219 protein-coding genes, 5 pseudogenes, 5 riboswitches and 1 other annotated feature (2 of these 230 cut by a window edge) are annotated in these 230,686 nt (G+C 41.1%); of the genes and pseudogenes, 70 read left to right on the forward strand and 154 right to left on the reverse strand.

The window, feature by feature from the left end; genetic code table 11:
- The 5 genes in view from ACZ9AO_RS10700 to ACZ9AO_RS10720 are tightly spaced (at most 49 nt apart) and all read right to left on the reverse strand, a layout consistent with a single transcriptional unit that may run on beyond the window.
- Positions 1–802: the 5' portion of a hypothetical protein gene (locus ACZ9AO_RS10700; RefSeq protein WP_476109039.1), read on the reverse strand. Its footprint begins 791 nt before the window's first position; 802 of the gene's 1,593 nt are visible here — the first part of the coding sequence; its start codon is at positions 800–802; the stop codon falls past the left edge of the window.
- The gene (locus tag ACZ9AO_RS10705) at positions 777–1,493 is read right to left on the reverse strand and encodes an ABC transporter ATP-binding protein (protein WP_476109040.1); all 717 of its coding nucleotides are present in this window, start codon (positions 1,491–1,493) and stop codon (positions 777–779) included. The genes ACZ9AO_RS10700 and ACZ9AO_RS10705 overlap by 26 nt, the downstream gene beginning before the upstream one ends.
- Positions 1,494–1,542: 49 nt before the next feature.
- Entirely contained in the window at positions 1,543–2,331 is a 789-nt protein-coding gene (locus tag ACZ9AO_RS10710; RefSeq protein ID WP_054397906.1) for an ABC transporter permease, read from the reverse strand.
- The gene (locus ACZ9AO_RS10715; protein WP_476109041.1) at positions 2,328–3,233 is read right to left on the reverse strand and encodes an ABC transporter ATP-binding protein; all 906 of its coding nucleotides are present in this window, start codon (positions 3,231–3,233) and stop codon (positions 2,328–2,330) included. Before ACZ9AO_RS10715 ends, ACZ9AO_RS10710 begins: the two co-directional genes overlap by 4 nt.
- Positions 3,230–3,469 carry a PLD nuclease N-terminal domain-containing protein gene (locus tag ACZ9AO_RS10720; RefSeq protein WP_034305547.1) on the reverse strand — a complete coding sequence of 80 codons (240 nt, stop codon included), beginning with the start codon at positions 3,467–3,469 and terminating at the stop codon, positions 3,230–3,232. The genes ACZ9AO_RS10715 and ACZ9AO_RS10720 overlap by 4 nt, the downstream gene beginning before the upstream one ends.
- 406 nt (positions 3,470–3,875) lie before the next feature.
- On the opposite strand from ACZ9AO_RS10720, the gene ACZ9AO_RS10725 reads away from it, so the two are divergent.
- A complete protein-coding gene (locus ACZ9AO_RS10725) occupies positions 3,876–4,421 on the forward strand; it encodes a helix-turn-helix domain-containing protein (protein ID WP_034305549.1) in 546 nt (181 codons plus the stop codon).
- Between the two features lie 185 nt (positions 4,422–4,606).
- Here ACZ9AO_RS10725 and ACZ9AO_RS10730 read toward each other — a convergent pair whose 3' ends face one another.
- Complete coding sequence (locus ACZ9AO_RS10730) at positions 4,607–5,167, reverse strand: thioredoxin family protein (RefSeq protein WP_476109042.1); 561 nt, start codon at positions 5,165–5,167, stop codon at positions 4,607–4,609.
- A 210-nt stretch (positions 5,168–5,377) separates the two neighbouring features.
- Between ACZ9AO_RS10730 and ACZ9AO_RS10735 the strand changes: the two genes are divergently transcribed.
- Complete coding sequence (locus ACZ9AO_RS10735) at positions 5,378–6,229, forward strand: GRP family sugar transporter (protein ID WP_202317469.1); 852 nt, start codon at positions 5,378–5,380, stop codon at positions 6,227–6,229.
- An 18-nt stretch (positions 6,230–6,247) separates the two neighbouring features.
- A complete protein-coding gene (locus ACZ9AO_RS10740) occupies positions 6,248–7,033 on the forward strand; it encodes a glucose-1-dehydrogenase (RefSeq protein ID WP_251541577.1) in 786 nt (261 codons plus the stop codon).
- Between the two features lie 143 nt (positions 7,034–7,176).
- On the opposite strand, the gene ACZ9AO_RS10745 is transcribed toward ACZ9AO_RS10740, so the two are convergent.
- The 17 genes and pseudogenes from ACZ9AO_RS10745 to ACZ9AO_RS10825 all read right to left on the reverse strand — a co-directional run bounded on the left by ACZ9AO_RS10745 (position 7,177) and on the right by ACZ9AO_RS10825 (position 22,728).
- Entirely contained in the window at positions 7,177–8,529 is a 1,353-nt protein-coding gene (locus tag ACZ9AO_RS10745; RefSeq protein ID WP_476109043.1) for an LLM class flavin-dependent oxidoreductase, read from the reverse strand.
- Between the two features lie 16 nt (positions 8,530–8,545).
- Positions 8,546–9,397, reverse strand: coding sequence for a MetQ/NlpA family ABC transporter substrate-binding protein (locus ACZ9AO_RS10750; RefSeq protein WP_476109131.1), 852 nt, complete (start codon positions 9,395–9,397; stop codon positions 8,546–8,548).
- 35 nt (positions 9,398–9,432) lie between these two features.
- Entirely contained in the window at positions 9,433–10,083 is a 651-nt protein-coding gene (locus ACZ9AO_RS10755; RefSeq protein WP_476109044.1) for a methionine ABC transporter permease, read from the reverse strand.
- Positions 10,025–11,104: a methionine ABC transporter ATP-binding protein gene (locus ACZ9AO_RS10760; protein ID WP_251541438.1), complete on the reverse strand. Its 1,080-nt coding sequence runs from the start codon at positions 11,102–11,104 to the stop codon at positions 10,025–10,027. Before ACZ9AO_RS10760 ends, ACZ9AO_RS10755 begins: the two co-directional genes overlap by 59 nt.
- A gap of 43 nt (positions 11,105–11,147) precedes the next feature.
- A complete protein-coding gene (locus ACZ9AO_RS10765; protein WP_063595203.1) occupies positions 11,148–11,981 on the reverse strand; it encodes a MetQ/NlpA family ABC transporter substrate-binding protein in 834 nt (277 codons plus the stop codon).
- 87 nt (positions 11,982–12,068) lie between these two features.
- Entirely contained in the window at positions 12,069–13,073 is a 1,005-nt protein-coding gene (locus ACZ9AO_RS10770) for an LLM class flavin-dependent oxidoreductase (protein WP_476109045.1), read from the reverse strand.
- Positions 13,074–13,523: 450 nt separating this feature from the next.
- Positions 13,524–14,666 carry an amidohydrolase gene (locus ACZ9AO_RS10775; protein ID WP_476109046.1) on the reverse strand — a complete coding sequence of 381 codons (1,143 nt, stop codon included), beginning with the start codon at positions 14,664–14,666 and terminating at the stop codon, positions 13,524–13,526.
- 14 nt (positions 14,667–14,680) lie between these two features.
- A complete protein-coding gene (locus ACZ9AO_RS10780; RefSeq protein WP_048679003.1) occupies positions 14,681–15,190 on the reverse strand; it encodes a GNAT family N-acetyltransferase in 510 nt (169 codons plus the stop codon).
- 25 nt (positions 15,191–15,215) lie between these two features.
- The gene (locus ACZ9AO_RS10785; protein WP_476109047.1) at positions 15,216–15,986 is read right to left on the reverse strand and encodes an amino acid ABC transporter ATP-binding protein; all 771 of its coding nucleotides are present in this window, start codon (positions 15,984–15,986) and stop codon (positions 15,216–15,218) included.
- Positions 15,983–16,693 carry an amino acid ABC transporter permease gene (locus ACZ9AO_RS10790; RefSeq protein ID WP_406593780.1) on the reverse strand — a complete coding sequence of 237 codons (711 nt, stop codon included), beginning with the start codon at positions 16,691–16,693 and terminating at the stop codon, positions 15,983–15,985. The genes ACZ9AO_RS10785 and ACZ9AO_RS10790 overlap by 4 nt, the downstream gene beginning before the upstream one ends.
- Positions 16,694–16,713: 20 nt before the next feature.
- Positions 16,714–17,421 (reverse strand): amino acid ABC transporter permease, encoded by a 708-nt coding sequence (locus tag ACZ9AO_RS10795; RefSeq protein ID WP_251541444.1) that lies wholly within the window; start codon positions 17,419–17,421, stop codon positions 16,714–16,716.
- A 32-nt stretch (positions 17,422–17,453) separates the two neighbouring features.
- A pseudogene (locus tag ACZ9AO_RS10800) lies at positions 17,454–18,277 on the reverse strand (amino acid ABC transporter substrate-binding protein).
- Between the two features lie 20 nt (positions 18,278–18,297).
- On the reverse strand, positions 18,298–18,831 hold the full coding sequence (locus ACZ9AO_RS10805; RefSeq protein ID WP_063595209.1) for a GNAT family N-acetyltransferase: 534 nt from the start codon (positions 18,829–18,831) through the stop codon (positions 18,298–18,300).
- A 121-nt stretch (positions 18,832–18,952) separates the two neighbouring features.
- Positions 18,953–19,213 carry a glutaredoxin family protein gene (locus ACZ9AO_RS10810; RefSeq protein ID WP_476109048.1) on the reverse strand — a complete coding sequence of 87 codons (261 nt, stop codon included), beginning with the start codon at positions 19,211–19,213 and terminating at the stop codon, positions 18,953–18,955.
- 38 nt (positions 19,214–19,251) lie between these two features.
- Complete coding sequence (locus tag ACZ9AO_RS10815) at positions 19,252–20,586, reverse strand: LLM class flavin-dependent oxidoreductase (protein WP_476109049.1); 1,335 nt, start codon at positions 20,584–20,586, stop codon at positions 19,252–19,254.
- 74 nt (positions 20,587–20,660) lie between these two features.
- A complete protein-coding gene (locus ACZ9AO_RS10820; protein WP_476109050.1) occupies positions 20,661–21,683 on the reverse strand; it encodes an LLM class flavin-dependent oxidoreductase in 1,023 nt (340 codons plus the stop codon).
- Between the two features lie 133 nt (positions 21,684–21,816).
- On the reverse strand, positions 21,817–22,728 hold the full coding sequence (locus tag ACZ9AO_RS10825; protein WP_251541448.1) for a LysR family transcriptional regulator: 912 nt from the start codon (positions 22,726–22,728) through the stop codon (positions 21,817–21,819).
- A gap of 488 nt (positions 22,729–23,216) precedes the next feature.
- Here ACZ9AO_RS10825 and ACZ9AO_RS10830 point away from each other — a divergent pair, with 488 nt between their 5' ends.
- Positions 23,217–23,429: a hypothetical protein gene (locus tag ACZ9AO_RS10830; RefSeq protein WP_057278656.1), complete on the forward strand. Its 213-nt coding sequence runs from the start codon at positions 23,217–23,219 to the stop codon at positions 23,427–23,429.
- Positions 23,430–23,553: 124 nt separating this feature from the next.
- Here ACZ9AO_RS10830 and ACZ9AO_RS10835 read toward each other — a convergent pair whose 3' ends face one another.
- A complete protein-coding gene (locus ACZ9AO_RS10835) occupies positions 23,554–23,613 on the reverse strand; it encodes a BBE domain-containing protein (RefSeq protein ID WP_375541188.1) in 60 nt (19 codons plus the stop codon).
- A 578-nt stretch (positions 23,614–24,191) separates the two neighbouring features.
- Positions 24,192–25,580 carry an amino acid permease gene (locus tag ACZ9AO_RS10840; RefSeq protein ID WP_063577410.1) on the reverse strand — a complete coding sequence of 463 codons (1,389 nt, stop codon included), beginning with the start codon at positions 25,578–25,580 and terminating at the stop codon, positions 24,192–24,194.
- Between the two features lie 494 nt (positions 25,581–26,074).
- Positions 26,075–26,153: riboswitch (glycine riboswitch) on the forward strand.
- A gap of 194 nt (positions 26,154–26,347) precedes the next feature.
- Between ACZ9AO_RS10840 and ACZ9AO_RS10845 the strand changes: the two genes are divergently transcribed.
- The 3 genes from ACZ9AO_RS10845 (at position 26,348) to ACZ9AO_RS10855 (ending at position 29,642) form a co-directional block, all read left to right on the forward strand.
- Entirely contained in the window at positions 26,348–27,691 is a 1,344-nt protein-coding gene (locus ACZ9AO_RS10845; RefSeq protein ID WP_476109051.1) for an amino acid permease, read from the forward strand.
- A gap of 275 nt (positions 27,692–27,966) precedes the next feature.
- Positions 27,967–28,167: a DUF3311 domain-containing protein gene (locus ACZ9AO_RS10850; RefSeq protein WP_249595272.1), complete on the forward strand. Its 201-nt coding sequence runs from the start codon at positions 27,967–27,969 to the stop codon at positions 28,165–28,167.
- Positions 28,164–29,642: a sodium:solute symporter family protein gene (locus ACZ9AO_RS10855; RefSeq protein ID WP_476109052.1), complete on the forward strand. Its 1,479-nt coding sequence runs from the start codon at positions 28,164–28,166 to the stop codon at positions 29,640–29,642. The genes ACZ9AO_RS10850 and ACZ9AO_RS10855 overlap by 4 nt, the downstream gene beginning before the upstream one ends.
- 133 nt (positions 29,643–29,775) lie before the next feature.
- Here ACZ9AO_RS10855 and ACZ9AO_RS10860 read toward each other — a convergent pair whose 3' ends face one another.
- From ACZ9AO_RS10860 to ACZ9AO_RS10885, 6 genes are all read right to left on the reverse strand, one after another.
- Positions 29,776–29,982, reverse strand: coding sequence for a hypothetical protein (locus ACZ9AO_RS10860; protein WP_057278651.1), 207 nt, complete (start codon positions 29,980–29,982; stop codon positions 29,776–29,778).
- A gap of 341 nt (positions 29,983–30,323) precedes the next feature.
- Positions 30,324–31,808, reverse strand: a complete 1,485-nt coding sequence (argH, locus tag ACZ9AO_RS10865; protein WP_251541473.1) for an argininosuccinate lyase — start codon at positions 31,806–31,808, stop codon at positions 30,324–30,326.
- A gap of 16 nt (positions 31,809–31,824) precedes the next feature.
- Complete coding sequence (locus tag ACZ9AO_RS10870; RefSeq protein ID WP_476109053.1) at positions 31,825–33,513, reverse strand: ABC transporter permease; 1,689 nt, start codon at positions 33,511–33,513, stop codon at positions 31,825–31,827.
- Entirely contained in the window at positions 33,510–34,622 is a 1,113-nt protein-coding gene (locus tag ACZ9AO_RS10875; protein WP_048685194.1) for an ABC transporter ATP-binding protein, read from the reverse strand. Before ACZ9AO_RS10875 ends, ACZ9AO_RS10870 begins: the two co-directional genes overlap by 4 nt.
- Positions 34,623–34,637: 15 nt before the next feature.
- Complete coding sequence (locus ACZ9AO_RS10880; RefSeq protein ID WP_476109054.1) at positions 34,638–35,717, reverse strand: extracellular solute-binding protein; 1,080 nt, start codon at positions 35,715–35,717, stop codon at positions 34,638–34,640.
- Positions 35,717–36,943 carry an ROK family transcriptional regulator gene (locus tag ACZ9AO_RS10885; protein ID WP_476109055.1) on the reverse strand — a complete coding sequence of 409 codons (1,227 nt, stop codon included), beginning with the start codon at positions 36,941–36,943 and terminating at the stop codon, positions 35,717–35,719. Before ACZ9AO_RS10885 ends, ACZ9AO_RS10880 begins: the two co-directional genes overlap by 1 nt.
- A 254-nt stretch (positions 36,944–37,197) precedes the next feature.
- Between ACZ9AO_RS10885 and ACZ9AO_RS10890 the strand changes: the two genes are divergently transcribed.
- The gene (locus ACZ9AO_RS10890; RefSeq protein ID WP_476109056.1) at positions 37,198–39,705 is read left to right on the forward strand and encodes an NEW3 domain-containing protein; all 2,508 of its coding nucleotides are present in this window, start codon (positions 37,198–37,200) and stop codon (positions 39,703–39,705) included.
- 243 nt (positions 39,706–39,948) lie between these two features.
- Here the strand turns inward: ACZ9AO_RS10890 and ACZ9AO_RS10895 are convergent, their stop codons facing one another.
- The 4 genes from ACZ9AO_RS10895 to ACZ9AO_RS10910 all read right to left on the reverse strand — a co-directional run bounded on the left by ACZ9AO_RS10895 (position 39,949) and on the right by ACZ9AO_RS10910 (position 44,032).
- Positions 39,949–40,683: an amino acid ABC transporter ATP-binding protein gene (locus tag ACZ9AO_RS10895; protein ID WP_048685183.1), complete on the reverse strand. Its 735-nt coding sequence runs from the start codon at positions 40,681–40,683 to the stop codon at positions 39,949–39,951.
- Positions 40,680–41,324: an amino acid ABC transporter permease gene (locus tag ACZ9AO_RS10900; protein WP_048685180.1), complete on the reverse strand. Its 645-nt coding sequence runs from the start codon at positions 41,322–41,324 to the stop codon at positions 40,680–40,682. Before ACZ9AO_RS10900 ends, ACZ9AO_RS10895 begins: the two co-directional genes overlap by 4 nt.
- A gap of 73 nt (positions 41,325–41,397) precedes the next feature.
- Positions 41,398–42,174: a transporter substrate-binding domain-containing protein gene (locus tag ACZ9AO_RS10905; protein ID WP_048685177.1), complete on the reverse strand. Its 777-nt coding sequence runs from the start codon at positions 42,172–42,174 to the stop codon at positions 41,398–41,400.
- Positions 42,175–42,694: 520 nt separating this feature from the next.
- A complete protein-coding gene (locus ACZ9AO_RS10910) occupies positions 42,695–44,032 on the reverse strand; it encodes a YjiH family protein (protein WP_476109057.1) in 1,338 nt (445 codons plus the stop codon).
- A gap of 791 nt (positions 44,033–44,823) precedes the next feature.
- On the opposite strand from ACZ9AO_RS10910, the gene ACZ9AO_RS10915 reads away from it, so the two are divergent.
- The 3 genes from ACZ9AO_RS10915 (at position 44,824) to ACZ9AO_RS10925 (ending at position 47,365) form a co-directional block, all read left to right on the forward strand.
- Positions 44,824–45,771: an IS110 family RNA-guided transposase gene (locus ACZ9AO_RS10915; protein WP_476109058.1), complete on the forward strand. Its 948-nt coding sequence runs from the start codon at positions 44,824–44,826 to the stop codon at positions 45,769–45,771.
- 92 nt (positions 45,772–45,863) lie between these two features.
- Entirely contained in the window at positions 45,864–46,055 is a 192-nt protein-coding gene (locus tag ACZ9AO_RS10920; RefSeq protein WP_101226107.1) for a hypothetical protein, read from the forward strand.
- 257 nt (positions 46,056–46,312) lie between these two features.
- On the forward strand, positions 46,313–47,365 hold the full coding sequence (locus ACZ9AO_RS10925; RefSeq protein WP_063595222.1) for a potassium channel family protein: 1,053 nt from the start codon (positions 46,313–46,315) through the stop codon (positions 47,363–47,365).
- A gap of 354 nt (positions 47,366–47,719) precedes the next feature.
- Here ACZ9AO_RS10925 and ACZ9AO_RS10930 read toward each other — a convergent pair whose 3' ends face one another.
- From ACZ9AO_RS10930 to ACZ9AO_RS10955, 6 genes are all read right to left on the reverse strand, one after another.
- The gene (locus ACZ9AO_RS10930) at positions 47,720–49,225 is read right to left on the reverse strand and encodes a malate:quinone oxidoreductase (protein ID WP_476109059.1); all 1,506 of its coding nucleotides are present in this window, start codon (positions 49,223–49,225) and stop codon (positions 47,720–47,722) included.
- A 596-nt stretch (positions 49,226–49,821) separates the two neighbouring features.
- On the reverse strand, positions 49,822–50,742 hold the full coding sequence (coaA, locus tag ACZ9AO_RS10935; RefSeq protein ID WP_063595223.1) for a type I pantothenate kinase: 921 nt from the start codon (positions 50,740–50,742) through the stop codon (positions 49,822–49,824).
- Positions 50,743–50,837: 95 nt separating this feature from the next.
- Positions 50,838–51,131 (reverse strand): RNA polymerase alpha subunit C-terminal domain-containing protein, encoded by a 294-nt coding sequence (locus ACZ9AO_RS10940; RefSeq protein WP_251541483.1) that lies wholly within the window; start codon positions 51,129–51,131, stop codon positions 50,838–50,840.
- Positions 51,132–51,283: 152 nt separating this feature from the next.
- Positions 51,284–52,681, reverse strand: coding sequence for an amino acid permease (locus ACZ9AO_RS10945; RefSeq protein WP_095390487.1), 1,398 nt, complete (start codon positions 52,679–52,681; stop codon positions 51,284–51,286).
- 331 nt (positions 52,682–53,012) lie between these two features.
- A complete protein-coding gene (locus ACZ9AO_RS10950; RefSeq protein ID WP_476109060.1) occupies positions 53,013–53,972 on the reverse strand; it encodes an L-threonine 3-dehydrogenase in 960 nt (319 codons plus the stop codon).
- 45 nt (positions 53,973–54,017) lie between these two features.
- Positions 54,018–55,208, reverse strand: a complete 1,191-nt coding sequence (locus ACZ9AO_RS10955; RefSeq protein ID WP_063595225.1) for a glycine C-acetyltransferase — start codon at positions 55,206–55,208, stop codon at positions 54,018–54,020.
- Positions 55,209–55,581: 373 nt separating this feature from the next.
- Here ACZ9AO_RS10955 and ACZ9AO_RS10960 point away from each other — a divergent pair, with 373 nt between their 5' ends.
- Positions 55,582–55,713, forward strand: a complete 132-nt coding sequence (locus tag ACZ9AO_RS10960) for a hypothetical protein (RefSeq protein WP_258832873.1) — start codon at positions 55,582–55,584, stop codon at positions 55,711–55,713.
- A gap of 525 nt (positions 55,714–56,238) precedes the next feature.
- Here ACZ9AO_RS10960 and ACZ9AO_RS10965 read toward each other — a convergent pair.
- Positions 56,239–57,024, reverse strand: a complete 786-nt coding sequence (locus ACZ9AO_RS10965) for an SDR family oxidoreductase (RefSeq protein WP_251541487.1) — start codon at positions 57,022–57,024, stop codon at positions 56,239–56,241.
- Positions 57,025–57,229: 205 nt separating this feature from the next.
- Here ACZ9AO_RS10965 and ACZ9AO_RS10970 point away from each other — a divergent pair, with 205 nt between their 5' ends.
- Entirely contained in the window at positions 57,230–58,129 is a 900-nt protein-coding gene (locus ACZ9AO_RS10970; RefSeq protein WP_476109061.1) for a 3-hydroxyacyl-CoA dehydrogenase, read from the forward strand.
- Between the two features lie 147 nt (positions 58,130–58,276).
- On the opposite strand, the gene ACZ9AO_RS10975 is transcribed toward ACZ9AO_RS10970, so the two are convergent.
- The 5 genes from ACZ9AO_RS10975 to ACZ9AO_RS10995 all read right to left on the reverse strand — a co-directional run bounded on the left by ACZ9AO_RS10975 (position 58,277) and on the right by ACZ9AO_RS10995 (position 62,429).
- On the reverse strand, positions 58,277–58,804 hold the full coding sequence (locus ACZ9AO_RS10975; RefSeq protein ID WP_476109062.1) for a YehS family protein: 528 nt from the start codon (positions 58,802–58,804) through the stop codon (positions 58,277–58,279).
- Positions 58,805–58,921: 117 nt separating this feature from the next.
- Positions 58,922–60,307: a 23S rRNA (uracil(1939)-C(5))-methyltransferase RlmD gene (gene rlmD, locus ACZ9AO_RS10980; protein WP_048685151.1), complete on the reverse strand. Its 1,386-nt coding sequence runs from the start codon at positions 60,305–60,307 to the stop codon at positions 58,922–58,924.
- Entirely contained in the window at positions 60,304–61,188 is an 885-nt protein-coding gene (locus ACZ9AO_RS10985) for a DNA-3-methyladenine glycosylase family protein (protein ID WP_476109063.1), read from the reverse strand. The genes rlmD (ACZ9AO_RS10980) and ACZ9AO_RS10985 overlap by 4 nt, the downstream gene beginning before the upstream one ends.
- A 122-nt stretch (positions 61,189–61,310) precedes the next feature.
- Positions 61,311–62,096, reverse strand: a complete 786-nt coding sequence (gene pdaA, locus ACZ9AO_RS10990; RefSeq protein ID WP_063596049.1) for a delta-lactam-biosynthetic de-N-acetylase — start codon at positions 62,094–62,096, stop codon at positions 61,311–61,313.
- Between the two features lie 147 nt (positions 62,097–62,243).
- Positions 62,244–62,429 (reverse strand): hypothetical protein, encoded by a 186-nt coding sequence (locus ACZ9AO_RS10995; protein ID WP_034306471.1) that lies wholly within the window; start codon positions 62,427–62,429, stop codon positions 62,244–62,246.
- 111 nt (positions 62,430–62,540) lie between these two features.
- Here ACZ9AO_RS10995 and ACZ9AO_RS11000 point away from each other — a divergent pair, with 111 nt between their 5' ends.
- Positions 62,541–62,678 carry a hypothetical protein gene (locus tag ACZ9AO_RS11000; RefSeq protein WP_164468808.1) on the forward strand — a complete coding sequence of 46 codons (138 nt, stop codon included), beginning with the start codon at positions 62,541–62,543 and terminating at the stop codon, positions 62,676–62,678.
- 49 nt (positions 62,679–62,727) lie between these two features.
- Here the strand turns inward: ACZ9AO_RS11000 and ACZ9AO_RS11005 are convergent, their stop codons facing one another.
- Together ACZ9AO_RS11005 and ACZ9AO_RS11010 are read right to left on the reverse strand one after the other, a co-directional pair.
- A complete protein-coding gene (locus ACZ9AO_RS11005; protein WP_034305659.1) occupies positions 62,728–64,296 on the reverse strand; it encodes a fumarate hydratase in 1,569 nt (522 codons plus the stop codon).
- 292 nt (positions 64,297–64,588) lie between these two features.
- Entirely contained in the window at positions 64,589–64,774 is a 186-nt protein-coding gene (locus ACZ9AO_RS11010; protein ID WP_034305661.1) for an SE1561 family protein, read from the reverse strand.
- 156 nt (positions 64,775–64,930) lie between these two features.
- Here ACZ9AO_RS11010 and yfkAB point away from each other — a divergent pair, with 156 nt between their 5' ends.
- A complete protein-coding gene (gene yfkAB, locus ACZ9AO_RS11015) occupies positions 64,931–66,052 on the forward strand; it encodes a radical SAM/CxCxxxxC motif protein YfkAB (protein WP_476109132.1) in 1,122 nt (373 codons plus the stop codon).
- 33 nt (positions 66,053–66,085) lie between these two features.
- Here the strand turns inward: yfkAB and ACZ9AO_RS11020 are convergent, their stop codons facing one another.
- Together ACZ9AO_RS11020 and cax are read right to left on the reverse strand one after the other, a co-directional pair.
- On the reverse strand, positions 66,086–66,898 hold the full coding sequence (locus ACZ9AO_RS11020; protein WP_048685138.1) for a YfkD famly protein: 813 nt from the start codon (positions 66,896–66,898) through the stop codon (positions 66,086–66,088).
- Between the two features lie 460 nt (positions 66,899–67,358).
- Positions 67,359–68,417 carry a calcium/proton exchanger gene (cax, locus tag ACZ9AO_RS11025; protein WP_476109133.1) on the reverse strand — a complete coding sequence of 353 codons (1,059 nt, stop codon included), beginning with the start codon at positions 68,415–68,417 and terminating at the stop codon, positions 67,359–67,361.
- 189 nt (positions 68,418–68,606) lie between these two features.
- On the opposite strand from cax, the gene ACZ9AO_RS11030 reads away from it, so the two are divergent.
- Together ACZ9AO_RS11030 and ACZ9AO_RS11035 are read left to right on the forward strand one after the other, a co-directional pair.
- A complete protein-coding gene (locus tag ACZ9AO_RS11030; protein ID WP_251541504.1) occupies positions 68,607–69,773 on the forward strand; it encodes an MFS transporter in 1,167 nt (388 codons plus the stop codon).
- 333 nt (positions 69,774–70,106) lie between these two features.
- Positions 70,107–72,026 (forward strand): heavy metal translocating P-type ATPase, encoded by a 1,920-nt coding sequence (locus ACZ9AO_RS11035; protein ID WP_476109064.1) that lies wholly within the window; start codon positions 70,107–70,109, stop codon positions 72,024–72,026.
- Between the two features lie 230 nt (positions 72,027–72,256).
- On the opposite strand, the gene ACZ9AO_RS11040 is transcribed toward ACZ9AO_RS11035, so the two are convergent.
- Both ACZ9AO_RS11040 and ACZ9AO_RS11045 read right to left on the reverse strand, forming a co-directional pair.
- Entirely contained in the window at positions 72,257–73,096 is an 840-nt protein-coding gene (locus ACZ9AO_RS11040; RefSeq protein WP_048685129.1) for a YihY/virulence factor BrkB family protein, read from the reverse strand.
- Positions 73,097–73,112: 16 nt separating this feature from the next.
- Positions 73,113–73,505, reverse strand: a complete 393-nt coding sequence (locus tag ACZ9AO_RS11045) for a YtxH domain-containing protein (protein ID WP_476109065.1) — start codon at positions 73,503–73,505, stop codon at positions 73,113–73,115.
- A gap of 231 nt (positions 73,506–73,736) precedes the next feature.
- Between ACZ9AO_RS11045 and ACZ9AO_RS11050 the strand changes: the two genes are divergently transcribed.
- From ACZ9AO_RS11050 to ACZ9AO_RS11065, 4 genes are all read left to right on the forward strand, one after another.
- Positions 73,737–73,961 carry a DUF1128 domain-containing protein gene (locus ACZ9AO_RS11050; protein WP_034305672.1) on the forward strand — a complete coding sequence of 75 codons (225 nt, stop codon included), beginning with the start codon at positions 73,737–73,739 and terminating at the stop codon, positions 73,959–73,961.
- A 97-nt stretch (positions 73,962–74,058) separates the two neighbouring features.
- Positions 74,059–75,324: a molybdopterin molybdotransferase MoeA gene (locus tag ACZ9AO_RS11055; RefSeq protein WP_476109066.1), complete on the forward strand. Its 1,266-nt coding sequence runs from the start codon at positions 74,059–74,061 to the stop codon at positions 75,322–75,324.
- Entirely contained in the window at positions 75,312–75,827 is a 516-nt protein-coding gene (gene mobB / locus ACZ9AO_RS11060) for a molybdopterin-guanine dinucleotide biosynthesis protein B (protein WP_251541514.1), read from the forward strand. Before ACZ9AO_RS11055 ends, mobB begins: the two co-directional genes overlap by 13 nt.
- Before the next feature lie 12 nt (positions 75,828–75,839).
- Positions 75,840–76,082 (forward strand): DUF2164 domain-containing protein, encoded by a 243-nt coding sequence (locus ACZ9AO_RS11065; protein WP_034305676.1) that lies wholly within the window; start codon positions 75,840–75,842, stop codon positions 76,080–76,082.
- Between the two features lie 40 nt (positions 76,083–76,122).
- Here ACZ9AO_RS11065 and map read toward each other — a convergent pair whose 3' ends face one another.
- The 6 genes from map to ACZ9AO_RS11095 form a co-directional block, all read right to left on the reverse strand.
- A complete protein-coding gene (gene map, locus ACZ9AO_RS11070) occupies positions 76,123–76,869 on the reverse strand; it encodes a type I methionyl aminopeptidase (RefSeq protein WP_476109067.1) in 747 nt (248 codons plus the stop codon).
- A 106-nt stretch (positions 76,870–76,975) separates the two neighbouring features.
- Entirely contained in the window at positions 76,976–77,491 is a 516-nt protein-coding gene (locus ACZ9AO_RS11075; protein ID WP_034305681.1) for a type 1 glutamine amidotransferase domain-containing protein, read from the reverse strand.
- A gap of 127 nt (positions 77,492–77,618) precedes the next feature.
- On the reverse strand, positions 77,619–77,894 hold the full coding sequence (locus tag ACZ9AO_RS11080; RefSeq protein WP_072272367.1) for a late competence development ComFB family protein: 276 nt from the start codon (positions 77,892–77,894) through the stop codon (positions 77,619–77,621).
- Positions 77,895–77,939: 45 nt separating this feature from the next.
- Complete coding sequence (gene motB, locus ACZ9AO_RS11085; protein WP_251541517.1) at positions 77,940–78,695, reverse strand: flagellar motor protein MotB; 756 nt, start codon at positions 78,693–78,695, stop codon at positions 77,940–77,942.
- Positions 78,688–79,479 carry a flagellar motor stator protein MotA gene (gene motA, locus ACZ9AO_RS11090; RefSeq protein WP_251541520.1) on the reverse strand — a complete coding sequence of 264 codons (792 nt, stop codon included), beginning with the start codon at positions 79,477–79,479 and terminating at the stop codon, positions 78,688–78,690. Before motA ends, motB begins: the two co-directional genes overlap by 8 nt.
- Positions 79,480–79,898: 419 nt before the next feature.
- A complete protein-coding gene (locus tag ACZ9AO_RS11095) occupies positions 79,899–80,996 on the reverse strand; it encodes an AbrB family transcriptional regulator (RefSeq protein WP_251541522.1) in 1,098 nt (365 codons plus the stop codon).
- A gap of 293 nt (positions 80,997–81,289) precedes the next feature.
- Between ACZ9AO_RS11095 and mreBH the strand changes: the two genes are divergently transcribed.
- The 5 genes from mreBH to ACZ9AO_RS11120 all read left to right on the forward strand — a co-directional run bounded on the left by mreBH (position 81,290) and on the right by ACZ9AO_RS11120 (position 86,145).
- Positions 81,290–82,297 (forward strand): rod-share determining protein MreBH, encoded by a 1,008-nt coding sequence (mreBH, locus tag ACZ9AO_RS11100; RefSeq protein WP_034305687.1) that lies wholly within the window; start codon positions 81,290–81,292, stop codon positions 82,295–82,297.
- A 268-nt stretch (positions 82,298–82,565) separates the two neighbouring features.
- Positions 82,566–83,129 carry a tyrosine-type recombinase/integrase gene (locus ACZ9AO_RS11105; RefSeq protein ID WP_048685101.1) on the forward strand — a complete coding sequence of 188 codons (564 nt, stop codon included), beginning with the start codon at positions 82,566–82,568 and terminating at the stop codon, positions 83,127–83,129.
- 52 nt (positions 83,130–83,181) lie between these two features.
- On the forward strand, positions 83,182–83,679 hold the full coding sequence (locus ACZ9AO_RS11110) for a cation:proton antiporter regulatory subunit (protein ID WP_034305691.1): 498 nt from the start codon (positions 83,182–83,184) through the stop codon (positions 83,677–83,679).
- Positions 83,680–83,685: 6 nt separating this feature from the next.
- Positions 83,686–84,912 (forward strand): cation:proton antiporter, encoded by a 1,227-nt coding sequence (locus tag ACZ9AO_RS11115; protein WP_476109068.1) that lies wholly within the window; start codon positions 83,686–83,688, stop codon positions 84,910–84,912.
- Between the two features lie 366 nt (positions 84,913–85,278).
- On the forward strand, positions 85,279–86,145 hold the full coding sequence (locus ACZ9AO_RS11120; RefSeq protein ID WP_048685095.1) for a YihY/virulence factor BrkB family protein: 867 nt from the start codon (positions 85,279–85,281) through the stop codon (positions 86,143–86,145).
- Positions 86,146–86,193: 48 nt separating this feature from the next.
- On the opposite strand, the gene ACZ9AO_RS11125 is transcribed toward ACZ9AO_RS11120, so the two are convergent.
- The 4 genes and pseudogenes from ACZ9AO_RS11125 to ribE all read right to left on the reverse strand — a co-directional run bounded on the left by ACZ9AO_RS11125 (position 86,194) and on the right by ribE (position 89,614).
- Positions 86,194–87,360 carry a DHH family phosphoesterase gene (locus ACZ9AO_RS11125; protein WP_476109069.1) on the reverse strand — a complete coding sequence of 389 codons (1,167 nt, stop codon included), beginning with the start codon at positions 87,358–87,360 and terminating at the stop codon, positions 86,194–86,196.
- A gap of 408 nt (positions 87,361–87,768) precedes the next feature.
- Complete coding sequence (gene ribH / locus ACZ9AO_RS11130; RefSeq protein WP_048685088.1) at positions 87,769–88,239, reverse strand: 6,7-dimethyl-8-ribityllumazine synthase; 471 nt, start codon at positions 88,237–88,239, stop codon at positions 87,769–87,771.
- A 78-nt stretch (positions 88,240–88,317) separates the two neighbouring features.
- A pseudogene (gene ribB / locus ACZ9AO_RS11135) lies at positions 88,318–88,956 on the reverse strand (3,4-dihydroxy-2-butanone-4-phosphate synthase); the annotation flags it as partial.
- A 19-nt stretch (positions 88,957–88,975) separates the two neighbouring features.
- Entirely contained in the window at positions 88,976–89,614 is a 639-nt protein-coding gene (gene ribE, locus ACZ9AO_RS11140; protein ID WP_034305702.1) for a riboflavin synthase, read from the reverse strand.
- A gap of 146 nt (positions 89,615–89,760) precedes the next feature.
- A riboswitch (FMN riboswitch) is annotated at positions 89,761–89,892 on the reverse strand.
- 190 nt (positions 89,893–90,082) lie between these two features.
- Between ribE and ACZ9AO_RS11145 the strand changes: the two genes are divergently transcribed.
- Positions 90,083–90,763 (forward strand): TspO/MBR family protein, encoded by a 681-nt coding sequence (locus ACZ9AO_RS11145; RefSeq protein ID WP_476109070.1) that lies wholly within the window; start codon positions 90,083–90,085, stop codon positions 90,761–90,763.
- Positions 90,764–90,780: 17 nt separating this feature from the next.
- Here the strand turns inward: ACZ9AO_RS11145 and megL are convergent, their stop codons facing one another.
- The 4 genes from megL to putP form a co-directional block, all read right to left on the reverse strand.
- Entirely contained in the window at positions 90,781–91,956 is a 1,176-nt protein-coding gene (gene megL / locus ACZ9AO_RS11150) for a methionine gamma-lyase (RefSeq protein ID WP_476109071.1), read from the reverse strand.
- A gap of 214 nt (positions 91,957–92,170) precedes the next feature.
- Entirely contained in the window at positions 92,171–93,307 is a 1,137-nt protein-coding gene (locus tag ACZ9AO_RS11155) for a DEAD/DEAH box helicase (protein WP_476109072.1), read from the reverse strand.
- A gap of 47 nt (positions 93,308–93,354) precedes the next feature.
- On the reverse strand, positions 93,355–94,632 hold the full coding sequence (locus ACZ9AO_RS11160) for an ATP-binding protein (RefSeq protein WP_289348709.1): 1,278 nt from the start codon (positions 94,630–94,632) through the stop codon (positions 93,355–93,357).
- Positions 94,633–94,797: 165 nt separating this feature from the next.
- A complete protein-coding gene (putP, locus tag ACZ9AO_RS11165; protein ID WP_063595249.1) occupies positions 94,798–96,267 on the reverse strand; it encodes a sodium/proline symporter PutP in 1,470 nt (489 codons plus the stop codon).
- 157 nt (positions 96,268–96,424) lie between these two features.
- On the opposite strand from putP, the gene ACZ9AO_RS11170 reads away from it, so the two are divergent.
- Positions 96,425–98,473 (forward strand): molybdopterin oxidoreductase family protein, encoded by a 2,049-nt coding sequence (locus ACZ9AO_RS11170; protein ID WP_476109073.1) that lies wholly within the window; start codon positions 96,425–96,427, stop codon positions 98,471–98,473.
- Positions 98,474–98,678: 205 nt separating this feature from the next.
- Here ACZ9AO_RS11170 and ACZ9AO_RS11175 read toward each other — a convergent pair whose 3' ends face one another.
- The 3 genes from ACZ9AO_RS11175 to ACZ9AO_RS11185 form a co-directional block, all read right to left on the reverse strand.
- The gene (locus ACZ9AO_RS11175; protein ID WP_048685059.1) at positions 98,679–100,199 is read right to left on the reverse strand and encodes an aldehyde dehydrogenase family protein; all 1,521 of its coding nucleotides are present in this window, start codon (positions 100,197–100,199) and stop codon (positions 98,679–98,681) included.
- Positions 100,200–100,414: 215 nt separating this feature from the next.
- Positions 100,415–101,848, reverse strand: coding sequence for an aldehyde dehydrogenase family protein (locus tag ACZ9AO_RS11180; RefSeq protein WP_053537139.1), 1,434 nt, complete (start codon positions 101,846–101,848; stop codon positions 100,415–100,417).
- Positions 101,849–101,866: 18 nt separating this feature from the next.
- Entirely contained in the window at positions 101,867–103,192 is a 1,326-nt protein-coding gene (locus tag ACZ9AO_RS11185) for an aminotransferase family protein (protein ID WP_048685056.1), read from the reverse strand.
- A gap of 381 nt (positions 103,193–103,573) precedes the next feature.
- Between ACZ9AO_RS11185 and rpoN the strand changes: the two genes are divergently transcribed.
- Entirely contained in the window at positions 103,574–104,932 is a 1,359-nt protein-coding gene (gene rpoN / locus ACZ9AO_RS11190; RefSeq protein ID WP_476109074.1) for an RNA polymerase factor sigma-54, read from the forward strand.
- Positions 104,933–105,050: 118 nt separating this feature from the next.
- Here rpoN and bluB read toward each other — a convergent pair whose 3' ends face one another.
- Both bluB and ACZ9AO_RS11200 read right to left on the reverse strand, forming a co-directional pair.
- On the reverse strand, positions 105,051–105,692 hold the full coding sequence (gene bluB, locus ACZ9AO_RS11195) for a 5,6-dimethylbenzimidazole synthase (protein WP_048685051.1): 642 nt from the start codon (positions 105,690–105,692) through the stop codon (positions 105,051–105,053).
- Between the two features lie 91 nt (positions 105,693–105,783).
- Complete coding sequence (locus ACZ9AO_RS11200; RefSeq protein ID WP_476109075.1) at positions 105,784–106,389, reverse strand: uridine kinase family protein; 606 nt, start codon at positions 106,387–106,389, stop codon at positions 105,784–105,786.
- 95 nt (positions 106,390–106,484) lie between these two features.
- Here ACZ9AO_RS11200 and ACZ9AO_RS11205 point away from each other — a divergent pair, with 95 nt between their 5' ends.
- A complete protein-coding gene (locus ACZ9AO_RS11205; protein ID WP_476109076.1) occupies positions 106,485–106,727 on the forward strand; it encodes a hypothetical protein in 243 nt (80 codons plus the stop codon).
- Between the two features lie 115 nt (positions 106,728–106,842).
- Here ACZ9AO_RS11205 and dacB read toward each other — a convergent pair.
- Positions 106,843–108,266 (reverse strand): annotated as a pseudogene (dacB, locus tag ACZ9AO_RS11210) (D-alanyl-D-alanine carboxypeptidase/D-alanyl-D-alanine endopeptidase).
- A gap of 304 nt (positions 108,267–108,570) precedes the next feature.
- Between dacB and ACZ9AO_RS11215 the strand changes: the two are divergent.
- From ACZ9AO_RS11215 to ACZ9AO_RS11235, 5 genes are all read left to right on the forward strand, one after another.
- Positions 108,571–109,065 carry a PH domain-containing protein gene (locus tag ACZ9AO_RS11215; protein WP_034305830.1) on the forward strand — a complete coding sequence of 165 codons (495 nt, stop codon included), beginning with the start codon at positions 108,571–108,573 and terminating at the stop codon, positions 109,063–109,065.
- The gene (locus ACZ9AO_RS11220) at positions 109,065–110,537 is read left to right on the forward strand and encodes a PH domain-containing protein (RefSeq protein ID WP_476109077.1); all 1,473 of its coding nucleotides are present in this window, start codon (positions 109,065–109,067) and stop codon (positions 110,535–110,537) included. The genes ACZ9AO_RS11215 and ACZ9AO_RS11220 overlap by 1 nt, the downstream gene beginning before the upstream one ends.
- Positions 110,538–110,736: 199 nt before the next feature.
- Positions 110,737–111,570, forward strand: coding sequence for a cache domain-containing protein (locus ACZ9AO_RS11225; RefSeq protein WP_476109078.1), 834 nt, complete (start codon positions 110,737–110,739; stop codon positions 111,568–111,570).
- On the forward strand, positions 111,557–112,201 hold the full coding sequence (locus ACZ9AO_RS11230; RefSeq protein ID WP_476109079.1) for a HAMP domain-containing protein: 645 nt from the start codon (positions 111,557–111,559) through the stop codon (positions 112,199–112,201). The genes ACZ9AO_RS11225 and ACZ9AO_RS11230 overlap by 14 nt, the downstream gene beginning before the upstream one ends.
- A gap of 44 nt (positions 112,202–112,245) precedes the next feature.
- Entirely contained in the window at positions 112,246–112,734 is a 489-nt protein-coding gene (locus tag ACZ9AO_RS11235; protein WP_476109134.1) for a methyl-accepting chemotaxis protein, read from the forward strand.
- Positions 112,735–112,783: 49 nt separating this feature from the next.
- On the opposite strand, the gene ACZ9AO_RS11240 is transcribed toward ACZ9AO_RS11235, so the two are convergent.
- Positions 112,784–113,290 carry a general stress protein gene (locus ACZ9AO_RS11240; RefSeq protein ID WP_063595257.1) on the reverse strand — a complete coding sequence of 169 codons (507 nt, stop codon included), beginning with the start codon at positions 113,288–113,290 and terminating at the stop codon, positions 112,784–112,786.
- Positions 113,291–113,453: 163 nt separating this feature from the next.
- Here ACZ9AO_RS11240 and ACZ9AO_RS11245 point away from each other — a divergent pair, with 163 nt between their 5' ends.
- The 5 genes from ACZ9AO_RS11245 to ACZ9AO_RS11265 all read left to right on the forward strand — a co-directional run bounded on the left by ACZ9AO_RS11245 (position 113,454) and on the right by ACZ9AO_RS11265 (position 119,655).
- Positions 113,454–114,518 (forward strand): M20 family metallopeptidase, encoded by a 1,065-nt coding sequence (locus ACZ9AO_RS11245; RefSeq protein ID WP_048685036.1) that lies wholly within the window; start codon positions 113,454–113,456, stop codon positions 114,516–114,518.
- A gap of 395 nt (positions 114,519–114,913) precedes the next feature.
- Positions 114,914–115,471, forward strand: a complete 558-nt coding sequence (locus tag ACZ9AO_RS11250) for a 3D domain-containing protein (protein WP_048685034.1) — start codon at positions 114,914–114,916, stop codon at positions 115,469–115,471.
- A 156-nt stretch (positions 115,472–115,627) separates the two neighbouring features.
- Positions 115,628–116,539, forward strand: coding sequence for a ketopantoate reductase family protein (locus tag ACZ9AO_RS11255; RefSeq protein ID WP_476109080.1), 912 nt, complete (start codon positions 115,628–115,630; stop codon positions 116,537–116,539).
- Positions 116,540–116,759: 220 nt separating this feature from the next.
- Positions 116,760–118,028: a dicarboxylate/amino acid:cation symporter gene (locus ACZ9AO_RS11260; RefSeq protein ID WP_251541553.1), complete on the forward strand. Its 1,269-nt coding sequence runs from the start codon at positions 116,760–116,762 to the stop codon at positions 118,026–118,028.
- Positions 118,029–118,236: 208 nt separating this feature from the next.
- Positions 118,237–119,655: an NAD-dependent succinate-semialdehyde dehydrogenase gene (locus ACZ9AO_RS11265; protein WP_476109081.1), complete on the forward strand. Its 1,419-nt coding sequence runs from the start codon at positions 118,237–118,239 to the stop codon at positions 119,653–119,655.
- Positions 119,656–119,710: 55 nt separating this feature from the next.
- Here the strand turns inward: ACZ9AO_RS11265 and ACZ9AO_RS11270 are convergent, their stop codons facing one another.
- From ACZ9AO_RS11270 to ACZ9AO_RS11310, 9 genes are all read right to left on the reverse strand, one after another.
- Complete coding sequence (locus ACZ9AO_RS11270) at positions 119,711–120,817, reverse strand: AI-2E family transporter (protein WP_251541556.1); 1,107 nt, start codon at positions 120,815–120,817, stop codon at positions 119,711–119,713.
- Between the two features lie 393 nt (positions 120,818–121,210).
- Positions 121,211–122,737 (reverse strand): acetyl-CoA hydrolase/transferase family protein, encoded by a 1,527-nt coding sequence (locus tag ACZ9AO_RS11275; RefSeq protein WP_476109082.1) that lies wholly within the window; start codon positions 122,735–122,737, stop codon positions 121,211–121,213.
- A gap of 131 nt (positions 122,738–122,868) precedes the next feature.
- Positions 122,869–123,519 carry a LytTR family DNA-binding domain-containing protein gene (locus tag ACZ9AO_RS11280; RefSeq protein WP_048685020.1) on the reverse strand — a complete coding sequence of 217 codons (651 nt, stop codon included), beginning with the start codon at positions 123,517–123,519 and terminating at the stop codon, positions 122,869–122,871.
- A gap of 572 nt (positions 123,520–124,091) precedes the next feature.
- Positions 124,092–124,454, reverse strand: coding sequence for a P-II family nitrogen regulator (locus tag ACZ9AO_RS11285; RefSeq protein ID WP_476109083.1), 363 nt, complete (start codon positions 124,452–124,454; stop codon positions 124,092–124,094).
- Positions 124,455–124,472: 18 nt separating this feature from the next.
- Complete coding sequence (locus ACZ9AO_RS11290) at positions 124,473–125,687, reverse strand: ammonium transporter (protein ID WP_476109084.1); 1,215 nt, start codon at positions 125,685–125,687, stop codon at positions 124,473–124,475.
- Positions 125,688–125,966: 279 nt separating this feature from the next.
- Entirely contained in the window at positions 125,967–126,170 is a 204-nt protein-coding gene (locus ACZ9AO_RS11295) for a YbdD/YjiX family protein (RefSeq protein WP_251541563.1), read from the reverse strand.
- A gap of 13 nt (positions 126,171–126,183) precedes the next feature.
- Positions 126,184–128,238, reverse strand: coding sequence for a carbon starvation CstA family protein (locus ACZ9AO_RS11300; protein WP_054397994.1), 2,055 nt, complete (start codon positions 128,236–128,238; stop codon positions 126,184–126,186).
- A 375-nt stretch (positions 128,239–128,613) separates the two neighbouring features.
- Positions 128,614–130,404 (reverse strand): ABC transporter ATP-binding protein, encoded by a 1,791-nt coding sequence (locus ACZ9AO_RS11305; RefSeq protein ID WP_476109085.1) that lies wholly within the window; start codon positions 130,402–130,404, stop codon positions 128,614–128,616.
- Positions 130,379–132,127, reverse strand: a complete 1,749-nt coding sequence (locus tag ACZ9AO_RS11310; RefSeq protein WP_289348688.1) for an ABC transporter ATP-binding protein — start codon at positions 132,125–132,127, stop codon at positions 130,379–130,381. Before ACZ9AO_RS11310 ends, ACZ9AO_RS11305 begins: the two co-directional genes overlap by 26 nt.
- Positions 132,128–132,573: 446 nt before the next feature.
- Between ACZ9AO_RS11310 and ACZ9AO_RS11315 the strand changes: the two genes are divergently transcribed.
- Positions 132,574–133,134, forward strand: coding sequence for a nitroreductase family protein (locus ACZ9AO_RS11315; protein ID WP_476109086.1), 561 nt, complete (start codon positions 132,574–132,576; stop codon positions 133,132–133,134).
- 603 nt (positions 133,135–133,737) lie between these two features.
- Here the strand turns inward: ACZ9AO_RS11315 and ACZ9AO_RS11320 are convergent.
- Entirely contained in the window at positions 133,738–135,084 is a 1,347-nt protein-coding gene (locus ACZ9AO_RS11320) for an aspartate kinase (RefSeq protein WP_476109087.1), read from the reverse strand.
- Positions 135,085–135,277: 193 nt separating this feature from the next.
- Positions 135,278–135,778 (reverse strand): preQ(1) synthase, encoded by a 501-nt coding sequence (gene queF, locus ACZ9AO_RS11325; RefSeq protein ID WP_034305880.1) that lies wholly within the window; start codon positions 135,776–135,778, stop codon positions 135,278–135,280.
- A gap of 104 nt (positions 135,779–135,882) precedes the next feature.
- Positions 135,883–135,928, reverse strand: a riboswitch (PreQ1 riboswitch).
- A gap of 151 nt (positions 135,929–136,079) precedes the next feature.
- On the opposite strand from queF, the gene ACZ9AO_RS11330 reads away from it, so the two are divergent.
- Both ACZ9AO_RS11330 and ACZ9AO_RS11335 read left to right on the forward strand, forming a co-directional pair.
- Positions 136,080–136,916 (forward strand): EamA family transporter, encoded by an 837-nt coding sequence (locus tag ACZ9AO_RS11330; RefSeq protein WP_476109088.1) that lies wholly within the window; start codon positions 136,080–136,082, stop codon positions 136,914–136,916.
- Positions 136,917–137,163: 247 nt separating this feature from the next.
- Entirely contained in the window at positions 137,164–137,298 is a 135-nt protein-coding gene (locus tag ACZ9AO_RS11335; RefSeq protein WP_034305885.1) for a BA3454 family stress response protein, read from the forward strand.
- A gap of 489 nt (positions 137,299–137,787) precedes the next feature.
- Here ACZ9AO_RS11335 and ACZ9AO_RS11340 read toward each other — a convergent pair whose 3' ends face one another.
- The 8 genes from ACZ9AO_RS11340 to ACZ9AO_RS11375 form a co-directional block, all read right to left on the reverse strand.
- The gene (locus tag ACZ9AO_RS11340) at positions 137,788–138,237 is read right to left on the reverse strand and encodes a YfmQ family protein (protein ID WP_476109089.1); all 450 of its coding nucleotides are present in this window, start codon (positions 138,235–138,237) and stop codon (positions 137,788–137,790) included.
- Between the two features lie 299 nt (positions 138,238–138,536).
- Positions 138,537–138,821, reverse strand: a complete 285-nt coding sequence (gene qoxD, locus ACZ9AO_RS11345) for a cytochrome aa3 quinol oxidase subunit IV (protein ID WP_048684982.1) — start codon at positions 138,819–138,821, stop codon at positions 138,537–138,539.
- A gap of 1 nt (position 138,822) precedes the next feature.
- Positions 138,823–139,419 (reverse strand): cytochrome aa3 quinol oxidase subunit III, encoded by a 597-nt coding sequence (qoxC, locus tag ACZ9AO_RS11350; protein ID WP_048684979.1) that lies wholly within the window; start codon positions 139,417–139,419, stop codon positions 138,823–138,825.
- Positions 139,419–141,365, reverse strand: a complete 1,947-nt coding sequence (gene qoxB / locus ACZ9AO_RS11355; RefSeq protein WP_048684976.1) for a cytochrome aa3 quinol oxidase subunit I — start codon at positions 141,363–141,365, stop codon at positions 139,419–139,421. The genes qoxC and qoxB overlap by 1 nt, the downstream gene beginning before the upstream one ends.
- A gap of 74 nt (positions 141,366–141,439) precedes the next feature.
- Complete coding sequence (gene qoxA / locus ACZ9AO_RS11360; protein WP_476109090.1) at positions 141,440–142,369, reverse strand: cytochrome aa3 quinol oxidase subunit II; 930 nt, start codon at positions 142,367–142,369, stop codon at positions 141,440–141,442.
- Positions 142,370–143,451: 1,082 nt separating this feature from the next.
- Positions 143,452–143,766, reverse strand: a complete 315-nt coding sequence (locus tag ACZ9AO_RS11365; RefSeq protein ID WP_048684972.1) for a hypothetical protein — start codon at positions 143,764–143,766, stop codon at positions 143,452–143,454.
- Positions 143,767–144,021: 255 nt separating this feature from the next.
- Positions 144,022–145,257 carry a S1C family serine protease gene (locus ACZ9AO_RS11370; protein ID WP_251542497.1) on the reverse strand — a complete coding sequence of 412 codons (1,236 nt, stop codon included), beginning with the start codon at positions 145,255–145,257 and terminating at the stop codon, positions 144,022–144,024.
- Positions 145,258–145,450: 193 nt separating this feature from the next.
- Positions 145,451–146,131 carry a hypothetical protein gene (locus tag ACZ9AO_RS11375; protein ID WP_476109091.1) on the reverse strand — a complete coding sequence of 227 codons (681 nt, stop codon included), beginning with the start codon at positions 146,129–146,131 and terminating at the stop codon, positions 145,451–145,453.
- A 189-nt stretch (positions 146,132–146,320) separates the two neighbouring features.
- On the opposite strand from ACZ9AO_RS11375, the gene ACZ9AO_RS11380 reads away from it, so the two are divergent.
- Positions 146,321–146,677, forward strand: coding sequence for a hypothetical protein (locus ACZ9AO_RS11380; protein ID WP_048684962.1), 357 nt, complete (start codon positions 146,321–146,323; stop codon positions 146,675–146,677).
- Between the two features lie 110 nt (positions 146,678–146,787).
- Here the strand turns inward: ACZ9AO_RS11380 and ACZ9AO_RS11385 are convergent, their stop codons facing one another.
- From ACZ9AO_RS11385 to ACZ9AO_RS11395, 3 genes are all read right to left on the reverse strand, one after another.
- Positions 146,788–147,240, reverse strand: a complete 453-nt coding sequence (locus ACZ9AO_RS11385; protein WP_251542494.1) for a helix-turn-helix domain-containing protein — start codon at positions 147,238–147,240, stop codon at positions 146,788–146,790.
- A gap of 650 nt (positions 147,241–147,890) precedes the next feature.
- On the reverse strand, positions 147,891–148,874 hold the full coding sequence (locus tag ACZ9AO_RS11390) for a ketoacyl-ACP synthase III (RefSeq protein ID WP_063595309.1): 984 nt from the start codon (positions 148,872–148,874) through the stop codon (positions 147,891–147,893).
- Between the two features lie 284 nt (positions 148,875–149,158).
- Positions 149,159–149,509 carry a winged helix-turn-helix transcriptional regulator gene (locus tag ACZ9AO_RS11395; protein WP_034305903.1) on the reverse strand — a complete coding sequence of 117 codons (351 nt, stop codon included), beginning with the start codon at positions 149,507–149,509 and terminating at the stop codon, positions 149,159–149,161.
- Positions 149,510–149,634: 125 nt separating this feature from the next.
- Here ACZ9AO_RS11395 and ACZ9AO_RS11400 point away from each other — a divergent pair, with 125 nt between their 5' ends.
- On the forward strand, positions 149,635–150,258 hold the full coding sequence (locus ACZ9AO_RS11400) for a nitroreductase family protein (RefSeq protein WP_063595311.1): 624 nt from the start codon (positions 149,635–149,637) through the stop codon (positions 150,256–150,258).
- Between the two features lie 62 nt (positions 150,259–150,320).
- Here the strand turns inward: ACZ9AO_RS11400 and ACZ9AO_RS11405 are convergent.
- Together ACZ9AO_RS11405 and ACZ9AO_RS11410 are read right to left on the reverse strand one after the other, a co-directional pair.
- Positions 150,321–150,670, reverse strand: a pseudogene (locus tag ACZ9AO_RS11405) (ABC transporter permease); the annotation flags it as partial.
- Positions 150,657–150,895 (reverse strand): annotated as a pseudogene (locus ACZ9AO_RS11410) (hypothetical protein). The pseudogenes ACZ9AO_RS11405 and ACZ9AO_RS11410, both read right to left, overlap by 14 nt.
- A gap of 127 nt (positions 150,896–151,022) precedes the next feature.
- Here ACZ9AO_RS11410 and ACZ9AO_RS11415 point away from each other — a divergent pair.
- Entirely contained in the window at positions 151,023–151,553 is a 531-nt protein-coding gene (locus ACZ9AO_RS11415) for an NAD(P)H-dependent oxidoreductase (RefSeq protein WP_476109092.1), read from the forward strand.
- A gap of 71 nt (positions 151,554–151,624) precedes the next feature.
- Here ACZ9AO_RS11415 and ACZ9AO_RS11420 read toward each other — a convergent pair whose 3' ends face one another.
- From ACZ9AO_RS11420 to ACZ9AO_RS11445, 6 genes are all read right to left on the reverse strand, one after another.
- Complete coding sequence (locus ACZ9AO_RS11420; protein ID WP_476109093.1) at positions 151,625–151,984, reverse strand: winged helix-turn-helix transcriptional regulator; 360 nt, start codon at positions 151,982–151,984, stop codon at positions 151,625–151,627.
- Positions 151,985–152,269: 285 nt separating this feature from the next.
- A complete protein-coding gene (locus ACZ9AO_RS11425; protein WP_048685534.1) occupies positions 152,270–153,274 on the reverse strand; it encodes an ABC transporter permease in 1,005 nt (334 codons plus the stop codon).
- A gap of 1 nt (position 153,275) precedes the next feature.
- Positions 153,276–154,778 carry a sugar ABC transporter ATP-binding protein gene (locus ACZ9AO_RS11430; protein ID WP_476109094.1) on the reverse strand — a complete coding sequence of 501 codons (1,503 nt, stop codon included), beginning with the start codon at positions 154,776–154,778 and terminating at the stop codon, positions 153,276–153,278.
- A 56-nt stretch (positions 154,779–154,834) separates the two neighbouring features.
- Entirely contained in the window at positions 154,835–155,947 is a 1,113-nt protein-coding gene (locus tag ACZ9AO_RS11435; RefSeq protein WP_476109095.1) for a sugar ABC transporter substrate-binding protein, read from the reverse strand.
- Between the two features lie 115 nt (positions 155,948–156,062).
- Positions 156,063–156,168, reverse strand: a riboswitch (SAM riboswitch).
- A gap of 94 nt (positions 156,169–156,262) precedes the next feature.
- Positions 156,263–159,004, reverse strand: coding sequence for a GTPase domain-containing protein (locus ACZ9AO_RS11440; protein WP_237766582.1), 2,742 nt, complete (start codon positions 159,002–159,004; stop codon positions 156,263–156,265).
- Positions 159,005–159,498: 494 nt separating this feature from the next.
- A complete protein-coding gene (locus tag ACZ9AO_RS11445; protein WP_164468807.1) occupies positions 159,499–159,672 on the reverse strand; it encodes a hypothetical protein in 174 nt (57 codons plus the stop codon).
- Between the two features lie 207 nt (positions 159,673–159,879).
- Positions 159,880–160,126, forward strand: a binding site (T-box leader).
- 98 nt (positions 160,127–160,224) lie between these two features.
- On the opposite strand from ACZ9AO_RS11445, the gene brnQ reads away from it, so the two are divergent.
- The 4 genes from brnQ to rluF all read left to right on the forward strand — a co-directional run bounded on the left by brnQ (position 160,225) and on the right by rluF (position 164,463).
- Positions 160,225–161,556, forward strand: a complete 1,332-nt coding sequence (brnQ, locus tag ACZ9AO_RS11450) for a branched-chain amino acid transport system II carrier protein (RefSeq protein WP_251542468.1) — start codon at positions 160,225–160,227, stop codon at positions 161,554–161,556.
- A 122-nt stretch (positions 161,557–161,678) separates the two neighbouring features.
- On the forward strand, positions 161,679–162,611 hold the full coding sequence (locus ACZ9AO_RS11455; protein ID WP_476109096.1) for an aldo/keto reductase: 933 nt from the start codon (positions 161,679–161,681) through the stop codon (positions 162,609–162,611).
- A 129-nt stretch (positions 162,612–162,740) separates the two neighbouring features.
- Positions 162,741–163,640 carry a DMT family transporter gene (locus tag ACZ9AO_RS11460; RefSeq protein WP_476109097.1) on the forward strand — a complete coding sequence of 300 codons (900 nt, stop codon included), beginning with the start codon at positions 162,741–162,743 and terminating at the stop codon, positions 163,638–163,640.
- Positions 163,641–163,755: 115 nt separating this feature from the next.
- A complete protein-coding gene (gene rluF / locus ACZ9AO_RS11465) occupies positions 163,756–164,463 on the forward strand; it encodes a 23S rRNA pseudouridine(2604) synthase RluF (RefSeq protein WP_476109098.1) in 708 nt (235 codons plus the stop codon).
- Positions 164,464–164,948: 485 nt separating this feature from the next.
- Here rluF and ACZ9AO_RS11470 read toward each other — a convergent pair whose 3' ends face one another.
- From ACZ9AO_RS11470 to ACZ9AO_RS11535, 14 genes are all read right to left on the reverse strand, one after another.
- Positions 164,949–165,698 (reverse strand): ABC transporter permease, encoded by a 750-nt coding sequence (locus ACZ9AO_RS11470; RefSeq protein WP_048685514.1) that lies wholly within the window; start codon positions 165,696–165,698, stop codon positions 164,949–164,951.
- A complete protein-coding gene (locus ACZ9AO_RS11475) occupies positions 165,699–166,460 on the reverse strand; it encodes an ABC transporter ATP-binding protein (protein ID WP_048685510.1) in 762 nt (253 codons plus the stop codon). It abuts the gene before it with no gap.
- 197 nt (positions 166,461–166,657) lie between these two features.
- Positions 166,658–167,011, reverse strand: a complete 354-nt coding sequence (locus tag ACZ9AO_RS11480; protein ID WP_034305937.1) for a DUF1048 domain-containing protein — start codon at positions 167,009–167,011, stop codon at positions 166,658–166,660.
- Positions 167,012–167,076: 65 nt separating this feature from the next.
- Complete coding sequence (locus ACZ9AO_RS11485) at positions 167,077–167,397, reverse strand: PadR family transcriptional regulator (protein ID WP_033796096.1); 321 nt, start codon at positions 167,395–167,397, stop codon at positions 167,077–167,079.
- Positions 167,398–167,855: 458 nt separating this feature from the next.
- On the reverse strand, positions 167,856–168,824 hold the full coding sequence (locus tag ACZ9AO_RS11490; RefSeq protein ID WP_476109099.1) for a sugar phosphate isomerase/epimerase family protein: 969 nt from the start codon (positions 168,822–168,824) through the stop codon (positions 167,856–167,858).
- Between the two features lie 21 nt (positions 168,825–168,845).
- Entirely contained in the window at positions 168,846–169,886 is a 1,041-nt protein-coding gene (locus tag ACZ9AO_RS11495) for a Gfo/Idh/MocA family protein (protein WP_034305944.1), read from the reverse strand.
- Positions 169,887–169,903: 17 nt separating this feature from the next.
- Positions 169,904–170,926: a Gfo/Idh/MocA family protein gene (locus ACZ9AO_RS11500; protein ID WP_048686706.1), complete on the reverse strand. Its 1,023-nt coding sequence runs from the start codon at positions 170,924–170,926 to the stop codon at positions 169,904–169,906.
- A gap of 13 nt (positions 170,927–170,939) precedes the next feature.
- Positions 170,940–171,668, reverse strand: a complete 729-nt coding sequence (locus tag ACZ9AO_RS11505; protein WP_034305948.1) for a ThuA domain-containing protein — start codon at positions 171,666–171,668, stop codon at positions 170,940–170,942.
- 218 nt (positions 171,669–171,886) lie between these two features.
- Positions 171,887–172,921, reverse strand: coding sequence for a LacI family DNA-binding transcriptional regulator (locus ACZ9AO_RS11510; RefSeq protein WP_251542461.1), 1,035 nt, complete (start codon positions 172,919–172,921; stop codon positions 171,887–171,889).
- 57 nt (positions 172,922–172,978) lie between these two features.
- Positions 172,979–173,797 carry a carbohydrate ABC transporter permease gene (locus ACZ9AO_RS11515; RefSeq protein WP_034305951.1) on the reverse strand — a complete coding sequence of 273 codons (819 nt, stop codon included), beginning with the start codon at positions 173,795–173,797 and terminating at the stop codon, positions 172,979–172,981.
- Positions 173,797–174,657: a carbohydrate ABC transporter permease gene (locus tag ACZ9AO_RS11520; protein ID WP_034305954.1), complete on the reverse strand. Its 861-nt coding sequence runs from the start codon at positions 174,655–174,657 to the stop codon at positions 173,797–173,799. The genes ACZ9AO_RS11515 and ACZ9AO_RS11520 overlap by 1 nt, the downstream gene beginning before the upstream one ends.
- Positions 174,658–174,805: 148 nt before the next feature.
- Complete coding sequence (locus ACZ9AO_RS11525; protein WP_251542459.1) at positions 174,806–176,095, reverse strand: ABC transporter substrate-binding protein; 1,290 nt, start codon at positions 176,093–176,095, stop codon at positions 174,806–174,808.
- Between the two features lie 359 nt (positions 176,096–176,454).
- A complete protein-coding gene (locus ACZ9AO_RS11530) occupies positions 176,455–176,640 on the reverse strand; it encodes a hypothetical protein (protein ID WP_034305959.1) in 186 nt (61 codons plus the stop codon).
- A gap of 154 nt (positions 176,641–176,794) precedes the next feature.
- A complete protein-coding gene (locus tag ACZ9AO_RS11535) occupies positions 176,795–177,634 on the reverse strand; it encodes a YitT family protein (RefSeq protein ID WP_034305961.1) in 840 nt (279 codons plus the stop codon).
- Between the two features lie 427 nt (positions 177,635–178,061).
- On the opposite strand from ACZ9AO_RS11535, the gene bioF reads away from it, so the two are divergent.
- From bioF to bioC, 3 genes are read left to right on the forward strand one after another with little or no spacing between them, the layout of a single operon-like run.
- Positions 178,062–179,261, forward strand: a complete 1,200-nt coding sequence (gene bioF, locus ACZ9AO_RS11540) for an 8-amino-7-oxononanoate synthase (protein ID WP_476109100.1) — start codon at positions 178,062–178,064, stop codon at positions 179,259–179,261.
- Entirely contained in the window at positions 179,258–180,007 is a 750-nt protein-coding gene (locus ACZ9AO_RS11545) for an alpha/beta fold hydrolase (RefSeq protein WP_476109101.1), read from the forward strand. Before bioF ends, ACZ9AO_RS11545 begins: the two co-directional genes overlap by 4 nt.
- Positions 179,997–180,818, forward strand: a complete 822-nt coding sequence (gene bioC / locus ACZ9AO_RS11550) for a malonyl-ACP O-methyltransferase BioC (RefSeq protein WP_251542452.1) — start codon at positions 179,997–179,999, stop codon at positions 180,816–180,818. The genes ACZ9AO_RS11545 and bioC overlap by 11 nt, the downstream gene beginning before the upstream one ends.
- A gap of 176 nt (positions 180,819–180,994) precedes the next feature.
- Here the strand turns inward: bioC and ACZ9AO_RS11555 are convergent, their stop codons facing one another.
- From ACZ9AO_RS11555 to ACZ9AO_RS11570, 4 genes are all read right to left on the reverse strand, one after another.
- Positions 180,995–181,672 carry an ABC transporter ATP-binding protein gene (locus tag ACZ9AO_RS11555; RefSeq protein WP_476109102.1) on the reverse strand — a complete coding sequence of 226 codons (678 nt, stop codon included), beginning with the start codon at positions 181,670–181,672 and terminating at the stop codon, positions 180,995–180,997.
- Positions 181,669–182,775 carry an ABC transporter permease gene (locus ACZ9AO_RS11560; protein WP_476109103.1) on the reverse strand — a complete coding sequence of 369 codons (1,107 nt, stop codon included), beginning with the start codon at positions 182,773–182,775 and terminating at the stop codon, positions 181,669–181,671. The genes ACZ9AO_RS11555 and ACZ9AO_RS11560 overlap by 4 nt, the downstream gene beginning before the upstream one ends.
- Positions 182,776–182,873: 98 nt before the next feature.
- Entirely contained in the window at positions 182,874–184,253 is a 1,380-nt protein-coding gene (locus tag ACZ9AO_RS11565) for a sensor histidine kinase (RefSeq protein ID WP_476109104.1), read from the reverse strand.
- Positions 184,250–184,927, reverse strand: a complete 678-nt coding sequence (locus ACZ9AO_RS11570) for a response regulator transcription factor (RefSeq protein WP_053533625.1) — start codon at positions 184,925–184,927, stop codon at positions 184,250–184,252. Before ACZ9AO_RS11570 ends, ACZ9AO_RS11565 begins: the two co-directional genes overlap by 4 nt.
- 270 nt (positions 184,928–185,197) lie before the next feature.
- Between ACZ9AO_RS11570 and ACZ9AO_RS11575 the strand changes: the two genes are divergently transcribed.
- Both ACZ9AO_RS11575 and ACZ9AO_RS11580 read left to right on the forward strand, forming a co-directional pair.
- On the forward strand, positions 185,198–186,133 hold the full coding sequence (locus tag ACZ9AO_RS11575) for a bile acid:sodium symporter family protein (protein ID WP_476109105.1): 936 nt from the start codon (positions 185,198–185,200) through the stop codon (positions 186,131–186,133).
- A gap of 291 nt (positions 186,134–186,424) precedes the next feature.
- Positions 186,425–187,681 (forward strand): DUF445 domain-containing protein, encoded by a 1,257-nt coding sequence (locus tag ACZ9AO_RS11580; protein ID WP_476109106.1) that lies wholly within the window; start codon positions 186,425–186,427, stop codon positions 187,679–187,681.
- Between the two features lie 197 nt (positions 187,682–187,878).
- Here ACZ9AO_RS11580 and ACZ9AO_RS11585 read toward each other — a convergent pair whose 3' ends face one another.
- From ACZ9AO_RS11585 to ACZ9AO_RS11635, 11 genes are all read right to left on the reverse strand, one after another.
- Positions 187,879–188,070, reverse strand: coding sequence for a hypothetical protein (locus ACZ9AO_RS11585; protein WP_323599104.1), 192 nt, complete (start codon positions 188,068–188,070; stop codon positions 187,879–187,881).
- A gap of 308 nt (positions 188,071–188,378) precedes the next feature.
- Positions 188,379–188,597 carry a hypothetical protein gene (locus ACZ9AO_RS11590; RefSeq protein ID WP_476109107.1) on the reverse strand — a complete coding sequence of 73 codons (219 nt, stop codon included), beginning with the start codon at positions 188,595–188,597 and terminating at the stop codon, positions 188,379–188,381.
- A gap of 114 nt (positions 188,598–188,711) precedes the next feature.
- Positions 188,712–189,038, reverse strand: a complete 327-nt coding sequence (locus ACZ9AO_RS11595) for a hypothetical protein (protein WP_251542439.1) — start codon at positions 189,036–189,038, stop codon at positions 188,712–188,714.
- Between the two features lie 152 nt (positions 189,039–189,190).
- The gene (locus ACZ9AO_RS11600; RefSeq protein WP_251542437.1) at positions 189,191–189,676 is read right to left on the reverse strand and encodes a hypothetical protein; all 486 of its coding nucleotides are present in this window, start codon (positions 189,674–189,676) and stop codon (positions 189,191–189,193) included.
- 409 nt (positions 189,677–190,085) lie between these two features.
- A complete protein-coding gene (locus ACZ9AO_RS11605) occupies positions 190,086–190,508 on the reverse strand; it encodes a hypothetical protein (RefSeq protein ID WP_476109108.1) in 423 nt (140 codons plus the stop codon).
- A 118-nt stretch (positions 190,509–190,626) separates the two neighbouring features.
- Positions 190,627–191,013, reverse strand: a complete 387-nt coding sequence (locus tag ACZ9AO_RS11610) for a hypothetical protein (protein WP_476109109.1) — start codon at positions 191,011–191,013, stop codon at positions 190,627–190,629.
- Positions 191,014–191,161: 148 nt separating this feature from the next.
- On the reverse strand, positions 191,162–192,184 hold the full coding sequence (locus ACZ9AO_RS11615) for an ADP-ribosylglycohydrolase family protein (protein WP_251542429.1): 1,023 nt from the start codon (positions 192,182–192,184) through the stop codon (positions 191,162–191,164).
- A 16-nt stretch (positions 192,185–192,200) separates the two neighbouring features.
- A complete protein-coding gene (locus ACZ9AO_RS11620; RefSeq protein WP_476109110.1) occupies positions 192,201–194,354 on the reverse strand; it encodes an ADP-ribosyltransferase in 2,154 nt (717 codons plus the stop codon).
- Complete coding sequence (locus ACZ9AO_RS11625) at positions 194,351–194,638, reverse strand: YwqI/YxiC family protein (protein ID WP_034306007.1); 288 nt, start codon at positions 194,636–194,638, stop codon at positions 194,351–194,353. Before ACZ9AO_RS11625 ends, ACZ9AO_RS11620 begins: the two co-directional genes overlap by 4 nt.
- Positions 194,638–195,063: a YwqH-like family protein gene (locus tag ACZ9AO_RS11630; protein ID WP_063577498.1), complete on the reverse strand. Its 426-nt coding sequence runs from the start codon at positions 195,061–195,063 to the stop codon at positions 194,638–194,640. Before ACZ9AO_RS11630 ends, ACZ9AO_RS11625 begins: the two co-directional genes overlap by 1 nt.
- 231 nt (positions 195,064–195,294) lie before the next feature.
- Positions 195,295–196,698 carry a M28 family peptidase gene (locus ACZ9AO_RS11635; protein WP_476109111.1) on the reverse strand — a complete coding sequence of 468 codons (1,404 nt, stop codon included), beginning with the start codon at positions 196,696–196,698 and terminating at the stop codon, positions 195,295–195,297.
- A 271-nt stretch (positions 196,699–196,969) separates the two neighbouring features.
- Here ACZ9AO_RS11635 and ACZ9AO_RS11640 point away from each other — a divergent pair, with 271 nt between their 5' ends.
- The 3 genes from ACZ9AO_RS11640 to ACZ9AO_RS11650 are packed head-to-tail and all read left to right on the forward strand — an operon-like array spanning position 196,970 to position 201,176.
- Complete coding sequence (locus ACZ9AO_RS11640; protein ID WP_251542419.1) at positions 196,970–198,118, forward strand: iron-containing alcohol dehydrogenase; 1,149 nt, start codon at positions 196,970–196,972, stop codon at positions 198,116–198,118.
- A gap of 12 nt (positions 198,119–198,130) precedes the next feature.
- Positions 198,131–199,744, forward strand: a complete 1,614-nt coding sequence (locus tag ACZ9AO_RS11645) for a GAF domain-containing sensor histidine kinase (RefSeq protein WP_476109112.1) — start codon at positions 198,131–198,133, stop codon at positions 199,742–199,744.
- Between the two features lie 4 nt (positions 199,745–199,748).
- On the forward strand, positions 199,749–201,176 hold the full coding sequence (locus ACZ9AO_RS11650) for a sigma-54-dependent transcriptional regulator (RefSeq protein ID WP_251542415.1): 1,428 nt from the start codon (positions 199,749–199,751) through the stop codon (positions 201,174–201,176).
- A 42-nt stretch (positions 201,177–201,218) separates the two neighbouring features.
- Here the strand turns inward: ACZ9AO_RS11650 and adhP are convergent, their stop codons facing one another.
- The gene (gene adhP, locus ACZ9AO_RS11655; RefSeq protein ID WP_034306567.1) at positions 201,219–202,232 is read right to left on the reverse strand and encodes an alcohol dehydrogenase AdhP; all 1,014 of its coding nucleotides are present in this window, start codon (positions 202,230–202,232) and stop codon (positions 201,219–201,221) included.
- Positions 202,233–202,544: 312 nt separating this feature from the next.
- Here adhP and ACZ9AO_RS11660 point away from each other — a divergent pair, with 312 nt between their 5' ends.
- Positions 202,545–202,844 carry a DUF3892 domain-containing protein gene (locus ACZ9AO_RS11660; protein WP_053533610.1) on the forward strand — a complete coding sequence of 100 codons (300 nt, stop codon included), beginning with the start codon at positions 202,545–202,547 and terminating at the stop codon, positions 202,842–202,844.
- Positions 202,845–202,929: 85 nt separating this feature from the next.
- Here the strand turns inward: ACZ9AO_RS11660 and ACZ9AO_RS11665 are convergent, their stop codons facing one another.
- Positions 202,930–203,742: a CBS domain-containing protein gene (locus tag ACZ9AO_RS11665; RefSeq protein ID WP_476109113.1), complete on the reverse strand. Its 813-nt coding sequence runs from the start codon at positions 203,740–203,742 to the stop codon at positions 202,930–202,932.
- Between the two features lie 109 nt (positions 203,743–203,851).
- Positions 203,852–204,373: a YbaK/EbsC family protein gene (locus tag ACZ9AO_RS11670; protein ID WP_476109114.1), complete on the reverse strand. Its 522-nt coding sequence runs from the start codon at positions 204,371–204,373 to the stop codon at positions 203,852–203,854.
- A gap of 172 nt (positions 204,374–204,545) precedes the next feature.
- Positions 204,546–204,590, forward strand: a riboswitch (PreQ1 riboswitch).
- Between the two features lie 6 nt (positions 204,591–204,596).
- Here ACZ9AO_RS11670 and ACZ9AO_RS11675 point away from each other — a divergent pair.
- From ACZ9AO_RS11675 to ACZ9AO_RS11685, 3 genes are all read left to right on the forward strand, one after another.
- Positions 204,597–205,082: a QueT transporter family protein gene (locus ACZ9AO_RS11675; RefSeq protein WP_048686195.1), complete on the forward strand. Its 486-nt coding sequence runs from the start codon at positions 204,597–204,599 to the stop codon at positions 205,080–205,082.
- Between the two features lie 123 nt (positions 205,083–205,205).
- Positions 205,206–205,862, forward strand: a complete 657-nt coding sequence (locus ACZ9AO_RS11680; RefSeq protein WP_476109115.1) for a TVP38/TMEM64 family protein — start codon at positions 205,206–205,208, stop codon at positions 205,860–205,862.
- A 116-nt stretch (positions 205,863–205,978) separates the two neighbouring features.
- Positions 205,979–207,604, forward strand: a complete 1,626-nt coding sequence (locus ACZ9AO_RS11685) for a PAS domain S-box protein (RefSeq protein ID WP_476109116.1) — start codon at positions 205,979–205,981, stop codon at positions 207,602–207,604.
- A gap of 58 nt (positions 207,605–207,662) precedes the next feature.
- On the opposite strand, the gene ACZ9AO_RS11690 is transcribed toward ACZ9AO_RS11685, so the two are convergent.
- Complete coding sequence (locus tag ACZ9AO_RS11690) at positions 207,663–209,156, reverse strand: cadherin-like beta sandwich domain-containing protein (RefSeq protein WP_476109135.1); 1,494 nt, start codon at positions 209,154–209,156, stop codon at positions 207,663–207,665.
- A 308-nt stretch (positions 209,157–209,464) separates the two neighbouring features.
- On the opposite strand from ACZ9AO_RS11690, the gene ACZ9AO_RS11695 reads away from it, so the two are divergent.
- On the forward strand, positions 209,465–211,099 hold the full coding sequence (locus tag ACZ9AO_RS11695) for a copper resistance CopC/CopD family protein (protein WP_476109117.1): 1,635 nt from the start codon (positions 209,465–209,467) through the stop codon (positions 211,097–211,099).
- 18 nt (positions 211,100–211,117) lie between these two features.
- Complete coding sequence (locus ACZ9AO_RS11700) at positions 211,118–211,780, forward strand: YcnI family copper-binding membrane protein (protein WP_476109118.1); 663 nt, start codon at positions 211,118–211,120, stop codon at positions 211,778–211,780.
- A 49-nt stretch (positions 211,781–211,829) separates the two neighbouring features.
- Here ACZ9AO_RS11700 and ACZ9AO_RS11705 read toward each other — a convergent pair whose 3' ends face one another.
- From ACZ9AO_RS11705 to ACZ9AO_RS11725, 5 genes are all read right to left on the reverse strand, one after another.
- Positions 211,830–212,825, reverse strand: coding sequence for a S8 family peptidase (locus tag ACZ9AO_RS11705; RefSeq protein ID WP_057278511.1), 996 nt, complete (start codon positions 212,823–212,825; stop codon positions 211,830–211,832).
- A gap of 326 nt (positions 212,826–213,151) precedes the next feature.
- Positions 213,152–213,658 (reverse strand): SEC-C metal-binding domain-containing protein, encoded by a 507-nt coding sequence (locus ACZ9AO_RS11710; protein WP_476109119.1) that lies wholly within the window; start codon positions 213,656–213,658, stop codon positions 213,152–213,154.
- Between the two features lie 191 nt (positions 213,659–213,849).
- Entirely contained in the window at positions 213,850–214,419 is a 570-nt protein-coding gene (locus ACZ9AO_RS11715) for a nitroreductase family protein (protein ID WP_476109120.1), read from the reverse strand.
- Between the two features lie 11 nt (positions 214,420–214,430).
- Entirely contained in the window at positions 214,431–215,603 is a 1,173-nt protein-coding gene (locus tag ACZ9AO_RS11720; RefSeq protein ID WP_476109121.1) for a toxic anion resistance protein, read from the reverse strand.
- Entirely contained in the window at positions 215,600–216,256 is a 657-nt protein-coding gene (locus tag ACZ9AO_RS11725; RefSeq protein ID WP_476109122.1) for a 5-bromo-4-chloroindolyl phosphate hydrolysis family protein, read from the reverse strand. Before ACZ9AO_RS11725 ends, ACZ9AO_RS11720 begins: the two co-directional genes overlap by 4 nt.
- 354 nt (positions 216,257–216,610) lie before the next feature.
- On the opposite strand from ACZ9AO_RS11725, the gene ACZ9AO_RS11730 reads away from it, so the two are divergent.
- Complete coding sequence (locus ACZ9AO_RS11730) at positions 216,611–216,943, forward strand: coiled-coil domain-containing protein (protein WP_034306570.1); 333 nt, start codon at positions 216,611–216,613, stop codon at positions 216,941–216,943.
- 291 nt (positions 216,944–217,234) lie between these two features.
- Here ACZ9AO_RS11730 and ACZ9AO_RS11735 read toward each other — a convergent pair whose 3' ends face one another.
- Genes ACZ9AO_RS11735 through ACZ9AO_RS11745 form a run of 3 tightly spaced genes read right to left on the reverse strand, consistent with a single transcriptional unit; the run spans position 217,235 to position 219,186 of the window.
- A complete protein-coding gene (locus ACZ9AO_RS11735) occupies positions 217,235–217,462 on the reverse strand; it encodes a hypothetical protein (RefSeq protein ID WP_289321391.1) in 228 nt (75 codons plus the stop codon).
- A gap of 45 nt (positions 217,463–217,507) precedes the next feature.
- Complete coding sequence (locus ACZ9AO_RS11740) at positions 217,508–218,785, reverse strand: ammonium transporter (RefSeq protein WP_202316203.1); 1,278 nt, start codon at positions 218,783–218,785, stop codon at positions 217,508–217,510.
- Positions 218,782–219,186: a hypothetical protein gene (locus tag ACZ9AO_RS11745; RefSeq protein ID WP_476109123.1), complete on the reverse strand. Its 405-nt coding sequence runs from the start codon at positions 219,184–219,186 to the stop codon at positions 218,782–218,784. Before ACZ9AO_RS11745 ends, ACZ9AO_RS11740 begins: the two co-directional genes overlap by 4 nt.
- A 273-nt stretch (positions 219,187–219,459) precedes the next feature.
- Between ACZ9AO_RS11745 and ACZ9AO_RS11750 the strand changes: the two genes are divergently transcribed.
- The 4 genes from ACZ9AO_RS11750 to ACZ9AO_RS11765 all read left to right on the forward strand — a co-directional run bounded on the left by ACZ9AO_RS11750 (position 219,460) and on the right by ACZ9AO_RS11765 (position 222,530).
- A complete protein-coding gene (locus tag ACZ9AO_RS11750) occupies positions 219,460–219,663 on the forward strand; it encodes a DUF1657 domain-containing protein (protein WP_034306054.1) in 204 nt (67 codons plus the stop codon).
- 538 nt (positions 219,664–220,201) lie between these two features.
- Positions 220,202–221,221, forward strand: coding sequence for a stage V sporulation protein AD (gene spoVAD, locus ACZ9AO_RS11755; RefSeq protein ID WP_034306056.1), 1,020 nt, complete (start codon positions 220,202–220,204; stop codon positions 221,219–221,221).
- Between the two features lie 211 nt (positions 221,222–221,432).
- Entirely contained in the window at positions 221,433–221,639 is a 207-nt protein-coding gene (locus ACZ9AO_RS11760) for a DUF1657 domain-containing protein (RefSeq protein ID WP_048680561.1), read from the forward strand.
- Positions 221,640–221,669: 30 nt separating this feature from the next.
- A complete protein-coding gene (locus tag ACZ9AO_RS11765; protein ID WP_476109124.1) occupies positions 221,670–222,530 on the forward strand; it encodes a DUF421 domain-containing protein in 861 nt (286 codons plus the stop codon).
- An 8-nt stretch (positions 222,531–222,538) separates the two neighbouring features.
- On the opposite strand, the gene ACZ9AO_RS11770 is transcribed toward ACZ9AO_RS11765, so the two are convergent.
- Together ACZ9AO_RS11770 and rlmD (ACZ9AO_RS11775) are read right to left on the reverse strand one after the other, a co-directional pair.
- Complete coding sequence (locus ACZ9AO_RS11770) at positions 222,539–223,063, reverse strand: YitT family protein (protein ID WP_250697458.1); 525 nt, start codon at positions 223,061–223,063, stop codon at positions 222,539–222,541.
- A gap of 486 nt (positions 223,064–223,549) precedes the next feature.
- A complete protein-coding gene (gene rlmD / locus ACZ9AO_RS11775) occupies positions 223,550–224,920 on the reverse strand; it encodes a 23S rRNA (uracil(1939)-C(5))-methyltransferase RlmD (RefSeq protein ID WP_476109125.1) in 1,371 nt (456 codons plus the stop codon).
- A 189-nt stretch (positions 224,921–225,109) separates the two neighbouring features.
- Here rlmD (ACZ9AO_RS11775) and ACZ9AO_RS11780 point away from each other — a divergent pair, with 189 nt between their 5' ends.
- A complete protein-coding gene (locus tag ACZ9AO_RS11780; RefSeq protein WP_034306063.1) occupies positions 225,110–225,328 on the forward strand; it encodes a hypothetical protein in 219 nt (72 codons plus the stop codon).
- A 44-nt stretch (positions 225,329–225,372) separates the two neighbouring features.
- Here ACZ9AO_RS11780 and ACZ9AO_RS11785 read toward each other — a convergent pair whose 3' ends face one another.
- The 7 genes from ACZ9AO_RS11785 to gatB all read right to left on the reverse strand — a co-directional run.
- Complete coding sequence (locus tag ACZ9AO_RS11785; protein WP_251542398.1) at positions 225,373–225,948, reverse strand: GNAT family N-acetyltransferase; 576 nt, start codon at positions 225,946–225,948, stop codon at positions 225,373–225,375.
- Between the two features lie 61 nt (positions 225,949–226,009).
- Entirely contained in the window at positions 226,010–226,924 is a 915-nt protein-coding gene (locus ACZ9AO_RS11790) for a diacylglycerol kinase (protein WP_095390365.1), read from the reverse strand.
- A 180-nt stretch (positions 226,925–227,104) separates the two neighbouring features.
- A complete protein-coding gene (locus ACZ9AO_RS11795) occupies positions 227,105–228,031 on the reverse strand; it encodes an exosporium protein E (protein WP_476109126.1) in 927 nt (308 codons plus the stop codon).
- Complete coding sequence (locus ACZ9AO_RS11800; protein WP_251542394.1) at positions 228,028–229,098, reverse strand: hypothetical protein; 1,071 nt, start codon at positions 229,096–229,098, stop codon at positions 228,028–228,030. The genes ACZ9AO_RS11795 and ACZ9AO_RS11800 overlap by 4 nt, the downstream gene beginning before the upstream one ends.
- On the reverse strand, positions 229,091–229,558 hold the full coding sequence (locus ACZ9AO_RS11805; protein ID WP_251542392.1) for a hypothetical protein: 468 nt from the start codon (positions 229,556–229,558) through the stop codon (positions 229,091–229,093). Before ACZ9AO_RS11805 ends, ACZ9AO_RS11800 begins: the two co-directional genes overlap by 8 nt.
- The gene (locus ACZ9AO_RS11810) at positions 229,555–230,097 is read right to left on the reverse strand and encodes an RNA polymerase sigma factor (protein WP_034306075.1); all 543 of its coding nucleotides are present in this window, start codon (positions 230,095–230,097) and stop codon (positions 229,555–229,557) included. Before ACZ9AO_RS11810 ends, ACZ9AO_RS11805 begins: the two co-directional genes overlap by 4 nt.
- A gap of 163 nt (positions 230,098–230,260) precedes the next feature.
- Positions 230,261–230,686, reverse strand: partial view of an Asp-tRNA(Asn)/Glu-tRNA(Gln) amidotransferase subunit GatB gene (gene gatB / locus ACZ9AO_RS11815; RefSeq protein ID WP_034306078.1) — the 3' portion only. 1,002 nt of this gene lie beyond the right edge of the window; the window shows 426 of its 1,428 coding nt (coding positions 1,003–1,428); its start codon lies off the right edge, out of view; the stop codon is at positions 230,261–230,263.

Raw genomic sequence — 230,686 nt, forward strand, 5'->3', positions numbered from 1 at the left:
TTGAATACAAAAGGAAACCAATTGCCAGTATCGAAATATAAATAATAAAAAATTGAACGGTTATTTCATTTGATACAAAAGCATCCAGTATCCATTTAATCACTGGAATCATATTTGCGGTTTCAAATATATGTCTCATCAACAATTCCAACGAGTTTTTTAGCCCTTCAAAAGAATTCAAATCTATTTCCGAGATGACCTTTGAAATGGCAACTGATGATTTTCCTGCAAAATATACAATGGAAATAATCGTAAGCGTTAGGATGATAGCTATGTTAACCATTAAGTATGCTACTTTACTTTTGAATCTATAATAATGCCTATTCATGCACGATAGGATAAAAAGCAGGAACAAAGCCGTTAAACCATTGACAATTGGTAAAAACGTGATTAATTTAATCGCTTCGATAAACTTTAGATCGACTATCAAGAAGCCTAATGTTGGCACCTGGATCATCATTGATAAGATGATCGGGACCCATAAGCTACTTAACACTTTGGCCCTTGATATTTCCTTATAGGTGAGTGGCAAAGGTGCCAATACTTTAAATTCTTCATAAGAAAATATTTGTGATGTGGACAAATAGCAAATCAACGCAAAGACGAGAATGCTGGAAATCGTTAAATTATAAAATAGGAAGACCTGGGTATCTCCAAGAAAATAAACAACGGCGTTAACGACAGTCAGCTGCATAAACATATAAAAAACGGCTATTATCAGGACAGCCTGCAACATTGTCTGCTTGGGCATTTTATAGAAGGAAGAAACGAAAAATCTAGTTAACTGAAGTTTTTCCTTCATATACCTGAGCCTCCATAAAGGTAGATTCTAATGAACTTTCACCTATTATATTTTGTATCTCATCATGCAGGATGATTTTTCCCTCTTTTAAAATAGCCACTGTATTACAAATTTTCTCCGCCACATCCAGCAGATGCGTCGAGAAAAACACTGTACCGCCCATTTCAACATATTGTTTGATTAACCCCTTAAAAACTAAAACGGCGTTTGGATCTAATCCGTTCAATGGTTCATCCATAATGATGATCGGGGGATTAATGGTAAAAGCCGCTATCAGGGATACCTTATGCATCATTCCATAAGAATAACTTCCCATTGGCTTTTTAATGGACTCCTGCATCCCAAACCGATTGATATATTTCCCCAACCGTTCTTTGTCATCATTTCCATATAGGTTCATCAAGAAACGAATCCAATCAAATCCCGAAACATTGTTAAACACATTGATAGTATCAGGAATGAAGAAAAATTGTTTTTTATATTCAATGCCGTCTTCTTTGGTCAGGCCATTTATTTCAACCTTTCCATTTTCTGAATCTAAAATGCCTGTAATAATGTTCAGCGTCGTGGTTTTCCCTGCACCATTTGCTCCTATAAAACCTAAGGTTTCCCCTTTTTTGATTTCTAGATTTACACCATTCAAAATCTTCTTGGCCGTGTAGCTTTTCTCCAAATCTGTGATGCTTAACAAAGTTATCATCCTCCCATCTCTTCATGATTAACACATTTCCATCCCCAACTTATTCATTATTGAACTTCTTTTTAGAAATCCATATGTTCGTTATCAATATCGTTACTGCCGTCCATGCAAGGGCAGCTAATGCACCCCAAACCGCCTGTGAATTGACTGTGCCTAAAATCAGTACTTCCATGGCATGCTTACTCATGCTTGCCGGATTCACATTGTCTATTACCGGACTTAATCCAACTATGATTCTACAGCCGAGGAGAAATACTATCGAAATTAATGCAATGATACCCTGGCTATTAAAAATGGTACTGATCATCGTCGTGAATGAAACGATAAATAGGATCCACAGCAGATAGAACAGTAAAGCCACTATTAAATCCCCAAAATCAACACTCGTAAACAAAAAAACTACATACAGATATGAAACCAAATATCCCAATGCCACACTGCAGGCAACAAACAGGTAATTGGAAATGATTTTCCCGCTTATATAAGATCCAACCGTCACAGGCCTTGTAAGTATGAAAGCAAGCATCCCATTTGCTTTATCGGATTGAACGACTCCCATCATTGAAACGATGATGATCATGACCCCTAGCTGATCAAATTGAGACCCTAAAGTACTGGCAAGAACTTCGCCGCCTTTTTGGGCAGCCATGCTTGGATCAATGGTGATCCCTTGGCCCCCGCCCAATGCCTCTAATATTGAAGGTAAATAATAGCTTACAACTGGTTGAGTTATTCCTAAAAATATAAATACAAGCGGCAGCCAAATCACTTTAAATTCACGTACCATCTGAACAAATTCCTTTTTAGCTAAAACGGCAAAATTATTCATTTTTCCACCACCAATTTTAAGAATATCTCTTCCAATGTATCGTTATCTATTTCGAACCTGACAAGATCAACATTATGCTCCAAAGCATTGGCCAGTAACATATTCTTGTTTGACTCAATATCTTCCACTTCTATCTTCAATTTATTTCCCACTACCTCTACACCTTTGACGAAGTTCAAGCTTTTAACGTTTTCAATCCATTTTTGACTTTTAGAGGTTATGTCGACATTGATTTTATTTCCGCTATTCCTACTCAATAATTCTGACATCGTTGTGTCCTCAATTTTTTTACCGCTTTTTATAATGACAAACCTCTCACATATTTCTTCTGCATCGCTTAATATATGCGTCGATAATAAAATTGTCGTATCTTTCTTTATCTCTTTTATGATATTCAACACTTCTCTCCGGCCGATGGGATCTAATGCCGAAACCGGTTCATCCATGACAATCAATGCCGGTTTATGTAACAGCGCCTGTGCAATACCAAGCCTTTGTTTCATTCCGCCCGAAAAAGTCCGTACCTTTGAATTCTCTTCCCCGCTCAACCCCACTTTCGACAATATCTCTGGGATGCCGTTTAATAATTCTTCCCTCTTGATACCCGAAAGCTGCCCCATGAAAGTAAGGGTTTCTTTGGCGGTCATCCATTGAAAGAAGTTAGGATATTGTGGTAAGTAGCCTATTTCCTTTTTCATTTTTGAAATTTTCTTACCGTCAAGCAATACTTCTCCCATACTTGGATCTATAATATCTGCAATCACTTTTATCAGTGTCGATTTACCAGCCCCATTTGGCCCAATCAATCCAACACATTCCCCTGATTGCAATTCCATTGAAAAATTATTGACTGCTGTTTTTTCTTTAAATTTTTTTGTAACATTTTTAATTTCTAATTTCATATTCTTTCACTGTCCTTTCTACCGATAACGAAGTACAGAATTGGACCGATAGTATTTGCAAAAATAATGATGAGTGTCCACAATAAAACATTTTTCCTCGTCTTTCGATTTCTGTATAAATCAATTAATGCTATAAGCACTAAAATCATTCCAATTGCAATTACCGGTAAAATGATCGGCAGAATAGACATGAAATCAATATCTTTCAATTCGTTCCATCCATAATGCAATTCCATATATACCACTCCTTTGGTAACGAAATATTATTATCATTATCGATAATGATAACATCTAATTTGGAATTTTGCACCTATTTTTTTTCTTAATAAAATATTGTTTTAGTTTTTATTGTTATTTATAATGATAATATTATCATAATGAATAATAATAAAAATATAGCGATATTTATTAACTTTCATTAAATGTAGACATTTTTTAAAAAAATTAAAATAATTAAAAAATACTTATTATTTACTTCGAAAAAATATTTCGGTACTATTATTTTTCGAACCGTGTCATTTTTATTTAAATGACAATGATTCAAACATTACAATATATGACGAATTAAACTTATTATTCATGGCCAACAGGAAAGTTCACTAAAAATTATCCAGTTATAATTTCCAATGTGAGGAGAATAAGATGATTAATAAAGCTGAAATTTTAATGCACCCAGTAAGAATAAAGATTACCCAAGCTTTAATGAGAAATAGGGAAAATGGTTTAACACCATTAGAAATGTTAAAAATCATTAAAGATGTACCCCAAGCAACATTATATAGACATATACAGGTTCTTTTGGATTCAGGGGTCATTCGCATAGTAAAAGAGAAAAAAGTGAGGTCCGTTTCCGAAAAATATTACGTTTTAAATGAAGAAGAAGCACGACTTAGCGGGGAAGAATGGAAAAAATCCTCTAATGAAAAAAAGGTGAACTATTTTTCTTATTATCAATTATCCCTTATGACCCAATATCAAAACTATCTTACTAAATTGGAAGAAAGAGACTGCGCAGAAGATGGTTCAACCTTTTCCCTTTTAGAACTAAAGCTTGATGATGAAAGCTTCCTTAACTTCCAAAATGAATTGAACGATCTAATGTTAAAATACTACAAAGCAACGAATCAAAGTGCGAAACAAGACTCTCCTATTCGAACAATCGGCGTTACAATTATTCCAGAATCATAAAAAATGAAAAGGCTGTTCCAAAACCTTGGACTCAAAAACGAATATTATAGAAAAAACCGTTAGGAAACATATCTATATATTCACCAACCAGTCAGGTTGCAGTCCAGGTTTTGAAACAGCCCTATAAATTCCATAATGGGCTTACCACCCGTTATGGGACATGACTAAAAGTGATGCACCCGCAATCAGCAGCTCCCCAATGTTTCCTTTATACTGCCGTATACTTCGTCCCACAGGTGTTTTTCTTCAGCAAAAGCCGCAGTTATCTTTTTTATAACTGCTTTTTGCTCTGCCTCGAAACGCTCATCATCCTTGGCAGGCAGGTCAGACCTTAACTCCATTACGAACTCTTGTACCTTTGGTGCACGAGGTCCCCAAACAGCCTTTTCTTCACCATCCTTATCAATGAATATAAAAATGGGAATCGAACGCGCTGTTCCATTCGTTAAATATTGATCCATCAGTTCAAGATTTTGATCTCGTAAAATCATGCGAGTTTCGATATTTGCCGCTTCAGATATATTCAGCAGTATAGGAATATTCATCATCGCGTCTCCGCACCAGTCTTCAGTAATGACAATAACTCGAAGTGCCTTCTTCTTTAATGTATCAAAAAACTCTTGGTCCTCTGCAGAAATGGAAAAACCTTGCTGGATCGATTGTAAGTTTTCTTTATGAACTTTCATCGAAGATACAAATTCTTGAGCAGGAATTCCCTTTTCAAACCATTCATTCAGTGTCTTCATCGTATTTCTCCTAACTATTTTTTAAATTAAAAGTACCATAAACCACTTATTATTTCATTGTTTCCACTCAGAAGAATAAAATGACAAATTGGTAAATTAAAACCATGTTTTCTTTCCCGTGTAAAGGGAAAACTATACATACACTCAATAGCTTACTAACTATTTTATATTGATAGAAACATTGTTTTCTAGTTTAGGAGATGAAATTTTGTGGAAGGCTTTCTCTTTGCGCTACTCCCTGCATTGACATGGGGCAGCTTAGTGCTTGTTTCCGAAAAACTCGGAGGCAACTCTTATAATCAAACACTTGGCATTACAATCGGTTCATTACTGTTCGCCATCATGATGACTTTCATCAATCCGCCGGAATGGAGCAGTCTAGTATGGATTGTCGGCATCATTTCCGGGATAGGCTGGGCATTCGGGCAGTTATTTCAATTCAATAGCGTCAAGGAAATCGGGGTATCGAAAACCGTTCCAATCTCAACAGGACTGCAAATTCTAGGAAATACATTTTTTGCGGTTATCATTTTCAGGGAATGGAATGACAAGATGACAATCATCATCGGCATTGTTGCAATCATCTGTTTGATTACAGGTGTCTTGCTGACAAGCTATGGCGATGGTGATAACAAAAAAGAAGGAAGCATGAAAAAAGGGGTTTTTTACCTTGCCATTTCTACGGTGGGTTATGTTACATATGTCATCGTCGTCAGATGGAATGAGGTTGACGGATGGTCGGCGATCCTGCCGCAAGCAATTGGCATGTTCCTGGCTGCCTTGCTCCTTTCCATCAAACATAAACCGTTTAATAAGTATGCCGGACGAAATATTCTTACCGGAATGATGTGGGCTGTCGGTAATATCGGTCTCCTGCTCGCTAATCCTAAAGTGGGCGTGGCCATCGCATTCTCATTTTCCCAAATGGGAATCGTCATTTCCACTTTAGGCGGTATCTTTCTTTTAGGGGAGAAAAAATCCAAAAAGCAAATGGCCTTTGTCATCATCGGGTGTGTACTCGTAATTGCTGGCGGGATCATGATTGGCTTTACAAAAGAATAATCAAAGGAGAGCTGAATGATGTATGAAGATTTAGAGAAAAAAGTGGTCGTGATCACTGGCGCGGCAAAAGGATTAGGAAAAGCCATGGCCGAAAGGTTCGGTAAAGAAAAAGCACATGTAGTATTAAATTATCACACTGAAAATGGCGACCATAAAGAAATCATCAAAATGATTGAAGCTGCAGGCGGGAAAGCCGCAGCCATTCAAGGTGACGTTTCAAAGGAAGCGGATGTGAAGAAATTGCTTTCTTTCGCTGTGGACACCTTTGGTACAATCGACATCATGATTAACAATGCTGGTATTGAAAATGAAGTGCCCAGCGAAAAATTGACTCTTGAAGATTGGCAGAAAGTCATCGATGTAAATCTAACGGGGATGTTCCTGGCAAGCAGGGAAGCAATCAGTTATATGCTCGATCATGGCATTAAGGGCAATATCATTAACATGTCTTCCGTTCATGACCGGATACCTTGGCCTCATTTTGTCCACTATGCAGCAAGTAAGGGCGGAGTCAAGATGATGACAGAAACCCTTGCACTTGAATATGCTCCTAAAGGGATTCGCATTAATAATATTTCACCTGGTGCAATCGACACACCCATCAATGCCGAAAAATTCAATGACCCGAAAGCTAAACAAGAAGTCATCAACCTGATACCGATGGGATACATCGGAAAACCGGAACAAATTGCCGCTTGTGCAGCTTGGCTCGCTTCCGCTGAATCGAGCTATGTAACGGGCTTGACCTTATATGCTGATGGCGGAATGACCAAATATCCAGGTTTCCAAGCAGGAAAAGGCTGAACTTAACTTGTTAGTTTTAGTAGCGGTTGATATTTAGGAGAAAAGAATTTGAGGGACTAGGATTTCTTCTCCTATGTCCCTCATTCCTTTGTACTCCCATTATATATGACTTTAATGATTCTAATGAAAATGCGAGATATCCCTTATTCCAAATAATTTGATATTTCTTCATTAGCAAAGCGATTTTTTGGATTCTTTAATCCAAGGTGATCACGGAGAGTGTCTCCTTCATAGTCCAAACGGAACAAACCCCTCTCCTGTAAAATGGGAACAACCTTCTCGACGAAATCCTCTAAGTCGCCTGGTAACAGTGGAAATTGAAGCATAAAGCCATCTGCAGCTTTTTCAGTAAACCATACCTCCATTTCATCAGCTACTTGAGTTGGTGTACCGACAAATCTATCTCGTCTGGCAGGACTGAAAAATCTCGCATATAATTCACCCACTTTTATGTCTTCTTCACCAATAATTTTCTTCATTTCATTAAAGTTACTTTGTATGCTATTTACTAATGGAAATTCAACATCCTTCGCTGGTGTATCTAAAGAATATTTTGAAAAATCCACGTTGCCCATATAACCAGAAACGAATTTCAAACTCTCATAAGGGTCGACGAGACTTTGGAGTTTATTGTATTTTTGAATGGCTATTTCCTCGGTTTCTCCGATAATAGGGGAAATGCCGTGAAGGATGTGGAGCTCTTCCACGCTTCTTCCAAAGGCCATTAAAGACGATTTTAATTCTTGATAATATCGTTTGGATTCTTCAATGTTATCCCAATGTGTGAAAACGACTTCGGCTGTTCGAGCGGCTAATCGCTGCCCTGGTATAGACGCACCCGCTTGAATGATAACCGGCTGCCCCTGCGCCGAACGTGCAATATTCAACGGACCTTTTACCGAAAAATAGTTACCTTTATACCGAAGCTCATGCACTTTATCAGGATCAAAAAATTGTCCCGTTTCTTTGTTATGCACAAACGCATCATCTTCCCACGAATCCCATAATCCTTGGACAACGTCGATGAACTCCTCCGCTCGTTCATAACGATGATCGTGTGCCAAATGTTTATCACGACTGAAATTCAAGGCCGTCTCTCCGGTCGCATCAGCTGTAGTAACAACATTCCATCCCACCCGTCCGCCGCTTATATGGTCAACAGAAGCAAATTGGCGAGCGAGTACATATGGTTCACTATACGTTGTAGAAGCTGTCGCCCCAATGCCGATTTTTTCTGTCGCTGCAGCTAATGCTGTAATTAGTACAATCGGATCAAATCGATTAAGTATTTGAGGATGCGATTCATGATTAATGGCCAAACTATCTGCCATAAAGGCAAGGTCAAATTTCCCTTTTTCTGCAATTTTCGAGAGTCTTTGCAAAGCTTTCACATCAATACTTGCATTCGGATTTGATGTCGGATGCCGCCACGACGCAACATGCATACCTGTTCCAATCAGATAAGCAGCTAACTTCATCTGTCTGTCTTGAGCCATTCTAATCTCTCCTTCCTTATTTATTAGAATAAATCTCCTTATAACTGCTCAATTCTTTCAAGGTAATGAATGTTGGAATATAGTTTCCATTGTAAGTTTCTTCAATAAATTTAGCCGTTTTCTCTGATTGATAGAGAGCAACTAATTTTCGGTAAATTTCATTGTCTTGATCTTCACTCCTAGCCGCTATGATATTAATATAAGGCTTTGCAGTACTGCTTTCATAAATAAGAGCATCTTTTAAATTTAGTCCCGCTTCTACCGCAACTCCATTATTAATCACTGAACCAGCTGTATCTTCCATCACACGCGGGGCACTGGCACCATCGACAGGAACAATTTTGATTTTCTTCGGATTTTCCTTTATTTTGTCCTGTCCGCCATTCCCGTCAAAGTCATCCACAACCTTTAAGAGTTTTGCTTCTTGTAATAGCAATAAAGCTCTTCCCCAGTTAGCTTGGTCATTGGGCACAGCAATTTGTGCACCATTTGGGATCTCTTCCACCGATTTATATTTGCTTGAATACAAACCGAGAGGAGCAATAATTGTAGTCCCAATTGGAACGATGTCTGTATTATTGTTCGCATTAAATGAATCTAAATAGGCAACATGTTGAAAGGCGTTGATATCAATATCCCCTTCTGCCAGCGCTTCGTTCGGATCATATGCCGAAGAGAAATTAACAAGTTCAATTTCCACCCCTTCTTTTTCAGCCTGTTCCTTTAAAAATTCCCATGTTCGAAGTTCAGAATTTCTAATCCCTACCTTCACTTTCGTTTGTTTCCCTCCTGCATTCGTGGAATCACTTGAGCAACCTGCCAATAACACCCCCAAGATAAGCAGTATAGGTAAAATACATTTTTTCATCATTCATTCCACTCCCCCTCTGTAAACTACCGCAACTACACTCTTCTAATTTTCCGTTCGAATATATTTCCTAAACTTTGTACTCCCTGAACAACAATTACTAGAATTACAACGGTGACGAATATCGTAATAGTGCTAAAGCGTTGATAGCCATATGTTATCGCTACATCTCCAAGTCCACCGCCACCTATAGCTCCTGCCATGGCTGTAGCGCCCACTAAACCAATTGTTGCAGTTGTTATACTTAGAATTAATGAAGCAAAAGCCTCAGGCATTAAAAACCTGAAAATAATTTGTAACGGCGTTGCTCCCATGGCTTTCGCGGCTTCAATAATGCCTTCATCCACTTCCAATAGCGAATTCTCCACAAGTCTTGAGATATATGGGCCAATATGAAGCACGAGTGGCACAATTGCTGCTGTTGTACCAATCGACGTACCAACAATTAGTCTTGTAAATGGAATAATCGCCACAAGCAAGATAATAAAGGGAAGCGATCGGAAAATATTTACAATCGGATTCACGATAGAAAAAATAAATCTATTTTCATAAATATGACCTTTTCTTGTTACAACCAATAAAATGCCTAAGAATATTCCAATGATGCTTCCAAAAAAAAGTGAAGTACTAACCATGTACAGAGTTTCCCACAAGGCGTTTAAAATGAGCTCTTTGCTTACTTCCATCCTTCGTAACCTCCTTCACTTTGACATTTTGATTCTTTATAAACTGTAATGCCCGATCAATTTCATCTTCATTTCCTATTATTTCAACAATTAAATTACCAAATGGGATGCCTTGTAACTCAGTAATATTGCCGAACAGAACGTTTATTTCCACATTAAACCTCTTCGCTGTTTTTGAAACGATAGGCTGACCAGAACTCACTCCCAAAAAATCAATTTTAAAAATCCGACTGAAATAGGCATCCTCATCGAGCAATCCATATACACTTGATGGCACTTCATCGCGAACAACCGATCGAATGAAGTTACGTGTTGTTTCTGTTCGTGGACGGGCAAAAATATCGATCACATTTCCTGATTCAATCACGCTCCCATCCTCCATCACTGCAACCCGATTACAAATTTCTTTAATCACTTCCATTTCGTGCGTGATAATTAGAATGGTAATTTTATATTCTTCATTAATCCGTTTCAACAGATTCAGGATTGATTTTGTTGTTTGTGGATCCAATGCCGATGTTGCTTCATCGCATAATAAAATCGAAGGGTTTGTAGCCAAAGCACGGGCAATCCCGACACGCTGCTTTTGTCCACCTGAAAGTTGATTTGGATAGTTCATTGCTTTGTCTTCTAGACCAACAAAGCGGAGAATCTCATTAACTCGTTCTTCAATCTCTTTTTTCTTTTTTTTACTTAACAATAATGGCATCGCCACATTATCAAAGACTGTTTTGGAATTAAGTAAATTAAAATGCTGAAATATCATGCCAATATTTTTCTTAGCTTCACGCAAATCTTTTTCAGACATCTTGGCAAGGTCTTTTCCTTCTACAATCACTTCACCTGAGGTAGGATATTCAAGTAGATTCACAGTTCGGATGAGTGTACTTTTTCCGGCTCCACTAAAACCGATAACCCCGAATATATCCCCTTTTTCAACGGTTATATTAATCTCCTTTAACGCTTCAATTTTCTTCTCCCCGCCATCAAAAACTTTTGAAACCCGACGAAATTCTATCAAAGTGGCCACCTCCTCTTATTAACTAGCTTGGTATAGACACCCCTTAAAACGCGGGCACGACGGCTCCTTCATATTGATCAAAAATAAATTCTTTGACCTTTTCCGTCGTTAATGCATTCGCAAGCTTTTGGATCGCTTTATCGTCCTTATTGTCTGGACGAGCAACTAAAATGTTTACATAAGGTGAGTCCTTCCCTTCAATTATCAGTGCATCATCGAGAGGTTTTAACCGTCCTTCCAGAGCATAGTTTGTGTTAATGGCCGATGCTTCCACATCATCTAGCGAGTGAACTAAAAGAGGGGAATCGACTGGAATGAATTCTATTTTTTTATCATTTTTTGTAATGTCCTCAATCGTATAATCCCCTGACTTGGAAGCATCCAACTCAATGATATTATTTGCCGCAAAAAGCTGTAACGATCGCGAAAAGTTTACTGGATCTTTCGGTACGGCTACTTTCGCTCCGTCTGACAATTCACCTATAGACTTAATTTTTTTGGAATAGACACCAAATGGTTCAATATGTACACCCTTCACATTAACCAAATTCAAACCACTATCTTTATTTACTTGCTCTAAGTAAGGGGTATGTTGGAAGAAGTTTGCATCCAATTCTTTGTCTGCTGTTTGTTGATTCGTTTGAATTCCATCCGTAGAAATCACTACATCCAGTTTCACGCCTTGTTTTTCTAAATCCGGTGCGATAAACTCTAAAATTTCTGCATGTGGTATTGAGGCTGCACCAATTTTCAAAGTCACTTCCTCATCCTTGTCTCCTTTACTCCCCGATGATGTTTGCTCATTACTTCCACAAGCTCCTAATACCAGCAATACTACTGTTAAAACCGTAACGGACAGCCATTTAATTTTCTTCAATGTTTCTCGCTCCTTTTTTATCCTTTTATATTGAAATAACAAACATTTATCAGCTGCTTCATGCCCTCTGGATCTTTTCTTTTCCTTCTATATGTTAGTCTCTTCCCCTAAGCGAAGCGGACTTAACAACTGAAAGGATTGGATCCGTTCTGCTTCTCTTCGAAGCGGTGTATGCAAAATAAATTCATCCACTTGAAAAACTTTCTGAAGTTCCTTTAAAATCCCGTTAACATATCCTGGAGTTCCAGCAATAACACTTGCGGTCTGCTCTTCTATTTCGTAAGCTTCACCAGCCTGCTTCTCAAATGACTCAGCCTGCTCACGTGATTGAACTGTCAGCGTCCGGCCACTTTGCAGATGAACTTTAAATAGTTTGTGTTCGCTTGCCAGCTCCTCTGCCTTTTGTTGGGTAGGAGCTGCCACAACCGCTACTGATACGATAAAGCGACCTTCTGGGTACTTGCTTCGGTAAGCAGAAGACGCTTCATACAGCTTGGTATCATCACTATTAATAAATCTGGCGAATACAAAATCCATTCCGAGGTTAGCGGCTAGTTGAGCGCTGTCTGAACTTGCACCAAGCAGAAAGGTTTCTGGCTTTTCAGGCGGTATCGGTGTTGCTTGAATACCAGAGAGCAAGTGAGCATCATCGATTGAATTTTCAATTATCTTTTGCAATAAGGATGCACGTTCCCCAAAATCTTTTCCATCATTCACAGTTCCAAATTGTAACGCCTTTGTTGATAAAGGAAATCCACCTGGTGCTTTACCAATGCCAAGATCTACCCTGCCCGGGGCAAGAGTGGATAAAACATGAAAATTTTCAGCGACTTTATAAGGGCTGTAGTGTTGAAGCATGACACCTCCCGAACCTACACGAATGGATGTGGTTTTCGATAATAAATAAGAAATTAATACTTCCGGTGAAGATCCAGCAACTTGTTCCATATGATGATGTTCCGATACCCAAAAACGGGTATATCCCCATTCTTCAGCTTTTTGAGCTAGGTTTACGGTTTGCTTAAGTGCATCAACTGCCGAACTCCCAGGAAAAATGGGGCTTTGATCTAATATTCCAAGCTTAAAACTCATATGACTTTCTCTCCAATCATTAATACCGAGTTAACAAATCGAATTAGTTGTTTTAATGTAATTGAAATTCATCCTAACATTGTAAACAAGCACTTGACAACACCTTATTTGATAGAAAAATTTATTTAATTGATAAAAAAATTCTATCAATTGCTTATGAATTTCGAATGCATTTGCCTAATAATTAACCACGCTCTCGCCTATCATGGTTTGAGATTTATTCTTCTTACCGCTATCAGAATAGGATTAATCAATGAGGAAGAGAAATGGAGAGAGGAGTCTATGAAAAGCTGGAATAAAAAAATGAAGAGTGGCTATGTGTGGAAGCTAAAATGGGGGGAATGTTCGCATCATGAATATGCTTGAAATCAAATTTGACCGAAACCTTAGGAATTACAACAACAAAGGTGCTAGTCACGAAAATGTGTCTGGCACCTTTGTCAAATATGTTCACCACTTACCATGGTTATATAATAAATCCTTGGCACTTTCATATAAAAAATGAGCGGCCTTAATAATGGCTTTTTCATCAACAGTAAAAGTTGGATGATGCCAGTCTTCGTTTCCGTTTGTACCAAAAAAGGCAAAGGTACCGGGGATATGTTGAAGGTAATAAGCGAAATCTTCACCACCCATTGAAGGTTCTGGATTGATTACATGCAATGATTGCTGCCGAGCAGACCTGCGTGCCATCTCTGTGACTGCCGGATGATTAAGAAGCGCGGGCGGTCCAGGAAACCAACCAATCTCAGCTTCCTGTGAAAAAGCAGCAGCAATATGATTCACAATCGAATAAAACTTTTCTTTTACTTCTTCGCGGATCCCAGAACTAAAGGTTCGAATCGTTCCTTCCAATATGACGTCACCCGGAATTACATTCCACGTGTTTCCACCTGTTAGTCTCGTAACACTCACCACGGCACTTTCTAATGGGGATACATTCCGGCTGACGATAGTTTGAAGAGCGGTAATAAGCTGAGCCGCTGCCGCTATTGGATCTTTTCCGTGTTGAGGGATGGCCGCGTGGCTCCCCTTCCCTTGAAGAACAACATGAAAACGGTCTACTGCCGCCATTAACGGACCATCTTTTATCCCAATGGTACCGACAGGCAAATTGGGTTTATTGTGCAGCCCAATCACAGCCGCTACATCGTCAATTTGACCATCTTTTATCACATGTACCGCTCCGCCACCTAATTCTTCTGCGGGTTGAAAAAGCAATCGCACTGTCCCGCACAACTCTGATTGATATTCTTTCAAAAGGTAGGCAGCACCTATAACAGCTGCCGTATGAAAATCATGGCCGCAAGCATGCATCACCCCTTTTACTTTCGAAGCAAATGGCAGTCCCGTTCGTTCCTCAATCGGAAGAGCATCGATATCCGCCCTTATGGCTACTGTCGGTCCGGGTCTCCCACCCTTTATATCTGCAAAAACACCTGTTTTCAATCCTGTATGACGGATTTCAATGCCCTCTTCCTCGAGCCAATTTTGAATTGATTTTGTCGTTTCAAATTCTTCATTTGATAACTCAGGATATTGATGTAAATGGCGCCGTATCGATATTAAGCGCTTTTCCAGCTCTCGACTCATACAGTCGCCTCCTTCTATAAATCTAAGCGATAGCATTTTACTAAAATATCATGATTTTGAAATTCTTTTGTTCGATCCCGTTTAAAGCCAAACCATTCATATAGTTTAATGGCCTTATGCATCTTATCAGTAGAATGTAGATACAAACTGGACGCACCTTGCGATTTTGCATAATTTACACTAGCCTTTAATAATTCCTGAGCGATACCGCGTCCCCTTGATTCGGGATGAACGGCCAACAACCGAATGATTGGTGAAAAAATCCCAAGTTCCGGCTTTTCATATGCTTTTTCAGATGACTGAAAAAGCTGTAATGTGCCAAGGATATCCTGATTGCACTTTGCAACCAACACCTTATCAACATGTGGATTATCCAATGAGGATTCAATATTTTTTAAATATCCTTCCCAAGCTTCCGGGTTCGAATATTCATGTTCATATTGTTGATAACTTTCTACCAATAAGCGGCGCACCGTCTCTTTATCTGCTTCAATCAATTCATCGACTACGATTGTATTAATCATACGTCCTCCCTTGGCCCCTTCCTTTTTAATTGGCCCTTTCTTCTAAAAACGATACGGAAAAATCTCTTGATATCCGATTTAAAAATTGTCGTGTTCGATCTTCCTTTGGAGCATTGAAAATCTCCAATGGTGAACCTTCTTCTACAATCACCCCGCCATCCATGAAAATAACACGATCCGATATCTCTTTAGCAAAACTCATTTCATGGGTTACAATCACCATCGTGATGCCTTCCTGTGCAATTGCTTTTATGACAGAAAGCACCTCCCCAACCAACTCAGGGTCGAGTGCCGACGTTGGCTCGTCAAATAGAATGACCTCCGGATTTAAAGCAAGTGCCCTGGCAATTCCAACACGTTGCTGTTGACCTCCTGACAATTGCGAAGGGAAATGGTCATGCTTATCTCCCAAACCTACTTTTTCCAATAACAGCTCACTTTCCCGTTTCGCCTCATCTTTCTTATATTTTTTTGTAACAATTAACCCTTCCATTACATTTTCCAAAACAGTTTTATGAGCAAATAAGTTATAATGCTGAAAAACCATTGCCGATTGTCTCCTAAGGGATAAGATTTCCCTTTTGGTCGCCTTCTTGGACTTCACCTGTATATTTCCCACTTGAACGATACCCTCTTCTGGTTTCTCCAGAAAATTCAAGCACCTAAGCAGGGTCGTTTTCCCAGATCCACTTGGTCCTAGAATGGTAACTACTTCTCCCTTGCCTATTTTCAAATTAATCCCTTTTAAAACAGGCTGCTGGTTAAATGATTTTTTTATATCTTTTAAATAAATCATTGTATTCCTCCTCGATTATAGGCAGTGGCCTTTTTCTCAATTAAAAACGAAAGCCCCTCTGCAATGATTGTGAGACCCCAATAAATTAAACCAGCAGCGATAAAAGACTCCAAAAATTTCAAATTGGTGGATGCAACAATATTGGCTGCTCCTGTCATTTCTTTTTGGGATACAATGAAAGCAATGGATGACGTATGCAGAAATCCAATGAAAATATTCGTGAAATTCGGGATGGACTGAGCAATGGCCTGTGGCAAAACAATTCGCGTCATGGCTTGAAACGAATTCATCCCCACGGAATAGGCTGCCTCCATTTGGCCATTGGAGACACTGATAATTCCCGATCGGAATATTTCTGATAAATAAGCACCCGCACTCAACGATAAAGCGGTTAAGACAAATAAAATGATCGGAATGGAATTAGATTGTATACCCAAATCAAATTTCTTAGAGATTTGATCGATTAATAATGGAAAACCGAAATAAATGAGCATTATGTGCATGATAATTGGTGTTCCTCTAAAGAAGGAGACATAACCATTTGCAACTTTACATAGAAATTTCACTTTATATATCCTAATCAAGGCAACAGCGAGACCGATAATAAAACCTGCAAGAAGAGGAAGTATCGTTAAGATAAGTGTGATCGGAAGTGCTTTAATAATCTCCTTAAAAGCAGTCCAAATGAATAGAATATCAATCGTCAAGTCCTTCCCTCCTCCCTTTGTTATCCAGTAACAGACACATCAACAGTTTGATGCCGATTAATTCGGTTTTCATAAAGTCTGAAAATTTTCTCAAACAATAGCACGACTGCATAATAGATAACAGCTAATGAGAGATAGACTTCGAGAGCATGTGCAGTTGCAGCAATTAATGTCTCTCCCCTGCCCATCATATCCATTACGCCGATGGTAAAGGCAAGTGAGGTATCCTTCAAGGATCCAATAATTGAGTTTGCGATATTCGGGAAAGCACTCCGTATGGCCTGAGGAAGCACAATTCGAAAAAAACTTTGACTATTATTCATACCAACAGAATAGGCTGCTTCCGTTTGCCCATAATCGACAGCCTTAATCGCTCCTCGGAATATTTCTGCGAAATGCGCCCCATTACTTAATGCATAAGTAATAATGACAAAATACAGAGCATCCATTCTTGAAATATCAATATTAATGAATAAAAGAATTGCAGGCAGTCCATAAAAAACTAGAAATAATTGTATTAAAATAGGCGTTCCCCGAATGAATGAAATATACAAAATGACTAGTTGATTCAATACTGGGATACGAAACAATCTCAGGATGGCTGCCGCTATCCCGATGACCATTCCTAATAAAACGGATGCTGCCAGAATTTGCAATGTTACTCCAAGGTAATATATTAACGTCGGAATGAGATCGACGATTAATGAAGGATCAAATGCTTTCCCCATGCTTTAGCACCTCCGCGCTTGCTACTATCTAATTAAAATCCTACTGAATAGTCTGCGCCAAGCCACTTTTTACTTAGTTCGCTAACTACCCCATCTTTTTTAAGCTCCACAAGTGCTTCATCAATTCTCTTCTGTAAAGGCGTTTCGTCTTTTCTTAGCAAAAAGTATACTTTTGAATTAAGAAGTGGCTCACCCACAACCTTTTGCTGTGCATCTGCTTGTTTATTTAAGAAGTCGACGGCAAATGGTGTAGTAATGGTAGCATCCGCCCGACCAGTTTTGATTTGATTCTTCGTATCATCTACGCCTTGACCAGAATAGACAATTTCAATACCGGCATTATTTTCTTTATTATACTTTTCAAGAAAAACAGCAGAATTGCTCGTTGCACTCACTATCGCTTTTTTTCCTTTTAGATCTTTAATGGAGTGAATATCATTGTTGTCCTGATGAACTGTAACTTGAAGGGGAAAGACATTATATGGTTCTTTATTAAATAGAAATTTTTCTTTTCGTTCATCATTCACCTCCATTTGGTGCGCAACAAAATCTATTTTGTTCGTTTCTAAACTTAATAATAGATTAGAAAATTCCATCGTTTTAAATTCAAATTCATATTCAGGCAGCTTTTCATCGATTTGACGAACCAACTCGACATCATACCCTGTCAGCTTACCATTACTATCCAAAAAGCAAATATTAGGGATTGAGTCCCAGTTCCGACAATGATTTTCCGAACTTTTTTATCCTTTGAATCTCCAGAACTGGATTTTGCTGTACTCGTTGTTTCTTTCGAAGAGCAAGCTCCCAAAAAAGTAAGTAGCAGTGCCATAACAATTAATAGTGTTTTTTTCATCTCAATTCCCCCGAACATTTTTAATTACTAACAATTGGTTCTTTATTTTCAATAATGCGATACAGCGTTTCATCTAGAATTTTACGAAGATACACAATTTTTTCTCCATCGTGATCTCGTTCAGCAAAAATCTCATAGCCTCTTCTTTCATAAATGGAAACAAGCCAAGGATGACGTTCAGCAGTCGCCAAATAGACGGCCGGCGCTTTCACCTGTTTCCGAAGTATGTTTTCTTCCACCCAGGTTAACAAAGTCGAGCCAAAACCTTTTTGTTTGTATAGGGGGTCGACTGCAAACCACCAAATGAATGGGTAAGGACTGAACTGATCAGGATCATTCCATGGATGACGAACTGTCACAGTGGAAACAATTTGGCCCTCTTGTTCTAAAACATAAGTGAGATTCCGCCGAATATTATTCGTCACTAGCTGCAAATCAGCAGTCGCAGCGAGAAAGTTAATATTCAATTCCCTGATTGGTTCATAAGCCCGAAGTGTAACGTTTAGCACTTCGGGAGCATCCTTTACAGTGGCAAGACGGATTAGCTGTGTCATGATTAACTCCCCTTTTCTATAACATATTAATTACACAAGAATAGTCGGATTTATTTATGCAATCTTTCCTTAATTCAATCAGTCATTCTTTTAGACTCAGTTTTAATCGCGTGATTTTTTGTTATTGTACACGTTTAAGTACTTTTTCAAGATTAGGAATTCCAATTTCCGTAACGCTCTCATATACGCTACCTCGCCCAAGTTCAATAATGGGCACATACCGAACACCATATTTGATTTCTAAAATATCTCGCCGATCATCATGATTGGTAACATCCACCGTTTGATAAGCGATCTCCTTTTCTTTTAAGTATTGTTTAACCTCTTCGCAATAGTGACATCCTTGTTTTGACCAAACGACGACAGATAACGCTTCTCCCAATTCTTATTCCTCCTTCAATTTTTAAATTGATTCTTCAATCATTGATTAATGCTTTCTTTCGCATAACGATTTTCCGGGAATGGAAGCCCCAAGTTGCCTCTTAATGTTTCTGCTTCATATTCAGTACGATATATTCCCCTTTTTTGAAGGATAGGGATCACATAGTCTACAAAGTCACTTAAAGCATTTGGAACACTTGAAGAAAAGATAAATCCGTCCGCCCCCTTCTCTTCAAACCATTGCTGAATCAGATGCGCTACTTTCTCTGGAGTTCCAGTGAAAGAAGTCCGGGGTGTTGTCTCCTTAAGTGCTATTTGACGGAGCGTTAACTGTTTCTCCTTCGCTTCCTGTTTAATTCGGTCAGTCGTACTTCGGAAACTGTTTTTTCCGATGTCTCCGAGATTTGGGAAAGGTGCATCCAGTTCATACTGGGAAAAATCATGATGATCGAAGTAACGTCCCAAATAGTCAAGCGCCTTATCTATAGAAACCAGGTTAGCGAGTTCTTGATATTTGTGCTCCGCTTCTTCCTCAGTTGCACCAATGATTGGCGCGATACCTGGCAGAATAACAATTTCATCAGGATTTCTCCCGAATGCAATAGCTCTGTTTTTTACATCTTGATAAAATATCTTTGCATCTTCCAATGTTGGTTGACCTGTAAAGATTGCATCCGCTTCTTTAGCCGCAAAATTTTTGCCAGCTTCTGATGAACCAGCTTGAAAAACGACAGGTCTCCCCTGTTTAGATCTGGCAATGTTGAGTGGTCCTTGCACGGAGAAAAATTCTCCTTTATGCTTTAATTGATGCATTTTAGAAGGATCAAAAAACTCACCGGACTCTTTATCCCGAGTAAACGCGTCATCCTCCCATGAATCCCAAAGTCCCTTGGTGACTTGTATATATTCTGATGCTATCCGATAGCGTTTGGCATGATCAGGGTGTTCTTCAATTGTTTTGTTATAGTTCAAGGCCGTACTCTCAAGAGGGGTAGTAACAAGGTTCCATCCGCCACGACCTTGACTAATGTGATCAAGTGAAGCAAATTGCCGAGCTACAGTAAATGGCTCACTGTAAGAGGTGGAAACTGTTCCGACAAGCCCTATTCTTGATGTGAAAGCAGCGAGTGCGGATAAAATGGTAAGTGGTTCAAATCGATTTAAGAAATGCGGTATTGACTTCTCATTGATAAACAATCCGTCAGCAATGAAAAGTAAATCGAACTTTCCCTCTTCAGCCTTCTGGGCCTGCTCCTTATAAAATTCAAGACTAACACTGGCATCTGCTTGAATGTCTGGATGTCTCCAACCAGATATACTCCCTCCAACTCCATGAATAAGCGCTCCAAATTTCAACTTTCTCTGTTCAGACATCGATACTCCTCCTTTAATTAGTCGGTTTTCAACTTTGCTGACATCCCACATCTCCCCTAATTGCTGAGGCCCTTTTAATTTTGGCTCGTAACGTGTTTCACTTCAGATAAGGCTAATTGAAGTGGACTCAACAATCGAAAAGATCTGAACCTTTCTGCTTCCTTTAAAATCGGCGAATGTAAGATAAACTCATCTACCCCGTACTTTTCATGTAAATTTGCTAAGACTTCTTTTACATAAGAAGGAGTTCCAGCAATAATATTGGAATCCTGTTCTTCTATTTCGTAAGGCTCCCCAGACTGCTTCCCGAATATCTCTGCTTGCGCTATTGTTTGGACTGTGACAGAACGACCGCTTTTGAGATGAACTTTCACAATCTTCTGGTCACCTGTTAACTGTTCCGCTTCATGTTGTGAAGGAGCAGCAATCACTGAAACCGATACCTTAAAGCTCCCGGTTGGATAGATACTTTGGTAAATGTGTGCAGCATCTTCAAGTACAGTCTCATTACTGTTGATAAATCGAGCAAATACATAAGCTATCCCAAGTTCGGCTGCTAGCCTGGCACTGTCAGCACTTGCACCAAGCAGAAACATCTTAGGCTTTTTGGAAGGGAGCGGTGTCGCTTGAATGCCTGCAAGCGGGTGAGATTCATCAACTGAATTTTCAATTATTTCTTGCAGGAAAGATAACCGCTCTTCGAAATCTTTTCCATCATTCACAGTTCCAAACTGTAGCGCCTTCGTTGATAAGGGGAGGCCTCCTGGTGCCTTTCCGATGCCAAGGTCTACCCTGCCTGGCGAAAGATTCGATAACACGTGAAAGTTTTCCGCCACTTTATATGGACTATAATGCTGAAGCATAACACCTCCGGACCCTACCCGAATCGATTTTGTCTGAGCTAATAAATAAGAAATCAAAACTTCCGGGGAAGACCCCGCCAGCTGTTCGGCATGATGATGTTCCGATACCCAGAAACGGGTATAACCCCACTCTTCTGCATGTTTAGCCAGATTAATGGTTTGCTGTAGTGCATCAAATGCTGAAGCTCCTGGAAATATCGGGCTCTGGTCTAAAATGCCAAGCTTATAACTCATATTCTCTCCTCCTTTTTAATTCAAAGTTTACTTATGAGAATAATTATATTTTGACATATCCTATCACCTAAAACATGCTAATGGCAATGGTTTTACTAATAGAAAAAAATATTGTATTGATAGAAAATATCTATCAATTAGATTGTATCTGTAATTGCTGATGGTTTTTCTCAAATTTCCGAATTGATAAAAGAATGTCTTTCCATAATAAAGGGGATTCCATCCCGTGATTTAAATGCGTCAGATAGATGTGCTGCTTTATCTTGATTAAATGTGACACATCCACTTCAATCAAAGTTCCCTGTTCTAACTCTTTTTTAATACATAAGTACGGTAAAAATCCGATACAGCTTCTGCTAAGAATTAGCGACTTCGCCACTTCCAGGTGATCAACCTGAAAATCAATGCGCGGCTCTACATTTGATACTTCAAAAATTTTATGAACGTGGTTCCAGTCAAGCGCACCACACTCAAAAAATACCAACGGCTCCATTGCTAATTCCTGTACTGTTAGCCCAGTTCGAAGTTGAAATGGATGTCCTGGATACACGACTAAACGAATCGAATTATCAAGGGTTTTGTAATTTTGCAGACCACTATGTGTAACATCCTTCATAAAGGCTATATCAACCTGTTTTTGAAGCAATTTTTCCATTAATGCATCATTTGTCGCTGAAATAAATTTAAAGCGTAAATTGGGGTTTTCCTTTTTCCATAGAGGAAGAGCAAATGGAATAAAGTATTGCGATGTAATGATATTGGCCCCAATCGTTATTTCCTCCAGTTCGCTTCCTGTTTTCAACTGCTTTTTCCCCTGGTGAAAGGTACGAATAATTTGATCCGCAAATGGAATGAAGGCTTTCCCTTTTTCAGTTAAAATAATTCCTCTCCCTTGCCTCTCAAATAATACTGAATCGAGTTCACTCTCAAGCGTCTTAATCCTTGCCGAAACCGTTGGCTGTGATAAAAACATTGCCTCTGCGGCTTTATGAAAACTATTAAGGTGAACAACATACATAAAAGCTTCAATATGATCAATATTCATCTTGCCAACTCCTTTTTCCAAAATGAACGCAAAAAGCTCCTGTTCGCTTATCGCGTTCAGGAGCTTTCGGTTGTCCAATCAGCCCATCCACTTATAATAATTCTTTCTCCGATTTTAATCTGATAAATCCAATAAGTAAAGTATAATTTAATTAACTTAACAACGAATAAGTCACATTTTTTTTTTGCATTATCTTACAATTTTACATTCAAGGAACGCAATACTATTTATGCAGATTTAAGAATTCTAAGTAAATAAAACTAATAATTTCATTCTCGTTCTGCCTGTTTTTCAGTCCTAAGGGTGTATCTATTTTACGAATTTGTATTGTCCATAAATTTTGCATAGTTTATTTAAATTGTTTATCCCAATGGACTTGGCCGTTTCAGTCCATCTTGTCTACGTTATATTTTTTTCTTCTTATAAAAAAGAAAAGAAAGGTCATCCTAATGGAGTAATTCTAATAATGACATAAGGAGAGAAACTACATGCCTCAACAACAAATTGATATCAATCAATTAAATCAAGCAAAAGCAAACGTTACCCTTACGCAAACCTTACTTTCACAAGCAATTGAAAAATCTTCCTCGGATCCAACTTTGGCACAAGAAGCCATTAAACAAGCGGCTCAAGAAATCGCCCAAGCCCAATCTTCCGTAAATCAGGTTTACAATACAGTACAAGCTCAGCAAGCGGAATGATTTTGGGGATTATCTCGATTAATTGATTCAAAACAAGAATAAAGAGGCCTATATCCAAATTCAGGAATAGGCCTTTATATAACAAATGTATTTGTTGAATCCAAGCTTTTTCACCCCCACTTATTTAATGGCGGTTTGATTGTGGGAACTTAAACGCATTGTATGGATCATACCTCGTTTTCACTACTCGAAGCCGTTTAAAATTTCCTCCATAGCAAGCAGCTGGTCAATCTTTAATGGTGTAACGATACGCCCGGTAAGCTTTGTTCTTTCCAAAAGATAGCCCCTTCCTCGGGCAACATCCTATGAAAAAATCTTGCAAGAAGACATATTCCTAAGCTTATTGATTCATTCCCCCTGCTGGCCCCCCTTGTTACGGGGGCAAATTAGCTACACTCGTGAGTTTCGCTGTTTTACTCGTGAATTCAACGACTTTACCCGTGAGTTTCGCTGTTTTACTCGTGAATTCAACGTCTTATCGTGATTTTTGCTGTTTTACTCGTGAATTCCACGACTTTACTCGCGAATTTCGCTGTTTTACTCGTGAGTTTCGCTGTTTTACTCGTGAATTCAACGTCTTATCGTGATTTTTGCTGTTTTACTCGTGAATTCAACGACTTTACTCGCGAATTTCGCTGTTTTACTCGTGAATTCCACGACTTTACTCGCGAATTTCGCTGTTTTACTCGTGAATTTCACAATTGATCTACAAGGACAAAAAAGGCCCTTCTCGAATTAGAGAAGGGCTTTCAATAGAATTTCTTATCCTGAAATCTCATCATCGGATTTAACGTCCAACGGTGTTCGTTTATCCATTTTCAGCATGTAATAACTTGCTATTACCAAGGCTAGGAAAACGATCCCGACAACCAAGGAAATCCTTGTACTAGGATTGATCCACATACCTACCAGCACCATCAGCAAAAAGGCTATTGTTGCATAGTTACTGTAAGGGGCCAATGGCATTTTGAACGGATGTTTCTCCATTTCAGCGGCATTTACCTTTCTGAATTTAAGCTCACTGATCAGTAAGACAAACCATGGAATCATCCCAGGCAAAACACTCGCACTGTACACATAAAGGAATACTTGCGGCGGTGCAAGGTAATTCAGGATAACCCCGATGCCCAATCCTAATAGTACAGCGATCGTGCAATATGCCGGCACTCCATTTTTAGATACTTTAGCAAAGACTTTCGGAGCTTGGCCATTCAATGCCAGTGTGTAAAGCATACGACCTGCACTGAAAATCCCACTGTTGCATCCAGACATTGCCGCAGTGATTACGACAAAATTGATGATGCCTGCCGCTGCAGTGATACCTATTTTGGCAAAGGTCGAAACAAACGGACTGCCTAAGTCATCCAGTTGATCCCAAGGGAATACTGTCACGATTACGAAAATGGCACCAATGTAGAAAATTAAAATGCGCCATATGATTGATTGGATCGCTTTTGTTACGGTCTTCGTTGGGTCTTTCGCTTCTCCGGCTGTGATGCCGATAAGCTCAACGCCTTGATAGGAAGCCACTACAAGTGAAAGCGCAAAGAAGAATCCTGTCCAGCCTCCCGTAAAGAAACCGCCATTTTCCCAAAGATTCGATAAACCAATCGCATCCCCGCCATTCCCTATTCCAAAGAAGATAAGGCCTAGGCCGGCAACGATCATCAATATAATCGTTATGATTTTTATAAGTGCAAACCAGAATTCAAATTCCCCGAAGGATTTAACGGAAATGAGGTTGGCCGCTCCCAAGATGATCATGGCGACCACACCTGGTATCCAGGCCGGTAACTCCGGGAACCAATATTGCATATACAAGCCAACCGCAATGATTTCGGACATTCCGACGATTACCCATTGAAACCAATTGCTCCAAGCAGTCATATAACCTGCCAAAGGATGTATATAGCTGCTCGCAAAGGTTGCAAAAGAACCTGTAGTCGGTTCTAAATAAAGCATCTCACCCATGGAACGCATGATGAAAAATATAAAAATACCTGCGATGGCATAAGCAAGCATTACAGAGGGCCCTGTCCATTTGATCGTGCTCGCCGATCCCATGAATAACCCGACACCGATGGTTCCGCCCAAAGCTATCATTTGAATGTGACGTGCTTCCAGCCCTCTCTTTAATTCCTTGTTCGACATGTTTAACTCCCCCAGATGCAATATCGGTAATGCTTTTCTATCCTTACCACGAACTTATTAATTATTGCGGTTAGAAATGCTCTATCGAAAAAATATCAATAACACTTCATTTATGTTTTCTTATCTTATAATAGTAAATATTCTGTAAAAATACAATTGTATTTTTGAAATAAACAGTTGCCAAATATATCTTGGCAATTTTCCTAATCTAAAAATATAATTTTTAAAAAATGATGATCAATATTTCATAATAGTGATCCTCCAAAAAAATAAATTTTTCAAGTACCTTTATAAAAATTAAGACCACTATTAAACTACAGATAATGCCTGTTTCATTTCAAAAAATTTGTTGACCTACCGAAAAATAGATGATAGAATTCCAATATTATTTTATAAGCATAATGAATGATCAAGCAGTGAAAATTATCACTGGCTGACATTTCTTCACAACCGCATACAAGCAAGCGATGAATGCTATGGATGACACTATAGCAGGAGCAGCTTCTGGAGAGACTGTACAAGATGCAGCGCCGAAGGATTCACAATCTCAGGCAAAAGGACAGAAGAGTAACGAATGATATATTGTTATTCTGAACCCTTTAAGAGATTGGTATTATCCAATCTCTTTTTTTATTGTCCATTTTGTGGTTGGACTAAAATAACAAATGGGAAAGGCAAGCTGGACGAAAAAATTACGTCCCTCTCTCCAAGACCATGCAGGTAAACTCATTCACTACCAAGACTATAAAAAGACGGGGGCGTAAGAATTGGCAAAACAAGAATTAAAAAGAGATTTAAAAAATAGACATGTACAACTGATCGCAATAGGAGGAACCATTGGCACCGGATTATTTTTAGGTTCCGGAAAAGCCATACAATTGGCAGGACCTTCTATATTATTTTCTTATCTGATAATAGGGATTGCCTTGTTTTTTGTGATGAGGGCACTAGGGGAATTACTCTTATCCAATGCAGGGTATACATCATTCACTGAATTTGCAACCGAATATGTCGGTCCATGGGCCGGCTTCGTAACAGGGTGGACATATTGGTTCTGTTGGATCATGACCGCAATGGCCGATATCATAGCTGTCGGCGTCTATATGCAATATTGGTTCGATATCCCTCAATGGATTCCGGCTCTAATATGCCTAGTCATTCTGTTAGGATTGAACCTTTTGACCGTTAAGTTATTTGGTGAATTGGAATTCTGGTTTGCCATCATTAAAGTAATCACGATCATCGCCTTGATCGTCGTGGGGATCATCCTTTTGATCATCGGCTTCAATACCAATAGCGGAACGGCTTCCCTAACGAACCTATGGAATCATGGGGGCATGTTCCCTAATGGCATTTCTGGATTCCTATTATCTTTACAGCTGGTCGTCTTCTCATTTGTCGGTGTCGAATTGGTCGGGGTTTCTGCAGCAGAAACGGCGAACCCGCGAAAGAACATTCCATCTGCCATCAATAAAATCCCTGTCCGGATTTTGCTTTTCTATGTTGGTGCCATATTCGTCATTCTCTGCGTCAACCCATGGACACAACTGGATGCCACGAGCAGTCCATTTGTAGAGGTCTTTGCGTTAATTGGCATTCCAGTCGCTGCAGGGATCATCAACTTCGTCGTTTTGACATCCGCTGCTTCTGCATGCAACAGTGGATTATTTTCAACAAGCCGAATACTCTATACGTTAAGCAGGAATGGCGAAGCCCCTGCTAAACTGGAAAAATTAAACAAACAGGCTGTTCCGAGCAATGCCTTATTCACATCCACAATCGTTGTATCAATAGGGGCATTATTAAGCAAGCTGATACCAGAACAGGCATTTACTGTCGTGACTACCATCAGTGCCATCTGTTTCATATGGGTATGGAGCATTATCTTGATCTCCCATATCAAATATTCGAAAACAAGGCCTGACCTAAGAGCCGAATCGACTTTCAAGGCTCCTTTTACACCCTTTGTCAATTACGTCATTTTAGGATTATTCCTGTTCATCCTTATTGTTATGCTATTCGCTGAAGCTACAAGGCTATCACTGCTCTTGACCCCAATCTGGTTCATACTTTTGGTAATACTATATAACTCTAGGAAAAAATATAGCTAAAGAAAATAAAGCCTTGAACTCACTAAGAATTCAAGGCTTTATCTGTTTTATGAACATATCATTGTTCGGCTGTCTGCGCACTGCTGCTAAAATATATCAGGCAACTGCATTAAATTTTATATCAAAATAGTGTAAGCTAATATATATATTATCGGACCTTTTCGGTCAGGTATGAATTTTCCATCCGGTTCGGTTCACACATCCATCAGTGGCATTGAAGAATAAACCCCCATTGGTGGGCGTTTCACATTATTTAAAACGGAGGGGGTTGTTTAATGAAGATTATATATATTCTTACACTAGTTCCTTTTATAGGCATACTGGGATTTCTACCTTTTGTTAATAAAATAAAACCATATGTATTAGGGATGCCTTTCAATATGTTCTGGATGGCTATGTGGGTGGTCCTTACCTCTGCCATACTCGGCATCATGTATAAGCTGGACCCCAGGAATCGGGAAGGTGACCAGGAATGAATATTGCTCTCTTAATCATTTTAGCATTTTTACTTCTATCGATATTTTTAGGAATACGCTCTTCAAAAGGAAAAGATATGGACTTGGAACAATGGACGGTGGGCGGACGCGGTTTTGGTGCGATATTCGTCTTTCTGCTGATGGCTGGGGAAATCTATACGACCTTCTCCTTCCTGGGCGGCAGCGGCTGGGCTTATGGCAAGGGCGCACCCGCTCTATATGTTCTAATTTACATTACCTTGTCTTACGTATTATCCTATTGGCTCCTGCCGGAAATATGGAGATACGCCAAAGAAAATAAACTGATGTCTCAATCCGATTTCTTTGTAAGCAAATATAAGAGTTCCAGTTTAGGAATTTTGGCTGCACTTGTCGGTGTGGTGTCGATGATTCCAGTGATCGTCGTGCAGCTGAAAGGATTGGGGATCATTGTCTCAGAAGCATCTTATGGTGCCATCTCTATGTCTGAGGCAGTTTGGATGGGGGCGATCAGCCTTACCATTTATGTGATGATCTCCGGTATACACGGTTCAGTTTGGACCGCGGTCATTAAAGATATCATGATGGTCGCCATAATAGGATTTTTGGGGATTTATCTGCCGATTCATTACTTTGGCGGATTTCAGCCGATGTTTGAAGCGATTGATGCGGCCAAGCCAGGTTTTCTAAAGTTCCCTGATCAGGGACTTAGCGTATCATGGTTCATCTCCACAGTAATATTGCTCGTATTCGGTTTCTATATGTGGCCACAAGTTTTTAGCGCTGTTTATTCAGCACGCAGCGGCAAGGTATTTCGAAAGAACGCCATCATCAGCCCTTTATATACACTCATGCTGTTATTCGTCTTTTTCGTTGGGTTTACAGCTATATTGAAAGTGCCCGGACTCGTTGGGGCAGATGCAGATCTCTCATTGCTGCGCCTTTCGATCGAGACCTTTGATCCATGGTTTATAGGCATAATCGGCGGCGCTGGATTGTTGACCGCATTGGTGCCGGGATCCATGCTTTTGATGAGCGTCGCTACACTGCTCGCGAAAAACGTTTATAAGGAATTTGCACCTGCCGTATCCGATCGCCACATTGTACGATTAGCAAAGTTCCTTGTGCCATTCATTGCCCTTATAGCCGTCTACTTCACCTTAAACGGCGGCGAAACGATGTCGGCATTAATTCTTATGGGATACAGTCTCATCACACAGCTCTTTCCATCCCTTCTCTTTAGTCTGAAAAGGAATAATCCGATCAATAAATTTGGCGCAATCGCCGGCATCATTACCGGATTGGCCATCGTAATCTGCATTACACTCAGTCAATCGACAATAGGGACCTTGTTTCCATCCTTGCCGCAAGCAGCAAAAGATTTGAATGTGGGAATCATTGCATTGGCAGTCAATTTCATTGTGATGATCACGGTGAGTATTGCTTTCAGAAAGCACGCAGTTCAGTTGGAACCTAAATCCGTTAACGATATATGAAGCAACTTTGAAACTGGTTATGGATCAATAAACATTGGAGGCTCAGTCAAAAGACTGAGCCTTACTTATTCTCGGCTTCCAAGTATAGTTTCTTTTTCTCAATATTGTTTATGGGAAACCTCATTTTAGACTATTAATCTTTTCTGTTTATAAACAAATCCCCTATTTTAACTAATAAATATAACGAAAAAATAATCATCAAGGTTCTGGATACTACCAGACCATCAATAGCTAAATCATATCCGCCTCTTAATAAGACTTCCGGATTCAAACAAAAAGTAATCGATATTACGAAAGCTATTAAAATCAGGATAACACCGAACTGAGATCTATTTGACATTAACATTCCTCCTCATATTATATATTTTCCAAATAATAGAATTGTTTTTAGGAATAATCTACATTCATTGTCTCTGGGGATGACTCAGTTGCATTAAAAATCCAAAATAAATAGCCACCCTGATAAAGAATGACTATATATCATAAAATATGAAGCTTTCTCAGTAAAATCGATCGTATTGCTTGCGAGCCAACAAAAAAAACTCTCTTCAGAAGGTTCATGCTTTTACTCGTGAGTATCGAGCAAATACTCGTGAGTTTCATGCTTTTACTCGTGAGTTTCGAGCAAATACTCGTGAGTTTCATGCCCGTTAAAACTCATTTTCTTTTTACCCCGTACCTTCAGTAATCCACTAAAGCCTTCCTGCCATCATTCAATTCTTTGACCACTTTCTTATATTCCTGCAACTCTTGTTCCAGTTTTTGTTTTCTATTTACAATCATTCTCGTAACCTCTTTCGGGGAGGGCCCGCCTTGAATGCTTCTGATTTCCACAAAATATTCGGGAGAGATTATTTTTTTCCATTCATCTTCTGCTATGTTCACTGAAACGAATTCATTGATAATCTTGTTGATTTCTTGTGTGTCCCAATCATATAGCTCTTTCCCTTCACTAATCGACTTTTTTGCAATATGACTGGCTATCGAATGGGCTTTTCTAAAGGATATGTCGTAATCTCTTGATAGGGTATCCGCTAATTCAGTAACCGTTATACTGGATTTTGCGGCCATTTTCTTTGTATGTTCTTCATTTACTTTCAAAGTCGATATGACGGCATACATTAGTTTCATGACACGGCCTGCATTCGAAAAAGCCCGATATAAATGCGGCTGTAAATCATCTTCCGTATCGACGATATCACCAAATGGTGTATTGTGAATCATATTCATTGCAGCAAGTGCATCACCATACGCACTGCTTGCAATCGAACGGGAGTGTTCAATGGAGACAGGATTCCTTTTTTGCGGCATGATGCTGCTCACTTGAACATAAGGGTCCGCCACGTGAAATGTACCGAACTCCCTTGTCACATGCTGCAGGAAATCTTGAATCCACCTTCCGGTATTGACCATGCACGTCATGATGGCAGTTGCGGTTTCCAATAAATAATCTGCCCCGCCTATCGAGTCATAGGAATTTTCAATCACCGAATCAAACCCAAGCAGTTCAGCCGTACGGTTCCGACTGATCGGAAATCCGGTGGTCGTTAACGCGGCTGCACCCAAAGGGGATTGGTTAACCGTTTCATAGGCTGCCCATAACCGGCCAATATCCCTTTGAAGCACATCATAAATGGCTAAAAAGTAATGTCCTATTGTAGTCGGCTGAGCCGGTTGGGTATGCGTGTAACCTGTAATATAGGTTTCTGTATGCTTTTCAGCCTGCACCAAGAATGCTTCACTCAATTGGTTTGCATAGCCAATCAATTGGAGCAGATGACCTCTCAAAACAAGCCGGTACATTGCAACTCCCATATCATTACGACTGCGGCCGATATGAATCTTCCCTGCAAGTTCATGGCCGATTTCCTCACCGATCTTTGCCTCCATCATGAAAAATAAGTCCTCGAATTGGGGCTGATAGGTCAACTGCGCGAGATCTGTTTGGGCCACTTTCCGAATCCCATCAAGCATGGTTTTCGCCTCTTCATCTTTAATGATCTTTTGTTCCGAAAGCATGATGACATGTGCCCGATGAATATCGAACATTGCATCAAATAAGTAATCTCTTTGATCATTAAAAACAGGCATCAGAAGCTCTCTAGCATAGGTTTTTCCGGGAAAGACACTACCTTCATTTTTGATGAATTCTTCAAGCCTGCTCATCTTTGAACCTCCGATTTTATAAAGCTTTTTCCGCTTTGATTCCAAAAAACTTGTTCGAAATAAAGAGAACGATTACAATCAGCGTGATTTGAATCATCCCATAGGCAGCGGCCTGCCCCATATTGAACATCCGAAGCTGATTCATGATTTCAATGGATATGGGCCTGTTTGAAATCGTGTACAACAGGACCGAGGTCGGGAATTCCCCCACAGATTCGATAAATGCCAATAATGTCCCTGATAAAACACCAGGCATAATAATCGGAAATATGACCCTTCTGAAGGTATAAAACCACTTAGCCCCCAAGTTTCTGGCTGCTTCCTCAATCGAATCATCCAGATGCTCCAGAACGGCATTAGTCGACCGGACAACGAGTGGAATATGCCTGATGAAATAGGCAAGCGGCAAAATCCAAAATGTTCCTACCAAGATTTGACCGAAAGAAAAAACGCTAGGTTCATTGAATGCGAATATCAAGTTCATCCCTATGACCGTTGCAGGCAACGCCCAAGGAATCATGACTAGAATATCGACAAAGCTTTTCCCGACGAATTTCCGTTTGACAAGTACATAAGACGCTATGACCCCAAACACCAGATTTGCCAACGTTGCAATAACCGCCATCAGTAAACTATTTCGTAACGGTTTGAAGATATTAGGGTCTTCAAACAAAAGCCTGTAATTTTCCACATTAAATACTGTGGGATACGTTTGAAATGTCCAGGTTCCATCCGGCACAAGTGAAAGCAATAGAATCGTAAAGTGCGGTAAAAGCAGAATAATTACGCCGATGATACCAGTTAGGACCATCACCCATTTTATAAATGGGTTCCTCACTTCACTCCTGTGTGCGCCTATTCCTTTCGAAGCCATGCGATAATCCTTCCTATTCTGATACCAACGCATGAATAATAGAAATGAAATCGAAACGATGGATAGGATGACGGATTGAGTAGCGGCAATTTCCATATCACCATTGATTTTTGAAAAATAAATTTGCAGGCTTAACACCCTGTATCCGCCAGCTAATAAAAACGGGGCACTGAAAGAAGCCATCGATATCATGAAAACAAGTAGTGAAGCGGCAACGATGGCAGGTGTCAATAATGGAAATGTCACCTTCAAAAAAACCTTGATTTTATTTGCGCCTAAGTTATACGCCGCTTCTTCAAGTGACGGATCTATTTTATTGATTGCAGCGGATACGGTCATATAAAAATAAACATACATCGTATAGGCATGCACGATAAGGATTCCCGATACCCCGCCAATCTTGAATGGAACCTTCTCGAGACCAAACAGGTCCTTGATGGCATTTGGAATCAATCCCGATTCTCCATATAAAAACATAAAGGCCATGACCCCTACCAATGATGGAAGGACAATCGGCAAAATCGCTGCTGATGAAAAGAAGCTTCTGCCGGGAAAATCGTAACGGTTAAAAATGAATGCGAGCGGAATGCCAATCAAGGCACTGACCAATACACTCAATATGGATATATAAACAGAATTCCAAAGAGCCTCTAAGTTCGTTTTCGATTCCTGTACGAAGAAGTCCTGATAATTTCCAAGGGATATCGTTCCGTCTTTGTGCAGACTTTCAATAAAGGTCCTCACTGACGGGTAGAGTACATATGCGATAAGCACCAATACAACTGGTATAAGGAGCCAAACCGTCAATCTCGTATCACGATTTTTAATCATGGCGCATCACCGCTTATGACAGGGATAAGACGCAGCTGTTTCTCGGGAAGCTGGACATACACTTCCTTTCCTTGATAAAAGTATCCAAAATCATGGGTGTTAAATACGTCGACCCTCAGTAACACGTCTTGAACATCCACCATGACATTCACAACAGATCCAAAGAATTGGACGGAATTTATTTTACCTTTAAAGATATTCATTCCTTCTTCGGTCACATCCAGAATCCTGATTGCTTCAGGACGAATCGAAACAGCAAGGTCAGCATCACTCTGTATGATTGAAATTCCGTCCCTAGCTTGATTTTCCACATTCAATTTAATCGGTTGTTCACTATTCTTAAGGGCAACCTCTATATTATCTTGATGAACTTTTTCAACTTGAACGGGCAAAAGATTAATTTCGCCTATAAAACTCGCCACAAAATCATTGGCCGGCCGATTATAAATTTCTGTTGGCGTCCCGACCTGGTGACATACACCATAATTGAACACAGCGATTCGATCACTCATGGATAATGCCTCTGCCTGATCATGTGTGACATAAATGGTGGTAATCTTATAATCACGCTGCAGCCTTAAGATTTCCACTCTCATTTCATCACGAAGCTTGGCATCCAGATTACTTAATGGTTCATCCAGCAGTAATATTTCCGGTTCAATGACCAGTGCTCTCGCAAGGGCCACCCTCTGCTGCTGTCCTCCGCTTAACTGGCTCACTTGACGATTCGAGTAGCTCTCCAGCCTGACCTTTTGGAGGGCATCCAGCACTCTCTTCTTTAAGTCAGCAGAAGAAACCTTTCTCACACGCAAGCCAAACGCTACATTTTCAAAAACAGTCATATGGGGAAAGAGGGCATAGTTTTGAAAAACCATGCCTGTATTTCTTTTCTCCGGAGGTACACGCGTCATATCTTTGTCGCCAAATCGGACGACACCTTTAGTTGGATAATAAAAACCGGCAATCATCCGAAGTGTTGTCGTTTTACCGCAGCCGCTTGGACCAAGAAAGGTAAAAAACTCACCTTCTTTGATGTCCAGATTTAACTGGTCAACAGCTATCGTTTTCCCGAAGGCTTTTTGGACATTCTCTATTTTTATTGACGCCATCCCAACGACACTTCCTTATTCTTTAATTTCTTTATCTCCACTTTTAATATTTTCGTCCCAGTATTTCATCCACTCGTCACCTTTTTCCTGGAATGCATTCCAATCAATTTCCATCGCTTTAATTTCCGTTTCCGTGATCCATTCAGGTAAACCCTTCACATCACTTCTGGTCGGAATCCTGTAAAATTCTTCTGCTAATGTTTTTGCGGCTTCTGGTGAATTCACGAACTCATAAAAGGCTTCAGCCGCTTTGGGATGCTTGGCACCTTCAACGATGGCGATACCTTCTGTCAATACTGGCGTTCCGCTTTCTGGAATGACGAATTCAAATGGATAATTTTTATTTTCTTTCAGCATGACGACATCCGGCATTGCCCAAACGGAAAGTGAGCCCTCTCCTTTGGCTACCTTGTTATACATCATTTCAGGATTCGCTGAATATTCCTTCGTGTTTTGGTCGAGCTTCTTTAACCAGTCATACCCTTCTTTCGGATCATTTGTATCCTTATACGTACGGTAGATCATCGCAGAAAAAATTGTCCTCATCGTTCCGGAGGCTAACGGATAGCGGATGATGATTTCGTCTTTCCATTTCGGATCAAGCAGCTCATCCCAATCTTTCGGTACCTCGTCTTTTGATAATTCTTTGCTGTTATACATGATGACTTCCGGTGTCTGGCTCGTTCCTGTCCAATACCATTCCGGGTCGCGGAATCCTTCATCGAGACTATCGGAATAGCTAGGCTTATAAGCGGCCAGCAGCCCATCATCCTTTGCTTGATTGAAGTTCGTGGAAGGTGCCCCCCACCAAACGTCTGCCTGCGGATTACTTTTCTCTGAACGAACACGGTCAAGGATTTCCTGAGACCCCATATCAAGCCACTCAACATCAATGCCATACTTATCTTCGAACTGCTTTTCGAATTTTGATAAAATATCTTTGCCATGCGGCGAATAAACAACGATTTTATCTTCGAGCTCACCCTTTTCGCCAGCATCCGAATTCGTTTTCGTATCTGTACCGTTACACCCCGAAACTAATAGTGCTGCCGATAAGGTCAGTACTGAAACAAGCGACTTTTTCCTATTTTTCATTAATATTCCCCCTCATCACGAAAATTCAAAATGCCATCATGTTCCCTTAAGAAAAGGGAAACCGCTCCAAGCACCCCTGCGTTTTCTCCCAGTTGTGAAGTTTTCATTTCTACTAAACTTGGAAGATATCGATCAACGACCTCCCGAATTCTAGGTAAAATGTATTCAGCAGAATTTAATACACCACCTCCTAAAATGATCACTTCCGGATTTAGCAAACTAGCGGCATTGACAATTCCGCAGGCTAAATGTTCGATGGCTTCATTTATGATGGCCATAGCTGCCGTGTCTCCTTTTTTTGCAGCCAAAAAAGCATCCTCCCCCGATAGTTCGGAAGATTTGGCCCGTTCGAATAAAAAATGGTGAGGATCCTTGAGGACCTCCCTGGTGAAATGACCGCCAATCGACTTGCCTCCTGCGACACTTTCCAAATAGCCGTATCTATGGAAAAGTGGCTTGAATTCACGTTTTATATCCTCTTTGTCCGTCACCATATATCCCATTTCCCCAGCGGCACTGGAAGCTCCTCTGTATAACTGGTTATTCAAGATGATGCCGCTTCCGATTCCCGTGCCAACCGCAATGAACAGCAAATTCCGCTTATTTTGTGCATTACCCAGCCACTGTTCACCTAGTGCAGCCGCGTTTACATCATTGTCCAGAAAGATGGGGAAATCAAAATAACGCTTCGCTTCTGCTATAAATGGATATTGTACCCAGCCTAAACTCGGTGCCTCTATTACTAATCCGCTTGCCGTTTGCGTAATGCCAGGGATCCCGACTCCCATCCCCAATATCCTTTCCTTCGCAATCTGATTCTTTGCAATTAACCGCTCCGTTTCAATCGCCATTTGTTTAAGAAGCCCTGAATTTAAATAAGTGTTTGTTGAAAAACTAGTGTCAGCAAGGATGTTGCCGCTTAAATCGCTTAAAACGATTTTCACTTTCGTCCCGCCTATATCGACACCGATGATATAGGCAGCCTTTTCATTAAAAAAGAGCTGGATGGGCCTCCTCCCGCCTTGGGATGAGGATACTCCTATTCCTTTCTCGAATACCCATTTCTCCTGTATAAGTTCATCCACAGCCTGAGAAACAGTTGGTTTACTTAGCTGAAGCTTAACGGCGATTTCAGCTCTTGAAATGGGTGAGCATTCTTGGATGCATTGTATGATTCTTTTTTTATTTACATATTTTTGATGACTGGGTGTCCTTTTAAAACTCATCACATCACGGCCTTACATTATTTAGTTAGTAAATCTTCCTAATTAAGTAAAAATATAACTTAAATAATTTCAACGCACAAGATTTTTTCGGAACATTTAAAATGTTCATTTTTTAATAGTTACTTCGCATTATTTACATTTATAACCATTAGTGCTATTTATTAGATAGGTTTTTTTGTCTGGTTAGTTAGAAAACATTACTAACCTACATTTTTTTAGCTGTTTTATAAAAGTTGAAGGGGGTTAAAAGAAGAATGAAAAAAGCTTTGTTATCGTTGTTTTCCCTTTTGTTGGTTCTTGCATCATTGCCGCTTGGAGGCAGCGCTGCAAATCCTGATGATACCAACGTCGAATTATGGAATGCGGTCAAGCCGCTCGAAACGACCGTGACATTCTTGAACAGCGGTGCCCATCCCGATGATGAACGCAGTGACTTTCTCGCTTATCTATCGAGAGGGTTAGGGGTGAAAACATCCAGCCTGATTGCAAACCGTGGTGAGGGAGGACAAAATGAAACTGGGGATGAACTGGATAACGCTCTTGGAATCATCCGTTCGAGGGAAATGATAGAAGCTGCAAAAATCACCGGGGTTAAAGCCTATCATCTAAGTGAAACCACCTCTGATCCCATTTATGATTTCGGTTTCTCTAAAACACCAGAGGAAACATTACAAAAATGGGGCGAGGAACTCACATATGAACGGCTTATCCGCTTTATTCGGACGTATCAACCAGATATATTGATGCCATCCTTTCAAAATGATGATACCCAGCATGGACATCATCGAACAATGACAATCCTAAGTGAACGTGCCTTTACGGATGCCGCCGACCCAACTGTGTTTCCACAACAATTGAAACAAGGTCTATCGGTATGGCAAGTGAAAAAGTTATATTTGCCCGTTTCCTCGGCAGATCAAGCAACCACTTCGATAGAAATCGGTAAATATGACCCAATATACAAAATGACTTACCCACAGCTTGGAGAACAATCCCGCTATCTGCACAAAAGCCAAGGCATGGGTTCTGATATCCCTGCAGCACCACGCCAGATCCATTTGGATTTGAAGCAAAGCGCGGTTGATACAAAAAGCGAGTCGGACCTTTTTGCAGGTGTACCTTACAATTTTACTGAATGGGCTGAAAAACTCCCTCGCTCTGCTTCAAAATTAAAAGGTGAATTTAAATACCTGCAACGGAATCTGGACGCTGTTATTGAGGCTTATCCCCATGCAAAACGTGTTTTTTCAACATCCCAAAAAGCTCTTTCTAATGTTCGTTCAATTACTGCGCAAGTCAAAAAGGCAAAGCTAAGCCCTGCCATCAAAAACGACTTGCTTCATAAGCTCTCATTAAAAGAAGAGCAATTGCAAAACGTCAGTTATGTCTCCTCAGGGCTCGAGGTTCAAGCTAAAGCAGCTTCAAAGATTCTTACAAAAGGTCAAAATACGTACGTAACCATAACCATGAAGAATAACGGGAAACAAACATTGAAAAAAGTCGCTGCTGCATTGAACGTGCCTAAAGGATGGAAGACAAAAACAAAATCAAAAGATGTCAATCTGGCACCTAATAAATCAGCGACAATGACCTACCTAGTTGAAGTCCCTGAAGATGCAGCTTATTACCATGCCTATGATGAATCAACCATTACGACCAGCATTTCTTATAAATACGGGAGCACAAAAACTTTCATCAAGGAAGAATTGGATGGAACGATCGCCGTCCTTCCCGACGTTGGCCTTACCTTATCTCCTGAAGATATCGTCGTAAATACAGCAGATGTAAAAGAGGACATCCCAGTGACGGTGACCTTGAAAAATTATACAGAAGGAAAAGCATCAGCAAAGGTCGCTTTAAAAGTCCCTGAAAATTGGGGAGTTCATCCCCAAAATGCCACTGTATCATTTAATGAAAAATCAGAAGAAAAACAAGTGAAGTTCACCCTCAGACCACCGAAGGCCATCCAAAAAGGCGAATATCAGGTGAAGGCTGCAGCCACTGTCAATGGGAAAACCTTTGATTCGACCATTCAGGAGATTTCCTATGACCATATCGGAACATTCTATTACCAATACCCAGCAGCTATCAATACCGTTGCATTTGAGCTTTTGAAGCCAGCTTCATTAAAAGTGGGGTACATTGAAAGCGGATTCGATAAAGTGGCAGATTACTTAAGCAATGCAGGGCTGAACATTACGAAGTTAACTGCAGCTGATTTAGCTGAAGGTGATTTAAGTCAATATGACACGATCGTTACAGGCATCCGTGCCTATCTATCGAGGGAAGATTTAAAGGCAAATAACGCGCGCTTACTTGAGTATGTGGAAAACGGCGGACATCTCGTCGTGCAATACCATAAACCGGGTGATGGATGGGATGCCTTGAAGACGGCTCCATATCCTCTTACCCTCGGGAATCCTTCGATTCGCTGGCGGGTAACCGATGAAAAAGCCACAGTAAACGTGTCGAAACCAGAATCGGCGCTTTTTACCTATCCAAATAAAATAACAAATGATGACTGGAGCAATTGGGTCCAAGAAAGAGGATTGTATTTCCCAATGGAATGGGATGAACGGTATGAAACATTCATTTCCATGGCTGACCCGAATGAAGAACCATTTGATGGCGGTATCCTTATGGCTAAATACGGTAATGGCACCTACCTCTACACCAACCTTGTCCTATACAGGCAAATTCAAGGCCAGGTTCCAGGCGGATATCGAATCATGACGAACTTGATTAGTTACGGTGCCAAATAAATAAAAAGAAACCTATGCATGTGTTGAATGCATAGGTTTCTTTTCTGTGACGTTTGCCCGATTGAAGCTGATATGAATAAAAACATCTCCTGACTGATATGTTCCTGCTCTAAAAACAAAAAAAGTTATGCACAAAGATGAGGGAAAGGCTCATGCGTTTGGGTTTCCCCTCATTTCCCGCATTCCTTTGTCCACACTTTATGCACAACTTCATTCATGATTTACGATCTTAAAAACATCCCGTTAAAGCACTTTGCTCAAGAATGCTTTGGTTCTTTCATGCTGAGGGTTACCGAATAATTCATTCGGCTCATTTTCTTCCACGATATACCCTCCATCCATGAATATCACCCGGTCCCCGACTTCCCGGGCAAAGCCCATTTCATGCGTAACGACGACCATTGTCATGCCTTCTTTAGCCAGTTGTTTCATTACCTCCAAAACATCGCCGACCATTTCAGGGTCAAGGGCCGAAGTCGGTTCATCAAATAGCATGATCTTCGGATTCATCGCCAATGCCCTTGCGATGGCGACCCGCTGTTTTTGTCCGCCGGAAAGTTCCCCTGGATAGCTATTTGCTTTTTCCTTTAGACCAACCTTATCCAATAACTCAAGCGCTAATCTTCCTGCTTCCGCTTTATCGGTGGCACGAATTTTAATAGGGCCCAAGGTTATGTTCTCCAAAACGGTCTTATGAGGAAATAGATTGAAATGTTGAAAAACCATTCCAACTTCTTGCCGGACTTTGTTTATATTGATTTTCCTTTTAGGATCGGTTATATCATGTCCGTTAATGACCACCTCGCCGCCCGTAACTTCCTCAAGGAGATTCAGGCAACGCAGGAATGTACTCTTTCCAGATCCAGAAGGGCCTATTACGCAAATTACTTCCTTTTCCTGCACTTCTGCATTAATATCTTTTAAAACTTCGACAGTTCCAAATGATTTTCTCAGGTTTTTTACTGTAATGATGCTCATCGAACTTGTACCCTCCTTTCTATGAAATTAGCAATTAGGGTTAACAAATAGATGATAATAAAGTAAATCACACCCACGGCCAGCCAAATCTTGAATGCTTCAAAAGTTGCCGAAGCTTGAATCTGACCTTGCTGGGTTAAATCGGCTATACCAATGACGGATAATAGAGAAGTGTCCTTCAAGCTGATGATCGATTGATTCGTAATGGTAGGGAGCATCCTTCTAAAGGCTTGCGGAAGCACGACATATCTCATTGTTTGAGCTCCAGTGAACCCGATGGATCTTGCTGCCTCCGTTTGCCCTTTATCGATGGATTGTATCCCTGCCCTTATTATTTCAGCAAAATATGCCCCTGCATTGATTGCAACGGTAATTATTCCAGCTGTTGTACTGTCCAAAGAAATCAAATTCAATGAATTCACACCAAAATAGATAAAAAATAACTGAACGATGAACGGTGTCCCTCGTATTGCATCCACATAAACCTTTGCAATCCAGTTCAAGATTTTGATGGGGGCAAGTCGCAGCAATGCGACAAGTAAACCAATCAAAAACCCTAGGATAATGGCAATCACAAAGATATAAAGTGTCACCTGAAGTCCTTTTAATAAAAGTGGCAACGCCGCAACAATTATATCCATTTCTTTCACCCCTTTGAAAAAGAAAGCGCGCAATAAGCGCGCCTAATGAGCTTTAATCTATCGTTTATTAACCTTATTCACCAAGATACGTTTTTATAATTTCATCATACGTGCCGTCTTTTTTAAGATTGGCAAGACCATCATTTATTTTTTTCAATAAATCCTCGTTTTGCCCTTTCAATACAGCAATTCCATATTGGTCACCATTCAAACGGTCACCTACGATTTTCAACCCAAGATCTTTTTGGGCGATTGCATATGAGATGACAGGATAATCTTCTATAAGGGCATCCGCATTACCGTTGGCCACTTCCTGGAACATCGCTGGACTATCATTGAATTGAACAACTTTGATTCCTAGTTTCGTAGCATTATCCTGTGCATATTTAGCACCTGTTGTTCCTTTTTTCACTGCTATGGTTTTTCCTTTAAGATCCTTAACGGTTTTAGTGCTTGTATTATCTTTCTTAACAACTATTGTTAACCCTGCATCAAAATACGGTGTTGAGAAATCCACTACCTTTTTTCTTTCCTCTGTAATGCTCATTCCCGCAATGGCCACATCAAGCTGATTGGCTTGCATAGCCGGAATGATTCCACCGAAATCCATTGGAGACAATTTGATTTTGAAATCCTGGTCTTTCGCGATTGCATTGATCAATTCAATATCGATACCTTTATAGTCGTTCCCCTCTTTAAATTCAAAAGGAGGATAAGTCGTATCCACACCAACTTTATATACCTTTTCAGGTTTCTTTTCCTCACCTGCATTTTTTCCTTCATTGGTTCCACAAGCCGAGATAAAGATAGTTAAAATCAAAAACATACTCAATAAACCAAGTTTCTTCATTCAAATCACTCCAATTCTAAATTATACGTGATAATAAATAATTCTCCCTATAATATAGCATAAGAATAAAGTATTATAATATGAATTTTTAGAATAAATATTATTTTCTCCAAATAATTTTTATGGATGTTTTTCCTAATATTGTTCATGTGATGGAAAACACAAAAAGGCTATGGGATCCTTCTCGATAAAAATGGCCGATCATGTCATCAATACATCTAAAACAAGACCATTGGAAGGTGGTATTCACCAGGGTCCTTTAGTCATCCCTAATAGTAGATGCCCATTAGTTGGATAAGAAAAAAACTAAATCAATTAACTTTTGGATGCTTTTAAACTAGAATACAAGGAATTGTTTTTCCGCCTTCCACTCCCCCTGCTTCAAATGTCCCGCGCAACCGTGAGCCCTACCATGTCTACTTCTATCAAAAAAAGGCCAACCAGTAATTTTTACTGGTCGACCTTATAATACGAACGTATCCGTTCGATTTGTGATCGAATTAAGATTCATTGATTTGCACTAAAGCAGCAATATTGCGATGGGTGCCGTAATAATTAACGTGATGAGTGTCCGTTCAAACCAGATTACAATCAACTTCGTAATGCTGATCGGGATTTCGGTTGATAGGATACAAGGTATCGTCGCTGAAAAGAACAATATGGATGAAACAGAAACCACGGCAATGATGAACTTAGTTACCAGAGGTGCATCAACTACAAGAAGCGCCGGCAGGAACATTTCTGCAATTCCTATAGCTGAAGCTTTTGCAGCCAAAAATGGTTCAGGTATTTGCAATGCCCAGGTAAATGGGTAAAAAAGATAGCCAAGTAAATTGAATATTGGAGTGTACTCCGCTAATACAAGGCTGATGAGACCAACGGATAAAATGGACGGCAGAATGCTCATTGTCATAAGAAAACCGTCCTTTAAGTTCGCCCATAAATTTCTGCCAAGACTTACGGAATTATTTGCTCCCACCATCGCACTGTTCCAGGCATTTCGGAAAAGTCCTTCTTTGATAACTTCTTCTGGATCCGCATTATCCGAATAATATTCGTCGCTCATTTTATTTAATGGCCAAATGCGTACGGTAATGGCAGTGACAAGGTACGTGATTCCTAAAGAAACCCAAAAGAAAAGCGACCATAAGTCCATAAGCCCGAGGGTTTTTGCTACAACGATCATGAACGTTGCTGAAACCGTTGAAAAGCCAGTTGCAATAATAGCTGCCTCTTTAAGGGTGTATTTTCCTTCTTTATATAGTCGATTCGTAATAAGCATACCAATGGAATAGCTACCTGCTAAATCAGCAACCATATCAACCGCTGAACGCCCCGGCGTTTTAAATATCGGCCTCATGATCGGCTGCATCAGTACACCCAAAAATTCGAGAAGCCCGTATCCAATGAGAAGCGCCAAAAATATAGCACCTAAAGGAACGACAAGACCTACAGGTACGACAAGTTTTTCGAAAAGGAAAGGACCCATACTTGGGGCCATTAACCATTCGGGTCCGATCTTGAAATATATTAAGATCGCAACAACAGCACCTAATACTTTTAATAAAGAAAAAACGATTGATACCTTATCTTTGCTCCAGCTTTTTGAAATAAATGGATAAACAGCTCCTAATAGAATGACAATAAGAGCATAAATGGGAACGGCTGACGGCAAGGTTACTTTGATCCATGTTACTATATGATCAATTGGTATGCTTGAAACACCATTTATGGTAATGGGAATAAAAAACATAAAACTTCCTATTAAACTGTATATAATAAACTTCAGTACATTCGTAGTAGATTGAATCTGCGGCTCCTCTTGTTTCGTATTTGTCGCAACATTTGGTGATTCCATAATCATTCCCCCTTTAATTTAATTGCCTACTGGGTAAATTCTGGCGTCATGCCCACATCCAATCACGTAAAGTATCACCTTATTCCAGCAGCAAAACACCCCAGCTATGTGCCGCTTTCCAATCCCCCGTGTACCGGTGCACAACTACAACCCGGTAATATTGTTCATTAACATGCGAAGCACTGCCACTTGTTGCGAGACTTTTATATGCAATCCTGTTCTTTTTTTAATATCTTTACTCTTTCACTTGTATCCGCTTTCATTTCACTTGTCCTCATCATTATTTAACATTCATTGTATACTGAAAATTCTAATAATTATTTTACTTTTTGATGATTATTTTATAATTTATATTCTAAAATTCATCTATTATTGTCCTTTTTATAATCTATATTAAAATCAGAGCGAAATTTATGAGCAGAATCTATAGTTTTGGTACCAAAAACTAACTGAATGAGTGGTCTATTAAGCTTGGGCTGATAAAACCCAGTGTTCCTGCCCCTTTTTTGCATAAGAAACTCCTATGGCGGCGCTCCTCGCCGCCACCATCTACTACGAAAATCTAAACTCAAAATAGAGTCTAACCCATTAACCCCTTGACAATAATGGAAAATAACAATACAACCAGGCTGAACTTTTTTTGGTGGATCTTAAGGAAGATACCCTGTATAAGAAACTGGTTGTGACAGTATGGAAGAACCATTTAGTGTACTGCTAGTACGTATACAAAAATTTTTGTAACAAATCTCCTGTCATATGTATTGTTAATCTTTTTTGAGGTGATTTCTCCTATGGAAGCAATGATTGAACGGTGTGCTGGCCTAGATGTACACCAAGAAACAGTAGTAGCCTGTGTATTATTAGGTCCATTAGATAAAAAGCCAAAGACCTCTATTGAAACTTTTTCAACTACAACAACCGGACTCTTGGCTTTAAGTGATTGGCTCACTACTCTTCAGGTATCCGATGTTGTGATGGAAAGTACCGGAGTCTACTGGAAACCAATATGGAATATACTCGAAGGTTCTTTTCACCTTGTTCTTGCCAATGCCAGACATGTCAAAAATGTTCCAGGGCGTAAAACTGATGTGAAAGATGCCGAATGGCTTGCCAAGCTTCTAAGATGCGGACTTATTGAAAACAATTTTGTCCCACCAGAGGATATTCGTGATTTACGAGATCTTACTCGTTATCGAAAAAAATTGATTCATCATCGCACATCAGAGCAGAATCGCATTCACAAAATCCTTCAAGATGCTAATATCAAGCTAACATCCGTTCTATCAGACATTTTTGGTTTATCGGGACGTCGTATCCTTGAAGCGATTCTAAATGGTGAAAAAATAGAGACCGATGGTCTTCGAAAAATGGTGGATTGGCGAACAAAAGCAAGTATAACTGACATTGCCAGTGCAATTAATGGTCGTATTCGCCGTCATCATCGTGATATGTTGCGTTACCATTGGGATCATATGGGTTATTTAGAACAAACCATAGAAGAATTGGAAAAACAAATCGATCAACTCCTGTCCCCCTATCGTAAAGAAGTAGAATTATTGGATGGTATACCTGGTGTGAACAAAGCTGCCGCAGCCACTTTTATTGCGGAGATGGGTGTTGATATGTCCGTATTTAAGTCAGCTAAACATCTTGCCTCTTGGGCTGGTGTGAGTCCTGGAAATTACGAAAGTGCTGGTAAAAAAAAACGAGTAAAACCACACAAGGAAATAAAGCTTTAAAAACAATGGCCGTAGAATGTGTATTAGCAACATCAAGGCAAAATAATCGAATTGCTTCACATCGAAAAAGGATTACTAAACGACAGGGGAAAATGAAGGGACGAATCGCATCTGCCCATTTACTATTAACGATTACTTACAACATCTTAAAAACAGGAGAACCTTATCATGAACTAGGCTCAAATTACCTTGAAGAAAAACAAAATAACAAAGAATTAAAAATGATCGAATACCTAAAAAAGAAAGGCTATACAATCGCTCCATCTGAACAACAAACTGCATAACCAGTTAAATAACGACATAGTACATTTACCCCCATCAAAAAAATGAGAATATGGAGGGTTTATTTTAGCATGGCTTTTTTACTATTGTGTTTTCATACAAAACAGAGCTGAACGTCACACATCCAACCCAGCTTTCTTTTATATGCTTTTTGCTCCCAACTTGGGGATAAATAGTTCTTACACTTACGTTTAATTATCTGTTAAATTGGGGAAATATAAATTCAATCGACGATGACTTAATAACTAGGATGGATATGATGAGAATTAAGGTAAAAAAAATAATATATTACCTGATTAAATTAAGAGGGAAAATCTTTATACCATTTGCCATTTTATACATATTAGTTGCAGCATATATTGCTTTTTCTATAGAGCCACAGACGTTCGAATCATATTTAACTTCAGTTTACTGGGTTCTTACAACGCTTGCTACGGTTGGTTTTGGTGACTATGCACCGGTCACCGATCTTGGAAAAGCATTTACCATCGGTCTATACATAACGGGTATTGGGCTTGTTAGTCTTTTTATTGGAAAAATCATTAAATCTGTATATCTTATCGAAAAACGTAAAGTTGGTGGAAAAATGAAATATACAGGTAAAAATCATATCATTCTGATTGGATGGAGTGAAAAGTCAAAATCAGCAATTCAAGAAATTTTTAAATCTGATGAAACCATCGATATTGTAATCATTGATAACCTGGAAAAATCCCCCATGATGGAGGAGCGTCTGTTTTATGTTCGCGGGGATGCCACGGATGAAGAAACATTACTCCGTGCAAATCTTTCTAAAGCAAAAGGCGTTATCATTTTTGCTGACCAAATAACACAAGATAATTATGCTACAAAGGATCCGTTACTTGTCGATGGAAAGACATTATTAGTGGCCACTGCCATAACGTCCATTGAAGAAAAAACCAATACGGCAATACACGTCACCGCTGAGGTAATCAATCAAAAGCATATTCGTTTATTTGAGCGTGTAAAGGTGGATGAGTTTATTCCTACACAAGAAATGATCTCCCACGCAGCAGTACGATCATTATTTTCTCATGGAGTCACTCACATGTATTCAGAACTTATGAGCTCAAAGTATGAAGAGACGATGTATGAGATTTCTAAACAAGATGAATGGCGAACCTATCGTGATGCATTCATGGACCTTCTTAATAAAGGGGCCACACTGGTAGCAGATCGTGGTGACCTTAACATAAACCAAAAATTAGATGCACGAATTCCTGATGATGCACAGCTTTTCATAATTTGCGATAAAGAGACCATTTCCAAAATAAATTCAAAAATACATTAGAAGCAGAAATCTTTAGGGATGCTAAAATAGCATCCCTCAGTTTGTAGACAAAAGGGTTTTATCTAAAGTTAAAACTAAGTTGATTGGAGCGGGTGTTCGAGACTCCTGCTTAGAAAAGCGCGTCAAGGGTAGCCCCCGCAGTCGCAAGCCGAGGGAGGACCGCCCGCGGAAAGCCGAGTGCCTCTCGTTCCAATCAACGTCCAAATTGTACAAGCCATAAACTCAATTTTCTTCGAATTTGCCTGCAAATATGCATCCTTAATTGAATAGACTTTAAAACAACAGAACCTTCAATCAAAGATCGATTAAAGGTTCTGTTGTTTTTAATTTCAATGTTGCTTCGATATCCAAAAATTAACTATAAACTAGCTCTTTTTTTTTGCTAAGACCAAGCGTCTCTGATGTAGAAGTTTGAATTTCGTGCAAAAGCTCTGTATTTTCCATTAGTGACTCTCCATAAGAAGGAATCATTTCTTTAATTTTCGGTTCCCACTCTTTCATGCGTTGCGGGAAGCATTTATTAATTACCTCAAGCATAACGTGAACAGCAGTAGAAGCCCCTGGAGAAGCACCTAGCAATGCTGCAATTGAGCCATCGGATGCACTTACAACTTCCGTACCAAATTGAAGTGTACCTTTGCCGCCTTCAGCAGTATCTTTGATAACTTGTACACGTTGGCCAGCTACTACTAAATCCCAATCCTCGCTCTTAGCGTTCGGGATGAACTCTCGTAACTCTTCCATACGCTGTTCTTTCGATAACATAACTTGCTGGATCAAGTATTTTGTCAATGGCATCTCTTTTGCGCCAGCCGCCAACATAGTTAAAACATTATTCGGTTTTACGGAAGTTATTAAATCGAACATTGAACCTGTTTTTAAGAACTTCGGTGAGAAGCCCGCAAATGGTCCAAATAGCAACGATTTTTTATTGTCGATAAAACGTGTATCAAGATGCGGAACAGACATTGGTGGTGCACCAACTTTAGCTTTTCCGTATACTTTCCCATGATGCTGTGCAACAACTTCCGGATTATTACATACCATGAAGTATCCACTTACCGGGAATCCTCCGATATGTTTCCCTTCAGGAATGCCGGATTTTTGCAGTAAATGCAAGCTTCCGCCCCCGCCTCCGATAAAGACGAATTTAGCATTATGACGTTCTACGGTACCGGTATCGACATTACGCACTTTTAATTCCCATGAGCCATCACTGGCACGTTTAACATTATCAACACTATGTTTATATTTGATATCGACGTTTTGAGCCTTTAAGTGGTCAAACAACATGCGTGTCAGAGCACCGAAGTTAACGTCTGTACCGTAATCAATTTTTGTTGCCGCTATAGATTCATTCGATGGACGGTCTTGCATAATAAGTGGAATCCATTCCATCAGTTTTGCTGGGTCATCGGAATACTCCATACCTTGGAACAGAGGATTTTTGGACAGCGCTTCAAAACGTTTCTTTAAGAACGCTACATTTTTATCCCCTTGCACCATACTCATATGAGGCAATGGCATGATAAAGTCTTGCGGATTATCAATCAGCTTACAGTTTACAAGATACGACCAAAACTGCAATGAAACTTGGAACTGTTCATTTATTTTAATTGCTTTGCTAATATCTATAGATCCGTCAGCTTTTTCGGATGTATAGTTAAGCTCGCACAGCGCAGAATGACCCGTACCCGCATTATTCCATTCGTTAGAGCTTTCTTCTCCTGCGTTTGCAAGCTTCTCAAATACTTTGATTTCCCATTCCGGTGCTAACTCTTTCAGTAATGATCCCAAAGTCGCGCTCATGACTCCGCCGCCAATTAAGATAACGTCTGTTTGTTTCTGTATGTTGCTCATTATAACCTTCCTTATCCCCTATATTTGCAAAAAAGATGTAGGCGCTCCTGCTTAGGTGTCAAAAAAAAGCCCGGCACGAACTAGGAACACACCTTTTCTGTCTCCTTATAACTATATCATAATCTATTATTATTATTTCATAGATTAAAATATTCTACTATTACTTTTTTTGTTAAAATGTTGATTTTGAGAAGAAATTAGCTTAAACTTATCCGCCCCGATAGTCGCATTAAAAGATTTCTTCAGCAACTTCCCATCATTGAAGGAAGAAACTGTTAGTGAAATAATATTGACAGATTCGAAAAAGCCAGGAAAATACACATTTATTGACAAAAACAGAAGGGAAATTAGAACTTTCTGTAACCCTTTCCCTAAAAAACAAGGGCCTTCCTGAAATTGCTAAACTCTTAACTTTTTAACTAGTATCATAAATTCCATCCAATTATTAGATATTATAACAATACCAATAATTACTGAAAGCTAAACCAATATAAGGTAATGTCACCGATAATATTCTTAATTTTAAGACTTATCTCATAGTCCCTCATTAATATAATTTCTTAACTTATTGCTATTACAAAAAAACATTATTTCTTTTATTTTCGCAAGAAGATATTTTCAACTTTGTGTTCTGACCCTTTTTTCAAGACGAGTTTTGCCCGTCCTTTTGTCGGCAGTATATTTTCATGTAAATTTTTTAAATTAATTTCTTCCCAAATTTGAGTCGCTTTTTTTATGGCCTGTTCTTTAGAAAAGTCAATATAACGATGGAAATAGGATTCGGGACTTTGAAATGCAGTCTTTTGAAGTAAAAGGAACCTTTCGACATACCACCGCTCTATGTCGTTAACATCTGCATCTACATAGAGTGAGAAATCAAAAAAGTCACTGACGAATACTTGATTTTCCTTGTCAACTTGAAGAACATTAACACCTTCCACTATTAAAATATCCGGATTACAGATCGTCTGCACTTCATTTGGCAAAATGTCATACTTCAAATGTGAGTAGATTGGAACTTCCACTTTATTTTTTCCCGCTTTTACATCTCCGATAAGATTGATTAACTTTTGGGTATCATAACTTTCAGGAAACCCTTTTCTTTTCATCAATCCTTTTTCTTCTAAAAGATCATTTGGGTACAAAAAACCGTCGGTAGTGACAAGACCTACGTTTCTGTGATTATCCCATCTGGATAATAAAGTCTGAAGTAACCTTGCAGTCGTACTCTTTCCTACAGCAACACTCCCTGCAATTCCAATGATATAAGGTACTTTTTTAGCATCAGTTTTTAGAAATGAAGAAGTGGCTGTGTTAAGCTGCTGAGATGCCTCAACATGTAAATTGATCAAACGAGTCAAGGGCAAATAAACCTCTTCCACTTCCTGAATGGATATTTCTTCATTTATTCCTTTTAAGTTATCCAATTCTTCTTCAGTTAAAGGAAGAGGGGTATGGTTTCGCAAAGATGCCCACTTTTTTCGATTGAATTCAAAATAGGGAGTATAGGAACTCATGATTTTTCGTTACCTCACTTTTTAGAGTTACTATCAGTTTAACAAGGATGATGTCCATAAAAAAGATGTTCCTGATCCCTTATTCACTAAATTGATTAAGCTTTGAATGATAACCCACCTGTCTCCAAAGCTTCCCTAAGTTTCGGTAAAGAAGCTGGTCCCATACCGTGGAATTTCAAAATTTCTTTTTCACTATATGTTGATAGCTGTTGTAAAGAGGTTACCCCATTGCTTTCCAATGCACGTCTGGCAGGTGCCGAGAGCACTGAAAGGAATCCTGTATCAGGTTTTCGTTCCTGCTCACATACAGGGCAGGTTGGACAGTCGCTGGATTTATAGTATTTGTGTCCCCTTTCGCAAGTCCTCAAATTCTTCTTTGAAGTGGTCATTGTCAATTTCTCCTTTTCTTCTGGCTTTTAAGTCCAAACATAAAAAGTTCACCCTTCACAATGAAGCAATCATTTTAATCCATTTTATCATTAATTTCATTGGAAAAGGGTTGCCGCAGCAACCCTTTGCAAAACCCAAAGTGAATGATGGATTAACCCACTTTGTCCTCCTTCTTAGCCTCTGTCTGAGCATTGGCTTGTACACGCTTGTCTATTCCAAAAGCGAAATAACTAATTGCTACGATAGCCAGAAAACCTATTCCAACCATAAGAGATATACGTGTGTCATCATTAAACCACATACCGATCAATACCATGATCAAGAAAGCGATGGTCAAGTAGTTTGTAACAGGTGCAAACGGCATCTTGAATGGATGATTGTGCATTTCAGCTTTTTTGACCTTCCTGAATTTAATTTGACTGATCAGAATGACAAACCATGGAATCATTCCAGGAAGTACACTCGCACTGTATACATGCACAAATAAATTTTCTGGTGCAATATAACTTAAAACAACTCCAATCGCTAAACCGACGATCACTCCGAACGTACCGAATAAAGGGACACCGCTATTAGATACTTTTGCAAAGAACTTTGGAGCTTGTCCATTCATCCCTAATGTGTAAAGCATGCGTCCTGCACTGTAAATACCACTATTGCAGCCAGACATTGCAGCCGTGATTACGACAAAATTAATGATTCCAGCTGCTGCCGTGATACCAACCTTCGCAAAGGTCGCAACAAATGGACTGCCAATCGAACTTAATTGATCCCAAGGGTAAACGGTTACAATAATGAAGATCGCACCGATATAGAAGATTAAAATACGCCAAATGGTACTTTGAATCGCTTTGGTTATCGTTTCTTGCGGATCTTTTGCTTCACCAGCCGTAATCCCAATTAATTCTACACCTTGATAAGCGGCAACCACCAGTGAGAGAGCAAAGAAGAAGCCCTTCCAGCCGCCTGTAAATAAACCGCCATGTTCCCAAAGATTCGATAACCCTAAGGCTTCCCCTCCGTTACCGATTCCAAAGAAAATCAGTCCAAAACCTGCAACGATCATTAAAATAATCGTTACGATTTTAATCAGTGCAAACCAAAATTCAATTTCCCCAAAGGATTTAACGGAAATTAAGTTCGCTGCTCCAAGAATCACCATTGCAATTAAACCTGGAATCCAAGCAGGAAGATCAGGGTACCAATACTGCATGTACGTCCCCACTGCAATAATTTCTGCCATCCCGACGATAACCCACTGGAACCAGTTACTCCAAGCTGTCATATACCCTGCCAATGGATGAATGTACTTATAACCAAACGTTGCAAAAGAACCTGTACTTGGCTCTAAGTACAACATTTCCCCCATTGCGCGCATGATCAAGAATATAAATAAACCAGAGATCGCATAAGCTAACATTACAGACGGACCTGTCCATTGAATCGTGCTGGCTGAACCCATAAATAAACCGACACCAATCGTTCCGCCCAAAGCGATCATCTGAATATGACGACCTTTCAAGTCCCTATTCAAATCTTTGTTTGCCATTCCATTTCCCCCTACACTACTAATAGTCGAAATTTTATGCAAGATGCTTATTACACTCCCTATTTAGTATAGAAATGATATAGCAGGCACCACTTTATTTAATCTTTCTTAAAGCCGCCTCATAAAATCACTCTTCACTTTTAAGCACTCCTGACAGTCAGAAAGATTACTATCCATTTTCATGTTATTTCTTTATTCTGTCCGTGGTGCCATAGAAAGCGCTTACTTTTTACCGGTTATAACAGTTCACCCCTCATACGTAAAAATTCCCCTGTATAAAATAACTCGAATAAAAGAGTTTTGCAACTCTTTTATTCGGCTGGCAGGTTTATTACGCTGTTACCAAAAGGGACTTTAATCTCAGCTTTAACAACATATCATTGGTCATTTTCTCCAAATCATATTCCGCCTTGAATCCCCACTCTTCCTTTGCACATGTTGAATCAATTGTATTTGGCCAACTATCTGCAATGGATTGTCTTACAGGATCGACTTCATAATTCATGACAAATTCCGGTATATGCTTTTTAATTTCGGCTGCAATTTGCTCCGGCTCAAAGCTCATGGCAGAAACATTGAAAGAATTCCGATGTTTCAATTTTGAAGCATCTGCCTCCATTAAAGCAATGATGGCAGCTAAAGCGTCCGGCATATACATCATGTCCATATACGTTCCCTTATCAATGTAAGAAGTATATCGCTTGTTTTTAATCGCTTCATAGTAAATTTCAACTGCATAGTCGGTAGTTCCGCCGCCAGGAGGTGTGACATACGAAATCAGTCCCGGGAATCGAAGCCCCCTCGTATCAACCCCAAATTTATGATGATAATAATCACATAATAACTCTCCGGATACTTTATTCACGCCGTACATCGTATTCGGCCGTTGAATGATGTCTTGCGGTGTCCAATCTTTAGGAGTGGTTGGACCAAACGCACCAATGGAGCTAGGTGTGAATAATTGGCAATCGAGTTCTCGTGCCGTTTCCAAAGCATTGACCAATCCGCCCATGTTTAAATGCCAAGCTAAAAGCGGCTTCTTTTCAGCTGTTGCCGACAATAAAGCGGCCAAATGTATAATCGTATCCACTTCATGTTTTTTTGCCATGTTGAACATCGCTTTTTCATCCGTAACATCCAAAACTTCAAATGGACCTGATTGAGCAACATCGCTGTCCGTTTTTCGGATATCTGTCGCAATGATATTGTCAGCTCCATAAACCTCTCTCATTTTTAGCGTCAGTTCTGAACCAATTTGACCTAAAGCTCCCGTTACCAAGACCTTTTTCATCAAAAATCCCTCCCCATGTTTTAAACTCTGAAACAAGCAATCTACTTATATGATCGACATCTCTTTTCCTACTTTTTCATAAATGGCCAATGCGCTATCCAACATCTCTTTTGTATGAGCCGCAGTAGGCATATTCCTCACTCTTCCTGTACCTTTTGGAACGGTAGGGAATACGATGGATTTAGCATACACACCTTCTTCATTCAGCCTCTTGCTGAATTGCTGCGTTTTTGCTTCATCACCTATAATGCAAGGCGTAATCGGTGTTTCGCTCTCGCCGATATCAAACCCTAATTCTTTTAGGCCTTTTTTCAAGTAATCGCTATTTTCCCAAAGCTTATTTTGAAGTTCTGAGCTATTCATCAAAATATTGATGGCTTCTATGCTAGCTGCAACTGCTCCCGGTGTGGCAGCCGTTGAAAATAAAAATGGACGGCTTCTCACCTTTAACCAATCAATCAAATCTTTCTTTCCTGCTACATAGCCCCCAACAACACCAATGGCTTTGGATAATGTTCCAATTTGGAAATCCACTTTATCCGATAACCCAAAATGTTTAACCGTTCCTGCACCATTACCTAATACACCCGAACCATGCGCATCATCAACATACGTAATTAAGTCGAACTCTTCGGCAATCTTCACAATTTCAGGAAGTTTGGCTATATCCCCATCCATCGAGAACACTCCGTCGGTAATGATCATGATCTTGTTATACAATCCGGATTCCTTTGCTTGACGTGCTTTTGTCCGTAAATCGTCCATGTCGGAATGGATAAAGGGAATGATTTTCGCCTTGGATAGTCGGCATCCATCAATGATTGAAGCATGATTCAGTTCATCTGAAAGAATGGCATCGTGTTTATCCATCACTCCTGAAATCGCTGCCATATTACAGTTAAATCCAGATTGATAAGCAATGGCTGCTTCTGTATGCTTAAACTCGGCGAGCTTTTCTTCTAATTTGACATGAATATCTAACGTTCCGTTGATCGTACGAACGGCACCTGCACCGACACCATATGTTTTCGTCGCTTCTATGCAAGCCTCTATTAATCGTCTATCTGTTGCTAAACCTAAATAATTATTGGATGATAAATTAATTAGCTCCCTGCCCGCAATCGTGATAACCGGACCATTAGCACCTTCCACTGGATCAATAACGTTGTAAAGTCCCTTTTCTTTTAAATCTTCCAAATTTTCTTTCAAAAATTCATTTAATATTTCACTTGACATTTAATATACCCCCTCATTGATGGTTGGAATACATGCAGGATTCTTATATGTTTTACACCTATTTTAAAAATATTGTATTTTTCCCTTTTTTCCAAAAATACACGTGTCTTCCCCATAAACACACACAGAATTAGTGTAAATCCCTTTATACTAAGTGTTATAACAATCATAATAATGGATAATTTTAATGTTGTCCATATTGTGCGGACAAAAAAATTTGAATTTTTGTAGTTCTTACAATCAACATCCGCCTAAAATGCGTTTATATCAATGAAAATACGAAGAGAATTTCATCAATTTTCCAAGGCAACCGATGTTATATCTACTGGTTTTTTGGAGACCTTAACCAGTAACCTAATTAAGGAGGGGTATAGTGAAAACGGAAGATGAAAAAACCTCAGAAGGCCTAAATGAGATTTTTGAGATTATCAATGCAAAAGGTGACATTGGGGAATTAAAAGAAATCGTCCAAAAACCTGATGAACAAACAAATGAAGACAAGTAAACCAAGGGGAATATCCTCTTTCAGTTTGTTGACAAAAGGAAGTTCAGAATGGTTCATTACTAATCATGAATTGTTTTTGGGGCTTATTTTCCTCTCCAGGCAATCGCTTTCCTCGAGCAGTCTTAGCCTGAGGGGTCTCCCTTGGACATGCTTTTTTAAGCAGGAGTCCCGAACACCCGCTCCAACCAATTGGATTGTTTTTTAAAGATAAAAACTGCAGTCAAACCCGAGTTCTTCCAATTTGTCCATAGTCAGCAAGGGGATTAATTATCCTCTTTTTCGTCTGTTTTACATTGTACTAATGGACGCTTAAGTCCATTACAACATTAAAAAATGAGCTGCTGATCAGCTCGGATATTGCATTAAATCTCATGTACAAAAAACAAAAAAGTCATGCAAAAGAATGGGATAAAGGGGCTAGAGAATAAGGATTTTCCCTATTTCTCTTCCTTGTCCACAATCCATGCACAACTAACAAAATTACTCCTCTACTGCACTAACCCTATGACAATAGTGCTCCATAAATCAGATTTCCATGTCCCACCGTTTCTTTTCGGTCTCCTTCATCAGTTTTTCCGTTTTCTCGGGATGGACAGTACGGAATTTATGGTGGTCAGCCGGGATGATTTCGATCATCTTTTCTATCATATCTTCCGGATCGAATTGGTTTTTTAATCCCTTTTCTTGCTTTTTCATATCCTCTGCTCTTGTAAAATTCTTTTCTCCATCGTACCATTTCCATTTTTCCTCAGCTGCCCTGTCGTTAAAACCGGTATTGTAGGCACCCGGATTGATGGTCGCAACCTGCACCCCAAACTCCTCCAGCTCATCCTTTAAGGTTAATGCCATTCCCTCGATGGCATGTTTGGTTGCTGCATACGGACCGCCGTATGGTGTCGTTATGATCCCAGCCATTGAACTTAAGAACACGATTTTCCCTTTTCCTTTTTTGACCAGCTTTCTTGCAGCAAACTGAACGGATTCTAGTGTAGCGAAAACATTCACTTCGAAGATCGCCCTGAATCGGTCCATCGGCATTTCTCCGAGCGGTCCTCCTTCATTGATCGCCGCATTTGCAACAAATACATCAAAGTCATGATTATCAATTCTTGCTCGATCACGTTCATTTGTAATATCCAATTTGAAGACTTCCATATCCAAGCCCCGTTCCCGCGCCTCCCTCATAAGATCCGTTTTCTGGGAAGTGATTTCCGTTGTGGCAATTACACGGTGTCCCTGCTTTGCTAACCCGAGTGCAACTCCTCTTCCAAGCCCGCTGCCCGCTCCAGTAATGAAAATTGTTTTGCCCATCTTTCATTCCTCCTATCAAGCTTCTCTATGTCTCTTCTTCCCATAAACGAATGGTATAAACCATTTAAGATGGTCTGCCTATATGCGTGTTTATCCGTTTTTTAAAAGGGAAAAAAACTATATCAAGTTTATTCCTGCATCTATATTCAAGTTAAGTGCATAATTAACAAGAAGAGATATTCAGAGAAATAAAGGAGAAATGGCCATGCATGATAAAAATATCACGATTGCCGGCAGCGGCGTTTTAGGGAGTCAGATTGCATTTCAAACCGCATTCAAAGGGTTCAACGTGTCAGTATATGACATCCATGATGAAGCATTAGAACGTGCAAAAGATAGGATCATTAATTTGAAGCCATACTATAAAGAAGACATAGGCGCTACAGAGGAAGATCTTAATACTGCTTATGCCCGCATATCTTTCCACAGTGATTTATCTGCGGCAGTTGCCAAAGCTGACCTTGTGATTGAAGCGATTCCGGAAGTGGTTCAAATCAAAACTGATTTTTACACAGAGTTAGGAAAAGTCGCTCCTGAAAAAACAATTTTCGCTACAAACTCTTCTACATTATTACCAAGCCAATTTGCCGAAGCGACAGGCCGTCCTAAAAAATTCCTGGCTTTACACTTCGCTAATGAAATCTGGAAAAACAATACCGCAGAAATCATGAAACATCCTGGAACGGATAATGAAGTGTTCGAGGAAGTGATTGAATTTGCAAAAGCGATTGGAATGGTTCCTCTGCCTTTACATAAAGAGCAGCCAGGCTATATATTGAATTCCTTATTGGTTCCTCTTTTGGATGCTGCCCAAATGCTCTTATTAAAAGGAGTGGCTAATACGGAAACCATCGATAAAACGTGGATGGTCGCAACAGGAGCACCTCTTGGACCTTTCGCCATTTTAGATGTGGTAGGAATCAATACCGCTTATAATATTTCACTTGCAAAAGCGAAAGCGACAGGTGATTCAGAAGTTGAAAAGCTGGCTAACTTATTGAAAACAGAGTATATCGATAAAGGGAAAATCGGAAGAGAAGCAGGAGAAGGCTTCTATAAATATCCCAACCCCAATTTCGCAAAACCAGACTTTTTAAGAGGCTGATTGAGAAGGTGCCTTGAGGATTCCTTGTGTTTCTTTATTTTTTCGCACTTTCTATCCCTTCAATAACATCATTAAAAAAAGACCATGAAGTCGTGAAAGTATTTTTCACGATTTCATGGTCTTATTCATAATGGGCATGTTACAGTGTTATCCCCTATATCTCAAAGTTAATCCTTTTAAGAAATTCCTGGCGTATCGATCTCCACACTCTTTATAATTCCTATGACCCACTTTTCTTAATATAGCGCTTAATTCCCCTTTGGTTATCATGACTCCTACTTCTTCCAAAATATCAATCATATCCTCACTGGTTAATGATAATGCTATTTTCAGCTTCTTCAGAAGGATATTATTCACACTTTCCTTATGCTTTACAGCCGGTGCCGGACTTTGAGGCTGACCAGGTTTTGGCTCTTGTCTCCCTCTTTTAAAAATGATCAATCCATTTAAAAAGGACTCTAACATCATGTTATTGCAGTTTACCCCATCATCAGCTTCATCCATATCATCATATTCTTCATATTCATCATAATAATCATCTTTTGGTTTTGTGAGCATCTGCATGACTTCTTCCATTGTCACTTCGATCTCCCCGAGTTTAAATATCTCAACCATATCTTTATTTTTAATATCCAGCGCATATCTTAATCGAATTAATATATCATGATTATGCATCCAAAACCCTCCTATGTATTTCTCGATTTTCACAGTACTTTCATTATTTCACAAATGGTTGGAAATAAACGCAGATTAAAATCCGAGAACCTTTTACAGATTCCCGGATCACTCTGCTTATTCTTTAATCAGCTTCAATGAGGTTACTACTTCCACATGGCTCGTCTGCGGGAACATGTCCACGGGCTGCATGGCCTCCACGCGATATGAAGAGCCCAGTTCTTGTAAGTCCTTCGCCAATGTGGACGGGTTGCATGATACGTACACTATGGTTTTCGGTTTAACTTTCAAGATTGTCTGCAGTAAAGATTGGTCACAGCCGGATCTTGGCGGGTCGACGACCAGTACGTCCGGTTTCCAGCCTTCTTTGGTCCAGCGTGGAAGGATATTCTCGGCTTTGCCTGTTTCATAGTATACATTGTTGCGTTTATGTTTTTTGGCATTTTTCTTGGCGTCCTCAATGGATTCTTTGATGACGTCCATCCCTCTGACTTCCTTGGCATTTTCAGATAGCCATAGCCCAATGGTTCCAACACCGCAATAAGCGTCAACCACTTTTTCCGTGCCGGTTAAGGCTGCTGCTTTTTTCACTTCATCATATAAGCGAACAGTTTGAACCGGGTTAAGCTGGAAGAATGTACGGGCTGATAGTTCGTATGATAGGTCACCCAATGTTTCGTTGATGACTTTTTCGCCTGCCAGGTGAATCGTTTTTTCGCCAAAGATCAGTGATGTGTCCCGGTTGTTGATGTTTTGTACGACCGATTTCACTTCTGGCAATTGGTCACGAATTTGTTTTAGCAACTGATCTTTTTGTGGAATTTCCTCCGCTCCCGTAACAAGGACAACCTGCACTTCACCTGTTTCAAATCCTACCCGTGTAATGACCGTACGGATAACACCTTTTCTTTTTCTTTCGTTATAGATCGAGATGTTCAGGTTCTTTAGTATCTTTTTCACTGTACGTGTCACCTTATTCGTTGCCTTATGCTGTACAAGGCAATTCGGGATATCGATCAGTGTATGGGAATTCATGCCGTAAAGGCCAGCAATCAACTTGCCATCTTTTTGGCCGACTTGGTACTGACTTTTATTGCGATAATTCCAAGGATCTTCCATGCCGATCGTTTCTTTTATATTTAATGAAGAAACTGGGAATTTCGAATGACGTTCCATCGCTTGAATGACGATATCTCGTTTTTCAATAAGCTGCTGGTCATAGCTCAAATGCTGCAACTGACAACCGCCGCATTCAGCGTAAACCGGACATGGCGCTGCAATGCGATGCGGTGATTCTTTACGGATGGTTTTTATTTTCGCCTCGGTGAAGTTTGGCTGAACCTTTGTAACCAAAGCTACAATTTCTTCACCAGGTAATGCTCCTGGGACGAAGACGACTTTCTTTTTGAAATAGCCGACTCCCTCTCCGTTAATCCCCAGCCGTTTAATCGTAAGGGGAAGGGTTTGATTCACTTCTAGTTTTGTATCTTGAATGTTTGTCATTTCTTTTCACTCCGTTTTTCAATGCTTCTCCACAAATAGAGGGAAGCGTAGCTTAGATATGGAGCCCACTTTACACTATAGGACTCCATTTCTTCTTGGGTTGGCTTTTGCGGTAAGCCATATAATATTTTCAAGGCATTTTGAATGCCAATGTCGGCTTTAGGAAATAGGTTCGGCCGGCCAAGTCCAAAAAGCAGGAAGTTTTCAGCCGTCCATCTACCGATACCGCGTATTTTTATTAGTGTATCCATAACCTCTTGATCGGATAGCTTTTCCATTATATCAAGGTTGAGATGGCCCTGAATGATCTGCTCGGAAAGTCCGATGACGTATTCCGCTTTCCGGCCACTGAATTGAATGGCTCTTAATTGCTCGATTTGAAGTTGGGCGGTTGTTTCCTGTGTCGGATAAAACCAGGCGCCTTCCATCTGGAAGCCGAAGGTTTTAACGAATCGTTCCGTGAGCGTATGGGCAAAAGATAAGTTCAATTGCTGATGTATGATGCATTTGACGAGGCAACTGTAGTAATCGAAGTCCAAGACTATGGCAGTACCGCGGTGCTCTTCGAATATTTCCCGCAAATCGGATTCCCGGAAGTGCCGGGAAACGCCTTCTAATGGCTGATGCCAATGAAAAACCTTTTTTAACCGTTCGATTGCTTTTGACTTGTACACCTCTGATTGACCTTTGATGATAAAAGATGGTTCATCGATATTTCCTATTGCCTGAACCTGCAAAACGATTGGTTCTTTTTCTATATATAGCGGAACTTTTACCGTCCTGTTAGTAAAATCAACTACCTGAAGTGGGTCTAACGATAATCGTTCGAGAACAAGATCGAAATTATAGGGTCCTTGAACCTGTAATTTTTCTGTCCACACAAGCGATCCATCCTTTAGCAGTTTTCCACGTATTATAGCATGTTTCCTGAAATATTACTTGAAATTGAGAAGAATGGATAAAAGCGGGACCTGAAATATCACGACAGGACCCGCTTCTCATTTTAATAAAGCATTCGGTTCGGCAACTGTTTCTCAATCATTAATTCATCAAGGCTACCAAAAGTGTACCCCTGTTTTTCAAGATCGGTCAGAATCGAGTCCAATGCTTCCGCATTATCCTTAGATACGGTATGCAATAATAAAATCGCGCCGGGATGAATCTGCTTAAGCACTTCATCATGTGCAAAAGCGGCACCCTTTTGTTGATCTACAATCCAGTCCCTATATGCCAGTGACCAAAAGATGTGGTAATACCCTTCTTTTTTTGCGATCCTCATTGTTCTCTCATTAAATACGCCACGAGGCGGCCTCAAATAGTTCATTCCCTTTTGCCCCGTTAATTTTTCCGTTGCTTCTTTTACCCGCTCAAGCTCGGTGCGAATCACATCGTCCGTCACGCTGGTCATATCCGGATGGTTCCATGAATGGTTTCCTACGATATGCCCCTCATTGGCCATACGGACAACAAGCTCAGGTGCCGTTTTTAAGTAATGACCCGTGACAAAAAAAGCTCCAGGTGCACCATGTTTCTTCAGAACATCTAAAATCTGAGCCGTATAGCCATTTTCATAACCGTTATCAAAGGTTAAATAAACGACTTTTTTCTTTGTATCCCCCTTATAAATCGCTTCATATTCAGGCAGCATTTCATTGAATTTTTTTCCGGCATCGGCAGGTGTCCCATTTTTTCCTTTATTGAAACCCCAGTTATAGGATTCTGCAAAAGCTGGACTGGCCAAAGAGCATATCAAGCATATAAAAGCGGATAAAATCACCATTTTTTTCATTGGAATATCCCCCATGTCTTTTTTCTTATTGTTTGGAACATGGAGATTTATATGCATGATATTGTGAAGGTCGAATTCCTTCCGCAAAACCAATCCCACGCAAAAAAAAGGCCCTTCCTCCGAAAAGGATAGGCCTCCATGTTTTTTTTATCCTTTAAATAACGCTTGTGCCGCCTTCCAAATAATGGCGATTGCGAAAATGAGAACGATTACAATTCCGACTACGTCAAGGAATGTTTCAAGACCGGAGAAAATCGTGTTTGCCACAGGAAGTTGGATGAAAGCAAAACCAGTTATCATGGCGAAAAAGAATAAGATGTAGTTATTCTGCATGAAAATCCCTCCTTTCTCTTCTAATGTATGTGCGACCATTCCAAAAGATTGTACTTTTCTGAGGTAATTTTCGCCTTTTTTTTCATATACATGTACCAAGGGGGGAATGTAATGCTGGAATGGGTTATCACTCTAGGCTTTGTTGGTTGTCTTGGTTTAAGTGGTGGAGTGTTTGTTCATTTTGTGAAAAGCGGATTGAATTTGGAGGATTCATCAAGGATTGATCCACTGCCGGAAATCAAAGAGTAAGATATGCAAAAGACGCTCAACCTTTTGGTGAGCGTCTTTTGCCAAACATTTATTTAAATACCGGTTCTTTGAATTGTGCCAATTTTTCCAATGAAGATTGCTGAACGTCTTTATGCAGGCTGTTTCCATGTGAATCCATGGTAACTACTGCAGTGAATCCTTCAACATTCAGATGCCACATTGCTTCTGGAATACCAAATTCAGTGAAGTTCACACCTTCGACGGATTTGATGCAGTCTGCATAATATTGAGCAGCCCCGCCTATTGCATTTAGATAAACGCCGCCGTGTTCACTTAATGCTTCTAGTGTTTTTGGTCCCATTCCGCCTTTACCGATAACTGCACGGATGCCGAATCGCTTCATGATATCGCCTTGGTATGGTTCTTCACGAATACTTGTTGTTGGTCCGGCAGCCTTCACATGCCATTTGCCCTCTTCATCCTTCAGCATAACTGGTCCACAGTGATAGATGATTTGTCCATCCAGGTCAATGGGTGCAGGATTTTCAGATAAGTGCTTGTGGATGGCGTCACGGCCTGTATACATTCTGCCGTTAATATGAACTACGTCACCCACTTTTAATTCACGGATTTGTTCTTCCGTGATTGGTGCTTGCAGGGTGATTTCACGGGAAGCTTCAACGTCCGATTCTGCAGCGGCTGCCACTTCATCCTTCGCTGCTTTTTCTGCTTCCAGAGCAAAGTCGATTTTCTCGCCTTCTTGATACAACCACTCATTGATTTCGCCTGTTTCAGGATTGACTTTCACTCCTAAACGGCGGAACGCCCAGCAGTTGTAAGCAACGGATACGAAAAAGCTTGCCGGAATACGGTGCATGACACCGATTTTACATCCAAGCAGAGTAGTTTCGCCGCCAAATCCCATCGTGCCGATGCCCAATTCATTAGCAGTCTTCATGATGTAATCTTCAAGTTGACGAAGATCTTCATTCGGATTCACATCTTCATTACTGCGGAAAAGTTGAGCCTTAGCCAGATCATATCCGGATGAACGGTCCCCTCCGATACCAACGCCGATGAAGCCGGCACTGCAGCCTTGTCCTTGTGCTTGGTAGACAGAGTGAAGGATACATTTACGGATTCCGTCCAAATCACGGCCCGCTTTTCCCAATCCTTCAAGTTCCATAGGCAGACTGTATTGGATGTTCTTATTTTCACAGCCGCCGCCTTTTAAAATGAGACGAACGTCAATATAGTCTTTTTCCCACTGATCGAATTTAATGACAGGAAGACCTTCCCCAAGGTTATCCCCGCTATTTTCACCCGATAAAGAATCAACTGCGTTTGGACGAAGTTTTCCGCCTTTTGTCGCTAAAATGATTGCATTTCGAATTGCTTTTTTTATTTCAAGTTGGTTCACGCCAACCGGAGTTTTTATTTTGAAAGTCGGCAGACCAGTATCCTGACAAATCGGTGATACATTGTCGTCAGCCATTGTAATATTATTCGTGATGGTGGTCAGGCTCAATGCAGAACGAGTACCTGCATTTTCACGTTGTTTTGCACTTTTGACCGCACGACGAACATCCTTTGGAAGATTCGTTGAAGTTTCAACGATAAGACTGTACATACTTTCTTGGAATTTTTGAATATCCAAATTTCTCTTCCCCCTCTTATTTCCCCTAGATTAGATTTAATCATTTCCCTGCTTCTCTATAAATAGTGAATGATTCAACACCCGTTTTATTATACATCTAACATAATCTTTCGAAAACAAGTAATTATTTTTCTTAATGAACAGCAATTTGGAGAGAAATGAGTAAAGCGCCAGAAATAGCCCATATGTTAAATTTCATCACCAAACATTTCCATCAAAAAAGGATGACGAAGTTTCTCGTCATCCCTTCATGAATATTAACATTGAAAAAATCATACTATCGAAACAGATATTAGTCTTCGCGGGTTTTGAATTGTTCCACTTTGCCTTCCAAATCATCTATCATGCCGATTAAACGGTCTATATCTTCCAACTCCGTATTTTCCGGTTCAATATGATCAAGAACTTCCATGAACATCGTGAGGCGTTCTTTTAAATATGTTAATTGTTCGTTTTTACCTGTAATGGATTTTCCCATGAGGCACTCTCCTTCCGTTCTTCTTTCATCGTAACGAAATCTGCTTGAAAGTGCAATGGCAAGCTATAAATGCAGCTCTCTGCCATTTGACAATTTTTGTCCCCATTGTTCATAATGGGTTAGTGCATTATTACGTAAGGAGTTTTAAATATGTCAATAATCAAGCAAGATCTTTTAACACCAATTACACCCAAGTATGATCCTTGGGAAGCATATATGGACGTTGAACAATATGGAAAACTCAGCCTTACCAATGTGGAGTTCACCACCACCACCCTTTGCAATATGCGATGTGAGCATTGTGCCGTCGGTTACACACTCCAGCCCAAGGACCCGGATGCACTGCCTCTGGAATTACTGATCCAGCGCCTTGATGAGACCCCTTTGCTTCGTTCGCTCAGCATTACTGGCGGGGAACCGATGCTTTCAAGAAAACAAGTGAAGAATTATGTTTTGCCTCTATTGAAATATGCCCGTAGTCGCGGGGTCCGGACACAAATCAATTCCAATTTGACCCTTGACTTGGAACGATATGAAGAAATCATTCCTTATTTGGATGTTCTTCATATTTCCCATAATTGGGGAACGATCGATGAATTCATTGATATCGGCTTTGCCATGATGGACCGAAAACCATCCCGGGAACAGCGAAAGAAATTATTTGATAAAATGATCGAAAATTCCCGTGCCCTGACAAAGGCTGGTGTACTGGTATCTGCGGAAACGATGCTTAATAAACGGACATTGCCTCATCTTGAGCATATTCACAGGCAGATCGTCGATGAAATGGGATGTCAGAGGCATGAAATTCATCCGATGTATCCAAGCGATTTCGCTTCGGCACTTGAAACTTTACCACTGGACAAAATGCGTGAAGCGATTCATCATTTGCTTGATATCCGTGATGAAAATGTTTGGATGCTTTTCGGTACCCTGCCATTTTATCCTTGCAATAACAGTATAGAGGATATTAAGCTGCTTCAACGCCTTTATGGTTCACATAAAGTGACTGTGCGTAATGATCCTGATGGACGATCACGGTTGAACATCAATATTTTCACCGGGGAAGTGATCGTTACCGATTTTGGGGACGCGCCTACTTTAGGGAATATCAAAGATCAGCCCTTGACCGAATCCTATGAAACATGGATGAATTCGAAACTGGCCAATGAATTGAATTGCCACTGCCCGGCAGTCAAATGTCTAGGCCCGAATGTACTCGTCAAAAATGCATACTACCCGAAAGAGGACTTCAGGATCAGGAAGTCAACCATATGAAGAAAAACTCGCCAATCCGGCGAGTTTTTCAATTTACCTGGGTTGCTGTGAGACTGTAAAACTGAAGGAAACATGGTCCTGAACCGGTATCCATGCACCGATGCCTTGGGAAGTGATGTTCTTTATCGTAATGGTTCTTTTATTTCCTTTTAGGTTCAAATACACTTCCCCATATGTGACCTTGCCTTTTTCATTTACGGCGGAAGCATAGCTGGATAAGTAACCAATCCTATTTGAAGCAACATTGTATACTTCATCTTTTTTCGTGCCAGCTCCGATGATCGTTTCAAAAGCCAATGGCAAATTCGTTTTCTCAGTGGCTTTTAACAGCATCATTTTTTGAACATCCTCTGTCTTAGGGATTTTCGCTGTCAGGCCGCCACTCACTGCCTTCTGACTTTCCTGGACATAGCGGATCTTGTATGGAACTTCACCGCCGCGATTATCATAGTAATTCGTATTGATTTTTTGGTATTCCCAGTTTGGTGCCGTTTCCGAAGACTCATAATTCAATGCCCAATGGCCAAGGTAAATGGTCGCCCTGTAACCAAAAGCAAGCGGGGCCTTTGCAACTGCCGATTCATTCAACATATGGATGAGTTCTGGATTTTCAATCTTGATATCCGACGAATCGATCAATTGTTTGGCAAACTTACTCGGCTGCAGCATCGGAAGATCCTGGGTCGGGTTCGGATACGTATTCTCCTTTGCAATATTCAATACGGAAGGAGGGATATTCACCTTATTCGGACTTGCTTTGTCTACCGGTATATCTGCTGCAAAACTTACATTCGCCTGTATGAAGGCAATTAGGGCAATCATGGTAATAAGAATAGTTCTTCTCATGCTGTCGCACTCCTTTTGAGGGGTTCAATCATTTGTTTATAGATTTTGTTTTTAGCCAACATTCTATACATTTCATTCAGATTTCAACTTTGTAATGAATTTGTAAAGTTCAGAATATTTACTTTTCTCTTCAAATCGGTTATACTTATTTTACATTATAAAAAGGAGGCGAAATCGTTCATACCTATTAAACCTTCAGGAGGTATGCTTATCGAACAATCCATGACACCCTTTTAAAGGATGACAGAAAACGAATTCGCCAATACTTAAATCTGATGTAAAAGGATGGTGTGAGACTCTAGAATATTTTCTCAACTTTTACAAAGCATGATGAAAAATTTTGGAATAACTTATGAATGGTAATTTACTAATATAGAAATGACTCTGCTAAATCTAACCTGAGCAGAGTCATTTTTATTTTTATAAAAAGAAAGACCTCCCGCACGGAAGGCCTGCATTCTTATAATAAGTAAAATCCAATTCCCATAATGAAGTAAGCGGCCAATAAGGTAAGCCCTTCAAACCAGTTCGTTTCCCCGTCATTGGAAATCATGATCATCAGAAAGACTGCTGTAACCATTGAGATCAGTTCTGGCATTGTGAAGACAAGCGGCATATGCGTTGGATACATTAATGAAATAAGTACGAGTACGGGAGCTACGAACATCGCTACTTGAAGCGTGGAGCCGACGGCTATCTCCACTGCGACATCCATTTTGTTTTTATAGGCCATTATGACGGCGGACGCATGCTCTGCCGCGTTACCCACGATTGCAACGATAATGACACCGATGAATAATTCCGACCATCCGAAGGTTTCCCCCACTTCGCTGAACGTATGGACAAGTTTTTCCGATACGTATGCAACGGCCAATGTAGCGGCAGCAAGTATTATAATTGCCTTCTTCCTGCTCCACTCCGGTACTTCCTCCTCATGTTCCTCGGGTTTCTCCGTATGCTGATATACCCCGCGGTGAGTCACCAATTTAAAGAATAATGCAGCAAGGTATAATAAGATCAATATAATGGAAATTCCTACACTTAACGACATCGTGCTTGATTCACCCATGTCTTGTGTGAACACTTCCGGTATGACAAAGGCTACAATAACCGCAAAAATCAATAGACCGGCATTATGCCTCGCATCGAATACATTAAACTTCTGCCGTTTGTATTTAGTCCCTCCGACAAAGAATGAAAGTCCTGCCACCAACAATAAGTTTCCTAATACGGAACCAGTCAAAGAAGCCAACACGACCCCCACAAGCCCCGCCTTTAATGAAAAGATGGATATGATCAATTCCACTGCATTCCCAAAGGTTGCATTCAAAAGACCGCCAATCCTTGGTCCCATGACGATCGCTAAGCTTTCAGTCGCCCGGCCCATGAAGCCTGCAAGCGCGACGATGGTTAAGCAATATACGATGAACATGATCACACTCGGCCAATGCAAAAATGACCCGATGACTGATATAGGGACGCCCAGCAGGACAAGCCCCAAAAATATTTTATTCACGATACTTCTCCTCACAATCCTATAGTTCTTTTTATGTAACAAAAACTATCATACAAAATCTTCGGGCGAAGACAAAGGAAAATTTTATCATCTTCTCTCTTCTTGTCAATATTTACCCAAATTTCTATTGCTTAATCCTCTTCCTAAGATGTACCATCAAGAAGGTATACATTTCTTAGGAGACTTGATTTTATGAATAATAAATTGCTTTTTAGCGTTTTAATCTTAATTGTCGGCATATCGGGGTTTTCTCAAGGGATGCTTCTGCCGATCATTGCCATCATTTTTGAAAATGACGGAATTAGCTCATCCCTGAACGGGTTTCATGCAGCCTCGCTTTATATTGGAATTCTGTTGATTTCTCCTTTTATGGAAGCCCCGCTCCGTAAATACGGCTATAAGCCATTAATAATATTTGGCGGGATAACGGTCATTCTATCGCTAGCCTTATTTGCTGTTTGGAAATCATTCTGGTTTTGGTTTGTCCTCCGTTTCTTCATTGGAATCGGCGATCATACACTTCACTTTGCTACCCAGACCTGGATCACTGCCATTTCACCTAAAACGAAGCGCGGAAGGAATCTCGCCATTTATGGACTTTTCTTCAGTCTTGGCTTCATGGTAGGCCCGCTGATGACGAAGCTTCTCGAGATTAATCAGTCTTTGCCTTTCATCATCACATCCATACTTAGCCTTCTGGCTTGGTCTGCTGTTTTCCTTATTAGAAACGAACTTCCTGAACAGGATGATTCCGAAAGCACCTCATTCCTGGGCACACTCAAAAGGTTTACGAAAGTGAGCCGCATAGCTTGGGTCGCATTTTTGCTTCCGTTCACATTCGGCGTGCTTGAGGCATCATTGAATAGCAATTTTCCTGTATTCGCCCTGCGTTCCGGAATCGATTTAACCGCAGTTTCCATCATCATTCCGGCATTTTCCGCGGGGACCCTGCTTACCCAGATTCCCTTGGGGATGATAAGTGACCGTTTTGGACGGCGAAAGACCTTGCTGACGATCCTTTTTTCAGGATTTGCCATATTCACGCTTGCAGGGATTTATTCCTATTCAGTGCTTGGTCTATTCATCTGCTTTATGTTTGGCGGAATGATGGTTGGTTCTACTTTCTCGCTGGGAATCAGTTATATGGCAGATCTTTTGCCTCGAAACCTATTACCTGCAGGAAATTTATTATGCAGTATTTTCTTTAGTCTCGGCAGCATCGGCGGTCCATTTTTTGGCGGCCTGGTCATTGAACATATCCAAGGCGGGAATTTTTTCTACATGATCAGCATCATGCTTTTCCTTGTCTTCATTTCATTGGCCTTGTTTAAGGAGAAAATGCCTGCTTCAGTTATGTAATATAGTTTATTATCTGGACTACTTCTTTTATTATTCAATTTGACCGGTATTTATCAAGAGTGCCTGTATATTGGAGATTCGATACTTTATATTTTTTACTAGATTAGAATCATTCTTCTTTATTTCTGAATAGGATATGTGGTAATATAATATTAACAAAAGGGACATCACCTTAATAAACCTTTGAAAACATTGCTGTCATCGCAATTACGATGGCAGCTTTCATATTTTATCCAGAGAAATGACGTTGATTATCTTTCTCAATTATATATAAAGCAAATGATAATCTATATCATTTACACAAAAATAGAGAAGAATGTGGGAGGGAATCTTATGACTACAGATACTAAACATTTAACCCAACCGGCTCCATGCAAAACCACTTGGTTGGAAAAAGCAAAACCTCATTTAGAACTTATTGCTGCATTATTCAGCGGTTTATTAATAGTTTTGGGCTGGGCCCTTTCAAAGAACGGAATGGAGTCCGCTTCCATCGTCATTTACTTAGCCTCTTTCTTGATTGGCGGATATGCCAAGGCAAAAGAAGGCATAGAAGATACGATTGCCGACCGGGAATTGAATGTTGAGATGCTGATGATTTTTGCGGCTATCGGTTCTGCTGTCATCGGATACTGGACGGAAGGTGCCATTTTGATTTTCATCTTCGCTTTAAGCGGCGCCCTTGAGACATACACGATGAATAAAAGCCATAAAGAAATTTCGGCACTTATGGACTTGCAGCCTGAAGAAGCGCTGCGCATCACTAACGGATATGAAGAAACCGTGTCCGTTTCCCAGTTGCATGTCGGGGATCTGATTTTAGTGAAACCGGGTGAAAGAGTTCCTTCAGATGGAAAAATCACGGACGGACGTACCAATATCGATGAAGCCGCCATTACTGGCGAATCCATACCAGTCAGTAAATCATTGGATGATGAAGTTTTCGCTGGAACGGTTAATCTCCGTGGTACGATTACCGTGGAAATCACCAAACCGGCAAGTGAAACACTATTTCAAAAAATAATCACTCTCGTTCAATCCGCACAAAGTGAAAAGTCCCCTTCCCAGCTGTTCATTGAACGGTTTGAAGGGACTTATGTAAAAGTGGTATTGACGGTTGTCGGTTTGATGATGTTCGTACCCCATTTCCTATTGGAGTGGAGCTGGACCGAAACATTCTACAGAGCGATGATCCTGCTCGTTGTCGCTTCTCCTTGCGCCCTTGTGGCCTCTATTATGCCAGCTACACTTTCAGCCATTTCAAATGGTGCTCGTCATGGCATTTTGTTTAAAGGCGGCATCCATCTTGAGAATCTAGGTAACCTGCAGGCAATTGCTTTGGATAAAACCGGTACATTGACAAAAGGAAAACCAGAGGTAACGGATGTCATTATCCGCGAAGATTTAAACGAAGAAGATTTCTTATTTCACATTGCATCTGTTGAAAATTATTCGAATCACCCTTTGGCAACTTCGATCGTTCGTTATGCCAAAACGAAATTGCAAAGAGACATCATTAAACCGGATAACATGGAAGATATCTCAGGTAATGGGGTTCAAGCATACATCAATGGCGTGCTTTGGCAAGTCGGAAAAGCTGATTTCGTCGGTCGCAGTGAAGCAGAACGATTCCAAAATGGCATTGCGCTGACATTGGCTGAACAAGGTAAGACAATCGTGTATGCTAAAGATGATCACGGAATTGCCGGTATACTCACTTTGAAAGATGTCGTGCGTGATGAAACCGTTACAGCCATCGAGGCTTTGAGGAATGAGGGCATCCATACCGTCATGCTGACAGGCGATAGTGAAAAAACGGCTAAAGCGATTGCCTCGGAGAGTCATATTGATGCATATATTGCCGAATGCCTGCCAGAAACGAAAGTGACTGAAGTGAAAAAGCTTAAAGAACATTTTGGCACTGTAGCGATGGTTGGGGATGGCATCAATGATGCACCTGCTCTGGCAACAGCATCTGTTGGTATTGCAATGGGTGAAGGAACGGATGTTGCCTTGGAAACAGCGGATGTCGTTCTGATGAAGAATGACCTGCCGCGCATCGCGGAAGCAGTCAAACTATCCAAGAAGATGAATCGGATCATCAAACAAAACGTCATCTTTTCCATTTCGGTCATCATGATCCTGATAGCATCCAATTTCCTTCAATTCCTGGACCTCCCATATGGCGTCATTGGCCATGAAGGAAGCACAATCCTCGTTATACTGAACAGCTTGAGACTTTTGAGAAACTAAACCATGAAAAAGGAGCCATCCAAGGCTCCCTTTTTTTATGTTCATTTAGTGATATCCGTTCTTACCGTTTGCAGAACCTGATGTTTTATGGTTCGAACCTTTATTTTTTCCTTTTTGTTTTGTGCTGCCATCCTTTTTACTCATGAATGAACTCCTCCTCTTTAAAAGTTGTCATTTCTTGAATAGTATCCGCAGCATGATAGTCCGCTATTACGGGAACTCCAGGAAGCTCATGCACATTCTGGCTTTTTCCTTTCACTAATGAGCGCATTTATTTCCCCGCCCAGTATGATGATGAGCCCCGATAAATAAAACCAGACCATTAATACGATTATCCCTCCAAGACTTCCATATGTTGCGGAATAATTAGCGAAGTTCTCCACATAAAATGAAAACAAAAAAGAAGCGAGGCTCCATCCTGCCGTTGCAAAGATTGCACCAGGCAGTACGGTTATGCACTTTAGCTTAATGTTGGGCGCAATCCAATAAAGGATGGTGAACACAATTAAAAATACAAGCGTACTGACCACCCAGCGAAGTTGGTTCCAAATCGTAAGAAACTCATCGGATTGTCCAATTTCGGCAAATAGGAACACTCCGATCTGTTTTCCGAATACCGGCAGCAATAAAACGACAATAAAAACAAAAATCATCGCTAAAGTGAGAAGAATCGACATTCCCCGGGAAATAAAGAAAGTTCGACTTTCTTTTACACCATATGCATGGTTAAATGCTTTAATGATTGCATTCATCCCATTCGATGCCGACCATATCGTTCCGATGACACCAAACGACAATAAAGTACCATTCGCTTCCATCACTTCCGATAGGTTAGCTTCAATGATTTTCATCGAATCGTCAGGTGCATATGTACGGACGGTATTTAATATATCTTCTTGTGAAAATGGCAGATAGGCCAATAAAGTGAATAAAAAAATAAGTAACGGAAACAGGGAAAGCAAGAAGAAATAAGACAGCTGTGCGGCAAGCCCCGACACATCATCGACCTGTAACCGTTTTACCAAAGTCTTGAAGAATGAGCCTTTCAGCCATTCTTTTTTATTGGCCATACCTCCACCCCATTTTTTAATTTAAGGAAATTCGTTCGTGGTCTCTAGAAGACGGCTCTTCTTCCTCTGCAGTAAAAACTTCTTTCGTCTCCATCACCACTTGGGCAACTTGTGATGGAATATCTTTCATTTCCTCAACCTTTTGGGAAATGAAGGATACATCTTCGGAAATTTTTTCAACAGTGGAACGGACCTTGAATGATGTTTCACGTACTTGCGTAAGCACCCCATTGGGATTCTTCACGAATTCCATCATATTACTCATGCAGCTTTTGCTGTTTTCCAATACAGAATAACGCGTTTGCTTGTCAAAAAGGCTTATTGCCGCCCCAGCTAACGCCCCAATAAAGACCGCTTGCATAAATTTACTTTTCTTGGCACACTTATATTCTTCTCGAATGTTGCTCATATATTCTCCTCCTCGTCATATATTAGTTGATGGATAATGGTAGCTCTCTCCATTATACAATGTTTAAAAAAGTTTTTTCCTATCTTTTCCCAAACTCTCTCACTTTAAAACGCGAAGATCACCAAGATTATCGGAGGTCAAACTTCATATCCCACCCGAATACTCATTGACTTCCAGCGGTAATCATGCAAAGATGAAAATAATTTAGGAACGTATGAAAGGATGAAGGAAATGGATTTAACGCAAAACACAGCCGAAAGTGTCGAGTTTATGATCGAGGCAATCAAGGATAAATTAAAAGTGATGAACTTCGGTGCAATCAAATCAACTCATTTTGATATCGAAATGTACGAAGAACTGCACGATATTTATACAATGGTGATGAAAAAAACGAATTTCAGTGTCCGTGAAATGGAAGCGATCGCTGAAGAACTTGGAAGACTGCGTAATAAGTAACATTCAAATCCTCCCATACCGGTGAGGATTTTTTTCATTTTCAAAAAAATTCTGCTACATTTGATATAGAAATTGAAAACGGACAGGAGTTGTAAGCATGGTAGAAAGAAGAACGCCCATCAGCATCGCAGAAGCAGTGGAAAAAGTGATGAAGCATAAATTAACAGGACATGTGGAACTGATTCCCCTCGAGGACAGCCAAGACCGTTTTTTGGCTCAGGATATCGTAGCTACAAATGATGTTCCGCATTTTAACCGCTCCCCATATGATGGATTCGCCCTCAGGTCCAAGGATACTTCTGAAGGTTCCATAAATAACCCCCTCGTGTTCGAAGTGGTGGAAGAGTTGGCTGCGGGTATGGTATCGACTATTCCCGTTCAAAAAAATCAAGTGGCAAGAATCATGACTGGAGCCCAGATGCCAGCTGAGTGTGATGCCGTAATCATGCTTGAACTTACGAAGGAATTCGAAAAGGACGGAAAGAAGTACATATCATTTAAACGCTCACTTAAGGAAGGCGAAAACGTTTCTTTTCAAGGCGAGGATGCTAAGAAAGGCGATGTTCTTGTAAAAAAAGGAACAGCGATCAATCCAGGGATCATCGGCTTGCTGGCAACATTCGGTTATGCGGAAGTGCCAGTTGCCAGCAAGCCTGTCGTCGGATTATTCGCTACGGGATCGGAACTGCTTGATGTTCATGAACCGTTGCAGCCTGGGAAGATCCGCAACAGCAACTCACATGCCATCTCCGCCCAAATTCGGAGGGCCGGGGGGGAAGTCCGTTTTTATGGAAAGCTTAAGGACGAATTCGAATTAAGCTACGAGGCCATTTCGACTGCCTTGGAGGAAGTGGATCTGCTCATTACAACAGGAGGAGTTTCTGTCGGTGATTTTGACCTTCTCCCGGATATTTATCAAAAGATTGGCGCCGATGTCTTATTCAACAAAGTGGCCATGCGCCCCGGCAGCGTGACGACCGTAGCGGTATATAATAACAAATTTTTATTCGGTTTATCCGGCAATCCATCCGCCAGTTATGTCGGCTTTGAACTATTTGCAAGACCGATCATCCGCACGATGCTGTTCTCGGAATATCCGCATTTAAGAAAAGAGACGGCCCAATTGGCAGAGGACTTCTTAAAACCCAATCCATTCTCACGTCTGCTTCGCACCCGATTATTTTACGAATCCGGCCAATTGAAGGTAATTCCAAGCGGTGTGGATAAATCCAATATTACAACAAGCTTGGCAGGTGCCAATTCCCTGACCGTCTTACCTGGGGGGACACGTGGTTTCCAAACGGGAGACTTCGTGGACATCCTGCTCCTCGATGACCAGGAAGGTTCCAAATGGCCTTGGTGAAGCCCTTTATTTTTCAGGTGGTTGGCTACCAAAATAGAGGAAAAACGACCTTCATAACGAATTTAATCAAAAAGCTTCGCGAAGCAAAATTAGAGACAGCCGTTTTAAAACATCATGGACATGGCGGAAAACCAAATGTTACAGGGACGAAGGATTCCAATAAACACTTTCTTGCTGGGGCGGCCGCTTCACTTGTTGAAGGAGATGGAACAATCGAGCTGCTCGGCAATTTCAGGGGGAGCGCCCCTATCACTGAGCTGATTCAATTACTGTGTCTATTTCTCCCTGATGTGATTTTAATTGAAGGGTATAAGCAAGAGGATTTTCCCAAGGTCATTTTAATCAAGGAAGAAAGTGACCTCCCGTTATTGGAACGGCTTACCAATGTCAAGGCAGCGGTGGCTTGGCCCGAATGTCTTGAACGAACCAGGAATCATGCTTCAGTACCCGTCTTCCCTTTGGATTCGGATCAATTCATTACATGGTTTTTAGAACAAATATGAAGGAGTGGGACAATGTTCATTCAATTCCCCATAGAAAAACGCCGCAAAATGATCGAAAGTATCCAAGAATATGTGTATCAGGAACATGGGAAGGAAATCGGTGAAATTGCTGCTGAAAATCACTTGCAGTTCATTTTCGAAAATATCGCTCCCTTTATTTACAATGAAGGGATCAAAGATGCTAAAAAAGTCATGGAGGACAGATTAGGAAATATCGAAGAGGATTTGTATTCATTGGAACGCCCCATTGATTAAAATGAAAAACAGCATCATAATCGATGCTGTTTTTTTATGTTCACTGTTCGGTTAGAATAAGCGGGCCGTTTTTCGTTATGGCAATCGTATGCTCATATTGAGCCGAGTATTTCCCATCTGCAGTGGATGCCGTCCATCCATTCGGGTTCCGGCTTGCTTTATATGTACCTACGTTTACCATTGGCTCGATGGTGAATACCATTCCTTCCTTAAGACGCGGACCTTTATTCGGCAGTCCATAATGCGGAACCTGAGGCTCTTCATGAATGACATTCCCTATCCCGTGTCCGATGAAATCACGAACGACAGAGAAGCCTTCCGCTTCGACATATGTTTGTATGGCATGACCTATATCTCCAATCCGATTGCCTTCCACACATACTTCAATCGCCTTATATAAAGATTCCTTCGTCACATTCACTAAATGTTCGGTTTCCTTTGAAACCTTACCGACTGTATACGTCCAAGCAGAGTCAGCAAGGGCCCCATTATAATTGACGACCATATCAATCGTTACGATATCTCCGTTTTTCAAAGGGGTCTTGCGAGGGAAACCATGACAGATTTCTTCATTTATGCTGGCACATGTCGCATACTCATACCCTTTGTAACCCTTTTGTTCCGGCTTCGCACCATGTTTTTTTAAGAATCCTTCAACAAATTCTTCTATTTCCCATGTTGTCACTCCAGGAACAATCAACTTTGCAATCTCCTTATGACAAGCTGCCAAAATTTTACCCGATTCATGCATCGCTTGAATTTCACGTGCAGATTTTAATACGATCAATCGTGACACTTCCTTTTTTATTCGTCTCTCCTTTTATTTTACTGCAAAGATTGAAGTATATGAATCCTTTAAAATGAAAAATCCCGGCAGCTGCCGGGATTTTTCATTATTTCAATAGATTGAGCGATTCCCGGTTAAATGCCGGAAGATCTTCAGGTGTCCTGCTGGTTACAAGCTGGTTGCCGCAAACCACAACCTCTTTGTCCAAATATGTGGCACCTGCATACTCCATATCGACTTTAATAGATGTATACCCTGTTGCGTGGCGTCCTTCAAGTGTTTTGGCCGTAATCAGCAACTGCGGACCATGACAGATCGCAAATACAGGTTTTTTATCATCCATGAACGATTTTGCGAAAGATACGAAGCGTTCGTCAGCACGCAGTTGATCAGGCGAGAACCCACCGGGGATGAATAACGCATCGAAACTTTCCGGTTTCACCGAGTCGATGCTTTCATCAATCTCGACTTCCACCTCCCCTTGTTTCCCTTTAACCGTTTTCCCTTTTACCATTTCAATCGTCGTTACCTTATGGCCGGCTTCTTCAAATGCTTTTGCCGGTTCACTATACTCCGAGTCCTCAAACATATTCGTTACTACACATGCGATTTTTTTACCCATAATCATTCATCTCCTCAATTTTTGATTGAATGAACCTACTTTGCACTTTATTTATGTTCCCTCTGCCACTATAAATAAAACACATAATTAATAGTAGACCTTTTGTTTATGAGTAAAATACCGCGAATCAATGTTTAGGGTATTGGCCAACAACGTGTATCGCATTGATGATTCTTTTATTGATCCATTTCCTGTTTTCTTCTGTATTCAAATTTCCAAATATCCTTTTCCGCCCTACTTCCGTGGTTACATAGTAATTAGGCAGGTTATTCAATGATAATGTGATGATGTCATTTTTACATTTCCTGCACGAACAAAATGTTTGGTATTCTATACCTGACATTAAAACCTGCACCCACGTCACAACGATTTCTTCCATCACATTTGTGTATTCTCTTTCCATATATTCTCCTTCAAAAAGAAAAACCCGTCCATACCTGACAGGTTTTCACTCATTTATCGCTGTCCGTGGAACAATTAGGATTTCAACTCTCCGGTTTTTCGCCCTTCCTTTTTTCGTTTCATTGGAAGCTACCGGCTTGAATTCCCCATGTCCTTTAGCACTAAACATTTCGGGATCCAAATCCTTATTTTCAAGGAGAAGTTTCATAAAATTCACGGATCGCATCACACTCAGGTCCCAGTTGGATTCATACTTGGAATTTTTAATAGGAATATTATCGGTATGTCCGCTTACGATGATGTTTCTGGGTAAGTCCATGACCAGTAACTCCGAGATTTCTTTAGCGATTTTACGGTTTTCACTTCTCACCTCGGCCACACCCGATTCGAACAGCACATATTCCCTAATTGAAATCAACATGCCTTCATCAGTAAGGTTCGTTCCCAATTTATCCGTTAAATCATTCTTTTCGATATAGGCATTTACACGCTCCTGAACTTCCGTAAGTTCTTCCTGCTCGTTTTTCCCTAGCTTCTCAAGATCTTCTGCACCTGTTCTTTGTTCCGGTGACGTCGGCTCATTGCTGGGGGCATCACTTGGAAAATCCATAAAACCCGTTCCGCTTGTAAAAACCTGGTTAAATACATTGGACAACTGCTGGAACCTTACTGCATCAACCGAACTTGAAGCGAACAAGACGATAAAAAGCGCAAGAAGCAATGTTAAGATATCGGCATAGGGAACCAGCCATGATTCATCGATATGCTCTTCATGCCTTTGTTTCTTTTTGCGCCTAGCCATCTTCTCTCACATCGCCTTCCAACCACTTTTTACGATTTCCAGCAGGCAAATATGATGTTAATTTCTGTTCAATCGTTCTCGGCGCTTCCCCTTCGATGATCGATAAAATCCCTTCAATCATCATTTCTTTGATTCTGACTTCCTGCTGCGATTTCCGTTTGAGCTTATTGGCAAAAGGATGCCACAACACATACCCCGTGTAAATCCCCATCAAGGTCGCGACGAACGCTGCAGATATGGCATGTCCCAATGCCTCCGTGTCAGCCATATTACCCAATGCAGCAATCAGCCCGATTACCGCACCCAATACGCCAAGCGTCGGAGCGTATGTACCGGCTTGACTGAAAATAGCCGCCGCACTTAGATGACGTTCTTCCATCGCGTCTATTTCCTCTGCTAAAATATCACGAATATAATCGGCACTCTGACCTTCGACTGCAAGGTTCAAGCCATTTTTCAAAAAGGCATTATCCACCTGATCCGAAATGCTTTCCAAGGCCAATAAGCCTTCCTTCCTGGCAATGACCGCCCATTCCGAAAAGGTTTTTATTAAATCTTCCGGCTTTGTCAATTTTTGTTCAAAGAATAAAATCTTGAATACTTTTGGCAGTCTTTTTAATTCCGACAAAGGGAAAGCCGTTACGACAGCAGCTATCGTCCCTACAATGATGATCAAAATAGCCGCCGGATTAATCAGCGCCGTTACACTAACACCTTTCAACACCATTCCGACTAAGATGGCCACAATACCAAGAACTACGCCCAAAACTGATGTTATATCCATAATACTCACCCATTCATTTAAAGTCTCGTCTCCTCCTTATATCGGATGAAGTTTAAAAAAAGTGAGGATTATTTTACTATTCGATTTCAATTTTCATTAAATCATCACAAAATCTACCCACCTTATTGCCTGCATGAGCTTATCAACAGCACAAATATTCCTTCAAGAATGGAACCTCAAGCATGTTCCGTACATGATTTTCTCATAACATCTGGAATATGCGCATTTATTCGTGGTTTTCACGCTTTTATTCGTGAGTTTCACACTTTTACTCGTGGGTTTCGTGCTTTTACTTGTGAGTTTTACGCTTTTACTCGTGAATTTGGCACTTTTACTCGTGGGTTTCGCGCGTTTACTCGTAAATTCCGAATATCGCCTTCTCACTCTTCAGTTTTTCCGAAAGAAAAGGACAAAGCCTGTCAGCTTTGTCCCTGTTCTTGTTTCCCGTGGTTTCTTCCGGCCAGCCATTTTATGATGGGGGACAGAAAAAATAAAATGAATAAGATCCTGAATAAATGAAAGCTTGTGACAACGGATAAATCCACATGCACAGACATGGCTGTGACTGCCATTTCGGCGACGCCGCCTGGCGCCATGCTCAAAAAAAGTTCATTCGCCTGTAAAGATAGGGCTGGGGCAAACTGAATGGATAGATAATAGCAAAATCCAATCAATAGGACATTACTGACGAACACGGCTCCGAACATCTTCCTGAAAAGTCGGGGATTATCTACCTTCAGTGTGTAGCCTAAATGTGCGCCGATCAACAATTGCGACAGGTTCAACCAAAAGTCAGGAATCTGCGGGGCACCTGGGCCTGCTAAATTGAATAGTGCTGCTGCCATGAGAGGTCCTAGCAAAAAAGGCAGCGGAAAATTGGCTCTCTTTGTGATGAAAATGAACACTAGCAAGGTTAACAACATCATGATGGCTAATTTCCCATCATATTCAAATAAGAAAAACGGCCGCTCCGTGACGGCCATTACCGCACCTGGTTCAACCGACATCACATGAGTCACAATCCAAGGAACAACGGAAATCACCAGGATGACCCGCAGTGTTTGCATAAAGCCTACAACCGTTTCATCACTATCCTTCATTTCCTCACTTAAGACCACCATCTGGGAAAGACCTCCCGGGAAACTGCCAAGCATGGATGTGCCCAAGGATAAGTTCATTCGTTTTCCGATAAACCAGCCAGTCAACACTGTAAATGAAATGATTACGATTGTCGTAAAAAGCATTACAGGCAGATATTCAATCATCTCATTTAACGATTGTTTCGTGAATGAACTGCCCAATTGTAAACCTAGAATGACCAATCCAGTACTTCTAAAGGTTTTAGACCAATATAAGTACTTCCTTAACTTCACTTTCGCAATCATCACGACGAATAATGGTCCTAGCATCCATGGAAGGTATATGCCAAGGCTATCAAACGCGTAACCACCCAGGAAGGCTAGAAAAGCTGTAAAAATGATTCTAAAACTCTTACTCTCGATTAAATTTACACTCACAAAATTACCTTCTTTATCTAAGCGGTTTTTCATCTATATCTTAACATAAAATAAGTTGGTTCAAAGCTGTCATCCACGCTTGTTTTCGACTGTAGCAAGGAGCGCATCATTGAAATATACTAAAAGCAATTGCCTTCTCCAGTGCACTTTTTTATATTTAATCATGTTTTCGCTCCATGAAAAGAAACAGCATGGCACTTCCACCATTTACTAGATTTCCCACCCCCACAAACTCGCAATAAAAGGTAGAATAATATATATAGGGGGTCAAACTCTTATGGAGGGGTGACTAGATGTTATCAAATACAGAAATAGGCATTGACTTAGGAACTGCAAATACGCTAGTTTACAGTAAAAATAAAGGAATCGTATTTAATGAGCCATCTGTGGTGGCCATTGATATAGAGACTAATAAAGTATTGGCAGTCGGTGTTGATGCAAAAAACATGATCGGGAAAACACCTGGAAATATCGTGGCAATCCGTCCGCTTAAGGATGGTGTCATTGCGGATTTTAATGTGACCGCGCAAATGCTTAAGGAAATCATGAAAAAAGCAAGCAAGGCCCTAGGTTTATCGATTCGCAAACCTAGTGTAGTGGTCTGTACACCATCAGGTTCCACTTCAGTTGAGAGAAGGGCCATTCAGGATGCAGTCAAAAGCTGCGGAGCGAAACAGGTCCACCTTATCGAGGAACCAGTAGCAGCAGCAATAGGTGCGGGCCTGCCTGTCGAAGAGCCCGTTGCCAATGTCATCGTTGATATCGGCGGCGGAACGACTGAAGTCGCAATCATTTCTTATGGCGGCGTCGTTTCCTGCAATTCAATCAGAATTGGCGGAGATCAATTGGATGAAGATATCAGCCAATATGTCAGGAAAAAACATAATGTGCTGATTGGGGAAAGAACAGCCGAGGAAATAAAAAAAGAAATCGGCTACGCACTCGTTGAACATTCCGTGATCACCATGGAGGTCAGGGGCCGCGATCTTGTAACCGGGCTACCAAAACCGATTACAATTTCATCCACTGACGTCCAGGAAGCCATCCAGGAATCGCTTCTTCATATACTGGAAGCGATAAGGGCCACTTTGGAAGATTGTCCTCCTGAATTGAGCGGGGATATCGTCGATCAAGGAGTCATCCTATCCGGCGGGGGTGCACTTCTCAACGGGGTACAGGAATGGCTGACGAATGAAATCGTCGTCCCTGTCCAACTTGCGGATAACCCGCTTGAATCAGTTGCCATCGGAACCGGGCTTTCACTAGAGGTCATTCACAAATTACAAAAAGCCGTGTACTAAAAAGATTAGGAAACCCCAACTTGGGGTTTCTTTTTTTATCATTCCAGACCGATCCCCCCCCCCCATGATGCAAACAGCAATCTCCACATTAAATAACTTCCCGGAAATATTTTACCTCGTTTGAGCAGAGAATAGGGAAAAGGATTTTTTACGTTCGAATACAAGCATTATTGATTGGGTAGGCATCACCTGCAGAACTAATCGCATGCAATGTTACATAACTTGTGTTATAATGTAATTATGTTACATTGGTAAGAGGAGAAGATCTATGGAATATGTAGAAGCCTTTAAGGACATCAATCAAATCAGCAAAATAAAAACATACTTACGCGCTCACTCCAGTCGGGATTATTTATTGTTTGTACTCGGCATCAATACAGGTATGAAGATAAATGAAATGCTCGAAATCACCGTCGCCAGCGTTCTGGATGAAACGGGCAAAATCAAGGAGTTCTATGAGCAACGGACTGAAAGTGACGAAGTCAACCAAATTTATTTGAACCTGAAAGTCCGTACCGCCTTACAAGAATACCTTAAAGGCTCGAAGGTTATCGAAGGTCAGTTTTTATTTCTTTCCCCTAAAACAAAAAAGCCGATTACACGTCAACAGGCGCACCGAATCATCCATGATGCTGTGGAAGGTGCAGGGCTGACAGGCAAATTCGGAGCAAGTTCGATGCGTAAGACTTTTGGCTACCATGCCTATAAACAAGGAGTGTCACTGGCCTTGATACAGAAGCATTACCATCATTCCAGTCCATCGGAGACATTAAAATACATCGGTATATCCAAGGAGAAGAAATTCAAGACGAATATTGACGTTAACTTATAAACATTCTGCTACCTTCTATTAACTCTAACCAACATTTTAAGGAGGAATTCCAGTGAAAATTAGAGAAAGTGAACTTCCTGGTATTGGTCAAAAATTCGAAATCATAACGAGAAATGATGAAAAGTTAGTAATCGTCATTCACGATGATGGCCGTCGGGAATTATATCATTTTGATAATGAACATGAGGACGTCATATCGAGCATCACCCTTAATGATCAGGAATCACGGCAACTGGCTTCCATCATAGGCGGCATGGTCTATAAACCACAAGCACTTGAAACAATTGAAATGTCATTGGGTGACTTGGTGATCGAATGGTTCAAAGTCGAACCCGGTTCAAAGGCCATCAATCAAACGATCGGTTCGATTGATATCAGGAGCAATTATAACGTGACCGTCATCGCCCATTCTAAAAAAGGCAAAAAACAACTGAATAATCCTGGTCCAGACTCCATCATCGAAACAGGCGACACCCTTGTAATATCCGGTGAAAGAAAAGATATCCGTAACCTGATAAGAGAATTATTGACCGACGAAAGGAGTGACTAAGCTCATATGGATCATTTAGTCTTTGAAGTGGGAACTGCCCTACTTCTAGTGGCATTAGCCGCTCTCGTTGCAGGTAAATTCAAAATATCGAATGTTCCGCTATTAATTATCATCGGGATGCTCGTTGGACCCCATGCCCCTACCTTCGGATTAATTGACCTGCGTTTCATTGAAAGTGATGAAATCATAGCATTCCTCGGTCGTGTCGGTATTTTATTCCTTCTGTTTTACCTTGGGCTTGAATTTTCCGTAAAAAAGCTTATGAAGTCAGGGAAAAATATCGTGACAGGCGGAACCTATTACATTTTAATCAACGTGGGAATGGCCTTGCTGTATGGTTTCCTGCTAGGTCTTCCATTAAAAGAGGTCCTGATATTAACCGGGATCATCAGTTTTTCTTCAAGTGCCATCGTGGCAAAGGTACTTGTGGACCTTAAAAGGACCGGTAACAATGAAACCGAGCTAATCCTTGGCATCATCATGTTTGAAGATATCTTCCTCGCTGTTTATTTATCAGTCGTATCCGGATTGGTATTAAGCTCTTCTGGTTCCGTTTGGGGAACATTACTTTCTACATTTATCGCGATTGGGTATATGCTGATATTTTTCGTTATTGCCCGGAAAGCATCTGGGATCCTTAACAAATTATTCAATATAACCTCCGATGAGATTTTTATCATCGTCGTGTTCGCATTACTATTCTTCATCGCCGGTTTCTCGGAAACGATTCATGTTGCCGAAGCCATTGGTGCATTACTGCTCGGCCTGGTCTTTTCTGAAACGGAGCATAGCGACAGGATTGAGAAACTTGTCATTCCCTTCAGAGACTTCTTCGGGGCCATATTTTTCTTCAGCTTTGGCTTGAGTATCGATCCGACGACCCTTGGCGGAGCTGTCTGGATGGTTCTTGGTGCCGTCATCATCACCATAATCGGTAACTTTGCAGCTGGTATGATTGCCGGACGCAAATCCGGTTTATCTCACAGAGCTTCCGCAAACATCGGTTTAACGATCGTTTCACGCGGCGAATTCTCCATCATTTTAGCCAACTTAGGCATTGCAGGAGGTTTAATGCCTATACTAACCCCGTTTGCGGCACTTTATGTTTTAACCTTAGCGATTCTTGGGCCGATCCTTACAAAAGAATCCAAACACATCTATAATATCCTAAATAAAGTATTCAAATGGACCCCTCCGAAGGTTCAAAAGAAACAGGAAAAAGAAGTCCAATAGAAGAAAAAGGCCAGAAATTGCTTACTGGCCTTTTTTCTGTTTACCTTTTATAACTCACTGACATGATAATATTTGTTAGAAAGCGGGCATAAAATCATACTTAGTAGTAGTATTGGTGCCGTCCTTGAAGTATCAACAGCACCTATCACAGTTATTCTAGAAACTTTCGAGATTGAGGGATATTTCTTTACTGAGGATTTTAAACTTGCTTCTCTCCAAATATGTTTTGCGGGTTATGTCATTGTCACAAACTTCTACAAGTGCCCGGATTAGAGGTTTCAATTTCTTTTCTTTTGAGGATTAACTTACATGAACAGAGGGAATAGAAGCAGATAACCTAAGTAACTATTCAGGAGTGATGCCCAGATGAATAAGTCGATCCAATTTTCAAAGAAACTTATTAAAGAAATAAAGGAAGATCGTGTGACCGGGCTGGCAGCAGAACAAGCTTATTACTATTTACTGGCACTATTCCCTTTGCTCATATTACTGCTGTCCATATTACCTTATCTGAACATCGATATTCAGACAGCCCTCGACACGATAAAAACCTTCATGCCTGCAGAAACGATGGAAGTCATCGAGAAAAATATCATCAACATATTATCTGAACGGAACGGCGGCTTACTGACCTTTGGTTTCCTTGGAACGATATGGTCCGCTTCCAACGGAATGAATGCGTTCATCCATTCCATGAATATTGCCTATGATGTGGAAGAAACAAGGAATTTCATTAAAGCCCGCTTCATTTCCATTATATTGACATTAGGCCTGGTTGTAGCATTCATCGTCATGTTAGGTCTCCCCGTCTTCGGAAAGGTCATCATCGAATTATTACAGCAGGTCATTCCGATCCCAGAAGAAACGCAAATCTTATTCAGCTTATTACGGTGGGTCATCGCGGTTGTGGTCATCTCACTTGTCCTGGCCTTTTTATATCGCTTTGCACCGAATAAAAGTTTTCCCATTAAACATGTCATCCCTGGCGCAGTGACCGCAACTGTACTTTGGCTGGGAATATCACTTGGATTTTCATTCTATGTCAGTAATTTTGCCAACTACTCTTCCACTTACGGCAGTTTAGGAGGCGTCATCATCTTGATGCTATGGCTGTATTTAAGTGGTCTGATTTTTGTGATCGGCGGAGAAATCAATGCAATTCTTCATCGCCAAAACTCCATTCCAAAAAAACAGTCACGCACGATCGTTCATCCTGTCCCGCTTAAAAGATAAAATCAAGATTGAAAAGCGGCTGTCCCATTCGGACAGCCGCTTTTCTAATTAACCCTTATTGACAAACTCTTCATATCTTTCATCATGGGCCAGCCATGCAGCGAATTTCCGCTTCATGTATTTTTCCGCTTCCGCAAATGTATCGAATGTTTTTTTCTGTTGTTTGCCATTGATTTCAACAATCCATTCCTCTTCTTCATCTTCATAGATGAATATGTCCTGTTTGTCTCTTGTTGAATATAGGCAACCCTCTGGGGATCCTTTTACATTCAATTGATTCTTATGTGCGTCTCGTTTAAGGGGCTCGGCATAGAAGGTCTTTTCGACGTATTGGCTATATGCCTTTTCGGACATCGTACAACCGGCGGCTTTTTGGTGGCCGCCACCATCGTACTTGCCAGCAACCTCAGATACATCTATATCATCGTGGATTGTCCGGAAGCTGATTCTTTTGCTTCCTACCATCAGGATGGCTATATAATCCAGATGTGAGAACTCTTTCGACAGTTCATTTCCCAATTCCGAATGGTATGACTCTGCATGGACCACACCAGCTGTATGGGGACCGACCGTAGCTTGATAAACTTCTCTTTTTTTCCTGTTTATGTACCTATCCACTCGACTCTCTTCAACATTCAGAAGCGTTTGCTCCACTTCGTCAAAAGTGAAACTTTCAGCCGTGGACAGCTTATTTGCGATTTTCATTTCGAATTCCTCTATCGGAATCATGAAAAACAGGTCATTCAATCGCTTTGCCGTTGTATTTTTATTGACTTCCCATTCCCAAGTATCATATTGACGGACCAATTCAACGAATTCAGCGACAATGCTTGAAGGTTCCAGCAATTTATTTTCAACTGCATACTGATAGAATAATGATGTGGCTGCCGTCTGTTTACCATCTTCCTGTTCGACAGTTACAGATGCCCAATCATGTTCGTTCAAATGCAGTGCTGACTTATGATGATCGATCAGCAGAGCCTTGCCTCCATCTTCCACAAACTGAGTAATCATTTTTTCATTATCTTCATCAACCGATAGATCAGTAACGATCAATGTATCTTCAATCTTGGCCTGCTCAAGAAATGCGCCTACATTCTGATTAAGGCGACCAATTGAATTATAACTAACCACTACATCTTCTCCGAATGCCAGCTTAGCTACAATGCCGCACCCGACTCCATCTAAATCATTATGTGTAAAGAGATGGTACACACAAACCCCTCCTAATAACTAATAAATTTACTTTTCCCTAAAGACATGAATTTCAATTGCAATCTTTACAATTGTAGCATAATCATATCTGCATATTTTATCATGCTTCCATTACGTGACGCTTTTGTTCGGTTTTTTTTCGAATAATTACCTAATGATTCCTTACTTCCCATAATTTATAAAGATAAATAATGAAAAAACACATTACTTTGAAATCGAGGTATTCCATTGAAGGGGTTTCGGTGGGTGTCGAAGAGCCGCAATAACTAATCGATCAATGGCTAGGAACTTTGCGAACTTAAGAAGAATTGCCAAATGGTTGAAGAAATTTGACTCAATCAGACCCAAGATCCGGCACATCAAAAAAAGCCGCAGGAATGTTATTTCCTGCGGCTTCCTTATGCGAAATCACTGTTCTATCAATTTTCCAAGGTTGGCCATTTCAATGGCACTAACCGCAGCTTCATAGCCTTTGTTGCCTGATTTTGTTCCAGCACGTTCAATGGCTTGTTCAATATTCTCAGTTGTCAGCAAACCGAAGATAACCGGTACACCTGTTTCCAAAGAAACGGAAGCCATGCCTTTAGCTGCTTCATTGCAGACATAATCATAATGTGAAGTAGCACCCCTGATTACCGTTCCAAGACCGATTACCGCATCATATTTACCTGTATTCACAAGTTTCTTAGCAATTAACGGAAGTTCAAAAGCACCCGGGACCCACGCGATGTCAACATCATTCTCATCAACGCCATGACGCTTAAGACCATCCAACGCCCCTCCTAAAAGCTTGCTTGTGATAAACTCATTAAATCTTCCTACCACGATTCCTACTTTCAATCCTGATCCGATTAATTGTGCTTCAATAGTTTTCCCCATGTCCAATTCCTCCTAATTTTTAAAAACAATAATTTTTTTCATGTTAAGATTTCATTCCTTAAAAATCCTTCAAGCTTTCGGGATGTTCAGTTCAAGTTCCTGTTTCCCGATTGGATCATTATGTTGAAGATACCGAATCAAATCGGCTATCGTAATGAACTTCAGGTTGAATTTATCAGCGATGACTTCTAAATCGGATACGCGGGCCATCGATCCATCTTCATTCATGATCTCACAAATGACACCGGCTGGAGCGGCACCGCATAACTTCGCCAAGTCCACCGATGCCTCCGTATGTCCTGCCCTTCTTAATACGCCGCCTTCTTTAGCGACTATCGGAAAAGTGTGACCAGGCCTTTGGAAATCTTCAGCGACCGAATCTTCATTAAGAAGCTCAAGGATGGTCAAGGACCGTTCAAAAGCACTGATTCCTGTTGAGGTGCTTTTATGATCGATACTTACCGTAAAAGCAGTGCCATGATGATCGGTATTTTCTCCGACCATAGGATGCAGTTTCAATTTTGCTGCCAGTTGTTCAGTGATGGTCGTACAAATCAAACCACGTCCATGAGTCGCCATGAAATTAATCGCTTCCGGTGTCGCCTTTTCGGCCAACACTACAAAATCCCCTTCATTTTCACGGTCTTCATCATCGGACACGATTACTACCTTGCCAGCCTTCAAATCTTCTATTGCTTCTTCTATTGTATGGAACATCATTACACCGCCCTTTTTATTAGAATCCATGCTCTGCCAAAAACTCTAAATTCAGTCCTGGTTTTGGATTGCCATTTTTCATTTGATGTATTATATATTTCCCAATCATGTCGTTTTCGATGTTAACGATATCGCCAGCCGCTTTTTGTCCCAATATGGTGTCCTGATGAGTCAATGGAATCAATGATACCGTCAAAAGGTTCCTTTCGATCCCAAATATCGTCAAGCTGGTTCCATCAATGGCCACGGAACCTTTTGGAATGCAAAAGGCACTAAGCCCTTCTTCCAATTGGATTACATAATATACGGCATTTTCTTTCCGTTCTTTTTTTATGATCGTTCCGGTTCCGTCGATATGACCTGAAACAAAATGACCGCCAAACCTTCCCTGTGCACTCATGGCTCGTTCGAGATTAACAGGTGATCCCAATTTTAACGTCCGGATCGAGGAAGCTTTGACCGTTTCCGGCATCACGTCGACCGTAAATAAACTTTTCGTGAAGGACGTTACCGTTAAGCAGACCCCGTTGACTGAAATACTATCCCCCAGATGCACATCTTCAAGGATTTTTTCAGAACGAATCGATAACTCCATACTGCTTTTTCCTTTTTTCAAGGAATGTACGGTACCGATATCCTCAATGATTCCCGTAAACATGTTTTTCCCCCTTTTATAAAATATAAAAAACCCCTTAGGATGGCCTAAGGAGTTAGCAGGAGAAATGAGTGAAAAAAATTGTATACCTAAAAAGCCTAATATTTTCATTTTCGAAAAATTAGGCGTACGTATACACTTGGGTTCCACACGTCCTTCTCCCATCCAGACTGTACTGTCGGCTTTGGAATCTCACCAAATCCTGCCTTTTAACAGGCTCGCGGGCTTAGAATTTCTTCATCACCGCCGGTTGGGATTTTCACCCGACCCCGAAGGACTAAAATAATATGAATCTTTGAATATTTTATCACCATAAAGTGAAGATGTAAAATTTCTAACCTTAAATGGTTCAATTGTTACAGGAACTTCCTATCTTTATGTAAAAATGGTCCCCCATTAACCCCGATGTGCTCCAAAAAGGTTAGGCAGGATAAATATGTGGAATAGGGTTTCTATCTGTTCGTCGTCACGATGAATTTTTTAGCCAATTTCCTGCCATTGAACGGCCAGACATCAGGAGAGATTTCCGATAAACTTAATGTCCTTTTCACTCCTGCCGGATATGTATTTTCCATATGGGGCTTGATCTATTTCCTGCTCGCCATCTGGGTATTCAGGCAGTTTTTAAGTAAACATCAAAACAGCCCTGCTTATAAAGCATCCTTCCCTTGGTTCGCTTTAAGCTGTGTCCTGAATGGCGCTTGGCTTTTAGCTTGGCACTATGAACACTTTTTGTTATCCGTATTCATCATCTTTGCTTTGTTGGTTACTTTAATGGTCATTTATACAAACATAAAAAAAGTGGAACACACTACTTTTGACCTATTTCCGTTCTCCGTTTATACAGGCTGGGTAAGTGTCGCAACCATAGCTGACATTTCTTATTACCTAACCTATATCAAATGGGACGGTTTTGGGGTTTCCGAATCAACCTGGACGATCGTCCTGCTGATTGCAGCAACAACCCTGGCCTTTTTCTTTGCAGGTAAAAACCGGGATTGGTGCTATCCTCTCGTATTCGTTTGGGCGTTCATAGGCATCGGGATACGAAATAGCGACGCCTATCCGGTAATCACAGACATTTCTTATATCCTGGCTACCATCACTTTTATCGTATCCATCACCATCTTCATTAAAAATAGAAGGAACTAAATGAGGGTTATGGTATCCTAAAATGCTTGTTGAAGATCTTGCCAGACATCCTGCCAAGCTTCTAGACCAACTGAGAGACGGACCAGCTGGTCACTGATGCCCATTTGTTCCCTTGAAGCTTCAGGAACGGCAGAGTGCGTCATGGTAGCGGGATGCTGGATCAATGTTTCGGCATCCCCAAGACTTACGGCAATTTTAATTAGATTCAATTTATTGAGGAAATCCTGTGCATCCTGTTTTGTGCCATGCAATTCGAAAGAGATAAGGCCGCCGCCATGTTTCATCTGTTTTTGCATGATATAATGATCCGGTGAAGCATCATCACCTGGATAATATACCTTTTTCACCTTTGGATGTTTCTTAAGTTCATGAAAGATTTCCATTGCATTGGCCGAATGACGGTCCATCCTGACGGGCAAGGTCTTTAACCCCCGCAATAGTAGCCAGGCGTCGAATGGTGAAATGATTCCACCGATATCTTTCTGTGTAGTCCCAGCTATATGATTCATGAATTCCTTTTTACCGACGACAAGTCCCGCAACGACATCCCCATGCCCGCAAAGATATTTCGTAGCGCTATGAAGGACAATATCACAGCCATATTCAAGCGGTCTCTGTAGGTAGGGCGTCGAAAACGTATTATCGACTACGACCGTTACATTATATTCCTTCGCAACCCTTACCACCATCTGTAAGTCAATCATTTTCATCGTCGGATTGATCGGGGTTTCTACATAGATGCAGGTCGTTTCCGGCCGGATCATTTTCCTAACCTGTTCTTCAGTATCCATTTCACAAAAATCATGCGTGATCCGGTATTTATTTTTCATTAGCTGCAGAAGGCCAAATGTACAACCATATACCCCCTGTGAGCAGAGGATGTGATCATCTGTTTTAGTTAACGCAAAAAGTACTGCTGAAACGGCAGCCATGCCTGAACCGAAAGCAAGGCCAGCTTCCCCGCCTTCCAGTGCGGCAATCTTTTCTTCAAGCACTTGTACCGTTGGATTTCCAAGGCGAGAATAAATATATCCATCTTCGATACCGGCAAAACGCCTCTCCCCTTGCTCGGCATTTTCGAAAGTGAATGTTGAGGTTTGGAATAAAGGTGTTGCCAAGCTTCCCAAATGCTTCTTCGAGTCATATCCTTCATGGATGACTGCCGTTTCAAACTTTTTATACTTTCCTGTCATACCGTCTCCTCCTAACCTATGTCTATTGCTATCATATGTCAAAAATCCATATAAAGGAAGCGTTTTCATTCATGATCATCACCCATAAATGAACTCCTGAATTTATAGTAAATATAATATGATTACTCCAGGGCAATAGATGAAAAAGTCCAGTTGGATTTACCTGGGCATTCGCAAAAAAGGGACAGCCGCATGGCCGTCCCTTTTTTGCGAATCATTCATCGACTACGATGTTTCCACCATAGAAAGTTACTCTCGTTAATGGAATCTCCAGTTCACGAGCCATTTTTTTCAACTCTCGCTCTTCTCTTTCCGTTACGATTGAAATGACCGTACCATCTGCACCTGCACGCCCAGTTCTACCGGATCTATGGATATATTGTTCGATGTTGTCAGCCATATCAATATGAACGACCGCAGTAAGACCTTTAATATCAAGCCCCCTTGCCGCTACATCCGTTGCTATCAGCATCGGGGATTTTCCGGAACGAAGCTTGCGCAGTGCTTTCTCCCTGTCGACTTTATTGGATTCACCGTGAAGCACGCCCATTTCAATACCTTTATAACTCAGTTTTTCGTGTAAGACGCTAAGCTCCGCAATATCATTCAGGAAGGCAAGTGCCTTCACATCTTTAAGTCTTGTGATTTTCTCGAGAATCTTGGACTTTTCCCGTCTCTCAACAACAAAGTAAAGATGGTCCACCTTGGATTCCATTTTTTCATTTTTATCGACCTTGATCATTTCGGGTTCATTCATGAATCCCCGGGCCGCTTTTTCCGTTTCCTCTGGCAGGGTTGCTGAAAATACCATGATTTGCCGATCTTTTAGTGTTGTTTTGATAATATTATTGATCGTTCCCATATGCTCTGGAATGATCAATTGGTCACCTTCATCAAGTACTATCGTCTTAACTTCATGCATCTTCAGTTTCTTTTGGGCAATCAATTCGTAAATCCGTCCCGGTGTTCCAGCAATCACTTGTGGACGCTTCTTCAGTTTGTCCAACTGCCTTTTCACATTAGCACCGCCGATGAATGCTGCACCCGTAATGCCGCTTCCCTCTGACCAAATGCGAATTTCTTCATTGATCTGCATGACCAGTTCTCGTGATGATGCCAGAATCAAAGCCTGGGGCGATTTTTTTTCAGAATCAATCTTTTCCAGCAATGGCAATAAATATGCCAATGTTTTTCCTGTACCTGTCGGTGATTCGGCCATGATATCCTTTCCCTCGACAATCACGGGGATCGCTTTCGTTTGAATCGGGGTAAGTTGTCCGAATCCGGATTTTTTCCAGGCTTCTTGTATATATGGTTTTCTATCGTTTATTAATGCAGGTAATTCGCTCATATCGTTCTCCTTTAATATAAAACTTTTCCTATCTTTCATAGTACCATTTATTCTTGTCCAGTAGCCAACGGAATACGAATTGTAACCGTCGTCCCTTTGTTTATCTCACTTTCAAAATCCATTTCCCCCTGAAGGCGATGAACGATTTTCCGGCAAATTGCAAGCCCGATCCCTGAACCTTTTTCCTTCGTCGAGTAAAAAGGCTCACCAATCCGTTCAAGGCGCTCGGGCCCCATTCCCATGCCATTATCACTCACGCTGACTACAGCATGTCCATCGATTATTTGCAGAGATATATCAATTTCCCCATTATCTTCAATCGCTTCAATGCTGTTCTTGACGATATTGATTACCAACTGTTTAAGTTCAATTGAATCAGCCATAATATAAATCGGTTCGGCGGTTTTAATCCTTAGCCCCATTTCGATATTATTCAAATTCGTTTCTGCTTTCATCAACGTGAATACCTGTTGTAAACTGTCGGCAAGATCGATCCTGCAGTATGCGACATCCTGTTTCTTCCCGAGAACCAAAAGTTCACTTGAGATAATATTGATTCGGTCAATTTCCTTCAACATGATATCAGAATGCAGCGGGTTCACTTCCTGGGTCATATCCATTAACTGTACGAATCCTTTTAAAGATGTCAGCGGATTCCTTATCTCATGTGCGACGGCCGCAGCCAGATGTCCGATAACAGATAGCTTTTCAGACATGATCATCAATTCCTCTTCGCGCCGCAATTCGGTAATATCCCTAACGATTGCATATACTCCAAGCATTTCCGAGTGGACGATGATCGGTAAAAAGGTTACACGGATAATCCGTTGTTCATCACCGCTATTCTGAATGGTCGTTTCGAATTTTACAGCCTCCCCTTGAAGGGATTGTATAAAGAACTCAGCTACTTTATCACTTTCATTCCAGTTGATGAGATGATTAGCATTCTTGCCTTTCGAATTGTCACTATTATGACCTAACAGTTTTTCGGCTTCCGGGTTTATCGAAACGACATTTCCTTCGAGATTCAGCTCAAGGACACAATCCGGGTTATGCTTGAACAGCGACCGATACTGTTCATCCTTAAGAATGAATTCCTGTTGGGACCTCAACATCTTCCCCGTCCAATACCTGATTATGAAGTATAGGAAAAGCCCGGTTATGAATATGAACATCCACCCTTTGGAATGTTGAAACATTGCATATATTTGAACATCTTCCCTCGCCTGTGTCATAGAGATGTAATCCGTAACGATAATCCATAAGACCCCAAAGAATATATATATAAAAGCCACTTTACATGCAATTTTATGAGATTGGTTCATATTTTTTCCTTTGCATTGTTTTTTGGTTTATTATTCCCAAATCACTCAAAAAAAGCCCTCATGTTTTCAACATAAGGACTCTATCGATATTGTACCATATATATTGCATTCATTGTTTTATATCGTTAAAAAATCCAGCAGCAGTTTAACTGGACGTTAAATAAATCAAGAAAGGTTTTTAATGGCTTGATTGAATTCTTCTTCTATATCTTTTGTAGGCTTGGCCGTTAATAAGCTGAAAACGACAACCGCTATTGAACCAGCGATGAAACCAGGAATGATTTCGTATATTTCAGCAAACTTATCGATCATATCCCAGACGATCACGGTTGCCGTACCGACAATCATTCCCGCCAAGGCTCCCCATTTCGTCATCCGTTTCCAGTACAGGCTTAACAAAATGACAGGACCGAATGCCGCCCCAAAACCAGCCCATGCATAACCAACCAATTTAAGGATCGTACCGCTTGGATTAAAAGCCAATAATAGGGCAATGACAGATATCGCCAACACACCAAACCGACCTACCAGCACTAATTCCTTATCAGATGCGTTCGGCCGAATGAACTGCTTATAGAAATCATCTGTCAGAGCACTTGCCGATACCAACAGCTGTGATGCAATCGTACTCATGACCGCCGCTAAAATCGCAGCCAACAAGAAGCCTGTAATTAAAGATGGAAACAGTTCTTTAGCTAATATGATGAAGACGGACTCAGCATTCCTATCCCCTAAAGGACTATTTGTCAGGTTAAAATATGCTATTCCCACCAATCCGGTGAACATCGCTCCGACTATAGCAAAAATCATCCACCCCATACCGATTCGCCGTGCACTTTTCAATTCTTTAACAGATGAGACCGCCATGAAGCGAACGATTATATGAGGCTGCCCGAAATAACCAAGCCCCCATGCCAGAAGAGATATGATGCCAATGGTTGATGTTCCTTCAAAAACATGCAATAAATTCGGGTTAATCGATTTTATTTCATTGAAGGTAGGATCCCAGCCCCCAATATTTACAATCGTGACAACTGGTACTAGAATTAAGGCAATGAACATGATTGTACCTTGTACGAAGTCCGTCCAGCTGACAGCCAGGAATCCGCCAAATAATGTATAAAGAATAACAACGCTCGCCGTCAGCCAGATACCCCACCGGTAATCTAAATTGAAAGCCGTACGGAAAAGCTCACCGCCTGCCACCATGCCTGAAGAGGTATAAAAGGTGAAGAAAATTAAAATGACCGATGCTGATACCACTTTTAAGACCCGGGAGCCATCTTTAAACCGATTTCCCAAAAAGTCGGGAATCGTAATCGAATTGCCGGCAATTTCCGTATATGTCCGAAGTCTTGGTGCCACGAATAACCAGTTTAAATAAGAGCCTGCACACAGGCCGATGACAATCCAGCCAGCACTCAACCCGCTTATGTACATCGCACCAGGAAGACCCATCAACAGCCAGCCACTCATATCGGAAGCCCCTGCACTCAATGCCGTTACAGCCGGGCCCAAGTTCCGGCCGCCAAGCATGTAATCGGTTAAGTTAGCCGTTTTCCGATAGGCCAAATAACCAATTAAAAGCATACCTACCATGTATATTGCAATTGATATTATAATTCCATATTCCAAAAATGAATCCTCCTATTTATAGGTTAATTTTCATCTTGTAAGCTTATCAGAAAAAAAAACATATGTTAAGAAGTTCTTGCACCTTTCAACGATTTCACTTTCAATATAAGTAAGAAAATTCATTTTATTAGAATAAATCATTTAGGAGGAATACGCCATGCAATCCTATATCAATCAGCCAGATGGAGTCTTTCCTTCTGTTTGTTCTCTTGACTGTCCTGATCAATGCGGTTTACTGCTGCACAAAAAAGATGGGAAAATCATTAAAGTTCAAGGAGACCCTGATCATCCAGTCACAAAAGGGAATATTTGCAACAAAGTCCGCAACATGACTGCCCGCCTATATGACCCCAATCGCTTAAAACAGCCATTAAAGCGCATTGGTCCGAAAGGAAAAGGGAATTTCGTTCCAATCAGCTGGGAAGAGGCCATTGACACAATCACTTCCAAATGGAAAGACTTGATCGAAATGTATGGACCGGAAAGCATACTTCCTTACAGCTTTTACGGAAACATGGGCAACCTCAGCGCCGAAGGGATGGATCGCCGCTTTTTCCACAAACTCGGCGCAAGCATGCTCGAGCGTTCCATCTGTAATGCGGCAGGCTCAGTCGGATACAGCTATACAATGGGTGGTTCATTCGGCATCGATCCAGAAGAAACGATTCATACCAAGCTATTCATCATGTGGGGCATCAACGCTGTGAGCACAAATATGCACCAAGTGACGCTTGCCCAGCAAGCCCGAAAAAACGGGGCCAAAGTAGTTGTCATTGACGTTCATAAAAACCAAACCGGCAAGTGGGCAGATTGGTTCATTCCGATTCTGCCCGGCACCGATAGTGCACTTGCCCTCGGATTAATGCATATTCTTTATGCCGAGAATCTAGTCGACCAGCCCTTTCTCGATGAATACACAGTGGGTGCTGCTGAATTGCGCGAACATGTCCGCCAATATGACCCTGCGACCGTCTCCGCGATAACTGGCGTTCCCATTGATGACTTATATGAACTTGCCAGGATGTATGGCACTACAAGCCCATCATTCGTTCGGATAGGCAATGGCCTGCAGCACCATGACAATGGAGGCATGGCGGTACGTACCATTGCCTGCCTGCCTGCCCTTACCGGCCAATGGATGGAGGAAGGCGGCGGAGCCATCAAAGGTAATTCAGGATATCTGGCCTTTAATATAAATGCCTTAAGACGTCCTGATTTATTGCGAAATAAAGCTACCCGGACCATTAATATGAACCAAATCGGCCAAGCTCTTATGGAAAAAGAAAACCCGATTCGCTCCATGTTTGTATACGGCTCCAACCCAGCACTTGTCGCTCCGAATGCAAATAAGGTGCAGGAAGGTCTAATGCGGGAAGATCTATTCACAGTGGTCCATGATCTATTCTTAACCGAAACGGCCATGTTTGCCGACCTCGTCCTTCCTGCCACGTCATCTTATGAAACGGAGGATTTTTATAATTCATATTGGCATAATTACGTCCAAATACAAAAACCTGTAGTCGAAAAATATGGCGAATCGAAATCGAATGTTGAATTGTTCAAACTGTTGGCTGCTGGGATGGGATTTGGGGAACAAGCATTTAGAGATTCAGAGGAAGATATGATACGGCAGGCTCTGGATTTTCCCAACAACCCGCATTTGGAAGGCATCACCTATGACTCTCTTTCAAGGAATCAATTTGTCAAAGCCAAAATGCAGCCGATGTTCCCAGGCAAACTCCCGACACCAAGCGGTAAAATCGAACTTTATTCCGAACGGATGAAGCGGGATGGATACGAGCCATTGCCCACATATACGCCAATCATAAAAGACAGCGACCTGCCATTTTTATTCATTCCGGCACCTAATCACAATTTCTTGAATTCAACCTTTTCAAATAATGCCAAACATATCTCCATGGAAAAGGAACCGAAACTGCACATGAATGCCGCCGATGCCAAAACAATGGGAATAGCCGCCGGAGATATGGTTAGAATCTGGAACGGTCGCGGTGAATGTTTGCTTACCGCTGCTCCCGGTGAAAATGTGTTACCAGGCGTTCTTGTCAGCCAAGGCTTGTGGCAGAATACGCCCGAAACAAAGCAACATATCAATTCCCTTACCCCAGATCGCCTCGCGGATATGGGTAATGGCGCCGTTTTCTTTTCAGGACGGGTTGATCTTGAAAAAGTCCAACAAAAGTAGAGAAATGTTTAGCAATCTTTAAATATATCTGCGATTTTCGGATTATGCGATTCTCGAATTATATCTGCTATTCTCGAATTATATCTGCGGTTCTCGAATTATATCTGTGATTTTCGGATGATATATCTGCGATTCTCGGATTATATCTCCGATTCCATAGAAAAAAGGCTGTTCCCCAAGGAACAGCCTTTTTTCGTCAAGCTATTTACTCTTCATCAAACCAGCCTGTTGGCTGGATATCCAAGTTGTTATTGATTTGCTTCACTTCGGTGTAAGCTTCGTAACCGAAAGTTCCCAGTTCGCGTCCATTTCCACTTTGCTTGAACCCTCCCCAAGGAGCTTCGTTGTAAGTCGGATGATATGAGTTTATCCACGTGATGCCGGCACGCACTTTTTTAATGACACGGTACGCTTTTGAGATATCATTCGTGAACACCGCTCCCGCTAAACCATATTTCGTATCATTGGCAAGTCGTAGAGCTTCCGCTTCATCCTTGAATTTTTGAACGACGAGCACCGGTCCAAAAATTTCTTCCTGCACAATCCGCATATCCGGTGTCGTATCAACAAAAATAGTAGGTTCGACAAAGTAACCTTTATCCATGCCTTCTTCTTTAATTCGATTTCCACCGACGATTAATTTGGCACCTTCTTCTTTTCCGATTTGGATATACGATAATATTTTGTTCATATGGGCTTCTGAAACGATAGGTCCCATCTGGCTGTTTTCATCAGAACCTGAACCTACTTTGATTTTTTTCGCCTTCGCCGTAAGACTTGCAATGAACTGATCGTAAATGGACTCTTCCAATAGTAAACGGGAGCCTGCTGAGCACACTTGTCCTTGATTACAGAAAATCCCGTATAGAGCATAATCAACGGCAGTCTCAAAGTCAGAATCCGCAAATACGATATTAGGCGATTTGCCGCCGAGCTCCAATGTGACTTTCTTTAGGTTACCCAGCGAAGCCTCCATGATCTTACGTCCTGTTGCCGTGCCTCCTGTAAAGGCTACTTTATCGATTTCCTCATGCTCTGCAATGGCTTGTCCGACAACTGGCCCCGCTCCTAACACAAGGTTCGCGACACCTTTTGGCAATCCTACCTCATCCATGATTTCAAATAGTTTGACCGCCGTCACCGGAGTGATCTCAGATGGTTTGAACACAACGGAATTTCCTGCAGCAAGTGCCGGAGCGAGTTTCCAGGCTGACATCATTAGCGGGAAATTCCAAGGAACGATCTGCCCGCATACACCGATCGGTTCCCTTACGACCATCGATTGCTGGCCGTCAGGAACTTCAAAAGTCTGACCTGTCGGTTTTGTGGCCAATCCTGCATAATATCTAAAACATGCTGCCGAATCAGCTATATCAAAACGAGCCTCACGCAATGGTTTCCCATTATCCAATGTTTCCAACGCAGCTAGTTCTTCAGCTTTTTCTTCTATTTTGTCGGCTATTTTGAATAAAATGCGAGCTCTTTCGACGGCAGGAGTTCCCCACCAACCCCCTTCATAGAAAGCATATTTTGCTGCCTCGACCGCTGCATCCACATCTTCCTGTGTTCCTTCCGCTGCTTTGGCAATAACTTCCCCCGTGGCCGGATTCAATACATCCCTCTTCTCACCCGAAGTCGAATTCACCCATTCCCCATTGATGAACATCTTTAAGTCCAATGCTCCCGTTCCTTCTTTTTTCGTATTATTTTGCAAAGTTTCCTGCATGTAATTTCCTCCTCTGTTTTAAGTTATCTACCTATATATAATATGAGCAAGATTCATGCCAGTTTGAAATTTTAGTTAACTCACGGTTTTTTGCCCATTCCGCTCATATTTAAATTCAGTCGTGAATTACCTATTCATTTTTGCATAACCCATAGGCAAAACTCTTCCTAGTTTCATAGAAAAAAGAGATGAGCAGCTGCTCACCTCTCTTCTGATTAATTCCGATTAATAATGACCAATTTCATTTCCGTCATTTCTTCAATGGCATATTTCAACCCTTCGCGCCCAGTCCCGCTTTTTTTGACTCCGCCATATGGCATGTTGTCAACACGGTAAGTTGGGATATCATTAATGATAACACCGCCGACTTCCAATTTTTCTGCGGCAGAAAGAGCCAGATTGATATTTTCCGTGTAAATCCCGGCCTGCAATCCGAATTCGGAATCATTGACCAAGTCAATCGCTTCCTCAACGGAAGAAACCTTATTGATCAAAACAATTGGAGCGAAGACTTCCTGACAAGATACCTTAAGCATTGCATCCACTTCCAGCAACACAGTGGGATGCAGGATATTTCCTTCAGATTTACCTCCTGCTGCAACTATCGCACCGTGTTGTTTAGCTTCACCGATCCAATCCAGGCTTCGCTGTACATCCCCGGCGCTGATCAATGCTGAAATATCCACAGATGGGTCCAAAGAATCTCCCAGTTTCAAGCCATTCGTTGCTTCCGTGAATTTTTTGACGAACTCATCATACACCTCTTCATGAACATAAGCGCGCTGTAAGGAAATGCAGACCTGCCCTTGAAAAGCGAATGCTGCCGATACACAGCGTTGGATGATTTTATCGATATCGATCCCTTTATCCACGATGACAGCCGCATTCGAACCTAGTTCAAGACTCACTTTCTTTAACCCGGCCTTATTACGGATCCCGATTCCTACAGCCGGACTTCCAGTAAATGAGATGCTCTTCACCCGTGAATCGGTGACTAATTTATCACCGATTACCGAACCGCTTCCGGTAACTAAATTAAACGCACCTGCCGGCAAATCCGTTTCGGCCAATAATTCAGCAAGAAACAGTGAAGATAGCGGTGTTTGGCTCGCAGGTTTCAGGACGAGTGTATTTCCGGCAGCAATGGCCGGGCCCACTTTATGGGCAACCAGGTTCATCGGAAAATTAAATGGCGTAATCGCACCCACAACGCCTAGAGGCTCACGGACCGTGTATCCTATCCTTCCTTCTCCGTCAGCTGTGGCATCCATGGTCAATGTTTCTCCATGAATCCTTTTTGCTTCCTCTGCTGCAAATTTATATGTGGCAATCGTCCGGGATACTTCAACCATTGCCGTTTTAATCGGTTTCGCTGCCTCTTTTGCAATAATTTCAGCTGCCTCATCTTTGCGGCTTTCCAAAAGGCTCGCAAGCTTTTCAAGTATGGCAGCGCGTTTATGACTAGGTAAAGCTGCCATCGTTTTTCTAGCCTGATAGGCTGATTCTATGGCCAACTCGACATCTTCAAGGCTTGCCGAGGGAATCTCCGCTAGAACTTCCCCGCTATAAGGGGACTTTAGTGTCGTGAACTTTTCAGCTTCTTGCCATTTACCATTAATGTATAATTTCTTTTTCAGCGTTTCCGTCATGACCATCACTTTCACCTCTTATAAAATTTCTTTTTCGACTGCAGTAAATGTCTCATCAAGGATTTCAATCATTCTTTCGACTTCTGCTTTAGTAATGATTAAAGGCGGTGCGAATACGAGTGTATCTTGATCAAACGTAACCGAACGGCAAATCAAACCATTCTTCGCAGCTTCGGCAACAAGTCTTGGAGCAAGCTGTGTCTCAAAGCCTTCACCTGTTTGTTTGTCCTTTACGATGGAGATGCCTCCAATTAGTCCAAGTGCCCTCACATCACCAACAATCGGATGTTTGCTTTGTAGCTTCTTAAAGCCGGCAAGCAACTCTTCACCACGCTGTTTCGAGTTTTCTATAAGGTTTTCACGTTCAATTATTTCAATATTTTTCAAAGCAACCGCACATGCCATCGGATGGCCACTGTATGTGTAGCCGTGTAAAAGCGTACCTTTTGAAAGGGCAATGAAATCCTGATGCATCTTATCATTCAGGACAACCCCGCCTAACTGTGCATATCCACTCGTCACACCTTTTGCAAAGCACATCATATCAGGCACAACACCAAAGTGTTCAATCCCAAAATAAGTCCCTGTTCTTCCGAAACCTGTAATGACTTCATCCGTCACCATCAAAATGCCGTATTCATCACAAATTTCCCTTACTTCCTTAAAATAGCCTTCAGGAGGAAGGTTCACGCCACCGGCCCCTTGAATCGGTTCAGCGATAAATGCCGCAATCGTTTCCGGTCCTTCCTGTTCTATGACCTTACGCAACTCCTCGATGGAGGAACCGTCCACATGATAAAAATCAGGTGCGATTGAATTCGTGAAATCCCGGAATGGCTTCAGGCCAGTCGCACTTGTAGCTCCCATTGCAACTCCATGATAGGATTTCGAGCGGGAAATGATTTTTTGACGATTAGGCTGCCCTTTCAAAAGCCAGTAATGACGAGCAAGTTTGATCGCTGTATCATTCGACTCCGATCCACCTGAAGTGAAGAAAACTGCATTCAAATCCCCAGGCGCGATGGATGCGATTTTGGCCGCCAAACGGATTGCCGGCTCATTGCTGAAAGTGGCGAAACTTGAGGTGAAAGCTAATTTGGCCATTTGTTCCTTCGCGACTTCAGCCATCTCTTCTTGTCCATGTCCAATATTCACATTCCAAAGTGAAGCCATGCCATCAATGACAGTCCTGCCCGTGACATCCGTAAGATATATTCCCTTTCCTTCCTTAAAGATGAAACTTGGACCATCTGCCTGCTGTTGTTCGATTGCAGTAGTCGGATGAATAAAATGCTTTTTATCCAAATCGATTAATTCCTGAATACTCGTAGTCTCTTTAATCATGTAAAAAACACCCTTCTCATGTAATGGATTTTTTCAAGCTAGTTTATTTTTATATTTATAGATGTAGCAAGAAGCATGCCAAATTATATGAACCTTATATTAAAGGTATTCAAGTTAAAATGATTCATATATAAATCAATAGGAGCACGTGTTGATTCACATATAAATCATTTGATTCACATTCGAATCAATCAACCCCCATTCATTAGATTAACTACTGAATGACAGCATTTTTTCGAATCCCCCTCTTTATTTCTATTTGATGTTACAAAACCTGACACACAATGTTGAATTTTCGGAAGATTTATATTATTATCATGTTAATATTTTTTCATTCCTTTTGAGCCGCTATGTTAATCTAAATGAAAGAAGTTGATATATATGCAGGTAGGATTTGAACTGTACCAAAAACAAACCTTGAAGTTGTCATTAACCCCTGAATTACAGCAATCGATCAATATCCTTCAATATTCCACCCATGAACTGATAGATTTCCTGAACCGGCAGGCTTACGAAAATCCCGTTCTCGAAATTAGCTTTAAAGAACCCCTCGCTTCACTTAGTATTCGTACAAATAAAATAAATTCTCAGATACGCCGTTCTTCCTCTAAAAGTAAAAGTTTCAACGGAGACAATGATTACAACCCTATCAACAATTATTCAGTCAACACAGAAACACTTGAAAGGCATTTACTGGAACAATTGAGTTTACTAAGTTCATTGAATACATTTGAAAAGAAGATTCTCCAATTTTTGATTGGAAACTTAAATGATTATGGATTTCTAGAATTGGATGTCCATTGGACTGCTTCGCATTTTTCCGTACCCGTGGAAGAAATCGAAAATATGATTCAAATATTGCAATCCCTTGACCCAATTGGAGTCGGTGCTAAAGATCTGACCGATTGTTTACTCATTCAGCTGCGTGAGCATGATAATCACAATGAATTGGCGTATAAGATCGTTAAAAAGCACTTAGAAGATTTAGCAGAAAAACGCTACAGGAAAATTGCCGCACTTCACCAAGTGACCGTTCAGGAAGTACAAGAGACCTCGGATTTCATCCGTACGTTAAACCCGCGTCCTGTCAGTCACTTTTCCGATGATATGACTCATTACATCGTTCCAGACGTTTACGTGGAAAAAGATAAAGAAGGTTTTCTGATAACGGTCAACGATAGCTGTACACCTATACTTTCCATCAATCCTTACTACAAGAACCACGTCGCCATCAATTCTGTTAATCCAGCTAAAGATTATATAAAAGGGCACATAAATGATGCCCAATTACTGTTAAAAGGGCTCGAACAAAGGCAAATGACGCTTTACAAAGTGACCGCGTCAATCGTGGAGGAGCAGCATGAGTTTTTCATGAAGGGAATTACGGGATTAAAACCTATGACACTGAAGAACATTTCGGAAAAACTTCAGCTTCATGAATCAACAATCAGCAGGGCGACAAGCAATAAATATATCCAGACGCCGCATGGCCTCTTTAAACTAAGGAACTTCTTTACTAGAGGGTTACACCGCGTGAACAGCCCAGCAACCGAATCATCGACCACCATCAAAGAAAAAATAAAGGTCCTGATTGCCGATGAAGATAAAATAAAGCCTTTTTCAGATCAGAAACTTTGTCAAATATTCGAAAATGAAGGGACGAAGATCTCCCGCCGCACTATTGCAAAATACCGTGAAGACCTCGGTATACCGGGATCTTCAAAACGGCGCAGATTTTAAAATCAAACCGAATTTTAAAAAGACTCTTACAAAGGAGTATCTATTGTAAGAGTCTTCTATATTTTCCACCCCTGAACCAGGGGCTTAATAAACAGTTTTGGAATCATAATATATCGGTTTATTTATTCCCCCATTTATCCTCGAAAATAAGTTCATCCATCAGCCTTCTTTTTTCCCAATTGGCAAGTTCAAGAATGGGTTTATCCGGATATTGATCCGTATAGCCAATCGACAGGAGTGCAACAGGTTCTATATGCGGCGGAATCTCCAAAATATCACGAATATCATTTTTCTTATAAAAGCTTACCCATCCCATTGCCAATCCTTCCGCATAGGCAGCCAGCCACATATTTTGAATGGCGCAGGCAGTGGATAGGATATCGGTTTCCGGAATGGAGTTCCTCCCTAAAACATGGGAGCCTCCCCGTGTCGGGTCGCACGTAACACAAATGGTATATGGTGCTTCTTTTAACCCTTCCACTTTCAAACTAAGAAACTTATTTTCTTTACCTCCTTCATAATGAATAGCGAGGGCCCTTCTTTCTTTATCCGCTGCCCATGCCAAACTGTCCTTGGTTTCCTGAGACGAAATCACGATGAAACTCCAAGGCTGCATGAATCCTACAGACGGCGCATGATGTGCAGCATCCAAAATTCTGCGGAGTATATCCTTTGAAATGGGCTTTGGCAAAAAACTCCTGATATCCCTGCGGTTATAAATGGCTTTATATACGGCAGCTTGTTCTTCATTAGTAAACATAGTTTCCCCCCTGTTTCCGGCTCCCCGGAAATTCATCTAAACATACAATATATTTTATAGGTAAACCCTTACAATTAAAATATCCTCTGGCTCAGCTCATTCCGTCCACAACAAGATCCGCTCTTTCTTGAGGCCTTTGCACACCCACATAGAGATCTTCATGAACCATCCAATTATCCTCCCATATTTGACGCGCATCTTCACCATCCCGCTCAAGGCCACGTTTCAAACGCTGATCACGGGGACATTCCACCCAAATCGTGAAATCATGGTACCCTGCCAATTCTTCACGGATAGAATACGTTCCTTCTATAATGACAAGGCCCCCAGCAGGAACTTCATGCCATTCGGCCATAGTGTCCGTTTTCCAATCATACCTTTGATATCTTGCTTCTTTCCCCTTTGTAAGCGGTTTTAGGATTTGGTTACAAACCCGTTCCCAATCATAATCCGCCCCGATAGGCTTTTGGGATGGAGGCAGTTGAACCCTTTCCGGTGACGGCAAATAAAAATCATCCATATGAACGGCCACGCTACCTGGACATTCTGCTTGGATACGGGCAGCGAGTGTACTTTTTCCAGATCCGCCCCGGCCATCTATGGCCAATATATAGAGTGAGCGTTTTTTGGAAATTTCGTGAATTTCAGCTATAAGACTGCTGATCGTATACTGTCCATTGAGTGTTGGAAAGTTCATAAGCATTCCCCCCTATACTACTTATTTCTATTAATCCTCCCTTAAACTCCTTCCTTGAGGGGATAATTTTAAAAAATAAGCAGAAGGTGCTGGCATTGAATAAAATCCAATTTGCCCCCAGCTTCATGTCTGTTAAAGAAACAGAGAAGGAAAAGGCCCCTTTCCCTCCACTTCATGGAGAAACTGTCTATGATCAACATGTAATGGACTTGAAAACTTCTTGTTATAGACATATATATCGGAGAAAGGCCTTCGAAGGTTCGAATGCCGACTTGATGCAATGTTATATAATGACCATCGATTTGAATACGCCATTCGGATCTGCGATTGAAACCTGATCAGGTCAGCAAATAAAATGGCTTATCGGCATTATGCTGCCAATTCGGACTTGCCGAAGAAATGATTTGGCTTTTTCTCGCAGATCCTGAACTTCAACTTAGCTTTCCATGGATACTAATGGCCGCTTCCCAATAGGTTTTCCTGTTCTGCGAGCATTACGGCTATCTTATCCTGGATTGCCGTAATGCCTTTTTCTTCTACAAAATTATTCAAGATGATTGAAAATATGATTTTTTCCCCTCTTTTGGTCGTCACATAACCTGATAAGGAGCTCGTACCTGAAATTGTCCCTGTTTTCGCGCGGACATTCCCGGCTGCAAGTGTCCCTTTCATCCTCTTTCTAAGCGTACCGCCCACCATCCGATTTTCGTTGCCTGCAATCGGTAAAGCATTCAAGTAAGCAGGAAACCACGTTTTTTCCTGAATGGCATACAGCAGCTTCGTTATTTCATTCGCTGGAATCATATTGACTTGGGAAATTCCAGACCCATCACGCATCATGATCGTTTGCATATCGAGACCCATACTCTCTTCAGCTGATTTCGAGCAACCTTCAAACCATCCTTCCAGCTTCCCTCCCCCTCTGCCTCTTTGCCCATTTCCTTCACCAAAACCTCGGCATGGCTGTTATTGCTCAATTTCATGAAAGGAATAAGCAGCTGTGAAAGCGGCATGGACTGATGAGTGGCAATCATGTCCGCTCCTACTGGCGTTTTCCCTTTTTTCCTTTTTCCCAACACTTTAATTCCATATTTCTTCATTGATTTTTCAAATAGGCTCAAGGCATATTCTGTGGGATCTTCCACCGAGATCCACTCTTTGGTCACCCCGGCATCTTCCGGAATGGTCCCGGTCATCGTAATGACTTGTGTGCCATGAGACCGTTCGATTTCAATCTTATTATTAGCATCTGCCGATACAGTTTTCGTTTTGTTGATGACCTTCACGTGATCGGTTTCAGGCTCCAGCTTTACCGTTGCCCTCTTTCCAGCCTTTCCCCCAGGGGCTATCTCCACGATGATGGTACCGGTATCGTAATCTTCATTCGGGGAAGCAGTTAAAGCCGAAACGGCTGCACCGTAATATTCCTGTTCATCGCTCCAAACTAAGTCTTGGGAATAACGAACATCATCATACCAAGAATCGTCCCCTATAAGATCCCCGTGAACGAACTTAACGTGCCTTTGCTTCAGTGAAGCTGCCAGCTCATCAAAATCCTTTTCCAATAATGTGGGATCCCCTTTTCCCTTCAGGTATACATTGCCCTGCAGAACCTGGCCAACCTGCACTCCTTTTATGTATAGTTCCGTTTGAAAAGCATGATCTTCCCCTAAAGTTTCCAACGCAGCTGCTGCTGTCAAAAGCTTAAGATTCGAAGCAGGCCGCAATCTCGTTTGCGATCCCCGTTCATAAATCATTTCCCCCGTTTCAGCTGAACGGATGGAAATTCCCGTCAACGCCCCAGCCAATCCTGGCGATTGCTCCAATATTCGTTGAATTTCCTGCCCTAGGGTTCCATCATCATTCGCAGCCTGCATCGATTCTCCATTAAAAAAACAAATCAAAAACAGGAAGAATATAAAACTCAACTTCCTTTTATACGTCAAACCTATCACTCCCACTCTAGAAACTCACCACTTCTATCTTGTCCATTATTCGGTCATATAAAAAGAAAAGATCCACTAGAAAACTCCTTATTTATACATACTCGGGAAACTGCAGGATTATTCGCCCGCCACTCCACGGTATGCGACTGCATAATTTCTATACATATACCTTTAATAGGGAACTTTTTTGCAAGATAATCCGTATAAGTATAAAGACATAGTAAGGAGTGAATATATGTATTCCAAGATACAGCCACCTACGAAGAAAATATCCAAAGAATCAGTGAAGGTGTGGCGGATGACTGAAGCTATTACCAATCTCATTATCCTCGCCGTCCTTGGCATCCTATTATTTGTTGATGATTACTTCACTTGGAAAGAATGGATTGGATGGATTTTAAACGGACTTATCGTATTATCTTTTTTCCATGCTATCTGGTCCATCTTCATTGAACCGATACTTTTGCAAAAGTATTGGCGTTACGACGTGAACGAAGAATTCATTCAAACAAAACGTGGAGCCTGGAGTGAAACGCATGAACTCATTCCGATGACGAAGGTTCAATCCGTCAAATTGAACCAAGGACCGTTTTTGCGAAAATACAACCTTTATTCCCTAAGCATCGGAACAATGGGCGATTCTCATGACATACCAGCCATCCCCGAGAAAGAGGCGTATGAATTACGAGATAAAATTGCCCATTTCGCAAAAATTAAGGAAGTGGATTAATGATGGAAGAACACGCAAAACGATTACACCCTATCAAAATCCCTTTCGAATTTTGGAAATTGCTGAAAGGAAATGTATTTTTCATAATCATGCTTTATGTCCTGAATTTCGGTTCTGAAAAGATGTATATGAAGGTACTCCAAATCGGCTTTCTAGTTTATTTGGTTTGGAAAGTCATTTCTGTCATCCTTAAATGGTATACATACAAATACCAAATCAAAGAAGGTACCTTATACATTACTTCAGGGCTTGTCTCGAAATCGTATCGAACTGTCCCGCTTCATAAGGTTCAGAATGTCCAGCAACGCACGACGTTATTTCATAAGATTTTCAGATTGACCTCTTTAACATTCGAAACGGGGATGACTGGTGATCAGGGTAGCGTACCTTTCGAGATGATTTCCCGAAAAGAGGCCGAACGGCTTGAGGGGGAATATGCTTCAAAACAAGAACTTCCGGTTATTGAAGCGGATATTCCCGAAGAACGAATTGCTGAGGATATGGAGCCAGCCATTGAAAAAACGATCCATTTCACTCCAAGCAAACATGATGTGCTGAAAGCTTCCTTTACATCACTCAGTTTCCTGGCACTTATCCCGATATTGGCTACGTTATATAATACACTCGATGATTTTATCGATTTGGAGAACGCCGAAGGGTTTTTTGGCAAGTTATTGGATACATGGTGGATCATTACCATCGTTATTGCAGGCCTCATATGTGTCGCCGTTGCCTTCGGAATCGTTTCCACATTCGTTAAATATGGAAAATATGAAATTTCATCCGATCACGAGCGCATATATATCAAAAAAGGTGTACTGGACGAATCTGCTTTTTCCATTCGGAAAGAAAAAGTACAAGCAGTCGAAATCACCCAATCAATCATAAAAAGAATGCTGGGGTTGGCAGAAGTGAAACTGATCAGTGCAGGAAGCACCGGTGATGAAGAGCTGGAAACGAACACCCTCTATCCTTTTTTATCAATTGAACGGGCATATGGGATGGTAGAAGAGATTTTACCTGCTTACAAAGTGGAACGATCAATGAGGTCACTATCGAAACAGGCCTTCAAAATCCGAATGCTGCGGCCCAGCTTTTTCTGGATTCTCACAACATTGGCGATTTATTATTTCAAACCCTCCCTATGGTATATCTCGCTGATTCTACTCGTCCTCATTTATACATTGAGAATAATGGATTACAAAAATAGCCGTTACTTGTTAAATGATGAGTTCATTCAGTTCAAATCCGGAAGTTTGGAAACATCACTATTCATTACCAAAAGAAGCAAGGTCATTCAAATTGAGGTGGAACGTTCGAAGCTGCAAAAGCTTTTCGGGCTTGCCACAATTGAAACGATCAACCGCTCCAAGCCTGTACACCATACAAAGCTCCAAGATGTATCCGTTGAATATGCAGACGAATTTTACACATGGTATATGGACAGGACAAAAAATATCCAAGTCGAATAGTATTCAATGAATGAAAGAGTTGACCATGGCAGTCAGCTCTTTTTTTATCCACTATATTCCACCCCCTTCCCACCTTTGCACTTCACGACAAAATTAATATTGGAATTTTCTAACTTGTCCCTTCAAAAAAAGCGAAAGAAGACCGAAATATCAAATAGAAGTCAAAATTAATTAGAAGTATATAAGGAGAATTTTAAAGATGAAAAGACTGACAGACTGGTATTTTAATTCGCTAAAAAAACAAATATTGATTCCCTTTCTAGCTTTGATCATGATAAGCGGAATGGCCATCTCCTACATGAGCTATAAAAATAGTATCGAGTTGACGACCAAGGAACTTACCGGAACGACGGAAGAGCAAGCCAAGTCAATGAACGATTCTTTCGAAATCTTCTTTCATAAAACGGAAAATCAATTGGATAGGATCAGTAAGTATCCTATCATGAGTACCTATGATAAGAACCCCGAATCCATAATGGATGAGTTTTCCCATACACAGTCAAGCAGTTCTGAAATAAATGGTTTATACCTTGGCACCGAGAAAGATGGAAAAACATTAATATTCCCTAAAGCGGATTTGCCGGCTGACTTCGATCCGAGACAAAGGGATTGGTATCAATCCGCATTGAAACAAAAAAACAAGACCATTTGGACGGAACCTTATACCGATCAGGCTACGAATGAACTTGTCATTACGGCAGCAAAGGCCCTATATGATGATCGAGATGAATTAATAGGCGTGCTCGGTGTCGACATCTCGATCGATACATTGATCACGATGGTCAATCAAACGAAATTCGGCGAAACGGGCTATACGGTTTTGCTGGATCAGAAGGGGTCATTCGTTACACATCCAGACAAGGAAAAAATTCCACACGATATATCAAAGGAAAATATTTTCAAAAAAATGAAAGGTGAATCCGGATCAATGATCGAGGAATTTGAAGGGCAAAGCCGGATCGTCGGATACGCCACAAATCCTACCACCGGATGGAGAATAGCAGGGGTAATGGAGGGTAATGGAGGAAAATGAAGTGAAAGTCCGGGCAAGCCCGATGATAATCGACAATGTCATCACACTGTTGATTGTCTTTACCGTCACTGCACTATCTGCCATCTTCATCACCCGTTCTTTAACGAATCCCATTAAAAAGCTGCAGGAATCCATACGGAAAATGGCTGACGGCGATTTCACCTCCTGGAATTCCATTTCCAGAAAAGATGAGATAGGCCAACTTGCAGAAGACACCAGATTAATGACCAGGAATATGAGTCATATGTTAGGGGTTGTCAACAACCTTTCCGATAAAGTATCGGATTCCTCCATGACGCTAGTGGCCAGCGCCGATGAAAATTCAGCGGCAGCTAACGAAGTGGCCATGACGATGGAACAAATAGCAGCCGGTGCCATAGACCAAATCGAAGTCGGGCAGAATAACGAAATGGCCGTAAAGTTATTGGCTGACAAAATCAATGATCTTGAAGCGCAAACGGGAAAAATGGCCACGGAATCCGAAAATATGTTCAAGGCTTCCGAAAACGGAATCACTCAAGTACAAGGCCTGAAACAACAATTCAATGAAACGTCCCAAATATCCAATAGGATGAGCACGGCAGTCAAATCATTGGATGCACGATCCAATGATATCAGTGCGATACCATAAGCGGGATTGCAGGACAAACGAATTTACTCGCCCTGAACGCTGCCATCGAAGCAGCGAGGGCTGGTGAACACGGAAAGGGGTTTGCAGTTGTTGCCGATGAAGTGAAGAAATTGGCCGAACAAACGGAAAAATCACTGAAAGAAATCTCTGAAATCATTCAAGCCATGCAAAACGATACAACCAATACCGTTCATTTGATTGATCAAGTCAATCAAAAAATCCATCTTCAGGATACTTCTGTAACGGATACGGAAAATGCTTTCAGTCACATTGCATCCATCATCGCGAACACATTCAGCAATTTTGACGAAATAAAACAGATGATGAACGATATGGTAAACGAAGTCACACGGATGGCGGGCAATGCAGAAAAATTAAATTCAATCAGTCAGGAAACTGCGGCAGGAACTGAAGAAGTATCAGCTTCCGTAGAACAAACGAATGCTTCCATGGAACAATTAAATGCCCTGGCTAGTGAATTGGATGCCCTATCCCAGGAAATGCACAAAGAAATAAAGAAATTCACATTCTAATCAAAAAAAGGACGGCCCCTAAGGGATCCGTCCTTTTTAAAATGACGACTTATAGAGTTCTTCTGCCATTCGTCAGCGTTGCATCGGTTTCAGTTATTCCCGAGTAAGAAGAACTGGATTTTCTCGCATCCGAATCGACTAACACAAGCAATTTCCCGCTCTTTACATCCGCTTCATAACGATTCGCTTCGTCTTCAGGTATGCCCATTCCGATTAATGTACCGGCCAATCCTCCTGTTCCAGCGCCTACAGCCGCTCCGGCTAATGTTGCAGCAAGCGGTCCTGCAGCCAGTACCGGCCCGATTCCCGGAATCGCCAACGCACCCACACCTGCCAATAATCCGGCAGCACCGCCCAAAATACCGCCAGTCGCCGCACCAGCTGCGAGCCCCTCTTCAACTTTTGTACCCGTTTCTTCATTCACTGCATTTAATTCTTCTTTATCTTTAGCTACCACTGAAATATCTTCACGATTATACCCTTGGGCCTGTAATGACTCAACAGCCTTTATGGCTTCTTCTCCAGTTTCATATACACCAATTATACGTTTATCCATATCTATCATCCTCCTTAAAGAATGTAAATTGTCGCTCCCCCTTTACATACCCCAGGGGATGAAAGTGCTAAACGTTATTTAACAGGAAAATATTTTCGAGTTAACCCTTATTCAGAAAGGGTATATATAATAGTAGTATGCATATTTTTAGGAGGTTTTCTTTTTGCTCATCGAGTTACTTAAAGATTTAGTATCTATCGACAGTTCATCGAAAGAAGGAGCCAACCAAGCGGTAGATTACTGTGCGGACTGGCTTAAAGATCAAGGACTTACCGTGAATGTGATCGTAAATAACGGTTATAAAATGCTTGTTAGCGAGATTGGCAGCGGGGATAAAACCCTAATTTGGAATGGCCATGTCGATGTTGTCAGCGGTACGCCGGATCAATTTTTCCCTGAGGTTCATGAAGGAAATTTATATGGACGCGGAACAGCCGATATGAAAGCTGGAGTTGCAGGGATGATGTGTGCATTTACCGAACTGAAAGATAAGGACTTAGGTTTAAAAATCCAGCTACAGATCGTATCGGATGAAGAGATTGGCGGGTTGAACTGTTCCGGATATTTAGCGAAACATGGTTATCGGGGGGACTTTGTAATCTGTGCTGAACCGACGCAACTGGGAATCGGACTCCAGGCAAAGGGTGCCCTTCGTCTCGATATTGAAGTATCCGGCAAATCTGCACACGGAAGCCGTCCATGGGAAGGCGTGAATGCAATTGAAAAGGCCTATGATCTCTATCAAAAAATAAAGGAACTTCCTTTCACCCGGGATCATACTCCCCTTTACTCTTCCCCTTCACTTAACCTAGCAAAAATAAAAGGCGGGGATGTCTATAATAAGGTACCTGATGCTTGTTTGCTAAGTCTTGATATTCGCTATCTTCCTACGCAAACAATGGAAGAAATCATTGCTCAGATCGAAAGTGTGACAGGAAATAATGTTCACCTTAATATGTACAGTAAACCTGTAAAAACCGAAGAATCAGACCCATTCATCACTTTGCTCCGACCGATTATCGAAAGAAACACCAAGCAAGATGCTGTCATTTTTGGACAACATGGCTCTGCAGATACCGTCTTTTTTGCGGCATATGATATCCCAGCGATTGAATTCGGACCAAAAGGCGAGAACTGGCATGGAGATAGGGAATGCGTCAATCTTGAATCAGTAGCAGTCTACCAAAAAATGCTGGTCGATTTCGCTTCTGAATTTATTTTACATTAATCCAATCATGAAAAAAGCCGGCATCACATAGTGTCGGCTTTTTTCATGTTCCGAATATCCTCTCCCACTAAAATAAACAGCATTCAATCGTCTATTATTACGTTGTTTTTTTACAAAATATACAGGACTTTAAAACCAGGGGTTATACATCCATATATTGCCTCATTAAACAGGATACGCCATTACATCAACACTATTTAACAAAAATACGCTTATACTGACATAATAAATAATATATTTACATTTAACAGATAAGTACTTTTGACCTAGTTTATATTACATTTATTTATCAAGGGAAACCTTTTTGTAACACAATTACTATTCCACCGAAACATTATTGTCATAAAGACCTGTTATTCTAAGTCTACGATTTAAAACAAAGGAGACTATTCATTTTGAAAAAAATACTACTTCCACTATTCACTGCTTTCTTTTTGGTATTTAGTTTTTCCGGAGTTTCATCGGCTGCTACTACTACATACAAAGTTAAAAGCGGCGACACACTATGGGGTATCGCCAATAAACATAATATAACAGTCAATCAACTCAAAAGTTGGAACAACCTGAAAAAAGATAACATCCATCCAAAACAAGTTTTAAAGGTCAAGAAAACATCGACCTCTGCTAAAGCTAAAGCAAAAACAACATCATCATCCAAGAAATATAAAACGATCACTGTGAAGGCAACAGCTTACACTGCGAACTGCAAAGGCTGCAGCGGGATTACAGCATCTGGTCTTAACTTAAAGAAAAACCCTAACGTAAAAGCCATCTCAGTCGACCCTAAGGTCATTCCACTAGGAACAAAAGTTCATGTAGAAGGATACGGGGATGCCATTGCGGCAGATAAAGGCGGCGCAATCAAAGGGAATAAAATTGACGTCTTCTACTCTTCTCACTCAAAAGCTATCAATTGGGGCAGAAAAACCGTTAAAGTAAAAATCTATAAATAATGATAAGCACCAGCCTGAAACCTTTCAGGCTGGTCTTTTGTTTTTCCCATTCTTACAAACATCTAAACAACCAGTTGACCTTCAAACGGAAATATTTACTGAAATTTCAGTCAATGTTATGATTAGTACATCTTAATCAAAAGAGAGGTGTGCGCTTTGAATATTGTCATTATAGGGGCCGGGGCACTCGGCTCCTACTTTGGGGGCAGGTTGCAGCAGGCCGGACAGGATGTTCAATACCTTGTCCGAAAAAACCGCGCCAAACAATTGAAGGAAAACGGGATCAGCATAACCAGCCCACATGGAAACTACCAATTCAACGACCTTCATATCACAGAGAATGTAAATGATATCGAAAAGGTCGACCTCGTGATTCTCGCCGTAAAAGGCCAGCATCTGCAAGGCACCCTTACTGATTTAAAGTACCTTGTTGAAAAGGGCGCAAAGGTCCTCCCGCTTTTGAATGGATTGGAGCATATATCCATTTTACAGGAGGCGCTGGGCGATGAAGCCGTCTTGGGAGGAAGTGCCTTCATCATCGCCACCCTTGATGAAAAAGGTCATGTCATTCACTCCAATGAAAATCACGATTTAATCTATGGCCCGCTTCATCCGTCACAAAAAAAGATTTGTGATGAATTCGAACAGGCGGCGGGATCAGCTATCATGAAGGTAAGCAGAACGGAAAACATATTGATCAGGATGTGGATCAAATACATGTTCATCACCGCGTTTTCCGGTGTGACAACAGCATCGAACCTCCCTATCGGCACGATACGGAGATACCCGGAAACCAATGGATTGCTAGAAAAGGTCCTTGTTGAAATGAAGGAGCTTGCAAATGCTTATGACGTCGGAATTACTGTGGAGAATATTGTTCAAGCGTTGGAAAACATGGCAGGCTTACCTGATGAATCCACCTCTTCGATGCACCAGGACCGCCGGAAGGGCCTAACCCTCGAAGTGGAACATTTACAGGGCGGTGCACTGCGCCTAGCCGACAAGGTCGGTTTGAAACTTCCTGTGATTGGAACCCTATATGCACTAATAAAACCATTTGAAAATTGATTTTCTCCAATACCGGTGCTCCACCGGTATTTTTTTTACGGCTTAGTAATCTCTTTATATCCTAATCTCCACTTTTAATTCCTCTTCAGTTATTCAAAATCCCCAAGACCAAAAAGAACAAAAAGAAAACAATATCACCAAAAGAATATTCTGATTCTTTCTTCTGTTACACTATTATCAAGTTAAGAAAGCGCTATCATATAACAAAGGAGAATGCCCCTTGAAAATATTAAAAAATTTAACAGTTCAGGTCATCATCGGTATCATTCTGGGTATAACAGTCGGTTTCTTCTTCCCTGCTTTCGGTGAACAACTGAAGATATTGGCTGATTTATTTATTAAAATGATTAAAATGGTCATCGCACCAATCATCTTCTTAACCGTCGTAATCGGAATTGGCGGTATGGGTGATATGAAAAAGGTTGGCCGCATCGGCGGTAAGGCCCTGCTTTATTTTGAAATCGTCACCACTTTCGCACTTGCCATCGGAATCATCGTGGTCAATCTGCTGGGACCTGGTAAAGGCTTTAACATCGATTCAGTCGAGGGCGGAGATGTATCACAATTTACGACAGCCGCTTCCGAAACGGAACATGGCGCCGTTGCTTTCATTTCTAATATCATTCCTGATAATGCCGTTGCCGCACTGGCTGGCGGAGACTTACTCCCTATTCTATTCTTTGCCGTATTATTCGGATTATCAATGGCGGCAATGGGACCGAGAGTGCAGCCAGTCGTTTCTTTCTTTCAGCATATTGCCGACATTTTCTTCGGCATCGTCGGTATGATCATGAAAGTTTCTCCATTGGCCGCATTTGGAGCAATGGCTTATACAATCGGTAAGTTTGGCCTTGGTTCTTTAACCTCGTTAGGACAATTAATGGGCAGTGTTTATATCACAATGGCACTTTTCATCGTTCTTATCCTTGGCTCGATTGCAAAAATGTATGGCTTTAATATTTTCAAGTTCATTGCCTATATAAAAGAAGAGATCCTCTTAGTTTTAGGAACCTCTTCATCGGAATCCGCCCTGCCAAGCGTGATGAAAAAACTAGAAAAATACGGTTGCTCAAAATCGGTAGTCGGTTTGGTTGTCCCAACCGGTTATTCTTTCAACCTTGATGGCACTTCCATCTACTTATCCATGGCTGCGATTTTCATCGCCCAAGCCTATGGTGTCGATTTAAGCATCTGGCAGGAATTGACCCTTCTAGGAATCTTGATGTTAACATCCAAAGGTGCTGCCGGTGTAACGGGATCCGGTTTCATCACACTTGCTGCAACATTAGCTGCCTTCCCAATGATTCCAGTTGAAGGAATGGCATTACTGCTTGGGGTCGACCGCTTCATGTCAGAAGCACGCGCCATCACCAATCTAATCGGTAACAGTGTCGCTACAGTGGTCATTTCTAAATCAGAAGGTGAATTCAATCCAAACCAAGCCATCTCAGGTGATATGAGTGAAGTGGCTGTCTCATCGGAAAAATAATTGAACCTTGAATGAAGAGGTGTGCAACTTGCACCTCTTTTTTGTGTATTTCTCCCTTTCTAGCAATGAAAGCCATTTTTCTATAAATAGCCAATCAAATAAATTTCAGAATCACTGAAAAGTGTTTATACTTTTATGTAACAGGTAAAAGTATAAAGTTTAAAGTTTTAGTAGTTTGATGGATTTAACCAAATTAGGAGGTTTTATCATGAAGGATTACGGATTATTTATTAACGGTGAGTGGTCGGATTTTGGATTGGATAAAATTGAAGTGAGAAACCCGGCAACGGATGAAGTAGTTGCCACCGTTCCTAAAGGCGGTGCAACTGAAGCGGCGAAGGCTGCAGATGCCGCATATGAAGCCTTTACGGGCTGGGCTGCACTCTCAGTCTACGAACGCGCTGAACTAATTTGGAAATGGCATCGATTGATTGATGATCATAAAGAAGAACTGGCAAAAATCATGACTGAAGAGCAAGGAAAGCCCCTTAAAGAAGCTCTTGGTGAAATGACATATGCCAATGGCTTTTTATCTTGGTTTGCCGAAGAAGGAAAAAGGGTATACGGCGAAACGATTCCTGCTTCCGTGTCCAATAAGCGGCTTTTCGTGACTAAACAGCCTGTCGGAGTTGTAGCTGTCATTACGCCTTGGAACTTTCCTGCAGCCATGATTACAAGAAAAGTGGCACCAGCGCTTGCCGTCGGCTGCACAGTCGTCATTAAACCGGCAAACCTGACTCCCATAACAGCTTTAAAAATGGCTGAATTAGCTGAAGAAGCTGGCATTCCAAAAGGAGTCATCAACGTCGTGACAGGAAAATCCTCAGAAATCGGCGAAACTTGGCTTCAAGATACGAGGATTCGTAAATTGACGTTTACCGGTTCTACAGAAGTCGGCAAAACCCTGATGAGGGGCTCAGCAGACACGGTAAAGAAAATCTCGCTTGAACTCGGAGGTCACGCACCAGCAATCGTTCTTGAGGATGCCGACCTTAATAAAGCGGTTGATGGCATCATCAGTTCAAAATTCCGTAACGCAGGACAAACATGCGTCTGTTCAAATCGCATTTATGTCCACGAAGCCATTCAAGAGGCCTTCATCGAAAAGCTCGTTGCCAAGGTCAAGGAACTAAAGGTAGGAAATGGACTGGAAGATGGCGTCGATATCGGTCCGCTTATCGATCAAAATGCAGTGGATAAGGTTCAAAAACAAATTGATGAAGCAATCAGCAGCGGCGCTAAGCTCGAAGCTGGCGGCAAATCAATAAGCGGCCTTTTTCTTGAACCGACCGTATTGTCCAACATTGATGACAGCATGCTCTGCATGAAGGAAGAAACATTTGGTCCACTAGCTCCCATTGCCTCCTTTAAGACTGATGAAGAGGCAATCAAGAGGGCAAATGACTCCATCTTCGGTTTGGCAGCTTACGTCTTCACTGAAAACATCACAAAGGGCATCAAATTCACCGAGGCACTTGAATTCGGTATTGTTGGCTTGAACGATGGACTTCCCTCCGTTCCGCAAGCTCCATTTGGCGGATTCAAGCAAAGCGGACTCGGCCGTGAAGGCGGACACCAGGGCATCGAAGAATTCTTGGAAGTAAAATATATTTCCTTAGGTTTGTGACCTATTTACCACACTAAGAAAACGGGCCCGACTCAATTGAGTCGGGCCCGTTTTTTCATTCCAATATATCTTCTTCAAGCTTTTCCTCTTTTCGGATCCTGATGAATTTAACGATATTCAATACTATCGTTTTAACAACCGAGTAGGTCGGAACGGCCAAAATCATGCCGATGATACCGGCAATGTTTCCGGCCACGAGCAATAGGATGATGATGGTCAGCGGATGTGTGTTCAATTTTTTCCCGATGACTAGCGGTGAAATGAAATTACCATCCAATTGCTGAATGACCGTTACCACCAGAATGACCAATAATGCCTCTGTCGGTGAATGAATCAATGCCACAATGACAGCAGGAGCGGCTCCGATAAACGGGCCTACATATGGAATGATATTGGTTACAGCACCAATCAGCGCGAATAAGAACGCGTAAGGCAAACCAATGATCAAATACCCGATGAACGTTCCGATCCCGACAAACATGCAAACAAGAATCTGCCCTTGTATGTATGTAGTAAGCGTCCCGCCAGTTTCCTGAAGTACTGTTAAAGCTGGTTTTCTATAGCGAACCGGTACGAATTTCATAATGGCGGCCGGAAGCTTATCCCCATCCTTCAACATATAAAACAGGATGAAAGGAACCGTTACGACCACTAAAGTAATATTCGTCACTACGCTGAAAACGGAAGTTAAACTGTTCGTTATATTACTAGGTAAGTTGGTCAAATATTTTTGCAGCGAATCCCCTACTTCTTGCAGAGGTACATAATCTTGTTCCACCGTCCATAAAAACCATTTTGACTCCGCAGAATCTTCAATGAACTTCCTTGTTTGATTGAAATAATCCGGAAGGTTATTGATTAAGTCCGTAACCTGTTTGGAAAGTGACGGGCCAACCAGACCGACCAGTAAACTAATCAATCCAAGGAAAAGTACGTAAAGCAATAAAATCGCCAATCCCCTTGGCATTCTCCTTTTAACGAGGAAATCAACGGTAGGGTTGAACAAAAAGTAGAGAAAACCCGAAATCAAGATTGGAAAGAACAATGTAGATGTAAAAATGACTATTGGTTCAAAAAGAAAAGAAATCTTTGTACCAACATAAAAAAGTAAAGACAATAGTAATAACTCTAACGTCCAAAAATGCAGTTTTTGCTTGAACAAATTATCTCCTCCACTATAAGCAATTCTATATAACTCCCTATTTCTAAGGAAACAACATCATGAATGTGAAAAATTCTATGTATGATAATCTTTCATTGTTAGCAGTTTACCATATTTCTATAACTTGAATGAATAATTATATCCAAAAATAAAAGAAAAAGCCTAAAGATACAGTTCCCTATCTATTTGATGGTTAAGCACCATTTTACACTTTAAATCTGTTATTTTTCGCGGGAAAATGAATCAATAGGAAACACCATACAAATTACTTAGGAGAAATAATCTATTTACCTTTCAATATTCCATTGATGTGACGAAAGATTCATTGGTTTTCACCTATACCGGACACGGACCCAAATAAAAAACCCCGCTGTATTGGCGGGGTTTTGAGTCTTATTTTTGATCTTGAAGAACAGCTTCAAGCATCGTACCGTTTTTAGCTAGGTTCGTATGCCATGAAAATGCTTTTTCAAGTATGTGCGGAGTTTGATGCCCGCCCGTTTGCGCAACAGCTTCAGTGAAGTATGCACGAAGCTGTTGACGGTAGTCAGGATGAGCACAGTTTTCTATGATTAACTCTACGCGCTCTTTTGGTGCCAAGCCACGTAAATCAGCGATCCCTTGCTCTGTTACTAATACATCCACATCATGTTCAGTATGATCCACATGAGAAACGAAAGGAACGATACTGGAAATTTTGCCGCCTTTTGCATATGATTTCGTTACGAAAATGCCTAGGCGTGAGTTACGGGCAAAATCTCCTGATCCGCCAATTCCATTCATCATTCTTGTCCCAGAAACATGTGTCGAGTTTACATTACCATAGATATCACACTCTAACGCTGTATTGATTGAAATCAAGCCCAAACGACGGATGATTTCAGGATGGTTAGATATTTCTTGTGGACGAAGAACCAGTTTATCACGGTATTTTTCAAGCTCACCGTAAACTTGTTTCCCTTTTTCTTCAGCTAATGTAATCGAACACCCTGAAGCGAATTTAACCTTTCCAGCATCGATCAAATCAAATACCGCATCTTGCAGCACTTCTGAATAAACTTCCAAATCTTTGAATTCAGAATCAAGGAATCCAGCGAATACTGCATTTGCCACTGAACCTACACCCGACTGAAGCGGAGCAAGGCTTTCAGTTAAACGGCCAGCCTTGATTTCTCCACGAAGGAAGTTAATGAGGTGGTTGGCGATTGTTGCAGTTTCTTCATCCGGCGGCACGATTGTGGAAGGTGCATCAAGATCTGTAGAAACGACGATTCCCATTACTTTTTCAGGATCAACCGCAATGCCGATCGATCCAAGGCGATCACTTGCTTTAGTCATAGGAATCGGTTCGCGTTCCCCTTGTTTAGCCGGTGTATATATATCATGCATCCCTTCCAATCCTTCTGGATGGGATACGTTCAATTCAATGATCACATGTTTAGCTTCTTGAACGAATATGGCTGAGTTGCCTACAGAAGTTGTCGGGATGATCAATCCATCTTCCGTAATCGCCAATGCTTCGATGATTGCAAAATCTATCGGTCCGACAATGCCTTGACGAACTTGTTCAGCTGTATGAGACAAGTGCTGATCCACATAAGTTACATCATCAGCATTGATTTTATTACGAATGCCTTTATCCGCTTGGAACGGCAAACGTTTATTTATGATACCTGCTTCCGCCATATGTTGGTCGACTTCCGGTCCTAATGAGGCACCAGTATATACATCAACTTTGAATTTTTCAGTTTTAGCTCTTTCAACTAGAGCCATCGGAATAACTTTAGCATCACCAGCACGGGTAAATCCACTCATACCTAGTTTCATCCCATTTTTAATCCATGAAGCTGCTTCTTCCGCTGTAACTACTTTCCCCTTAAATTGTTCGTTGCGAATTTTTTTGAAAACGCTTTCGTTCATACAAAAGACCCCCATTTTTCGCTTTTCTTACACTTAATTTTACCAATCCTGTGTAATCGTCACATTCATTTTCGAATGAAAAGCCTTAAATTGGGCATAAACCAGCATTTCTTTCACACAAAGGAGAATCACTAAAACCCCAAAGCCCTCCTGAATTGACTTGCATATGTTTGACTGACCTGGATTTTGGAGTTGTCTTTCATTATCAATAAAAATGTAGAATGGAAATCAGGAAGGATCTCTTGTATATAGTTGATATTGACGATGTACGAACGGTGCACACGAATGAATAAATCACTAGGTAAAATGAATTCCAATTCACTTAAATTCATTTTATGAAATCCACTCACACGTTCGGACTGAATTTTAGTTTTCCTATTTTGAGCTTCCAGATACATAATTTCAACATATGGAAGCGGTATCCAGCGGTCATCTGTTTTAATGGTCAGGAATGACGTCGGTAAAATTAATGGCTTTGACGGCAAGATGGCCGTTACCGCCCCTAAAGGATTGCCCTCGTCCATGATAGGAACACTCAGCCCATAGTAAGGTACGCCAAATACATTACTTTCAACTTGCACCCCTATTTTTTTACGGACGCTCAGCGCTTTATATGTCGCCGTATTTTCACTGATTAAATCACCTGGTTTTATTCTTAAGTCCACTTGTTTGCTCGGTTGATAATAAATGTATTTTTCGGAATCAGCCACAGAAATTGAAGCATCCTTCGGAACAAACTCCCTGATGATATTTAAAACGGATTCGACCGTAAATTGATCCATTTCCTTTCACCTCTTAAAAGAACATATTAATAATTTCCCTATTATTAAGCAGGGGCATTCATGAAGTAATTCATAGTTTTTTGGTAAACTTACATTTTTTTGAATTTTCTTTTCGGAAAATTAAAGAAAAATTGAAGTAACTAAGCGAAAAGCGTCGAAAAAAGCAAAGAAATCGTATTTAAATTTATATCTTTATTCATTATAGTTGGAATGCTCCCCGATTTCCATGGGGGATTCAAGAAAAAAGTTTCCTTAATATACTAATATTTAAATGACACAATCGAGCTAGACATCAAACAAAAAAAAAGCCGCTCTCCCCTAGGATAACGGCTGAAAGGTTATTTTTTTGAACGGGGATTTTGAAACGGGTATTTTAATCGGAGTGATAAAATCTCTTCTAAATTTTTCAGTGGCAATTCCAATAAAAAGGGTCGGTCATCAGGTTGATATACATCCTCTGAAATGAGCGTATTAACGATCTTCTGTTTTTTTGCATTAACAATTCGGACCAGTCTCCCCATTTTCAGCTCCCTTTCTTTTATCTTCTGTATCCGGCGGAATTGATCACAGCATCAGATGTCATTCTTTAACGCATCATGACCTTCTTTACCGGTACGGATATTCACAACATTCGCCAATTCATAAATGAAGATTTTACCGTCACCCGGTTTACCGGTACTCAAGAATTTCCTTGCTACATCCACAACATCCTGAACTGGCACTTCACACACGACGATTTCGATTTTCATTCGATCATGCAATGACATTTCACGATTTCTGCCTCTATATGTTTCCACATAACTTTTCTGAAGACCTGTTCCTTTTACTTCCGATACTGTCATTCCGCTTACCCCTATTTTCGCAAGTTCCGCTTTGAATTGTTCAAATTGGATAGGACGTGTAATGATTTCTATTTTCGATAAAATCTCGGACATATGAGCAGCACCCCCCTTTTAAATGGATTCGTGATAAGCTTTTTCTCCATGAAGTGTAAGATCAAGCCCCATTGACTCATCTTCTTCACTGACACGCAACGGCACGAAAAGGTTAATGGCTTTAGCAACGATATATGTGACCACGGCAACGAAGATATAGGTCGCAATGATCGCTACAAGCTGCTTCCACAACAAGTTGAAATCTCCATAGAATAAACCATTTGCACCGCTTTCGTTTACGGAAGTTGTCGCGAACAAACCTGTTGCGATGCCACCCCAGGTCCCGCCGATCCCATGTAACCCGAAAGCATCAAGAGCATCGTCGTAACCCAGTTTATTCTTCAGGAAGAATACGCCCCAGAAACAAACGGCACCGCCGATGACACCGATGATGATTGATGAAGCGGGCGTTACGAATCCGCAAGCGGGTGTAATGGCCACCAAGCCAGAAATGGCTCCGGATACTGCACCCAGCAGTGTTGCCTTTTTATTAGCCATATACTCGACGATCAGCCATCCAATGATACCAGCAGCTGCTGCAACAGCTGTATTAACGAATACATTCATCGCCACTTCATTGATTGTCAGTGCGCTTCCGACGTTGAAGCCGTACCAACCGAACCAAATTAATGATCCTCCAAGAAATGTTAAAGGAAGATTATGCGGTGCACTGTCCCCCGACTCTTTCCTTTTACCTAACATGATCGCTAATACCAAACCTGCAACCCCTGAAGATATATGAACAACGTTGCCACCTGCAAAGTCAAGTGTACCCAGTTCCGCTAACCAGCCTCCACCCCATACCCAGTGTGCAACAGGAGCGTATACGAATAAAGACCAAAGGATCGTAAAAATCAGGAATGCTGAAAACTTCATCCGCTCGGCAATGCCACCCGCAATGATCGAGACCGTTAGAACGGCAAAAGTCATTTGGAATAACATGAACAAACTATGGGGAATTGTTTCGCTGTAAGGTCCAGGTGCAAAGCCCACATCCTTTAAACCAACCCAGTCCAGACCGCCCAGAAGTGAATTACCAGGTGAAAATGATATTGAATACCCAATCAGCACCCAAAGAATAGAAATGACAGCCAGAGGCATATAACTATGCATTGCCGTATTCAAGACATTTTTACTTTTTACCATCCCTCCATAAAATAGGGCAATCCCTGGTGTCATTAGCCAAACCATCATCGTCGCCAAAAACATGAATACCGAATCTGCCATTTGCATACTGTTTTTTCCCCCTTTTTTATATATGTTATGTTTACTAACACTAATATGTTATATTTTTTATCATATACTTAATTTTCTAATAATTCAACTTAATTTTTGTATTTTTCATAAAAATGTTAGATTATATAACATCAAATGTGATTTTTTTGGTTTAATAGTTACTTTTCCACATCTTCACGACTCCATGGCTGTTACATTTCACCCTCCACTTATTCCCCCTCGAAAAAACCATTAAAAAAAGGGCCCTCCTATTGAGGACCCTTCAATAAATATTCATTAACAGCAACGAGACACTTTCCCACCCTTTGCGTTATACCGTTCATCCTGGGCTTCGCAGAAAAATTCTTTCCTGGTTTTCACGGGATCTTCAGGATGATGCTTTCTCATATGTGCCACATACGTATCATAACTTGGCACGCCGACGAGCAAACTGATGAATTGCTTTCTGTAGCTGAGAATTGTAATTATTCTTTTCAACATCGCTTTCCCTCCCTTATGACGACCTTGATACATAAGGCGTTTCATGTAAATCTATTTTCTGGTTCTTCAAGACTTTTATCCATAACCTAATGGCAGAAATCAGGACCGTGATCACCACGATCATGAAGATGGCACATAGGGCAGCATCCACATAATCATTTACGATAACCCGCTTCATCTCGGCCAGATTGGCTGCCGGAGCAAGAACTTCCCCACTATCATAAGCCGCTTTAAATTTATCCTTATGTGCTAAAAAGCCAATTGCCGGGTTTTCGTGGAACAGCTTTTGCCACCCTGCCGTCATGGTCACTATCAACAAGAATGTAGTGGGCACAAGAGTGACCCATGTGTACGCTTTTTTGCCCATTTTGAAAAGGACCGTCGTCCCAAGCAGCAACGCAATGGCGGAAAGCATCTGATTCGCAATTCCAAACAATGGCCAAAGGGTATTGATTCCGCCAAGAGGATCAATGACCCCTTGATAAAGGAAGTACCCCCAACCGATTACACAAATGGCAGTCGCAATTATATTGGGCAGCCATTTATTCGTTTCGGCAAATGGTTTGTAAAAGGTGCCGATGATATCCTGTATCATAAAACGTCCCACCCTGGTTCCTGCATCAATGGTGGTCAATATGAACAATGCCTCGAACAGTATCGCGAAATGATACCAGAACGCCATCAGGGACGCCCCACCAATCACTTGCGAGAAGATATGGGCCATGCCGATTGCAAAGGTTGGAGCCCCTCCAGTACGGGATATAATTGTCTCTTCCCCAACATCGTCTGCAAGGCCGGTAATCATCTCAGGTGTCACAAGGAAACCCCAATCTGATATCGTAGCAGCCACTTGCGCTGGTTCCGTTCCCACAACGGCCCCCGGGCTGTTAATGGCAAAATAGATGCCTGGCGTCAATACACAGGCGGCAATCATCGCCATGATGGCTACAAAGGATTCAGTCAACATCGCCCCGTATCCGATTGGACGTGCATGCGATTCGCGTTCAATCATTTTAGGAGTCGTACCTGAGGAGACGAGTGCATGGAATCCCGATACCGCTCCACAAGCGATCGTAATGAATAGGAACGGGAATAAATTGCCGGAAAATACAGGTCCCGTTCCATCGATGAATTGAGTGACGGCAGGCATTTCAAGGCTCGGCATGACAATAAATATACCAAGTGCAAGTCCGATGATCGTACCGATTTTCAAGAATGTACTTAAATAATCACGCGGTGCCAATAACATCCATACAGGCAAAACGGAGGCAACGAAACCATAAACAATCAACATGATGGCAATCGTTTCCCCGCTGAAAGTGAACATTGGCGCCAATGTTGCACTCTCTGCTACAAAGCGGCCGAAATATAACGCGAGCATCAAAAGTATGATTCCGATAATCGACCCTTCACCAACCCGTCCCGGCCTTATATAACGCATGTAAATGCCCATCAGGACTGCAATCGGTATGGTCGAGGCAATCGTGAACATTCCCCACGGACTGCCCACCAGCGCTTTTACGACAACCAGGGCAAGTACCGCCAGTAAAATGATCATGATACCGAGGATACCGATCATCGCTATCAAGCCTGTAATCGGTCCAATCTCCTCTTTGATCATTTCTCCCAAAGATTTGCCGTTACGGCGCATCGAACCGAAAAGAATGATGAAATCCTGTACGGCACCAGCCAAAACAACTCCGACTACAAGCCATAGCGTCCCTGGCAAATATCCCATCTGAGCTGCAAGGATGGGGCCTACGAGAGGTCCAGCTCCGGCAATTGCTGCAAAGTGGTGGCCAAACAACACCCATTTGTTTGTAGGTACATAATCTTTCCCATCATTATTCGCTTCCGATGGAGTCTGGCGATTGTCATCTAGCTCAAACACTTTCCGTGCAATGAATTTACTATAAAAGCGGTATGCAATTGAATAAACACAGAGTGCCGCAGTAACAATCCACATGGCATTGATGCTTTCCCCCCGGTTTAGCGCGACGAAACCAAAACTCACCGCACCCAATGCAGATATGATCCCCCAAAGAATAACAGACTTAAGCGCTTTCATTTTTTCCATCTCCTCTCTATCGATCTAGTGTACAACTATAAAAAACCTTCATTCATAAGGGGCCAGGGCAGTATTTCTCCCCGTACCCATTAAATTTAAAGAATTTTATATATATTCTGAATTATATGTTACCGTAAGGTTTTTTAGCAATAGCAATTTAGTCAATTTGTAAAGTATTTACCATTATTTTGTCGATAATTCCCTCCTTTCCCACTTTGGTGGAATCAATGATTTCCATGCTTTATAAAAATCGTATCGTGTGAACGCATTTTTAGAAGGTTCATCATTAAATGAACGGGATGCAATCCCCAAGTTTATGATGCTCATTATGGGACCAACACAAAAAATGCGCGCCGGATGGCACACATTTTTTCTTTATCCTATCTGATTTTCCCTTAATGAGCTGCGGTTTAGATCGTAATAAAAACCCCTCTGCCGCAACAATTCATCATGGGATCCTTTTTCAATGATCCTTCCTTCATCAAGTACGAGGATTTGATCACTTTGCTGAATTGTATTCAATCTGTGGGCAATGACAAAACTTGTCCTTCCCTCCATCAAGCGGTGTAATGCTTCCTGGATTTTAAGCTCGGTTATCGTATCTATGCTACTTGTCGCTTCATCCAAAATCAATAAAACGGGATCCGCTAAAATAGCCCTGGCAATCGATATTAGCTGGCGCTGCCCCTGACTTATTCCACTGCCATCTTGATTCAAGATGGTATCGTATCGATCTGGCAGTTTCATGATAAAGGAATGGGCATTGGCAAGCTTGGCTGCTTTCACCACTTCTTCATCTTCCGCCTCCAGCCGGCCGTAGCGGATATTTTCACGAATCGTACCTTGAAACAAGAAGGAATCCTGCAAAACGAAGCCCATATGCTTACGAAGACTGGACCTCGTCACCTGTTGGATATCCTGGCCGTCAATCAATATCCGGCCGCTGTTCGGCTCGTAAAAACGGGCAAGAAGATTAATGATCGTGGTCTTACCTGCCCCCGTGGGACCTACAAGCGCGACGGTCTCCCCTTTTTTTGCATGGAAACTAACATCATATATCGTTTGCTCTTCATCATTATACGAAAAGGAAACACCCTCAAAGTCCACCTCACCGCGGACTTCACGAAGTTCAGAAGCCTGTTTCTCATCCACTTCTTCTTCTTTTTCATCAAGTATGGCGAAAACCCGTTCAGCACCGGCAACAGCTGAGAGGAGTGTATTGAATTGGTTAGCCAGGTCATTGAGCGGACGGGTGAATTGCCTTGAGTACTCGGTGAAGATGACAATGACCCCGATGGAAACCGTACCTATGCCACTCAGCGCCAAAAACCCGCCGACAGCGGCTATTACCGTGAAACTTAAGTTGTTCAGTAAATTCATCAGTTTTGGGATCAGCCCTGAGTATGATTGTGATAGGAATCCGGCTTTCTTTAAATTTTCACTCCGGATGATAAAATCACGGATCACTTTATCTTCCTGTGAAAAAGCCTTTACGATCCGTTGTCCGGAAATCGTTTCTTCTATAAACCCATTCAATTCTCCAAGGTTCTTCTGCTGTGCTTTAAACAGCTTTCCCGTCCTGTTCGTTATCCACCTCAGACCGAAGAACATGAGAGGAACGATGAATAAGGTTAAAATAGTTAATAAAGGGCTCAAATACAGCATGACTCCGATCGTCCCGACAAGTGTCAGCACACTTGAAAAGATCTGGATGACGGAACTATTCAAAGTGGAACTGACATTTTCAATATCATTCGTGACCCTACTCATCAACTCCCCGTGCTGACGCCGATCAAAAAAGGGAATGGACAACTGGTGAAGCTTTTTGAATAGTTGATTGCGCATCGCATAAACCGTATCCTGTGCAATTCCGATCATCCAATAATTCTGAAGCCACATGGATAGGGAATAAAATATGTAGACTCCGAAAAGCCCTAAAAGAAGGCTGATCAGCCCCCCGCTATCTCTTGTGACAATATAATCATCAATGGCCATCCCAACAAGAAAGGGTCCAAGCAATCCCAAAACCGAGCTTATCAGTACCATGAAAAGGACACAAAATAGCAGGCTTTTATTAGTTGCCAAATAGGGAATGATCCTTTTTACCGTATTCCAGGAGTTGACCGGTTTAGACTTTGCCTTATCGGGAGATATTCTTCGACTCAAGCGAAATCCCCTCCTCCCCAAACTGTGAGCGAACGATTTTTCGATAAAGATCGCTTGTTTGCATCAAATCCTGATGTTTCCCCAGCGCAAGGACTTGACCGCTTTCCAGCAACAAGATTTTGTCAGCCTCCATGGCTGTACTGATTTTTTGTGTAATGATGAGCGTTGTGCATGTATAGTCCTTTAAAGCGGCAAGCAATTTACTTTCCGTCTTCAAATCCAGCGCACTTGTACTATCATCCAGAAGGAGGATCTTCGGTTTGCGCACCAATGCTCTTGCAATCGATAAGCGCTGTTTTTGCCCTCCCGAAAGGTTCACTCCTTTTTGCCCTAACTGGGTTTCATATTGCTTCGGAAGTTTCATTACGGTCTCATGGACCTGAGCATGCATGGCCGCAGCCATGATTTCCTCCATCGAGGCACCCTCTTTTCCCCAAGCGACATTATTTTTTATGGTCCCCGAAAAAAGCAGGGCCTCTTGCGGTACATAGCCGATCCTGTTCCGCAGCGAATTCAAGGGAATATCTTTCAGATCCTGGCCATCAATTTGAATGGAGCCGCTTTCAACTTCATATAATCTCGGAATCAGCTGAAACAGTGATGTTTTCCCTGATCCTGTCGCTCCTATGATGGCAAGCGATTCTCCCGGATCGATGGAGAAGGTCAGGTTTTTCAATATCGGGGTTTCGGTTCCAGGATAGCGGAAAGATACATCCAGAAACTTAATGCCTCCCCCATTGACGGCCCCACTCTTGCTTTCCGCCTTACCTTCATCAATATCTATCGGGGTTTCAAATATTTCCGTCACACGTTCCGCTGAAGCCTTTGCACGGGAAATGACCATGATCAGCCATGAAAAAACGGAAAGAGATGCCGCAATCCTCGTGGCATAGTTGACAATCGCCACAACTTCCCCTACCTGTATATCTCCCGTTGTTATAAATTCACTTCCAAGCCAGAGAATGATCAGAATCGCCACATTCATGACAAGCATCAGCACAGGCATCGTCGTTTCAATTAAACGAAGGGAAGACACAGTCTTTCTTTTCAACTCTTCATTCGCATCGTCAAATCGGCCAATTTCATGCTCCTTACGAAGAAAAGCTTTGATCAAGCGCATGCCTATCAGGTTTTCCCTCATGACTCCATTGACATTATCGAGTTTTTTCTGGACGAGCTTAAACAGCTTAGCCGCCCGTTTCATAACCCATCCCAAGAAGAAAACCAGAACCGGAATTGAAATGACCAATACGAGGGATAATTTCAAATCGACCGCAATAGCCATGATCGCTCCGCCGATTACGATCAACGGCGCCCTTGCCATGATACGCAAGCCCATAAAAATCGTATTTTGAAGTTGGGTCACATCATTCGTCATCCTTGTGATCAACGAGGAAGTCGGGATATTATTCAAGTTCGCAAAAGAAAACGCCTGTATTTTACCAAAAAGGCTTTTCCTGACATCATGTCCAAAGCTTTGACTTACATGTGATGCCGTAAATGAATTAACGATCCCGCCAAGAAATGAAAAAACGGAAAGTCCAACCATGACACTTCCCCATTTAATCACCACCGATAAATCTTTCTGCAAAATGCCATCATCAATGATTTTTGCTATAAATAGAGGTTGTAAAAGCTCTACCCCGAGCTCGACAATCATTAAGGATAAAGCAAGAATGATCAAAAGCCAGTATGGCTTAAGAAATGAGGACAATTTTTTCATCTATGACACCTTCGATTCTCCGTATGTAAATAGCATCTTTTCATCCTCTCATTATACATTTTTATACAGATTTTTTAAAAGATTTTAACTGTTTTAAAGCATTGGTAAATATCTTGAATTTTTTTTATAAATACCCTTGACAAATAACAGGAAATAAGCGAAAATTCTAATTGATAATGATTTTCAATTTCATTATCGATCTCTGAAATTTGATAAGCAATTACGATATTCTCTTATCGTACCCTTTTGATATTGTACATAGATACAATGTCGCCCCGGCTTCTCTGTGCCTAGTAAAATTATATGCTCATTAGCGAATGCAAGTCACTAGAATATTGCCCCCTCTTTATTCAAGTAATTTATTCACATTGGAAGCATATTAGGCAGCCGGGGATTATTTTTTTCAACTATTAACTTACATATATGATTAAAGGAGCAGGATGATCATGAAACTAGAAGATATCATTAAAGAACGGCGCAGCATCAAACGATTTAAGGACATTCCTGTTCCTATTGATACCATCCAATCATTATTGGAAACTTCGACATGGGCACCGAACCATAAAATGACCCAGCCATGGCGCTTCGTCGTGGTGCATGGTGATAGCCGTTTAAAACTCGCAGAAGCAACACGTGCATTCATGGAAGGCAAAGAGAAGGACCCTGAAAAGAAAAAATCAGCCGGACAGCGAGGATATAATAAACTCATAGGTGTACCGATGTTTGTCGCAGTGATCATGGAAGAGAATCCGAATCCCATGACACGTGAAGAAGATTATGCGGCTACAAGTGCCTTGATCCAGAATTTCAGCCTGCTTGCTTGGGAACAGGGAATCGGGATGATATGGGAAACATACGGCATGATACACAGCATCGAGTTTCGTGAAGCTTTGGGCGTGAAACCAGGCGAGAAGATCGTCGGCAGCCTTCACGTTGGCTATCCCGATATGATCCCTGCCCCGCGTCCAAGGAACGCGATCGATCAGCTCCTGACCATTATGGACTAACATAAAAGGAAAGCCTCCAACCTTCCAGTTGGAGTCTCAGACTGTAGACAAACTCGATGAAAACCGGGTTTTCTACAGTTTTTTTATGCTTTTACAATTTGAACGTTGATTTCCCCTCCAGGCACTCGCTTTCTGCGGGCGGTCCGCCCTCGGCTTACGCCTGCGGTGTCTCTAGACGCGCTTTTCCCGCAGGAGCCTCGTGCCTTACACTCCAATCACATATAGATAGAACTTATTCCTACATTCTTTTTTTGGATTATATAGAAGTATTTAACTAGGTGATAAGGATGCTTTCTAAACATGATTTTATTCAGCAAGATCATTTATAATTTGGTGTAAGTTATGTATGAGGTTGGCCGCCCCTTTTTATCCGCTTCAAGAGCGTCAACTCCGATCTCCTCCAATTGCATTTGCCACTTGTCATATGGGTATTAAATTAAAACAGACGCACTGAACCCTGCAGCGCGTCTGTTAGCTTGTAATGATTATCCCCACACGGTCATTGCCACTACCATAAAGAACCAGATAAAAAGGTATGTTTAGTGATTAAAAGATTAATCGCAAAAAACCCCCTTCTAAAAGGAGGTCCCTAAACGCTCATACTCAAAAGAACTCGTGATATAATGCCTGAATTGCCGTCTCTTCGTTGTGCCCTTTCACACCGAACATCATGCTTACCTCCGAAGAGCCCTGGTTGATCATCTCAATATTCACCTTTGCTTCGGCCAAGGCTTTTGACGCTCTTGCCGTTGTACCGACATTATGGCGCATTCCTTCCCCTACAACCATGATCAAGGCAAGATCATGCTCCACATTCACTTCATCGGCGTGAAGCTCTTTCTTGATTCGGGAAATGATTTTCTTCTCGGCATCCCCTTTCATCTGGTCCTGCCTAAGAATAAGCGTCACATCATCGATGCCTGATGGAATATGCTCATATGAAACTCCATAATCCTCGAGGATGTGCAGCAGTTTCCGGCCAAAACCAACTTCCCGGTTCATCAAATATTTGCTAATGTAAATACTGCAAAATCCTTTATCACTCGCAATCCCAATAACCGGCCCGTTCGTATTATCCCGTGTATTCACAATGCGGGTCCCTTGTGCCGCCGGATTGTTCGTATTCTGGATATGGACAGGTATTCCCGCACGGAATGCAGGAATCAGCGCCTCATCATGAAATACCGAGAAACCTGCATAAGAAAGCTCACGCATCTCACGATAGGTTAGTTCCCGGATTCCCTTCGGATTGGAAACCACATTTGGATTCACCGCATAAACGGCATCCACGTCCGTAAAGTTCTCATACAAATCAGCCTTGACCCCATTAGCAAGAATCGAACCCGTAATATCGGAACCGCTTCTTGAGAAGGTTAACACATCACCATCTAACGTATATCCGAAGAATCCTGGAAATACAACGATTCCTGGCTCATCACGCAGAGCATATAACCGATCATAAGACTCTGGCAGCACCCTGGTAAATCCACCTTCATCCGTTACGATCAAGCCTGCCTTCTTCGGATTGATATACTGCGCCTCCACTCCAAGGCTATGGAAATAACCTGCGACCAGCTTCGCATTATTATCCTCGCCACCGGCCTTCAAGGCATCCAGATAGCGCTTCGGGTTAGATTGATCTGCATGCAGCAGTGCCATTAAATTTTCATGAATCCCTGTGATGACACTCTCGGATATATCCAACTCTTCAGCAATGCTCGCATAGCGGGATACAACATCTTCTATCAAATGCTCTCCGTTATCCCCGCACAGCTGCTGTTCCGCAGCTTCAATCAATAAATCCGTCACCTTTATATCATCGGAATTGCGTTTTCCTGGAGCGGAAACGACCACAATCTTCCTCTCTGGATCAGAAACAACAATTTCGAATACCTTCCTCAACTGTTCACCTGACGCAAGTGAACTTCCACCAAACTTTGCAACTTTCATCTCGACATCCCCTATTTTCGTAAATATTCTGTCAAAATTAACTCTCCCTATTATTACGCTTTTTCTCGAAACAATCAAGTGGAAATTCCATTATAGGAGGACATTTGTACTTTTAAAAAGGACAGAATGACAGAACCACTGATCGAAATCAAAAAAAAAGACAACGGGCATATGCCCATTGTCTCTCCATTCTTTAGCGATTATCCACGGTTTCCGGGTATAAGTCATGATTCATCAAGCGGTAATTCGCCATTTCCTCATACTTCGTACCTGGTTTCCCATAATTCGTGTAAGGGTCGATGGAAATTCCGCCCCTTGGCGTAAACTTGCCCCATACTTCAATATATTTAGGGTCCATCAATTCGATTAAATCATTCATGATGATGTTCATGCAGTCTTCATGGAAATCACCATGATTGCGGAAGCTGAATAAATAAAGTTTCAAAGACTTGCTTTCCACCATTTTCACACTGGGAATATAGCTGATGTAAATGGTAGCAAAGTCCGGCTGGCCCGTGATCGGACATAAACTAGTGAATTCCGGGCAATTGAATTTGACGAAATAATCCCGGTTCGGATGCTTGTTATCGAATGATTCAAGGATTTCAGGAGCATAGTCGAATGTATATTTTGTTCCTTGATTCCCAAGCAGTGTGATATCTTTTTTTAATTCTTCTTCTTTTCTTCCAGACATGAAAAGTCCTCCTAATCCCACATTTCAGGGAGATTCATAAAATGGGCCTCTATATAACAAAAACCATATCTCCTCAAAGATATGGTTGATTCGCGAAAAATATCAAAGCCATAGTTTTTTTAAGAGGGTGATGCTATGAACCTCTCCCGTATATCGGGAAATATTTTAAAATTGTCATAGTAAATATAGAAAAAATAATCTAATCTGTCAATCATACATTTTAAATTTGGTTTGATTCTTGATGGCATTCAGCTTAAAATGTAGAAGAAGTTTATCCTACACGAAGGAAGAGATTAAGTCAATGTGGATTTTTGCAGCACTCATCACGAGTTTATGCTTCGGAATCAATAACAGCATTTTTAAATGGAGCAGCGGAAAAGGGTATTCCAAGATACATATCCAATTTTTCTTTTATTTTTCAGCATTTATTTTGTCCATTGTTTATGGAGTATTAATGGATGGTTTGCAGCTGAACTGGCTGTCCATCATGCTTGGTGCAGCAATTGGTGTACTGAACGCCAATGGTAACATCCAGATGGCAAGCGCCTTTGAAAAGGGTCCGGCAAGCTTGACATCTCCATTAATCGCAGCGAATGCCATATTCCCCATTCTCTGTGCAGCTTTAATTTTTCACGAACATATTTCTTCCTTGCAGTGGAGTGGAATCGCCTGCATGTTTATCGCTACATTAGTCATCCAATATACACCTAATGCAAAAGGTAATCATCAATATGTCCCATGGATGATGCACACATTACTCTCCATCTTATCTTTTGGTGTGCTCGGCATTCTTATGACGACATCAACACGTCTTCATTTAAACTCCCTTGATATCCTTGTATCAATGTATGGAGGCGGAATGCTTTATCTTCTTTCGGCTCTAGCCTTTAAAAAAGAAAAAATCAAGCTAAAGGAAGTCAAAATCGGTTCCTTAGTAGGCTTTTTAAGCATGATGGGCTATGGATGTTATTTCTTTGCGTTGAACACCGGCATCGCAAGCATCATTTTCCCTGTCGTCAGCCTGAACTGTTTGGTTGTCGTATTCGCTGGATGTTATATATTCAAGGAAAAACTAAAAACCTATCAAATTGCCGGTGTTCTTGCAGCATTAATCGGTATTATTTTAACTAAAATATAAATATAGTTCGTATAATAAAAACGACCTGGCTGTCATGTATATAAGCCAGGTCGTTTTTTATTTAACCGGAAAATAGAGTAGGTCAAAAAAAAGTGTTGACACCTCCTAAAAAATATCAGATAATTTTGAATATTAACTTTCTCGATTTACTGCTTTTGAAATGTTTGATTATCCTTCTGCCACGGGTATAAAAGAAATAGGTACAACCACCTCATTTAATTCTGAATCTGGAAAGGAAAGATGCATAATGGTAAAAGTTACAGTAACAGTTGATTTCCAAGGAAAATCTTATCAAACTAACGTCCTTGCTAAACCGGGTACTGATCATGAAGTAATTTTACAACAAGCCCTTCATCAAGTTGAAAAACAATGGAAAGCATAAAAAAGCAGGCATCGCAATAGATACCTGCTTTTTTTTACCTTAAATACTATCCAAAATACTTTTCATATGCACGATTAACGACCCTCTTGCAGCAATTCCCTCCTGCTTAAAAACACTTTTAATTATTTTTTATTCAAAAGACACTAAAATTAAGATGTCAGTTTGTGTACTAGAATTTTTTATTATGAAAAAAATATCCAATTGAAATGAGATTATATAAAAAAAGTCTTTTAAAAAGACGGTCTTTTAAAGGCGCGTCTCAGCTGTAGACAATTTAACCGTTAATTTCCACTTCCAGGCACTCGCTTTCCGCGGGCGATCAGGAGCCTCCTCGGCGCCTTTGCGCCTGCGGGGTCTCCCTTGGACTCGCTTTTCCCGCAGGAGTCTCGCATCTTCCGTTCCAATCAACTTTGTTTTAAAATTTAGTTAGAACCCTTTTGTTTGCAAACTCAAAGACGGTCTTTTAAGGACCGTCTTTTTAATGTTCTATTAAACTAAATTTCTTATTAATGGGATGGAACGTTCTTGGAGGCTATCGGAAAACAGACTATAAGAAATGAGCTTCTTCTTGTACTGTTTAACTACATCCACGCGGTCGCTGTAAATATATACAAATAACCTAACATCCTTTTTGCCTCTTTTAGTATCAATGACCAATGGAGTCCCGCTGTTCTCTGGATGTAAAAACAATTGCTCGTTCCCTGGGAATATATGATTTTTCTTCAAAAACCTAGCGTTATTAAAATAATTAATAACTTGAATTTTTTTTTCACCTTCCAAACGTTTTCCGTCAAAGGTTACGATCGCATTCCCGCCACTAATTTCTGCGTGTATTTTAAATTTGCTGATAATCCAATTAACTGCATCGGTTGGAAGACAGGAAACCAATATTTTTAACAAACTTAAGATAATTGTCAAAATCAAAACCGGCAAAGTCAATTCATCATCTCCGCTACATTTATAAATTAATTCTTATATAACTTATTATATCAAAAGTTGCTGACTGTTTTTCTTAGTAGATGTGTCCGTTCTATTAACGTTTCACTTTAGTAAAACATTTCACTTAAACGCACGGGCGCGCTTCGAAAGTGTAAATATAATATTGCGAAATGGTTATACTAAACAATATGGTTTCGATCACATCCTTGTTAACAAACTTCCATGAGTGAAATGGATAGAACGGTATAAAAATCAAAAAAACTGGGCGTCATCAAGACGCCCAGTTTTTCCGGAATCGATTATTGATATCCCCAAATCATTGTTAGCATTGTACCGAAAATTGTAACCAATGCAACGAACAATCCGTAATAAACGTTTGTATAAATCGATGCCTTATCTTCAGACTCACCTGCGTGCATGAACATAACTAATTGAAGTGCAGCTTGCATGAAAGCTGTAACAAGAAGGATGATCATAGCCATTTTCAGTGAGAGATCAAACATAATAACTGATAGTGCGACCAAAGTCAGGACTAGTGAAAAGGCAAATCCCATAACTTGGCCCCGTGGGAATAATTCTTTCATATTACATCATTCCTTTCAGGTAGACGAAACTGAAGATGAAAATCCAGACAACGTCCAAGAAATGCCAGTAAAGTGAAAAGATGAAAGCCTTGTTTGTTGTTTCTGGAGTCATACCGCGCTTTTTGATCTGCATGATGATGAAGGTTCCCCAGAATAAACCAAGTGTAACGTGAGCTCCATGCGTACCTAGTAATGTAAACAAACTAGATAAGAAAGCACTTGTTTGAATGGTTGCTCCTTCATGTACATACTCCACGAATTCATAAATTTCGACTCCCAAGAAGCCTAAACCAAGAATAAGGGTGATGATGAAGAAACCAATCGTTGCTTTCTGCCTTCCAAGTCTCATTGCATTGATTCCAAGACCAATGGTAAAACTACTGGTTAAAAGAAAGATTGTTTGAAACATCAGGGTTGGGAGTTTAAAAAGATGTTCCCCTGTTGGACCATTTCCAGTTCCATCAACTAATACAAAATAAGTGGCGAACAGTGTAGCGAAAAGAGCTATTTCTGCTCCTAGGAAAATCCAGAATCCAAAAATCTTTAAGCGATTTTCTTCCGTGCTATATTCTAGTGGCAGCGAGTTATCTATTTTCATTACTTAGCACCTCGCAATTTATTTTCAGTTTCTTCGATCTCTTCAACAGAGATATAACGTCCGTGATCTTTTTCGAATGAACGGTGAATCATACAAGCAAAGATACCGATCGTTGCAATGATTGCAATGATCCACATGCTGAATACCATCGCAAAGCCCCAAACGAAGAAGATACAGCTCATGATAAACGGCACACCACTGTTATTTGGCATATGGATCTTTTCTACTTTACCGCCAAATAATTTAAAGCCTTTTTTCTTTGCATCCCAGAATGCTTCTGTAGAATCAACTGTTGGCACAACTGCAAAGTTATATTCAGGGATTGGAGTATGTGTAGCCCACTCTAGAGAACGCGCATCCCATGGATCGTTTGAAATATTTCTTGACGCATAACGAGTGCTCCAATAGATATTGTACACAATAAGTGCAAAACCTATTGCCAAGCCAATCGCTCCAACGAACGAGAGCATATTCAATGGACCATACCCTGTTGATTCAGAGTACGTATACATACGACGTGCCTGCCCATCTAAACCAGTGATGAACATCGGGAAGAAGGTTACATTAAAGCCGATTGTAATGAACCAGAACGACCATTTCCCAATTTTTTCGCTCAACATGAAACCGAACATTTTTGGCCACCAATACGTGAAACCAGCTAGTACGGCAAATACAGTACCAGGGATTAAAACGTAGTGGAAGTGAGCTACTAAGAACATTGTATTATGGTATTGGTAGTCAGCACTTGCCATTGCAAGCATTACCCCTGTTACCCCACCGAGTGTGAAAATCGGAATGAAAGCTAAAGAGTAAAGCATTGGAACGGTAAATACGATTTTACCTTTCCAAAGTGTGAACAACCAGTTGAAAATCTTAACACCAGTCGGGACGGCAATTGCCATCGTGGTAATCGAGAAGATACCATTAACCATCGCACCGTGACCCATTGTATAGAAATGGTGAGCCCATACAATGAAAGACAGAGTAGAAATAGCTACCATGGAGATAACCATCGAATTATACCCGTACAGGTTACGACGTGCAAATGTCGAAATGATTTCACTGTAAATACCGAAAGCTGGAAGAATTACTATATAAACTTCAGGATGTCCCCAAACCCAGAACAAGTTAGCCCAAAGCATATCGCTACCGCCATTGGCCATCGTAAAGAATTGAGTTCCGAATAGACGATCCATTGTCATCAACGCAAGTGCCACTGTCAATACAGGGAAAGCGAAAACGATAATGAAGTTAGTGATCAAGATAGACCATGTGAACATTGGCATTTTCATTAAGTTCATGCCAGGTGCTCTCATTTTCAAGATTGTTACGATAAAGTTGATACCAGTCAGTAATGTACCGATACCTGCTATTTGAAGTGCAATCGCGTAATAGTTCGAGCCTACTGATTCACTGAAATCGTTACTTGCCAGCGGGAAGTAAGATGTCCAGCCTGCATCAGGGGAACCACCGACTACGAAAGAGATGTTAAATAGCATTGCCCCCATGAAGAATAACCAGAAGCTTACTGCGTTCAGACGTGGGAATGCTACGTCACGCGCTCCAATTTGTAATGGTGTAACAATGTTCATTAACCCAATGATAAATGGCATAGCCATGAACAGGATCATGACGACCCCGTGTGTTGTAAATACCTCATTATAATGCTGTCCATCCAAAAGACCGTTATCTGGAATAGCCGTTTGAGCACGCATCATAAGAGCATCGACGCCACCACGGAAGAGCATAAGCAGTGCTGCCAAAATGTACATGATACCAATACGTTTATGGTCAACCGTTGTTAACCACTCACGCCATAAGTAACCCCATTTTTTAAAATAGGTAATTCCGGCAACAACCGCAATCATGGTTAAACCAATCGCAACCATGGATGCATAAATCGCAGGACTTGGATGAGGTACGGCAAATCGATCAAAGTAATCCATACTTTTGTGACTCCTTTCAGGAAAATATTCCTTATCTTGTAAACCTAGTTGTTTTATCGAACGAAAATTAATTCTTAGTGATCATGATTCATGTTGCTGTGTTCTGAATGTTCCTTGTGTGAATCCTTGGAATCATGTTCTTCAGTATCAGAAGATCCGTGGTCATGACCAGCATTTTCCCCTTCAGGAGCTGGTGAAAACTCTAAGTGAGTTCCAGTGTAAGTGGATTGTCCCACATGACCAGGTTTTAATAATTCATTGAATTTTTCCTCAGTAATCGGTTTAGCAGTAGCTTTAATTTCATCTACCCACTTATCGTATTCTTCTGCAGAAAGTACATTAACGTTGAACGTTTGCTGAGCAAAACCTGAACCACTGAAGTTTGAATTTCGACCCATATACTCTCCTGGTACATCAGCTGCTAAGTGCAACGTGTTAACCATGTCCGACATCGCGTATTTTTGTCCTCCAAGTTGCGGAATCCAGAAACTTGAGATTGGACCGAATGAGTAAAGTTTAAATTCAATTGGTCGGTTAGTAGGTAAAAACAGATAGTTGACTGTTTCGATATCTTCTTCCGGATAACTAAAATGCCACTTCCAGTTGGAAGATGAAGCGTAAATAATTAAAGGTTCTTGATCTCCGTATCCTTTAGGTGTTGCCTCAACTTCATTTGTTGTTTTAACAGTTACAACGGATAGGAAAGCGACGATTAAAATTGGGATCGCAACCCAAATTATTTCAAGAACCTTACTTCCTTCAATATGAGGCGGTTCATAATCATCACGTTGTTTGGAAGCACGATATTTCATTATCATGAAAATATACAGTACCATAACGACAAGGACGACAAAGGCCATTGTCCATATCGAAATCATAATAACATCTGCTTGTGTTGCAGCTACTGGCCCTTTAGGGTCCAAGACCATTAATGGGTTATCGCAACCGGTTAGCACAGTGGCAATAGTAAAAAGTATAGTTAATAGAGCCCATTTTATTTTCATAGTACTACCCCTTTCTTACATAATAAAATTCCAATTGGTAATTATTCGGACAAAGTGTTACCATGTTCACAAACCCCGACATACCAATATTAATCCCAAGTCTAAAAAAAGACAATACAAAGTGACATCTGTCACATAAAGTTCATTAAAGAGCAGTAAGAAGATGGTAAATGAACTGAAATGTTCGAAAATCTTCAGCAAATGAAATATAATAATTGTTTAATAACATACCTATGGAAATTCACTTATCAGTACAGGATTGCATAAATTACCGATCCACTATCCGTTTATTACTACTCTAATATAATGAAATGAAAATTCCTCATTATACTCACCGTGTATATTGCCTCAACCCCACTCAAGAATATGAATGATATTACCTATCCTGTCAAGTAGGTGTTTATCGTTGGAAAACATGATTTAAAACGGATTTTTTATACTCGGCCATGGAAGTTGGTAAATGATAGCCGCACTGGATACGATGTTGAATCCAGGCCTCAAACCTCTTAGGATCCAACACTGGTCAATATTATATATATATAAGGAAACAACGAGTGTGTAATGAGGCTCTTTCCCTCGCAATACTCATTGCCCTGTCAGTATTCCTAAACATGCTTTAGCAGTAGTCATGGATGAAATAATTCAGGGGTCGGTCAAACTTATTGCAACTGTTCATGTTTATCAGTCAGCAGGCATTCAACTCCTCCTTTGGAACCCACGACTTCCTTATTGCATCTTCAAGTAAAAGTACAAAAAAAAACCACAAAAAAAGGACTTTTGAAAAAATGTCCTTTTCTCGTGGATATAGTTCAAAATGTAAAGTTAGAACTTCCTGCGTACGGGCAGTTCTGTTTGGATATCCAAGCACATCGTATGCATTCAATGAAAGGGTTCCTTAAAATATTTTAATACATAACGAGTGCCGTGTATTGTATTAAAATTTAATCGTTACAAATGATATGAAAGCGCATTCAATGATTGGAATCAAATTGGCTCCCTGTTAAACGAATCAGCTAGTTTTGTTCAAACATGTTAGTGAATCTGATGATAGTAAGCCAGTTCATTACGCTATATTCTCGGTTTTAGTTACTGAATTCCGTACTTCTTTTTGTATGAGTTTTAGCCTTTGATTTCATTTTTATGATTTTAGTCGTTTCCGGTTCAATTCTTTCACCTTTATGTGTATTCATTACCATTTCTTCTGTCAGGACAAAAAATATACCAACTAGAAAAATGGCAGCTGCACTTAGTGTGATGGCGATTCCAACAACGGTAAATATATAATCCTTATTGTAATCGCTTACAAAAAAGCTTAAAGCAAAAATAATAAATCCGATTACACAACCTGTGCCCGATACCCATTTCACTGCATCTAACATCTTCTGATTAGCTTCCATAATTTCATCCCCTTTCTTTCTATTTTATGACATTTCACAAATTTGTCAAATCTTTTCTATTTTTTAACATATTAACGATGAAAACCTTGACAAATAGAAGCCGCTACCATTCACTCTTAGGTATTCAAGACTATATGAAAAATATGTAAAACAGTGCAAATACACTATCTATTTTTCCGATATTAACCTTTTGTATACTATTAAAAACTTCTAAATAAAAGGCCCCTGATGAATGATCAGGGGCCTTTTCTCTTTCTATGGTTTTTGCAAGGTTATCGTTACCGTTTTCTCTTCAGTACCTCGATATACTTTAATTTTTACTTTATCGCCGATTTTCTTATCTGTATATAAGTATTTCCTTAATGCTGCGGCAGTATTTATTTTTGTTCCATCAATATCAACAATGATATCCTGTTGCTTAAGCCCTCCGTTCGCCGCTGCCGAGCCCGCTTCTATACTCGTCACCATTACGCCGGATTCTGCAGCTTCTGGAACATTTTGAATGTAATATTGCGGCAGTTCATCTATACTGGCCAAGCTGACTCCTAAATACGGACGCGTGATTTTTCCATTTTCAATCAGTTCCGTAACAATCGGAATCACATCATTACTTGGTATGGCAAACCCTAAGCCTTCCACACCGTTTTCGGAAATCTTCAGACTGTTTATGCCGATCACTTCCCCAGCGGTGTTGATCAATGCACCGCCGCTATTACCAGGGTTGATCGCTGCATCTGTTTGAAGGACATCAAGGGCCCACTCCCCGTCCGAGGTATCGACTGAAATGGTGCGTCCGGTCGCACTTACGATTCCTTGTGTAACCGATCGTGAAAAATCAAGTCCAAGTGGGTTGCCAATTGCCAATACTTCTTCACCTGGACGCATGCTATCAGAATTCCCGAATTTAATTCCCTCCGGTGCTTTCGAGGAATCAATTGTCAAAACCGCCAAATCCGTCAAAGCATCAGCCCCGACAACAGCTGCCGTTGCCTTTTGTCCGTCATACAATGAAATTTCGACTTCCTTAGCTCCTTCAATAACATGATTGTTCGTGATGATATAGGCTTTCCCATCAGCTTTTTTATAAATGACCCCTGAGCCAGTTCCGCTCTCTACCGTTTCGCTCTCCGTGCTTTGCCGCTGGTACGGGTTCTGGCTTTGCATCTCCTGTAAATTCACGACCCCTACAATCGATTTGGATGCTGATTCGACCATCTCTGCCCTATCATTTGAATCCGTACTTGCCGATAACTTTTCCGCCGTGATACTTTTATCCTTTTCAACACTGTCCGTTTGCTGTATTCCTGCCGTTTCGGTTGAATCATTCACTGAACTTTTCCCTTGATCTATAAAGTCTCCGCCAAATAGAAATACAGACGATGTAACCATAGAAGCAACCGTTCCGGAAACAAGGCTAGTTATCCAGAGAGACTTACCCTTTTTCCGTTCTGCGTTGACTCTGACTTGCTCCTCACCATTATAATTCTCCATCTTTATCCCTCCTATGATTGTCCTTTACTTGCCTCAATCATAAACAGGAAATATTAAAAATTTCTTAAGAAAATAAAGAATTAGTCTGCCTTTTAACAAAAACCATAAAATTTTATCGAATCCTGTATGTTTCCGCACCACAAAATAAAAAAAGGCCACAACAGGGGCCTTCAATTCGACCATTCAGTTATCCTTACATGACTTCATAAACTTCTTTGGTCTCCTTATTCACGCCATACCAGCCCCAAGTGGTTTTGTGGCCGCTTTTCTGACTAGGTTCATCTACCTCGAAAACATGAAAAATATAATCTCCCTTTTCGGCATCATGATCATATTCGATTTGTAAATGTGAAAAGTTTTCCATATCCACGTAATCCTTCACAAGCTTCTCCGCCTGAGATTTACTTAAGGCACGATCCGAATCCTTGCTTCCTTCTTTGCTTTTTGTATCCGTTGCCGCCTCATCTTCTGCTTTGGATCCTTCCTCAGTTGTTTCCTCCGCCGGTTTCGCTTCATCATTTCCCACTACTGCTTCTATCGTGGCTGAGTCTGAAACCGGGTGCATTTCCGCCGCCTTTGAAACCATTTGTTTACCTTCCCGATATTTTGTTTTATATGCGGTTGCTTCTTCAAAATCTTTTTTGGCCGATTCAAAATCCTGTTCGTCGTATTTCTTCATTCCACTCGCCAGCAAACCGGAAAGATCCAATAACTCCCTTGATTTAGGTGTTTTTCCTTCTTTATAAGCTAATTCAAATGCCTCGTGGGCTTCTAAATAATTTTCCTCATTCAACTGACTTTTCCCTAAATCCATATTGGAGTCATAATTCCTTGTTACGCAGCCTGAAGCAATCAACACAAAAAAAACAACCATGATTGACCTCTTCACTATATCACCACTCCATTTACCATATTATTCTGTAAATCCATCTTAAACCATTTGATAAGGAATCCGATACCTTTATTTCCTATCTTTTTCATTAAGGAAATGTTTACTTTCATGATTAACTTTTTACAAATAGTGGTACAGAATAGATAAACGCTTGAAAGGGTGATGTGAAGAATGATACAGGAAAAACAGACCTACCATGTCGATTTGGTCAGCGGCGACGTACTCGGACAAAAACTTGAAGAGAATCCGAGCTTCACTGTACACGCAACTGATGAGGAACTTGCAGAATTGAAACAATGCTTGGAGGAACACCGGACAGATGACCTGGAGGCATATGCCCGATCACATGTGCCCTACCTTCTCTATCATCATGACCGGGCAAATGATAAATACGATGCAGCCATGAAAAGGCTTTATGCCCTCATTTATAAATTAGGGGATGAAACGGCACGAAATCATATTGAAGAAATTGGCATATTGAAAGATAACAAATTCGAGGGAAATGAAGAAGTGCAAAAGTTCAAATAAGAAATAGGAACAGAACCCGAAATTCAAAGGTTCTGTTCTTTTATGATCAAGTTTACCAAAAGGGTTTCATTCCCTTGGGAATCACTATGCATTTTTAGAAGAGAGTATTTTTAATCCACATATTTATCCTTCAAATAATCCGAACCGATGCCGCCAATAACCATCAAAGCTAATGGTAATAAATTCGATACTACTGGCATGCTTTTTAAAATGGTAATATCGGTGCCAGCAAATTTGTTAAGACCAAAAATAATTAATTTATACACTAATAAAAATGCTCCTATTACTAACACGATATCAAAAAACATTTTCCTTTTTGGAAATGCTAACTGCTTACTTTCCCGTATTATTTTTTCTTTCAATTCCTCGTCACTCCTTAATAATTCATCTACCGTAATCTGAAATAAATCACTCAGATTAATGAGTACCTCAATACTTGGGTAATTTTTTCCCGTTTCCCATTTGGACACAGATTGGCGACTCACATGAATCTTCTCTGCAAGATCATTTTGTGACCAATTTCTTTTTTCCCGTTCTTTTTTTAATCGTTCGCTAAAAATCATAATGAGTTCATCGCCTTTCCTTCTCCTAGTATTGTGAGATGAATCGTGCAAAGTAAAGATAGTAATGAGCGCAATACTATGCAACCTATGAGTGACACCGAGGAATACCTTGATATACCGGGTTTTCCGTTTAATTTTATGGAACTGCTGCAGAAAGAAAAAAACATGAAAATTTCCAGTTGATTTCAGAAATCCGCTCCCTTTCCGCCGACTGTCTGCCAAGCCTCCTCGGTGCAAGCGCCTCCGGGGTCTCGGCTAGACAGTTATTCGGCAGGAGTGTCGCAAATTTCTTCAATCTAATGAGGGTTTCATAAAACAATAAAACATTAATAAGTATAACCTATTTAGTTTTAAAATCATGGTTCGGGATGTACCCACTCTAGAACCCTTTGATCTGACCCAATAAAGTTAGAATATATCCATTATTACAATCATCAGCTGATCATAGTAAAATTAAAAGGCATGAGCCTGGTAGATAAACCGGGTTCATGCCCTCTAAATGCCTAACATTTTGGGTACACTTCAGTTCAAAGGTTCTGTTTTTGAAAAAGGATGTTGGGACATACCTCTGGAGAGTCATACCATAAGAAGGAAGCCAATCGGAGGCCTTCTTAAATTGCAAACTCAATTATTAGTTGTAGAAAATAGCTTTATAGGGTCCAATCGATAAGCAATCCAGCTTGAGCTAATCCACCGCCGAAACCATATAATAAAACCTTCTCACCACCACGGAGCTTCCCTTCTTTTATCCCTATTTCCAAAGATAATGGAATTGTTGCTGAAGAAGTATTTCCATACTCCACTAGGCTATATAAAGTTCGTTCGATTGGAAAGCCGCTTCTTTCACATATTGACTCGATCATTCTTAAATTTGCACTATGCGGCACGAACCAATCAACATCATTCAATTGATATTCAGCATTTTTCATCACAGTTTGCATTCCTTTTGGAACGGTCGTGACAGCCCATTTATAAACCTCACGTCCATTTTGTACAAGGTTGCCGCTATCATTTAAGTCTTCACCATTTATGCGTGTCGATAGGTTTGTACTATATAAATGTTTTCCGCCTTCACCCTCCGAATATAAATGTGAAGAAAGAAAACTTGGCTGTTTTTCATCATATTCTACAAGAACTGCTCCTCCGCCATCTCCAAATAAAATACAAGTGGCTCGATCTTCATAGTCCATAAGTTTTGATAAAGTATCCGCTCCAATAACTAGGATTTTCTTATTTAATCCCGATGTTACTAATCCATTAGCTACATGCAGCCCATAAGTAAATCCTGCACAGGCAGCGTTTAAATCAATAGCTCCTGTATTCTTAATGCCTAGCTTTGCTTGGACTAAAGATGCTACACTTGGAGTGTTGAAATCAGGAGTAAAGGTACAGACAATGATCATATCAACATCTTCGACAGATTTATCATACCGTTCCATTAAATCCTTTACAGCTTTATAACCGATATCACTAGTAAACTCCTCTTCATGTGCAATTCTTCGTTCTTTAATACCGGTACGTTTAACAATCCATTCATCATTGGTTTCAACCATTTTTTCTAAGTCTTTATTTGTTAACCTTTTTTCAGGAACATACGAACCTATCGCAGTAATACGTGCTTTGGATTTGAACATAGAATAGCCACCTCGTGTGTATGAATTGCATCATTTTATAACTTGATATTAACACCTGGTACTAATTATAAAGCAAAAAAAATCTTATGCAACTAACCGTTACATTTAAAAAAGAGCGGGCGGGGCAAAGCAGCTTTAAAGTAAAGCACCTTTTAGTTTAATACAATCTTTAGAGAGAATGCCAAAAGTCATCTTCAAGACATTTCCTCTAATAATATTAAATTCTGCTTGCTTTACTGAACTTGTCAAAAAAATCCACACTCCTTAGTTGAAGCACATCTTACTTATTTATGATGACGACAGATTTGATCTTGTCTTTCGAGGTTTTGTTCGACTGCATATGTAGTGCCCCATTCACACATTGTATTTAATACAGGTACAAACGATTGACCTAACTCAGTTAAACTATATTCTACTTTTGGTGGTACTACTTTATATACTTCTCTTCGGACAAGCCCATCTCTTTCCAGCTGCTTTAATTGGTCGGTCAAGACTTTCTGGGTTATGGCCGGTATTAGAATATAAAACTCTTTTGTCCTCATTGGTTTTTGACTCAGAAAAAAGAGGATTAAGCATTTCCACTTCCCTCCTACAGTATTCATGAAAATATTTATTCCCGTATTTAGACTCTTCATTCCTCATTCCTCCTGAATAGGCACATAAAGGTGGCTATGCCACTTTATTGTGCGTTATTTTCTTCTACATCATGGGTCCATTATACTCTGATTATAAAGCAAATATAACATTGGGAGTGGACACGATGAGTGTAAGAGAGACTATAGAAAAAAGACGTTCCGTAAGGCAGTATGATCCCCATTATAAAATTAGTCCAGAAACGTTGGCGACACTTATTGAAGGAGCCAGTAAATCGCCTAACGGAAACAATATTCAAGCAACACGATACCTGGTTATAGATGAACCATATTTAAAGAATTTGTTACTGCCCATCGCTTTTAATCAACAACAGGTAATTGAAGCCTCAGTACTGATTGTTATACTAGGTGATTATCAAGCATTTGAAAAAGAAAATATCATAATGATACATGAGGATGAATTTCAAAAAGGTTATTTTGACGCATCAGTAAGAGATTATCTAACAAACGCGGCAATCAATTATTATCTAAATAAATCAAAAGAAGATTTAAAGGTTGAATTAATAAGAGACGCAAGCCTGGCGTCAATGTCGTTAGTTTTATTGGCGAACGAGGCAGGTCTTGAAACCATTACAATGTCCGGGTATGATTCCGAACAATTAAAGTCAGCCTTAAACATTTCCGATAGGTATTTAGATGTTATGCTTATTGCCATGGGGAAAGGAATGAAAGAAGGTCACAAAACAGTAAGACACGATGTTAACAAAGTCATTTATAAAAACAAAATATAGTGAGTGTATTGGAAAGAGGGTTAAAAAGAACCCTCTTCCTCTTTCTTCTTAATCTTTCGTCTTTAGTGTTTTAGCTTGTAATAGGTTACCGCGAGCGCAAGGGCAAGAACTGTTCCTTTGACGATATCCATCGCATAATACGGAACGGACATCCATGATCAGCCCATTTTGAAGGATTCCGATCAGGACTGCACCGATGAAGGTTTCAAAGGCATTCGGTTTTCCCGCTCCTAAAACGGAGGAACCAATGAAGGCTGCTGCGACGGCATCAATAGCGGGATCCTGAATTGATTTCCGATTTCATGCCCCTTAAAGCAAGGACTATTCCCCCGATTGCAGCAAATAGAGCTGAAATCAGATAGGTATTAACTGATATCCCGAAAAGTCTAGCCGCTTCCTTATTTCCCCCAATCTAAAAAGGAATCAATCACATCTCTTGCAAATTCCCATTCCAGGCGCTTTTGTTTAATGCCTTCTTCACCCACTGATGTAAGTCTGTAATATTTTCTTCACGAACAATTTTGGCTAATTCAAAGCCGTACATATCCCTCCTATGTAAAAGTGACAGGATGAGCGTGTCTATCTGACCTTTTAAGATTCCCTTATTAATATCTTCCTTATATTGGAATTTACAGATCGTTTTTTTAGTTATACCTGATTTAACACTCTCCTTTAGGTAAGTACCTATACTAAAAGTGCATACTTACGTGCTTGCAGAGTGCACTTTATACTTAAAATAAATAATAATTAAGGAGGAGAAATCTTTGAAAACTCTTGTTATCGTAGCACACCCTAGTCTAGAAACATCCGTCATAAATAAGCGATGGGTAGAAGCGCTAAGGAAATATCCGGAAAAGTATACAGTACACGAATTGTATAAGGTTTACCCTGACGGAAACATTAATGCGGAAAAAGAACAGCAATTAATCGAATCGCATAGTAATCTTGTTTTACAGTTCCCTTTTTATTGGTTTAATTGTCCGCCTCTCCTAAAAAGGTGGCTTGACGATGTTTTTACTTATGGTTGGGCTTATGGTTCAAATGGAGGGGATAAATTAAAGAATCGCAAAGCTGCTTTAGCTGTATCTGCCGGAATTAACAAAGAGGATTATAGTGAAGAAGGAAGATATCGCTATACACTTGAACATTTATTATCTCCCTTTGAAACTACCTTCCTTTACTGCAATGCAGATTATCGTTCATTCCTTGCGTTTTATGGTGCTGAAAATGAGCCATCCGTGAGCGAATTGAAAAAAAGCGCACAAGATTATTTGAATTTTGTCGATAACCTTTAATAGGCAGTTCATTAAAGAAGTATTTCCTTGTCAGGGAAATACTTCTTTTGATTTAATCAAAATAGCTACACCTACGGCTGTTTAGTCTCCTGAACTGGCAAACTGTTTTTCTCTCCCCACTCGCACATCATATTTAACAATGGGATGAGAGATAGACCACGTTCAGATAATGAATATTCTACTTTTGGAGGTATTTGGGGAAATTCCTTGCGTATGATAAGGCCGTCTGCCTCCAACTCTTTTAACATGATGCTTAGCGTTTTAAAGGAAATGGTACCGATACTTCGCTTCAGGTGATTATGACGCATGACCTTATTTTCTGACAGCCAATACATTATGATCATTTTATATTTGCCGCCTATCAAGGACAGCGTATATCCAAAGCCAGTTTCATTCGGTTTCACACCTGCAGGAACACAGGTTTCGCGCATAAGTCTACACTCTCCTTTAGATAAGTATATGATATGAATGTTCATACTTTACAATAGATCATTATCAATCTTATTAAAAGGTAAATAAGGTTCCTATAAAAATTACAATTGCGGTCAATCTTTATAATCCAACAATGAGAGTTCAAAAAGTGCTCCTGTTTTAGCGTAAGTAAAATGATGACGATCTCCTTAACCATTCCTTTTTAAAAAGGAAAAATCCTGTTGCATTACAACAGGATTTTTTCATATTTTTGGATTTTTGTAGAGTAAAGTAACGAATACATTTTAATGTTTTTGCTTGTAATAGGTTACCGCGAGCGCAAGGGCCAGCACTGTTCCTTTGACGATATCCATCGCGTAATACGGAACGGACATCATGATCAGCCCATTTTGAAGGATTCCGATCAGGACTGCACCGATGAAGGTTCCAAAGGCATTCGGTTTTCCCGCTCCTAAAACGGAGGAACCAATGAAGGCTGCTGCAACGGCATCCATTAAATAGGGGGATCCTGAATTGATTTCCGATGTCATGACCCTTGAAGCAAGGACAATTCCCCCGATTGCAGCAAATAGAGCTGAAATCAGATAGGCAAGTATTTTGTATTTATTAACCGATATCCCGGAAAGTCTCGCTGCTTCCTTATTCCCCCCAATAATGTACATATAACGACCGTGCTTCGTATAAGTCAAAAAGATATGGGTCGCTATCACAATGACGGCCATGATCAGGATTATCCATGGTACTTGGCCAATTTTGGCGAAAAACGGGCTGATCAGTCCTGTTGCGAATGTCCCGTCGGGCATGACCATATTTTGCGAAACCGTGGCCCCTTTTGTATAAGTAAGGGCAATTCCCTGAATAATGAACATGGTAGCCAATGTCATCAGCATGTCGGGAATTCTTAATTTAACGATCATGAATGAATTCAAAGCCCCTACGAAAAGTGAGGCACCGACCGCAGCTAATATGGCGATGAATGTATCCTGGGAAAACCAGACAAACATCGAGATGACGATGGCATTGGCCAATGATGCGACGGAGCCCACGGAAAGGTCGAAGCCATCCACGGTCAGTGATATCGTAATGCCGATCGCAATGATGGTCACGATTGAAATGGAACGCAGGATGTTTATCAGGTTAGACGTTTGGATGAAAGATGGATTGGATACGGCGAAAATTCCAATCAGAATGATAATCGTCAATATTGTGCCGTATTTATAGAAAAAGTCGAATAGTTCCACCTTTTTCTTCGCTTTCGCTGTCTGTGTAACAGGAATGGGTATGCTCATCCTATTTACCTCCTGTTGAATGGAATAGTAGTTCTTCTTCATTCGTTTTGCTTGTTTCTAATTCGATGACAGTGCTCCCGTCATATAACACATAGGTCCGGTTGGTAATGCCAATGATTTCGGAAAGCTCGGAGGATGCATAAATGATCGCTTTTCCATTCCTTGCAAGCTTTGCAATCAATTCGAATATATCCTTCTTGGCTCCGACATCGACCCCTTTCGTTGGTTCATCGAATATGTATACATCCGCATCCGCCATAAGCCATTTTCCAATGGCAACTTTTTGCTGGTTACCCCCGGATAGGTTTTCGACCTTCACTTCCCCTGAAGGAGTTTTAATGCCGAGACTTGCGATCATTTCCTTCGCCTTTTCCTTTTCCGCCTTACGATCGACGACACTGAATGTTTTGCAGAATTTTCCGAGACTGGCTGCAGTCAAGTTTGCCGAGACTGATTCCTGTACAAGGACCCCTTCTTTCCTGCGTTCCTCAGGTACAAGTGCCAGCCCGCTTTTTACTGCTTCATGCGGTGATTTCAGAGAAAGCTTTCGACCATTCAGGATGACTTCACCCGCTGTGATGGACGTATGACCGAAAAGGGTTTTACATAGCTCCGTTTTCCCAGCCCCGACCAACCCAGCCAAGCCGATTATTTCGCCTGCTTTAATATTCAGACTGACATTCTTAACTTTCTCGGCATCTGACAATCCGTTCACTTCCAGAATTACGTCTCCAATCGAAGCATTCACTTCAGGAAACTGTTCATCCATGGTTTTCCCGAGCATGTTCTCTACCACTTCAGTACGGGTTATGTCCTCGATTTTTCGACAAGTGACACGCTCCCCATTCCTCATGATCGTAATTTCCTCACAGATTTCAAAAATCTCAGGCAGACGATGTGAAATGAAAATGATTGCCACGCCTTTTTGCTTTAACTCATTTACAACTCGAAAAAGTTCCGTCGTCTCCGTATGACTTAACGGAGCAGTTGGCTCGTCGAGAATCAGGAATTTGCATTCTGTCGAAACGGCTCTTGCTATCAGGACCATCTGTTTTTCAGCCAAGGTAAGGTCTCTAACCAGCTTTTTCGAAGGGACATGAATTTTCATATCTTCAAGAATAGAAGTGGCTTTGTTGTGCAGTTCTTTCCATTGTACCCTTTGTTTTTTTCCCATGTTTTGGACCATATCATTCAACATTACATTTTCCCCAACTGTTAAATAAGGGATGAGGGCGGTATCCACTTCCTGATAAACTATTTGAATGCCCTGTTCCTGAGCAGCTTTTGGCGAGCGGATATCCCGCTTCATCCCATCAATAAAAATGTCACCTGAATAATGAACATGGGCTCCCGATAAAACTTTCATTAACGTCGATTTCCCTGCTCCGTTTGCACCGACCAATGCGTGGGCTGTCCCTGATTGTACGGAAAAATCAACATCACTCAGCGCCTTCACCCCCGGAAATTCAATCGAAATTTTCTTCATTTCTAGTTGCTTGCCCATGTCCATTCCCCCTTATAGAACAGACACTCCCTTCGCTTGAAAGAGAGTGTCTCTTTTTATTTTTTATAATGATCTTTCAAAACCTTCATCCAATCTTCTTCAAATTCCGTCGATACCCCCCAGCCATCGACAATATCAGACAGGTTTGCCATGTTTACCGCTTCTTTTGAAGCTTGGATTTGCTTTTGCGAAATAAGTGATGCCTCCAAATCATATGTTTGCGGCGTTTCTTCGCCAGCTAATTTTTTAGCCAATATCCTCATATTCACTGCACCGATCAACTTGGGATCGACTGCTGCCGTGTAGGACCATGAGCTATCAGCAGATTGGATCTCCTGGAGATCTGCATTCGAAACATCAATTCCATATATCTTCACTTCATCGCGGCCCGCTTCTTTAATCGCCCGGGCTGCACCGATAGCAAAGGCATCCCATGTTGCGAAAATGGCATCCAATTTACCTTTAGGGTATTTATTCAGCATTGCGGCTACAGCATTTTGTGTCTGCACCGAAGTATCAGCGGATGCCACTCCGAATCTTTCGATTTCTTTAATCCCAGGATTTTCTTTTAATTTTTCCTGATAGACTGCATTTCTTCTTACCATTGGAGGAAAGCCATCCACCCAAAGATATGCAATTGCCGCTTCACCTTTCTGTTCTTTTATCAGTTTATCGAAAGCCAGTGTTGCCAGCGCTTCATCATCTTGTGAAGTTAATGTCACGCCCTCTATTTTAGATAGGTCGCTTATTGAATCGAATGTGACAACGCCTTTACCTGCACCAACCAACTTCTGAACGTCATTTACAGTTGCGGCATCATCACCATGTGAAATGATATAGCCGTCGTAATCTTCCTCCAAAGCCTGTGCTATCGCATCATGGAATTTAGCCGTATCACCATTGGCTGTGTACGTATCCACTTGAAACCCCAGTGCTTCTCCTTCTTCTTTCGCCCCCGCCAGGTATTGGGCAGTATGATCATCACCGCCAATTTTACGGATCACCTTGATTTTGGCTCCATCGCCATCAGCAAATCTCTCCGGGACATTTTCAAATGATACTTTTTCTTCTTTCTTCGATTCTGTGGAACTCTGCCCTGCAGAGCAACCCGTTAAAAGCAAAGCCGAAGCGATGGCAGAAATGAATATCCCTTTAATAGACCTTCTCATCTTGTTTCCCTCCATGTTTTCTCATTAGTCTTATCAGTTAAGTCGGTGTAAATCCCAAAATAAAAACCTCTCTAATATAGAGAGGTTTAATCGGCTGTTTTGCAGACTTGTCCCTCTCTTATCTGTCAAAACATTTCTGTTTTGCAGGATTTAGCACCAATTCCTAATGGAACGGTTGCTGGGCATCTTAGGGCCAGTCCCTCCGCCACTCTTGATAAGAGATATATTGTGTTACGTTTTCGTAATTATCACTTTATAGGGATATAGTCGTAAAGTCAATAGATTTTTGAATATTTGAAATGTTTCCCGTTATTTTTATTTTCTTTGAAGCTGGGCTAGACGCTTTTTCTCGATTTTTTCAAGCCTCTCCAACTGCCTTAATTTCACTTCGAACAACGTGATCGGATCACGGTAAACCTCAGGATTTTCTTTCATATGCTCCAATGCAGCCTGGTAGTCTTTTATTTCAGTCTGCGTCTGCTCTATCGTTTTTTGAAGTAAGGCAAATGAACTGCGATAGAATAGTGAGATGTCCCGATCCAATGATTTTTCAAACAATCCAAATTGGGTTAGGAAACGTTCCGTGATCATTTCGGCAACATCCAGGTAATCTTCACTTTCCAGGTATTTCTTGTAACGATTGTACATATTGGCCTTATTTTGCGGTATCGCCCCAAATAGCTTCCCTGCTCCTTTAAGCAGCAATTGTGATGGAGTCCTGCGCAAAAGGATATTAACGTTTTCGATGCGGATACTGCTTGTCATCCGGTCGGCATCACGGCGCCAGTCATCCAACACCCTGAAGTCACCTGCCAGTGTAATCCGTTCTTCTTTGTATAATTCATTGAATCCGGCACTCATCTCATCCATGAACTGCTGGCTTTGTGAGAACTCCATTTGGGAACTGGCAATCCAGTCTTGAAGAGAACGGTAATATTGAGGCATGATCTTGTCAGAAATGAAGTTTTGAATCCGCTCATTCATTTCCTGGTTTAACTGTACATGGACCTGACTGAAATCACTGCTTTCCGTTAACGATTTAGAGCAATCCCTCAGTAATTCAGGAATTTTTGAATAAAGCTGACTTTTCACTTCGTCCTTAAGCGAACGATACGACCTTATGATATTTTCACTTTTTTCTTTTTCCAGATCAGCCAGTTGATTGACCGCTCCATTCAGTTTGACTTCCATCTGCTCATTCCAAGAGATGGAATGCTCGCATTTCCGCTCATTGGCTGTCCGTTTTTCTAATAGATAAGATAAAGTTTTACGAATGAATGCCAGGATTTTTTCAGATCTTCTTTCCTTCCAATTATCATCTTGATAATTCGATTGAAGGAAGGCTGAAAGGTCCTTCAATTGCTGCCTGCTGTCATAATGTTTGGAGAAAGCGAACACTTTCGCATTCGGGAAATATGCATTCACTTTATCCCATGTTTCGTCTTCCATCCGGACTGCGACCTGATCACTGTATATCGTATCCATTTTATTTAATAGGAAATGGATCGGCAGTTTCGGAGCCATCATTTGAATTTCCAATAACAGATCCCTTTCGCTGCCGGTGAAAGGAGCCCGGGCGTCAAGAACGAACATCAGGCCATCACTGCCATGTAAATAGCCTTGGAAATCGGATTCCACGCTTTGTTCCCCATTGAACCCCGGTGTATCCAATAACCGCAGATGATTATTTCTTAGGTAGTCACTGATGATTGTCACATCGACAATAGTCCCGCGCTGACGGCGTGTTTCATCCAAATCAGTTAGCTCCTCGACAACTTTGCTATCTGTATCGGTAATTTCAAGGATTTCCAAATCATCCCCATCTTTGACACTGACTAGGGAAGAATGGTCCTCAGCAGCAATGCTCTCGCCAACGATTGACTGAATAAAGGATGTCTTGCCATTTCCTGTACTTCCTGCAAGAAGGAGATTGAAATTCCTGGTATCCTTAAGCCCCTCCACCATCCATTTAAGCTTATTGCCAACCCTTAAATCATTATCTTCAGCCCACTGGATAATGGAATTGAACAGTTTCTCTCCCGCTTCCAGTCCGCCTCCCAATTTAGGCGATTTCGAAAGCAGGCTCTCTGCATCCTGAATGACCAGCGCATTGACCGTATCCGGGAAGATTTCATTCCAGGACAACGTGGATGCCGCCGCAAACAGCGAAAGCTCCCCGTCTGCGATTTTGAGCCAGTTTTCCAGCAACCTTGGCACGACAGGACTTAATTCTTTGATTAGATGCGTTCCTTCTAACAGACCTGCATACGCATCCCTGTAATAGACGGAAAGCTCATCCCATACATCCGCATGGTTCAATTCGATGGTATCTATCAAATTATTAATCACTCTTAACCATTCGAAATAAGAATCCGTATATTTATAATTTTTCCAAAGGGCAACCGTCATTTTCTCGAAACGTTCCTGGTCGAGTGTGTATAGCGAACCAAGGACAGTTGAGAAATAATCCGGCTCCATCGATTGGGCAACACCCTGCTGGATATACGTTTTCAGCACATCGAACCAGCCCATTGACTCTGTACGGATACTTTCATTCGCCGCTAATACCACCGCACTGTTCCAATCCTTTTGCTCTTCAAAAAAGGCGCGTGCGATTTCCGTGACATTCGGGTAGTCCGGTTGAAACTCGACTGCTTCTTTCACGACTTTGGAAGCCAAATCATTTCTCGATTCCACTATGTACAGGGAAAACAGCTGCAAAAGAACTTCTGTTTTCAAGACAGCTTCATCCGTATCGACGGATTTATAGATATCCTCTGCGGTTGAATACATTTCCAATTCAAAATACGCATCAGCGATGTTTTTCTTCGCCCATGAACCAAGTTCCCCTTCTATGTTTTCCCATTTAAAAATGGCTGCTTCATAGTCATGGTGCTGAAAATATACCTCTCCTTGAGCAAATCTAATTGCGGTTAAATCGGATCTTTCCTTTTTTTGTTCCACGAGAAACATTTCACCCAAAGCTTGAATGGGGTGCTTCCTTGTATCCTCAAGCATCGTTTCATAATATTTTTTTCCGATCAGACGTTCGTCCATCTTTATTCCTCCGATATATTTCATATTTTCAATTAAAGGATAATCACTGATTCTATTAGACTTATAGCAGACCTAATATTCAATTTATAGGTTCCTTTAGTTAAAAAATCATTTACAAAACCTTAAAATGTTATTTTAGCAAAACAATATGGTAACAACATGTCACCACTCTTACAATTTTAAAACAGAAACAACTGGAACTGTAATGTTTTTAATAAACCGATACAAAGATGTCATTTCCATTTTCGAGAAAATATGTTTTTCTAGTCTAACCACATATCAGCTAGAAGTGAGCGAACCATTCTTCATCCCTCTAAATGACCAGAAGCCCAGCCCTCCAACTTACCTATAAACGGTAAAAAAAAAATCACCCTGCCTCTTCCATTACTTAATCACCAATTTTGCATTCATATAAAAAAGCAGTACCCTCATTCATAAAAGGTAACTGCTCAATGATAAGCTCCGAACAGTACTTGTCCTTTGACGAATTAGGATTATACCCCTGTACGCTTACGTTGGTTATTCGGCTTTTTGGTCAACTGGCTTTTAAGCTGTTTCGTTTTCTTCACAACGCCTGTTTCCAGTTTATCTTTACTTGATCCCGCTTGCTTTTGAGCCAGTTTTTGTTTGACTGCATCCGCCAGGCTTAATTTTTTATTTTCAGACATGCTGTTGTCTCCTTTAGTGTTCTGCCTTCTATTATAATATAGTTGCGATTAGAAAGATAATAGGGAGTAATATCCTATTCTTCTTCAAAAAACACTCTTAATAAAAGAGGTTTCGCCAAATGGGGACTAATTTCCTGCTCCTTTAAAAGGATTAATGATAAATTATGTTGACTTCATAATCAGAATTTGCTAAATTATCTTTATATTATAAAATCTATGAAGAGAAAGAGTAAGATGAGAACCCTGTTCCACAGAGAGTCGACATGTGGTGGAAGTCGATGTCCAAGGCCTATCCGAAAATCATCTCTGAGATGCAAAGCTGAAAATGCAGTAGGCTTTGACGGGTTTCCGCCGTTACAATGGATCACGTATGAATTCGTACGTTGACTGAGTGCCGCAGCTTCTTTGAAGTGCGGAATATGGGTGGTAACGCGAGCACAAACTCGTCCCTGATTTTTCAGGGGCGAGTTTTTTATTTGCACAAAACACTTTAATTAGCCTTTTTCAGGCCAGTCGGCGGGAGTTATCATTTTAAAAAAAGGAGAAATCACCATGAAAAAAACAGACACATTATTTATCGGCCTTATGCTTTTCTCAATGTTCTTCGGAGCCGGGAATCTCATATTCCCTCCATTTTTAGGAGCATCTTCTGGAACTTCTTTCTGGCCAGCCATCGCCGGTTTTGTTGCCACCGGAGTCGGCCTGCCAATTTTGGTGCTTCTTGCAGTCTCACTTGTTAAAGGCGGGGCACAAACCATCGGTGCCCGAGTACATCCCCTATTCAGCACCTTGTTCATGGTCGTAATCTATTTAAGCATCGGGCCGTTTCTGGCCATTCCGCGGAATGCGAATGTTGCCTATGAAATGGGCTTCAAGCCGTATCTTGGCGACTCTGTGGATCAACCACTATTTCTATTCATGTTCACAACCATATTTTTCATCATCGTTTATGCCATTTCATTGAATCCGGAAAAAATGGAAACCTTCATGGGACGCTGGATTACACCTGTTCTACTTTTGTCCATGGTCATTCTCTGTGTCGTTGGGTTCGTAAAGCTTGATGCTCCTTTCCAAGCTCCAACCGAAGCATATGCTGCAGGAGCCTTTTCGAAAGGGTTCATCGAAGGCTACAACACGATGGATGCTCTAGCTGCCTTGGCCTTTGGGATCGTCATCCTTACTTCAATCCAGCAAAGGGGGATTTCCGAACGAAAACAATTGACGAGATATACAGTAAAAGCGGGTCTCATCGCTGGCGTTTTGCTTTCTTTAGTTTATATCTCCTTAGGTGTAATGGGAGCACGCATGGCGGCCGGTGGGTCATTCGAAAACGGAACGGATATCCTCACTGTCGCATCCACCCTTTTACTAGGAACCGGCGGGAAGGTCCTTCTTGGCATCATTTTCACTTTGGCATGCTTCACCACCGTTGTCGGATTGACGACTGCTTGCGGACAGTATTTCTCAAAACTTTTCCCAAGGCTGAAATATAAAACCGTCATTCTGATTGTAACAATCGTCGGTTTCATCCTTTCAAATATGGGTCTGAATCAAATTCTGAAAGTATCGGTACCATTCCTTGTGATGGCTTATCCGCTAACGATCGTCCTGATTGTCCTGACATTCTTCAGCCGTCATTTCAAAAACCCGAAGAAGGTTTATCGCAGTGCAATGACTTTCACAGGAGTTTTCGCCTTGATGGATGGGCTGAATGCTTTCGGCTTACAATTAGGACCCGTACAAACCTTGACTGATGTCCTTCCCCTTTCCGCTTACGGCATGGAGTGGGTCATCCCTGCTCTCGTCGGTACAGCCCTTGGCATTCTGCTCAGTCAAATCGGACAAACAGCTCCAGCTGAGGAGATGGAAATCGAAACACTATAATAATGAAGTAAGCAGGTGATTTTAGGGGTCATCTGCTTATTTTGTACACACCTCCATTGCTTTATTTTGGAAATCAGCAACGACTTTTTGTTATGATAGGGTCAAAGGAGATGATAAGTAATATGTCTAAGCAAACCCGTATTGGTAAAACAGATCTGTATGTAAACCCGATTGGCCTTGGCACGAATGCAATTGGCGGACATAACCTTTTCCCTAATCTAAGTGAGGATACAGGAAGGGATATTTTGAGAACGGCATTGGAAGAAGGAATCAACTTTTGGGATACAGCTTACATTTACGGTCCTGAACGTTCAGAAGAACTTATCGGTGAAATCCTTAAAGAGAGTCGCAAACGCGAAGACATAGTCCTTGCCACTAAAGGGGCACACAAATTTGTCGATGGCAGCATCGTTTTTGATAACTCTCCCGCTTTTCTGAAAAATGCCGTGGACTCGAGTCTAAAAAGGCTCCAAACAGACTACATCGACTTATTCTATATCCATTTCCCTGATGGTGATACCCCTAAAGATGAAGCAGTAGGTGCCTTAAAGGAATTGAAGGATGCAGGCAAGATAAAGTCAATCGGCGTCTCTAACTTTTCGTTCGAACAATTGAAGGAAGCGAATAAAGACGGCTATGTCGATGTCCTGCAATCCGAGTACAATCTATTCAAACGGGAGGCAGAACAAGACCTGCTGCCATATACAGCCGAAAATAATATTTCCTTCATTCCTTATTTCCCCCTTGCTTCCGGTTTGCTCGGCGGCAAATATAATCAGGAATCAACATTCGATGACGGCCGGGCAAAAAGTCCGCTTTTCCAAGGACAAGCCTTTGTAAGCAACCTACAAAAAGTGGAAGAAGTACGGGCGATTGCCAACAGGAAGCATACCGATGTCGCCGATGTCGTACTAGCTTGGTATTTAACTAGGCACTCGATAGATGTACTGATTCCCGGAGCGAAGAAACCAGAACAGGTCACACGCAACCTACAAGCCTTGGACGTCGATCTAACCATGGACGAAATCGCCGAAATCAGTGCCATTTTCGCTTAATATATATGTGCGAAAAGGCTGTTCAGCTAAAGTTGAACGGCCTTTTTATCCTGGCCCCCTATATTGCTTAGGTACCCCTATTTTGCTATATTTAGTGAATATTCCATAAATTGAGGAAGAGGCAGTCAGATGAAAAAATCTATTGTTATTTTATTTCTTATCTTGGCAAATTTGTTCTGGGCCGGTAATTATATTTTCGGAAAGTACGTTGTGACCGAACTTTCCCCGATCCAACTAACATTTACGCGATGGCTAATCGCCGTTTTCTTATTGTTTCCTTTAGCGCAATGGATTGAAAAGCCAGACTGGAAGAGTATATGGAAAGCCTGGAAATTGTTATTAGTCATGGGTGTGCTCGGGATCATCAGTTATAATTTTTTCCTTTATTGGGCTCTGACCTATACAACTTCCATGAATGCCGCTCTTGTCAATTCCATGAACCCTGCATTAATTGTTCTTTTTTCCGCTTTGCTGTTAAAGGAGAAAATTTCATCCCTCCATGCACTCGGACTTATCATATCTTTATTCGGCGTTTTATTGGTCTTGACAAAAGGACACCTTCTGGATATATTCCAGCTCACTTATAATAAAGGCGACCTATTGATGATCCTGGCGATTCTCGTTTGGACCTTCTATTCTATAATCGGTAAAAAACTGAAAAACATTCCGATCATCTCAGCCACTGCCGTTTCCGTATTTCTCGGTTTGATTCTCATTGCTCCATTTGCCATTGGCTCGGGAATGAACCTTGATTTAAGCAGTAAAGCCATCACCGGTCTCTTATATATCGGGATTTTTCCTTCTGTCGGCTCATTTATTTTCTGGAATATTTCCCTTCGTCATATCAATGCCGGCCAGGCTGGGATTTATCTAAATCTCATTGCAGTATTTACAGCCATTCTTAGCCTTATTTTGGGTCATGCGATTACGATCATCCAAACCCTCGGTGGCCTCCTTGTTTTCCTCGGGGTCTACCTGACAAGCAAAAAGAAAAAAGCAGATCCGTCAGCTGTCACGAAGAACATGTAAAGGGCATCCAGTGATACTCATCAACGAAGGCTTTCTTCTCTTTTCCCCTTGTCTATGCACCATGATTTACGTTATCCTTTAAAGAAGAAAATCTGAATGTAAAGGTGTGCTTTAGTTGAGGATCAATAAATTTATCAGTGAATCCGGAATTACCTCGCGACGAGGCGCAGACAAATGGATAGCCGAGGGCCGTGTGACGATTAATGGAACTGTAGCTGAGCTCGGCAGTCAAGCTGAACCCGGCGATGATGTCCGGGTGGACGGCAAGCCGATAAAAGTCGAACAGCAAAATGTCTATATTGCATTGAATAAACCGATAGGGATTACAAGTACGACCGAAAAACACATAAAAGGGAACATCGTTGATTTTGTAAATCATCCGCTTCGCATTTTTCATATCGGACGGCTGGACAAAGACTCAAGCGGTCTGATCCTTCTTACAAATGACGGAGATATCGTTAATGAAATCCTTCGTGCAGAAAACAAGCATGAAAAAGAATACATCGTAACCGTGGATAAGCCAATCACCGCTTCCTTCATCAAAGATATGTCATCCGGAGTGGAGATTTTGGATACGAAAACACTTCCTTGTAAAGTTGAGCAGTTGACCAAATACACATTTAACATCACTTTAATGCAAGGACTGAACAGGCAAATCCGCCGTATGTGCTCCGCACTAGGTTATGAAGTCCGTGATTTACATCGAATCCGGATCATGAACATCCATCTGGACGGACTGGCGATCGGACAATGGCGCGATCTGACCGAGGATGAATTGACGGAACTATTTAAGGAATTGGATTATTCCCCTAGGAAAAGATGATAATGAAGATGCCCCCAGAATTCCGGGGGCATCGCTTTTTTAATTTCAGGAGAATTTCCTGCAATCATTTTGTTTTTATTCGTAGTTTTACTGATTTACTCGTGAATTTCACGCTTTTACTCGTGAGTTTTACGCTTTTACTCGTGAATTTTGTACTTTTACTCGTGAATTCCGCACTTTTACTCGTGAGTTCCACGCATTTTATGATAATGAAAGGAATTGGTTTTGTTTCTGAATCTATTTCCTGTCAATTACATCTATGGACTTTTATTCTTTTCATTTCTCCTCTGCGAATGACCACTACCCTTTTGCTGTAAATTCTTCTAAAGCAAATCTCATGATGGGATAAGTGGCCGCCACCAATCATACCAATTTTAAGGTTTCCATGATTTCATCGATGGTTGCCCCGGCATTTAAGCAATCTTCCATGTGATGCATTCATTGCATCAGCTGACTATGATATGGCCAATCCGATAATGGTGTACTTACCCGAACTGGCGTTTAAATACTTTACTGGCGAAGAAGTAAGCGATGACCATGATGCCGACGCACCAGGCAAGCGCAATCCAGATATCGTTCCCAACAGACCCTTCATACAAAAGGGCACGAATCGCATTCACGATTGAAGTCACTGGCTGGTTCTCTGCGAACGCACGGACAATTTTAGGCATGGTTTCGGTGGGGACAAAGGCCGAACTGATAAACGGCAGGAAAATCAGCGGGTACGAGTAGGCTGTCGCCCCTTCCAAAGACCCCGCTGTCAATCCAGGAATGACCGCCAGCCATGTCAGCGCCAGCGTAAACAGCACGATTATCCCAGCTACCGCTAGCCAATCCAGGATATCAGCGCTGGAACGGAAGCCCATCAAGAGTGCGACGAGGATAACCACGACGACAGTAAGCAAATTGGATACAAGCGAGGTCAACACGTGAGCCCACAATACCGACGAGCGCTTGATGGGCATGGTAATGAAACGCGCCATCAGCCCGCTCTTTACATCCGTAAACAGCCGCACGGAAGTGTAAGCGACGCCGGATGCGATAGCCATCAGCAAGATTCCCGGCAATAAATAATTGACGTAGTTGTCCGTGCCTGCCTCTATGGCGCCGCCAAATACGTAGACAAACAGCAGCATCATCATAATCGGCGTAATCGCCACCGTGATAATTGTATCCGGGCTGCGCATGATGTTGCGCATTAAACGCCCTAGTAATACCCCTGTTTTGTTATTCATTTACAACTCCTCCTTTTTGCCGATGATTGCGAGGAAAATTTCCTCCAATGTCGGCTGCTTCTCGATGTACTCTACCTTTGCTGGCGGGAACATCTCCTTGAGTTCAGTAAGGGTCCCGGTCGAGATGATCTTTCCGCCATGCAGGATGGCGATACGGTCCGCCAGTTGTTCGGCTTCCTCCAAGTACTGGGTCGTCAGCAGAATTGTCGTGCCGCCGCCAGCTAGCTCCTTGACCGTATCCCAGACTTCAATCCGCGCTTCGGGGTCAAGCCCTGTCGTCGGTTCGTCGAGAAAAATGACTGCTGGCGTCCCGATCAGGCTCATTGCGATGTCAAGCCGGCGCTTCATCCCGCCGGAATATTTATCCGCCCGGCGGTTGGCCGCATCGGTCAGGCTGAATCTCGCAAGCAGATTGTCGGCGACTTGAGCGGGATTGGAAACTCCCCGCAACTTGGCGATCATCAGCAGGTTTTCCCGCCCGGTGAGCATGCCGTCTAAAGCTGCAAACTGCCCTGTCAGGCTGATGCTCTGGCGAACATGATCCGGTTCACGTTGAACGTCAAAGCCGCAAATACCTACTTCGCCGCCATCGGACTTCATCAGAGTCGAGAGGATGTTGACCGTCGTCGTCTTGCCCGCTCCATTTGAGCCCAGCAGTGCGAAAATTTCGCCACGCCGCACCTCAAAATCCACCCCCTTTAAGACTTCATTGTCTTTAAATGACTTTTTTAACCCTTTTACAGAAATCACTGCATTGCTCATACTTTTTCCTCCTTTTATTAGCGCAGTAATGCCGCTTGTAAGATTCGTATTTATCCTTCCGAGCGCCTAGCGGAACTAAATTGCCTATAGTTCTCTATTTAGTCTGACTGATAATCTGTATAACTTACTACCGAGTTAAAATATAACTGAATAGCGAAGGTGGCATTTCACATTTGTAACCAGCTATTCAGTCGGAATTATTTATTGAATTTATTTTTTCCCAAACGCTTCATGATACTGTCATTCAAATCCTCACGATACTTGGCGAAATAGGTTCTAGCATTTGCCACTAGTTCGTCGGCAAAGGACGCCACATCGTCCCCAGTGATTTCCAGCACTTGCCTGCCTTCCGCAGCACCAGCTTCGAACAACTCGATTAATTCATACTGCATGTGCAGCATATCCATCCCGTTGCCCGCTGAGAAATTCCACATATAGTTTTGAATTTTCTTAAATACAAATTGGTAGTCCTCTGGCAGAGCTTCAACCCGTGCCATCATCATTTTATACTCTTTTTTATCACCAATCATTTTTTTGAATAATTCCATCATGTTATTTTTCCTCCTTTTTTATAAACAAGACACTCCAAAAATAGCGGACGGAATATCTTATGAAGCTAGATTGACTTTAAGACATTGATTTTTGATGATACAAAATCCCATTTTTCCCAAAACAATTCAAGTTCCTGGCGTCCAGCCTCATTAAGTGAGTAAAACTTGCGGGGCGGCCCCATATCTGATGGTTTCTTCTCTATGTTCACCAGTTTTTTCTTTTCTAATCGCACGAGGATGGTGTAGACCGTCCCTTCCACGACTTCAGTAAACCCAAGCTCGTTCAGGCGGCGGGTAATCTCGTAGCCATAGGTTTCATGGCGGCTGATGATTTCCAGCACGCAGCCTTCCAGCGAACCCTTCAGCATTTCAGTTAAATTTTCCATGTTCAGCCTCCTCTATTTGTGACTTATATTATAACGTAGTTCCGAGGGGAATTTTTATACTGAATAGCTTTTGGGAAATCACGCTATTTAGTATTACTTATTACAACTAAAATGTAACACTTAGTAGCGGAGGTGTCAACTTTTTTTCTTAAAAATATTTCTGCAACTTCACTACTCGGTGATATCGGTATCTTGCGTTACTTACTACAAGGTATGTTGTAACACGCAGTAGGGTGACTGTCAAATTGATTTTTTTTAAAAACCAGCTCTTTCCATTAGATACATCCGACGTAAATTATGCTGTTTTACTCGTGAATTATGCTGTTTTACTCGTGAGTTTCACGCTTTTACTTGTGAGTTCCGCACTTTTACTCGTGAATTCCACTTATCCACTTTTGCACGAGTAAGGGCGAAAATAAAAAGCAACCTGCATTAGGCTGCTCGTTATCGGCTCTAAATTATACCCACCATAAATCAGTTGGACTTTCGTTGATGAGTACAGTTTTCAGATTGGTTACGGCCCGTTGGAATCCTTCTTCAACTGACATCAGCGGATCTTCGTGTTCGATGCTGACGACGTAATCGTAACCGTATGTGCGAAGGGCGCTCATGATGTCGGACCACTCTTGCAGGCTGTGGCCGCATCCTACAGAGCGGAAGTTCCAGGCACGGTTCTGGATATTGCCATAAGGCTGCATGTCGGTCAATCCATACATATTGATGTTATCCTGATCCAGGTATGTGTCTTTTGCGTGGAAGTGGTAGATTGCTCCCGCTTTCCCTAGGATTTTGATGGCTCCTACTGGTTCGATGCCCTGCCACCAAAGATGGCTTGGATCAAGGTTGGCGCCTATCACATCAGATGTAGCTTCCCGCAGTTTTAACAAGGTGTAGGGTGTGTGGACGAGAAAGCCCCCATGCAGTTCAAGGCCGATTTTTATATTGTGTTCATCGGCAATGGCGGCCACTTTCCTCCAATATGGGATCAATTTTTCTTCCCATTGCCATTTCAGCACATCTGTATACTCATTCGGCCATGGGGCGACGGGCCAGTTTGGATATTTAGCTCCTTCGTGATCACCCGCTGTACCAGAAAAGGTATTGACGACCGGGACGTTCAGTAAGGATGCAAGCTTGATTGTTTTGATCAGTGTTTCATCACTTTCTTTAGCGAAGGCTTCATCAGGAGAGATTGGATTGCCATGGCAGCTGAATGCACTGATCGTTAACCCTCTTGTTTGAACGGCTTCGAGGTATTTTTGGCGTTTTTCTTCACTTTCGAGCAGTTCATCGAGTGGACAATGGATATTCCCTGGATACCCGCCTGTACCGATTTCAACTGTTTTTAATCCGGAATCCGCGACATAATCAAGCATATCCTCGAATGATTTTTGAGCAAATAGCACTGTAAAGATCCCTAATTTCACATGCCCCACCTCACCTTTTCATTAATTTATGCTCATGACCTTCCCACTTGCCGAGCTTTGATAAATCGCTTCGATTATTTTCGAAACTTTCATGGCTTCCGATGGTTTTACCAAGGGTTCTGCCAACCCCAGACAGCTGTTAATAAAGTTCTCTGCCTGTTGCAGGTCTGGTGTATCCTCCCCTGGCATCCATACTGCCTCACTGTTTAAAAGCATGCCGTGCTTAGCCTGATTCAAGACCAGCGGGAACACATCAAGTCCGCCCTGCGTTCCGGATAAACTCAAAACAGTTGCTTCTTCACGGATATTCGCTGCCCAAGATGTTTCGAATAATAGAGATGCTCCGTTGGCAAATTTGATATATGCCGTGGCATGGTCATCCACTTCAAATACCGAGGCATCGAAATTGCCCCATAAATTGACCTGATCGACACCCTTACTGACATAATTATATGTCGAACCTACGATTTCAATCGGTTCTGGGTCATCCATCAGCCATAATGCCAAATCGAGCAAATGGCAGCCGTAATCGATCACGCTTCCCCCGCCTTGCAATTCCTTGCTTGTAAAAACTCCCCAGCCAGGGACTTTGCGCCGCCTGATTGCCTGTACCCGCGCTACATACGGTTCACCGATTTCACCGGCCTGAATCATTTTCTTTGCAGCCTGGGCTTCCTTCATGAAGCGGTAATGATAGGCAGTCGATAACACTTTACCGGATATGTTTGCAGCCTCGGTTATCGCTAAACATTCCTCGGTTGTAATGGCCATCGGCTTTTCGCATAACACATGTACACCCGCTTGCAGGGCAGCAATGGAAATCTCCGCGTGAAACTTGTTTGGCGTTGCGATTGTAACAGCATCCACTTCAGCAAACATTTCTTCATAATTGGTGAATACCTTTTCGATATGAAATTCCCGCGCCACTTCCCGCGCCTTCATTTCATCTATATCCTGAATGGCGTATAAAACCACTTTATCTTGAAATTTTTGAAAAGCTGGGATATGCCTTTTTTGGGCAATTCCTCCAGCACCGATAATACCCATTTTTAATTTGTACATGATGACTTTTAACCCCTTTATAAGCGGATGATTTTTCGGGATGCATTTGATTCCATCGCGCCAAGAATGACTTTTAATGACTTTAATCCTTCAACTCCTGAGACAAGAGGCTCCTCATTGTCCACCACACATTTTACAAAGTGGCTGATCACTTCGGAATCATGCTGTCCTTCTGAGTCATTAGTCTGGATGCTTCCTAATTGGATGGTTTCTGTCTTTCCATTATCATGATGGATGATCAGTGAGTATTTCGGATCGTCTTCAAGGCGCAATACCGCTTTTTCCGCATAAATGACCGTAGCATTGTCTTCTTTTGCATAAGACCAGCTGGCGGTAAGAGTTCCGATGATACCGTTCTCCGTCCGGAGGATACAGGCCGCACTGTCATCAACGTCTGTGTTTTTCTTGGCAGTCGTTTCCACAAAGGCTCCCACTTCAACAAATTCTTCTCCAAGGATATACCGTAATAAATCAGCTTTATGAACGCCTAAATCGCCCATTGCACCAATGACCGCCTGATCCTTTTTAAAAAACCAGCTTTCCAGTCCGTCCACGCTCCAGGTTTCCGGCCCGGAATGTCCAAAAGCCGTCCGGAAGCTATAGACCTTCCCTACCTCCCCGCTCTCAATAAGCTGTTTCGCTTTTTGATGAGAGGGAACAAATCGCTGATTATGACCAATCATTAGTATTTTGCCGCTTTTCGCTGCTGCTTCATTCATTTTTTCAGCGTCTGCTAAAGAAGTAGCCATTGGTTTCTCACATAGGACATGCTTACCCGCTTCCAAGGCCGCAACCGTGATGCGTGCATGCAGGTAATTCGGTGTACATACACTGATCGCTTCAATCTCCTCATTCTTCAAAAGTTCTATATAATCAGTATATGCTTGCGCTCCATACCTTTGTGCTGCTGCATTCGCCCGGTCCGGCACAATATCACAAACGGCAATGATCTCCGTTTCCTGATGTGATTCATACTCCGGAAAATGCCTGTTTTTTGCGATACTCCCGCATCCAATGACTCCTACCTTCACTATGCCCATTTTGTTCTCTCCTTCACTTCAGCTCTTTGGATGAGATGGATTCCAACGGTTCGGCTTTACCATAGTTCGTTGCGATTCCAAATTCCGGCTTGACCCAATCAACGGCATTTTTAATCACACGTTGAATCTCCGGATTATGGTAGGTAGGATATGTTTCATGTCCTGGACGGAAATAGAAAATCCTCCCTTTACCCCGCTGATACGTGCAACCGCTTCTGAATATCTCCCCGCCTTCAAACCAACTGACGAATATTAATTGATCTGGTGCAGGAATATCAAAATGTTCCCCGTACATCTCTTCCTTTTCAAGCTCAATATATTCTCCGATTCCATCAACGATAGGGTGACTCGGATCGACTACCCAAAGCCGTTCCCTTTCATCCGCCACCCGCCATTTCAAATCACAAGTCGTTCCCATCAATCGTTTGAAGATCTTTGAAAAATGACCAGAATGGAGGACGATGAGACCCATTCCCTCGAGTACTCGCTTGTGAACCCTTGCAATGATTTCATCTTGAACTTCATCATGTGCAACATGACCCCACCAAAGCAGTACATCGGTTCGTTCCAGTACTTCCTCGGTTAATCCGTGCTCTTCTTCATCGAGAGTAGCGGTCCTCACCTCGACCTGTTCACTTTGTAAAAAGCCGGCAATTGCACCATGGATGCCATCCGGATATACTTTTGCTACTTCAGGCTTTGTTTTCTCGTGGCGAAACTCATTCCATACAAGGACTCTCATGAACAACCTCCTCCATTCAAGAATCACAACTTGTTTTGATGTTTAACTATTACCTCTTTATTCAAAACGCAAACGTTTGCGTTAGGGATGATCAAAATATAAGAACATACTTATCGACCTTAGAAAGTATGAATTTTCAAAAATAATAGTGATAATCTATATTGTAAATTTATGTTAGCAAAAATCAAGCTTTAATTGGTAAAACATTTCTACAATTTTCATTTAATTTCCTTTTCAGCAACAAAATGCGACTCCCGCTTTATGATTTTGGTAGGAATGCTGATGCTCTTTTCCATCATTTCCGGATTTGCAATAAGATCGAACACGCATTTTGCGGCTTCATACCCTAACTGATACGTATGGATATCAACCGTTGTCAGCGGGGTACTTAAAAATTCTATGAATTCTGAGTGGTTAAAACAGACGACGCTTATTTGCTGCGGCACTTTCAAGTTCTTTTCGGCTAACACTCCAAGTAAGAGCACACCCAATAAAAGATCCATAACCAAAAAAGCGGTTGGTGCCTCCTTCAATTCCAGCAATTCTTCAATCGCCTTTATTCCATCCGTTCGATTTAAAGGAATCAATTTGATATATTCCTGTCGCACATCCACTCCGGCCTGTTCCATCGCTTGTTGAAAGCCTGTCAAGCGGTCCTGAATCACTTCAAACTCGGGGCTGCCTCCTAAAAAGGCGATTCGCTCATGCCCAAGATTGATTACAAACTCCGATACTTCCCTGGCCGCTTGAACATTATCGTTATCAATGAATGTGATACCGCTCATGTTCGTACTTGGCTTCCCGATCAAAACGAACGGGAAGCCCTGCTTCAATAAATACGGCACCACTTTATCGTCCTTTTTAGAGTACAAAACAATCATGCCATCCACTCTTCTGCCCTGGACCATTTTCACGACATCCTCAAAGATGGCATCCTCCGTCTCGCCGGTAGTCAGAGAAAGACTGTACCCTTCTTTATTACAGAAATCCCCGATGCCCCGGATCACTTCGGGAAAAAAGGGATTATAAAGTGATTCCCTTGCCGAACTTTTCATGACGATCCCAATGGCCTTAGTTGACTTCGTGACTAAGTTCCGGGCATTTTCATTCATATGATAGCCCATTTCCTTTAATACCTTGCGTACCTTGCGCTTGGTCTTTTCACTGATTGTCGGGCTGTTATGGATTACACGCGATACCGTTGATGGAGCGACATTTGCTTTTTTGGCAACGTCTTTTATAGTAACAGACAAATTCATCAACACTCCCCGTTCACCGCACATGGTTTAATATTCCCTATATTTAAATAGTTATTTAACGGCTCCATCTGCAATTCCTTTAATAATTTGCCTCTGAGCAAAAAAGTACGCAATGATGACTGGAATTATGGATAAAGTAAGTCCAGCCAAGGCGAGATGCCATTGCTTCGTATATTGTCCGAAGAAGAAGAATAATTTAAGTGGAATGGTCTCCGATCCCGCGCCGCCAATAACAAGGGATGGCAGCAAATAGTCGTTCCATATCCAAATGACATTCAAGATCCCAACTGTAATGGACATCGGCTTTAATAGTGGAAATATGATATACCAAAATACTTGAAATCGGTTTGCACCATCAATCTTTGCTGCCTCATCTAGTGAGAGGGGAATCCCTTTTAAGGTACCATGATATAGGAATATGGATAGACTGCAGCCAAAACCTAAATACATGAAAATCAGTCCAGCCTTGTTCAGCATCCCAAGCTGTCCGAATTGGGCAACGAGCGGTATCATCACAGACTGAAACGGGATCAGCATGGCTGCTACAAACACAAAGAAAAGCAGGGAACTTATTTTACTTTTGTTTCGGGAAAGAGCGTATGCTGCCATCGCAGAAAAGATGATGATGATGACTACACTGACGCCCGATATCAATAAAGAATTGAATAAAGTCCGGAGGAAATCCAATTGCTCGAAAGCTTGAGTGAAGTTTTCCAATGTCCAGGTTTCAGGCAGTCCCAATGTATCGGCAAATATATCCCGTTTCATTTTAAAAGCATTGACAAGCATTAAATAAAACGGAGTGAGCCATAATATGGCCAAAATGAATCCGATGAATCCAATCAGCCACAATTTCCATTTTCCCTTCATTACAGCTCAACCTCCCGTTTTTTATTGAAATAGACTTGTGTCAGCGAAACGACCGCCACGATAACGAAAAAGATAACGGCTTTTGCCTGTGCATATGCCATATCGTTTTCGGTGAAGGCGGATTTTACAATGTTCATCGCAACCATTTCAGTTGAATTATAGGGAGCTCCATTCGTCAAAGAAAGGTTTTGATCATAGATCTTGAACGAGTGGGAAAGCGTCAAAAACAAACTGACGGTAAAAGCAGGTGCCACTAGCGGAAAAGTTATATGTCGAAAACGCTGGAAGCTGTTCGCTCCGTCAATTTTTGCCGCTTCGATCAAGTCTTCAGGAACAGCCTGCAGATAGGCAATATAAATGATCATGATATATCCGGCCATCTGCCAAGACGTTAAAATGATCAATCCCCAAAATCCTGTATCAGTCGTTGATAACCACCCATTAAATGCTTCGATCCCCGTTAAATCACCAATCGCACCGAAAACCTTAATAAAAATGAACTGCCAAATAAAGCCGAGTATCAAGCCGCCAATTAAATTGGGCATAAAGAAAACTGTCCGCAATATGTTGCTTGATTTAATTTTCGAAGTCACGATGAGGGCCAAACTTAATCCGATGATATTGATTACCACAATTGCCGCTACGGAAAATTTAATCGTGAACCAAAATGTATCAAGGAACCCTTTATCCGTAAACAAGTCTATATAATTTTTAAAACCGATGAAATCCGGTGTCCCTAAACCGTTCCAATTCGTAAAGGAATAATAAAATCCGTAGATGAGTGGCACGATCACAACCAAAATGAGTGCAGCAAGAACAGGTGTCAAAAACAGCCAATATGCGGCATCCCGATTTCTCAACGAAACCGACCTCCTTGAAATGATTTAATAGTTAATGGGTTAGATCATGACTGGGTTATTTGATGAATCTCTTAGCGGCTTTTCTATAATAAGGAACAACCAATCGACACGTTTTTCTTGCCGATTGGTCACTTGCATTTCCCAACTCTTATTTGCTATGAATCTTCTCCCAATTTTCAATGTTCTGTTGGACAAGTTCCTCCCAAGTCAATTTACCAGTTACGTATTTTTGGACACTTGCACCAAGATCATCATTCCACCCGACCGGATATCCATTAAACACCCACCCAATCGTATTTCCTTCTTGAGAGTATTTATAAATTTCTTTTGAAATTGGATCGGCAATTTTTTCTACATCATATCCTTCATAAGCAGGAATGAATTTAAAATCTTCCAAAACGGCTTTTTTCCCTGCTTCGGATGTATACATCCAGTCGAGGAACTTCTTCGCTGCTTCCTGTACCTTTTCATCCGATTTCTTGTTCACTGCCCAATAGTTCGGTACACCGACCGGCATGCCTGCATTGTCTCCATTTGGAATCGGGATGATGCCAATTCCCTTTTCAGCTAACTCAGGATCCATATCATAGACTGTGTTATACACCCAGTTACCTTGCTGAATGATCGCAACCTTTTCAAGCGAGAACAGCTCCTCCACTTGTTGGGAGTAATCAAGACTTGCTGTCGGTTGGACGGAATACTCATTTTGGATATCGACCAATTGTTTAAACTTGTCACCATCCGTGAATTTAACCGTCGATGCCTTACTTGCTTCCAACACATTCCCATCAAACTCCGGTGATAAGAATACATTGGATAAATGGTTTCCTGTCACCCACTTCTCTTTGACCGGATAAGCGAAAACTGCATCGATTTTCAATTTGTCTTTTTGTGAATCGATTTTCTTAACTGCCGCCTCTAAGGCTTCATAACTTGTAATTTCATCAGGATTGATTCCGGCTTCTTTAAATATCCGTTTGTTATAAATCAAGCCGTATCCTTCCTGGTTAAATGGAAGTCCAAGGACTTGCCCGTCCTCTTCCACGCCATCCAAAGTACCGTCAAGTGCTGCAGCAGCAGCCTTCGTGTCCTTTAAATCTGTTAATCTATCTTTATATTGTGCGACATCTACCGGTCCGCCAATGTTAAACACCGCTGGCTCCTCACCTGAAGCGAACTTTGCCGTAATGGCTGATTTATAATCATTTCCGCCGCCGACTGTCGATACCTTGATCTTCACATTTGGATTTTCTTTTTCATATTGTTTTGCCAATGTCTCGAATTGCGACTTGAATTCTACCTTGAATTGAAATATATCCAGCGTCACGACATCCTTTGAGTCGCTGTTTCCGCCAGTTGAAGAAGAGCATCCAGCCAAAATCACACTAAAAATCAATAAAACAGTAAGAATTCCCCCGTACCATTTTTTACGCTTCATGCCTACCCACTCTCCCTTTTTCTCATAATATTCATGCAATTTTAAGAAAACGTTTGCATAAAATTAGTAAAATAAAAGCCATTCATTCTATAAAATTCATAGTCTATCGTACTTCTTTTACATCACCTCCTCACAAAAACATTGCAAACGTTTACATTTATGCGCTTTATATTACCACCAAATTCCATACTTTACAATAAAATTGTAGTATATTGTAAAAAAAGGATGTTAAGAACTCTCTTAATCTAATTATATGATTCAGAAACCTTTGATTATTCCTTTATCCGATTATTTATTGTACGGGCATTTTCATTCCCGGCATTATACGAAAAAAGGGAAACCCGTCGGTCCCCCTCTTTTCACTTCAATATCATCTTCACATTGGAAGGACCGTATTCATCCTTCAATTCATAATATTTATCGCTTGCTTGTCCAAATTCCTTAAACACACCGCTAATGATCAATTCATTCGTTTCCTTATCAACGACACTGTACTTGATATTGCTTTTCCCAAACTTTCTGTCATCCACTTTTAAAAGGATCATCTTGGACACCTCCACATTTAATGGCTGCACTCCTCAGGGTGTGTGGTTTCTTACTTACATAATATAACAAATTATTCAGAATTTATAGTTTTTTCGCCATACAAAATAAAAAAGCCAAATTAGGCCTTTTCATTTCGCTTATACATTATTACCATCAGGACTTCGAGATATCCAGGAAACCTTCACCGAATACGTCCCGAACATCATGTATGGCTATAAAAGCATTGCTATCCGTTGACTGCACTATTCTCTTTAACTTTAGTACCTCTTGCTTACTTATAACGATATATAAAATATCCTTGGATTCTTTTGTATAGTATCCATGACCACTAAAAACAGTGACCCCCCGGTCCATCAATTCGGTTACTTGTTTTGCAATCTGGTCCGCTTCTTTTGAAATGATGGTGATCGCTTTTTTCGGATTCAATCCCTCAATGATGAATTCCATCGTTTTTGTTCCAATATAAAGCATTAGTATAGTGAGCATCAGACCTTCTGCGCCAATGATGAAATAAGATGAGAACGCAACGATTAAATCGAAAAACAGAAGTCCGTAGCTTAAGCTCCATCCCAAATACTTATTCGTAATTCGGGCAAGGATCGTCGTACCGGCAGTAGTTCCTCCAACACGAATGATCATGCCAATACCTGCACCTGCAAAAACCCCGCCAAATATCGCATTGATGACCAATTCATCTGAAGATATCGTCCAACTTTCGGTTAAATGAAGGAAAAGTGAATTAAAGGCAACGGCTACGATTGTATATACCGTTGTCATTTTCGACAAAAATTTATAACCGACAATGAGCAGGACAGCGTTAATGATCAAACTTAACAGCCCTGGTGACCATTCAAAAAGATAAAACAGAATGATGGTTATCCCCGTGACTCCTCCCTCACCAAGCTCATTGGGAATGACGAAAAGATTTATTGCCAAAGCGAAAATAAAAGCTCCTATTAATATAAAGAAAACATCCAAAGAAATCTTTTTCATATTTATACCCTTCCTTTATGTAATGGTTAATGTGAATTCTGTTAAATTTCACTGCTCTATAGTAACATGGAATTCCATTTAATCCTTCAAAGATTTCAAGGTTTAACAAAAAGACTACCTTGGAAGTTAGATTATCTTCAATGAACGAGCTTAATACATAAAGGCACCAATTTCATTAAGCTCTTTTATACATTAGCTTAACAAAACCGCCTCCCGATTCCCCTTAAACTTATTTTTTATCGGGTTAGATACATATCTAAATAATCTACCAGCCTTTTCCGCCCCCTTGAATTCTCCCAGATTAATGGATCATTACTTTATTCTCATGCTCCTTTTCATAGCTTGACAGTTTCATTGAGTCATGATTAGAATATTTTATATGTTAACCTATATTAATTTTAGTTAACATATAAAAAGGAGAATGTCCATGCACAGTGAAAAACGTTTACCTTGTTGGGAAGAAAAAATAAAAAAAGAACTGGCTCATTTAGAAGAGATTTCGCAAAAGCGTGAACTCGTATCAACCGAATGTGCCGAGCAGCCTTGGCTTACGATCAACGGGTGCAGGATGCTTAATCTAGCTTCTAATAACTATTTAGGATATGCAGGAGATGAGCGGCTGAAAAAGGCTATGGTTGATGCCGTATATACATATGGTGCAGGAGCAACGGCTTCACGTTTAATTGTTGGCAATCATCCTCTTTACGAGCAGGCGGAACAAGCTCTTATCAATTGGAAGAAGGCCGAAGCAGGACTCATCATCAACAGTGGATATAACGCGAACCTTGGAATAATCTCCACCCTTCTGTCCCGTAACGATATTATTTATAGCGATAAATTGAATCATGCAAGCATTGTCGATGGAGCTCTTTTAAGCAGAGCAAAGCATATACGCTATCGTCATAATGATTTAGATCATTTAGAAGCATTTTTGAAAAAATCACCGATTGAAGCACGTAAATTAATCGTGACGGATACGGTCTTCAGCATGGATGGTGACTTCGCTTATCTTGAAGACCTAGTTCTGTTAAAGGAACGTTATAACGCAATGTTAATGACAGATGAAGCACATGGAAGCGGCATTTACGGTAAAAACGGTGAAGGCTATGCCGGTCATCTCCATCTTCAAAATAAAATAGATATCCAAATGGGAACATTCAGTAAAGCGCTTGGTTCATTCGGGGCCTATGTTGTCGGGAAAGAATGGCTCATCGACTATTTAAAAAATCGCATGCGCGGATTCATCTATTCAACTGCACTTCCCCCTGCCATACTTGGTGCTATAAAAACAGCGATTGAACTTGTACAGCAAGAACCGGAACGCCGCTCACTGCTCCAAACACATTCAGAATACTTTAGAGAAGAACTCACAAATTACGGGTTTAACATTTGCGGAAGCCGATCACAAATTGTTCCTATCGTTATCGGGGAAAACGAAAAAGCGATGGAATTTGCTGCACGTTTGCAAAAAGAAGGAATTGCTGCTATTGCTGTCAGGCCGCCGACCGTTCCTGAAAATGAAGCGAGAATCCGGTTTACCGTAACAGCTCTCCACGATAAAAAAGATCTTGATTGGGCAGTTCAAAAAGTTTCGATCATTAGAAAAGAAATGGGTGTTGTTGAATGAAGCAGCCTAATTTAGTCGTGCTTCCTGGCTGGGGAATGGAAAAAGAGGCGTTTCAACCGTTAATCAAACCGCTGTCAGAACTATTTCACCTTTCATTTATAGATTGGAGAGATATGAAGGCACTAAATGACTTTGAAGAACGGGTCATAAACACAATCGCTTCCCTCGATGGTCCTGTTTATTTATTGGGCTGGTCATTAGGATCACTAGTATCACTTGAACTTTCAAGTGCTTTTCGAGAAAGAATAAAAGGTTTTATCCTTTTTGGCGCAACAAGTCGGTTCACTACAGGAGAAAATTATTCATTTGGCTGGTATCCGCGAATGGTCGAGCGCATGAAGAAACAACTGCCGCGCAATAAAGAGAAGACTTTGACTTCCTTCTATGAAGCGATGTTTTCCGATGCTGAAAAAGAAGCAGGTTTTTATCATCAATTCACCAAGACCATTCAAAGCGAGTTTCATGGAGATGATGTGTTTTCGCTTCTGATTGGTTTGGATTATTTACTTCAGAAAGATGCTCGAGCAAGACTCGACCGGATTGAAGCCCCCTTTTTAATGCTTCATGGGAGGGAAGACAAAATTTGTCCATTTGAAGCTTCATTTTTCATTAAAGAGAATTTGGGTGGGAAAGCCGAGGTTCGTATTATCGAAGGTGCTGGTCATATTCCATTTTTCACAAAACCAGAGGAATGTATGGAGCATATAAAAACATTTATTCAAAAGGAGTACGTTCATGATAGATAAACGATTGTTAAGCAAGCGATTCAGTGAACACGCGCAAACATATGATGCGTATGCCAATGTTCAAAAAAACATGGCAAAGCAATTAGTGGATTTGCTTCCTCAAAAAAACACCAATCATAAAATCAATATTCTTGAAATCGGCTGCGGCACCGGTTACTTAACCAGGTTACTCGTCAAAACATTCCCTAATGCCGCCATTACGGCTGTTGATTTGGCACCCGGTATGGTTGAAGTGGCAAAAGGATTGACAAAGGAAGACCGTGTTACATTTTTATGTACGGACATCGAAGAAATGGCGCTAAATGAAAATTACGACTTGATTATTTCCAATGCAACGTTTCAATGGCTGAATGATATTCCTGCAACCCTTGAAAAACTTTTCACACGATTAACGGCGGAAGGAAGCCTGATATTTTCAACGTTCGGAATAGATACCTTTCAAGAGCTTCATAGATCATATGAACAAGCGAAAGAAAAGCTTCAACTTTCCATGGATAGTTCACCAGGCCAAACGTTTTACACTCTGGAAGAATTATCCCAAGTTTGCGAAGCAGCAATCCCCTATTCAGCAGCAGCTCCAATCGAGATTACAAAAATAGAACAGCTTGAACTGGAGTACTTTCAGACAGTACGTGAATTTTTCACTTCAATCAAAAAGATTGGCGCTGCTAACAGCAACAAAGAAAACTACTGCCAGCGCCCTTCCTTTTTTCGAGAGTTAATCAACATATACGACACAGAATACCGAAATGATTCAGGTGTGAAAGCAACCTATCATTGCTTGTTCTTTAAAATAAAAAAACATGATTAATCAGCAGATAACCATCTGGGATACAAGCAAAATATTATACATAATCGCAAATCGTTTATATAAAGTAACGACTAGTATTCCACCGCTTACTGTCGGTTAACCATCCCCTTCATGCAATTCAGTCCGCCGCCACTCCTAATTCCTTTGGAGAGGCGGCGGACTTTTTACGTATAACTTCATCCAAATACCTTGCCATCCGTAATATTGACCACTCGATCACATAAATCCAACATTCTTTCATCATGGGTGACCATGATGGCCGCTTTATTTCTTGATTTCACCTCATGTGCAAGCATTTCAACAACATCCCTGCCTCTTTTGGAATCAAGACTTGCGGTTGGTTCATCCGCTAAAATGATTTCTGGATCATTCATCAGCGAACGGGCGATGGCTACACGCTGCCGTTCACCGCCCGACAGTGCTTCTGGCAGGTGACCTGACCGATGGCCAAGTCCAAGCTGGCTAAGCAATTCGTCCGCTTTTTTCACAGTTGTTTTATCTCGCTTGCCGATCAATTCAGAAAGCAGCAGAAGCTGATCTCGTACGGAGAGATATGGCACAAGATTCGACGATTGGAATACAAACCCGATCTTTTCAAGGCGCACCCGAGTCAATTCTTTTGGGGAGAGTGTTGTTATATCCTCACCATTCAGCAGTAAGCGACCTTTGCTCGGGGATAGTAACGCACCTGCTATTGAAAGGAAAGTACTTTTTCCTGAGCCCGAAGGACCCACAATCGCGACGAATTCCCCCGCTCTTACATTCAGGGAAATATCATCAAGGGCTATTACCTTATTATCGCCTTCCCCATAAACCTTACTGACGTTTTCAAATAATAGTTTATCCCCCATCATGATACCCTCCCTATTGCTTCGATCGCATCTATCTTCGCTACTCGGTATAGTGATAGCAGCGAACCCAATACGGATACAGCCAAAAGTAACACGGAATATTTAATGATTAAATCGGCACTCAATTCAAATGGCATTCCTTCTGGCATGATTAAAGTGACGCCGTATGTCAGGGCAACACTGATGGCTATGCATGTCACGGTAAGCAGCATTACTTGACCAACGATGCTTTTTGCCAGGTAGCCCGTATTGGCCCCGAGTGCTTTAAGGACTCCAAATTGATTCGTCTTCTGCAAGGTAATCACATAAAAGAATACAGCCAAAACGAAAGCTGCGATGACAAACAAGAAGGCAATCATCATCGTCAACGTCCCCTGTTCCTCTTTGTAGCCTGGTATACTCTGAAGTGATTCTTCTTTCGAAATGAGCATTAATCCTTCAGGCAATGATTCACGTACATACACTTCTTCCTTCGAATCCATTTGCACGGCTATTGCGCTGATTGAGTCTTTTCCGTGATTTCTCAATCCAGGATTAATCTCCTGCCACCCCTTAACATTCATGTAAACTGCCGGTGTATGGCTGTAAGACTGCTTTTCAGTAAAACCAACAATGGTGAAAACATTACCAGATAGGTCATCTTTGAGTGAATCACCCAATTTATAACCGACTTCTTTTAAAGAACGATCTGCAACGACTTCACCTTGTTTCTTATTGTCATAGCTCGTTCCTTCTATGACCTTCGGTGCTAGTATCCCATTGGCATCGGTCGCAAAAATCGTGACATCCGTTTTCTCCGAAGAGCCGATTTTATTCAATGTGATCATCATTTGCCCAAGTCCTTCGGCTGCTTTAACATCCGATATAGCCCGGATTTCATCCAGCTTTTCCATCGATATGATCGATCGATTCAATTTATTTTTAGAGTCCTGCTCCATAACGAAATAGTCAGCCTTCATGTTTTGTATGGATGAGGCATTATCTGAAGAAAGTCCATTAGCTAATCCTGAAATGATAAAGACAAGCAAAGCGACCAATATCATGATCAGTCCAATCAGCAGATAACGTAATTTGGAATGCTTTAGTTCACGTATTGCCAAAAACATCATTTCATCTCCCATTACTTTTGTTTACCGATCAAGTCCTGTTTGATCGGTATGACCCGATTGTAAACAATCAATATGAATGGAAGATGAACAACTGATTACATAAGGGGCAGCCGTATATAAAAGGTGGTCCCTTTACCAAGTTCGCTTTGAACTTCGATCGTTCCCCCATGAAGTTCAACAGTCTTCTTCGTAATCGAGAGTCCTAATCCGCTTCCGGTTTCACTCCTGTTCCTCACTTTGTCGACTTTATAAAAGCGATCAAGGATATAAGGAAGGTCTTCTTCTGGAATTCCGATGCCCGTATCCGCGATCATCACTTCAACAGTACTGCCTATACTTTTAATCCGAATATTGATTGAACTGCCGCTTTCCGAGTATTTAATGCTATTGGTTATCAAATTCGTCCAAACTTGATTTAAAAGTTTCTCATCTGCAGAAATGACGGTGGACGGCAAATCCATTTCGATCACTATATCCTTTTCCCGCCAATTCCATTCCAGCATGAACAACACCTGCCGGATTTGCTGCGCTAAATCAAACTTTGACCGCTGCAGCGGATCATCCACTTTATCCAACGAAGCAAGCATGAGCAGCTGTTTGCTTAACGACGACATGCGCCTGCTTTCTTTTTCAATGATGGATAAGTACTGATTTCTTTGTTCCTTTGTTAATTCCTCCGATTGAAGGGTTTGGGAAAAACCTTGGATGGATGCAAGCGGAGATTGAATTTCATGAGATACATTCGATACGAACTCCTGCCTCATATCATCCAACCGCTGTATGCTTTGAGTCATTTTCGAGAAATGCTGTGCCAAGTCCCCTATTTCATCGCTTCGGGAGACATTCAATTCACTACTATAATCCCCATCGGCGATTCTTTTTGTAGCCTCCGTTAATTTCGTAATCGGCTTAACGATGAAACGCGTATTAATGATCACAAATAAAAAACTGAGAAGGAGCGTCAGTACGAGCAAAACTGCAAGGAAAAAGCGAAATTCGCCAAACTGCAGCTCTATATTGGGCCTTACAAACAATGCATGCTTTTCGCCATTCACGGTCATCGGGACCCCAATGCTATTAATTAATACATCTTCAAAAAACCCCGTAATAAATAACCCATTATTATAATTGGCGATACCTTGATAGGTATTCCCATTCAAAACTTCGGAAATCGTGTCGCGGTCCAAATTCGTTTCCCGAAACGGCTCACCATATAAAGTTCCTTCACCCTGCTCATTAAATAGATACATTTGATAGTGCAATCCTGCAATATGATTTAAATACGCATCAATATCCTGATCAGGATTCTCCTCATATAAAGAGACGATCTCATTTGCGACTTTGCTTATCTTCTCACCATTGTTGTGTTTTTGAACCTTATGATAATAGACATTGGAAATTAAAAAAGCGATGACACTGGCAAGCACCATGATCAAAATGGTTTGAATAACTATCCTGAAATAAAGTGTTTTCACTTCTTGTTGACCTCCAGTTTATAACCTAAGCCACGGACAGTCGTTATGACAAAGTCATCTGTCCGGCCGGCAAAACGTTCCCTCAACCGTTTGATATGGACATCAACCGTTCGATCATCCCCTGCAAAATCAGCACCCCAAACCAGTTCAATAAGCTGCTCACGCGTAAAGACCTGATCAGGAAAACTCCCCAGCTGGGCCAGCAACTCAAATTCCTTAAGGGGCAGGAGCAGCGTATTCCCCTTTATTCGCACTTCGTAACTTTTACGGTCAATCACCGTTTGATTCAATGAGATGGATTCAGAATTCACCATACGGTATCTTCGCAATAGCGCTTTTATCCGAAATAGAAGCTCCCTTGGCTCAAACGGCTTCACGAGGTAATCATCCGTACCCGCAAAGTACCCCTTTTCCTTATCTATAAGTTGATCTTTAGCTGTCAATAAAATGACGGGCAGATCATATTGATCCCGGATTTCCTTACAAAGATCCAGTCCGTTTTTATACGGCATCATTATATCGACAACAGCCAGATGGATCCGTTCCTTCTCCAGTAACAAGGAAGCTTCATTACCGTCCTTCGCTTCCGATACCATGTATCCTTCCTTTTCCAAGTGAAATTTAAGCAACTCCCGAATATGCCGATCATCATCCGCAATTAATATATGTATCAAAGAAACCACATCTCCACTTCTTTTATAGCCCTGGCTAAACATACAATAGCAATAATTAAACGTGTAAAACAACAAATACTAATTCAATTTCCGGTTCCTTATAAACTAGTTTGCCACTAATATACAGCACCCTCTTATTTTTTTTAAAAAATAAAGTCAAAAGCGGACAGAATCTAAAAACCCTGTCCGCTTTTTTCCTATAGTGAATCGTCATATTCACACTAGTTCAGCTCTATAATTGTTTTATTTTAAAACATCTAGGAGTTCACTATGGGAGTAGTAGAGAAAATCAGCGGATTTGCTGGTAAAACGTTTACCTTATGGGTCATTTTATTTGCAGTTATTGCGTATATCTTACCTAATCAGTTTATATGGATTGGAGACTATATTGTTCCATTACTAGGAATTGTCATGTTTGGCATGGGACTTACATTATCAGCAGCGGATTTTAAAGAAGTATTCCGACGGCCAAAAGAGGTCGCACTAGGGGTAGCAGGTCATTTTATCATTATGCCCTTATTGGCATTCGGATTAGCAATAGGGTTCGATTTGCCCAAAGAAGTCGCTGTTGGTGTTATTTTGGTAGGATGTTGCCCTAGTGGAACGGCTTCAAATGTCATGGTGTTTCTTGCGAGAGGAAATGTTGCGCTTGCAGTTGCCATTGCTTCTGTTTCCACTATTCTAGCGCCTATCGTAACGCCCCTTCTTATTCTGCTCTTGGCAAGTAAATGGGTCAACATCAGTATTGGGTCATTATTCATTTCGATCATTCAAGTGGTGATTATCCCACTGATACTAGGATTTCTTGTTAAAAAGTTTTTCGGCAAACAGGCAGAGGCCGGTGCAAAGGCTTTACCTCTAGTATCTGTCATTTCCATCGTTCTGATCGTATCTGCCGTAGTAGCTGGCAGCCAAGATCAGCTGGCTAAAACAGGTTTGCTGATTTTTGCAGTAGTCGTTCTTCATAATGTTCTTGGTTTTTTACTCGGCTTCTTCTTTGCTCGTTTATGCGGGATGGATTTAGCTAAACAGAAAGCTGTTGCAATGGAGGTCGGTATGCAGAACTCTGGTTTAGGTGTAGCCATAGCAACAGCCCACTTCTCGCCTTTGGCCGCTGTTCCAAGTGCCATTTTCAGTGTTTGGCATAACATATCAGGTTCCGTTCTGGCCTATATCTTCAGTCTCATGAAAGATAAAAAAATGTAGGCACCGATAAAAAAAATTCGATAAAAACAGACGCATCATAATATGTTGGAGATGAACCAATAAAAAAAAGCCGATTGAATAAATCGGTTTTTTTTTGTGAATTAACCATCTGAATATTGAACATTCAAGGGAAAATGACAATATTCAAAGCTCAAAAATAATGAACTTACTGCCTTGTTGTGGTTATTTTTTTGTACTACCTGCTATACTACTAGATGAAAGTAAGTTATAAAATTTGCTAATGATTCGGGTTATAGTAATTGACTATCATTTTAAGGATGAGGGAATATAATGTCACCAAAAATAAAATCTTCAAGAAAAATAGCTAGATATTCACTAATTATCATGGGGGCGGGTTATATTGCAACCACTCCATTTCAAGGTACATTGCCTTTAGATTTATTACATGGAGGGTTTGAGGCTGGTTTAGTCGGCGGATTGGCAGATTGGTTTGCAGTCACTGCATTATTCCGCCATCCGCTTGGATTACCAATCCCCCATACAGCGCTTTTGCCCAACAATCGTAAAAGAATGACAAATGCACTTGTTTCGATGTTAAAAAACGACTGGCTTTCTAAGGAAAGCATTCAGGACAAAGTAAAACATATTCCTTTTACTGAAAAATTGATCCCTATTTTAGGAAAAGAGATTCAAAGTGATACTTTTAGAAAAGTCCTGATTAAACTAATCAAGCAAATGATTGGTTATATAGATATAGAAAAGATTACACCTTTCGTTGCAAAAAAAATTAAAGCATCACTTTCTAGCATAGACATGAGCAAGATTCTACATTTAGTAAGTTCAGAGTTACTTAACGAAGAGTTTGATAAGAAGGCTTTGGATCATGTTTTGAAAAAAGCTGAAGATTGGTTAGGAAAAAAAGAAACCAGTCACCGACTTGGCACTGTTTCCATGGATGTACTCAGCAAGATTGAACTGGAAGGTATGCTTCAGTTCGCCGTTAAATCCATTCAAAGTCTACTTAACGAAGAGAAATTTGGGAATATCATCCAAAACCTGCTATTAAGTGTCGTAAATAATTTACAAAACGAGAAAGAACCAAATAGAGAGGCTTTAATCTTATATATCAGGAAAGAGATACAAGGCATTAACCATAACCGGGAACTGTTAGAAGGAGTTGAAAAATGGAAAAAACAACTTCTGACAAAATGGGAGCCTGAGGCGACAATAAAGGGAAGTCTCCAACAAATTCAACAAGAAGCATTGGATTTCGTGGAAGAAGAACATTTCATGGATACTTATCTGACCCCAATGATTCATCACGTACTGGACAACATAAAAGAAAATAGCACGCACATCGATAATTGGATACAGAAACAAATTACTGTTCTCATTGAAAAAAATCATACCCAAATCGGCAATCTTGTACAAGAAAACTTAGATAAGCTAGACAACGAAACGCTGATTGACATGATGGAAAATGGTGTAGGAAAAGATTTACAATGGATTCGGGTGAACGGGGCGGTCTGCGGTTTTATAATAGGGCTTATCCTAACAGGTGCACAGGCTCTGCTTAGGCTATTATAATCCAGGCATAACGGCAGAATACTGTCGCTACCAAATCAACTGGTGCTGATTCGTTTTTCTGAAAATGAAGAGATAAACAAAAAAGCCAGCCAAGGTTTTCATGAAACACCTCGGCTAGCTTTTCCTTTTTATCAATAGACTTAAATTACAGGTACACATATAAATCAAAGCTCCGCTTAAAGCAAGGCTTCAATTAACTAAGGGTTGGATTGCTGATCACTAAGCCAGCCATCAATATGATCTAAATTAAAAATCAGCAAATTATTCATGGGTCTGAGATGGGGGATCTTTTTATTCAAAATTAGATCATTGATTTCCTCTTCGGTAATTGGATAATTTACCGACTCAAGGTAAATCATCAAACTTTTTATACCATAGGCTTTCCTCATTTAATCACCTCCCACAAAATTTTCCTTATTCAACATAAAGAAAACTTAGTGCTAGATATTAAATGAAAGACCGCTTAATTCTTAATACCCACTTTTTGAAGAAATAACCGCTTTTACTTTATGTAGGGCTTTAAATCAGGAAATTAAACTAATGAATAGGGTTCCCTCTCCTCGATTATCTCCACTTCATCCCATATTACAGATTTAGAGTACATATATTTATCTGTCCGTTCAAAACCCATCCTTTTAGCAAGTTCAGTGTTTATTGTATCCAACAATACTTTGCCAGTTCTTCTTTCTTCAGATGCTTAAAACACCTCTCCCTTATATATTGCCTTTGAATTTATCTTAAATAAATCTACCTCTTCTACAGAAACATTTTTTATATAGATATTTTCATCTAAATGTTTGAAACCTTGAGATAGATCAGCATATTTATTACTTATTAACCTTATAGACTTATCTTCCAGTAGACTAAAACTATACTCGCTACCATTATGTATTGCATACTTTCCTTTTCTTATCATAGGTTCCTCCAGATAAGTATTTATCATCAAAATTAAATTGCATTCATTCATCTGGAAACAATCATTTCAACTTATGTTAAAGTCTTTTATTAGCGGGAAATACTCATGATAAAACTAAATGTCCCTTTTAAATTCTTTTAATAAAATATCTTTTATTCCATCTAATTCATTATTAACAACGATTCTCTTGTCATAGTCATCATCCCAAAAAAAATAATCAGATAAACCCACTCTAGGTTTATCTATCTCACGATAGATGCTACTCAATTCCATCATAGTTTTACGATATTGCTCTGCTGATTCACAATCCAATAAGCATATTTCAATCAACTCAATTGAGGCTTTAGCTTGTCGTATTATATGTTCTAAATCTTTTTTTTCTTTTAATATTTTCACCAAACGAACATAAGCATCTTTAATAACTAATAATGTTTGCTCCAAGTTTATCCCCCATAATACAGTCATTTTATTGGAACTTCATCCACCACTTTTAAATACTCACTTCCCAAGGTTCCGACACAAAAATTTGATTCTCTCCACCTGAATAGATTCCAGCTTGATAAGCCCGCTAGCCCCTTATTTATATTAGTTCTTTAGGAATTTCCATTGTATAAACTATCCAGCTTCATTATAAAGTCTCTAGTTTCTCCCCTTGGTATAACCTTCCTACTTTCAGGTAAATCTTCAAAAATTAATATTGGTTTTTTCATCTCAATAATCGCTTCTATGTCGTCAAGAGGCACGTCCTTTTTAAAAACATATTGCTCTTGCTTTTCGAATCCATAGCAGTCTACATCATTACTATCCATACTAAATAACGAAATCTCATTTTCATCCAAGATATGCCTGCCCAATGAATATGGCTCAAACTCTTTACCTTTGTAAGCTACCAAAAACTTTAGTTCATAAACTAAATCAACTTCCTCTTTAGTCACATCCTTGATAAACAGATTTGTCATATTCCCTGTTTGATCAACAAGTTCACGAAATCCTTGTTCAGGTTCATGGGTTCTTAGTCTTAACCTGTCGTTACGGATATTCAAGCGGTAATCCTTATGATTATATATGGCATATTTCATCTTTAGCTTCACCTCGTCTAACTTGTTCTCATTTAATATTTTATAATGTCACTTGTATTGAAGAATGAATATTAATTCAGAAGTCCAAAAACTGTTTTATAAAAATATTCACATGCATCATCTTCTGTATCAAATTTCTTTAAATTTGATTTCAACCCAGTTCACTATAATAGACTTCCAAAATATTATCTCTTTTATTTAAGCAAAGTACCTCATTAGGTAGTCCACCATTAAGGCTATATAGATTTTTTGGAACATTATCTTTAATTAATAATTTCTCCAATTCCAACTTTTTCAAATTAATTCCCTTCCCGTCTAATTATGTACATTTTCTTTTATATACTTAACCTCAAGAAATATATAATCCTAGTTATCTTCTTACACGATTCAGATATACACCTTTTTCTTTTTATCTTTGAAAATATAGTATGCTGATTCCTGCATCACATGACCTTGGATCATACCATTGCGTAATCTTACCCCATTCAAATAGATTTTCAGACAATATACCTTCTGGATACCCAATTTGCTCTGTAAGCCATTCGCCATGCTGCGAAAGTTTTTCTTCATAGTCCCATTGGTTAATGGATGGATCACTAACTTTTAAGCGTATTCCTTGTATTATATTATTTTCGAAAGAAATTCTAACAGAAAATCTTTTGCTTCCCAATTGTATAGGCCTTAAAGATCCAACTGTTGCTTCATCAGACTGCCTTTTCCTAACCTCAAAATTAGGATTTTTTGAAAATGACTTCTCAAAAAAATCTAAATTTGTATCTTGTTTTACTTCAATTCCATCTATTATCATTATTCCATTTTTCAAGTTATTCATTAGCGAATCCCCATTTCAAAATAAATCAGCAACTCCTATCGCTTCAATATGCTCAGCTTTAGTAACACTAGGAGCCTCTTTTTTCTCTATATATGTTTTATTGATTTATATATATAATCTAATCTAACGAAAATGGTTTTCGTTCTTCTATTATTTCAACTTCATCTAAATTAACATTTTTAGAATAAAGATATTTATCTGTACGTTCAAATCCATACTTTTCGGCGAGTTTTAAATAAGGAGTTGATAGAAGAATTTTTCCATTCTCGGCATTAGAAGCTCCAAACAACTCTCCTTTATATTTTGCAAAAGAATGAATTAAAAATAGCTTTTCTACTTCATTTAAGGAAATAACTTTTGTATAAATATTATCTTTATAATCGATAAATCCATAGTTCATGTCTTCCTTGTTATTGCTTATTAGTTCTATAAATCCTTTGCTTTTAGATTCTATGAATCTATACTCTTTCCCATTATAGATCGTATACTCACCTTTTCTTATCATTTTCCCACTCCATTATTTAATATTCCTTCACCAATAATAAACTGCTTCGCTTCCCGTTTAACATAGCATAAACTGTGCTCAGGACATAAAAAAACCCTATAAAGGACTTTTATAGGGCGTTTCTTATGTTTATATGAGGGGTTTTACTTCAATCCCCATACTCTTCTTTAATTGCTTTATCTGCACAAAATCTATGGAATTGCTCAATTAATTGATCAATATCTTCTTTTCTTGTGATTTTCTCAAGCCATTCTTTTGGGATGTCGTCCATTTTATAGTACATACCTGCCATTGTCCCTGTAATGGCACCTACTGTATCCGTATCATCCCCTAGATTCACTGCTTTTAAAACTGCATCGCTAAACGAATTTGAATTTCCTAAGCACCAAATGGCTGCTTCCAACGTATGAACGACATAACCATCTGACTGAATTTCTTCATGTGGTAATGAAAAGAAATCTTCCTCAAAAATCCTTGAATAGGATTGCAGCTCTTTTTGGTATATATGATCTTTATCAAAATTCTCATCAAAAAGTTCTTTTATTTCCCTTTTTGAAACTTCAGGAGAATTATTATAATAAAGTCTAAGTAAAAACTCGACATAAATAATGGAACCTACCACAGAACGCGGATGAGAATGTGTAACTTCCGTATATTTTTTAATGGTTTGGATTTTTTCAATGAAATTAAAGTTATTAAAAAGGATAAATGCCACGGGAGCGATTCTCATCAACGCCCCATTCCCATTATCAAACATGGCATTTCCGCCACATTCTGGTGCCGGGGTTCCATTTCTAAACTTGATTATGGCTTCACTGGTCGTTCTGCCAATATCGAACATTTCATGATGTGGTGTCCAATAGCCAGATTCCATATACTGAACGAATTTTTGCATGAGCTCCGCTGAATCGCCTTTTTCAATTAAGTTTTCAATTAAACATAAAGTTAATGAAGTATCATCCGACCAAGTGCCTGGCGGCTGATTATAGGTTCCATATCCCGTTATATCATTAATAGTGAAAGTCCCTCTTTTTTTAAATTCAACTGGGACACCCAGCAAGTCTCCAACAATACCGCCATACAGACTTGGTAACATTCTTTTTTTTAGATTATATCTCAAAAAGCTTTTACTATCGTCTTCCCATCTGTCTACCATTCTTCTGCTTGTCATTCATTACACCTACTTTTTAATTAAGTCTTAAGTCTAGTATAAGATGCAATTTACCATTTGCATCTTCATTCGCTTCTTTTATGAACAATTCTTGACCTGCATTGAGAAGTAATTCGGCCTCATCAGGGACGTTACTAATATCGCCGACATAGGCAGCCTTTGCTCCTTGGGGTATATTTATTGTCCATAAAACTTCTTTGTAATCAAAAGAAGATTCTTTTACAATCGCAGTACTAATAAATCCTTCATCTTTAATAGTCTTCCCTATTAAAGATTCAACATCTATATTCCCATATTTATTTATGCTAAAAATACCTTCAAACGGTCTAAAGTCAGTTCCTCTATATACCTGCATATTATGTGGAACGGTTGCTTTACTAAGTCCACTTTTAATATCATCAATAACCTGCATATCTATGCCATGTAAAGAATCATCGATTCCTCTTAAATAATTATTAATATATTGATAGTCAATTCCAGTATATTTAATAATAGCCTTTCTTTCACTTTCAGTTAAGGATTTCAACCAATTAGTATAGTTTTTATTACCCCATTCATGAGCTTCGGCTATATTACTAATTGTAGGCGTTGCTTCACTGGCCCCACCTCTAACACTAAATTTCTGCACGAGCTCCTTCACTTTTACTGAATCGGTTTCAAGTCCAACCATATTATGCCCAGCAGGTTGAAGGGATTGTCTGAGAACAGGCATTTTGATTTCACCAATAGCCCGGCCAGCCGCTTTCCCATGAGATACGGCAATTTCCTTAAAGTTTTTTGTTTCATTGGCAATGAAGCGGCCGGTTGTTTTAGCAACCTGCCCGGTGGCTTTACCCACCTTTATCACATTTTCATATGTGGCTTTGCCCATACCGCTGATGATGGCTTGAACCTTCTGAACCTGCTTTTGCGCAAATTCCTTGCTGTAAGGGACGAACTTTGTACCACTTGCTACTTTATCTGCGACTTTAGCCGCACCTGCCACACCGCCGATTCCGAGTGCCATCAACAGCCCATTCTGGCGCTGTTCCTCGGTTAGCTGGTTGCCGAACATGTCTTTGCCGGTGGCTGCTTCGCCGAGGCCGTTGGCTGCGAGGAGCCCGTATATTCCGTATTCGGTTTTCTGGAGGAGGCTAAAGCCTTTTGTCGTTTTATAGGCATCGAGCGCGTGGTTCGCTGCGTTGAGCCCTTTGGCCGTTTTGTATAGGGCGCTTCCGCCTTTGATGGCCCGACCGGCCCAGCCGACGACGGGGATGAATCCAGCGGCGGCCATGGCGCCGGCGGCGATTCGTTCGGCATCGGACAGCTTGCGGCCCGTTACTGGATCGACTCCGGTTGAGGCCCTGATAGAATCATAATATCCCGTGAATTCCCCTGTAAAGGTTTTTGTCGTATCCCAGGCCTTTTCGTACCATGGGCGGTTTTCGAGTTCTTCCATTTCCCGTTCGATTTTCCGGGCTTCTGCTTGCTGCTTTTTGAAGGTTTGATAGTCTTTCATCTGACCGGCGACTTCATCCTTCACTTGATAGACGTCACTGCTCTTGAATGCCGATTGGTTGAATGTCATCGGCGAAATGTTGCCGTCCTGTTTGGTGGCATCAAGCAAGGCACGGAAGAGGCCAACGGCCACGTTTTCCTGCCCGATGGACACATCATATTCCTCGACCAATTGCCGGTCGACATTCTCGACCTTTGTCACGGTGTCATCCAGCCTGTGCCCGGCCAGCGTGATTTTTTCATTAAAGTCCTTTTGGTCGAACATATCAAGAGGCAGGATATCGTCAATGCTGTTCAGGATCCTTTGAAGATCGTTCGCTTGTTGATCGACAAGCGACTTCGCTTGGTTGATGCCGTTTGAGACTTCGCCATCTAAAAAGGGGACCTCGACCACCGTATTTCCGGAGAGGTCCGCTTCTTCCAGACTGGCCGGTATGCCTTCCAAAAAACTGATCTGGGTCGTGAATAGTTCCATCCAGGCGTCCGCCACCTCGATTTGTGCTTCATAGAAGCTTTTGATGGCGGTAGCACCGGCTCCCTGGAACTCGTTATCCAGGCCGACGATGCCCTGAAATTCCTTTTTCAGGGCTGTGACTTCCTTCTTTAGTTCTTCATATTGCTTGGCGCGCGACTTGGTAGCGGCCGTCAATGTCTCGGCTTCATATATCTTCATCGTTGATACCCATGTGAAGACGTATGGGCGATGGCTTCATCCTGTTCTTTTAATAAGTCAATGTTGGCACGGGTATCTTCCACATTTTTCTGGACGATTTTGATATATTGCTCAAAGACCTTCTCCAGGTTCGTTTCCCGATCGATCCATTTCGAGGTGAATTCCAATTTATTGTTGCCAAGCTCGCCTGCCGGCAAATTTCCAAGCGTGACTGTACCAAGTGCCGTCTTCACTTGATCGACTTGCTTCGTTACGGCAGGATGATTCAGTTTGATTGTCGTCATTAAAACAACCACCCTTTTAAATATGATATTTTGCTTTCCAATTGATCTATGACGGCTTCTCCTTTGCCTAAAAGAACATCCGCTTCATGTGCTATCGTACCTGCTGCACTCAGAGCCTTTTTCTCTATATTAAGCATCATGATTTTACCGTCGATTTTCTCTTGATAGTCATCATAATCATCATGAATGATCGTTGACATTGCCTTGTATGCATCACTGCGGGCATCTTGAAAGTCTTCTGCACGGTTTCCCGTCCAGCTTTTTGCCAAGTCCGGATTTTTAATTTTAGCTATTTCCCCAAGACAAGCATTCTGTTCTTCTTTGATTTGTCTTTTTGCCTGCTCCAAACGATTGATTTTTTCATTGACATCGGAAGTTTTACTAGAGAGAGCAGAGTGAATTTCACTCAATGAATTTGCATACACCTAAAAAATCACCTCAAACATACTATTCTCATTATGTAGACTGTCATATTTTTCATAATTTTTATTATAAGGATTATAGTCTTAGAGTTAAATAGGGATAAATAAGCTATTTATGCTACGGAATTAGGAAATTCAGCCCGCACGCTCCAATTCCCGATTAGACTTTTCACCCCTGCATTTCTATTTTTAAACACAAAGAAAGGGTGCAGGCTGCACCCTCTATTTACTGCATTATTTGAATTCCTTTTCGCCAAATAAATGCGGAACTTTCACCTTTTTCCCTTTTTTATGATTGAAATCAGGTTTTTTAGCTTCGATTTTTGCTTGGTCATAGACAGCTGTGCCGACAATTTCAGCAACATCCTGAAGCTTTTCTTTTGAGATTTTATCAATGGTATCATCAGGAGTATGATACCAAGGCTCTGATGGACTGTGGATGAATAAAGCAGCGGGTATCCCAGCCTCAGCAAAGGATACATGGTCACTTCTCCCGCCTTGTCCATATGGAGTCGGCTCACCATTCAGTCTTGTACTTGATGCCTGGGCCAGCTCGGTTACAAGGTTCATTTCTCCATCATTAGTCAAAATGACCAAATCTCCGGCATCCCTGCTTCCCACCATATCCAGATTGAAATTGGCAATGGTCCGCTTGATATCATCATCAGGAAGATTGTCCACATAATGCTGTGAACCCAGCAATCCATTTTCCTCTGCCCCAAAGGTGACGAAGCGAATTTCCGTATCTGTAGGAAGATTCTTCAGAACACGGGCAAGTTCAAGGGTGACGGATGTTCCAGATGCATCATCATTCGCTCCGGGTGCCCCCGCGACGGAATCATGATGTCCAGTAATATAAATGATATCGCTCTTTTTTGCTTTATTGTTCTTTGTTGCTTTTTTCGTTGCCACTACATTATAAGAGGTTTTTTCTCCGGAATGGGCACCTTCTATTTTTAATGAGGCTGTCAATTTGACTCCATCATTCAATTTTTCCAAAAGGGCTTCTCCATCCTTTTTGGTGATCGTGACGGATGGAATAAACTTGTCATTATCCTCTCCGAGTGTCCCGTTTAATTCCCCATCTGCATTATTGAATAGGATGACTCCCGTTGCCCCTTTTTCCGCTGCATTCAATACTTTCTCTGCAAAAGTGAGGTTCCCTCTTTGTATAAGGGCAATCTTCCCTGCAACATCGGTTTCCTCAAGCTCTTCTTTTGTTCCTAAACCGGCATATACAACGTCACCGGATAGGTCCCCATTAACTGAATAGGTTAAATGGTTTGCTTGGATTTCCCCATCAAATCCGGAAACGGATAGCTCGACCAGGTTTGGGTCTGTATAAGATAAAAAATTGAACTCTTCGATATCGGCTTTATAGCCATAAGATTGGAATTGCTTTTTGATGAATTGGACGGCTTTATACTCAGAATCCGTACCGGCCACCCGAGGTGTTTGTGAGAGATATTCAATATTCTTGTAGATTTTATCGGCATCGATTCTTTTAATGACTTGCTTGTCCGTGGATGGCGCTGATAGCACCGGCGATGAATGCGGCGCTGCTAAAGCGGTGGTTGTCCCCGCTGTCCCGAGTGTCAATGCTGTAATTAATGTTAACGACAGAAATTGTTTTTTCATAGATTGCCTCCCAGTTTAATAGTTTCTACCATGATTTTACAATAAATAGAAATTACTAACTAGGTAGGTTTATCCCTATTCATGCATGTCTAAAGTACCGAATTTACAAATACAAGAAATTATAAGGTGATTTGACCTGTATCAAAAGTCCTTATCCATTCGATATTTTGTCATATTATATAAAAATACCTGTAATCCAAACAGGATTTTCGCACTTTTTCGGGAAAATAATACAGAAGATATTGAATTTTTACAGGGAGAAGGCGCAAAGATGTCGATAACTAAATTCGTGATGCCGGAAGTGATTTTCGGTAAAGGTTCGATTGAACAAGCTGGCGAGGCCTGCTTGCGGCTGGGTGCCAAAAAGGCGCTGATCGTAAGCGACTCCGGGGTGGCCAATGCTGGCTGGTTGGATAAAGTCATTGAATCCTGCCAAGATGCAGGTCTTGCTTTTGCTACCTTCATTGAAATGACGACCAATCCGAAGGACAGGGAGATCGAAGCCGGCTGTTTTGCATTTAAAGAACAAGAATGTGATGCCATCATCGGTTTGGGCGGAGGCAGTGCTTTGGATGTTGCCAAAGGGGTAGCCCTTTTAGTAACGAATGGCGGCATCATCAGTGATTATGAAGGTGTTGATAAAGTCCACTCTCCCCTCCCTCCCATGGTGATGATCATGACCACTGCAGGATCGGGTTCGGAAGTATCCCAGTTTTCGGTGATCGTCGATTCATTCCGCGAGAAAAAAATGACGATCATTTCAAAATCACTCGTCCCCGATATTGCAATAGTCGATCCTGCCACCTTAACCACCTTGGGACCGGATTTGACCGCAGCTACCGGAATGGATGTGTTAACCCACGCCATTGAATCCTATGTTTCAATCGCTGCGACACCTTTGACCGATGTACAAGCTAAAAACGCGCTTTCCATCGTTTCCCGCCACTTACGCCCCTCTGTTGCATCCAGGCATAATGAGGAAGCAAAAAAGGCGATGGCGATGGCCAGCCTGCAGGCTGGACTGGCTTTTTCCAATGCCATTTTGGGAGCTGCCCATGCCATTTCACATGCCATAGGCGGCAAGTACCTCCTTCCGCATGGTGAAATCAATGCGATACTCCTTCCCCATGTCATGGATTTCAATCGAATTGCCTCACCAAGGCGATTCAGCGAGATTGCAGACATCATGGGCATCGATACACGGGCATTGACGGAGCAGCAAGCAGGAATGGCCGCCATTCACTTCGTAAGGGAATTATCACAGGACATAGGGGCTCCCAAGAGTTTAAGTGATGTCGGCATTACGAAAGAAATGATAGATCCCATAGGGATGACCGCTCTTGAGGATGCCTGCATGATCACAAACCCTCGTGATATGTCCTTAGAACAGATAAATCAGCTGCTTCTTACAGCCCTATAAGAGGTGAAAAGCATGAACAAACATGAATTGATAGATTTAATGACAGGCGTTAAATCTTCAAAGAAAACATATTACACGGCACTTAAGAAAACCGTGGATCAGCTGAAGAAGAAGAATATGCAGCTTGAAATCATGAATGACATCACAAAAAATATGAATATGGAAATTGACATCCAAGAGATTCTCCGAAATGTTATTGAAAAACTTAAGCAGCTCATTACCTTCGATGACAGTCATTTTGTCATATTGTATGAGGAAGAACCTGCCCTGCTTCACATCTGCCCTAATGGTCACTGCGATCTTGAAATGGATCCCAAAAACCTGTTACACCCTTTTCAGGAATTCTCATCGGCCTTGAAAGAAAAGCAGCCGATTCAGGTGGAAGTTAACCAGTTACCGGACTTCCCAGAAAAGGATCGTCTATTATCCCTTGAGATCGAATCACTTCTATTAGTCCCTTTATACGGAAAAAGTAAAAAAATCGGAATTTGGACTTTCGGCAGGAAGAAAAAGAAAACATGGCATGAAGCTGAACTCGAATTTCTTGAGCAACTATCCAATCAGCTTGCTTTAACTTTGGAGAATGCCCAGCTTTATAAGGAAGTTCTTCATTCCAAACAGGAGTGGGAGGATACATTCAAGGCAGTTGAAGATATGATCATCGTCTTCGATCACAAAGGAACGGTCTATCAATCCAATGATTCAGCCAGGGGCTTTTCCAACTTGGTTCCTTTAATTGAAAAATCGCAAAATCTGATTCAAGATACCTTTTCATTTAATAAGCCAGGGTTTCAGGAAATACTCCTTCAGCATGATACCATCTTGGAAATGCATGCTTACCCGATTCAGAATAAGGAGCATCAAGTATATGGGGTCATTGCTTATTATAAAAATGTCACCGAAAGAAGACAGATGGAAGTCCAGCTATTACATGCCGGTAAACTTGGGGCGATTGGTGAAATGGCAGCTGGGATTGCCCATGAGTTGAACAGCCCATTAACGGCCATTCTTGGTAACTCGCAACTTTTATTACGGAAAACCCCACAGGACAATCCGGATTATATGCTATTGGACGACATTAAGATTTGCGGGGACCGATGCAGGCAAATCGTGAAAAGTCTGCTTACCTTTTCTAGGCAGGATGAGTATAGGTTCCACTATTACTCTATTAACGAGGCCATTCACCAGGTTCTGAACCTTTTGAAGTACCAACTTGGGAAGAAGCAAATCTCCCTCCATCTTAGCCTTCAGGAAGACCTTCCTTTCATAAAGGGCAGCCAGCCGCAGATCGAACAGATCATCATCAACTTGCTATTGAATGCCAAGGATGCATTGGATGAGTCCGCGCAAACGGAAAAATCGATCACGATCGCTACCTATTCAGAAAACAAGTTCATGGTGGTTCAGGTGACTGATAACGGAACAGGGATTGAAAAAGAACGACTGCCCTTCATATTCCATCCCTTTCATACGACTAAAGACCGTGAAAAAGGTACAGGTTTGGGGCTGTCTGTAAGCCTTGGCATTGCTAAAGACCATGGCGGAAAGATCGACGTTTTGAGCACACCAGGACATGGAAGCACTTTTTTTCTGAGGCTTCCCTTACAAGGAGAGGAAAGGGGATGATAAGGTGATTCATTTACTTGTGGTAGACGATGAGAAAGAGGTTGGGACATTTCTATCCCGCCTTTTTACGATGAAAGGTTACCTCGTACAAGTGGTGAATAGCGGGAAGGAGTTTCATGAGATCGACTGGAATCAGCAGCGTTTTGATGTCGCAATGATAGATTTGAAGCTTCCGGATTGCGATGGACTTTCCCTCCTGCAGCATCTAAAACAACTGCAGCCGCGTTGCAAGGTACTGATCATGACCGGATACAGCACCGTCAAGACCGCTGTTGATGCCATGAAACTCGGCGCGAGTGATTACATGGAAAAACCCTTCGTGGATATTGAAGTACTGGAACGGCAGATTGACAACCTATTGAATGAAAATGAAGCATTGAACCAGCATTTCATCCATAAGCTTGCCGAGGATTCAGGACTCATTGTCGGTGAAAGTCCTTTAATGAAGAATTTGATTGAAACGGCCTTCAAGGTTGCCCAAAAATCCGTCAATGTATTAATCGAAGGAGAAACCGGAAGCGGGAAAGAAGTGCTTTCACGCTTCATCCACATAGCCAGCCCCCGAAACCATGAACCTTTTATCGGCATCAATTGCGGAGCGATCTCTGAATCCCTGCTTGAAAGCGAATTATTCGGTCATGAAAAGGGCGCTTTCACCGGAGCGACCCAGCTGCGAAAGGGTTTTTTCGAAATTGCTGGGAACGGGACGCTTTTCCTTGATGAAATTGCGGATGCAAGTCCGGCCATTCAAGTCAAATTGCTTCGGGTTTTGGAAACGCGGGAATTCATGCGGGTTGGGAGCAGCGTGACATTACGGACGAACGCCCGGTTAGTGGCGGCCTCCAATGAAAACCTGCAGCAGGCAGTGGACAAGAATAAATTCCGGGAAGACCTATTTTACCGACTGAACGTCGTGACTCTGGATATCCCGCCATTAAGGAGCCGAAAAGAGGATATTCCGTTGCTTGTCCGTCACTTGGTTGAGAGAAATGGTCATGGAGATATCTCATTTTCCAATGAAGCCATTGAAAAATTACAACAATACAACTGGCCAGGCAACATACGCGAACTATCTAATGTGGTCATGCGCACGCTAACTCTTGCAGACAATAAGTCAGTAATAACCGCCAATGATATCTCACTATCCAACAGCCAGATCACACCTGACAAAAATGTGTCACCAGAGATACAGTCAACAGAAAACCTTCTTGAAGAGTGGCGAAAAAGGCTGTTGGCTGATTTTAATGAGAAGGATGAACTGATGCTTGAAGAAATCCTTACGGAAATCAAACAGCTTCAATCAACAATTGGAAAGGAGCTCGTCATGCAGGCACTGCAAAAAACCTACGGCAACCGGAATGAAGCTGCCAAACGCTTGCAAATATCCATAAGGAAATTGCGTTATATATTAAATGAGAAGAGCCAGACATAATAAAAAGGAGGATGCCCCGTTCCAGGGCTTCCTCCTCTGTTCCTATTCTAGCGTCAATACGATGCGGCCGTTGATTTCTCCGTTTTCCATCATTGAAAACACGTCATTGATTTCATCAAGCTTTCTTGTTTCAATATTCGTTCTGACTTTACCCTCAGCCGCAAATTGAACAGCTTCCTGTAAATCTTTTCTCGTCCCGACGATGGACCCTTTTACAGTCACCCCATTTAACACTGTATCAAAAATCGGGATTGGAAGTTCATCATTCGGCAATCCGACTACAACAAGTGTGCCGCCCCTCTTGACTGAACTGTAAGCCTGTTCGAATGCTTTTTTCGTAACCGCCACAGAAATGGATGCCTGCACGCCGCCAACCTTATCCTTAATGGCCTGTACAGGATCGGTCTTAAGCCCATTAACCGTGTAATCCGCCCCCAGTTCCGTTGCCAGATCAAGCTTATCATCTTGAATATCGACAGCAATGACATTAAAGCCCATCGCTTTTGCGTATTGCAGGGCAACATGTCCCAATCCGCCAATTCCATAAATCGCTACCCAATCGCCAGGTTTTGCTTCTGATACCTTAAGCGCCTTATAAGTCGTTACACCTGCACAGAAAATCGGTGATACCTCCGCAAAGTCAAGCCCTTCAGGAACCTTCACCACATATTTGGCTGGTGCTTTACAATATTCCGCATACCCGCCGTCCACGGAATATCCTGCATTCAATTGATCCAAGCAAAGCGTTTCCCTGCCGGTCAGACAATATTCACAATCGCCGCAGGCCGAATAAAGCCAAGGGATCCCAACACGGTCACCCACTTTCAAGGAAGTTACGCCTTCCGCCACCTTTTCTATAATGCCCACACCCTCATGTCCCGGGATAAGCGGAAGCTTGGGTTTTACCGGCCAATCACCATGTGCAGCATGTAGATCGGTATGACACACGCCACAGGCTTTAATTTTCACTAATATCTCACCATATTCCAATTCTGGGATCGGTACTTCCTTAATCTCAAGTTTTTGGTTAAATTCATTGACGACCGCCGCTTTCATTGTCTTGACCTGTTGTTTTGCATTTACAGTGCCAGTCCCTTGTTTTACATTCATGATTACTATTCCTCCCTTAATCTAGTGGATATTATTTCTTGCTACTGCTTACACCTACTACTTAAACTTGCACTACTGCACTACTTAAAATAGTTGCAAGTGCCATGCCACTGCAAAAAGGCCAAGACGACAGCATTCACAAAAAGAAGTGCCGAAAGATCGGCCCATTTGGACGAATTAACGGCTCAAGTTGGACGAAAACCGGTTTGTATATTGCAGGAAAAATGGTTCACCCTATAAATAGGAGGTGCCTTATACATGGACAAATTTGAAGAAGCCTATGAGTCATATAAACAGCAGGGAACACCGCAAGCAAACCAAAGTGATTCAGCAGCAGGAAAAGAAGAAATCATCGCCGTAAGGAAAAATGAAGAGGACAATATTATCGCCATCAAGACGGACTCCGGCCGCGAACTCGACTACCCCACAGCCCTTGCGGAAGCCAAAGCTGGCAACCTGGCCAACGTTGACGTCTTTCATAAATATGGACGTGACATATTACGGAGTGAGCCCGATGGGATAAAAGAAAATAACCTGGATCAACTGCCGGAGTTTTGAGTTTTTCGGGGAGACTGCCTGATACGGGCAGTTTTTTTCTATCTGGATGCGCAAAAAAAAAAGAACCAGCATGATTAGCCGGATCTTATTTTTCATAAGGATAGGATTCAGAGATTTCGAGCAGTCGGCCGCAGGACTCGACAACCTCGATGATTTCCATCCATGACATGTCCAGACCCAGTTCATTAGCATGGGAAATCTTATCCCGTAACTTTCGGATGGCATTCGCATCCTTCTTCCCTTTACTTTTCGAAGGGATTTGGAAGAAGTGCCTCAATTCTTTATCTTTATGTATAATATCGAATTTATCACTGATTTGCAGGCACTCTATTATATTGATATCTTCATTTTTATCAATTCTCCTTTTATATAATTCGGTTGCCTTTTCTAAACGATCTTCGCTGATCATTGGATACCAGCTGCCATCACCGAATCTATCCAGGATGATATCGCTCATCCTCATTTCCAATAAGGTAATATATCCGAATATCAGCATCCTGATCGGAGGCTTTTGAAGGTCAGCATGGGTGATCAACATTTTAATTGAATTATTCTCTAATACGAACACCCTTGTCTTATTCTTAAAAATATGGAGAAGCTGGATCAAAGGGGTTGAATTCGAAACCATTTCCTTTGGTGAGAAGTTTCTCATATATTCAGAAATACTTCCCTCACCTAGTTCTTGCCTTTCGATATATCCGATGATTTCCCCTTGATCTTGGACTGCCAATATATCAAAATTCTTTTTTTTCATTGCTTTCTGGATATCCAGCGCCAGATCGTTTTTATGGCAAAACTCAAGCTCCTGGGCAATGCTCTTAACCGTTATATTTTCTTCATAAAGAGTTTTAAGACTCAGATAGCTGCTATTGCTTTTTCTTTCGCTTCCATTTAACATCTTTCAACCTCCGATCAGGAACACTTTCTGCCCATTTTCCGCTTTAATAATAGAAATGCATGCGGCCCTCCGCAAATAAAATTCACTTTAGTGGACTCCATCCCATTCATCAAATGCCATCAACTGCATTTCCTGCCGCCGTTTCCACATTCCCCTTTTCTTCCCACCCCTTACAAACATCCACCCAATCCTTGGCACCTGAATATTCAAATAATTCAGCGAGTGTAAGTTCTATTGCAGAGTTTGAACTGCCGCAAGCCGGAAACAATGACTCAAAGCGCTTCATCGATACATCAAGAAAAACAGCTAAATCGTTTGCCAAGCCAAACGGGCAAACGCCTCCGATTGCATGGCCGGTCTGTGCAAGCACTTCATCAGGTGAAAGCATTCGTGCCTTGAAACCGAACGTCTGACGAAATTTCTTATTATCCACTTTCGCGTCCCCTGCGGCAACGACCAAAATCGCGTGTTCACCTTCCCCTTTAAAGGAAAGGGTCTTGGCAATCCGCGCTGGGATAACACCGATGGTTTCCGCTGCCTCAATCACCGTTGCACTAGATGTTTCGAACTCCTTTATGTCTCCTTCCCGATTCCATTGTTTAAAATGGCTTTTGACACTTTCGATCGACATATTAATATTCACTCCTTTTTATGTACATATTGAAATAATATCATCCTTCATTGCAATAATTCAAAATCCAATTGTGCTGCTTCATCTGATTGGAAACCTATAAATTAAAACCATTCTTTACAAATTGACGAAACAAGCTTACATGGGATACTATTAATCATCGGGTAAACGCCTGCACGTGGTTCGTAACCATCCCACGATAAAAAACTAGGGAGAGAGTAAAATGAATGTTCGTACACTCGTGATAAACGGGTTATTGGCTGCCTTGTATGTGGCGGTCTCATTGGTGTTTAAACCAATAGCTTTTGAGATGTTCCAATTCCGTGTACCGGAAATGTTGAATCATCTGATTGTATTCAATAAAAAATATATCTACGGTATCGTTGGAGGAGTCTTCATATCGAATCTGCTCTTTTCGCCGATGGTGCCATATGATTTGATTTTTGGGGTGGGCCAATCCCTGCTCGCCTTATTGCTTGTCATTTATGTTTCTCGTTTCATAAAAGGCATTAAAGGACGTATGATTGCTACGATTATCTTTTTCACGTTCACAATGTTTTTAATTGCAATTGAACTGAACCTTGCCTTTGGCTTGCCATTCTGGCTAAGCTGGATGACTACAGCTGTCGGTGAGTTCGTTGTCCTTTTGATTGGAGCGCCAATCATTTATGGAATGAACAAAAGAATTCAGTTTGAAAAGTGGCTTTAAAAGGAATTTTCGGGCCGTTAAGCCACTATAATGGAAAAGAGCTGTCTGCATGATGCGGCAGCTCTTTTTTTTCACCATTGAACTCGAAAATGATAAACTATTAGTAAGAATGGTGGTGGCCCTTTGAAAAAAGTCCTGACCATAATCGGTCTACTTGTAATCGCAATTTTTATATACTCTAATGCAGAACTGTTCACTTTGGTTTGGAAAAGTGATTTGGATTCTGTGACTGGCATATTGAAGGAAAATCTTTTGCTTACATTTATTGTGACATTCGTATTGATGTTTGTACAAAATTCTTTTACAATCATCCCCTTAATTTTGCTCCTGACCATCAATGTCACGATATTCGGATTCATATATGGCTATCTATGGAGTTGGTTTACAAGTGTTGTTGCCTCAGGATTCATTTTTTATGCAGCCAGAAACTGGTTTCAGGAGCTTCTTTTAAAGAAGATTGGTGAAAAGTGGCAAGAATCTGTAGTGGAGCATGGCTTCATGTACGTGTTTACAGGCAGGATTTTCCCGCTTATCCCAACAAGCTTAATTAACTTGGCAGCCGGAGTCAGCACCGTCACTTTCAAAGACTTTTTATTGGCGACGGCACTTGGCAACCTTATATACTTTTTCTTCCTATCACTGATTCCCTATGGGCTGCTATCTGTTGAAATGAACCAATATACGCTAGCTGCTCTTGCACTCCTCTTCTTACTATTCTTCATGATCTATAAGCGTGCAAAAAAGAAGAAGAAACTAACCTTCTTCAGAAAAAACAGGTGACCACATTGGCCCCTGTTTTTTTATTTAGAGATTCTGCATATATTTTTTTCCGATAGTTTGTTAAAATGTGTATGTAATTTTACCTTTGAAATGTCTTAAAATCAGGGAGAATCTCCATGTCCAAACGCTCCATCTTAGCAATATATATCCTATCCGGGATTCTTACATTAGTCGTATTCGACTATTTTTTAACTACAAATATCCATAATAAAGAGGTCTTCATTCAACTCCAAAGGGCGGAAGGCATTGTTTTCCTTTTATCAATAGGCTTAATTCTATATCTTTATTTAGCTAAAAGAGAAGAATTCAAAAGATTAAAAGAAGCGGAACAACGTCGGCGCACACTCATCAATTCAATGGTGGATTTCGTTAACTTCAAGGATGGGGATGGCCGATGGCTTGAATCCAATACCTTCGGGCTGCAATTATTTCAATTGGAGCATGTAGATTATAAGGGAAAAAGAGACAGTGAGCTCGCAGAATACTCCGAATTTTATAAAGAATCGTTGATCTACTGTGAAGTTTCCGATGAAGAAACGTGGGTAAAGGGGGAAATTACTAGGTGCGAGGAAATCATCCCTCTTCCCGATGGCAATCACAAGACCTTTGATACGATTAAAGTTCCCCTGTTCAATGAAGATGGTTCACGTAAAGGCTTAGTCGTAATTGGCAGGGATATATCTGAAAGAGTTGTCGCGGAGAATCAATTATTTGATAGCGAACAACGCTATAAATCATTGTTTGAGCACAACCCTTATCCGATGCTGATGCTTGATTTAAATGGAATGATCACGACCGTGAATCCAAGGTTTGAAACGGTAACAGGCTTTCAACAGGAAGAAATACATGGCGCCTCATTCATTAATTTGAATTTTTCAGCAGAAGACGCGGAATTGATCCGTACATCATGCCAATATGTCATGGAAAACCAAAAGGGGATTAAAAAAGGGAAAGATATAGAATTCCTGACGAAGTACGGGAAGTCCATCTTACTTTCTTGTACGTTTGTCCCGATGATGGTTGGCGAGGATTTAGTCGGAATCATTACTTATGCTAAAGAAGTCACTCAAATTCGAGAAACCGAAGCACGCTTAAGAAGAACCGAAAAATTATCGATAGTGGGCGAACTTGCCGCAAGTGTAGCCCACGAGGTACGAAATCCGCTGACTTCTTTAAAAGGTTTCGTCCAACTGCTTAAAAAGAGCGACCATCCCTTTGAACAATACTACACGATCATGTTAAGTGAATTGGACCGGATCAATCTTATTGTAAGCGAGTTACTCGTTCTGGCAAAACCACAGGAACTTCCATTCAGCAAACATCAAATCATCGACCTGATGAATGATGTCAAGACCTTGTTGAAACCAGAGGCGGACTCGTACCCCACCCAAATATCAATATCTGTCAAAAATGAAATACCGCTTCTATTATGTGAGGGAAACCAATTAAAACAAGTTTTCATAAACATGCTCAAGAATTCCATGGAGGCATCCGCCGACCACATTTGGATTGATTTTGAACGAATGAACAATAACCTTTCCATCACCATCAAAGATAATGGAAGCGGAATAGAAAAAAACCGCATAAAACATCTTGGAGAGCCTTTCTATTCTTCAAAAGAAAAAGGAACCGGATTAGGATTGACAGTCAGTTGCCGAATCATTGAGGCGCATCGGGGAAAGGTCCGGTTTAACAGTGAACTGAACCAAGGAACCGAGGTCCAAATCATTTTGCCCATATAAATATGAATTTCGAGGACAAGCCTGAACCTTGTCCTTTTTTGCTGGATTCAAAACCATCCTATTTTAACAGGGAGGTGAAGAAATCCTTTATATTCCCAAAGAATGACACCGTCTCAACAGGTTGTTTCCCATTAATCTGGCCTCCTGAATCATTGGATGTTTCGCTCTCCGTCATACCAGCTGTACTCGTTTGCGCTGCCTCAACTTCCGCCTCTTTTGATTTGACATCATCCACGGTTTCTTCCTCATCCATTTCAACATCGATATCCTTTTCGAAAACAAGGACGTAAGTACGACGCTCCCCATCCTTTGAAACAGTAACGGAAATGGCCGTTTTCGCTTTATCCTTGATCTTCACTTTTGCACTGCTCGCACCGTCATATTCAATTGTTGCTCCGCTGGCATTTGTCGTTGCATTCATTTCGACTGAAGAAATATCATTATCGACCTCGATATGATAGGTATGCTCATTAGATTCAAAAGATTTGTTCCATACGCCGGATGATACCGTCAGGCTGTTCAACACTGGTCCATTATTGCCTTCCTCGCCTAAAGAATCTGCGGACGTTACTTTCTCAACAGAATCCGTTTTCACTTTTTGTGTTGAAATACTTTCAATTTGCTGTGCATTCGTTACTTGACTGACACCACTGCTTGGCTTTTGATTATTGGAGGATCCTGCTGATGTTAAAGATGTTTTACTCCCCTTATCCGAGGATCCTGCTGATGGTAAAGATGATTTATTCCCTTTATCCGAGGAAGGTTGGGCTTTGCTCGTTCCTGTTGAGGGTTCCTTTTGAACTTCATCCTCTTTTGGAGCAGCTTTCGATTCCGTTTCCTTTGCTGCGGCTGCAGCCCGTGTAATCGTAAGTGTATATGCTTTTTCATCACCATTTTCCGCTGTAACGGTTATCTTCACCGTTGTCTTACCGACTGGAAGGGTAACCTTTACACCTGCACTGGTTGCATCCTTTCCATTTACCTTTACAATTGCCTTACTGTCACTCAATGTCGGAGTTACCGTAACCGACTGGACTTCATTTTCAACTGAAGCATGATAAGCTGTCACTTTAGAATCGAATGTTAATGAGCCTTTTGATAATCCAATCGATGTTAAAAGGTTATCATCACTTTCATGTTTTTCGACCTTGAGAGTATAGGTTAAGGTTTCATTTTCCCCATCGCTGACGGTGATTACAAACGTATTCATGCCAGTTTTAAGAGTTAAATCCTTCAATTTACCATTTGTCATTTTGACACCATTCACATATATGGCTGCATTCTCGTTAGGGCTTGCTGCAAGCAAGGTGATTTTTTCCACATCATTCCCCACTGTTGAACTATAGTCGTGTACATCTTCTGTAAATTTTTGATCCAGTGCTATACCCTCTATCTCTAGCTTTGAAAGACTATTTTCCGTTTCTGCCTCTTCCAAAATGACAGAAGTGCCTTCCGCAGCTTCTGCTGCTGGCATATAAGTGGATGTTCCCATCCCCACAAGGGAACCAACCAAGATCACCTTCACACTTGTTTCTTTTAATCCCTTCTTCATCAAAACCTATCCCTCCAAATTCCTTAAACATGATAGGTTCAGATTACTAAAGGAACCTTAATTATTTCTTAATGAAGTTTATATCAAAAGGAGGATGCCTATTTGGTATAAACTTTATGCAAAGTGGAATTCCCACCACTTATTTATGGCTATACTGGAGTGGAAGGCAAAACTAAAACTTATTGGTCTCATTTTCTAGCGAACCTCTTAAACTGCCTTTAGATAACTAAATTATTTTCACTGTTTTTTCACATTTTCCTTTTATAATGGGCTTACATAATCGGATGAAAGGATGATGGCACACCAAGATGAAAAAATATTTATGGCTGGTAGTCAGCCTATTCAGTTTGCTTTTATACCCGGCAATGGCTTCCGGTCATGCTACAGTAATCAGCTCTAATCCTAGCCCGAATGAAGCGATGGATACTCTTCCTGAAAAGATCACCATTCAATTCAGCGAGAATATACAACCAGCTTTTCATTCGCTTGAGGTATTCAGCCAAGATGGAGACAAAATTCAAACTCAAGACAGTACAATCTCTGAACAGAGTGAAAAAATACTGGAAGCTAAGTGGAAGGGCACGATCGATGAAGGGATTTACTATATTAAATGGAGAGTGGTTTCGAGTGATGGCCATCCCATTGAAGGAACAATTCCCTTTCAATTCGGAGATTCGGCCGGCCTATCAGATCAAAATAATTCCGAAGTGAATGAAATTTTTCCGAATTCCATCAACGTTATGCTGCAAAGTCTACAATACATATGCTTCGCTGCCCTTACCGGAATCCTTTTTTTCAGATTATCGCTAATGAAGGATTCTCGACTTTTTGAAGCCAGCAGAAGAACCCGTCTATACCTTTGGCTTTCATATGCTGGTTTAGCATTTTCCATCTTCTGCAGTCTGCCTTTAAGAGTTACGATCGATGCTGGCGTAGGTTGGACCGATGCATTTAATGTTAGTTATATAAAGGAAGTATTGAATGCTACAAACTTTGGGACGATCTGGATCATGGAAATTCTAATATTGCTCCTTCTATTTTTAGTAATTTATTTCATGCTCGAGAACTCATTGAATAAATCACTACCTTTCATTTCATTCATCATAATTGCCAGCTTGATGATTTGTAAGGCTTTCATCGGACATACAGCAGCCGTTCCTAATCAGGCTCTGGCCGTTTTGATGGATTTCCTTCATTTATTGTCCATGGCTTTATGGCTCGGCGGCCTTATGGCCTTATTGGTGATTTTGCCTGGGCTTGCAGATCGGCAGGCAGTCCAAGAAGATAAGAAAACCTTTTACTGGTCGATCATTCAAAGGTTTTCCAAATGGGCATTTCTGTTTGTAATCATCCTGATTATTAGCGGAATATATAGCAGTTTACAGCATGTACCAACTATCCATTCAATGTTTAACACAACATATGGCCAATTGTTACTAGCGAAAATCGGTCTCATGTTAATCATGATCGTTTTAGGCGGCTTTCATTTTCTCAGAGGGAAAAAGCAAACGAAAAAACTTGGTTATAGTGTGGGAATGGAGTTTGGTTTAGGAATCGTCATCCTTCTCATTGCAGCTTTATTGACAAATGTCCAAACTGCCATGTCTTCTCCCGGCCCCATTGAAAAAACGTTACGGACTGAAGAAAATAACGAGGTTACATTAATGGTGACGCCCAATGAAGTCGGGGATAACCTGATTCAAGTAAATCTATCCAATGAAGGCAAGCCAATTGCTGAAATAGAGCAGCTTACGATCACGATGCAGCCATTGGATACGCCACGCGGTGAAATAAAGCTGCAAATGAAGGAGAAAAACACAGGGACATTTATATCAAAGTCTATCTTAACCATGCCAGGAAAGTGGAATATCCATGTTCATGGATTGACTGAAAGCCTGGATTCAATCAATGCTGATTTTATAATTTTCATAGGGAATTCATAATAGGAGGGATTTATACAAATGAAAAACATTTCAAAGCTACTTATTTTAACATTTGCTGCATTATTCATTTTTTCCGGTTCAGCATATGCTCACGTAACGGTCAAGCCTAGTTCATCTGCACCTGAGGCGTGGGAAACTTATACAATTAAAGTACCCGTAGAAAAAGAAACTGCCACTACAAAGGTGACTTTAAAAGTACCTGAAGGGGTTACTTTTGAAAGCTATCAGCCTGTACCGGGATGGAAAGTAACGACAGAAGGTGACAAAGATGGGCATGTAAAAACGGTAACTTGGGCAGCAACTGACAAAGGAATAGCTGCTGGACAATTCCAGCAATTCTCTTTCGTAGCACAAAATCCCAAAGAAGAAACGAAAGTTGCCTGGGATGCATTTCAATATTACGAAGATGGTGAAATTGTTGAATGGAGCGGTGAAGAAGGCTCAGACCTACCGCATTCTGTAACGGAAATCACGGTTGCACCCAAGGCTGATGCTGAACCTGCGGACCATGGTCACGAAGATGAAGCTGACACTAATGATTCCACGACACCTGACAATTCAAAGGATGCAGCAACAACAGAAGGTGATGGCAACCAAACGCTGATCATTACCCTTGCTGTCATATCATTAATTCTTTCCATTGTAGCGCTTTTTGCAGCTCTAAGGAAAAATAAAAAATAATCATTATGGAAGGTGCCCCAAAAATTTCTTGAGGCACCTTTTTTCTCTACTATTCCATGACCACCGATTTACTCGGTAACTTAAGATTTTCTGATTCTATCGTAATCTTAATCGATTTTTCAGCTCTTTGTTCCGTAATCGTTAAGTTAAGCAGTCCATTTCCCTGCGCTTTTTTGCTTATTCCCAGATCTTCCGTACTTTTCACCAGCTGTGCATATAATTCCGCTTCAGTTAAATTGCGCTCAAATTCTTTTTCAGCAATCACTTTCAAGAGCGCTGCCGCACCGCTTACATGAGGCGTAGCCATTGACGTTCCGCTCAACCTGGCATATTTATTTCCTGGATACGTAGAGAGAATATCAACCCCCGGCGCCACCAAGTCAATTTCATCATTCGTATTTGAAAAATCCGCTAAATTTCTGCTTAAATCCACAGCCCCCACTTCCACTACCTCGGGATATGCTCCTGGATAATCCAATTCATCCGTTTCATGACGCCCATCACCGCTATTTCCAGCTGCACAAACAACAAGGATATCGTTCTGAAGGGCCTTTTGAATGAGTTTATGTTCAGTCTCATCGGGAGGTCCGCCAAGCGAAAGTGAAATAACCGAAACCTTTTCTTCATTTGGTCCCCGCCAATTGATAGCATACTCTAGAGCACCATTAATCCAATCAATGTCGCCTTGTCCTTGACCATTTAGGGCCTTTAACGCTAATATGCTTGCTTTCGGAGCCACTCCCACTACACCAGCGTTATTAATGGCAGCAACAACCGTACCGCTTACATGTGTCCCATGTCCGTTATCATCTTGATAATCCCCGGTATTGGTAAAATCCTTCCCACCAATGATTCTTTCCTTGAGGTCTGGATGTCCCTTGTCTATGCCTGTATCAATGACGGCAACTACCACGCCCTCACCATAACTGCTTTTTTCCCAAATTGCCGGTGCTTTCACAAGCTCGACACCCTCAGGAATCTTCTCTTTCACCGTTTCCATTACTTCAAGAACTTTGTAAGGTATTAATCTTTTTTCTCTTGTCATTTGATTACCCCTTCCTTCGTTCAATAAGTTAAACTGCCATCAGTGTAGGGATTTTCATCCCGTCTGGTTGCCGTCTACCGTTGAAAGAGATGAGATCAAAAAACTCTTCTCTCTTATATATACCAGATTTATGAAAATAAAAAAGAAGTTTTTGGAAAATTCCGTCTAAATGACTACTTTTTATTTCTTTTTGTGTAATTATCTGGTACTCTCTCATTATAGAACAAACGTTCGTCTAATACTACACTTTTTTCTCATTTTTTTCCCAAGCACGCACTTTTCCAATAAAAAAGAAGCGACTCCGAATCGAGTCAGCTTCCAAGATGTTAAGCTGCACCGCAGCATTTTTTGTATTTTTTCCCGCTTCCGCATGGACAAGGCTCATTTCTGCCAATGACTGGTTCTGCATGAACATGCGGCATTTTAGCTGCCTTTGCACTTTCCGTGATAATTTGCGTGCCTTTTTCCTTCATTTGCTGATACCGCTGTTTAAATAACTTCATTACATCTTTACTGTACTTCAGCGTATCTTCCGCGATATCCATCGCCTTTTGCTTCGAAATATTATAATCCTCCAGGACGAATTGATTATCCCCGAAAGAAACCCTCACTCCAAAATGCTGTCCCGCCTGTTTATTGCCTTTAAGCTCCTCAACGAATTCAAGGTATACTTCCTGGCAATCACAAGTCTGATGCATGCAATAATAATCATATATCCAATACGATTTATCTTCGTATTTACTCTTTAAAGCAATGCCATCCTCAACGCCAAACACATCCAAATATTTTATCGCTTTTCCATCGAGTATCTCAAATGGATCAATCGTTCTCATCTATAGACACATCCTAATTCATCAAAATTTATTCTTCCTTTGTATTGTACAACCTAATTCATCAATCGTCACTTGAAACGAAGCCTGACAAAGTCAAATCCCTTTCAGTAAAAGCTTAATTAAGGACGCCTTATTGAAGGCAATAAAAAAAAGCTGCATCAGTGTCTATATACTGATGCAGCCCCTAATCCTCATCCAATCCATGTGGTCAATTCGTCAATCGGTGTTTTCTTAGCAGGTTTCGGCTCCATGTCAGGATAACCCAAGTATATGAAAGCCAATACCTCTCCCTTAGAGGATAAATTGAAAAATTCACGGACCTTGTCATGATAAGTTATTTTCCCCGTTCTCCATACAGCTCCCAAACCTAGAGAATGTGCTGCAAGAAGCATATTTTGGATGGCACTGTTCACAGCCGCATATTCTTCTGCCACGAGGACATTATTCTTATCACTAGGCTCTATGCCCACTGCGATGATGACTGGAGCCCTTAATGGATTCTTTTTTTGCCTTTCGAGCTTGCTGATTAAACTTTCAGGGGTATCATCAGCATTTTCGATTCTTGTTATTTCTTCGAATACCTGCCCAAGTTTATTTCTTCCTTCCCCTGTCAAAACAAAAAAACGCCAAGGCTCCGTCCGATGATGATTGGGTGCATATATTCCGGCTTCAATGATTTGCTCGATCATTTCTTTAGGAACCGGATCTTGCTTAACGATTCCAATGCTTCTTCTCGTTTTTATAGCCTCGATAGTCTCCATATTATCTCCCCTTATCCCTTTATCTCTAATAACTTCTGTTTCAGTTCATTTTCCATTGACGCCAATTCCTGTTCAGCTTGCCGGCGTTTATGCCTGCCTTCTTCTTGAATCCGCATGGTCTCCTCAAGTGTCGATATCAAGTTAGCTTGAGTTTTCTTTAATGTTTCTATATCGACAAGTCCGCGCTCATTTTCTTTTGCGGTTTCAATGGTATTCGTTTTCAGCATCTCGGAGTTCTTCAATAACAAGTCATTTGTAGTCTTGGAAACCTGTTTTTGTGCTTCTACAGCATGCCTTTGCCTGATTAGGGTCAGTGCAATCGCAACCTGGTTTTTCCAAAGTGGAATGGCTGTCATGATCGAAGATTGGATTTTCTCGACTAGTGCCTGATTCGTGTTTTGGATCAGCCTGATTTGCGGTGCGCTTTGAATCGTGATTTCACGGCTCAACTTCAAATCATGAAGCCTTTTATCCAACCGTTCAGCAAATTGCAGCATATCATTTACTTCTTGAAACTTCATTTGATCATTACTTGATTCAGCGGACTTCCTTAGCTCCGGAATCGTTTTCTCATGGATTTCTTCGAGTTTGATTTCCCCAGCTGCAATATAGACATTCAATGCCTGGAAATATTCCTTATTCGTTTCATATAGCTTTTCGAGAATTACGATATCCGATAACAGAATATTCTTGCTCCGATCGAGTTTTACACTGATTCGGTCGATTTGGGCACCGGTTTTTTGATACTTGGATAGCACCTCCTGTACAGATCCCGAGAGCTTCCCGAACATACGCGCAAAAAATGAGGGCTTATCCGGTTTTAACTCATCCGGGCTGAGTTCGTTTAACTTTTTCATTAAATCATTGATAATGCTGCCCACTTCACCCACATCTTTTTTCTGGACATGCTCAAGCATGGAATTAGAAAAGGTCAGGAGCTTTGATTGGGCGGGTGTACCATAGGATATCATTGCCTGATGATTCGTTGGGTCGATTTGTTCGGCAAGCTGATAAGCCTTTGCCCTGTTCTCTTCAGGAATGACATCAATCAGTTTAACCGGTTTCGCTTCCTGGGAAGATACTTTCTCAAGCTCCTGCACCCCATCAAATGGATTGGCTAAAAGGTCATCGTTCAAACTGGCGTTATTCGTTTTATTCAACAGGTTTGGATCATTGTTATTCATTTTAACCTCCTGCTTTCATCAATTACTTGTGACTCTATTCTAGTTTTAATGGATTGCTTAGCAACATCCAATTCGAAGTTAAGGTTATCGATATCATCGGCAATCACTTTATATAAATCCTTTTCTATCGTATTAGTGAGTTCCTTTAAAGTTTTACGAGTCTCCGTTAAGGAAAGTTCGAGTTCCCTATTCTTTTTTGGCTGCTGTGCTAGAAAAACATATTTCTCCGCAAGCTCCATGGCAGAATCCAGATGCGAGTAATAAAACTGTTCTGCTTGATAAAACCGCTTCGGTTCTTTTTTTGTCAGACTGTATATTTTCCTGATCATTTTAATCATCTCTTTCCTCTGTTTAAAAGAAGAGATATGCCTGACCGAGATTAGTGCTTTTTGCACCCTCCATATCTTCGGTTTTGCTTCGATTAAATTTTTCTTTATATATTGATATTCTTTTCTCGTCAATTCATGTTTTTTGAGGTATCTTGATGAAAAATATACGGAACTCAGCCAGTATACAAGTACCCCTCCTGCTAAAGATATGACAACGGACAGGGCAAACGGTTGATTCAATACGAAATAGCTAACCATCCAAACCGGCAAAACCATTGGAAATGCAATCAATATCGGAACAAAATCAGCAAGAAATCGATTCATTATCATTACACTCCTGACTTACACTCTTTTCTTTATATACGGATTATCCTTGGAATTGGTTTCAAGATGAAAAAAAGAATTTCTCCTATCCTAAACGATATAGGAACCGGATGGTTTCTGCAAATTTATTGAAATTTTTTCTGTGAATTACCTCTTCTTCCCATTCATATGGGCTAACGCCTAGTCACTTCACCGGAACTGACATAAGTTATAGGGTATCCATCCTGATTTTAAAAAGGAGAGTTGACCATGAATTCATACGGATTTTATCCTTATCCACAACAAAATGGAAATCATCAGTACTTTGAACCAAATTTCAACCCATACTTCCAACAGCCTGAACGATTTGATTATATGCCACAGCAAGATTGGAACTTTCAGCAGGTACAAGAAAATCCATATAGCCAGGTGCCAGACCAATTCGATATTGAAAGGCAGCCTCAACAACTTGAAAGAAGAATCCGGGAACTTGAGCGTCAAAACGAGCGTCAAACGAGGGAACTCAATCGGCAGAACCAAGAAATCACGCGGATAAATCGTGAAGTGAACCGCATTAACCAGGAAATCACCAGGCTAAGTCAAGCGGACCAGCGACATACGAATAGGTTAAACAGACTGAATCAAAGACTTCGGGCCGTGGAAAGAAACCTTAACATCCCCTTCACCGCAACAGATGATGGTTTTTAATGAAGGAAAAAGCGGGAGTTCATTGCGAGCTCCCGCTTTTTCCTTTGAGATTTAATCAAACGATTGATTAATCTTCAAAGGTTCACCAAACCCTTGTCCAGTGTACAAAGCTTTACGATTTCACTATTGTTTTCGCCGCCTTAAATGTGAATCCTGCTACTTGCTTTAAAAAAGTAGTTACAATACTGATCTGCAGAATAAGGAATCAGCCATATTCCCGCGGAATTCATCAAGTTATTTATAAGAAAATAAAAGAGCGGGAGTCATATTTACACTCCTGCTCTTTCTAATTTACAACATGATCCGTTTCAACTTGTCGTTTCTAGATTCCTGTTCCTCCTGGGTAGACAAGTCATACTTCTTCAATAGATGAAAAAGTTCATTCAATGTTTCCTGCGAATTCCCTTTTTCAAGATATCGATCTAATGTTTGACTCAATTGTGTTGGTAAAAATGCCTTTTGGCTCTCAAATTTTAGCCTGACATCTTGTTGCGAATGATTAAGATTGCATGCACCCATTTAAAAATTCACCTCTTACTTGATTTTACCATTGTATCATAGACATTACCTTGTCAATTCTTCATCCTGCTTATAGTAATCCTCTACCTTGATGAACTCCGGCGAGGTATGTGTGGCCATGATGCCATGATAACTGATATCCAACCCAAGTTCTTCTTCTTCTTCAGTCGATCTTATAGGAAGCCAAACATTTATAACTTTAAAAACAAGCCAGGTCACTGAAAAGCCCCAGATGCATAACACCACTAATCCTAATATTTGAACTCCGAGCAAATGCCATCCCCCGCCGGCAAACAGTCCGTTTTCAGTGGAGAAAAGCCCTACCGCTATCGTACCCCACATTCCTGATGCCGCATGAACAGGAAAGGCACCGACCGGATCATCGATTTTCCGGGCTTCCAACCAATTTGTCGCAGCTAACATCAACATTCCAGAAACTGCTCCAATCAGCAACGCCGCCAGATCACTAACGAATGCACATCCAGCTGTAATTCCGACAAGACCAGCAAGTGAGCCATTGATGACGGAAGGTGCATCCGAGCGTCCATATCTAAACAGTGTATAAAGCAGGGTCACCGCTCCCCCTGATGCAGCTGAGAGCATCGTGACAATGGCAATATGTCCAATTCGGACATCTGTAGCTTGCAAGGTGCTTCCTGCATTAAATCCAAACCAGCCAAACCATAAAAGGAATGCCCCAACAGATGCCAATGGGAGATTACTCGGCAGCGAAATGGAGCTGGTCCCCCTTGAAGTGAATTTACCTGCTCTCGGCCCGATTACAATGGCAGCCGCAAGTGCTGAAAAACCGCCTAGTGCATGAATGACAGCAGACCCTGCGAAGTCCTGCATGCCCAACCTGCTTAACCAGCCGCCACCCCATACCCAGTGACCGGCAATCGGATAGATGAATGCTGTCATCATTACGACAAAAATAAGATACGCCCGAAAATTGATCCTTTCCGCAACTGCTCCCGAAACGATGGAAATGACGGCGATGACGAATGCCCCTTGAAATAACCAATATGCGTCCATGGAAATCGTAAGGTCGATGTGCGACAAATCACCTTTCAGCAGAAAGCCACTTGCCCCGATGATTCCAAATACATCCATTCCATACATTAAGCCAAAACCAACGACGAAATAGCAAAGCGTTCCGATCGTAATATCGGCAAAAACCTTCATGATGATGTTCACATTATTTTTCGTACGGACGAACCCTGCCTCCAATAAGGCAAACCCGCCCTCCATCAATAGTATCATGGCTGCTGTCAGAACCACCCAAATCGTATCCAAGCCAGCGTTTAACGTTTCTAGAGTCATCTCGGCGTTCCCTCCGCTTTCTGCCAGGCCATTATTTCTTTAATGATGTCTGATGGTAAATTCATTTCCCTTTTTTCCGGTTCCGCCTCAAGTAAACCGATCACCTCATTTAAAAAAGCGACCCGCTGTTTTATTTTCTCGATTTGTTTATATCTATCTTTCACATTCACCAAATGTTCAACCGCCTGGTGATGACTTGGGGCACGCCCTGTAAAAAAACGTTTAAATGGTGATAGGGATTGATACCAAGCTTCCTCAGCTCTTCGTTTTTGCTCATATTTATGAATTTTACCTTTGATCGATTCAATTTCCGACTCCTGTTTGCTTTTGTAGAATAGCAGTCCTTTTATCACTTCTTCAGATGAAATTTCAATAACAACCCTACTATATAAATCGTCCATAATATAAATGTCATATCACCTCACGTAATAACGTTATGTTTTCTACAATTATATTTAAAATTCTGAATTCGGTCAATGATTAAACAATAAAAACGATTCGTACAACGAAAAAGGAGGATTAAAACAATGAATTCTGCCTGTTTCCATTCCATTAATCAAACGTTTGATTAAGAAGCTAGTCACTTGATTTCACTCATAGATATATTTGGAAGGTATAGATAATCATTTTTTCCCCACTCTAATAAGGCAGTAAAAAAACTAGGGGGTTCATATATGACAGTTATAAACGATGTCAAAACAACTATAGCAGGGTTAAAAAGCGCTCAAGCGAGCTTTGAAACTTTCGCCCTTTCTACAGATAATGAGCAAGCCAAACAATTGTATCAACAAGCTGCCCAACAAACACAATCGATTGTCGACAGCATCACTCCTCGCATTGAAGAGATTCAAAACGAGGAGCCTCAATATAAACAATGATCATTCATATAAAAAAGGTTGGTTAAAGCAACCAGCCTTTTTTATATCTTTCCATAACCAAGAATAAAATTTTTATTCCTTTTTCTATATCAAAAAATAATGTAGAACAGAATCTTTAAGCCAATCTCAAACTACCAAAGGGTTACATACCTGACTTGAACTGATTCAGTACGGGTCGCGGATGAAAAATCTGTAATTCTTAAATTATGATCGACTACCACTTAAAAATCATCATAGAAGATCGTTTTGAGGATTACGATTGTCTTGGACCTCAGAAAGACTTTTAATGCCGAATGAAGTGATACGAGGATGTTAAATGATAAAAAGTAAAAGCTGCCTGCTTTATCACCGGATTTTGTTTGACCGAATTGGCCGCTTTGTTACTTTCAGGTTGCGGTGATACCGCAGCCATTGAACACCGGGCCAAAGGTTTCCTTTTAGGTAATGGCTGTACTATATTCAAATTGGCTGAAGGATTTTTTTGTTATTCCTTTGTTTTATCTTACTGACAATACTCATACAATGGGGTGGTTTAATAATGCTTACGGGGCATCGCACATGGGTGTTTGATCAAAAGCCTGTCATCGTCTCCACAGGAACCGTTGGCGGTCCATTTGAAGCAGACGGTTTGCTTGCGGATGATTTCGATCTTCTCCATTCCGATTTATGGATCAATCAAGATACCTATGAAAAAGCACATAAAGTCTTATTGGAAGAAGCGAGTACAAAAGCAATCGAGAAGGCGGGTCTTCAAAAGGAACAGATACAATTTTTCCTTGGAGGCGACCTAATCAATCAAATAACCCCTACCAGTTTTGCCTGTCGAACACTTGGAACACCTTATCTCGGCTTATTTGGTGCCTGCTCCACCTCCATGGAGGGACTGGCTCTTGGCGCCTACCTTGTCAATACCAAAGGAGCAGAGTACTTATTGACGGGAGCATCAAGTCATAACGCCGCAGTAGAAAAGCAATTTCGCTACCCAACTGAATACGGAGGGCAAAAACCTCCAACAGCCCAATGGACTGTTACGGGGGCTGGCGTGGCTTTATTAAGCAGTGCCGGGAAAGGCCCAAGGGTCACTTCAGCTACGATAGGCCGAGTCATCGACATGGGATTGACCGATCCTTTCAATATGGGCGGTGCCATGGCTCCGGCCGCTGTAGATACGATTGAAGCACATCTTAGAGAAAGAAACCTCGACCCGTCCTATTATGATTTAATAGTGACCGGGGATTTAGGAAAGATCGGACATGAAGTTTCTCTGGCATTATTTAAAAAACATGGCACGCCGATTAAAGAAGAGCAATATAAAGATTGCGGTTTAATGATATACAGGGATGGTCAGCCGGTCCTGGCCGGGGCAAGCGGCCCTGGATGTTCCGCAACCGTCGTTTATGGTCATTTATTAAATCGCATGAAAAAAGGAGAAATAAAACGATTGCTCGTTGTGGCTACCGGTGCCTTGCTATCTCCTCTATCCTTTCAACAAAGCGAGACGATTCCATGCATCGCCCATGCCGTATCGATTGAATATGACGGAGAAGCACAAAACTAAGGTTTGATGTTTGAACACACACACCTGCTCATACTGGTTGAACATTTCTTGGCTGCGGAGGTTGTTTCCGTAGCCCTAGCGGATGTAAAAAAGCATCGATTGATCGGGTTGTTGCCGCTGGCATGTTTGAAGCAACCAGTGCCTGGATAACAGCCGCTCATGGTTCCGAGTCATTATTCCAGACGACCTAAAAAGATAAGGAGGATGCTGCATGACGATAGCTTCCAATGTCAAACAATGTGTCTCTAGCTTAAAAGGAGTTGAAGCAGGCTTATCCAGCTTAGCACTCCGGACTCAAGATGATGAATCTAAACGCATCTTGCATGAAACGATGCTGGTGGTGAATGAAGTTAGGAAGGATGTACAAACGCGCGTGGGCGAGTTAGAACGGGAAGAACCACAATATAAAGGGTTTTAATGACCATGATCAAGCAGGAGGTGTTTGGTAATGCCGGATTGGATAGAAATTGTTTTGCGTTCATTTTTCTTTTTAATTGTTCTTTTTTTGATCACTAAAGTGTTAGGAAAAAAACAATTGTCCCAGCTCTCCTTTTTTGAATATGTAACGGGCATAACCATTGGTAATGTTGGGGCAGAATTAGCTACAAAAGTGGAGGGCAATATTATACATGGCGTACTGTCCATTCTCGTTTTTGCCATAGCACCCTTCATTGCAGGTTTAATATCCCTAAAAAGTAAAACTTTCCGTGATCTTGTGGAAGGAAAAGCATCGGTTTTCATCAAAGATGGGAAAGTCATGGAAGATAATTTAAAAAAAGAGAAATATACCATCGATGAATTGTTAGGATTGCTCCGGAAAAAGGATGTCTTCGATATTTCTGAAGTTGAGTTTGCCTTATTGGAAGCCAATGGGGATTTTTCCGTAATGTTAAAGAAGCAAAATCAACCTGTAACACCTAAGGACCTTAACCTGCCAGTGGCTGCAGTAAAGGAGCCACAAACCATCATCATGGACGGCAGCATACTTGATGAACCACTTTCCACGATTGGTCTGAACCGACATTGGCTTCATACTGAATTGGATAAGTTGGGGGTAATCCTCGATAATGTTTTTCTTGGTCAAGCCAATTCTAACGGAGAATTAACTGTGGACCTTTTTGATGATAAACTTAAAGTTCCTTCTCCTCAGGAAAAACCTCTTATGCTCGCGACCTTGAAAAAGTGCCAAGCGGACTTGGAGTTGTTTGCACTTGGAACTGAATCAAAAGAAGCTAAAGAGATGTTTAGCAAAAATAGCGAAAAGCTGCAAAAGGCAATAGATAACGTAGCCCATATCTTAAGGAACTGATTATATATTCATTCCCTCACTTTCATAAGCGATGTGACCAGCCCAATGATCACGATCGTCACACATGAAAAAAGAAAAATTTCGATACCTAAGGTGAATGCTGCAGCTGAAATGATTAGTGTATCTATGACGATAATCGCCAAAGCAATATCCATGGAGGTGGATTTTGAGATGATTTTGGCTAGCATATCCGTTCCCCCGCTGCTTGTCTCATATCGAAGCATGAGTCCTATGCCCATCCCTATGATGACACCGCCAATCAAAGAGCTTGTCAGTATTGAAATGGAAAAAACCTTTTTCAATGGATTAAGCCAATCCATAAAAAGGGATGTCAAAAGCAATCCGTGAACGCTGCTATAGAAAAAAGGGCGTTCATAATACCAGGCATATAAAAATATAGGAATGCTAAGGACCAACATGGATAGTCCCGTTTGAAAACCAAAGAAATAATGAAGGATGAGTGCAATCCCAATTACGCCGCCATCTATTAAATGATGAGGAACCAAAAATCCATTTATTCCAATGCCTACCAAAAAGCTACCAACAATGACAGCCACCGCTTTTTGAAAATTAATAAGATCACCTTGCCTCCCAATCCATATATTTCTTAATATATGTCCAAGTCAGAGCGTCAAGAATAATCATGCAAAAAAAAAATCCCCCTCCCTTTTCTTCAATTTAAAATACATTAAAAAGGTCCCGTTCATTTAGACCGGGACCCACAGTTTGTCGGAAAAGAGGTTCGGGAACTTATCTTTCTTCAAATATTCTCCCGAAACACCTGACCCAAAGCAGCCCTTCAACTCCTCAGGCATGGTCTCCTATATAACCGTTTAACTAAGTTGATTGGAGCCGGTTTACGAGAACACCTGCAGGAAAAGCACGCCTAGAGAAACCCCGCTGGCGCATGCCGAGGGCCAATCGTCCGCGGAGAGCGAGTGTGTGGATCGGAAATCAATATCCATATTGTACAAACATAAAAAATGCGGGCCAGTCAATTAGACCGGGCCCACATTCAATCATTTCAACTCTAATAACACTACATTTTCAACATGTGTCGTCATCGGGAACATATCGACAGGCTGGATATCAACTGCTTTATATCCGCCTTCTTCCAAGATATGAAGATCACGCGCTAGAGTGCCTGGGTTGCATGATACATATACGACTTTATTAGGCTTCATCTCGATGATCGTATTCAGAAGGGATTCTTCACAGCCTTTGCGTGGCGGATCCACCACGATGACATCAGCAGTGTTGCCCCTTTGATACCATTCAGCAATAACGTTACCTGCATCGCCGACCATGAATTCTGCATTTGAGATTTCATTCAATTCAGCGTTGCGTCGTGCGTCTTCTATCGCTTCTTCGACCACTTCGACACCGATTACTTTTTTCGCTTTTTTAGCTAAAAATAAAGAGATGGTCCCAATGCCGCAATAGGCATCTAACACCGTTTCTTCACCAGTCAGCCCTGCATAGTCAAGAGCTTTATCATAAAGGACTTTCGTTTGGTCTGGATTGATTTGGTAGAAGGATTTTGCTGATATCGCAAATTTCACATCACCGATCATATCATGGATCACTTCGTCGCCCCATAGCACAGTCATTTTATCGCCTAAGATAACATTCGTTTTCTTGGAATTCACGTTTTGAACGATGGATTTAACTTGTGGAAGACGTTCAACGATTTCCTTCACGATGGTTTCGATGAAAGGGATACTTTTCGTTCTTGTAACAAGAACAATCATTAATTCCCCTGTTTGCTTGCCATAACGGGCCATGATGTGCCGCAATACACCTTTATGTGCCTCTTCATTGTAAGCAGGGATACCAAGTTTACTGAAAATCTCTTTAACGACTTGAACTGCTTCATTAATTACTTCATTTTGGATAATGCTTTCTTTCGTTTCAACGATTTCATGTGTCCGCGGTTTGAAGAATCCTGCTATTAGCTTGCCATCCTTTTCACCAACAGGCACTTGCGCTTTATTGCGATAATGGGTTGGATTATCCATCCCGATGATCGGGTGAACCTTCACTTCCTCAAGTTTCCCAATGCGTGTCATCACTTCACGTACTTGTTTTTCCTTGAATTCCAACTGTCCTTCATAGCTCATATGCTGCAGCTGACAACCACCGTACTTATGATAGTCTTCAGTAGTGACCTCAACCCGGTATGGACTGTTTTCGATAATCTCCATCAAGCGTCCGAAGCCATAACCCTTATTAGCCTTCATCACTTTGATTTTTGCTTTTTCACCTGGAAGGGCGCCCTGAACAAAGATCGGGTAGCCATCGACTTTAGCGACGCCAGCTCCTTCATGTGTTAAATCTTCAAATAAAACCTCTACTATATCATTTTTAGCAACTGGTGCTGTTTTTTTCATATCATCTTCTCTTTTCTTTTTTATGCTAGCCTGTATTTTACCACAATAGAGGCCTTGCCACAAAACCACTCACCAATTTACCCTGGTTTTCATAAAAATATAGTGGAAGGAATTACGGATTTTTCATAGTTCCATGAATAAAAGTTCAATAAAAAAAGAAAAATAAGGAAAAACAAAAGAGGTGAGGAAATGGGTTTATTTAACTCTATATCGGCCTGGAATGCTACAAGGATAGAAAAACATCGAGCGAGTATGGAGGAAAAAGGCCTCTGTCCGGATTGTTACGGACGTGGATACAGCTCCTTCGTACCTACGGAATATCATTTTTCCGATATACACGACTGTCCCGGCTGTAATGGCACCGGAGCTTACGCTGATTGGGCAGCCATGAATGGGCAGCAAATGTAATCGCATACAATGCCAAACTTCAAAGAACTAAAAAGGACCCCCTGTTAAACAGGAGGTTCTTCTATTTCCTTTACCATATAGCGAAATTCATGGCCGCTAATCGAAATGGTTTTCATTTCTTTATATCCTAATCTGCCATAGAGACGATTCGCCGCTTCATTTTCATTTTCAACGACTAAAGAAATTCTTGGATACCCCTTATGTTTAGCGTATTCCTCCACATATTGAATTAGTGCACTGCCAATTCCTCTTCCTTGAAAATTCGGATCAACGGACACGGTATCCAAATAAAAGTCTCTCATTTCCGCTTCCTTATCCAGCGTAACTCTTGGGTCTTTCATTTTCATCCTTAATTGTTTCACTATCGGTTCATCCAAGCTTTCGGCATCCTTGCCATGGTAAGCAATGATCAATCCAGATACTTGTCCATCATGTTCACTGACAAGCGTATTTTCATAGCTGACCCGATTCCCACTTTTCCTGAACAAATCGGCAAGAACGGAAAGTATTCTTTCTTCTTCCGTTTCACCTGTCAAAACCTCTGCAATTTCCTTAATCGCTAACCGGGTCAATATGGCTGCCTTGTCCGCATCCTCCGGTGTCGCTTTCCTGATATACATGTTGCAATTCTCCTTGCTTCATTAAACTGAAAAGGCCACCAGATTCAGTGGCCTTTTCACCCTATTTATTTGCCGGATCATCCGGCAGTAGTCCTTGCGGGATGAATACATCAAAATGGCGGTACTGATTGACGAATTCAGCTGGGGCCATCCCGCCAAATTCCCCATCCAAATTAAGCATCATATCCTTTTTGGCCTGTACTTTAATTCGATTGGCTTTTTCATAAATGACGTTTTTATCATGGATATGCTCACCGCGCATTGCCAATGTTGCGACACGGACAATATCAGCCAGGTTTGCCTTTTTTAGAATAAGCAACGTGAACATACCATCATTCAAAGAGGCGTCAGGGGCCAGTTTCTCGAAGCCGCCGACCGAATTCGTGTTAGCCACCAAGAAAAGCATGATCTCCCCTTCAAAGAGCTTTCCATCATATTCAATAGAAACTTCCGTCGGCTTAATTGAAGGAAGCATTTCAATTCCTTTAATATAGTACGCTAGCTGACCGAGCATCGTTTTCAGCTTGATCGGCACGTCGTAGGTCAATTCGGTCAATCTGCCCCCGCCAGCAATATTGATAAAATACTTATCGTTCATTTTCCCGATATCGATCGGCATCGTATGCCCGCCGGCAATAATTTCGGCTGCCCCTTCGATCGACTTCGGTAAATGCAGCGCCCGCGCGAAATCATTGGTCGTTCCCGTCGGGATGATTCCTAGTTTCGGACGTTTCTCTGCAGTGGCCAGTCCATTAACAACCTCATAAATCGTACCGTCGCCCCCTGCTGCAATAACTACATCATAGCCGCGTTCAATCGCTATCTTAGCCGCTTTCGTCGCATCCCCAGCACCGGTCGTCGCATGTGCAGAAGCTTCGTAACCAGCTTCTTCAAGTTTCGCTAGCACACCTGGCAGGCTCTTCTTAATGGCTTCCCGGCCCGAAGTCGGGTTGTAAATCAACCTTGCTCTTTTCATTTCCCATCATCCTTATACATATTGATTCCATAATTTACATCTTAATCCTTCATTACATGAAAAGCAATATTCGAAAAAAAGAGGACCGTATTTCGGTCCATATCTTTTGCATTTTACTAGAAATCTTATCAGGGAAAATTATAATGCTTTTTACAATTTTATTCTAGTAAATGATTTCAATCAGGGATATTGAACATTCACGTTAAATGTGTCGGTAACCGTTAATGTATGTTTCCCTTCACCAGTATTGAATATCCCATTCTTTTTTACAATACCTTCTTCATTTGTTTCTTGTTTCACTTCAGTCATCTTCCAGCCATTCTCAGGACCTTCAAGTTCCTCGGCCTCTCTAGCATCTATCTTGATATCACTATTATCCTGAAGGAATACACTTAGATTTCCGCTATCTTTCACACTCCAGTCATTCAAGAGCTTTCTAGGCTTCAAGACAAGATCGGTATTTTGACCGTCTATCTCCACTGCCAACTCAGCAGGGATTATAAGGGTGGCCTTAAGATTCATTGTACCACTGTCCAAAAGTCCATTTTGAATCGGCAAATCCTTGAAACTTATATAAAGCGTATCACCATTTCTCTCTACGAGTAAATAATCTTCCGCCTTCTTCAACAATGAATCAGCATCTTCCATTACCCGCTCACCATATGTTCCAAAAACGGAAACTTCTCCGTCATTACCACTTTCAATGGTCAATGGGTATGGGCCAGAGTCCAGGACAACTCTCTGTATGCCCTTCCCTGCCTTTTGATTGAAACCAGGCAAATTGACCGTTTTCTCTTCACTATTAACGGCAGCCCTAACTTGATCCATCAATCCGCTGGATGTAAGCAGAATTAAAACTATTCCCGTCGTTCCAAGCAATCCCACGAAAAGAATGCTAAGAATATCATACTTTACAAAAGAACTTTCTTTTTTCGAAAAATAAATATAAAAGAGAATCTCTGCACCCAAGATAATGAACAGCAACGGCCACCACGATAGCAGAATCGTCGTCAAATTCATATCCGTAATTTGAGAAACGAGTAAAACCAAACCCAAACCAACCAGGGAGATCCCCATTGAAATCGTTCCGACTCTCCATGTTCTCATTTTGTCTCCTCCTCGACTCTCCCTTTTTTACTTCCCGACAGCAATTTGATTCCTCCGCCTATTAGAAGGATGCATACAAGGCCTTTTTGAAAATAATCCCTAAACCAATATTCCAAGTTGCTTCCAATCCATTCATCTAAATGGGGAGCGATGGCCGGGACGATCATATTACTAGCCAAGAAATAGATTCCAATTCCCACCAAACCCAATCCTAACCATTTTTGATGATTGACCATTCCCGAAATGATGGGCGTATCTTCTACTGGACCCTCCTCCATTTTTGATGCTTTTTGCAATCCATCAAAAAAACTATAAAACCAGATAATCGGAATAAGGAAGAAGAAGAAACCCAACCGGAGTAAATCCAGTATGTAAATGGCGAATAAAAAGCCGGCCATCAATTGTATCCCGCGTTTTTGCAGCCCCAAATATAAGTGACCTGCACCAGGGAAAATAGCGAATAAAGTCGCGACCGCTTTACTCTTCTTCCCGGATTCCCGTCTCTCCTCGAAATCTTCCAAAACGGTCCGATCGATAAGCTCCTCACCTCTTTGCTTTTTATTCAGCTGTTGAACAGAATCAAAAAAGCTGTAAATCCAGATAACAGGCAATAGTGCCATGAATATTAACAGGCCTTCCATTTGTGTCATCACACTGATGAATATCACCATGATGCCAAAGCCTAAAAAGCTGATGAGAAAAATGAGCCCACGGTTCATGAGGCCTAGCTGAAAATGCCCTAACCCAGGAACGAATGAAAGGATGATTACATAAAACCTTTCCGCTTCCGGCTGATTTGCCATTCCCTCCACATCCTCTTCACTTTTAGGATTCCTCAGTGAGGTGACCACCAAATCAAATATACTGATGAAATAAAACACCATTCCAATAACGGAAAATGCCAGAAATGCATCCGATTGACTGATTAACGAAAGAAAAAGACCTCCAAGCCCCAATCCAGCTGTGGCAAGAAAATAAAATAGCCCTTTATATTGCCTTCCTAGGTAAAAATGTCCGAAACCTGGCAGAAAGGATAATAAAAAAGCTAATACCGGACTTTTATTCATTTCTAAACCCCTCCTTATTTTTCTTTTCGATTGTATCCATCCAAGTAAATGTTTTATCAATAAGGTCCTCGGTCAAGGACTGCGTTTTCTTTTCACTGCTTGATTCCACAGAATCCACGTATTCTGTCAATGATTGAAATACCCCGCCTGCCATTAATAAAATCGTAAATCCGGCCGCAATCAGGTAATGTCTTGTGATTGTCCGAAGTGACTTCTCTTTTCGGTGTGGCCAAGACTCTTCAACAGAGCCGCCTTTCAATCGGCTAATCGAGTCCATGACTGGACCTGCAATATCAAATCCTTCAAGGTCAAGACTTGTTTCTTCTTTTTCCATCGCTTCCATATAGACGGACAAACACTTGTCACAGGAGTATAGATGATTTTCATATTCAATTTTTAAAGCCTCTGGTATTTCATCTGCCAAATATGCAACCCATTGTGCCTCTGAAACATGATTCATGAAAAATCCTCCTCTTTCCAATGTTTTCTCATCCAATTTCTTGCCCGGTATAGCTTTACTTCCACAGATTTCACTTGAATCTGCTGTTCCTCTGCAATTTGCTTGAATGTCTTTTCCTTTATGTAATAGCCATATACAACGTCCCGATATCCCTCTGGAAGGTCATTCAGCTTCCGTAATACTTGCTTTCGCCTTTCATTCCGAAAAAATACTGCCTCGACATCATCCGTTAAGCCCAAATTAACTTCCGATGAATGTTCGTCCTGTAATTCTTCCTTTTGGCGTTCCCTCTTTCTCTTTAGATCGATTGCATGATTGACGGCAATTCGGGTAATCCAAGTTTTGAAGCCTTGGTTCTTATATTGAGGAAGAGAAGTGTAGATTTTGATAAAGACTTCCTGGGTAACATCTTCTGCATCCTTTTGATTCCGCAAGACGGAATAGACGGTTCTATAAATCGTCTGTTTATAAGTTTCAATCAACATTCGGAATGCATGATCATTCCCAGCCCTTACCTTCTCAACTAACTCATCAGACACTTCTCTTCCCCCTTTCCTGATAAACATTCATGTAATAGACGACACAAAAAGGAGTTACCCCTACAGATAACTCAAAATTATTTTTCCGCTTATTATTTTTCTCAGTAAACTTTTTCCTTAATCAAGAGAAAACCGTACCACTTTAAAAGTGATACGGTCAATATTAACGTTTATTGATTTCTTCCACCAAAATTTTATTAACAAGTTGTGGATTGGCTTGTCCTTTTGTCGCTTTCATAATTTGCCCGACAAGGAAGCCGATTGCCTTTTGTTTACCCGCTTTAAAATCTTCAATGGATTGCGGGTTATTATTCAATGCTTCTTCAACGGCTGTACGCAATGCGCCTTCGTCGGAAATTTGGACTAGTCCCTTCTCCTTGACGATCGTTTCAGCATCCCCGCCGTTTTCAATCAATTCTTTGAAAACCTTTTTAGCGATTTTAGACGAAATAGTGCCATCTTCAATTAGCTTGATCATTCCAGCCAATGATTCAGCAGTCAATTTGACGTCATGCAGCTCTTTGCCTTCTGCATTCAAGAAAGCGGAAACCTCACCCATGATCCAGTTAGATGCCAGTTTTGCATCGGC

It is taken from the genome of Peribacillus sp. TE19612 (assembly GCF_056279465.1).

Excerpts from the sequence above, each read along its gene's own strand:
- ACZ9AO_RS10710 (WP_054397906.1), bottom strand. The coding sequence starts at position 2,331 with ATGAATAATTTTGCCGTTTTAGCTAAAAAGGAATTTGTTCAGATGGTA.
- ACZ9AO_RS10715 (WP_476109041.1), bottom strand. The coding sequence starts at position 3,233 with ATGAAATTAGAAATTAAAAATGTTACAAAAAAATTTAAAGAAAAAACA.
- ACZ9AO_RS10720 (WP_034305547.1), bottom strand. The coding sequence starts at position 3,469 with ATGGAATTGCATTATGGATGGAACGAATTGAAAGATATTGATTTCATG.
- ACZ9AO_RS10725 (WP_034305549.1), top strand. The coding sequence starts at position 3,876 with ATGATTAATAAAGCTGAAATTTTAATGCACCCAGTAAGAATAAAGATT.
- ACZ9AO_RS10730 (WP_476109042.1), bottom strand. The coding sequence starts at position 5,167 with ATGAAGACACTGAATGAATGGTTTGAAAAGGGAATTCCTGCTCAAGAA.
- ACZ9AO_RS10740 (WP_251541577.1), top strand. The coding sequence starts at position 6,248 with ATGTATGAAGATTTAGAGAAAAAAGTGGTCGTGATCACTGGCGCGGCA.
- ACZ9AO_RS10745 (WP_476109043.1), bottom strand. The coding sequence starts at position 8,529 with ATGGCTCAAGACAGACAGATGAAGTTAGCTGCTTATCTGATTGGAACA.
- ACZ9AO_RS10750 (WP_476109131.1), bottom strand. The coding sequence starts at position 9,397 with ATGAAAAAATGTATTTTACCTATACTGCTTATCTTGGGGGTGTTATTG.
- ACZ9AO_RS10755 (WP_476109044.1), bottom strand. The coding sequence starts at position 10,083 with ATGGAAGTAAGCAAAGAGCTCATTTTAAACGCCTTGTGGGAAACTCTG.
- ACZ9AO_RS10770 (WP_476109045.1), bottom strand. The coding sequence starts at position 13,073 with ATGAGTTTTAAGCTTGGAATATTAGATCAAAGCCCCATTTTTCCTGGG.
- ACZ9AO_RS10775 (WP_476109046.1), bottom strand. The coding sequence starts at position 14,666 with ATGAGTCGAGAGCTGGAAAAGCGCTTAATATCGATACGGCGCCATTTA.
- ACZ9AO_RS10780 (WP_048679003.1), bottom strand. The coding sequence starts at position 15,190 with ATGATTAATACAATCGTAGTCGATGAATTGATTGAAGCAGATAAAGAG.
- ACZ9AO_RS10785 (WP_476109047.1), bottom strand. The coding sequence starts at position 15,986 with ATGATTTATTTAAAAGATATAAAAAAATCATTTAACCAGCAGCCTGTT.
- ACZ9AO_RS10795 (WP_251541444.1), bottom strand. The coding sequence starts at position 17,421 with ATGGGGAAAGCATTTGATCCTTCATTAATCGTCGATCTCATTCCGACG.
- ACZ9AO_RS10805 (WP_063595209.1), bottom strand. The coding sequence starts at position 18,831 with ATGACACAGCTAATCCGTCTTGCCACTGTAAAGGATGCTCCCGAAGTG.
- ACZ9AO_RS10815 (WP_476109049.1), bottom strand. The coding sequence starts at position 20,586 with ATGTCTGAACAGAGAAAGTTGAAATTTGGAGCGCTTATTCATGGAGTT.
- ACZ9AO_RS10820 (WP_476109050.1), bottom strand. The coding sequence starts at position 21,683 with ATGAGTTATAAGCTTGGCATTTTAGACCAGAGCCCGATATTTCCAGGA.
- ACZ9AO_RS10825 (WP_251541448.1), bottom strand. The coding sequence starts at position 22,728 with ATGAATATTGATCATATTGAAGCTTTTATGTATGTTGTTCACCTTAAT.
- ACZ9AO_RS10830 (WP_057278656.1), top strand. The coding sequence starts at position 23,217 with ATGCCTCAACAACAAATTGATATCAATCAATTAAATCAAGCAAAAGCA.
- ACZ9AO_RS10840 (WP_063577410.1), bottom strand. The coding sequence starts at position 25,580 with ATGTCGAACAAGGAATTAAAGAGAGGGCTGGAAGCACGTCACATTCAA.
- ACZ9AO_RS10850 (WP_249595272.1), top strand. The coding sequence starts at position 27,967 with ATGAAGATTATATATATTCTTACACTAGTTCCTTTTATAGGCATACTG.
- ACZ9AO_RS10855 (WP_476109052.1), top strand. The coding sequence starts at position 28,164 with ATGAATATTGCTCTCTTAATCATTTTAGCATTTTTACTTCTATCGATA.
- ACZ9AO_RS10860 (WP_057278651.1), bottom strand. The coding sequence starts at position 29,982 with ATGTCAAATAGATCTCAGTTCGGTGTTATCCTGATTTTAATAGCTTTC.
- argH (WP_251541473.1), bottom strand. The coding sequence starts at position 31,808 with ATGAGCAGGCTTGAAGAATTCATCAAAAATGAAGGTAGTGTCTTTCCC.
- ACZ9AO_RS10870 (WP_476109053.1), bottom strand. The coding sequence starts at position 33,513 with ATGATTAAAAATCGTGATACGAGATTGACGGTTTGGCTCCTTATACCA.
- ACZ9AO_RS10875 (WP_048685194.1), bottom strand. The coding sequence starts at position 34,622 with ATGGCGTCAATAAAAATAGAGAATGTCCAAAAAGCCTTCGGGAAAACG.
- ACZ9AO_RS10880 (WP_476109054.1), bottom strand. The coding sequence starts at position 35,717 with ATGAAAAATAGGAAAAAGTCGCTTGTTTCAGTACTGACCTTATCGGCA.
- ACZ9AO_RS10885 (WP_476109055.1), bottom strand. The coding sequence starts at position 36,943 with ATGAGTTTTAAAAGGACACCCAGTCATCAAAAATATGTAAATAAAAAA.
- ACZ9AO_RS10890 (WP_476109056.1), top strand. The coding sequence starts at position 37,198 with ATGAAAAAAGCTTTGTTATCGTTGTTTTCCCTTTTGTTGGTTCTTGCA.
- ACZ9AO_RS10895 (WP_048685183.1), bottom strand. The coding sequence starts at position 40,683 with ATGAGCATCATTACAGTAAAAAACCTGAGAAAATCATTTGGAACTGTC.
- ACZ9AO_RS10900 (WP_048685180.1), bottom strand. The coding sequence starts at position 41,324 with ATGGATATAATTGTTGCGGCGTTGCCACTTTTATTAAAAGGACTTCAG.
- ACZ9AO_RS10905 (WP_048685177.1), bottom strand. The coding sequence starts at position 42,174 with ATGAAGAAACTTGGTTTATTGAGTATGTTTTTGATTTTAACTATCTTT.
- ACZ9AO_RS10910 (WP_476109057.1), bottom strand. The coding sequence starts at position 44,032 with ATGGAATCACCAAATGTTGCGACAAATACGAAACAAGAGGAGCCGCAG.
- ACZ9AO_RS10915 (WP_476109058.1), top strand. The coding sequence starts at position 44,824 with ATGGAAGCAATGATTGAACGGTGTGCTGGCCTAGATGTACACCAAGAA.
- ACZ9AO_RS10920 (WP_101226107.1), top strand. The coding sequence starts at position 45,864 with ATGAAGGGACGAATCGCATCTGCCCATTTACTATTAACGATTACTTAC.
- ACZ9AO_RS10925 (WP_063595222.1), top strand. The coding sequence starts at position 46,313 with ATGAGAATTAAGGTAAAAAAAATAATATATTACCTGATTAAATTAAGA.
- ACZ9AO_RS10930 (WP_476109059.1), bottom strand. The coding sequence starts at position 49,225 with ATGAGCAACATACAGAAACAAACAGACGTTATCTTAATTGGCGGCGGA.
- coaA (WP_063595223.1), bottom strand. The coding sequence starts at position 50,742 with ATGAGTTCCTATACTCCCTATTTTGAATTCAATCGAAAAAAGTGGGCA.
- ACZ9AO_RS10940 (WP_251541483.1), bottom strand. The coding sequence starts at position 51,131 with ATGACCACTTCAAAGAAGAATTTGAGGACTTGCGAAAGGGGACACAAA.
- ACZ9AO_RS10945 (WP_095390487.1), bottom strand. The coding sequence starts at position 52,681 with ATGGCAAACAAAGATTTGAATAGGGACTTGAAAGGTCGTCATATTCAG.
- ACZ9AO_RS10950 (WP_476109060.1), bottom strand. The coding sequence starts at position 53,972 with ATGAAAAAGGTCTTGGTAACGGGAGCTTTAGGTCAAATTGGTTCAGAA.
- ACZ9AO_RS10955 (WP_063595225.1), bottom strand. The coding sequence starts at position 55,208 with ATGTCAAGTGAAATATTAAATGAATTTTTGAAAGAAAATTTGGAAGAT.
- ACZ9AO_RS10965 (WP_251541487.1), bottom strand. The coding sequence starts at position 57,024 with ATGGGCAAAACAATTTTCATTACTGGAGCGGGCAGCGGGCTTGGAAGA.
- ACZ9AO_RS10970 (WP_476109061.1), top strand. The coding sequence starts at position 57,230 with ATGCATGATAAAAATATCACGATTGCCGGCAGCGGCGTTTTAGGGAGT.
- ACZ9AO_RS10975 (WP_476109062.1), bottom strand. The coding sequence starts at position 58,804 with ATGCATAATCATGATATATTAATTCGATTAAGATATGCGCTGGATATT.
- rlmD (WP_048685151.1), bottom strand. The coding sequence starts at position 60,307 with ATGACAAACATTCAAGATACAAAACTAGAAGTGAATCAAACCCTTCCC.
- pdaA (WP_063596049.1), bottom strand. The coding sequence starts at position 62,096 with ATGAAAAAAATGGTGATTTTATCCGCTTTTATATGCTTGATATGCTCT.
- ACZ9AO_RS10995 (WP_034306471.1), bottom strand. The coding sequence starts at position 62,429 with ATGCAGAATAACTACATCTTATTCTTTTTCGCCATGATAACTGGTTTT.
- ACZ9AO_RS11000 (WP_164468808.1), top strand. The coding sequence starts at position 62,541 with ATGCTGGAATGGGTTATCACTCTAGGCTTTGTTGGTTGTCTTGGTTTA.
- ACZ9AO_RS11010 (WP_034305661.1), bottom strand. The coding sequence starts at position 64,774 with ATGGGAAAATCCATTACAGGTAAAAACGAACAATTAACATATTTAAAA.
- ACZ9AO_RS11020 (WP_048685138.1), bottom strand. The coding sequence starts at position 66,898 with ATGAGAAGAACTATTCTTATTACCATGATTGCCCTAATTGCCTTCATA.
- ACZ9AO_RS11030 (WP_251541504.1), top strand. The coding sequence starts at position 68,607 with ATGAATAATAAATTGCTTTTTAGCGTTTTAATCTTAATTGTCGGCATA.
- ACZ9AO_RS11035 (WP_476109064.1), top strand. The coding sequence starts at position 70,107 with ATGACTACAGATACTAAACATTTAACCCAACCGGCTCCATGCAAAACC.
- ACZ9AO_RS11040 (WP_048685129.1), bottom strand. The coding sequence starts at position 73,096 with ATGGCCAATAAAAAAGAATGGCTGAAAGGCTCATTCTTCAAGACTTTG.
- ACZ9AO_RS11045 (WP_476109065.1), bottom strand. The coding sequence starts at position 73,505 with ATGAGCAACATTCGAGAAGAATATAAGTGTGCCAAGAAAAGTAAATTT.
- ACZ9AO_RS11050 (WP_034305672.1), top strand. The coding sequence starts at position 73,737 with ATGGATTTAACGCAAAACACAGCCGAAAGTGTCGAGTTTATGATCGAG.
- ACZ9AO_RS11055 (WP_476109066.1), top strand. The coding sequence starts at position 74,059 with ATGGTAGAAAGAAGAACGCCCATCAGCATCGCAGAAGCAGTGGAAAAA.
- mobB (WP_251541514.1), top strand. The coding sequence starts at position 75,312 with ATGGCCTTGGTGAAGCCCTTTATTTTTCAGGTGGTTGGCTACCAAAAT.
- ACZ9AO_RS11065 (WP_034305676.1), top strand. The coding sequence starts at position 75,840 with ATGTTCATTCAATTCCCCATAGAAAAACGCCGCAAAATGATCGAAAGT.
- ACZ9AO_RS11075 (WP_034305681.1), bottom strand. The coding sequence starts at position 77,491 with ATGGGTAAAAAAATCGCATGTGTAGTAACGAATATGTTTGAGGACTCG.
- ACZ9AO_RS11080 (WP_072272367.1), bottom strand. The coding sequence starts at position 77,894 with ATGGAAAGAGAATACACAAATGTGATGGAAGAAATCGTTGTGACGTGG.
- motB (WP_251541517.1), bottom strand. The coding sequence starts at position 78,695 with ATGGCTAGGCGCAAAAAGAAACAAAGGCATGAAGAGCATATCGATGAA.
- motA (WP_251541520.1), bottom strand. The coding sequence starts at position 79,479 with ATGGATATAACATCAGTTTTGGGCGTAGTTCTTGGTATTGTGGCCATC.
- mreBH (WP_034305687.1), top strand. The coding sequence starts at position 81,290 with ATGTTATCAAATACAGAAATAGGCATTGACTTAGGAACTGCAAATACG.
- ACZ9AO_RS11105 (WP_048685101.1), top strand. The coding sequence starts at position 82,566 with ATGGAATATGTAGAAGCCTTTAAGGACATCAATCAAATCAGCAAAATA.
- ACZ9AO_RS11115 (WP_476109068.1), top strand. The coding sequence starts at position 83,686 with ATGGATCATTTAGTCTTTGAAGTGGGAACTGCCCTACTTCTAGTGGCA.
- ACZ9AO_RS11120 (WP_048685095.1), top strand. The coding sequence starts at position 85,279 with ATGAATAAGTCGATCCAATTTTCAAAGAAACTTATTAAAGAAATAAAG.
- ribH (WP_048685088.1), bottom strand. The coding sequence starts at position 88,239 with ATGGGGAAAACTATTGAAGCACAATTAATCGGATCAGGATTGAAAGTA.
- ribE (WP_034305702.1), bottom strand. The coding sequence starts at position 89,614 with ATGTTTACGGGAATCATTGAGGATATCGGTACCGTACATTCCTTGAAA.
- ACZ9AO_RS11145 (WP_476109070.1), top strand. The coding sequence starts at position 90,083 with ATGAATTTTTTAGCCAATTTCCTGCCATTGAACGGCCAGACATCAGGA.
- megL (WP_476109071.1), bottom strand. The coding sequence starts at position 91,956 with ATGACAGGAAAGTATAAAAAGTTTGAAACGGCAGTCATCCATGAAGGA.
- ACZ9AO_RS11155 (WP_476109072.1), bottom strand. The coding sequence starts at position 93,307 with ATGAGCGAATTACCTGCATTAATAAACGATAGAAAACCATATATACAA.
- ACZ9AO_RS11160 (WP_289348709.1), bottom strand. The coding sequence starts at position 94,632 with ATGAACCAATCTCATAAAATTGCATGTAAAGTGGCTTTTATATATATA.
- ACZ9AO_RS11170 (WP_476109073.1), top strand. The coding sequence starts at position 96,425 with ATGCAATCCTATATCAATCAGCCAGATGGAGTCTTTCCTTCTGTTTGT.
- ACZ9AO_RS11175 (WP_048685059.1), bottom strand. The coding sequence starts at position 100,199 with ATGCAGGAAACTTTGCAAAATAATACGAAAAAAGAAGGAACGGGAGCA.
- ACZ9AO_RS11180 (WP_053537139.1), bottom strand. The coding sequence starts at position 101,848 with ATGACGGAAACGCTGAAAAAGAAATTATACATTAATGGTAAATGGCAA.
- ACZ9AO_RS11185 (WP_048685056.1), bottom strand. The coding sequence starts at position 103,192 with ATGATTAAAGAGACTACGAGTATTCAGGAATTAATCGATTTGGATAAA.
- rpoN (WP_476109074.1), top strand. The coding sequence starts at position 103,574 with ATGCAGGTAGGATTTGAACTGTACCAAAAACAAACCTTGAAGTTGTCA.
- bluB (WP_048685051.1), bottom strand. The coding sequence starts at position 105,692 with ATGTTTACTAATGAAGAACAAGCTGCCGTATATAAAGCCATTTATAAC.
- ACZ9AO_RS11200 (WP_476109075.1), bottom strand. The coding sequence starts at position 106,389 with ATGAACTTTCCAACACTCAATGGACAGTATACGATCAGCAGTCTTATA.
- ACZ9AO_RS11215 (WP_034305830.1), top strand. The coding sequence starts at position 108,571 with ATGTATTCCAAGATACAGCCACCTACGAAGAAAATATCCAAAGAATCA.
- ACZ9AO_RS11220 (WP_476109077.1), top strand. The coding sequence starts at position 109,065 with ATGATGGAAGAACACGCAAAACGATTACACCCTATCAAAATCCCTTTC.
- ACZ9AO_RS11225 (WP_476109078.1), top strand. The coding sequence starts at position 110,737 with ATGAAAAGACTGACAGACTGGTATTTTAATTCGCTAAAAAAACAAATA.
- ACZ9AO_RS11230 (WP_476109079.1), top strand. The coding sequence starts at position 111,557 with ATGGAGGAAAATGAAGTGAAAGTCCGGGCAAGCCCGATGATAATCGAC.
- ACZ9AO_RS11240 (WP_063595257.1), bottom strand. The coding sequence starts at position 113,290 with ATGGATAAACGTATAATTGGTGTATATGAAACTGGAGAAGAAGCCATA.
- ACZ9AO_RS11265 (WP_476109081.1), top strand. The coding sequence starts at position 118,237 with ATGAAGGATTACGGATTATTTATTAACGGTGAGTGGTCGGATTTTGGA.
- ACZ9AO_RS11275 (WP_476109082.1), bottom strand. The coding sequence starts at position 122,737 with ATGAACGAAAGCGTTTTCAAAAAAATTCGCAACGAACAATTTAAGGGG.
- ACZ9AO_RS11280 (WP_048685020.1), bottom strand. The coding sequence starts at position 123,519 with ATGGATCAATTTACGGTCGAATCCGTTTTAAATATCATCAGGGAGTTT.
- ACZ9AO_RS11285 (WP_476109083.1), bottom strand. The coding sequence starts at position 124,454 with ATGTCCGAGATTTTATCGAAAATAGAAATCATTACACGTCCTATCCAA.
- ACZ9AO_RS11290 (WP_476109084.1), bottom strand. The coding sequence starts at position 125,687 with ATGCAAATGGCAGATTCGGTATTCATGTTTTTGGCGACGATGATGGTT.
- ACZ9AO_RS11295 (WP_251541563.1), bottom strand. The coding sequence starts at position 126,170 with ATGTTGAAAAGAATAATTACAATTCTCAGCTACAGAAAGCAATTCATC.
- ACZ9AO_RS11300 (WP_054397994.1), bottom strand. The coding sequence starts at position 128,238 with ATGAAAGCGCTTAAGTCTGTTATTCTTTGGGGGATCATATCTGCATTG.
- ACZ9AO_RS11310 (WP_289348688.1), bottom strand. The coding sequence starts at position 132,127 with ATGAAAAAATTGTCCTCATTTCTTAAGCCATACTGGCTTTTGATCATT.
- ACZ9AO_RS11315 (WP_476109086.1), top strand. The coding sequence starts at position 132,574 with ATGAAACTAGAAGATATCATTAAAGAACGGCGCAGCATCAAACGATTT.
- ACZ9AO_RS11320 (WP_476109087.1), bottom strand. The coding sequence starts at position 135,084 with ATGAAAGTTGCAAAGTTTGGTGGAAGTTCACTTGCGTCAGGTGAACAG.
- queF (WP_034305880.1), bottom strand. The coding sequence starts at position 135,778 with ATGTCTGGAAGAAAAGAAGAAGAATTAAAAAAAGATATCACACTGCTT.
- ACZ9AO_RS11330 (WP_476109088.1), top strand. The coding sequence starts at position 136,080 with ATGTGGATTTTTGCAGCACTCATCACGAGTTTATGCTTCGGAATCAAT.
- ACZ9AO_RS11335 (WP_034305885.1), top strand. The coding sequence starts at position 137,164 with ATGGTAAAAGTTACAGTAACAGTTGATTTCCAAGGAAAATCTTATCAA.
- qoxD (WP_048684982.1), bottom strand. The coding sequence starts at position 138,821 with ATGAAAGAATTATTCCCACGGGGCCAAGTTATGGGATTTGCCTTTTCA.
- qoxC (WP_048684979.1), bottom strand. The coding sequence starts at position 139,419 with ATGAAAATAGATAACTCGCTGCCACTAGAATATAGCACGGAAGAAAAT.
- qoxB (WP_048684976.1), bottom strand. The coding sequence starts at position 141,365 with ATGGATTACTTTGATCGATTTGCCGTACCTCATCCAAGTCCTGCGATT.
- qoxA (WP_476109090.1), bottom strand. The coding sequence starts at position 142,369 with ATGAAAATAAAATGGGCTCTATTAACTATACTTTTTACTATTGCCACT.
- ACZ9AO_RS11365 (WP_048684972.1), bottom strand. The coding sequence starts at position 143,766 with ATGGAAGCTAATCAGAAGATGTTAGATGCAGTGAAATGGGTATCGGGC.
- ACZ9AO_RS11370 (WP_251542497.1), bottom strand. The coding sequence starts at position 145,257 with ATGGAGAATTATAATGGTGAGGAGCAAGTCAGAGTCAACGCAGAACGG.
- ACZ9AO_RS11375 (WP_476109091.1), bottom strand. The coding sequence starts at position 146,131 with ATGGTTGTTTTTTTTGTGTTGATTGCTTCAGGCTGCGTAACAAGGAAT.
- ACZ9AO_RS11380 (WP_048684962.1), top strand. The coding sequence starts at position 146,321 with ATGATACAGGAAAAACAGACCTACCATGTCGATTTGGTCAGCGGCGAC.
- ACZ9AO_RS11385 (WP_251542494.1), bottom strand. The coding sequence starts at position 147,240 with ATGATTTTTAGCGAACGATTAAAAAAAGAACGGGAAAAAAGAAATTGG.
- ACZ9AO_RS11390 (WP_063595309.1), bottom strand. The coding sequence starts at position 148,874 with ATGTTCAAATCCAAAGCACGTATTACTGCGATAGGTTCGTATGTTCCT.
- ACZ9AO_RS11395 (WP_034305903.1), bottom strand. The coding sequence starts at position 149,509 with ATGAAGAGTCTAAATACGGGAATAAATATTTTCATGAATACTGTAGGA.
- ACZ9AO_RS11400 (WP_063595311.1), top strand. The coding sequence starts at position 149,635 with ATGAGTGTAAGAGAGACTATAGAAAAAAGACGTTCCGTAAGGCAGTAT.
- ACZ9AO_RS11420 (WP_476109093.1), bottom strand. The coding sequence starts at position 151,984 with ATGCGCGAAACCTGTGTTCCTGCAGGTGTGAAACCGAATGAAACTGGC.
- ACZ9AO_RS11425 (WP_048685534.1), bottom strand. The coding sequence starts at position 153,274 with ATGAGCATACCCATTCCTGTTACACAGACAGCGAAAGCGAAGAAAAAG.
- ACZ9AO_RS11430 (WP_476109094.1), bottom strand. The coding sequence starts at position 154,778 with ATGGGCAAGCAACTAGAAATGAAGAAAATTTCGATTGAATTTCCGGGG.
- ACZ9AO_RS11435 (WP_476109095.1), bottom strand. The coding sequence starts at position 155,947 with ATGAGAAGGTCTATTAAAGGGATATTCATTTCTGCCATCGCTTCGGCT.
- ACZ9AO_RS11440 (WP_237766582.1), bottom strand. The coding sequence starts at position 159,004 with ATGGACGAACGTCTGATCGGAAAAAAATATTATGAAACGATGCTTGAG.
- ACZ9AO_RS11445 (WP_164468807.1), bottom strand. The coding sequence starts at position 159,672 with ATGTCTGAAAATAAAAAATTAAGCCTGGCGGATGCAGTCAAACAAAAA.
- brnQ (WP_251542468.1), top strand. The coding sequence starts at position 160,225 with ATGAAAAAAACAGACACATTATTTATCGGCCTTATGCTTTTCTCAATG.
- ACZ9AO_RS11455 (WP_476109096.1), top strand. The coding sequence starts at position 161,679 with ATGTCTAAGCAAACCCGTATTGGTAAAACAGATCTGTATGTAAACCCG.
- ACZ9AO_RS11460 (WP_476109097.1), top strand. The coding sequence starts at position 162,741 with ATGAAAAAATCTATTGTTATTTTATTTCTTATCTTGGCAAATTTGTTC.
- ACZ9AO_RS11470 (WP_048685514.1), bottom strand. The coding sequence starts at position 165,698 with ATGAATAACAAAACAGGGGTATTACTAGGGCGTTTAATGCGCAACATC.
- ACZ9AO_RS11475 (WP_048685510.1), bottom strand. The coding sequence starts at position 166,460 with ATGAGCAATGCAGTGATTTCTGTAAAAGGGTTAAAAAAGTCATTTAAA.
- ACZ9AO_RS11480 (WP_034305937.1), bottom strand. The coding sequence starts at position 167,011 with ATGATGGAATTATTCAAAAAAATGATTGGTGATAAAAAAGAGTATAAA.
- ACZ9AO_RS11485 (WP_033796096.1), bottom strand. The coding sequence starts at position 167,397 with ATGGAAAATTTAACTGAAATGCTGAAGGGTTCGCTGGAAGGCTGCGTG.
- ACZ9AO_RS11495 (WP_034305944.1), bottom strand. The coding sequence starts at position 169,886 with ATGTACAAATTAAAAATGGGTATTATCGGTGCTGGAGGAATTGCCCAA.
- ACZ9AO_RS11500 (WP_048686706.1), bottom strand. The coding sequence starts at position 170,926 with ATGGGCATAGTGAAGGTAGGAGTCATTGGATGCGGGAGTATCGCAAAA.
- ACZ9AO_RS11505 (WP_034305948.1), bottom strand. The coding sequence starts at position 171,668 with ATGAGAGTCCTTGTATGGAATGAGTTTCGCCACGAGAAAACAAAGCCT.
- ACZ9AO_RS11515 (WP_034305951.1), bottom strand. The coding sequence starts at position 173,797 with ATGAAGGGAAAATGGAAATTGTGGCTGATTGGATTCATCGGATTCATT.
- ACZ9AO_RS11525 (WP_251542459.1), bottom strand. The coding sequence starts at position 176,095 with ATGAAGCGTAAAAAATGGTACGGGGGAATTCTTACTGTTTTATTGATT.
- ACZ9AO_RS11530 (WP_034305959.1), bottom strand. The coding sequence starts at position 176,640 with ATGATCCTTTTAAAAGTGGATGACAGAAAGTTTGGGAAAAGCAATATC.
- ACZ9AO_RS11535 (WP_034305961.1), bottom strand. The coding sequence starts at position 177,634 with ATGAAAAAGATTTCTTTGGATGTTTTCTTTATATTAATAGGAGCTTTT.
- bioF (WP_476109100.1), top strand. The coding sequence starts at position 178,062 with ATGCACAGTGAAAAACGTTTACCTTGTTGGGAAGAAAAAATAAAAAAA.
- ACZ9AO_RS11545 (WP_476109101.1), top strand. The coding sequence starts at position 179,258 with ATGAAGCAGCCTAATTTAGTCGTGCTTCCTGGCTGGGGAATGGAAAAA.
- bioC (WP_251542452.1), top strand. The coding sequence starts at position 179,997 with ATGATAGATAAACGATTGTTAAGCAAGCGATTCAGTGAACACGCGCAA.
- ACZ9AO_RS11555 (WP_476109102.1), bottom strand. The coding sequence starts at position 181,672 with ATGATGGGGGATAAACTATTATTTGAAAACGTCAGTAAGGTTTATGGG.
- ACZ9AO_RS11560 (WP_476109103.1), bottom strand. The coding sequence starts at position 182,775 with ATGTTTTTGGCAATACGTGAACTAAAGCATTCCAAATTACGTTATCTG.
- ACZ9AO_RS11575 (WP_476109105.1), top strand. The coding sequence starts at position 185,198 with ATGGGAGTAGTAGAGAAAATCAGCGGATTTGCTGGTAAAACGTTTACC.
- ACZ9AO_RS11580 (WP_476109106.1), top strand. The coding sequence starts at position 186,425 with ATGTCACCAAAAATAAAATCTTCAAGAAAAATAGCTAGATATTCACTA.
- ACZ9AO_RS11585 (WP_323599104.1), bottom strand. The coding sequence starts at position 188,070 with ATGAGGAAAGCCTATGGTATAAAAAGTTTGATGATTTACCTTGAGTCG.
- ACZ9AO_RS11590 (WP_476109107.1), bottom strand. The coding sequence starts at position 188,597 with ATGATAAGAAAAGGAAAGTATGCAATACATAATGGTAGCGAGTATAGT.
- ACZ9AO_RS11600 (WP_251542437.1), bottom strand. The coding sequence starts at position 189,676 with ATGAAATATGCCATATATAATCATAAGGATTACCGCTTGAATATCCGT.
- ACZ9AO_RS11605 (WP_476109108.1), bottom strand. The coding sequence starts at position 190,508 with ATGAATAACTTGAAAAATGGAATAATGATAATAGATGGAATTGAAGTA.
- ACZ9AO_RS11610 (WP_476109109.1), bottom strand. The coding sequence starts at position 191,013 with ATGATAAGAAAAGGTGAGTATACGATCTATAATGGGAAAGAGTATAGA.
- ACZ9AO_RS11615 (WP_251542429.1), bottom strand. The coding sequence starts at position 192,184 with ATGACAAGCAGAAGAATGGTAGACAGATGGGAAGACGATAGTAAAAGC.
- ACZ9AO_RS11620 (WP_476109110.1), bottom strand. The coding sequence starts at position 194,354 with ATGAAGATATATGAAGCCGAGACATTGACGGCCGCTACCAAGTCGCGC.
- ACZ9AO_RS11625 (WP_034306007.1), bottom strand. The coding sequence starts at position 194,638 with ATGACGACAATCAAACTGAATCATCCTGCCGTAACGAAGCAAGTCGAT.
- ACZ9AO_RS11635 (WP_476109111.1), bottom strand. The coding sequence starts at position 196,698 with ATGAAAAAACAATTTCTGTCGTTAACATTAATTACAGCATTGACACTC.
- ACZ9AO_RS11640 (WP_251542419.1), top strand. The coding sequence starts at position 196,970 with ATGTCGATAACTAAATTCGTGATGCCGGAAGTGATTTTCGGTAAAGGT.
- ACZ9AO_RS11645 (WP_476109112.1), top strand. The coding sequence starts at position 198,131 with ATGAACAAACATGAATTGATAGATTTAATGACAGGCGTTAAATCTTCA.
- adhP (WP_034306567.1), bottom strand. The coding sequence starts at position 202,232 with ATGAAAGCGGCGGTCGTCAATGAATTTAACCAAAAACTTGAGATTAAG.
- ACZ9AO_RS11660 (WP_053533610.1), top strand. The coding sequence starts at position 202,545 with ATGGACAAATTTGAAGAAGCCTATGAGTCATATAAACAGCAGGGAACA.
- ACZ9AO_RS11665 (WP_476109113.1), bottom strand. The coding sequence starts at position 203,742 with ATGTTAAATGGAAGCGAAAGAAAAAGCAATAGCAGCTATCTGAGTCTT.
- ACZ9AO_RS11670 (WP_476109114.1), bottom strand. The coding sequence starts at position 204,373 with ATGTCGATCGAAAGTGTCAAAAGCCATTTTAAACAATGGAATCGGGAA.
- ACZ9AO_RS11675 (WP_048686195.1), top strand. The coding sequence starts at position 204,597 with ATGAATGTTCGTACACTCGTGATAAACGGGTTATTGGCTGCCTTGTAT.
- ACZ9AO_RS11685 (WP_476109116.1), top strand. The coding sequence starts at position 205,979 with ATGTCCAAACGCTCCATCTTAGCAATATATATCCTATCCGGGATTCTT.
- ACZ9AO_RS11690 (WP_476109135.1), bottom strand. The coding sequence starts at position 209,156 with ATGAAGAAGGGATTAAAAGAAACAAGTGTGAAGGTGATCTTGGTTGGT.
- ACZ9AO_RS11695 (WP_476109117.1), top strand. The coding sequence starts at position 209,465 with ATGAAAAAATATTTATGGCTGGTAGTCAGCCTATTCAGTTTGCTTTTA.
- ACZ9AO_RS11700 (WP_476109118.1), top strand. The coding sequence starts at position 211,118 with ATGAAAAACATTTCAAAGCTACTTATTTTAACATTTGCTGCATTATTC.
- ACZ9AO_RS11705 (WP_057278511.1), bottom strand. The coding sequence starts at position 212,825 with ATGACAAGAGAAAAAAGATTAATACCTTACAAAGTTCTTGAAGTAATG.
- ACZ9AO_RS11710 (WP_476109119.1), bottom strand. The coding sequence starts at position 213,658 with ATGAGAACGATTGATCCATTTGAGATACTCGATGGAAAAGCGATAAAA.
- ACZ9AO_RS11715 (WP_476109120.1), bottom strand. The coding sequence starts at position 214,419 with ATGGAGACTATCGAGGCTATAAAAACGAGAAGAAGCATTGGAATCGTT.
- ACZ9AO_RS11720 (WP_476109121.1), bottom strand. The coding sequence starts at position 215,603 with ATGAATAACAATGATCCAAACCTGTTGAATAAAACGAATAACGCCAGT.
- ACZ9AO_RS11725 (WP_476109122.1), bottom strand. The coding sequence starts at position 216,256 with ATGAATCGATTTCTTGCTGATTTTGTTCCGATATTGATTGCATTTCCA.
- ACZ9AO_RS11730 (WP_034306570.1), top strand. The coding sequence starts at position 216,611 with ATGCCACAGCAAGATTGGAACTTTCAGCAGGTACAAGAAAATCCATAT.
- ACZ9AO_RS11735 (WP_289321391.1), bottom strand. The coding sequence starts at position 217,462 with ATGGGTGCATGCAATCTTAATCATTCGCAACAAGATGTCAGGCTAAAA.
- ACZ9AO_RS11740 (WP_202316203.1), bottom strand. The coding sequence starts at position 218,785 with ATGACTCTAGAAACGTTAAACGCTGGCTTGGATACGATTTGGGTGGTT.
- ACZ9AO_RS11745 (WP_476109123.1), bottom strand. The coding sequence starts at position 219,186 with ATGGACGATTTATATAGTAGGGTTGTTATTGAAATTTCATCTGAAGAA.
- ACZ9AO_RS11750 (WP_034306054.1), top strand. The coding sequence starts at position 219,460 with ATGACAGTTATAAACGATGTCAAAACAACTATAGCAGGGTTAAAAAGC.
- spoVAD (WP_034306056.1), top strand. The coding sequence starts at position 220,202 with ATGCTTACGGGGCATCGCACATGGGTGTTTGATCAAAAGCCTGTCATC.
- ACZ9AO_RS11760 (WP_048680561.1), top strand. The coding sequence starts at position 221,433 with ATGACGATAGCTTCCAATGTCAAACAATGTGTCTCTAGCTTAAAAGGA.
- ACZ9AO_RS11765 (WP_476109124.1), top strand. The coding sequence starts at position 221,670 with ATGCCGGATTGGATAGAAATTGTTTTGCGTTCATTTTTCTTTTTAATT.
- rlmD (WP_476109125.1), bottom strand. The coding sequence starts at position 224,920 with ATGAAAAAAACAGCACCAGTTGCTAAAAATGATATAGTAGAGGTTTTA.
- ACZ9AO_RS11780 (WP_034306063.1), top strand. The coding sequence starts at position 225,110 with ATGGGTTTATTTAACTCTATATCGGCCTGGAATGCTACAAGGATAGAA.
- ACZ9AO_RS11785 (WP_251542398.1), bottom strand. The coding sequence starts at position 225,948 with ATGTATATCAGGAAAGCGACACCGGAGGATGCGGACAAGGCAGCCATA.
- ACZ9AO_RS11790 (WP_095390365.1), bottom strand. The coding sequence starts at position 226,924 with ATGAAAAGAGCAAGGTTGATTTACAACCCGACTTCGGGCCGGGAAGCC.
- ACZ9AO_RS11795 (WP_476109126.1), bottom strand. The coding sequence starts at position 228,031 with ATGAGAACATGGAGAGTCGGAACGATTTCAATGGGGATCTCCCTGGTT.
- ACZ9AO_RS11800 (WP_251542394.1), bottom strand. The coding sequence starts at position 229,098 with ATGAATAAAAGTCCGGTATTAGCTTTTTTATTATCCTTTCTGCCAGGT.
- ACZ9AO_RS11805 (WP_251542392.1), bottom strand. The coding sequence starts at position 229,558 with ATGAATCATGTTTCAGAGGCACAATGGGTTGCATATTTGGCAGATGAA.